Annotated in this window: 173 protein-coding genes, 1 tRNA gene, 2 pseudogenes and 1 riboswitch (1 of these 177 cut by a window edge); of the genes and pseudogenes, 80 read left to right on the forward strand and 96 right to left on the reverse strand. The window is 69.5% G+C overall.

Features of this window, described 5'->3' with window-relative positions:
- Both ACSSVZ_RS05660 and ACSSVZ_RS05665 read left to right on the forward strand, forming a co-directional pair.
- Nucleotides 1-820, forward strand: partial view of a TRAP transporter large permease gene (locus ACSSVZ_RS05660; protein WP_453968817.1) — the 3' portion only. The gene continues 497 nt to the left of window position 1, outside the view; only the last 820 of its 1317 coding nucleotides appear in the window; the start codon falls outside the window, past its left edge; its stop codon occupies nt 818-820.
- A gap of 90 nt (nt 821-910) precedes the next feature.
- On the forward strand, nt 911-2026 hold the full coding sequence (locus tag ACSSVZ_RS05665) for a TRAP transporter substrate-binding protein (protein WP_453968818.1): 1116 nt from the start codon (nt 911-913) through the stop codon (nt 2024-2026).
- A 255-nt stretch (nt 2027-2281) separates the two neighbouring features.
- Here ACSSVZ_RS05665 and ACSSVZ_RS05670 read toward each other — a convergent pair.
- A tRNA-Glu gene (locus tag ACSSVZ_RS05670) sits at nt 2282-2357 on the reverse strand.
- A gap of 145 nt (nt 2358-2502) precedes the next feature.
- The gene (locus ACSSVZ_RS05675) at nt 2503-2862 is read right to left on the reverse strand and encodes a DUF6476 family protein (protein ID WP_453968819.1); all 360 of its coding nucleotides are present in this window, start codon (nt 2860-2862) and stop codon (nt 2503-2505) included.
- On the opposite strand from ACSSVZ_RS05675, the gene ACSSVZ_RS05680 reads away from it, so the two are divergent.
- The 4 genes from ACSSVZ_RS05680 (at nt 2861) to ACSSVZ_RS05695 (ending at nt 6502) form a co-directional block, all read left to right on the forward strand.
- On the forward strand, nt 2861-3883 hold the full coding sequence (locus ACSSVZ_RS05680; protein WP_453968820.1) for an RluA family pseudouridine synthase: 1023 nt from the start codon (nt 2861-2863) through the stop codon (nt 3881-3883). The two genes, ACSSVZ_RS05675 and ACSSVZ_RS05680, sit on opposite strands and share 2 nt — an antisense overlap.
- Before the next feature lie 298 nt (nt 3884-4181).
- The gene (gene rpoH, locus ACSSVZ_RS05685) at nt 4182-5087 is read left to right on the forward strand and encodes an RNA polymerase sigma factor RpoH (RefSeq protein WP_453968821.1); all 906 of its coding nucleotides are present in this window, start codon (nt 4182-4184) and stop codon (nt 5085-5087) included.
- 145 nt (nt 5088-5232) lie between these two features.
- Nucleotides 5233-5574, forward strand: a complete 342-nt coding sequence (locus ACSSVZ_RS05690) for an ArsR/SmtB family transcription factor (protein ID WP_453968822.1) — start codon at nt 5233-5235, stop codon at nt 5572-5574.
- 85 nt (nt 5575-5659) lie between these two features.
- Complete coding sequence (locus ACSSVZ_RS05695; RefSeq protein WP_453968823.1) at nt 5660-6502, forward strand: class I SAM-dependent methyltransferase; 843 nt, start codon at nt 5660-5662, stop codon at nt 6500-6502.
- A gap of 127 nt (nt 6503-6629) precedes the next feature.
- Here ACSSVZ_RS05695 and ACSSVZ_RS05700 read toward each other — a convergent pair whose 3' ends face one another.
- Entirely contained in the window at nt 6630-7265 is a 636-nt protein-coding gene (locus ACSSVZ_RS05700) for a peroxiredoxin (protein ID WP_453968824.1), read from the reverse strand.
- Between the two features lie 390 nt (nt 7266-7655).
- Between ACSSVZ_RS05700 and ACSSVZ_RS05705 the strand changes: the two genes are divergently transcribed.
- Nucleotides 7656-8189 (forward strand): peroxiredoxin-like family protein, encoded by a 534-nt coding sequence (locus ACSSVZ_RS05705; RefSeq protein ID WP_453968825.1) that lies wholly within the window; start codon nt 7656-7658, stop codon nt 8187-8189.
- A 178-nt stretch (nt 8190-8367) separates the two neighbouring features.
- On the opposite strand, the gene ACSSVZ_RS05710 is transcribed toward ACSSVZ_RS05705, so the two are convergent.
- The 4 genes from ACSSVZ_RS05710 to ACSSVZ_RS05725 all read right to left on the reverse strand — a co-directional run bounded on the left by ACSSVZ_RS05710 (nt 8368) and on the right by ACSSVZ_RS05725 (nt 13871).
- On the reverse strand, nt 8368-9309 hold the full coding sequence (locus tag ACSSVZ_RS05710) for an ABC transporter substrate-binding protein (RefSeq protein ID WP_453968826.1): 942 nt from the start codon (nt 9307-9309) through the stop codon (nt 8368-8370).
- A gap of 39 nt (nt 9310-9348) precedes the next feature.
- The gene (locus ACSSVZ_RS05715) at nt 9349-10092 is read right to left on the reverse strand and encodes an ABC transporter permease (protein WP_453968827.1); all 744 of its coding nucleotides are present in this window, start codon (nt 10090-10092) and stop codon (nt 9349-9351) included.
- Between the two features lie 235 nt (nt 10093-10327).
- Nucleotides 10328-10438: riboswitch (TPP riboswitch) on the reverse strand.
- Between the two features lie 178 nt (nt 10439-10616).
- Nucleotides 10617-12497, reverse strand: a complete 1881-nt coding sequence (locus ACSSVZ_RS05720) for a hypothetical protein (protein WP_453968828.1) — start codon at nt 12495-12497, stop codon at nt 10617-10619.
- An 81-nt stretch (nt 12498-12578) separates the two neighbouring features.
- Nucleotides 12579-13871: an adenylosuccinate synthase gene (locus tag ACSSVZ_RS05725; RefSeq protein ID WP_453968829.1), complete on the reverse strand. Its 1293-nt coding sequence runs from the start codon at nt 13869-13871 to the stop codon at nt 12579-12581.
- Between the two features lie 206 nt (nt 13872-14077).
- Between ACSSVZ_RS05725 and ACSSVZ_RS05730 the strand changes: the two genes are divergently transcribed.
- The 4 genes from ACSSVZ_RS05730 (at nt 14078) to ACSSVZ_RS05745 (ending at nt 18237) form a co-directional block, all read left to right on the forward strand.
- Entirely contained in the window at nt 14078-14998 is a 921-nt protein-coding gene (locus ACSSVZ_RS05730) for a DMT family transporter (protein WP_453968830.1), read from the forward strand.
- Nucleotides 14999-15073: 75 nt separating this feature from the next.
- Nucleotides 15074-16027: a DMT family transporter gene (locus ACSSVZ_RS05735; protein ID WP_453968831.1), complete on the forward strand. Its 954-nt coding sequence runs from the start codon at nt 15074-15076 to the stop codon at nt 16025-16027.
- Nucleotides 16027-16743: a 2OG-Fe(II) oxygenase gene (locus ACSSVZ_RS05740; RefSeq protein WP_453968832.1), complete on the forward strand. Its 717-nt coding sequence runs from the start codon at nt 16027-16029 to the stop codon at nt 16741-16743. The genes ACSSVZ_RS05735 and ACSSVZ_RS05740 overlap by 1 nt, the downstream gene beginning before the upstream one ends.
- A gap of 153 nt (nt 16744-16896) precedes the next feature.
- The gene (locus ACSSVZ_RS05745; RefSeq protein ID WP_453968833.1) at nt 16897-18237 is read left to right on the forward strand and encodes a phophatidylserine decarboxylase associated domain-containing protein; all 1341 of its coding nucleotides are present in this window, start codon (nt 16897-16899) and stop codon (nt 18235-18237) included.
- Nucleotides 18238-18343: 106 nt separating this feature from the next.
- On the opposite strand, the gene serA is transcribed toward ACSSVZ_RS05745, so the two are convergent.
- The 16 genes and pseudogenes from serA to mutL all read right to left on the reverse strand — a co-directional run bounded on the left by serA (nt 18344) and on the right by mutL (nt 39869).
- The gene (serA, locus tag ACSSVZ_RS05750) at nt 18344-19930 is read right to left on the reverse strand and encodes a phosphoglycerate dehydrogenase (RefSeq protein WP_453968834.1); all 1587 of its coding nucleotides are present in this window, start codon (nt 19928-19930) and stop codon (nt 18344-18346) included.
- Nucleotides 19931-20062: 132 nt separating this feature from the next.
- Nucleotides 20063-21241, reverse strand: coding sequence for a phosphoserine transaminase (locus tag ACSSVZ_RS05755; RefSeq protein ID WP_453968835.1), 1179 nt, complete (start codon nt 21239-21241; stop codon nt 20063-20065).
- A gap of 311 nt (nt 21242-21552) precedes the next feature.
- Nucleotides 21553-22980: an alanine/glycine:cation symporter family protein gene (locus tag ACSSVZ_RS05760; RefSeq protein ID WP_453968836.1), complete on the reverse strand. Its 1428-nt coding sequence runs from the start codon at nt 22978-22980 to the stop codon at nt 21553-21555.
- 358 nt (nt 22981-23338) lie between these two features.
- Nucleotides 23339-24991: an inorganic phosphate transporter gene (locus ACSSVZ_RS05765; protein ID WP_453968837.1), complete on the reverse strand. Its 1653-nt coding sequence runs from the start codon at nt 24989-24991 to the stop codon at nt 23339-23341.
- A gap of 208 nt (nt 24992-25199) precedes the next feature.
- The gene (locus tag ACSSVZ_RS05770) at nt 25200-25958 is read right to left on the reverse strand and encodes an outer membrane protein (protein WP_453968838.1); all 759 of its coding nucleotides are present in this window, start codon (nt 25956-25958) and stop codon (nt 25200-25202) included.
- A 141-nt stretch (nt 25959-26099) separates the two neighbouring features.
- Nucleotides 26100-27440, reverse strand: coding sequence for a phosphoglucosamine mutase (gene glmM, locus ACSSVZ_RS05775; protein WP_453968839.1), 1341 nt, complete (start codon nt 27438-27440; stop codon nt 26100-26102).
- A 410-nt stretch (nt 27441-27850) separates the two neighbouring features.
- The gene (gene ftsH / locus ACSSVZ_RS05780; RefSeq protein ID WP_453968840.1) at nt 27851-29782 is read right to left on the reverse strand and encodes an ATP-dependent zinc metalloprotease FtsH; all 1932 of its coding nucleotides are present in this window, start codon (nt 29780-29782) and stop codon (nt 27851-27853) included.
- A 562-nt stretch (nt 29783-30344) separates the two neighbouring features.
- A pseudogene (tilS, locus tag ACSSVZ_RS05785) lies at nt 30345-31415 on the reverse strand (tRNA lysidine(34) synthetase TilS); the annotation flags it as partial.
- Nucleotides 31399-32277 carry a tol-pal system protein YbgF gene (gene ybgF / locus ACSSVZ_RS05790; protein WP_453968841.1) on the reverse strand — a complete coding sequence of 293 codons (879 nt, stop codon included), beginning with the start codon at nt 32275-32277 and terminating at the stop codon, nt 31399-31401. The gene ybgF and the pseudogene tilS, both read right to left, overlap by 17 nt.
- A gap of 228 nt (nt 32278-32505) precedes the next feature.
- Nucleotides 32506-32988, reverse strand: a complete 483-nt coding sequence (gene pal / locus ACSSVZ_RS05795; RefSeq protein WP_453968843.1) for a peptidoglycan-associated lipoprotein Pal — start codon at nt 32986-32988, stop codon at nt 32506-32508.
- A 330-nt stretch (nt 32989-33318) separates the two neighbouring features.
- Nucleotides 33319-34662: a Tol-Pal system beta propeller repeat protein TolB gene (gene tolB / locus ACSSVZ_RS05800; RefSeq protein WP_453968984.1), complete on the reverse strand. Its 1344-nt coding sequence runs from the start codon at nt 34660-34662 to the stop codon at nt 33319-33321.
- Nucleotides 34663-34842: 180 nt separating this feature from the next.
- On the reverse strand, nt 34843-35727 hold the full coding sequence (locus tag ACSSVZ_RS05805) for a cell envelope biogenesis protein TolA (RefSeq protein ID WP_453968844.1): 885 nt from the start codon (nt 35725-35727) through the stop codon (nt 34843-34845).
- A gap of 164 nt (nt 35728-35891) precedes the next feature.
- Complete coding sequence (gene tolR, locus ACSSVZ_RS05810; protein ID WP_453968845.1) at nt 35892-36347, reverse strand: protein TolR; 456 nt, start codon at nt 36345-36347, stop codon at nt 35892-35894.
- 3 nt (nt 36348-36350) lie between these two features.
- Nucleotides 36351-37079, reverse strand: a complete 729-nt coding sequence (gene tolQ, locus ACSSVZ_RS05815; RefSeq protein ID WP_453968846.1) for a protein TolQ — start codon at nt 37077-37079, stop codon at nt 36351-36353.
- 198 nt (nt 37080-37277) lie between these two features.
- Nucleotides 37278-37748, reverse strand: a complete 471-nt coding sequence (gene ybgC / locus ACSSVZ_RS05820; RefSeq protein ID WP_453968847.1) for a tol-pal system-associated acyl-CoA thioesterase — start codon at nt 37746-37748, stop codon at nt 37278-37280.
- Between the two features lie 243 nt (nt 37749-37991).
- Complete coding sequence (gene mutL / locus ACSSVZ_RS05825; RefSeq protein WP_453968848.1) at nt 37992-39869, reverse strand: DNA mismatch repair endonuclease MutL; 1878 nt, start codon at nt 39867-39869, stop codon at nt 37992-37994.
- A gap of 186 nt (nt 39870-40055) precedes the next feature.
- On the opposite strand from mutL, the gene ACSSVZ_RS05830 reads away from it, so the two are divergent.
- From ACSSVZ_RS05830 to ACSSVZ_RS05855, 6 genes are all read left to right on the forward strand, one after another.
- A complete protein-coding gene (locus ACSSVZ_RS05830) occupies nt 40056-40928 on the forward strand; it encodes a TIGR01459 family HAD-type hydrolase (protein ID WP_453968849.1) in 873 nt (290 codons plus the stop codon).
- Between the two features lie 146 nt (nt 40929-41074).
- Nucleotides 41075-42760: an NAD-dependent malic enzyme gene (locus ACSSVZ_RS05835; RefSeq protein ID WP_453968850.1), complete on the forward strand. Its 1686-nt coding sequence runs from the start codon at nt 41075-41077 to the stop codon at nt 42758-42760.
- A 26-nt stretch (nt 42761-42786) separates the two neighbouring features.
- Nucleotides 42787-44514 (forward strand): ubiquinone-dependent pyruvate dehydrogenase, encoded by a 1728-nt coding sequence (gene poxB, locus ACSSVZ_RS05840; RefSeq protein ID WP_453968851.1) that lies wholly within the window; start codon nt 42787-42789, stop codon nt 44512-44514.
- 338 nt (nt 44515-44852) lie between these two features.
- Complete coding sequence (locus ACSSVZ_RS05845; protein ID WP_453968852.1) at nt 44853-45269, forward strand: DUF4145 domain-containing protein; 417 nt, start codon at nt 44853-44855, stop codon at nt 45267-45269.
- A gap of 48 nt (nt 45270-45317) precedes the next feature.
- Entirely contained in the window at nt 45318-45764 is a 447-nt protein-coding gene (locus ACSSVZ_RS05850; protein WP_453968853.1) for a MaoC family dehydratase, read from the forward strand.
- A 112-nt stretch (nt 45765-45876) separates the two neighbouring features.
- Nucleotides 45877-46878 carry a bifunctional riboflavin kinase/FAD synthetase gene (locus ACSSVZ_RS05855; RefSeq protein ID WP_453968854.1) on the forward strand — a complete coding sequence of 334 codons (1002 nt, stop codon included), beginning with the start codon at nt 45877-45879 and terminating at the stop codon, nt 46876-46878.
- Between the two features lie 10 nt (nt 46879-46888).
- Here ACSSVZ_RS05855 and ACSSVZ_RS05860 read toward each other — a convergent pair whose 3' ends face one another.
- From ACSSVZ_RS05860 to coxB, 8 genes are all read right to left on the reverse strand, one after another.
- Nucleotides 46889-47713, reverse strand: a complete 825-nt coding sequence (locus ACSSVZ_RS05860; RefSeq protein WP_453968855.1) for an SURF1 family protein — start codon at nt 47711-47713, stop codon at nt 46889-46891.
- Entirely contained in the window at nt 47710-48132 is a 423-nt protein-coding gene (locus tag ACSSVZ_RS05865; RefSeq protein WP_453968856.1) for a DUF983 domain-containing protein, read from the reverse strand. The genes ACSSVZ_RS05860 and ACSSVZ_RS05865 overlap by 4 nt, the downstream gene beginning before the upstream one ends.
- A gap of 239 nt (nt 48133-48371) precedes the next feature.
- Nucleotides 48372-49247: a cytochrome c oxidase subunit 3 gene (locus tag ACSSVZ_RS05870; RefSeq protein ID WP_453968857.1), complete on the reverse strand. Its 876-nt coding sequence runs from the start codon at nt 49245-49247 to the stop codon at nt 48372-48374.
- 58 nt (nt 49248-49305) lie between these two features.
- Nucleotides 49306-49869 carry a cytochrome c oxidase assembly protein gene (locus tag ACSSVZ_RS05875; RefSeq protein ID WP_453968858.1) on the reverse strand — a complete coding sequence of 188 codons (564 nt, stop codon included), beginning with the start codon at nt 49867-49869 and terminating at the stop codon, nt 49306-49308.
- A gap of 12 nt (nt 49870-49881) precedes the next feature.
- Nucleotides 49882-50052, reverse strand: a complete 171-nt coding sequence (locus tag ACSSVZ_RS05880) for a hypothetical protein (RefSeq protein WP_453968859.1) — start codon at nt 50050-50052, stop codon at nt 49882-49884.
- A gap of 10 nt (nt 50053-50062) precedes the next feature.
- Complete coding sequence (locus ACSSVZ_RS05885) at nt 50063-50998, reverse strand: heme o synthase (protein ID WP_453968860.1); 936 nt, start codon at nt 50996-50998, stop codon at nt 50063-50065.
- A gap of 134 nt (nt 50999-51132) precedes the next feature.
- On the reverse strand, nt 51133-52731 hold the full coding sequence (gene ctaD, locus ACSSVZ_RS05890) for a cytochrome c oxidase subunit I (RefSeq protein ID WP_453968861.1): 1599 nt from the start codon (nt 52729-52731) through the stop codon (nt 51133-51135).
- 65 nt (nt 52732-52796) lie between these two features.
- Complete coding sequence (gene coxB, locus ACSSVZ_RS05895) at nt 52797-53747, reverse strand: cytochrome c oxidase subunit II (RefSeq protein WP_453968862.1); 951 nt, start codon at nt 53745-53747, stop codon at nt 52797-52799.
- 580 nt (nt 53748-54327) lie between these two features.
- On the opposite strand from coxB, the gene ACSSVZ_RS05900 reads away from it, so the two are divergent.
- The 4 genes from ACSSVZ_RS05900 (at nt 54328) to ACSSVZ_RS05915 (ending at nt 57468) form a co-directional block, all read left to right on the forward strand.
- Nucleotides 54328-54858, forward strand: coding sequence for an invasion associated locus B family protein (locus ACSSVZ_RS05900; RefSeq protein WP_453968863.1), 531 nt, complete (start codon nt 54328-54330; stop codon nt 54856-54858).
- Between the two features lie 366 nt (nt 54859-55224).
- Nucleotides 55225-56652, forward strand: coding sequence for a metalloprotease TldD (tldD, locus tag ACSSVZ_RS05905; protein WP_453968864.1), 1428 nt, complete (start codon nt 55225-55227; stop codon nt 56650-56652).
- 57 nt (nt 56653-56709) lie between these two features.
- On the forward strand, nt 56710-57138 hold the full coding sequence (locus tag ACSSVZ_RS05910) for a VOC family protein (RefSeq protein WP_453968865.1): 429 nt from the start codon (nt 56710-56712) through the stop codon (nt 57136-57138).
- 108 nt (nt 57139-57246) lie between these two features.
- Entirely contained in the window at nt 57247-57468 is a 222-nt protein-coding gene (locus tag ACSSVZ_RS05915) for a DUF2093 domain-containing protein (RefSeq protein WP_453968866.1), read from the forward strand.
- A 120-nt stretch (nt 57469-57588) separates the two neighbouring features.
- Here the strand turns inward: ACSSVZ_RS05915 and lpxK are convergent, their stop codons facing one another.
- The 6 genes from lpxK to ACSSVZ_RS05945 all read right to left on the reverse strand — a co-directional run bounded on the left by lpxK (nt 57589) and on the right by ACSSVZ_RS05945 (nt 63536).
- Nucleotides 57589-58590, reverse strand: a complete 1002-nt coding sequence (lpxK, locus tag ACSSVZ_RS05920; RefSeq protein ID WP_453968867.1) for a tetraacyldisaccharide 4'-kinase — start codon at nt 58588-58590, stop codon at nt 57589-57591.
- Complete coding sequence (locus tag ACSSVZ_RS05925; RefSeq protein ID WP_453968868.1) at nt 58587-59948, reverse strand: 3-deoxy-D-manno-octulosonic acid transferase; 1362 nt, start codon at nt 59946-59948, stop codon at nt 58587-58589. Before ACSSVZ_RS05925 ends, lpxK begins: the two co-directional genes overlap by 4 nt.
- Entirely contained in the window at nt 59920-60606 is a 687-nt protein-coding gene (locus tag ACSSVZ_RS05930) for a lysophospholipid acyltransferase family protein (RefSeq protein ID WP_453968869.1), read from the reverse strand. The genes ACSSVZ_RS05925 and ACSSVZ_RS05930 overlap by 29 nt, the downstream gene beginning before the upstream one ends.
- 375 nt (nt 60607-60981) lie before the next feature.
- Entirely contained in the window at nt 60982-61233 is a 252-nt protein-coding gene (locus ACSSVZ_RS05935) for a DUF4170 domain-containing protein (protein ID WP_453968870.1), read from the reverse strand.
- A gap of 139 nt (nt 61234-61372) precedes the next feature.
- Nucleotides 61373-62206, reverse strand: coding sequence for a 3'(2'),5'-bisphosphate nucleotidase CysQ (locus ACSSVZ_RS05940; protein WP_453968871.1), 834 nt, complete (start codon nt 62204-62206; stop codon nt 61373-61375).
- Entirely contained in the window at nt 62193-63536 is a 1344-nt protein-coding gene (locus ACSSVZ_RS05945) for a TldD/PmbA family protein (RefSeq protein ID WP_453968872.1), read from the reverse strand. Before ACSSVZ_RS05945 ends, ACSSVZ_RS05940 begins: the two co-directional genes overlap by 14 nt.
- 284 nt (nt 63537-63820) lie before the next feature.
- On the opposite strand from ACSSVZ_RS05945, the gene ACSSVZ_RS05950 reads away from it, so the two are divergent.
- Entirely contained in the window at nt 63821-64390 is a 570-nt protein-coding gene (locus tag ACSSVZ_RS05950; RefSeq protein ID WP_453968873.1) for a DUF6101 family protein, read from the forward strand.
- A gap of 260 nt (nt 64391-64650) precedes the next feature.
- Here the strand turns inward: ACSSVZ_RS05950 and ubiA are convergent, their stop codons facing one another.
- The gene (gene ubiA, locus ACSSVZ_RS05955) at nt 64651-65592 is read right to left on the reverse strand and encodes a 4-hydroxybenzoate octaprenyltransferase (protein WP_453968874.1); all 942 of its coding nucleotides are present in this window, start codon (nt 65590-65592) and stop codon (nt 64651-64653) included.
- Nucleotides 65593-65738: 146 nt separating this feature from the next.
- Here ubiA and purD point away from each other — a divergent pair, with 146 nt between their 5' ends.
- The 3 genes from purD (at nt 65739) to ACSSVZ_RS05970 (ending at nt 68547) form a co-directional block, all read left to right on the forward strand.
- Nucleotides 65739-67007, forward strand: coding sequence for a phosphoribosylamine--glycine ligase (purD, locus tag ACSSVZ_RS05960; RefSeq protein WP_453968875.1), 1269 nt, complete (start codon nt 65739-65741; stop codon nt 67005-67007).
- 57 nt (nt 67008-67064) lie between these two features.
- Nucleotides 67065-67424, forward strand: a complete 360-nt coding sequence (locus ACSSVZ_RS05965; RefSeq protein WP_453968876.1) for a YciI family protein — start codon at nt 67065-67067, stop codon at nt 67422-67424.
- A gap of 190 nt (nt 67425-67614) precedes the next feature.
- Nucleotides 67615-68547: an alpha/beta fold hydrolase gene (locus ACSSVZ_RS05970; protein WP_453968877.1), complete on the forward strand. Its 933-nt coding sequence runs from the start codon at nt 67615-67617 to the stop codon at nt 68545-68547.
- 298 nt (nt 68548-68845) lie between these two features.
- Here ACSSVZ_RS05970 and ACSSVZ_RS05975 read toward each other — a convergent pair whose 3' ends face one another.
- Nucleotides 68846-69319, reverse strand: coding sequence for a nucleoside deaminase (locus ACSSVZ_RS05975; protein ID WP_453968878.1), 474 nt, complete (start codon nt 69317-69319; stop codon nt 68846-68848).
- On the opposite strand from ACSSVZ_RS05975, the gene ACSSVZ_RS05980 reads away from it, so the two are divergent.
- Both ACSSVZ_RS05980 and rsmD read left to right on the forward strand, forming a co-directional pair.
- The gene (locus ACSSVZ_RS05980) at nt 69318-71384 is read left to right on the forward strand and encodes a pseudouridine synthase (protein ID WP_453968879.1); all 2067 of its coding nucleotides are present in this window, start codon (nt 69318-69320) and stop codon (nt 71382-71384) included. The genes ACSSVZ_RS05975 and ACSSVZ_RS05980 overlap by 2 nt on opposite strands.
- Nucleotides 71381-71974: a 16S rRNA (guanine(966)-N(2))-methyltransferase RsmD gene (rsmD, locus tag ACSSVZ_RS05985; protein WP_453968880.1), complete on the forward strand. Its 594-nt coding sequence runs from the start codon at nt 71381-71383 to the stop codon at nt 71972-71974. Before ACSSVZ_RS05980 ends, rsmD begins: the two co-directional genes overlap by 4 nt.
- Before the next feature lie 134 nt (nt 71975-72108).
- On the opposite strand, the gene ACSSVZ_RS05990 is transcribed toward rsmD, so the two are convergent.
- Together ACSSVZ_RS05990 and ACSSVZ_RS05995 are read right to left on the reverse strand one after the other, a co-directional pair.
- The gene (locus ACSSVZ_RS05990) at nt 72109-73722 is read right to left on the reverse strand and encodes a phosphoenolpyruvate carboxykinase (protein ID WP_453968881.1); all 1614 of its coding nucleotides are present in this window, start codon (nt 73720-73722) and stop codon (nt 72109-72111) included.
- 262 nt (nt 73723-73984) lie between these two features.
- Nucleotides 73985-74743: a HugZ family pyridoxamine 5'-phosphate oxidase gene (locus tag ACSSVZ_RS05995; protein WP_453968882.1), complete on the reverse strand. Its 759-nt coding sequence runs from the start codon at nt 74741-74743 to the stop codon at nt 73985-73987.
- Between the two features lie 544 nt (nt 74744-75287).
- Between ACSSVZ_RS05995 and ACSSVZ_RS06000 the strand changes: the two genes are divergently transcribed.
- From ACSSVZ_RS06000 to ACSSVZ_RS06065, 14 genes are all read left to right on the forward strand, one after another.
- Nucleotides 75288-75989 (forward strand): response regulator transcription factor, encoded by a 702-nt coding sequence (locus tag ACSSVZ_RS06000; protein WP_453962710.1) that lies wholly within the window; start codon nt 75288-75290, stop codon nt 75987-75989.
- A 22-nt stretch (nt 75990-76011) separates the two neighbouring features.
- Nucleotides 76012-77811: a stimulus-sensing domain-containing protein gene (locus ACSSVZ_RS06005; RefSeq protein ID WP_453968883.1), complete on the forward strand. Its 1800-nt coding sequence runs from the start codon at nt 76012-76014 to the stop codon at nt 77809-77811.
- Nucleotides 77812-77822: 11 nt separating this feature from the next.
- Complete coding sequence (locus ACSSVZ_RS06010; RefSeq protein WP_453968884.1) at nt 77823-78296, forward strand: HPr kinase/phosphorylase; 474 nt, start codon at nt 77823-77825, stop codon at nt 78294-78296.
- Between the two features lie 162 nt (nt 78297-78458).
- Complete coding sequence (locus ACSSVZ_RS06015) at nt 78459-78863, forward strand: PTS sugar transporter subunit IIA (RefSeq protein WP_453968885.1); 405 nt, start codon at nt 78459-78461, stop codon at nt 78861-78863.
- The gene (locus ACSSVZ_RS06020; RefSeq protein ID WP_453968886.1) at nt 78860-79162 is read left to right on the forward strand and encodes an HPr family phosphocarrier protein; all 303 of its coding nucleotides are present in this window, start codon (nt 78860-78862) and stop codon (nt 79160-79162) included. Before ACSSVZ_RS06015 ends, ACSSVZ_RS06020 begins: the two co-directional genes overlap by 4 nt.
- A 240-nt stretch (nt 79163-79402) precedes the next feature.
- Nucleotides 79403-80809, forward strand: coding sequence for an adenosylhomocysteinase (gene ahcY / locus ACSSVZ_RS06025; RefSeq protein ID WP_453968887.1), 1407 nt, complete (start codon nt 79403-79405; stop codon nt 80807-80809).
- 209 nt (nt 80810-81018) lie between these two features.
- Nucleotides 81019-83397 carry an ATP-binding protein gene (locus ACSSVZ_RS06030; RefSeq protein WP_453968888.1) on the forward strand — a complete coding sequence of 793 codons (2379 nt, stop codon included), beginning with the start codon at nt 81019-81021 and terminating at the stop codon, nt 83395-83397.
- A 46-nt stretch (nt 83398-83443) separates the two neighbouring features.
- The gene (tsaE, locus tag ACSSVZ_RS06035) at nt 83444-84982 is read left to right on the forward strand and encodes a tRNA (adenosine(37)-N6)-threonylcarbamoyltransferase complex ATPase subunit type 1 TsaE (RefSeq protein ID WP_453968889.1); all 1539 of its coding nucleotides are present in this window, start codon (nt 83444-83446) and stop codon (nt 84980-84982) included.
- The gene (locus ACSSVZ_RS06040) at nt 84979-85710 is read left to right on the forward strand and encodes a nucleotidyltransferase family protein (protein WP_453968890.1); all 732 of its coding nucleotides are present in this window, start codon (nt 84979-84981) and stop codon (nt 85708-85710) included. Before tsaE ends, ACSSVZ_RS06040 begins: the two co-directional genes overlap by 4 nt.
- A 122-nt stretch (nt 85711-85832) precedes the next feature.
- Nucleotides 85833-89015 (forward strand): double-strand break repair protein AddB, encoded by a 3183-nt coding sequence (gene addB / locus ACSSVZ_RS06045; RefSeq protein WP_453968891.1) that lies wholly within the window; start codon nt 85833-85835, stop codon nt 89013-89015.
- Nucleotides 89012-92548, forward strand: a complete 3537-nt coding sequence (gene addA, locus ACSSVZ_RS06050) for a double-strand break repair helicase AddA (RefSeq protein ID WP_453968892.1) — start codon at nt 89012-89014, stop codon at nt 92546-92548. Before addB ends, addA begins: the two co-directional genes overlap by 4 nt.
- A gap of 230 nt (nt 92549-92778) precedes the next feature.
- Entirely contained in the window at nt 92779-93099 is a 321-nt protein-coding gene (gene trxA / locus ACSSVZ_RS06055) for a thioredoxin (RefSeq protein ID WP_453968893.1), read from the forward strand.
- Between the two features lie 133 nt (nt 93100-93232).
- The gene (gene grpE / locus ACSSVZ_RS06060) at nt 93233-93835 is read left to right on the forward strand and encodes a nucleotide exchange factor GrpE (protein WP_453968894.1); all 603 of its coding nucleotides are present in this window, start codon (nt 93233-93235) and stop codon (nt 93833-93835) included.
- A gap of 133 nt (nt 93836-93968) precedes the next feature.
- Nucleotides 93969-94448: an Lrp/AsnC family transcriptional regulator gene (locus ACSSVZ_RS06065; protein ID WP_453968895.1), complete on the forward strand. Its 480-nt coding sequence runs from the start codon at nt 93969-93971 to the stop codon at nt 94446-94448.
- A 127-nt stretch (nt 94449-94575) separates the two neighbouring features.
- Here the strand turns inward: ACSSVZ_RS06065 and ACSSVZ_RS06070 are convergent, their stop codons facing one another.
- From ACSSVZ_RS06070 to ACSSVZ_RS06090, 5 genes and pseudogenes are all read right to left on the reverse strand, one after another.
- Entirely contained in the window at nt 94576-95022 is a 447-nt protein-coding gene (locus ACSSVZ_RS06070; protein ID WP_453968985.1) for a molybdenum cofactor biosynthesis protein MoaE, read from the reverse strand.
- 32 nt (nt 95023-95054) lie between these two features.
- A complete protein-coding gene (moaD, locus tag ACSSVZ_RS06075; RefSeq protein ID WP_453968896.1) occupies nt 95055-95306 on the reverse strand; it encodes a molybdopterin converting factor subunit 1 in 252 nt (83 codons plus the stop codon).
- On the reverse strand, nt 95306-95878 hold the full coding sequence (gene pgsA / locus ACSSVZ_RS06080; protein ID WP_453968897.1) for a CDP-diacylglycerol--glycerol-3-phosphate 3-phosphatidyltransferase: 573 nt from the start codon (nt 95876-95878) through the stop codon (nt 95306-95308). The genes moaD and pgsA overlap by 1 nt, the downstream gene beginning before the upstream one ends.
- Nucleotides 95879-96121: 243 nt before the next feature.
- Entirely contained in the window at nt 96122-96976 is an 855-nt protein-coding gene (locus ACSSVZ_RS06085) for a c-type cytochrome (protein ID WP_453968898.1), read from the reverse strand.
- A gap of 219 nt (nt 96977-97195) precedes the next feature.
- Nucleotides 97196-97450, reverse strand: a pseudogene (locus tag ACSSVZ_RS06090) (helix-hairpin-helix domain-containing protein); the annotation flags it as partial.
- A gap of 116 nt (nt 97451-97566) precedes the next feature.
- Here ACSSVZ_RS06090 and ACSSVZ_RS06095 point away from each other — a divergent pair.
- Nucleotides 97567-98772 carry a hypothetical protein gene (locus ACSSVZ_RS06095; RefSeq protein WP_453968899.1) on the forward strand — a complete coding sequence of 402 codons (1206 nt, stop codon included), beginning with the start codon at nt 97567-97569 and terminating at the stop codon, nt 98770-98772.
- A gap of 143 nt (nt 98773-98915) precedes the next feature.
- Here the strand turns inward: ACSSVZ_RS06095 and uvrC are convergent, their stop codons facing one another.
- From uvrC to ACSSVZ_RS06110, 3 genes are read right to left on the reverse strand one after another with little or no spacing between them, the layout of a single operon-like run.
- Nucleotides 98916-100913: an excinuclease ABC subunit UvrC gene (gene uvrC / locus ACSSVZ_RS06100; protein WP_453968900.1), complete on the reverse strand. Its 1998-nt coding sequence runs from the start codon at nt 100911-100913 to the stop codon at nt 98916-98918.
- A complete protein-coding gene (locus tag ACSSVZ_RS06105; protein WP_453968901.1) occupies nt 100910-101692 on the reverse strand; it encodes an SDR family oxidoreductase in 783 nt (260 codons plus the stop codon). The genes uvrC and ACSSVZ_RS06105 overlap by 4 nt, the downstream gene beginning before the upstream one ends.
- 46 nt (nt 101693-101738) lie before the next feature.
- Nucleotides 101739-102137 (reverse strand): hypothetical protein, encoded by a 399-nt coding sequence (locus tag ACSSVZ_RS06110; protein ID WP_453968902.1) that lies wholly within the window; start codon nt 102135-102137, stop codon nt 101739-101741.
- 119 nt (nt 102138-102256) lie between these two features.
- Between ACSSVZ_RS06110 and ACSSVZ_RS06115 the strand changes: the two genes are divergently transcribed.
- Complete coding sequence (locus ACSSVZ_RS06115) at nt 102257-102985, forward strand: hypothetical protein (protein WP_453968903.1); 729 nt, start codon at nt 102257-102259, stop codon at nt 102983-102985.
- A 3-nt stretch (nt 102986-102988) separates the two neighbouring features.
- The gene (locus ACSSVZ_RS06120) at nt 102989-103900 is read left to right on the forward strand and encodes a glycosyltransferase family 2 protein (protein WP_453968904.1); all 912 of its coding nucleotides are present in this window, start codon (nt 102989-102991) and stop codon (nt 103898-103900) included.
- 130 nt (nt 103901-104030) lie between these two features.
- Here the strand turns inward: ACSSVZ_RS06120 and ACSSVZ_RS06125 are convergent, their stop codons facing one another.
- Together ACSSVZ_RS06125 and ACSSVZ_RS06130 are read right to left on the reverse strand one after the other, a co-directional pair.
- Nucleotides 104031-105374, reverse strand: a complete 1344-nt coding sequence (locus ACSSVZ_RS06125) for an MATE family efflux transporter (RefSeq protein ID WP_453968986.1) — start codon at nt 105372-105374, stop codon at nt 104031-104033.
- A 92-nt stretch (nt 105375-105466) separates the two neighbouring features.
- The gene (locus tag ACSSVZ_RS06130) at nt 105467-106369 is read right to left on the reverse strand and encodes a LysR family transcriptional regulator (RefSeq protein WP_453968905.1); all 903 of its coding nucleotides are present in this window, start codon (nt 106367-106369) and stop codon (nt 105467-105469) included.
- Between the two features lie 138 nt (nt 106370-106507).
- Here ACSSVZ_RS06130 and ACSSVZ_RS06135 point away from each other — a divergent pair, with 138 nt between their 5' ends.
- Nucleotides 106508-107536, forward strand: a complete 1029-nt coding sequence (locus ACSSVZ_RS06135; RefSeq protein ID WP_453968906.1) for a zinc-dependent alcohol dehydrogenase family protein — start codon at nt 106508-106510, stop codon at nt 107534-107536.
- A gap of 181 nt (nt 107537-107717) precedes the next feature.
- Here the strand turns inward: ACSSVZ_RS06135 and ACSSVZ_RS06140 are convergent, their stop codons facing one another.
- Entirely contained in the window at nt 107718-108161 is a 444-nt protein-coding gene (locus ACSSVZ_RS06140; RefSeq protein ID WP_453968907.1) for a hypothetical protein, read from the reverse strand.
- A 349-nt stretch (nt 108162-108510) separates the two neighbouring features.
- On the opposite strand from ACSSVZ_RS06140, the gene ACSSVZ_RS06145 reads away from it, so the two are divergent.
- Nucleotides 108511-109413, forward strand: a complete 903-nt coding sequence (locus ACSSVZ_RS06145) for a histone deacetylase family protein (RefSeq protein ID WP_453968908.1) — start codon at nt 108511-108513, stop codon at nt 109411-109413.
- Between the two features lie 115 nt (nt 109414-109528).
- Here ACSSVZ_RS06145 and ACSSVZ_RS06150 read toward each other — a convergent pair whose 3' ends face one another.
- Nucleotides 109529-110281 carry a 5'-methylthioadenosine/adenosylhomocysteine nucleosidase gene (locus ACSSVZ_RS06150; protein WP_453968909.1) on the reverse strand — a complete coding sequence of 251 codons (753 nt, stop codon included), beginning with the start codon at nt 110279-110281 and terminating at the stop codon, nt 109529-109531.
- Between the two features lie 223 nt (nt 110282-110504).
- On the opposite strand from ACSSVZ_RS06150, the gene ACSSVZ_RS06155 reads away from it, so the two are divergent.
- From ACSSVZ_RS06155 to ACSSVZ_RS06205, 11 genes are all read left to right on the forward strand, one after another.
- Nucleotides 110505-112880: an ATP-dependent helicase gene (locus ACSSVZ_RS06155; protein ID WP_453968910.1), complete on the forward strand. Its 2376-nt coding sequence runs from the start codon at nt 110505-110507 to the stop codon at nt 112878-112880.
- Between the two features lie 223 nt (nt 112881-113103).
- Complete coding sequence (gene murA / locus ACSSVZ_RS06160) at nt 113104-114393, forward strand: UDP-N-acetylglucosamine 1-carboxyvinyltransferase (protein ID WP_453968911.1); 1290 nt, start codon at nt 113104-113106, stop codon at nt 114391-114393.
- Between the two features lie 169 nt (nt 114394-114562).
- A complete protein-coding gene (locus ACSSVZ_RS06165; RefSeq protein ID WP_453968912.1) occupies nt 114563-115003 on the forward strand; it encodes a DUF2948 family protein in 441 nt (146 codons plus the stop codon).
- 26 nt (nt 115004-115029) lie between these two features.
- Nucleotides 115030-116322, forward strand: coding sequence for a histidinol dehydrogenase (gene hisD / locus ACSSVZ_RS06170; RefSeq protein WP_453968913.1), 1293 nt, complete (start codon nt 115030-115032; stop codon nt 116320-116322).
- Nucleotides 116323-116338: 16 nt separating this feature from the next.
- Nucleotides 116339-116830: a UPF0262 family protein gene (locus tag ACSSVZ_RS06175; RefSeq protein WP_453968914.1), complete on the forward strand. Its 492-nt coding sequence runs from the start codon at nt 116339-116341 to the stop codon at nt 116828-116830.
- Between the two features lie 4 nt (nt 116831-116834).
- The gene (locus tag ACSSVZ_RS06180; protein WP_453968915.1) at nt 116835-117269 is read left to right on the forward strand and encodes an arsenate-mycothiol transferase ArsC; all 435 of its coding nucleotides are present in this window, start codon (nt 116835-116837) and stop codon (nt 117267-117269) included.
- A 122-nt stretch (nt 117270-117391) separates the two neighbouring features.
- On the forward strand, nt 117392-117610 hold the full coding sequence (gene infA / locus ACSSVZ_RS06185) for a translation initiation factor IF-1 (RefSeq protein WP_453968916.1): 219 nt from the start codon (nt 117392-117394) through the stop codon (nt 117608-117610).
- Between the two features lie 53 nt (nt 117611-117663).
- Complete coding sequence (locus ACSSVZ_RS06190) at nt 117664-118335, forward strand: Maf-like protein (protein WP_453968917.1); 672 nt, start codon at nt 117664-117666, stop codon at nt 118333-118335.
- A 109-nt stretch (nt 118336-118444) separates the two neighbouring features.
- Complete coding sequence (locus ACSSVZ_RS06195) at nt 118445-118687, forward strand: DNA gyrase inhibitor YacG (protein ID WP_453968918.1); 243 nt, start codon at nt 118445-118447, stop codon at nt 118685-118687.
- A gap of 132 nt (nt 118688-118819) precedes the next feature.
- Nucleotides 118820-118945: a type B 50S ribosomal protein L36 gene (gene ykgO / locus ACSSVZ_RS06200; protein WP_453962777.1), complete on the forward strand. Its 126-nt coding sequence runs from the start codon at nt 118820-118822 to the stop codon at nt 118943-118945.
- A gap of 295 nt (nt 118946-119240) precedes the next feature.
- Nucleotides 119241-119855: a tetratricopeptide repeat protein gene (locus ACSSVZ_RS06205; protein WP_453968919.1), complete on the forward strand. Its 615-nt coding sequence runs from the start codon at nt 119241-119243 to the stop codon at nt 119853-119855.
- 34 nt (nt 119856-119889) lie between these two features.
- Here ACSSVZ_RS06205 and ACSSVZ_RS06210 read toward each other — a convergent pair whose 3' ends face one another.
- The 5 genes from ACSSVZ_RS06210 to ACSSVZ_RS06230 form a co-directional block, all read right to left on the reverse strand.
- The gene (locus tag ACSSVZ_RS06210; protein ID WP_453968920.1) at nt 119890-123294 is read right to left on the reverse strand and encodes an efflux RND transporter permease subunit; all 3405 of its coding nucleotides are present in this window, start codon (nt 123292-123294) and stop codon (nt 119890-119892) included.
- Nucleotides 123291-124610: an efflux RND transporter periplasmic adaptor subunit gene (locus ACSSVZ_RS06215; RefSeq protein ID WP_453968921.1), complete on the reverse strand. Its 1320-nt coding sequence runs from the start codon at nt 124608-124610 to the stop codon at nt 123291-123293. The genes ACSSVZ_RS06210 and ACSSVZ_RS06215 overlap by 4 nt, the downstream gene beginning before the upstream one ends.
- A 113-nt stretch (nt 124611-124723) precedes the next feature.
- Nucleotides 124724-125746: an Hsp33 family molecular chaperone gene (locus tag ACSSVZ_RS06220; protein WP_453968922.1), complete on the reverse strand. Its 1023-nt coding sequence runs from the start codon at nt 125744-125746 to the stop codon at nt 124724-124726.
- Nucleotides 125713-126654, reverse strand: coding sequence for an ornithine carbamoyltransferase (gene argF / locus ACSSVZ_RS06225; RefSeq protein ID WP_453968923.1), 942 nt, complete (start codon nt 126652-126654; stop codon nt 125713-125715). Before argF ends, ACSSVZ_RS06220 begins: the two co-directional genes overlap by 34 nt.
- The gene (locus ACSSVZ_RS06230) at nt 126651-127856 is read right to left on the reverse strand and encodes an acetylornithine transaminase (RefSeq protein ID WP_453968924.1); all 1206 of its coding nucleotides are present in this window, start codon (nt 127854-127856) and stop codon (nt 126651-126653) included. The genes argF and ACSSVZ_RS06230 overlap by 4 nt, the downstream gene beginning before the upstream one ends.
- A 366-nt stretch (nt 127857-128222) precedes the next feature.
- Here ACSSVZ_RS06230 and ACSSVZ_RS06235 point away from each other — a divergent pair, with 366 nt between their 5' ends.
- Nucleotides 128223-128825 carry a GcrA family cell cycle regulator gene (locus ACSSVZ_RS06235; RefSeq protein WP_453968925.1) on the forward strand — a complete coding sequence of 201 codons (603 nt, stop codon included), beginning with the start codon at nt 128223-128225 and terminating at the stop codon, nt 128823-128825.
- A 226-nt stretch (nt 128826-129051) separates the two neighbouring features.
- Here the strand turns inward: ACSSVZ_RS06235 and phoB are convergent, their stop codons facing one another.
- The 7 genes from phoB to ACSSVZ_RS06270 all read right to left on the reverse strand — a co-directional run bounded on the left by phoB (nt 129052) and on the right by ACSSVZ_RS06270 (nt 137081).
- Entirely contained in the window at nt 129052-129753 is a 702-nt protein-coding gene (gene phoB / locus ACSSVZ_RS06240; protein ID WP_453968926.1) for a phosphate regulon transcriptional regulator PhoB, read from the reverse strand.
- Nucleotides 129754-129775: 22 nt separating this feature from the next.
- Complete coding sequence (gene phoU / locus ACSSVZ_RS06245; protein WP_453968927.1) at nt 129776-130495, reverse strand: phosphate signaling complex protein PhoU; 720 nt, start codon at nt 130493-130495, stop codon at nt 129776-129778.
- Between the two features lie 191 nt (nt 130496-130686).
- Nucleotides 130687-131481: a phosphate ABC transporter ATP-binding protein PstB gene (gene pstB / locus ACSSVZ_RS06250; RefSeq protein WP_453968987.1), complete on the reverse strand. Its 795-nt coding sequence runs from the start codon at nt 131479-131481 to the stop codon at nt 130687-130689.
- 94 nt (nt 131482-131575) lie between these two features.
- Complete coding sequence (gene pstA, locus ACSSVZ_RS06255) at nt 131576-132856, reverse strand: phosphate ABC transporter permease PstA (RefSeq protein WP_453968928.1); 1281 nt, start codon at nt 132854-132856, stop codon at nt 131576-131578.
- Entirely contained in the window at nt 132857-134236 is a 1380-nt protein-coding gene (gene pstC, locus ACSSVZ_RS06260; protein ID WP_453968929.1) for a phosphate ABC transporter permease subunit PstC, read from the reverse strand.
- A 292-nt stretch (nt 134237-134528) separates the two neighbouring features.
- On the reverse strand, nt 134529-135578 hold the full coding sequence (locus ACSSVZ_RS06265) for a PstS family phosphate ABC transporter substrate-binding protein (RefSeq protein WP_453968930.1): 1050 nt from the start codon (nt 135576-135578) through the stop codon (nt 134529-134531).
- Between the two features lie 132 nt (nt 135579-135710).
- Nucleotides 135711-137081 carry an ATP-binding protein gene (locus tag ACSSVZ_RS06270; RefSeq protein WP_453968931.1) on the reverse strand — a complete coding sequence of 457 codons (1371 nt, stop codon included), beginning with the start codon at nt 137079-137081 and terminating at the stop codon, nt 135711-135713.
- Nucleotides 137082-137628: 547 nt separating this feature from the next.
- Between ACSSVZ_RS06270 and msrP the strand changes: the two genes are divergently transcribed.
- Together msrP and ACSSVZ_RS06280 are read left to right on the forward strand one after the other, a co-directional pair.
- The gene (msrP, locus tag ACSSVZ_RS06275; RefSeq protein WP_453968932.1) at nt 137629-138642 is read left to right on the forward strand and encodes a protein-methionine-sulfoxide reductase catalytic subunit MsrP; all 1014 of its coding nucleotides are present in this window, start codon (nt 137629-137631) and stop codon (nt 138640-138642) included.
- A gap of 139 nt (nt 138643-138781) precedes the next feature.
- On the forward strand, nt 138782-139363 hold the full coding sequence (locus ACSSVZ_RS06280) for a hypothetical protein (protein ID WP_453968933.1): 582 nt from the start codon (nt 138782-138784) through the stop codon (nt 139361-139363).
- Nucleotides 139364-139385: 22 nt separating this feature from the next.
- Here the strand turns inward: ACSSVZ_RS06280 and ACSSVZ_RS06285 are convergent, their stop codons facing one another.
- Nucleotides 139386-141908, reverse strand: coding sequence for a mechanosensitive ion channel family protein (locus tag ACSSVZ_RS06285; RefSeq protein WP_453968934.1), 2523 nt, complete (start codon nt 141906-141908; stop codon nt 139386-139388).
- 232 nt (nt 141909-142140) lie between these two features.
- On the opposite strand from ACSSVZ_RS06285, the gene ACSSVZ_RS06290 reads away from it, so the two are divergent.
- From ACSSVZ_RS06290 to ACSSVZ_RS06300, 3 genes are all read left to right on the forward strand, one after another.
- Nucleotides 142141-143529, forward strand: coding sequence for an ethanolamine ammonia-lyase subunit EutB (locus tag ACSSVZ_RS06290; protein WP_453968935.1), 1389 nt, complete (start codon nt 142141-142143; stop codon nt 143527-143529).
- A complete protein-coding gene (gene eutC, locus ACSSVZ_RS06295) occupies nt 143526-144380 on the forward strand; it encodes an ethanolamine ammonia-lyase subunit EutC (RefSeq protein ID WP_453968936.1) in 855 nt (284 codons plus the stop codon). The genes ACSSVZ_RS06290 and eutC overlap by 4 nt, the downstream gene beginning before the upstream one ends.
- Before the next feature lie 134 nt (nt 144381-144514).
- Nucleotides 144515-146782: a diguanylate cyclase gene (locus ACSSVZ_RS06300; protein ID WP_453968937.1), complete on the forward strand. Its 2268-nt coding sequence runs from the start codon at nt 144515-144517 to the stop codon at nt 146780-146782.
- On the opposite strand, the gene ACSSVZ_RS06305 is transcribed toward ACSSVZ_RS06300, so the two are convergent.
- Entirely contained in the window at nt 146766-147845 is a 1080-nt protein-coding gene (locus ACSSVZ_RS06305) for a glycosyl hydrolase family 8 (protein ID WP_453968938.1), read from the reverse strand. The genes ACSSVZ_RS06300 and ACSSVZ_RS06305 overlap by 17 nt on opposite strands.
- 168 nt (nt 147846-148013) lie before the next feature.
- Here ACSSVZ_RS06305 and ACSSVZ_RS06310 point away from each other — a divergent pair, with 168 nt between their 5' ends.
- Nucleotides 148014-148484, forward strand: coding sequence for a hypothetical protein (locus ACSSVZ_RS06310; RefSeq protein ID WP_453968939.1), 471 nt, complete (start codon nt 148014-148016; stop codon nt 148482-148484).
- 245 nt (nt 148485-148729) lie between these two features.
- Here the strand turns inward: ACSSVZ_RS06310 and ACSSVZ_RS06315 are convergent, their stop codons facing one another.
- Together ACSSVZ_RS06315 and ACSSVZ_RS06320 are read right to left on the reverse strand one after the other, a co-directional pair.
- Nucleotides 148730-149302, reverse strand: a complete 573-nt coding sequence (locus ACSSVZ_RS06315; protein WP_453968940.1) for a sigma-70 family RNA polymerase sigma factor — start codon at nt 149300-149302, stop codon at nt 148730-148732.
- The gene (locus tag ACSSVZ_RS06320) at nt 149299-149520 is read right to left on the reverse strand and encodes a NepR family anti-sigma factor (protein WP_453968941.1); all 222 of its coding nucleotides are present in this window, start codon (nt 149518-149520) and stop codon (nt 149299-149301) included. The genes ACSSVZ_RS06315 and ACSSVZ_RS06320 overlap by 4 nt, the downstream gene beginning before the upstream one ends.
- 246 nt (nt 149521-149766) lie before the next feature.
- Between ACSSVZ_RS06320 and ACSSVZ_RS06325 the strand changes: the two genes are divergently transcribed.
- On the forward strand, nt 149767-150567 hold the full coding sequence (locus ACSSVZ_RS06325; RefSeq protein ID WP_453968942.1) for a response regulator: 801 nt from the start codon (nt 149767-149769) through the stop codon (nt 150565-150567).
- A gap of 75 nt (nt 150568-150642) precedes the next feature.
- Here ACSSVZ_RS06325 and ACSSVZ_RS06330 read toward each other — a convergent pair whose 3' ends face one another.
- The 3 genes from ACSSVZ_RS06330 to ACSSVZ_RS06340 form a co-directional block, all read right to left on the reverse strand.
- Nucleotides 150643-151122, reverse strand: a complete 480-nt coding sequence (locus tag ACSSVZ_RS06330) for a GFA family protein (protein ID WP_453968943.1) — start codon at nt 151120-151122, stop codon at nt 150643-150645.
- A gap of 95 nt (nt 151123-151217) precedes the next feature.
- A complete protein-coding gene (locus tag ACSSVZ_RS06335; RefSeq protein ID WP_453968944.1) occupies nt 151218-151811 on the reverse strand; it encodes a DedA family protein in 594 nt (197 codons plus the stop codon).
- A 28-nt stretch (nt 151812-151839) separates the two neighbouring features.
- Entirely contained in the window at nt 151840-152199 is a 360-nt protein-coding gene (locus ACSSVZ_RS06340) for a YrhK family protein (RefSeq protein WP_453968945.1), read from the reverse strand.
- A 332-nt stretch (nt 152200-152531) separates the two neighbouring features.
- Here ACSSVZ_RS06340 and ACSSVZ_RS06345 point away from each other — a divergent pair, with 332 nt between their 5' ends.
- On the forward strand, nt 152532-153623 hold the full coding sequence (locus tag ACSSVZ_RS06345) for an AI-2E family transporter (protein ID WP_453968946.1): 1092 nt from the start codon (nt 152532-152534) through the stop codon (nt 153621-153623).
- Nucleotides 153624-153626: 3 nt separating this feature from the next.
- Here the strand turns inward: ACSSVZ_RS06345 and ACSSVZ_RS06350 are convergent, their stop codons facing one another.
- Together ACSSVZ_RS06350 and ACSSVZ_RS06355 are read right to left on the reverse strand one after the other, a co-directional pair.
- Complete coding sequence (locus ACSSVZ_RS06350; RefSeq protein WP_453968947.1) at nt 153627-154652, reverse strand: sodium:calcium antiporter; 1026 nt, start codon at nt 154650-154652, stop codon at nt 153627-153629.
- A gap of 259 nt (nt 154653-154911) precedes the next feature.
- Nucleotides 154912-155103: a PLD nuclease N-terminal domain-containing protein gene (locus ACSSVZ_RS06355; RefSeq protein ID WP_453968948.1), complete on the reverse strand. Its 192-nt coding sequence runs from the start codon at nt 155101-155103 to the stop codon at nt 154912-154914.
- 418 nt (nt 155104-155521) lie between these two features.
- Here ACSSVZ_RS06355 and ACSSVZ_RS06360 point away from each other — a divergent pair, with 418 nt between their 5' ends.
- Together ACSSVZ_RS06360 and ACSSVZ_RS06365 are read left to right on the forward strand one after the other, a co-directional pair.
- Entirely contained in the window at nt 155522-156097 is a 576-nt protein-coding gene (locus tag ACSSVZ_RS06360) for an NADPH-dependent FMN reductase (RefSeq protein WP_453968949.1), read from the forward strand.
- Nucleotides 156098-156159: 62 nt separating this feature from the next.
- Nucleotides 156160-156693, forward strand: coding sequence for an MgtC/SapB family protein (locus ACSSVZ_RS06365; protein WP_453968950.1), 534 nt, complete (start codon nt 156160-156162; stop codon nt 156691-156693).
- Between the two features lie 121 nt (nt 156694-156814).
- On the opposite strand, the gene ACSSVZ_RS06370 is transcribed toward ACSSVZ_RS06365, so the two are convergent.
- Entirely contained in the window at nt 156815-157918 is a 1104-nt protein-coding gene (locus ACSSVZ_RS06370; protein WP_453968951.1) for a cobalamin-independent methionine synthase II family protein, read from the reverse strand.
- A 179-nt stretch (nt 157919-158097) separates the two neighbouring features.
- Between ACSSVZ_RS06370 and ACSSVZ_RS06375 the strand changes: the two genes are divergently transcribed.
- From ACSSVZ_RS06375 to ACSSVZ_RS06385, 3 genes are all read left to right on the forward strand, one after another.
- A complete protein-coding gene (locus tag ACSSVZ_RS06375; protein WP_453968952.1) occupies nt 158098-159150 on the forward strand; it encodes an aromatic ring-hydroxylating dioxygenase subunit alpha in 1053 nt (350 codons plus the stop codon).
- A 3-nt stretch (nt 159151-159153) separates the two neighbouring features.
- A complete protein-coding gene (locus tag ACSSVZ_RS06380; protein WP_453968953.1) occupies nt 159154-159897 on the forward strand; it encodes a GntR family transcriptional regulator in 744 nt (247 codons plus the stop codon).
- 125 nt (nt 159898-160022) lie between these two features.
- The gene (locus ACSSVZ_RS06385) at nt 160023-160994 is read left to right on the forward strand and encodes a PDR/VanB family oxidoreductase (RefSeq protein WP_453968954.1); all 972 of its coding nucleotides are present in this window, start codon (nt 160023-160025) and stop codon (nt 160992-160994) included.
- A 46-nt stretch (nt 160995-161040) separates the two neighbouring features.
- On the opposite strand, the gene ACSSVZ_RS06390 is transcribed toward ACSSVZ_RS06385, so the two are convergent.
- The 12 genes from ACSSVZ_RS06390 to ACSSVZ_RS06445 form a co-directional block, all read right to left on the reverse strand.
- A complete protein-coding gene (locus ACSSVZ_RS06390; RefSeq protein WP_453968955.1) occupies nt 161041-161754 on the reverse strand; it encodes an ABC transporter ATP-binding protein in 714 nt (237 codons plus the stop codon).
- Nucleotides 161747-162499, reverse strand: a complete 753-nt coding sequence (locus ACSSVZ_RS06395; RefSeq protein WP_453968956.1) for an ABC transporter ATP-binding protein — start codon at nt 162497-162499, stop codon at nt 161747-161749. The genes ACSSVZ_RS06390 and ACSSVZ_RS06395 overlap by 8 nt, the downstream gene beginning before the upstream one ends.
- On the reverse strand, nt 162496-163557 hold the full coding sequence (locus ACSSVZ_RS06400; RefSeq protein WP_453968957.1) for a branched-chain amino acid ABC transporter permease: 1062 nt from the start codon (nt 163555-163557) through the stop codon (nt 162496-162498). Before ACSSVZ_RS06400 ends, ACSSVZ_RS06395 begins: the two co-directional genes overlap by 4 nt.
- Nucleotides 163554-164414, reverse strand: a complete 861-nt coding sequence (locus ACSSVZ_RS06405; RefSeq protein WP_453968958.1) for a branched-chain amino acid ABC transporter permease — start codon at nt 164412-164414, stop codon at nt 163554-163556. Before ACSSVZ_RS06405 ends, ACSSVZ_RS06400 begins: the two co-directional genes overlap by 4 nt.
- Nucleotides 164415-164624: 210 nt before the next feature.
- On the reverse strand, nt 164625-165797 hold the full coding sequence (locus tag ACSSVZ_RS06410) for an ABC transporter substrate-binding protein (RefSeq protein ID WP_453968959.1): 1173 nt from the start codon (nt 165795-165797) through the stop codon (nt 164625-164627).
- Between the two features lie 206 nt (nt 165798-166003).
- Nucleotides 166004-167806, reverse strand: coding sequence for an extracellular solute-binding protein (locus tag ACSSVZ_RS06415; RefSeq protein ID WP_453968960.1), 1803 nt, complete (start codon nt 167804-167806; stop codon nt 166004-166006).
- Entirely contained in the window at nt 167803-168510 is a 708-nt protein-coding gene (locus ACSSVZ_RS06420) for a ThuA domain-containing protein (protein ID WP_453968961.1), read from the reverse strand. Before ACSSVZ_RS06420 ends, ACSSVZ_RS06415 begins: the two co-directional genes overlap by 4 nt.
- Before the next feature lie 45 nt (nt 168511-168555).
- A complete protein-coding gene (locus tag ACSSVZ_RS06425; RefSeq protein WP_453968962.1) occupies nt 168556-170091 on the reverse strand; it encodes a sugar ABC transporter ATP-binding protein in 1536 nt (511 codons plus the stop codon).
- Nucleotides 170088-171050 carry an ABC transporter permease gene (locus ACSSVZ_RS06430; protein WP_453968963.1) on the reverse strand — a complete coding sequence of 321 codons (963 nt, stop codon included), beginning with the start codon at nt 171048-171050 and terminating at the stop codon, nt 170088-170090. The genes ACSSVZ_RS06425 and ACSSVZ_RS06430 overlap by 4 nt, the downstream gene beginning before the upstream one ends.
- 11 nt (nt 171051-171061) lie before the next feature.
- The gene (locus ACSSVZ_RS06435; protein ID WP_453968964.1) at nt 171062-172078 is read right to left on the reverse strand and encodes an ABC transporter permease; all 1017 of its coding nucleotides are present in this window, start codon (nt 172076-172078) and stop codon (nt 171062-171064) included.
- 193 nt (nt 172079-172271) lie between these two features.
- The gene (locus ACSSVZ_RS06440; protein ID WP_453968965.1) at nt 172272-173069 is read right to left on the reverse strand and encodes an SDR family oxidoreductase; all 798 of its coding nucleotides are present in this window, start codon (nt 173067-173069) and stop codon (nt 172272-172274) included.
- A 121-nt stretch (nt 173070-173190) separates the two neighbouring features.
- Nucleotides 173191-174126, reverse strand: coding sequence for a sugar ABC transporter substrate-binding protein (locus ACSSVZ_RS06445; RefSeq protein WP_453968966.1), 936 nt, complete (start codon nt 174124-174126; stop codon nt 173191-173193).
- A gap of 529 nt (nt 174127-174655) precedes the next feature.
- On the opposite strand from ACSSVZ_RS06445, the gene ACSSVZ_RS06450 reads away from it, so the two are divergent.
- The 5 genes from ACSSVZ_RS06450 to ACSSVZ_RS06470 all read left to right on the forward strand — a co-directional run bounded on the left by ACSSVZ_RS06450 (nt 174656) and on the right by ACSSVZ_RS06470 (nt 180550).
- Nucleotides 174656-175153, forward strand: coding sequence for a hypothetical protein (locus tag ACSSVZ_RS06450; RefSeq protein ID WP_453968967.1), 498 nt, complete (start codon nt 174656-174658; stop codon nt 175151-175153).
- A 35-nt stretch (nt 175154-175188) separates the two neighbouring features.
- A complete protein-coding gene (locus ACSSVZ_RS06455; RefSeq protein WP_453968968.1) occupies nt 175189-176454 on the forward strand; it encodes an imelysin family protein in 1266 nt (421 codons plus the stop codon).
- A 180-nt stretch (nt 176455-176634) separates the two neighbouring features.
- Entirely contained in the window at nt 176635-178230 is a 1596-nt protein-coding gene (locus ACSSVZ_RS06460) for a di-heme oxidoreductase family protein (RefSeq protein WP_453968969.1), read from the forward strand.
- An 11-nt stretch (nt 178231-178241) separates the two neighbouring features.
- The gene (locus ACSSVZ_RS06465; protein WP_453968970.1) at nt 178242-179354 is read left to right on the forward strand and encodes an imelysin family protein; all 1113 of its coding nucleotides are present in this window, start codon (nt 178242-178244) and stop codon (nt 179352-179354) included.
- Between the two features lie 113 nt (nt 179355-179467).
- Nucleotides 179468-180550 carry a DUF1513 domain-containing protein gene (locus ACSSVZ_RS06470; RefSeq protein ID WP_453968971.1) on the forward strand — a complete coding sequence of 361 codons (1083 nt, stop codon included), beginning with the start codon at nt 179468-179470 and terminating at the stop codon, nt 180548-180550.
- Here ACSSVZ_RS06470 and ACSSVZ_RS06475 read toward each other — a convergent pair.
- Genes ACSSVZ_RS06475 through ACSSVZ_RS06490 form a run of 4 tightly spaced genes read right to left on the reverse strand, consistent with a single transcriptional unit; the run spans nt 180547 to nt 184035 of the window.
- A complete protein-coding gene (locus ACSSVZ_RS06475; RefSeq protein ID WP_453968972.1) occupies nt 180547-181404 on the reverse strand; it encodes a metal ABC transporter permease in 858 nt (285 codons plus the stop codon). The two genes, ACSSVZ_RS06470 and ACSSVZ_RS06475, sit on opposite strands and share 4 nt — an antisense overlap.
- Complete coding sequence (sitC, locus tag ACSSVZ_RS06480) at nt 181401-182222, reverse strand: iron/manganese ABC transporter permease subunit SitC (protein ID WP_453968988.1); 822 nt, start codon at nt 182220-182222, stop codon at nt 181401-181403. The genes ACSSVZ_RS06475 and sitC overlap by 4 nt, the downstream gene beginning before the upstream one ends.
- Nucleotides 182223-182257: 35 nt before the next feature.
- Nucleotides 182258-183160 (reverse strand): manganese/iron ABC transporter ATP-binding protein, encoded by a 903-nt coding sequence (locus ACSSVZ_RS06485; RefSeq protein ID WP_453968973.1) that lies wholly within the window; start codon nt 183158-183160, stop codon nt 182258-182260.
- Complete coding sequence (locus ACSSVZ_RS06490) at nt 183145-184035, reverse strand: metal ABC transporter substrate-binding protein (protein ID WP_453968989.1); 891 nt, start codon at nt 184033-184035, stop codon at nt 183145-183147. The genes ACSSVZ_RS06485 and ACSSVZ_RS06490 overlap by 16 nt, the downstream gene beginning before the upstream one ends.
- 355 nt (nt 184036-184390) lie before the next feature.
- Between ACSSVZ_RS06490 and modA the strand changes: the two genes are divergently transcribed.
- From modA to ACSSVZ_RS06510, 4 genes are all read left to right on the forward strand, one after another.
- On the forward strand, nt 184391-185149 hold the full coding sequence (gene modA, locus ACSSVZ_RS06495; protein ID WP_453968974.1) for a molybdate ABC transporter substrate-binding protein: 759 nt from the start codon (nt 184391-184393) through the stop codon (nt 185147-185149).
- Nucleotides 185150-185176: 27 nt separating this feature from the next.
- Entirely contained in the window at nt 185177-185860 is a 684-nt protein-coding gene (gene modB / locus ACSSVZ_RS06500; protein WP_453968975.1) for a molybdate ABC transporter permease subunit, read from the forward strand.
- Complete coding sequence (modC, locus tag ACSSVZ_RS06505; protein ID WP_453968976.1) at nt 185857-186972, forward strand: molybdenum ABC transporter ATP-binding protein; 1116 nt, start codon at nt 185857-185859, stop codon at nt 186970-186972. Before modB ends, modC begins: the two co-directional genes overlap by 4 nt.
- Nucleotides 186973-187122: 150 nt before the next feature.
- Nucleotides 187123-187770 carry a UbiX family flavin prenyltransferase gene (locus ACSSVZ_RS06510; RefSeq protein ID WP_453968977.1) on the forward strand — a complete coding sequence of 216 codons (648 nt, stop codon included), beginning with the start codon at nt 187123-187125 and terminating at the stop codon, nt 187768-187770.
- A gap of 27 nt (nt 187771-187797) precedes the next feature.
- Here ACSSVZ_RS06510 and ACSSVZ_RS06515 read toward each other — a convergent pair whose 3' ends face one another.
- The 5 genes from ACSSVZ_RS06515 to ACSSVZ_RS06535 are packed head-to-tail and all read right to left on the reverse strand — an operon-like array spanning nt 187798 to nt 193457.
- Nucleotides 187798-188643 (reverse strand): CheR family methyltransferase, encoded by an 846-nt coding sequence (locus tag ACSSVZ_RS06515; protein WP_453968990.1) that lies wholly within the window; start codon nt 188641-188643, stop codon nt 187798-187800.
- The gene (locus tag ACSSVZ_RS06520; RefSeq protein WP_453968978.1) at nt 188643-189794 is read right to left on the reverse strand and encodes a protein-glutamate methylesterase/protein-glutamine glutaminase; all 1152 of its coding nucleotides are present in this window, start codon (nt 189792-189794) and stop codon (nt 188643-188645) included. Before ACSSVZ_RS06520 ends, ACSSVZ_RS06515 begins: the two co-directional genes overlap by 1 nt.
- A 29-nt stretch (nt 189795-189823) precedes the next feature.
- A complete protein-coding gene (locus ACSSVZ_RS06525; protein ID WP_453968991.1) occupies nt 189824-190198 on the reverse strand; it encodes a response regulator in 375 nt (124 codons plus the stop codon).
- A 44-nt stretch (nt 190199-190242) separates the two neighbouring features.
- Nucleotides 190243-190716, reverse strand: a complete 474-nt coding sequence (locus ACSSVZ_RS06530) for a chemotaxis protein CheW (RefSeq protein WP_453968979.1) — start codon at nt 190714-190716, stop codon at nt 190243-190245.
- Complete coding sequence (locus tag ACSSVZ_RS06535; protein WP_453968980.1) at nt 190713-193457, reverse strand: hybrid sensor histidine kinase/response regulator; 2745 nt, start codon at nt 193455-193457, stop codon at nt 190713-190715. The genes ACSSVZ_RS06530 and ACSSVZ_RS06535 overlap by 4 nt, the downstream gene beginning before the upstream one ends.
- Nucleotides 193458-193618: the final 161 nt, after the last annotated feature.

The following is a 193618-nucleotide window of genomic DNA, read 5'->3' on the forward strand; positions in this document are numbered from 1 at the left end:
GGTGGTGGGCGTGCCGGTGTCGGACCTGTTCACCGCCGCGATCATCCCCGGCCTGATGCTGTCCGTCGTGTACATCGCCTACACGCTGATCCGCAGCTACTTCAATCCGGAGCTCGGCCCTCCCCTCACCATGGAGGAGATCGCCGAGACGACGACCGCGGAGAAGCTGAGAGAGCTGCTGCTCGGCATCATTCCCGTCACCGTGGTCATCGCCTTCACGCTCGGCGTCATCATCGCCGGCATCGCGACACCCACCGACGCGGCGGCGTGCGGCGCGCTCGCCTCGCTGGTTCTGGCGCTGCTCTACCGCCGGATGCCGTGGGCCTCGTTCAAGCGCTGCGTCTACAGCACCCTCGTGCTGTCGGCGATGATCATGTTCCTGCTCGGCTCGGCCAACTTCTTCGGAGCCGTGTTCTCCCGGCTCGGCAGCGCCAACCTGCTCACCGAGTTCCTGCTGAGCCTGCCGTTCTCGCCCACCGTCATGCTGGTGATCATCCTGGCGATCGTCTTCGTACTCGGCTCGCCGCTCGAGTGGATCCCGATCGTCCTGGTCATCGTGCCCATCTTCCTGCCGACCATGGTGGAGATGGGCTACGACCCGCTGTGGTTCTCCATCCTGATCGCGGTGACGCTGCAGACCTCGTGGCTGACGCCGCCGATGGCGCTGTCGGCCTACTTCCTGAAGGGCGTCGTCCCCCAATGGAAGATGGGGGACATCTATCTGGGCATGACCCAGTTCGTCGGCCTTCAGCTCCTCGTCGTGGCGCTGCTGGTCGCCTTTCCCGAAATCGTCCTCTGGCTGCCGAACGCCCTCAGGTGAGGCCAGCGCCGATCCCGGGACAGAAAGGAGGTCCGCCATACCGAGCCGTCGACTGACCAAGCAAAAGCACATCAAAGGGAGGAACTATCGATGACCATTTCAAGGTTGGGGTATCTGGCAGGGGGAGCGCTCGGGGCGCTCTGCCTGTTCGCGGGCGCGGCCAGCGCCCAGAACGACACCTACGAGATGCGGATCCAGACCGCGATCCCGAACTCGAGCCTCTATTTCAAGCTGATCGAGGATTTCGCGACCCAGGTCGAGACGATGTCCGGCGGCCGGCTGGAAGTCGAGGTGCTGCCCGACGGAGCGGAGGTGAAGGCCTTCGAGATCCTCGATGCCGTCGACGCCTGCCTCGTCGAGGCCGGCTACGCCTGGCCGCACTACTGGTCCGGCAAGCATCCGGCCTACGTGCTGTTCTCCAACGTCCCGGCCAGCACCGGCATGGACCAGGAAACCCTGATGGCCTGGTACTACAGCGGCGAGGGCCAGAAGCTCTACACCAAGCTCACCCAGGAGATCATGGGCCTGAACGTGGTGCCGTTCCTGATGCAGCCGATGGGGCCCGACCCGCTCGGCTGGTTCTCCAAGCCGTTCAACAACATGGATGAGTTCCGCTCGATCAAGTACCGGTCGCCTCCGGGCATCGCCGGCCAGACCTACACCGCCATGGGCGTGCCCGCCGTGGCGATGCCGGGCGGCGAAATCGTTCCCGCCGCCCAGCGCGGCACCATCGACGCCGCCGAGTGGATCGGCCCGGCGGACGACCGCAACCTCGGCCTCAGCAAGATCTGGAAGTACTACTACCTGCAGGGCCTGCACCAGCAGACCGACGTCGGCGAGCTGATGATCTGCAAGAGCTTCTGGGACGACCTGCCGGAGGACCTGCGGGCGATCGTGGAGACCGCCATCATGGCGAATTCCGCCAAGACCCAGGCGATCAACCTCTACGAAAACTCCAAGGCAGTGAAGGAGTACGCCGACGAGGGCATCGAGATGCTCGACACGCCGGACGAGTACTACACCCTGTTCATCGAGGCGCAGAACGAAGTGGTGAAGAAGTACATCGCCGACGACGACTTCTTCGGCGAGGTCTACGAGTCCCAGGCCGACTTCGCCGACCTGGTCCACCCCTACCACTCGCGCGTGCAGAAACTGAAGAGCGCCGTGGTGAACGGTGCCCCCCAGGCCAAGCAGGGCGCCAACTAGATCCCACCGAAAGCGGGCCCCGCTTCGGGGACGAGATCGCTGGAGCGCCGTTCTGATCCCGTCAGGACGGCGCTCCAGGATCCGATTGGGCCCGGGTGAGACGACACGCGGCCGCCGGCGATCAGCCGGCGGCCGACCGCGTTCCGGGGCACGGGCGCCCGCGCGCGGAGCCGGACCGCACGAAAAACCCCGCACGCGTGGCGAGCGGGGCCTGTAGCCGGAACGTTCCGAAACATCAGTCGGATACCAGGAAACTGGTACCCCCAAGGGGACTCGAACCCCTGTTTCCGCCGTGAGAGGGCGGCGTCCTGGACCACTAGACGATGGGGGCTTCGAAGCGGCGGGCCGCTCGAAACAGACCGCGGATATAGCGAACCCATGAATGCGACGCAAGCGCCTCGTGCATCCGATCGCATATCGGCCGGGGACAAGGGCGCGGGCCGCCCAGCTCGCGCGATCCCTGCCCGGGCGGCGGGCTAGTTTCCGGCCGTCGTCAGCGTCACCGTCGAGACGGTGCGCCCGGTCGCCAGATCGACGACACGGACTTCCGTCCCGCCGTCCGGCGCCGCGATCACCAGCGTCAGCCGGTCGCCCGTCGCGGTCGCGGACCGCAGCTCGGTCCCCGCCGGCAACGCCACCTGCAACTCGCCGGCCGCCTTGGGCATTGCTTTGTCGGCAACGGACAGGCGATAGAAGATGGCGGCGAACACGGCAACGAGCCCGGCCACCATGATGAGGCCGGACACAGCCAGGAGCCGCCGGAGCTTGCGCTGAACGCGCTCCATCGCCGGATCGAGTTCCTGCTCCGGCTTGTCGTCGAGCGCGGATGAAGCCATGACCAGTACCGCTTTTCTTCCCGAGTCCGATTTTCCCGAAACCGACCGGTTGGACCTCGTCGTCGACGACGACGCGTCCGCCCAGCGGCTCGATGTCTACCTTGCCGCCCACATCCCGGATCTGAGCCGGGCACGGCTGCAAGCGCTTATACGGGCAGGTCAGGTGCGTGTCGACGGCACGCCCGCCACCGAGACGAAGCGCCGGATCGCGCCGGGCATGCGCATCGAGATCGACGTGCCCCCGCCGGAGCCGGCCAAGGCCCAGGGACAGCCTATCCCCCTTGAAATCGTTTACGAAGATGCCCATTTGATCGTCATCGACAAGCCTACCGGGCTTGTCGTTCACCCCGCAGCCGGACATGCCGACGGAACCCTCGTCAACGCGCTCATCGCGCATTGCGGGTCGGAGCTGTCGGGCATTGGTGGCGTCGCCCGCCCGGGCATCGTCCACCGCCTCGACAAGGAGACCTCGGGTCTGATGGTCGCGGCGAAGTCCGACGCGGCGCACCAGGGGCTTGCCGCCCAGTTCGCCGACCATGGCCGGACCGGTCCTCTCGAACGCATCTACCGCGCGCTCGTGTGGGGCGCGCCGTTTCCTCCCCAGGGTCGCATCGACGCACCGCTCGGCCGCGACCCGCACCATCGCCAGCGATTCGCGGTGGTGGCCAGCGGCAAGGAAGCCATCACCCACTACGTCACCGACCGGAGTTATCCCGTCGCCGATCCGATCGCCAGCCTGGTTTCCTGTCGCCTGGAGACGGGTCGCACCCATCAAATTCGCGTGCACATGGCCCATCGGGGACACCCGCTGCTGGGCGACACGCTCTACGGCGCCGGCTTCCGCACCAAGGCGAAGCGCCTCCCGGAAGCCGCCCAGGACAAGCTCGCCGCCCTGCGCGGCCAGGCGCTGCACGCAGGCGTTCTGGGCTTTGCGCACCCGGTGACGGGCGAAACGATGCGCTTCGAGAGCCCGATGCCGCCGGCGCTGGCGGCCCTCGCCGAGGCGCTCAACGCCGCCTGACCCGCCCGACCGGCACGCCAGGCGCCACGGCGCTTCCGGCTGCTTCGGGGAACCTTTGCCAGGCCCCCGTTTTGACCCATTTGGGTTACACTGTTTTCCAGCGTGCCGATGTCGGGTCGGCAGCTGCGGCTGTGGACCCGACGGATCAATGGACGCCTGTTCCGTTTCGCCGACCAAGGGAAACGGCAAGACACTCGGATCCGCCCGACGTGCGGGCAGGTCCGGATTGTTTCGACCGATCGGCCGCACCCCGGCAAAGCCCGTGGGGCCCGATCCCTGAAAAGGAGGGCGCATACTCATGGCCCGATCCAGTCTGCCAGCGATTGCATCCGGCGATGCCGGACTGTCCCGCTATCTCGACGAAATCCGTCGCTTCCCCATGCTGCAGCCGCAGGAAGAGTACATGCTCGCCAAGCGGTACCTGGAGCATGACGACCCCGACGCGGCGCATCGCCTCGTCACCTCCCATCTGCGGCTGGTCGCCAAGATCGCCATGGGATACCGCGGCTACGGCCTGCCGGTCGGAGAGGTGATCTCCGAGGGCAACGTCGGCCTGATGCAGGCGGTCAAGCGCTTCGACCCCGAAAAGGGCTTCCGCCTCGCCACCTACGCCATGTGGTGGATCAAGGCGGCGATCCAGGAATACATCCTGCGCTCGTGGAGCCTCGTGAAGATGGGCACCACGGCCAACCAGAAGCGGCTGTTCTTCAACCTGCGCAAGGTGAAGGGGCAGATCCAGGCCCTCGACGAAGGCGACCTGAAGCCGGAACACGTCGCGGCGATCTCCAAGCGCCTCGGCGTGCCGGAGGAAGACGTCATCTCGATGAACCGCCGCCTGTCGGGCGATTCCTCGCTCAACGCCCCGATCCGCCAGGAGGCGGATGCCGGCGGCGAATGGCAGGACTGGCTCGTCGACGACAGCGAGACCCAGGAGCAGACGCTCGCCGACTCCGAGGAGCTCGACAACCGCCGCCAGCTCCTGAAGGACGCCCTCGGCGTGCTGAACGAACGCGAGCGGCGCATCTTCGAGGCGCGCCGCCTGGCGGAGGACCCGATCACCCTGGAGACCCTGTCGGAGGAATTCGGCGTCTCCCGCGAGCGCGTGCGCCAGATCGAGGTGCGCGCCTTCGAGAAGGTCCAGAAAGCCGTGCAGAAGGCCTCCCGCGAGCTGGAACGCCCGCGGCTGGCGCTCGCAGACTCCTGATCTCTGCGGACTGCCGAAGCGATCGACCCGGGACCCCGCGGCCTGCCGCGGGGTTCTTTTTTGGGCCGCGGCCTCCCGACTTTTGAGGGATTGGGGACACCTTGCGCCGCAAACCGGAGCAACGGTGTTTCCTCCGCGGCGCCGAATGAACTATTTAGACGACATGAATCACACGCTCGCCGAGAAAGCAGCCGATGTCGCGTCCCTGCTGGCCGCGCTCGCAAACGAGAAGCGCCTCCTGGTGCTGTGCCTTCTGCTTTCCGGCGAGCTCTCGGTGACGGCGCTCGCCGAGGAAGTCGGGCTGAGCCAGTCGGCGATGTCCCAGCATCTGGCCAAGATGCGGGCCCTCGGGCTCGTCGCCGGGCGCAGGGACGCCCAGACCATCTACTATCACATCGCCTCCGACGAGCTCCGCCAGGTGATGGGGACGCTCGCCGAGATCTACTGCCCGCCGGACCCGGCGATGGCATCCGGCCGGACCTGCTGATCCGGCCCGGCCTGCCGCCGCCCCTTCACCCGGCCCTTTCGCCTGACGCGGGACCGGTCGGAACCAGCCGCATGGAGTACACGTCGTGACCGCACGGGGCCGCTGGCGCACCCTCACCTTCGGGCTGAAGACCGTGCTCGGACTGTCCGAGGCGGGGTTCTTCATCCCCCACCGCCACGCCGGCCTTGCCAAACTGGCGGAGCACGAGCGCTACGACGCGCTGGTTGCCACGTTCGAGGCGCGGCTGCCGGCTCTGCGCGCCTTCCTCGCCGCCATCGACGGGTTCGCCGAAGACCTCGCAGCCATCGGCGGGGCGCCGCCGCCCGAACCCCGCTTCGAGCAGGACTGGTTTCCCCGTCTCGACGCCGCCGCGCTCTACACGCTGGTGCGCACCGAACGGCCGGCCCGCATCCTGGAGATCGGCTCCGGCCATTCGACCCGCTTTCTCGCCCGCGCCGTCCGCGATGGCGGGCTGTCCACCCGCATCGCCGCGATCGACCCGAAGCCGCGCGCCGACATCTCGAAGCTGCCGGTCGAACTTGATCTGCGGGTCTTGCAGGAAGCAGGCGGCGCCGTCGGCCGCGACCTTGCGGCGGGCGACCTCCTGATGTGCGATTCCAGCCACGTGCTGATGCCCGGCACCGACGTGGACATCGTCCTCAACCGGATCATGCCCGGGCTGCCGTCGGGCGTCCTCGTCGGCTTCCACGACATCTTCCTGCCCGGCCCCTACCCGGCCGCGTGGCCGTTCACCTCGTACAACGAGCAGCTCGGCGTCGCCGCCCTCCTGCAGGGCGGCTACGAGCTGGTGTTCTCCAGCGCCTATGTGCTCGAGGCGCTCGCGGACGAGGTGCAGCGCACGGTGATCGGACGCCTGCCGATCCAGGACGGCGCGCGGGAATCGCTCATTCTGCTCAGGAAGCGCTGAAGCCAGGTCCCGAGACCGATGGGAACCGGTCTTCCGCCCGGATCCGCCAAGGCTCGGCCGCGAACGCCAACGGCCGCCCCGGAAGGGCGGCCGCGGGATCGTCGGTCCGGGCGTGCGATCAGGACGGTCAGTCCTTCGGCTGCGGCACCAGGCGCAGATACGGCTTCACGGTCTTCCAGCCGCCCGGATACTTCTTCTTCGCCTCCTCGTCGGAGACGGCGGGCACGATGATCACGTCCTCGCCGCTCTTCCAGTTCACCGGCGTCGCCACCTGGTGCTTCGCGGTGAGCTGCAGGCTGTCGATCAGCCGGATGATCTCGTCGAAGTTGCGCCCCGTCGAGGCCGGATAGGCGAACGTCGCTTTGATCTTCTTGTCCGGGCCGATGATGAACACCGAGCGGACGGTGAACGTGTTGTCGGCGTTCGGATGGATCATGTCGTAGAGCGAGGCCACCACCCGGCTCGGGTCGGCGATGAGCGGGAAGTTCAGGGCCGTGCCCTGGGTTTCCTCGATGTCCTTCGACCAGCGTTCGTGGTCGTCGAGCGGATCGACGGAGACGCCGAGCACCTTCACGTTGCGCTTGGCGAACTCGGACTTGAGCTTGGCGGTGTAGCCGAGCTCGGTGGTGCAGACCGGCGTGAAGTCGGCCGGGTGCGAGAACAGCACCGCCCAGGACCCGTCGATGTAGTCGTGAAACTTGATCGGGCCTTCGGTCGAATCGACCTCGAAATCAGGCGCCGTATCCCCGATGAGCAATGCCATGGCAGTAACCTCCTTCATTGCAGGTATTGTCTATGTGGTCCTCGATCGTGCCAACGTCGAGGAATGAACGCGCCGGCCGTGCCGGGAAATCCGAAATGCCATTCCCCTGCCTCCCCCAGACGGCGAAATTGTAGCGGGAATCCCTGGCAGGGGACACGGTAGACGCTGTCGCAGCCGGGCCGTGAGGAAGCCGGGCGGCACTTCCGCAGTCCGGCAAAACACCCGAGCGAAAATCCCGCAGCTGCCGCTTGGGCATCGGCCGTTCACGCCGGATTGACGACGCCCGGCTGGTGTGCGGCAGTCGCGATCGGCTTGGAACGTGGTACAGCACATATCCACTGGAACAGCCCGGCAACACGCCGCAACCACGACCAGCAAGGGAGCCGCCCGATGTCCGAAATCACCCCCCTCATGCCGCGCCAGCCGGTGCCGGAGCTGTCGCTGCCGCTCGCCGGCGGCGGCACCTGGTCGCTCGAGGCGAACAAGGGCGATGCCTTCACCCTGCTCATCTTCTATCGCGGCCTCCACTGCCCGATCTGCAAGCGCTATCTCGGCCAGCTGCAGTCGCTGCTGCCGGAGTTCGCCGCGCGCGGCGTCAGCGTGGTGGCCATCTCCAGCGACGATCAGGAGAGGGCGGAGAAGGCGAAGGCCGACTGGGGACTTGCGGACCTCTCCATCGCCTACGGCCTCGATCTCGCGCGTGCGCGAAAGTGGGGCCTCTACATCTCCACCGGCCGCAACCAGGAGCCCGCCCTGTTCAGCGAACCCGGGATGTTTCTGGTCCGGGCCGATGGCACGCTCTACTTCGCCTCCGTGCAGACCATGCCGTTCGCGCGGCCGCCGCTCGGCGACCTCCCGGGCGCCCTCGACTACGTGATCAAGACCGACTACCCGGCCCGCGGCGAGGTCGAAAAGGCGCTCTGAGTCATCAGAACTCGCGCCGGTCGCCACGGCGACCGGCTCCGCGGGGGCGGCCTGACCCGCCGGCGCGCGGTCGCGCGCAGGAACTGGCAAAGTCCCAAAAGAGTCCATCCGGATTTGCTGTGCGAACAAGCGACGGTCCAGCAGCTGAATGCTGCTGGACCGTCATCGGCTGCCGCGCCTACTGAAGCTCCACCGCGAAGCTCTCCACCGGCGGGGTCGTCGTCACCAGCCCCTGCGCCTTCATGAAGGCGCCGAAGCGCGCATAGCGGCCGGTGTCCAGCGCCGACGGCCTCAGCGCGAAGCGCCTGAGCGTCTCGACGAAGGCCTGCCGGTTCAGCTCGTCGTCCAGGTCCGGCTCCGCCTTGAGGAACACCTCCAGCGCCTCGTCCGGATGGTTGGTCTGCCAGGTGACGGCCTTCTCCACCGCCCGCATGAACGCCGCCAGCGCCGGGTCCGACAGGCGGTCGTTCTTGGCCACGAAGATCAGCTCGTCATAGGCCGGCACGCCGTGCTCTTCGGGGAAGAAGGCGCGGCCGGCGGCCCCTTCCAGCTTGAGCTGGGTCAGCTCGAAGTTGCGGTAGGCGCCGATCACCGCGTCGACCTGCTTCGACAGCAGCGCCGGCGACAGCGAGAAGTTGACGTTGACCAGCGTCACGTCGTCGAGGCTCATGCCGACGGAATCGAGCATGGCGGCAAGCAGCGCATCCTCGAAGCCCGCCACCGAGAAGCCCACCGTCTTGCCTTTCAGGTCCTCCAGCGTCTTGATCGGCCCGTCTTCCAGCACCACCAGCGTGTTGAGCGGCGTCGCCACCAGCGTGCCGATGCGGGTGAGCGGCAGCCCCTCCTCGACCTGCTGGTAGAGGCTCGGCTGGTAGGTCACGGCGATGTCGCCCTGGCCGGCGGCGACCAGCCGCGGCGGCGCGCTCGGGTCGGACGGGGCGATCAGCTCCACCTCAAGCCCTTCCTCGGCGAAGAAGCCCTTCTCGCCGGCGATCACCAGCGGCGCATGGTCCGGGTTCATGTACCAGTCGAGCAGCACGGTGAGCCTGGTGGTGTCGGCCGCGGCGGGGGCGGCGAAGGCGAGCGTCGCGGCGAGGCACGCGAGGGCGAGGCGGAACATGAAGTGGTCTCCCTTTCAGGGGGTTGGTGAGGGGATGAGCTAGAGGTTTTCTGGCGCCCACGGCGCCAGCCGTCGGGCCGCCGCGTCGACGCCGAGGCGCAGCGCCACGGCCATGGCCGCAAGGCAGAACAGGGCGGCGAACAGCACGTCCGACTGAAGCCGGGCGTTGGCCTGCAGCATCACGAAGCCGAGGCCGGCGGAGGATCCCACCCATTCGCCGACCACCGCGCCGATCGGCGCCACCGCCGCGGCGACCTTCAGCCCGGACAGCAGGCTCGGCAGCGCCGCCGGCATACGGAAATGGACGAGCGTCTGCAGGCGCCCGGCGCGGTTGAGCAAGGCGAGGTCGAGAAGGCCCGCATCGGTGCGGCTGAGGCCGTCATAGTAGGCGGAGGCGACCGGGAAATAGATGATCAGCGTCGCCATCACGATCTTGGAGGCCATGCCGTAGCCGAACCACAGCACCAGCAGCGGCGCGATGGCGAACACCGGCAGCGCCTGGGTGACGATCACCACCGGCAGGATCAGCCGCCGCGCCAGCGGCATCAGGGTCATCGACAGGGCGGTGGCGACGCCCATCAGCGAGCCGATGAGGAATCCCAGCAGGATCTCGCTCAGCGTCACCAGCGTGTTGGCCAGCAGGTACGGGCCGCGCGCCTGGAACGCCGCCGCGACCTTCAGCGGCGGCGGCAGGATGAACGGCGGCAGCGCAAAGATGCGCACCACCGCCTCCCAGATCAGGAGGAGGCCGACGGCCACCAGCACGGCTCGCAGGACGGACATCACCGGATCGGGCGCGCGTGCCTAGATCGGGTCGGGCGCGGGCGCGGCCCGGCCGGACCTCCGGAACGCGGACGCCGGCGGTCGCCCGGCACGGCTGCCGGCGCACGGGTGCCCGGACACGTCGCGGGCGTCGATCGGGCCGCGCGGGTCCGGCGGTCGGTTCTTGGCGCGGGAGGCGTGCAGCATGGGATCTACCGTCCAAAAGAGTCGGAATCGGGAGATCCGGGGATGACGAGCGGTCGGTCGTGTCCGTCCCTTCGCCGGTATGACCCGGATCAGGTTCAAAGGGTTCGGCACACCTGTCGTGCCATCTCAGCTCGCCGTGCGAGCTCCCCTCGGAACGCCGTCATTGTTGCCCGAACCGGTGCCGGGGCGCAAGGGCCCGGACCGCGACGGCCCGGACGGCCTCTCGTGCCGGACAGTTGGCGCCGCCTGATCGCAAGCCCCTCGAGCCCATGAAAAAGCCGGCCCCGCGGAACGGGGCCGGCTCTGTCTCGCGTCCGGTGCGGCGGACGACCGCCCGGTCAGTTGCCGGCCCAGGCCGCCAGCGCGTCGTCGATCGCCTTGGTGCCTTCCGGCCCCTTGTTGAGCGTCAGGATGGCGCGGCCGCCGTTGGTGTAGAGCAGCGGAATGTCGATCCAGCTGCGCGTCTTGAGCAGCTCGAGGTTCTGCTTCTGGTCGGCCTCCGTCGCCGAAAGCGCGATCCAGAACAGGTTGTCCGACACCTTCGCCGACGCCCCCAGCAGCGCGTTGCCCTGGGCCGCCTCGGTCTGCTTCATGATCAGCCCGGGCACGTTGGCGATGCTGCCGCCGGGGAAGTCCGAAGGCAGCTCGAACTCGACCTCGACCAGGTGGCTGGCCGGCAGCGCCGAATCACCGTTCTTGCGGAACAGCAGCGTGACGGTCATGTCGCGCGCCGGGATTTCCAGCCTGGCGCGGACCACCGGCTCGGCCGGCTGGCCGCCGATCGATTCCTGGGCGAAGTTCCAGGTGATGGTGCCGCGCTGGGCGTTGCCGCCCTCGGCGGCACTCGCGCCTTCCTCGTAGAGCACCACGTCGAAGTCGCCGGACGTCGCCGTCGACTGCTGCGGCTGGACCGACGGGGTCGCGGCCGCCGGAGCCGGCGTCGTCTCGGCAGGCGCCGGCGTGGTGCCCGGCAGCGGCGCTTCCTGCTGGGTGCCGTCGCCGTTGCGCGGCGTCACCACCCGCGTGGTCTTCACCGTACGGGCATCGGGCGCCACGACGGGGGCGGCCTCCTCGTCGGCCGGGGCGCCGATGCGGTCGGAGATCTTGCTGGATTCCGCGTCCGAGGTGGTGGCCGGCGTCGTGGACGATGACTGGGCCGTCTCGTCGGACGACGACATCATCGCCATGATCGCGTCGCGCTGGCTGTAGAGCGCGAACGCCCCCACCGCGAGCACCAGCAGGATGACCAGCGGCGCAATCAGCCAGCGCAGGCTGCGCCGGCGGCCGCGCTCCGCCGATTCCGGCGGATAGGCTTCCTCGAGGGGCGCGTCGTCGTAGTCGCCCTCGTCGTAGCCGTCGTCCTCGTAGGGTTCGTCGTCGTAGTCCTCGTCGTCCGCGGCGCGCGGCGCGTCGTCGATGCGGTCGTCGACGGGCTCGCCCGCCGGCCCCGGCGCAGCGCTGCCACGTCGGCGCAGCCAGCCGCGCCGGTCGGCGGACGGCGCGATCGCCGGCGTCTCCGCCTCGGCCGCGGCCTCCTCGATCTCTTCCTCGCTCAGGTCGTCCTGCGGTCCGGCCTCGGGCGGCGCAACCGGGGCGCGGGCAGGCCCCTCACCCCGGCCGAACGGACGGCGGAACGCGCCGCGGTCGCCGGAGGTCTCGGGCGGTGCGGCATCGACCTCGTCGACGTCGGCGACATCGGGGATCGGCGGCGCCGGACGTCCGAGGCTCGGCTCGCGGCGGCGCTGCCCGGCATCGGCGGACGCCGTGTTCTCGGGCGGCGGGACGCGCGTCGGCGCGGAGGCGTCGGGACGCCCCGGGACGGCGGTCGGGGCACGCGGGGCCGGGCGCTGGTCGCCACGCTCTTCGGCGCCGGCGCGGGGCGCGGTCGGGAAGCTGGGGCGGGTCGGGGCGGCCCGCGGCGGCTCGGGCTGCGACGGCGCGGCGGGCGCCACCGGCGGGGCCGGGCGTGGCGGCGGAGCAGGTGCTGCCGTGCGCGCCGCGGCCGGCGTGTTGGACGAAATCGGCGCGCCGGGCGCCGGCGAGCGGCCGGCCCGGGCGATTTCCGCCTCGAGCTTGCGGATCGCGTCTTCGAGCGCCAGCCGCTGCTGGGTCACCTCTTGAGCCGGCAACGGCGGATCGAGGCTCTGCAACTGCTTGAGCAGCGCCTTGCGCGCCTTGTCGTAGACGGCCCGCCGGTTGGGGCCGCTCTTGTCCGGCAACGCCGAAACCGCTCGTTTCAGGACCGTGTGGAAATCCGCCATCGCGCGAGAAGGGCCCTATTGCTGTGAGTTTGCGGAGACTTAGCCCCGAAACGGGTCTTCCACAAGGATTGTGTCGTCCCGTTCAGGACTGGTCGACAAAAGTGCGATCGGTGCGCCCACCAGTTCCTCGACGTGGCGAACGTACTTGACCGCCTGCGCCGGAAGGTCGGCCCATTTCCGCGCGCCCGCGGTGGTCGCCTTCCAGCCTTCTATTGTTTCATACACTGGTTCGACACGCGATTGCGCCGCCTGTGAGGCAGGAAGATGGTCGATTTCCTTGCCATCGAGGCGATAGCGGACACAAATCTTCAACTCGTCAAGGCCGTCGAGCACGTCGAGCTTGGTCAGCGCGAGGCCGGTGATGCCGCCGGTGGCCACCGCCTGGCGGACCAGAACGGCGTCGAACCAGCCACAGCGCCGCTTGCGCCCGGTGACGGTGCCGAACTCGTGACCGCGCTCGCCGAGGAAGGCGCCGACGTCGTTGTCCTGCTCGGTGGGAAACGGGCCGGAGCCGACGCGGGTGGTGTAGGCCTTGGTGATGCCGAGCACGTAACCCAGGCTGGACGGGCCAATGCCCGAGCCGGCCGCCGCCTGGCCGGCGACGGTGTTGGACGAGGTGACGAACGGATAGGTGCCGTGGTCGATGTCGAGCAGCGTGCCCTGGGCGCCCTCGAACAGCACCCGCTTGCCGTCCTTGCGCGCCTCGTCGAGGCAGCGCCAGGTGGCATCCACGTAGGGCAGGATCTTCGGCGCCACGGAGGTCAGCTCGTCCAGCAGCGTCTGCGGATCGATCTTCGCCACGCCCAGCCCGGCGCGCAGCGCGTTGTGATGGGTGAGCAGGCGGTCGATCTTGTCGGGCAGCGTGTCGGGCTCGGCGAGGTCGAGCACGCGGATCGCCCGGCGGCCGACCTTGTCCTCGTAGGCCGGGCCGATGCCACGGCCGGTGGTGCCGATCTTGCCGGCGCCGCTCGCCTCCTCGCGGTGCTTGTCGAGTTCGCGGTGCAGCGACAGGATCAGCGCCGCGTTCTCCGCCACCTTCAGGCTGTCGGGACCGATCTCGACGCCCTGGCCGCGCAGCCGGTCGATCTCCTCCATCAGCGCGTGGGGATCGAGGACCACACCGTTGCCGATGATGGAGAGCTTGCCCGAGCGCACGACGCCGGAGGGAAGCAGGCTCAGCTTGTAGGTCTTGCCGTTGACCACCAGCGTATGGCCGGCATTGTGCCCGCCCTGGAATCGGACCACGATGTCGGCACGCTCCGAGAGCCAATCGACGATCTTGCCCTTGCCTTCGTCGCCCCACTGCGACCCGACCACGACGACATTGGCCATTGGCTGAAAAAATCCCTGGACGTTCGATGTTGCACAACAAGGCCGCCTGCCCGACCGGACGATGCCGAGCCGTGCATGCAAGCGGGCCGAATGATAGCCACGGCATTCATGGCTGGCGAAGCGGCCGGTTGCAAGGACGTCGACGGTGGAAAAGCGCACCGACGGCGCGGCGAAACCGCCGACCCCGGGCAGGAAGGCACTGAACGATGCGCGCGCTGGGCCGGATCATCTACGGGCAGCCCTATCTGCTGCTGACGGTCACCGCGATGCTGTGGGGCGGCAACATCGTCGTCGGCCGCTTCGCCGTGGGCAAGGTCCCGCCGATCGCGCTGGCGCAGTTCCGCTGGACCGGGGCGCTGCTGATCCTGCTGCCGTTCGCCCTGCATGCGATTCGCCAGGACTGGCCGCGCATCAAGCGCCACCTGCCCATCCTGATCCTGCTGTCGCTGACCGGCGTCACCCTCTACAATGCCCTCATCTATTACGGGCTGAAATGGACCGAGGCGCTCAACGGCGCGCTGCTGCAGTCGGCCCAGCCGCTGCTGATCGCGCTGTTCGCACTGATTCTCTACGGCGACCGGCTCAACCGCTTCCAGGTCTCCGGCATCGCCGTCTCCTTCGTCGGCGTCATCCTGATCGTCTCGTCCGGCAATCCCGTCTCGCTGCTGGAGCTCGAGATCAATCCCGGCGACGCGATCATCCTGGGCGCCGTGGTGATCTACGGCTTCTACTCGGCGTTCCTGAAGTCCCGGCCGGCGATGCATCCGATGTCGTTCCTGGCCGCCATCTTCTTCCTCGGCTCGGTGATGCTGCTGCCCGCCTTCATCCTCGAATGGGCCGGCGGCGCCCGCCCGGTGAACACGCCCGGCGCCTGGTTCGCCTGCCTCTATGTCGCGATCTTCCCGTCGCTGGTCGCCAACTTCTGCTTCAACCGGGGCGTCGAGCTGGTCGGCCCGAACCGCGCCGGGCCGTTCTTCCAGCTCATTCCGGTGTTCGGATCGCTGGCGGCGATCATCTTCCTCGGCGAACGGCCGGCCTGGTATCACGGCGTCGGCTGGGTGCTGATCGCCGGCGGCATCGTGGTCTCCCAGCGCACCCGCTGGTTCGGCCGGCCGCAGGCAGGCTGAGCTGACGACCCGACCGCCACGTTCCGAGTTCGAAATCGGGTGGCCGGATCGACCGGCCCCAGACATGGTCCGCGCATGACCCCATCCGTTGCCCCGGCCCCCCGTCCTCTCGTCCTGACACCCCGCGACTGGGCGATGCTTGCCGCGCTGTCGGTGCTGTGGGGCGGTTCGTTCTTCTTCGCCAAGATCGCCGTGGCCGAGATCCCGCCGCTGACCCTGGTCGCCCTGCGGGTGGCGGTGGCGGCAGCGGCGCTGCACGTCTTCCTGTTCGCCACCGGCCGCCGGTCGCCGCTCGCCGACGCACGCTTCCCGGCCTTCGTGGTGCTCGGGATCTTCAACAACGTGATCCCGTTCTCGCTGCTGTTCTGGGCCCAGACGACCATCCCGTCGGGGCTGGCGGCGATCCTCAACGCGACGACGCCGATCTTCACCATGGTGCTGGCGACGCTGCTGACCGCCGACGACCGGGCGACGCCGCTGAAGATCGGCGGCATCGCGCTCGGCTTCCTCGGCGTGGTGGTGATGCTGGGAACCGGCCTGTCGGGCGGCAGCGGCAGCCTGCTGGCGGAAATCGCCTGCCTCGGCGCTGCCCTCTCCTACGGCATCTCCGGCATGCTCGCCCGGCGCCTCACCGCGGCGCCTCCCGTCCTCATCGCCACCGGCCAGCTGACCGGCAGCACCCTGATCATGATCCCGCTGGCGCTGGTCGTCGACGCCCCGTGGACGCTGGCGACGCCGAGCGCCGCCGCCGTCGGCTCGGTCGCCGCCCTGGCGCTGGCGTCCACCGCCCTCGGCTACCTGCTCTATTTCGCGGTGATGCGATCGGCGGGGGCCACCAACACGTCCCTCGTCACCTACCTCGTGCCGATGACCGCCATCCTCCTCGGCACGGTCTTCCTCGGCGAGCGGCTCGGCCTCGCCGACTACGCCGGCATGGTGCTGGTCATCGGCGGCATCGCGCTCGCCCAGGGCCGCCTGCGAAAGCCGCGCCCGGTGCCCGCAGCCCCGCAACCGGGAGGCCCGTCCTGATGCCCGCGTCCGCGATTGCCGACCGTGTCGCCGCCATCGACTGGGGGGAGGTACGCGCCACCCTCGACGCGGTCGGCGCCGCCTCGACCGGGCCGCTGCTCACCCCGGACGAATGTACCGAGATCGCCGCCCTCTACGACGATGCCGACCGGTTCCGCTCGAAGGTGGTGATGCGTCGGCACGGCTTCGGCGAGGGCGAGTACCAGTATTTCGCCCGGCCGCTGCCCGGCCCCGTCGAAGCCTTGCGCACCGCCGTCTATCCGCAGCTGGTGCCCACCGCCAACGCCTGGGCCGAAGCGCTCGGACGCGGCGAACGCTATCCCGAGCAGCACGGCGACTTTCTGGAGACCTGCCATGCGGCCGGCCAGGAGCGGCCGACCCCGCTGCTGCTCAAATACGCCGCCGGCGACTACAACCGCCTGCACCAGGACCTCTACGGCGCCGTCCATTTTCCGCTGCAGATGGTGGTGCTGCTCAGCCGTCCCGGCGTGGACTTCGACGGCGGGACGCTGGTGCTCACCGAGCAGAAGCCGCGGCACCAGTCGCGGGCCGAGGCGATCGCGATGCGCCAGGGCGAGGCGGTGATCTTCGCCGTCAGCGAGCGGCCGGGCTTCGGCGCCCGCGGCGCCCACCGGCTGGTCATGCGCCACGGCGTCAGCCGCATCACCCGCGGCGACCGCATGACGCTGGGCGTCATCTTCCACGACGCCGCCTGAGCATCGGCGCCGGGCCCGTCGCCCCCTCGGCATCGTGGTCATCCGCAGGCACGCGGCGTAGGATGGGGGAAGCTCCGGGCCGGACGCCCGGGCCGGTCCCTTCGGGTCGGCCCGCTTTGATCCGACGGGGCATGTCGAGGACAGGGGGGATTGATGTCGCGACCCAACAGGAGACGGCCGGGCGACTGGCTCACCGCCGACGCGGAGTCCCTCCGCAAATGGATCCTCAACCTGAAGGACCGCGCGGCCGGGACCGGTCCGGACGACTATGTGGTCCCGATCCGGGAGCTGCAGACGCTGGTCGAGGAAAATCCGATCCTGAGGGCCGCCACCGAGGCGATGTTCGTCGAGGCGATCGCCTACGCGAAGGATCAGCCCACCGGCGCGCCTGCCGTCACCGGCTGGCACGAGTTTCTCCAGCTCCTCAACGCCGTCATGACGATCGCGCCGGAGTTCATCGTGGACAAGGGCAGCGACGAGGCCCAGGGGCTGGTCGGCTTTCCGATCAACGCCATCCTCGACTGGCCGATGGGAACGGCCTCCGGCGTCACCGTCTTCCAGGACAGGAGCTTCAATGCCGGCATGAAGGGGGTGCTGACCTACTGGTCGCAGTTCCTGACCAGCGAGCCGTCGCGCTACGTGCTGGCCGAAAACGATCCCATGAGCGACCCGGCGATCATCGCCTGGCTGAGCGCCCCGGCGCGCGAGCAGATGGTGTCGGTCGCCCAGCAGCCGTTCCCCAACCCACCGAAGGGCCAGACGCTGGAGGACATCTTCGCCGTTCCGGACCCGAACGATCCGACCTATCTCGGCTACACCTCGTGGGACGACTTCTTCACCCGGGTGTTCAAGGAAGGCCAGCGGCCGGTCGGCGACGCGGTGCTCGTCAACGCCTGCGAATCCGCCCCGCTCCAGGTGCAGACCGGCGTCGAGCTGGAGGACAACATCTGGGCCAAGGGCCAGCCCTATTCGCTGTCAGACATGCTGAACGGCGACCCGCTCGCGCCAGAGTTCGCGGGCGGCACGGTCTACCAGGCATTCCTGAGCGCGCTCAGCTACCACCGCTGGCACAGCCCGGTGGACGGGACGATCGAAAAGGTCGCGAACGTCGACGGCACCTACTATCTCGAAAGCCCCTGGGAGGGCATCTATTCCGACGCTCCCGACCCTTCGGCGCCGAACGCCTCGCAGCCCTTCATCACCTCGGTCGCCGCCCGCGCCGTCATCTTCATCCGCGCCGACGATCCGGCCATCGGCCTGATGGCGATGGTGCCGGTCGGCATGGCCGAGGTGTCGAGCTGCGAGGTCACGGTGAAGGCCGGCGACCGCGTGAAGCGCGGCGACCAGGTGGGCATGTTCCATTTCGGCGGCTCCACCCACTGCCTGGTGTTCCGCAAGGGCGTGGAGCTCGACTTCCAGGTGCCCGTCACCGACAAGCCAAACCTCGACGCTACCAACGTCGCAGTGCGCTCCAACCTCGCCAGCCTGAAGTAAGGCTTTCCGCAGTCGATGGCCTGATCCTCTCCCGCGACAAAAAAAGGCGGGCCCTTGCGGGCCCGCCGTGCAGTCGGCCTTCGCAGGCCTTGGGAGAGACGGGGAATCAGAAGGCGAGCTGCTTCACCTGGGTGACCATCGGCAGCTCGTTGACCGCCTTCAGCACCTCGGCGGTCACCGGCTCGTCGATCTCCACCAGGCAGATCGCCTCGCCGCCGCGCGAGTCGCGGCCGAGGTTGAAGGTGGCGATGTTGACGCCGGCGTCGCCCAGCGTCGAGCCGAGGCGGCCGATGAAGCCCGGCTTGTCCTCGTTGGTGACGTACAGCATGTGGTCGCCGAGTTCGGCTTCCATGTTGATGCCCTTCACCTGGATGATGCGCGGCTTGCCGTCGGTGAAGACGGTGCCGGCCACCGAGCGCTCCTGGCGTTCGGTCACCACCGTCAGGCGGATGTAGTTCTCGTAGGCGCCGCGCTGCTCGCGGCGGACTTCCTCGACGTTGATGCCGCGATCGCGGGCGATCGCCGGCGCCGACACCGCGTTGACGTCCTGCAGCAGCGGCCGCATCAGCCCGGTCAAGGCGGCCGAGGTCAGGGCGCGGGTGTTCATCTCGGCGACGTCACCCTCGTACTCGATGCGGATGCCGCGCAGGCCGCTCTCGGTGAGCTGGCCGGCGAACGACCCCAGCTGCTCGGCGAGCTTGGCGAACGGGATCAGCCGCGGCGCCTCTTCCGCCGAGATCGACGGCATGTTGAGCGCGTTGGTGACGGCACCGGTCAGCAGGTAGTCGGCCATCTGCTCGGCGACCTGCAGCGCGACGTTCTCCTGGGCCTCGGTGGTGGCGGCGCCCAGATGCGGCGTGCAGACCAGGTTCGGCGCGCCGAACAGGACGTTCTCCTTGGCCGGCTCCTCGGAGAACACGTCGACGCCGGCGGCACCCACCTTGCCCGAATCCAGCCCGGCCCGCAGGTCCGCCTCGACGATGAGGCCGCCGCGGGCGCAGTTGATGATGATCACCCCGTCCTTCATCGTCGCGATCGCCGCCGCGTCGATGATGTCGCGCGTCTTGTCGGTCAGCGGCGTGTGCAGGGTGATCACGTCGGCGCGCTTGAAGAGGTCGGCGAGCTCGACCTTCTCCACGCCCAGCTCCAGCGCCCGGTCGACCGACAGGAACGGATCGAAGGCGATGACGCGCATCGCCAGGCCGATGCCGCGCGCCGCCACGATCGAGCCGATGTTGCCGCAGCCGATCACGCCCAGCGTCTTGCCGGTGATCTCGGCGCCCATGAACTTGTTCTTCTCCCACTTGCCAGCCTGGGTGGAGGCGTCGGCGGCGGGGATCTGGCGGGCGGCGGCGAACATCATCGCGATGGCGTGTTCGGCGGTGGTGATCGAATTGCCGAACGGCGTGTTCATGACGATCACGCCCTTCTTGGTGGCGGTCGGCACGTCGACGTTGTCGACGCCGATGCCGGCGCGGCCGATCACCTTCAGGTTGGTGGCGTTCTCCAGCAGCTTCTCGGTGACCTTGGTGGCCGAGCGGATGGCCAGGCCGTCGAACTGGCCGATCATCTCGGCGAGCTTGTCCTTGTCCTTGCCGAGGTCCGGCTCGTAGGTGACCTCGATGCCGCGGTTCTTGAAGATGTCGACGGCGGTCGGCGAAAGCTGGTCGGAAATCAGGACTTTGGGGGCCATCTCAGGCGCTCCTCTCATGAGAGTGCGCGGCGACGCTCGGGGCTCGGGCCCGGTCGCGCGCGAAAAGGAAAAGGGGAAAGACGCGGGCCGCCGGGCCATGCCGGCGACCGATCCACGGGTGGCAGGCGCGCGCTACGCGGCCTTGGCCAGCTCGGCCTTCTCGGCCGCAAACGCCCAGTCGAGCCAGGCCGTCAGCGCTTCCAAGTCGGAGACCTCGACGGTGGCGCCGGCCCAGATCCGCAGACCCGCGGGCGCGTCACGGTAGGCGCCGATGTCGTAGGCGACGCCTTCCTTGTCGAGCCGCGAGACCAGCGCCTTGGCGAACGCCGCCTGGGCGTCCTCGGGCTGGCCGGCGACGGCCGGGTCGACGATGGTCAGGCAGACGCTGGTGTTGGAGCGCGTCTGCGGGTCCACCGCGAGGTTCGCGACCCACGGGGTCCGCTCGACCCAGGCGTCCAGCACCGCGAAGTTCCTGTCGGCGCGGGCGAACAGGCCCTCCCTGCCGCCGAGCGACTTCGACCAGGCGAGCGCATCGAGATAGTCCTCGACGCACAGCATCGAGGGTGTGTTGATGGTCTCGCCCTTGAAGATGCCCTCGTTGAGCTTGCCGCCCTTGGTCATGCGGAAGATCTTCGGCAGCGGACGGTCGGGGGAGAAGCTCTCCAGCCGTTCCACCGCGCGCGGTGACAGGATCAGCATGCCGTGCGCCGCCTCGCCGCCGAGCACCTTCTGCCAGGAGAAGGTCACCACATCGAGCTTGTCGAAGGGCAGGTCCTGGGCGAAGGCGGCGGACGTCGCGTCGCAGATGGTGAGACCGGCGCGGTCGGCCGGGATCGCGTCGCCGTTCGGCACGCGCACGCCGGAGGTGGTGCCGTTCCAGGTGAACACCACGTCGCGGTCGAAGTCGATCTCGGCGAAGTCGACGATCTCGCCGTAGCCGGCCTTGAGGATCCGGCAGTCGGCCAGCTTCAGCTGCTTCTGGACGTCGGTGACCCAGCCTTCGCCGAAGGATTCCCAGGCGACCATGTCGACGCCGCGGGCGCCCAGCATGGACCACAGGGCCATCTCGACGGCGCCGGTGTCGGACGCCGGCACGATGCCGATCTTGTAGTCGGCCGGCACGCCGAGAACGTCGCGCGTGTCTTCGATGGCCTGCAGGAGCTTGGATTTTCCGATCTTGGCGCGATGCGAGCGGCCGAGGGCTGCATCTGCAAGCGCTTCGAGCGACCAGCCGGGTCGCTTGGCGCAGGGACCGGACGAGAAATTGGGATTGGCCGGACGCACGTCCGGCTTCGTGGCAGTCGTGCTCATGGAGCTATCCTCTCAGATAGTCTGCCCTTCGTTGGGGAAGGGTGTCCCGCCGATGGGGATAGTCCTGAGCCGGTCGGCAATCAAGCGGATCTCGCGGCGGGGTTCCCACTTTACCGGGCCCGGCCGGTGCCGAAGGGCCGGATGCGAGGTGCTCCGGATCCCGCAATGGCCGCGGGCTGCCGTCGAATCCCGGCGCGGCACAGCGGACCGCGCACGCCTGCGTCACTCCGCCGCAGGCGTGGCGTCCCGGCGGCCGGTCGGCCACCGGGCGAAAGGCGCAGGCGGTGCGCCCGCGGCCGGGCCGGCCTGCCTTAGCCGGGATCGGTCTCCGACCAGATGTTCTCGTCGATCTGGCCGGCGAGTTCGGGGTAGCTGGCGGCGTGGAAGCGCGGCACCTTGCCCTCCTTCTTCTGGGCGAAGTAGTCGCGCGTCAGCTTGGCGACAGTGCCCGACAGCAGCACGATGGCGATCAGGTTGATCGTCGCCATCAGGCCCATCGAGGCATCGGCCGCGTTGAACACGGTGGCCACGCTCTGGATCGCGCCCCACACGACCATCGCCAGCACCGCCAGCCGCAGGACGCTGAGCGGCACCTTTCCGCCGAAGCCCAGGAAGGTCATGGCATTCTCCGCGTAGGAGTAGTTGCCGATGATCGAGGTGAAGGCGAAGAAGAAGATCGCGATGGCGATGAAGTCGTCGCCGAAGCCGCCGATCTGCGCCGACAGCGCATCCTGCGTGAGCTGGGTGCCGGTGACGCCGTTGCCCGGATCCAGCACGCCGGACAGCAGGATCATGATGGCCGTCGCGGTGCAGATCAGGATCGTGTCGATGAACACGCCCAGCGCCTGCACCAGGCCCTGGGACGACGGGTGGTGCGGGTCGGGGGTGGCGACCGCCGCGATGTTCGGCGCCGAGCCCATGCCCGCCTCGTTGGAGAACAGGCCGCGCTTGACGCCGTTCATCATCGCCGCCATGACGCCGCCGGTGACGCCGCCCGCCGCCTCCTGCAGGCCGAAGGCGCTGGCGAAGATCGAGCCGAGCACCGCCGGCACGTCGGCGATGTTGACGATCAGCACGAAGATCGCCAGCAGCAGGTAGGCGCCGGCCATGAACGGCACGATGATCTCCGCCACGCGGGCGATCTGCCGGATGCCGCCGAAGATCACCACGCCGGAGATCGCCGCGACGACCAGCCCGACGGCCACCTTCGGCACGCCGTAGGCGCCCTGCATGGCATCGGCGATGGAATTGGCCTGGACCGCGTTGAAGATCAGCCCGAACGACAGGATCAGGCAGACCGAGAAGATGGCGCCCGCCCACGGCACGCCGAGCCCGCGCGCCAGGTAGAAGGCCGGGCCGCCGCGATACTGGCCCTCCTCGTTCTTCACCTTGTAGAGCTGCGCCAGCGTGGATTCCGAGTAGGCCGTCGCCATGCCGACCAGCGCCACCATCCACATCCAGAAGATCGCCCCGGGCCCGCCGAGATAGAGCGCCACCGCGACGCCGGCGAGATTGCCGGTGCCCACCCGCGAGGCAAGGCTGGTGCACAGCGCCTGGAACGGCGTGATGCCCGACTTGTCGCTTTCGCCGGTGCCAAGCACCGCCCGGAACATCTCGGGGAAATGCGCGAACTGCAGGAAGCCGAGGCGCAGCGTGAAGTACACCCCGACCGCCAGAAGGCCGTAGATCAGGACGTAGCCCCAGAAGATCGTGTTCAGGAAATCGATGATGGTGGACACGGGGGAGCCTCTCCTCTTACGCGTACGGACGATCAGGATGCGCGGGCAGACGGTCGGCGCGGGGAGGCTGCTGCGCCGAAGCGATTTCCGAACGGCGACCGAGGCCCGGTCCCGGCGGACATCAGGTCGGTTTCGCCGAACACTCCCGACAAAGTTTCGCCGCAATCATAGACCGCTCGCGCCGCCGCTTCCAAGTCCTTTGCGCGACATGGAAAATGGCGGCCTCGCCGGCCGGCGAGGCGGGCGACATGACCGCCGCGGCCGGTGCTGAAGCCGGCCACGCGGCCGATCGGCTGGCCGGAGACCCGGGGCAGGCCAACCGGTTTGGGAGGCGGCCCCGGTCGGGGCCGGCCAGGCGCTACATGATTTGCAGGAGAAGCACGTAGATCGTCCCGGACAGGGTGATCGCGGCCGGCAGCGTGAGCACCCAGGCGAGCGCCAGGTTGCGCACCGTCGACATCTGCAGCCCCGAGCCGTTTGCCGCCATCGTGCCGGCCACGCCCGACGAGAGCACGTGGGTGGTGGACACGGGAAGGCCGTACTGATCGGCCGCCAGGATGGTTGCCATCGCCACCAGCTCCGCCGAGCCGCCCTGCGCATAGGTCAGATGGGTCTTGCCGATCTTCTCGCCGACGGTGACGACGATGCGCTTCCACCCGACCATCGTGCCGAGCCCAAGCGCGATGGCCACGGCGATCTTCACCCACAGCGGTATGAACTTGGTCGCCTCGTCGAGCGACCGCTCGAAGGCCACCAGGTTCTGGTGCGTCTTGGCGTCGAATTTCGGCTCGCCGGTCTTCAGCATCACCCGGATGGTCTCCGAGGCGAGGTACATGTCGTTGCGGACGTTCGAGACCGCGGCTGCCGGCACGTCCGCCAGGGTGGCGGTGTGCTCCACCGTCACCGCCAGCTCCCGGGTGATGTCCGCAAGCGCCGGAACCGTAGCCGGAGACAACGTGCGGTCGCGGACGTAGGCCGTCAGCACCTCCCGCGGATCGCCGGTCGCCTCGACGGCACCCGTGCCCGCCGCGCCGCTGCCCTCAATATTGGTCAGCGACGCCGCCGTCACCTGGGCAAGGGCCCGGAACTGCGCCATGTCGGCCGGGGAGACGGCCCTGTTCAGCGCGTAGGTGGTCGGCACGATGCCGATCAGGATCAGCATGATCAGTCCCATGCCCTTCTGTCCGTCGTTGGACCCGTGGGCAAAGGACACGCCGGTACAAGTCAGCACGAGCAGCCCGCGGATCCACCACGGCGGCGCCTTCTTCCGCTTCGGCTCGCGGTAGAGTTCCGGATTTTTCACCAGCACCTTGAGCGTGATCAGGAGCAGACCCGCGGCCACGAAGCCGACCACCGGCGAGAGCAGCAGCGAGTAGGCGATCTTGACGGCCTGGCTCCAGTCGACGCCCGAGGTGCCGCTCAGACCGTGCAGGATCTGGTTGGCAAGACCGACGCCGATGATCGAGCCGATCAGCGTGTGCGACGACGACGCCGGCAGACCCATGTACCAGGTGCCGAGGTTCCAGATGATCGCCGCGATCAGCAGGGCGAAGACCATCGCCATGCCTGCGGACGAGCCGACGTTGAGGATGAGTTCGACCGGCAGCAGTGAAATGATCCCGAACGCCACCGCGCCCGAGGAGACCAGAACGCCGAGGAAGTTCCACAATCCGGACCAGACCACCGCGAAATGCGCGGGCAGCGCATTGGTGTAGATGACCGTCGCCACGGCGTTCGCGGTGTCGTGAAAGCCGTTCACGAATTCGAAGCCGAGGGCGATCAGGAGCGCCAGGAGCAGGAAGAGAAACGGGATGATCGTGAGCGTCGTCATCCCGCTGGCGACCATGTCGTGCAGGACCGACCAGATCACGAACGCGCAGCCGCCGGCCAGGACGAGCAGGAAAAGAACCAGCCCCGTTCTCCCCTTGTTCTCGCGATCGAGAACGACGCGGGGCTCGGTGTCCGCAGACGATACCTCATCAACGGTGGCGGCTGTCGCGTGCGTCTGCATGGATGATCCCCCGATCCCACTTTGGTCTCAGGGTCATGCAGCTTCGCTGTAACGGCCAAATGACGGGCCGATCCGGGCCGACGCCATGGTGATCGGGAGCATTTCCCGTTCAGACCGAAACGAGCAGACCGAGAAGGGATTTGCTCAAGGCATTGATTCTGGAGCCATTTCTTATCGATCAGGTGTTTCCACCTGATCGGAAAAGGACCTAACGGAACAGGTAGCGGATGCCGAAGCGCAGCTCGTGGCCATCGACGCCGTCGAGGGTGACGCGGCTGCCGTTCGAGCCGGTGCCGGTCTTGGCGTCGCCGAAATTGACGTAGCGGTAGCCGGCGTCCAGCTCGACGGCCTCGGAGAGATCGAGGGTCACGCCGGCGGCGACCGACCAGGCCAGGTTCCATTCGGAGTTGTCGGCGAACGACGTCGTCCCGCCCGCCGGCATGCGCTGCGCGACGGAATCGAGCGACAGGTTCGCCACGCCGAGACCACCCCCGACATAGGGCCGGATCCAGGATTCGGGCGCGAACTCCGCATAGGCGGTGGCGAGCAGCGCGGTGGAGGTCAGCGAGCCGGAAACGGCGCCGCTGCCGGCCGTGCCGCTGGTATCGGCGGAGAAGTCCCGGCCGGGCGCGTAGGCGACGGTGAGATCGCTCCGGAACCAGTTGGAGAAGCGGTAGCCGACGCCGCCGCCGACGCTCACCTGGGCGTCCAGCGTGCCGGTGTCGACGGTCCCCAGGCCCGCCGGTGCGTCGACCACGGACACGCCGGGCGAGGGCGACCAGATGCCGCCGACGTCGAAGCGCACGTAGGCGCCGCGCCGCTCCACCTCGTCGGGAAGGATGTCGTCGGTGTGCTGCAACACCGGCACGTCGGCGGTCGCATCGACGTCGGACGCGGCGGCTCCCCCGCCCGGGACAACCAGCGCGACGATTGCCGCGGCGAGCAGTTTACATGCGTGGCGGTGCATCACGGCTCCTTCGACCCACCGGTGACGAGCGATCGATTCGATCGGTCCGCCACAGTGGGGCGAAGGGCGTTAATTCGGCGTTAACCGTGTTTGTTAACCACGTCCGCCCGCGGCGCGCCGGACCACAAGGCCCGGCGGCGATCAGGCGGCCTGGACCACCGCCGTCGCGATGTCGTCGACGACCGCCTGGACCAGCCCGGCGTCGTCGCCCTCGCCCATCACCCGGATCAGCGGCTCGGTGCCGGACGGGCGCACCACCAGCCGGCCGGCGTTGCCGAGCCGGTCGCGGCCGCTGTCGATGGCCTTCAGCACGATGTCGTTCTCCAGCGGCTTGCCGCCGTTGTAGCGCACGTTCTTCAGGATCTGCGGCACCGGTTCGAAGCGGTGGCAGACCTCCGACACCGGTTTGCCGGTTCCGACCACGACCGACAGGATCTCCAGCGCCGCCAGCAGGCCGTCGCCGGTGGTCGAATAGTCGGCCAGCACGATGTGGCCCGACTGTTCGCCGCCGAGATTGAAGCCGTGGGCGCGCATGTGCTCGACCACGTAGCGGTCGCCGACGCGGGTGCGCGCCAGCGACAGGCCGAGCCCGTTCAGGTAGCGCTCGAGCCCGAGATTGGACATCACCGTGGCGACGAGGCCCGGCGCGGACAGCCGGTCGGCCTCCTTCCACGAGCCGCCGATGACGGCCAGCAGCTGGTCGCCGTCGACGGGCTGGCCTTTCTCGTCGATGACGATCAGCCGGTCGGCGTCGCCGTCCAGTGCCACGCCGATGTCGGCGCGCACCTCCAGCACCTTCTCGCGCACCTGGGTGAGCGAGGTCGAGCCGCAGTCGGTGTTGATGTTCGTGCCGTTCGGCTGGTTGCCGATCGGCACCACCTCGGCGCCCAGCTCCCACAGCGCCTCGGGGGCCACGCGGTAGCCGGCGCCGTTGGCGCAGTCGACCACCACCCGGATGCCGTCGAGGCTAAGATTGCGCGGAAAACTGCGCTTGATGTACTCGATGTAGCGGTCGCGGACGCCGTCGAGGCGCTGCGCCCGGCCGATGTCGGCGCCCGTCGCCAGCCGCTTGGAGAGGTCCTCCTGCATCAGCCGCTCGACCTCCAGCTCCACCTCGTCCGACAGCTTGTAGCCGTCGGAGCCGAAGATCTTGATGCCGTTGTCGTCGTACTTGTTGTGGGAGGCGGAGATCATCACGCCGATGTCGGCGCGCAGCGACCGCGTCAGCATCGCCACCGCCGGCGTCGGCACCGGGCCGAGCAGGAACACGTCCACGCCGACCGCGGTGAAGCCGGCGACGAGGGCGTTCTCTAGCATGTAGCCCGACAGCCGGGTGTCCTTGCCGATGACCACGCGGTGCTGGTCGTCGCCGTTGAGCAGCGCCAGGCCCGTCGCCATGCCGACCTTCAGCGCGATGTCCGGCGTCATCGGCCAGCGGTTGGCCTCGCCGCGGATGCCGTCGGTCCCGAAGAAAGTGCCCATCTACCCGAGAGTCCTCTGTCCGTTGTCTGATCGGACGGCCGGGCCGGTCCGATGGCTCGCTCCGCTGGCGGAAGGCGCCCGGCCGGAAACGGCCGATGCCCGCCGTTGGTTCGCGGCGTCCCGGGCACCCGGGACGCTCCGTGAAAGATTCGTCCGGGGACGCGAGCCGGATAGGGATAGCCCGAGACGGGGCCGCCTGTCCCGCCAACCGTCTCACTTTTTATCGGCTTTTGTTACAGCGCTCTGGTTCCCGAGAGCGCCGTCTGCAACCGAGTGTGCGGCTCCGTCGCCTTCCGCCGAGATCGGTCCGGACGCAGCCGGCCGCAGAGGGCCGCAGAGGGCCGCAGACGAAAAAGGCCGGGCGCTTGCCCGGCCTTTTCGCGGTTGTCGTGTCTTCGAGACGGAGCCGGTCAGCCCTGGGGCTGCGGCTCCAGGCCGCCGGGTTCGCCCCGGTCGCCCTTCTCGCGGGTGCCGCCGGTCGACGGCACGGTGGCCGCCCGCGGTCCCTTCGGCGTGTCGTCCGTGCTCTCGCGGACGGGCGGCTTGCCCTCCAGGAGATCGCGGATTTCCTGGCCGCTGAGCGTCTCATACTCGAGCAGTCCCTTGGCGATGGTGTGCAGCTGGTCGATGTTGGCCTGCAGCACCGCCTGGGCGGTCTCGTAGCCGGCGTTGACGAAGCTCTTCACCTCCTCGTCCACGACCTGCTGGGTCGTCTCCGAGACGTGCTGCTGGCGCGCCACGGCGTGGCCGAGGAAGACTTCCTCCTCGTTCTCGCCGTACATCAGCGGCCCGAGCTTGTCGGACATGCCGAACTGCGTCGCCATCGCCCGCGACAGCTTGGTCGCCATGCGGATGTCGGCCGAGGCGCCGGAGGTGACCTTCTCGTGGCCGAAGATCAGCTCCTCGGCGACGCGGCCACCCATGGCGACGGCGAGATCCGCCTTGCACTTCGCCCGGGTGAGCGACAGCTGATCGCGTTCCGGCAGCCGCATCACCATGCCGAGCGCGCGACCACGCGGAATGATCGTCGCCTTGTGGATCGGATCGGAGGCCGGCATGTGCAGGGCGACGAGAGCGTGGCCCGCCTCATGATAGGCGGTGAGCTTCTTCTCTTCCTCGCTCATCACCAGGGTGCGGCGTTCCGCGCCCATCATCACCTTGTCCTTGGCATCCTCGAACTCCTGCATGGTGACCAGGCGCTTGTTGCGCCGGGCCGCCATCAGCGCCGCCTCGTTGACGAGGTTCATCAGATCGGCGCCGGCGAAGCCGGGGGTGCCGCGGGCGAGCGTCTTCAGGTCCACGTCGGGCGCCAGCGGCACCTTGCGCACGTGCACCTTCAGGATCTTCTCGCGACCGACGATGTCCGGGTTCGGGACGACGATCTGCCGGTCGAACCGGCCCGGGCGCAGCAGCGCCGGGTCGAGCACGTCCGGACGGTTGGTCGCCGCGATCAGGATGATGCCCTCGTTCGGCTCGAAGCCGTCCATCTCCACGAGGAGCTGGTTGAGGGTCTGCTCGCGCTCGTCGTTGCCGCCGCCGAGGCCGGCGCCGCGATGGCGGCCGACCGCGTCGATCTCGTCGATGAAGATGATGCAGGGCGCGTTCTTCTTCGCCTGCTCGAACATGTCGCGGACGCGGCTGGCGCCGACGCCGACGAACATCTCGACGAAGTCGGAGCCGGAGATGGTGAAGAACGGCACGTTCGCCTCGCCGGCGATGGCGCGGGCGAGCAGCGTCTTACCGGTGCCGGGAGGGCCGACCAGCAGCACGCCGCGCGGGATGCGGCCGCCGAGGCGCTGGAAGCGCTGCGGATCGCGCAGGAAGTCGACGATCTCCTGCAGGTCTTCCTTGGCCTCGTCGACGCCGGCGACGTCCTCGAACAGGACGCGCCCGTGCGCCTCGGTCAGAAGCTTCGCCTTCGACTTGCCGAACCCCATGGCCTTGCCGCCGGCCCCGCCCTGCATCTGGCGCATCAGGAACAGCCAGATGCCGAGGATCAGCAGCATCGGGAACCAGGTGGCCAGGATGCCGAGCAGCGAGAAGCCCTCGTTGGCCGGCTTCGCCGTGATGGCGACGTTGCTGGTCTCGAGCTTGTCGATGTAGCTGGCGTTGCTCGGCGCGTAGGTCTGGAACGCCCCGCCGTGGTTGTACTTGCCGGCGATCTGCTGGTCGGTGATCGTCACCGCCCGCACGTTGCCCTGCCCCACCTCGTCCAGGAACTGCGAGAAGGAAATCTCGGAACTGTTGGTGCGCTGGCTCGGGCTCTGAAAGAGCTGGAAAAGGGCGATCAGCAACAAGCCGATGATCACCCAGAGCGCAAAATTGCGAAACGTGTTGTTCATCACGGCCCTTTCGCAGCCCGTCTTCTTTACGCGATCGGCACCAGGCCGGGTGCCGTCTCAAGGCGCTTCCCGTTCAGATCGATGGACCTGACCGAAGAGGAATTGCTCAGCTCGGTGAAGCCGGAGCCGTTTCCCGCCGATCGGTGCAGACACCTGATCGGGAAAGGCTCTGGCCGGAAAGATAGGGTTCCGGTCTGCCCGTGCCAAGGCGGATCGTCGCGATTCCGCGGCGCGCCGTGCCCGCGCCGACGCGGCCGAACGGTTAACGTCAGCGCCCCGGCGGCGGGGTGGCGAAGTCCGCCGCAACGGCACCGCGCCATTCATGCGCGGCAAAGTGGCCGAACGCGGGCGCCGCAACAAGGCCCTCGCCGCAAAAGATCCCCGGAACCACCGCCATTCCGGCCGATGCCGAGCGCCAGTCTGGCGGCGCAAGCTTGCGCCAGGCGGATCCCACCGCCCGCACGGTGACCGGCTCGGGGGCCGCGTCGGAGAGCCGCACCCGCCAGCGTCCGTCCCAGACGCCGCTCGTCCCCGGAGCAAGCGCCATGTCCGCCAGCCCGCCCCGCCCGGCCTCCCGGCAGACGACGAGCCGGCCGTGGGCGAGGGTCAGAAGCGCGCCGGCCAAGGTGAACCGCGCGGCCCCCCCCGCCTCGATCGCCGCCGCCGCGCGCTCCAGCCGCTCCAGCCGCGGCCCGACGTCGCCGCCGCCCGCCCAGCCCAGCATCCGCGCCAGCAGCCGCAGCCGCACCTCCTCCGGCGCGGCGGCGAACGCCGCCACGTCGAGCGCCAGCACGCCGAACGCGTCCGCTTGCAGCGCCGTTGCCGCCAGCGCCTCGACCATCGCGTCGATCGCCGCGTCGGCGCGGGCGAGACGGCCGGCGGTGGCGGCGAGCCGGCGGGCGTCGAGGCCCTCGGCGGCGAGCGCCGGCATCAGCCGGCGCATGCGCACCCGGGCGAAGCGATCGTTTTCGTTGGAGGGATCGTCGCGCCAGCCGATGCCGTCGCGGCAAAGGGTGGCGCGCAGCCGCGCCCGGGGCACGCCGAGCAGCGGCCGCACCAGGGCGACGCCGCCGTCGGATGTCTCCGCCCGACGTCCGTCCTGGTCCGACGGGCCGCCTTCCGGGCCGGCCGCCAGCCGCCGCACCGGCGCCATCGCCGACAGGCCCTTCACGCCGGAGCCCCGCGCCAGCCGCAGCAGGACCGTCTCGGCCTGGTCGTCGAGGGTGTGGGCGGTGAGAATCGCCGTCGCGCCGGCGTCGCGCGCCACCGCCGCGAGCAGGCCGTAGCGGGCGGCCCGGGCGGCGGCCTGGATGTCGGCGGCGGGCTTGTCGCCCTCCCAGCGCCGCGTCACCGCCGCGAAGCCGCAGGCGGCGGCCGCCTCCAGCACGAAGCGCGCATCGTCGGCCGCTTCGGCCCGCAGGCCATGGTCGATGGTGGCGACGACCGCCTCGGGAGCGGTCGGGTCGGCATTGCGGAAGGCCCGGTAGAGCGCCATCAGTGCCATGGAATCGCTGCCGCCGGACACCGCCAGCACCACCCGCCGGTGTCCGGCCGCAGCGGCAAACAGCCCGCCCAGTTCGTCGGCCGCGATCGGCCGGGCGTCGCTCGGTCCGGGGTCAGGCGCAGCCGGCACGCTGGCGCTCCTGGCGCGCGCGGTCGAGCAGCGACGGGTCGGCGGACGGATAGCTCGACAGCAGTTCGGAGAACGACGAGCAGGCCGCGGTGCTCTCGCCCATGCCGGACAGCGCCATGCCGAGCTTCAGCAGGCTGTCGGGGGCCTTGTCGCTGTCGGGATGCTCCGTGTAGCTCTTCAGGAACGCCTCGGCGGCCTCGGAATGCTTACCCGACTGCAGCAGCGCCTCGCCGATCCAGAACTCGGCGTCGCCGGCCCGCGGGTCGTCGGGATGGGCGGCGACGAAGGCGCGGAACGCCCGCTCGGCCGCCTCGTACTTACCGGCCATGACCAGCGCGTAGGCCGCCTCGTAGTCGGTGGTCGCCGACGCGCTCGGCGGCTCGGAATAGCTGGGCGAGGCCGCCTGGCCGATCGCCGATCCGAGGATGTCGCCGCGCGCCAGCGCCGACAGGTCCAGCGGGCTGCCGGGCTCGGCCGCGCCGATCGAGCCGGTCGTCTGCGGATCGTCGAGGGCGGCGTCGCGCTGCGATCCCGCGGCGGGCGGCGCGTCCTCGAAATTCTGCCGGCGCGGTTTGCCGCCTTCCAGCTGCTGCAGGCGGAACTCGTTGTCCTCCTGCATGCGGCGCATCTGGTCCTGCATCTGCTGGGTGGCGTGGGACAGCTGCTCGATCTGGCCATTCAGCTGGCGGATCTGGTCTTCCAGCCGGTTGATGCGCAGCGTCAGCTCGCCCTGCTGGCGGTTGTTGTTGCCCCACTGGACGAGCTGGATGCCGCCATCGGGGGCGGCCGCGACAGGCGCGACGGAGAAGGTGGCGGCCGCGGCGGCCGCCACCAGGGCAGTGCGTGCAAACATCATTCGCATCTCTCGATCTCCCGAACTCGATCGGTGCGGCGGCGCGTCCCCCGTCAACGCGGGGCCTCGTGGCGACCCTACGCCAATCCCGCATGGCCGCCCAAAGCATTTTCCCACGAGGCCCGCCGCCGGCGGTCGACCGGCCCAAACGCGGTCGGGCGCCCTCCGATGCCGGAAGGCGCCCTGGATCGCGACGGGGTCCGACGTCGGGTCGAAACGACCGGACGTCATCGTGGTCTAGCTGCCGGCGTTGTCCAATACGGTCACAGCACGACGGTTCTGCGACCAGCAGGACTCGTTGTCACAGACGGCCACCGGCCGCTCCTTGCCGTAGGAGATGGTGCGCATCCGGTTCGGGGCAACGCCGCGACTGGCGAGGAAGGCCCGCACCGAGCTGGCACGACGGGCGCCCAGCGCCAGGTTGTACTCGCGGGTGCCGCGCTCGTCGGCGTGTCCCTCGATGGTGATCGTGTACTTGTTGTAGCGCTGCAGCCACTGGGCCTGCTTGTCGAGGGTCGCCTGGGCCGTGCTCGACAGATCCGTCTGGTCCACCGCGAAGTAGACCCGGTCGCCGACGTTGACGACGAAGTCCTGCGCCGATCCGGGGACGGCCTGGCCGTTCAGCTGTTCCTGCTTCTGAGCACAGGCGGCCAGCACGGCCGCGATCAGAATTACGACCGCCGCGCGACCGATGCTCCGCAGTGCGAAATTGGTAGCCATCTCCAAGTGCTCCTTTTGCCCCCACCCCAGCGGAAGCGATCTTGCGCGGGACGTTAGGATCCGGTGGTAAAAAGTCGGTTCAGAAAGAGGGTTAACTGCGCCAATTCGATCCAAGTTCGATCAATGCCGGTAAGACGTCTGCGCGCGGTGCGCCGCGCGTACCGACCGGCCCGAAACCCTCTTCGTGCATAGCAGCATGGCGCTGGTGAGGCAAAACGGCCGCGACCGGCACGCAGGCCGCGCCGGCCGATGGAAACGCGCCCCGTGGGGCGCGCCGCAGCCCTCGTTCCGGGCCAGGCGGCGAGGCGCAGGACCGGCCCCGCCCCGGCGTCAGTCCATCAGCGGAGACCAGGCCGGATCGGACGCGAAGGTGTCCGTGTTGACCCGCATCTCGTTGTGGCCGGTGATGTCGACGGTGTAGAGCGACGGCCCACCCTGGGCACCCTGGGTCTCGCGGAAGAACATCAGCACCCGGCCGTTCGGGGCCCATGTCGGGCCCTCGTTGTGGAAGCCCTCGGTGAGAATCCGCTCGCCCGATCCGTCCGGCTTCATGACGCCGATGGCGAAGCGTCCGCCGGCCTGCTTGGTAAACGCGATCAGGTCGCCGCGTGGTGACCACACCGGCGTCGAGTACCGCCCGTCGCCGAACGAGATGCGCGTCGGATTGGAGCCGTCGGCCCCCATCACGTAGAGCTGCTGGGCGCCGCCGCGGTCGGATTCGAAGACGATCTGCCGGCCGTCCGGGGAGTAGGACGGCGAGGTGTCGATCGACGGGGAGTTGGTCAGCCGCGTCGTCCGCCGCGACCCCAGGTCCATGGCGTAGATGTTGGCGTTGCCCTCCTGCTGGAGGCTCATCACCACCTCGCGCCCGTTGGGCGAGAAGCGCGGCGCAAACGTCATGCCCGGGAAGTTGCCCAGCACCTCGCGCTCGCCGGTCTCGATGTTCAGCAGATAGACGCTCGGCGCGCCGCCGCCGTAGGACATGTACGTCACGTCCTGGGTCGACGGCGAGAAGCGCGGCGTCAGCACCAGTTCGTCGCCGCGGGTCAGGTAGCGCACGTTGGCGCCGTCCTGGTCCATGATGGCCAGACGCTTGGTGCGGTCGTTCTTCGGTCCGGTCTCGGAAACGAACACCACGCGGGTGTCGAAATAGCCCTTCTCGCCGGTCAGGCGCTCGTAGATCGCGTCGGCGATGATATGGGCGAGCCGGCGCCAGTTGTCCGGCTGGGTGTAGTATTGCTGGCCGATCATCTGCTCGCCGGCGAACACGTCCCACAGCCGGAATTCCGCCTTCAGCCGCCCGTCGGCCTCGCGCGTCAGCGTGCCGGCGACCAGCGCCTGGGCGTCGATGGCGCGCCAGTTGGCGAAGTTCGGAACCGCCGCCGCATCGAGGATCTGGTCCACGTAGGCGGTCGGATCGATGGGCCGGAACAGCCCGGACCGCTGCAGGTCGCTGGCGATGACCTGGGTCATCTGCTTGGCGAGGTCCGCCTCGCCGCCGGCCGAACCGAAGGTCGGCAGCGCGATCGGCAGCGGTTCCACCTGGCCCTGGGTGATGTCGATCTGCACGAGCGCCTGGGCCGGCACGACGGCACCGAGGAAGGCGGCCGCAAGCGCGGCGGCCCTGCGGCGCCAGCCCTTCGGGGAAAAGATGGACCGGCGCAGAACCGGCAGGGTCATATCGAAAGCCATTGGCTAGCTCATCCTCTAGATCCCGGAGACGTCGGGCCGGGCGGGACCGGGCGTCAGGAACGTGATCGTTTTCAACACTTGAGAGCGGAATGCGGCAGAAGCTCGGCTTCCCCTGTCCTCATCCCGCGCATGGCCGGCCGCTGGCGGACCGTTCATGCGGCCTCAGAAGAGATCTCTCGGATCGAAGGTGACGCGGACTTCGCGCCAGGTGTCGTATTTCTCCAGCGGAAGATTGTAGGGCTGGCAGCGCAGCACGGCGCGCCGCGCGCTGTCGGCCGCCGCCTGGAAGAACGGGTTGGAGCCCGAGTTGATAACCTCCGGCGAGCCGGAAACGGTTCCATTCTGGTTCAGCTGCATCTGCACCGTCACGATCAGGTCCTCGGCGCCCTGGGCGCCCACCGGCGGGTTCCAGCAGCGCTGGATCTGGGCCCGGAGCGCGTCGAGTTCGGTCATCGTCATCGCCGCATTGGTGCCGCCCGAGCGGATGCCGGCGGAGGCCCGCGACGAGCCGCTGCCGCCGCCCGAGGGCTCGACCTTGTTGAGCAGCGCGGAAATGCGGTCGGCGTCGAAGCTCTCGTTCGTCTGGCTGGCCGCCGACTGGGTCGGCTGCGGCCGCTTCGGCGGCGGGGTCGGTCGGGCGCGCGGCACCACGTTGGTGGTCGGCGTCGGTTCGGCTTCCGCCTGCTGCTCCGGTTCCGGCGTCGGTTCGGGCTCCGGTTCGGCTTCGGCCTCCTGCTGGGGAGCGGGCGTCGGCTCGGGCTCCGCTTCGGCCTCCGGCTCGGCCGCGTCTTCCGCCGGGGCGGCGGCCTGCTCGCTCGGAAGCGGCGCCGCGGATTCCGCCTTCGACGGGTTCTCGCGCTCGGCCGGCTTGTCGGCCGCCTTCTTTGTCTCGCCGGCGGTGTCGGCCTCGGTCTTGGCCTCGACGGTCTCCAGATCCGGCTTTGGCTCCGGCTCGACGGGAGCGGTCGGCGCGCCCTTGGAGATGTCGGTCACCTCGCCGATGGTGACGAGCTCGACCGGGAACATCTCCATCGGCTTGGCCGCCATGGACTCCGCGTCCGGCCACGCCAACACACTCCACAGGAGGATGGCGCCGTGTCCTGCCACAGAGACGATCAAGCCGACACGCATGGTGAAAAGATCTAGCCTTCGATTGCCGCTTCGAGGTCCGGCCTGCCCGCTTCAAATAAGAGCGGGCGCACACCGGGACGTCAGTTGCTGGAGCTCTGGGGTTCCTGCTGGGTCACCAGGCCGATACGCTTGAACCCGGCGGCGTTGAGCCGGCCCATGACCGACATGATCGCGCCGTAGCCCACGTCCTGGTCGCCGCGCACGTAGATCCGCTCTTCGTAGCCGTTCTGGGCGATCGCGGTCAGCCGCGGCACCAGGTCGTCGAGGGTGATCTCGCTGTCCTGCAGGAACACCTGGCCCTGAGCATTGATCGACACCGTCAGCGGCTCGTTGTCGCCTTCCAGCGGCTTCGCACGCGATTGCGGCAGATCAATGGGAACGCCGACGGTCAGAAGCGGGGCGGACACCATGAACACGATCAGGAGCACCAGCATCACGTCGACGAACGGCGTGACGTTGATCTCGCTCATCGGCCGATGCCGCGGCGCGCGGCGGCGGCCGCGGCCGCCGGAGGAATTGGAGAGTTGAACACCCATGGCTCAGACGCGCTCTTCTTCCAGCCGTTCGTCGATCTCGCGCGACAGGATCGCCAGGAACTCGTCGGCGAAGCCGTCCATCCGGGAAATGATCTTGCCGACGTCACCTGACAGCTTGTTGTAGAAGATCACGGCCGGGATGGCGGCAAGCAGGCCGAGCGCGGTGGCAAACAGCGCTTCGGCGATGCCGGGGGCGACGACCGCGAGGTTGGTGCTCTCCGACACCGCGATCGCCTGGAACGAGGTCATGATGCCCCACACCGTGCCGAACAGGCCGATGAACGGGCCGGCCGAGCCGACCGAGGCGAGCACCGCGAGCCGGCTTTCCAGCCGCTCCGCTTCGCGCCCGATGGTCAGCGTCATCACCCGGTCGAGGCGCTGCGAGAGGCTGGCGATCGCCGGGTGCTCGCCGTCGTGGCTGCGCTTCCACTCGGTCATCGCCGCGACGAACACCGCCGCCAGCGCCTGGTTGGAGCGGCTGGACAGCGTGCGGAAGAGATCCTCCAGCGACTGGCCCGACCAGAAGGCGTCCTCGAACCGGTTCATTGCCTGGCGGGTGCGGCGGTACAGGATCACCTTGTCGATGATGATCGCCCAGCACCAGATCGACGCCGAGACCAGGCCCAGCATGACGATCTTGACGACGATGTGCGCCTGCAGGAACAGCCCGAACAGCGAGAAGCCAGAGTGGGCGGCGAGATCGGCGCCGGCTACCGCAACGGTGGAATCCATATTCAGTCCCGACTTTGCTTCTCGTCACCGGTCCGGCGGCGTGCGGCGCGCGCACGACCACAGGTCCGAGGGGAAGGCTGGGTGACAATCTGGGTACGAGGATGACTGGCGCCTCTGTCAGCACAGAGTTTGTCAAAACTGCGACTCCCGCTGGAAAAACGGGCGCAACAGCTGTCGCCAATTAGGGTGAACGGACCGTTAAGACGGGTCGCCTTCCGCCTCGATCGCGTACGGCTGGAGCAGCGCCAGCGCCGCCTTCGGCAGCCGGCGTGGCCGGCCGTCGGAGGAGATCACCACCGCCTCAACCTTGGCGCGCACCAGCACCTGCTCGTCGCGCAGCACCACCTGGTCGAGGCCCAGCCGGGCGGCGGTGAGGTGGGTGAGGCGCGTCTCAACCTCCAGCACGTCGTCGATGCGCGCCGGCGCCTTGAACTCCAGGCTCATCGTCCGCACCGCGAAGGCCAGCGACGCCCCGTAGGTGCCGTCGGCGAGGTCGGTGTGGTGCACCCCGCTGAGGCGCAGGAAATCGGACCGCCCGCGCTCCAGGTAGCGCAGATAGTTGGCGTGGTAGACGACGCCGGAAAAATCCGTGTCCTCGAAATAAACCCGCGCGGCGAGCCGGTGGCGGCTGCCGGTGAGCCTGCCTGCGAGATCGGGCCAGGTGGTCATGGGAAGCGGTCCTGCCGACTGTTCCGGGAAAGGAGGGTGTGCCATCGGCAAGGGTCTACACGCAAATCGCGACGGAAAACCGGTGCCCACTTTTCCTGGGCTCGCTCGTTCTTCCCGCAAGCCCGGACGGAAAACCGGTGCCCACTTTTCCTGGGCTTGCTGGACCAGCGCGCGACCGCGCGCCGCGCCATAGGCCGCCCCCGCGGAGCCGTGAGCGCAAGCTCACCGGCGTGAGCGCAACAACTATTTCCTCCCGAACAGCCGCTCGATGTCGGAGAGCTTGAGCTCGACGAAGGTCGGGCGGCCGTGGTTGCACTGGCCGGACTTCGGCGTCGCCTCCATCTCGCGCAGCAGCGCGTCCATTTCCTCGGGCTTCAGCCGGCGGCCGGTGCGGACCGAGCCGTGGCAGGCGACCGTGGCGGCGACGTGGTCCAGCCGGTCGGCGAGCCGGTCGGTGGTCTCCCACTCGGCGAGGTCGTCGACGAGGTCGCGCACCAGCCCCTGCACGTCGAGGCGGCCGGCCAGGACCGACGGCACTTCGCGGACCGCGACGGCGCCGGGTCCGAAGGATTCCACCACCAGCCCTGTCTCGGCCAGCGCGTCGGAAACCGCCAGCAGCCGGGCGGCGTCCTCCTCCGGCAGGTCGACGATTTCCGGCACCAGCAGCATCTGGCGGGCGACGCCGGAGCGGGCGCGCTCGGCCTTCAGGCGCTCGTAGACCAGCCGCTCGTGGGCGGCGTGGCTGTCGACGATGACGATGCCGTCGCGGGTCTGGGCGAGGATGTAGTTCTCGTGGAAGTGCGCGCGGGCGGCGCCCAGCGGGCGGTCGAGGTCGCCGTCCACGGCGTCGCGCAGCGCCGCGCGGGTCTCCGCCGACGGCGCCGCCACGGCCGAAAACGCCGCCTGTCCGTCCTCGGAAAAGCCGGCCGGATAGGCGCCGGCGCGCTGGTGCGCAGGCTGCGCGTACGCACCGGACGTGCGCGTGGACCAATCTGCGCTTTCCTGCGCTTTTTGGGCGTAAAACGCGGTTTTTGCCTGCGCACTGGTCTGCGCACTTCCCTGCGCACCGGCTGCGTCCGGACGGAACGCCTCCAGGGCCGTTCGCGCGGAGGTTGTGTTGGCCGCGAGCCCCGCCTGGGCGAGCGCCTGCTTGATCGAGCCGACCAGCAGCCCCCGCACCAGGCCCGGGTCGCGGAAGCGGACGTCGGCCTTCGCCGGGTGGACGTTCACGTCCACCTCGGCCGGGTCGAGGGTGATGTAGAGGGCCGCCACCGGATGCCGGTCGCGGGCCATCACGTCGGAGACGGCGCCCCGGAGCGCCCCGAGCAGCAGCTTGTCGCGGACCGGGCGGCCGTTGACGAACAGGAACTGCTGCAGGGTGTTGGCCCGGTGGAAGGTCGGCCGGCCGATCAGACCCTCCAGCCGCACCCCGTCCCGGCCGGCGTCGATGACCAGCGTGTTGTCGACGAAGTCGCGGCCGATCACGTCGGCGATCCGCATCACATCCGCGTCATCGCCCTCGCGGGCCGGGTAGTCGGTGCGGCTGCGGTCCGACCCGGTCAGCACGAAGCGGACCTCCGGGTGGGCGAGCGCCAGCCGGCGGACGATGTCGGTGATCGCGGTGGTCTCGGCCCGGTCGGACTTCAGGAACTTCAGCCGGGCGGGGGTGGCGAAGAACAGGTCGCGGACGTCGACGATGGTACCGGCCGCCACCGCCGCCGGCTTCGCCTCGGCGACCAGCCCACCCTCCACCTGGACGCACCAGCCGCTGTCGTCGTCGCGGGTGCGGGTGGAGATGGTCAGTCGCGCCACCGAACCGATCGACGGCAGCGCCTCGCCCCGGAACCCCAGCGTGGCGATCGAGAACAGATTGTCCTCATCGAGCTTGGAGGTGCAGTGGCGCTCCACCGCGAGCACCAGATCGTCGCGGCTCATGCCGGAGCCGTCGTCGATCACCCGGATCAGGCTCTTGCCGCCGGCCGCCGTGACGATCTCGACCCGGCGCGCGCCGGCGTCGATGGCGTTCTCGACCAGCTCCTTGACGACGCTGGCCGGCCGCTCGACCACCTCGCCGGCGGCGATCCGGTTGATCACGGCATTGGAGAGCTGGCGGACGGGCATGGCGGCGGGGCGGTCTCGATTCGGAGGGAAAAGGTTAACGGCCGAGCATGACGGATTCGGAGCCCGAGGTCAGGTCCCGATTTGCCGGCCTCCACCGCCGGCCGCCAACCGGCCCGACGCCGCCGGCGGCGGATTTCGCGCTGCCGCATCTTGACCCGGCGGCGCCGGGAGGCGATGCCCTGCGCCATGACCCATGCGACCCCCGACTTCCCCGCCGGACTGTCCGCCCTCGCCCCCGACTACGAGGCCCTCCTCGTCGACGTCTGGGGCGTCGTCCACAACGGCGTCACCGCGTTCGCCCCAGCCACCGACGCGCTGGCGCGCTTCCGCCGCGAGACCGGCGGCCCGGTGGTGCTGATCACCAACGCGCCCCGCCCGGCGGCGCCGATCGTCGAGCAGCTGGGCCAGCTCGGCGTGCCCGCCGACGCCTTCGACGCGGTGGTGACCTCGGGCGACGTGACCCGCGGCCAGATCACCCGGCTCGGCGCCGCGGCGCTCTACCACATCGGCCCGGAGCGCGACCTGTCGCTGTACGACGGCCTGGACGTCCGGCTCGTCGGTGCCGAGGATGCCGAGGCGATCTGCTGCACCGGCCTGTTCGACGATTACAACGAAACGCCCGAGGACTACAGGGAGCGGCTGTCGGCGCTGGCCGGCCGCGGCCTGCCGCTGGTCTGCGCCAATCCGGACCTCGTGGTCCAGCGCGGCGCCGACACCATCTACTGCGCCGGCGCGCTCGCGAGCCTCTACGCCGAGCTCGGCGGCGAGGTCCGCCAGGCCGGCAAGCCGCACGCGCCGATCTACGAGGCGGCGTTCGACCGGCTCGCGGAAGTGCTCGGCCGCGCCCCGGACCGCGACCGCGTGCTCGCCATCGGCGACGGGCTGATGACCGACATCAAGGGCGCGGTCGGCCAGGGCGTCGCCGCGCTGCTGATCACCGCCGGCATCCATTCCGCCGAGTTCGGCGCCCCCGACGCGCCCGACCCGCAGATGGTGGCGGACCGGCTGGGCCGCGACGGGCTGGCGGTGCGCGCCGTGCTGCCGCGCCTCGCCTGGTAGGTCTTCCCGCGCCGCCTCTTCGCGCGCGGCCAGGGGACCGCCCGGACATTCTCTCCCGGACCGCATGAAGGTCGTGGAAGCGTTGCACATGCGTGTGTAGGCTGGCCCCGATCGTGAGCCGCCTCACGGGGCCCCGGGGAGGAAAGATGAGCACCAAGACGCTGGACGCGAGCCACTATCACGGCCGCCGCCTGATCGACACGCCGATCCTGAACAAGGGCGACGCCTTCACCGACGCCGAGCGCACCGGCTTCCGCCTGCACGGCCTGCTGCCGCCGTCGCTGGAGACGCTGGAGACCCAGATCGCCCGGGCCAAGGACGCCTACGACCAGAAGACCACCGACCTGGAGCGCCACATCTACCTGCGCGCCTTACAGGACACCAACGAGACGCTGTTCTACGCCTTCATGGCGGAGAACATCACGGCGCTGATGCCGATGGTGTACACGCCGGTGGTCGGGCTCGGCTGCGAGAGGTTCTCCGAGATCTACCGCCGTCCGCGCGGGCTGTTCATTTCCTATCCGCTGCGCGACGACATGGAGGCGCTGCTGGAATCGGCCGGCCACCAGGACGTGCGGGTCATCGTCGTCACCGACGGCGAGCGCATCCTCGGGCTGGGCGACCAGGGCGCCGGCGGCATGGGCATCCCGATCGGCAAGCTGTCGCTCTACACCGCCTGCGGCGGCATCCCGCCGGAATACACGCTGCCGATCACGCTCGACGTGGGCACCAACAACCAGGCGCTCATCGACGACCCGTTCTACATCGGCTGGCGGCACGAGCGGATCACCGGCGACGACTACGTCGCCTTCGTCGACCGCTTCGTCAACGCCGTGAAGCACAAGTGGCCGAACGTGCTGCTGCAGTTCGAGGACTTCGCCCAGAACCACGCCACCATGTTCCTGGAGCGCTACCGCGACCAGCTGTGCATGTTCAACGACGACGTCCAGGGCACGGCGGCCGTGGTCGTCGGCACGGTGCTGTCGGCCGTCAAGCAGTCGGGCCGGCCGCTCTCCGACCAGAAGGTGGTGATCGTCGGCGCCGGCTCGGCCGGCTGCGGCATCGCCGAGCAGATGATCCAGCTGATGGTGGAGGACGGCGTCGATCCGGACGCGGCCCGCGGCCGCTTCTACATGATCGACCGCGAGGGCCTGGTGTTCGACACCCAGGAGAACCTCTGGCCGTTCCAGGCGAAGCTCGCCCACACGGCGGCCGACGTCGCCGCCTGGCCGGCCGGCGAAAAGCCCGGGCTGTTCTCGCTGCTGGAGACCGTGCAGAACGCCGAGCCGACCATCATCATCGGCGTCACCGGCCATCCGGGCGTGTTCACCGAGGAGGTGATCCGCGCCATGGCCGCCAAGACCGAGCGGCCGATCGTGTTCCCGCTGTCAAACCCGACCTCGCGCTGCGAGGCGCAGCCGGCCGACGTGCTGGCCTGGACCGACGGCAAGGCCATCATCGGCACCGGCAGCCCGTTCCAGCCGGTCGAGCACGGCGGCAAGACCTATCCGATCGCCCAGACCAACAACGCCTACATCTTCCCGGGCCTCGGCCTCGGCATCCTGGCGCTGGGCATCCCGCGGGTGAGCGACACCATGTTCATGGCGTCCTCGCGGGCGCTGGCGGAGGCGAACCCCGGCGGCGACGGCGACGTGCCGATCCTGCTGCCGCCGCTTGCCAAAATCCGCGACGTGTCGCGTGCCATCGCCATCGCGGTGGCCAAGGCGGCGATCGCCGACGGGCTGGTGCCGGAGATCACCGACGCGGAGATCGCCGCGAAGGTCGACGCGGCCATGTGGGATCCGATCTACTGCAGCTACGTTCCGGCGTGACATTGGCCAGCAAGAGGACCTGAAGAATGGCGAAAACGCGGGTTGCCGACCAGATGGTCGAGATCCTCGAGGCGGCCGGGGTCGAGCGCGTCTGGGGCGTGGTCGGCGACAGCCTCAACGGCTTCACCGAGGCGCTGAGGACCAGCAAGACGATCTCCTGGATGCACGTGCGCCACGAGGAGACGGCGGCCTTTGCCGCCGGCGCCGAGGCGCAGCTGACCGGCAAGCTGGCGGTGTGCGCCGGCAGCTGCGGGCCGGGCAACCTGCACCTGATCAACGGGCTGTTCGACTGCCACCGCACCCGGACGCCAGTGCTGGCGATCGCCGCCCACATCCCGAGCGCCGAGATCGGCTCCGGCTACTTCCAGGAGACCCACCCGGAGCAGCTGTTCCGGGAGTGCAGCCACTACTGCGAGCTGGTGTCGAGCCCGAGCCAGATGCCGCGCGCCATCGAGATCGCCATGCGCACGGCGATCCAGAAGCAGGGCGTCGCCGTGCTGGTGATCCCCGGCGACGTGGCGCTGGCGGCGGCGGCGAGCGAGGCGGCGGTGAAATGGGCCGAGGTGGAGCTGCCCGTCGTGGTGCCGCCGGAGGCGGAGATCGACCGGCTGGCCGAGCTTCTGAACGGCGCCGGCTCCATCACCATGCTGTGCGGCGCGGGCTGCGCCGGCGCCCATGACGAGGTGGTGGCGCTGGCCGCCGCCCTGAAGGCGCCGATCGTCCACTCGCTGCGCGGCAAGGACCACGTGGAGCACGACAACCCGTACGACGTGGGGATGACCGGCTTCATCGGCTTTTCCTCCGGCTACCACGCCATGCGCAGCGCCGACCTGCTGTTGATGCTGGGCACCGACTTCCCCTACCGGCAGTTCTATCCGGCCGACGCCAAGGTCGCCCAGATCGACATCCGCGGCGAGAACCTCGGCAAGCGCACCCGGCTCGACCTGGGGCTGGTGGGCGATGTCGGCGCGACGCTGAGGCTGCTGGCGCCGAAGATCAGGCAGAAGGCCGACGACGCCTTCCTGAAGCAGGCCCAGGACCACTACGTGAAGACCCGCAAGGACCTGGATGCGCTGGCCGTCGGCAAGTCCGGCTCGCGCTCGGTGCATCCCCAGTATCTGGCCAAGGTGATCGACGAGGTGGCGAGCGACGACGCGGTGTTCACCGTCGACGTCGGCCAGACCACCGTATGGGCGGCCCGCTATCTGCACCTGAAGGGCACGCGGCGGCTGATCGGCTCGATGCTGCACGGCTCGATGGCCAACGCCATGCCCCAGGCGCTCGGCGCCCAGGCCGCCTATCCGGGCCGGCAGGTGGTGTCGCTGTCCGGCGACGGCGGCTTCACCATGATGATGGGCGACATCATCTCGGTGTCGCAGCTCGGCCTGCCGGTGAAGATCGTCGTCTTCAACAACGGGCTGCTGGGCTTCGTCGACATCGAGATGAAGGCGGCCGGCTTCCTGCCGTTCGGCACCGACCTGAAGAACCCGAACTTCGCGGCGATGGCCGAGGCGCTCGGCATCCTCGGCATCCGTGCCGAGGATCCGGGCGACGTGCGGCCGGCCATCGAGCGGGCGTTCGCCCACGACGGGCCGGCGCTGGTCGACGTGGTGACCGACCCGATGGAGCTGGTGATGCCGCCGGAGATCAAGGCGGAGCAGGCGCTCGGCTTCAGCCTCTACGCGGCGCGCGCCATCATGAACGGCCGCGGCGACGAGATCATGGAGCTGGCGAAGAGCTCGCTGTTCCGCTGAGGCGCGTACGGTGAACTCTCTTCAATCTATAATTTAAATCTCTATAAACCGCTACAAGCTTCGATTAAATTACTTATAATTTCGAATTCGCGGCAACGTATGGATAACCGATGATATACTCGACGCCAATCAACACTGGACCAGGATGGGCGCCGGGTGAAAAGCTTATTGGGCTAAGCCGCTGTCCTCATTGCACTGTGGCGAATCCTAATATGAATAGGGTTTGGCATGATTACTTGCGAGGATACGGAGACACAGGATGGGCCGCGTATCGTTGCAATAGTTGCCGGGCGGTTTTAGTCGGGATTTTCACTTGGACGCAGGAAGCAGTGGAGGCAATGTCGCTTTGGCCTGAAGCGAAGACCGCCCACGAAGATATTCCCGAGCTAGCTCGAACGTATCTACAGCAAGCGTTTGAAACGCTGCACGCGCCTGACGCCGCGGCCGTCATGGCGGGAAGCGCTGTCGATGCGATGCTGAAGCATCTGGGATACTCGTCAGGAAGTCTGTACACCCGGATAGACGAAGCGTTGCAAAAAAATCTACTTACGAAAGGGATGGCCGATTGGGCACATACTGTTCGACTAGAATCCAACCGACCAAGACACGCCGACGCAGAGAGGCCGAATGTCACACGGGAAGAAGCAAGGCAGTCAGTTGATTTCGCTGAAGCTCTCGGAAATTTCCTTTTTGTTCTGACAGCGCGGATCGAGAGAGGCATCAAGGCTGCAAGGGAAGCTGAGAACGATGCCTAGACCAATCCCTCAACTTGAGCTGCTGTCCCACGCGCGAAGGACCCTTCCATGACCTTGATGCTCCAGACCCTCTACTTCGAGGATCTTACGGTCGGCATGCGCGACGCCTTCGACAAGACGGTGATGGCCTCCGACGTGGTCGGCTTCGCCGAGGTGTCCGGCGACCGCAACCCGATCCACCTGTCGGAGCACTTCGCGGCGAAGACGCCGTTCAAGACCCGCATCGCTCACGGCCTCTACACGGCCAGCCTGATCTCCGCCCTGCTCGGCACCCGGCTGCCGGGGCCCGGCGCCATCTATCTCTCCCAGAGCCTGCACTTCCGGGCGCCGGTGAAGATCGGCGACACGGTGACGGTGTCGGTGGAGGTGGTGGAGCTGATGCCGGAGAAGAGCCGCGCCCGGCTTGCCTGCGAATGCCGGGTCGGCGACACCGTGGTGCTCGACGGCGAGGCGCTGGTGAAGGTGCCGGCGCGGGCCGAGCTGGACGTCGATTGACCGGACGGCGCGGGATCGGCCACACGGGCCTTGACCTGGAGGCCCGGGCTCGGCAGCTTCCGCCGGCCGGGGACGGATCCGGCATGATCCAACGCACCGGTTCGCGCCCCTGATGAGTTTCTCCTCCCCCGACCTGCCGCACGGCCCGTTCACCTCGCCCATCGATGCGGTCGCGCCGCGCCTGCGCGGCGGCGTCGCCGCGATCGGCAACTTCGACGGCGTGCACCGGGGCCACCAGGAGGTGCTGGCGGTCGCCCGCGCCAAGGCCGACGCGCTGGGCGGGCCGGCGGTGCTGCTGACCTTCGAGCCGCATCCGCGGGCGTTCTTCCGACCCGACCAGCCGGTGTTCCGGCTGACGCCGCCGGCCGAGCGCGCCGTCGTGCTGGAGGCGCTCGGCCTCGACGGCATGGTGGTGGTGCCGTTCGACGCCGCGCTCGCCGGCACCACCGCCGACGCCTTCGTCGACACGATCCTGCGCGACCGGCTGGCGATCCGCGGCGCCGTGGTCGGCTACAACTTCCATTTCGGCAAGGCGCGCGCCGGCACGCCCGACTTCCTGCTGGCGCGCGGCCAGGCCGACGGGTTCGCCGTCGAGGTGGTCGAGGCGCGCGTCGACGAAGGCGGCGAGCCGATCTCCTCGACCCGCATCCGGGCCGCCCTGGAGGCCGGCGCGCCCGAGGCCGCGGCGCGGCTGCTCGGCTACCGCTGGCTGGTGGTGGGCGCCGTCGTGCACGGCGACAAGCGCGGCCGGACGCTGGGCTACCCGACCGCCAACATCGCGCTGGAGCCGGCGTGCGGGCTCCGCCACGGCGTCTACGCGGTGCGGGTGCAGGTGGACGGGGCGGTCTATGACGGGGTGGCGAGCTTCGGCCGGCGGCCGATGTTCGACGACGGCGCGCCGCTGTTCGAGACGTTCCTGTTCGGCTTCGACGGCGACCTCTACGGCAAGACCCTGAAGATCTCGGTGTTCGCGTTCCTGCGCCCGGAGGCGCGCTTCGACGGCGTCGAGGCGCTGGTCGCCCAGATGGACGACGACAGCGTGCGGGCGAAGGCGCACCTCGCCGCCGCCGAGCCGCTGTCCGACCTCGACCGGCGGCTGTCGTTCCCGGGCTGAGGCGGACCGCCTACCCCCGGCCTTCGGCACCCGGCGCGTCGTCCTTGCCCGGCCGCAGGCGGCGCCAGGCGAAGGCGGCGTAGACGCAGACCAGCACGACGGCCAGGCCGTACCAGGTGACGGCGTACTGGAGGTGGCTGTTGGCGAAGGTGAGCGGCGTCTCGCCCGCCTGGGGCAGCCCGCCGGGCGGCGTCTGGGAGGCGACCAGCGACACGTAATAGGGCGCCGAATTGGCCGGATCGAGATCCAGCGCCGCGTCCATCACCGGCAGGTCGCGGACGATCCACTCGTTCTTGGCAAGGTTCGGCTCCGGCGTGAAGAAGGCCGGCTGCTCGCCGTGGCGCATCAGCCCCTCGATGGTCACCTCGCCGGCCGGCGGGCCGGGACGCGTGGCCGGATCCTTGCGGTCCAGCGGCACGAAGCCGCGGTCGACCAGCAGCGTCCAGCCGGCGTCGGTGACGAACGGCGCGAAGATCAGGTAGCCGGGGCCGCCGAGCGGGCCGTTGGGCTCGCTCAGCGCCATGAAGACGTGCACCTCGCCGGGACCGTAGTGGCCGGTGGCGGAGACGCTCCGGTAGATCCACTGATCCTCTTTCAGACCGGCCCACTCGGACGGGCCCGGGGCGGCGACGGGCTCGGCGACGCTGCGGCTTTCCGCCGCCGCGATCAGCGCCTCCTTCCACGCGAGCCGGTGGACCTGCCAGGTGCCGAGGGAGACGAGCACCGCCAGCGCCGCCAGGGTGGCGAGCGTCGCCCACAAGAGGCCACGCAGGGGGCCGTGGGTGCGGCGGGCGTCGGGGCCAGAGCCGGGGGCGTGGGGATCGGCGGCGCTCACGCTTCCTCCACCCGGCCTTCCGCCGCCTTCATCTGGTACTGGCGGGCGATCAGCACGCCCTTCAGCGGCCGGATCATGCCGAGCGACAAGCCGATGGTCAGCGGCCCGAGGATGAGCATCTGCAGCCACAGCGGCGGGGCCCACAGCACCTCCATCATCAGCGCCAGGCCGACCACCAGGGCGCCGACGATGAGGATGACGAACACCGCCGGGCCGTCGCCGGAATCGATGAACTTGAAGTCGAGGCCGCAGACCTTGCAGGAATCCGCCGTCTCCAGGAAGCCGTCGAACAGCTTCCCCTCGCCGCAGCGCGGGCAGCGGCCGGCGATGCCGGTCTGGGTGGCGGGCAGCGGCGGATAGCTCCGCGGCTTGCGGCCGGGCCGGGGGGCCGATGCGCCCGGTGTCGCCTCGTCACTCATGGTGCGCAGCCTCCTCAGAGCATGTCCCGGTCAGACCGCAGGGATCGGACCGCAGCAAGCCGACCGATTGTCGCGCGCCCCCGATCGCGATGCGATCAGGGAGCGGGATGCGGACGGACAACCGGTGACCCCTTCTCCGCATCCTGCCCCAGAAACGGGAAACGCGGCGCATGCGCCGCGTTCCTCGAGGGTGGGTGGGTCGGTCCGGCGCGGGATGCGGGCGACGCACCCCGCCCGGCTCAGGCGTTGAACGTGTGCGTCGACGCACCCCAAATGTAGATGCAGGCGAACAGGAACAGCCAGACCACGTCGACGAAGTGCCAGTACCAGGCGGCCGCCTCGAAGCCGAAGTGGTGGTCGCGGTTGAAGTGGCCCGACAGCGCCCTGAGCAGGCAGATCGCCAGGAAGATGGTGCCGACGATGACGTGGAAGCCGTGGAAGCCCGTCGCCATGAAGAAGGTCGAGCCGTAGATCGAGCCGGCGAAGGCGAACTGGGCGTGCGAGTACTCGACGTACTGGCCGAACGTGAAGAACATGCCGAGGACGACGGTCAGCAGCAGGCCCCACTTCAGGCCCTCGCGGTCGTCATTCAGCAGCGCATGGTGTGCCCAGGTGACGGTGGTGCCGGAGGTCAGCAGGATGAGCGTGTTGAGGAGCGGCAGGTGCCAGGGATCGAAGGTCTCGACGCCCTCGGGCGGCCAGACGCCGCCGGTGTGCTCGAGCTTGAGGAACTCGATCGGCGCGCTGACGAACAGCGCCGCATCGAAGTAGGCCCAGAACCACGCGACGAAGAACATCACCTCGGAGGCGATGAACAGGATCATGCCGTAGCGCAGGTGCAGCTTCACCACGCGCGTGTGATCGCCGCCCAGCGATTCGCGGATCGTCGAGGACCACCAGCCGAACATCGTGTAGAGGATGATCGCCATGCCGACGGCGAAGATCCCCCAGCCGCCGGTGTCGAGACCGAAGACGATCAGGTCCTCGCCCTTGTGCCAGCGGAACAGCGCGATCGCACCGAAGGCGGCTACGAACGCCCCGAACGAGCCGATGACCGGCCACGGGCTCGGATCGACGAGGTGATAGTCGTGGTCTTTCTGGTGCGCTTGGGCCATCGATTCGTCCCGATCCTTCGTACTGTCTGCCCGTTCCGGGTCCGGTTTCGAACGTTTCTTACAACTGACGCGTCGGCTTCGCCAGAGTTTCGGCCCTGGCGGCCCGCTTTCCTTCGTCCGGCCCGGCGACCGGGAAGAAGGTGTACGACAGGGTGATCGCGCCGGCCCCGTCCGCCGCCGCGTCCCGGTGGATTTCCGGATCCACGAACAGCGTCACCTTGACCAGCCGCCGCTCCCCCGCCTGCAGATCCTGCTCCTCGCGGCAGAAGCAGTCGAGCTTGGAGACGTAGACGCCGGCCACGTCCGGACCGATCGTGTAGGTGGCGACGGCGGCCATCGGCCGCGGCGCGAGGTTCTGCACCTCGTATTCGATCTCGACGATCTGGCCGACCGGCAGACGGATCTCCGGTTCCACCGGCCGGACATGCCACGGCAGCTTGCGGTCGACCACGGCATCGAAGCGAAGCGTGACCGCATTGTCCGCCCGCGGCCCGGCGGACGTCCGCTCGGCCGGCAGGCCGGTGACCGCCGCCGCGACGGCACCGGCACCGAGCACGGCGCAGACGACCGCGATCCCGCGAAGGATCCGCCTGCCCCGTCCGTGTGTCGGCCGCGCGCCCATCCGTCTCCCCCGCTACAGCGGCCGTACGGCCACGCCCGACCCCATGCGGAAGATGGTGATCAGGTAGAACAGAAAGACCAGCACGCCCAGCCCGACGGCGATCGCGATCGAGCGCGACCGGCGGCGGCGCTTCTGCGCCTCGGTGAGCTGGATGCCCTCGTCGGTTTTCTTGTCGTCGTTCATGACGCCCCGCTCAGGCCAGACCGAGGAGCCGCTCCGCCAGGATCGTGGCGAAAAGGACGAACAGATAGAGGATCGAGAACGCGAACATCTGGCCGCAGGCGCGGTCGGCGCGCGGGCCCTCCTGATGGCGCAGCACGTTGACCGACGACAGCAGGAACAGCGCGCCGAACACCGTGGAGACGCCGAGGTACACGTAGCCGGCGAAGCCGAGGAAATAGGGCAGCACGCCCACCGGCAGCAGCACCAGCACGTAGAGCAGCATCTGGCGGCGCGTCGCGGCGGCGCCGGCGACGACCGGCATCATCGGCACGCCGGCGCGGCTGTAGTCGTCGTTCTTGAGGATCGCCAGCGCCCAGAAGTGCGGCGGGGTCCACAGGAAGATGATGGCGAACAGCACCAGCGGCGCAACGGCCACGTCGCCGGTCATGGCGGCCCAGCCGATCACCGGGGGAAACGCCCCGGCGGCGCCGCCGATGACGATGTTCTGCACGGTGCGGCGCTTCAGCACGATGGTGTAGAAATAGGCATAGAACCAGATGGTGAAGGCGAGCAGCCCGGCCGCCACCCAGTTGGCGGCGAGCCCGAGCACCAGGACGGAGCCCACCGACAGCGCGATGCCGAAGGCAAGCGCCGCGTGCGGCGCGATGCGCCCGGCGGCGACGGGCCGGTTGCGGGTCCGCTCCATCACCGCGTCGATGTCGGCGTCCCACCACATGTTGAGGGCGCCCGAGGCGCCCGAGCCGACCGCGATGGCCAGCAGCGAGATCGCCGCCAGCACCGGGTGCAGCCCGCCGGCCGGCGCGATCGCCATGCCGACCAGGGCGGTGAACACGACGAGCGACATCACCCGCGGCTTGAGCAGCGCGAAATAGTCTTCGACGGAGGCGTCCGCCCCGAGGAGGGGCGAGGCGCCGTCCATGGACGGCGTGGAGGCGACTGTCACCATGACGAGGGTGTTTCGTCCCTTTAAATTGCGCGTTGCCCGACACCGGCGGCCCGGTGCCGGGAGATCGGTTCGGATGCGGGTCGATCCGGGGGCGGCGCTCCGCCTCCGGACCGGAAGGACACCGGCGACGCGGACTACTTGATCCGCGGCAGCGTCTCGAACTGATGGAACGGCGGCGGCGACGGCAGGGTCCATTCCAGCGTCGTCGCACCGGCACCCCACGGATTGTCACCGGCGACGCGCTTGCGCGAGAACGCCTCGATGATGCCGAAGAAGAAGACCAGCAGCGCGATGCCCGACAGGTAGGAGCCCATCGAGGAGACGAAGTTCCAGCCCGCGAACGCATCCGGATAGTCGGCATAGCGGCGCGGCATGCCGGAGACGCCGAGGAAGTGCTGCGGGAAGAAGATCAGGTTCACGCCGATGAAGGTGAGCCAGAAGTGCGTCTTGCCGATCACCTCGTTGTACATGTAGCCGGTCATCTTCGGGAACCAGTAGTACCAGCCCGCGAAGATGCCGAAGACGGCGCCCATCGACAGCACGTAGTGGAAATGCGCCACCACGAAGTAGGTGTCGTGCATGGCCCGGTCGAGGCCGGCATTGGCCAGCTGCACGCCGGTGACGCCGCCGAGGGTGAACAGGAAGATGAAGCCCATCGCCCACAGCATCGGCGTGCGGAAGGAGATCGAGCCGCCCCACATGGTGGCGATCCACGAGAACACCTTCACGCCCGTCGGCACCGCGATCACCATGGTGGCGAACACGAAGTAGGCCTGCGTGTCGGCCGACAGGCCGACGGTGTACATGTGGTGGGCCCACACGACGAAGCCGATCACGCCGATGGCGACCATGGCGTAGGCCATGCCGATGTAGCCGAACACCGGCTTGCGGGAGAAGGTCGAGACGACGTGGCTGATGATGCCGAAGGCCGGCAGGATCAGGATGTACACCTCGGGGTGGCCGAAGAACCAGAACAGGTGCTGGAACAGGATCGGATCACCGCCGCCCGACGGGTCGAAGAACGAGGTGGCGAAGTTGCGGTCGGTCAAGAGCATGGTGATCGCGCCGGCGAGCACCGGCAGCGACAGCAGCAGCAGGAAGGCGGTGACCAGCACCGACCAGGCGAACAGCGGCATCTTGTGCAGCGTCATGCCCGGGGCGCGCATGTTCAGGATCGTGGTGATGAAGTTGATGGCACCGAGGATCGAGGATGCGCCGGCCAGATGCAGCGACAGGATGCCGAAGTCCATCGCCGGTCCGGGATTGCCCAGCGACGACGACAGCGGCGGATAGGCCGTCCAGCCGCCGCCGAAGCCGTTGGAACCGGGCGCGCCCGGCACGAACAGCGAGATCAGCAGCAGCGAGAACGACGCCGGCAGCAGCCAGAAGGAAATGTTGTTCATGCGCGGGAACGCCATGTCGGGCGCTCCGATCATGATCGGCACGAACCAGTTGCCGAAGCCACCGATCAGCGCCGGCATCACCATGAAGAAGATCATGATCAGGCCGTGCGAGGTGGTGAAGACGTTGTACATCTCGGCGCTGCCGAAGATCTGCATCCCCGGCGACTGCAGCTCGGCGCGCATGGCGATGGACAGAGCACCGCCGATAACCCCCGCGGTCATCGCGAAGATCAGGTACATCGTGCCGATGTCTTTGTGGTTCGTCGAGTAGACCCAGCGCCGCCATCCGGTCGGATGGGCATGAGCGGCGTCAGCGACAGTGGTGGTCATCGTACCAATCTCCTTGTCGATCCCGTCCGGCCAGCGACGAGCGCGGCCGAGCGTCGGTCGATCCCTTACTCGGCGGTTGCGCCAGCGGCCGCGGTCGCGGCGACCTGCTGGCCGCCCGCCGCGTCAGCGAGCTTGCGCCGGTCGTCCGCCTGCCAGGCGAGAACCATGTCGTTGGCCTTCTGGATGTCTTCCTTGGCCGCCGCCGCCCACGCGTCGAACTGATCCTGCTCGACCACCCGGATGGCGATGGGCATGAAGGCGTGGCTCTGGCCGCAGAGCTCCGAGCACTGGCCGAAGTAGGTGCCGGTCCGCTCGGCCTTGAACCAGGTCTCGTTGAGGCGGCCGGGAACGGCGTCCATCTTGACGCCGAAGGACGGCATCGCGAACGAGTGCAGCACGTCGGCGGAGGTGACCTGCAGCCGGACGACCTTGTTGACCGGCACGACCATGTCGACGTCGACGGACAGCAGGCGCGGCGCCTCGGCGGCGGTCAGGTTGTGCTGCTTGCGGTAGTCCTCAAGATCGCTGCCCTGGAGGATGTAGGAGGAGAAGTCGATCCCCTCGTACTGCTCGTCCGGATAGGTGTAGCCCCAATACCACTGGTAGCCGGTCGCCTTCACGGTGAGGTCGGCCTCCGGGATGGTGGTCTCGTAGAACAGGAGGCGGAACGACGGCACCGCGATCGCCACCAGCACCAGCACCGGCAGCACGGTCCACAGCACCTCGATCATGGTGTTGTGGGAGGTCTTCGACGGGACCGGATTGCGGGTCTCGGAGAAGCGCAGGCCGCAATAGATCAGCAGGCCGAGGACGAGGGCGACGACCAGCACCATCAGGACGAGGGTGTAGTTGCCGAACCAGGTGATGCTCGCCATGACGTCGGTCGCCGCCGGCTGGAACTGCATCTCCCAAGGCTGCGGCTGGGCGGCCATGGCCCCGCCCAGCGGAGCGGCCGCGACCACAGCCGCGATCCCGGCCCGAGCGGCCCAACTCCTCACTGTTGCCCCACACTTCATCGCGGTCGACACCTCGTCTCGCATTCGAATCTCGCTTCCGTCGCCGTCGCGGGCCTCGGGCCCGCCGAACGGTATCCAGGGGTTCGGTCGCCTCGCAACCCGGAGCCGGCAGCGCCGACATTCCGCCGCACCTGCCACCACCGGCCCATCGCCCCGGTCCGCGCTCGCTGCGCAGCGGCCGGGCGCGACCGCGCCCCCGTTATGTCTCAGCCGCCGCCGGATGAAAAGCACCAGCCGGTCGCATTCTGGATACGGGCCTTAAAACAGCTCCAACTTATACACCCGGAACTCTCTCGCACGCCCCGAGACGAAACGCCACGCCCAAAAAAAGCCGTTGCCGCGCGTCGCCCCGGGCCTCTCCCGGGGCCGTTCCGCCTGCCATCAACGTGCCTTCATCGCGTCCCAAAGCAAGAGCAGGCTTTTCGATCGACGCGGGATCGGGCAGGGTTCCGCCCGTACGAACCACGGACGGGCTCTCACGGCACCGCCAGCCATGCGCTTGGCGAACCTGCGGTCGGCAAAAGCGGACCAATGCGCTAACAAGATCGTCAGTCCTCAAGCCGACGGAATGAGACCAAGCATGAAATCTGACACGTTCCCCTTCCACGCGCCGCGAATCGCCTGGGTCGCAGCGGCACTCTGCCTGTGCTTTTCGGCCCTGACCGCCGCGCCCGCCAGCGCCCAGGGACAGGTGAAGTCCAGCCACGGCGACTGGCAGATCCGGTGCGACACCCCGCCTGGCGCGCAGGGGGAGCAGTGCGCTCTCATCCAGAACGTGACGGCGGAGGACCGCGAGAACGTCGGCCTCACCGTGATCGTGCTGCACACCGCCGACAAGGACGGCCGCATCCTGCGCGTGCTGGCGCCGCTGGGCGTGCTGCTGCCGTCGGGGCTCGGCCTGACCATCGACGACGAGGACGTCGGCCGCGCCGGCTTCGTGCGCTGCCTGCCGAACGGCTGCGTCGCCGAGGTGATGCTGGACGACACACTGCTCGGCAAGTTCGAGGCCGGCTCGACGGCCACCTTCATCATCTTCCAGACGCCGGAAGAAGGCATCGGCATCCCGATCTCGCTGACCGGCTTCTCCGAAGGCTTCAACGCGCTTCCGTAGCACGGGACGAGGGCTGCGGCAGGTCGGCGCAAAGGATGGGTGGAAATCGGCTTTCCGCCCGCCTCCCGCGCCAGGACGTGACAGCCGATCGCGTTTGCTGACATCCGGCCGACCCGACGCGATGCCGTCGGGATCCGCCGGCCATCCCGCACGGGCCCCGACCGGTCCGCGCCCGCCCTCACCGCCCGCCGACGGCCGCCGGCGCGGCCCGCCCGGACCCGAAGCGCCGCCGCCGGGCTTGGCAGCCGCGCCCGGGCGCGCCACATGAGGGGCAACAGGGACCGGCCCGGCCGGTTCCGCTCCGCCGCCGCGTGCCCGGGTCCGCCCGCCGCGCCGGCCCGGAGCCCTGGTTTCCTGGAGGACCTGATGACCGAAGACGCCCCGGACCTCATCGCCGCCGCCGGACTCACGCCCGAGAAGGTGACCGCGCTGGTCGGCGACACCGTTTCCGGCGCCGACGACGGCGAGCTGTTCCTGGAGTACCGCCAGTCGGAGGGCCTCGTCTTCGACAACGGCCGGCTGAAGTCGGCGACCTTCGACACCGCCCACGGCTTCGGCCTGCGCGCAGTGGCCGGCGAGGCAGTCGGCTATGCCCATTCCGGCGAAGTGTCGGAGGCGGCGCTCGGCCGCGCCGCCGATGCGGTGCGCCAGGTGAAGAACGGCTATCACGGCGCCGACTACGCCGCGCCGCCGGCCGGCACCAACCGGCGCCTCTACGAGGCCACCAACCCGCTCGGCGCGCCGTCCTTCGAGGACAAGGTGAAGCTGCTCGAGCGCATCGACGCCGCCGCCCGCGACCGCGATCCGCGGGTGCGCCAGGTGACGGTGTCGCTGGCCGGGTCGTGGCAGGTGGTGGAGATCCTCCGCGGCGACGGCCACCGGGTGCGCGACATCCGCCCGCTGGTGCGCCTCAACGTCTCGGTGGTGGTCGGCGACGGCGACCGCCAGGAGAGCGGCTCGTACGGGCTCGGCGGCCGCGAGGGCTTCGAGCGCTACATCAGCGAGGCCCAGTGGGGCTTCGCCATCGACGAGGCGCTGCGCCAGGCGCTGGTCAACCTCGACGCCGCGCCGGCCCCCGCCGGCACCTTCGACATCGTGCTCGGCGCCGGCTGGCCGGGCATCCTTCTGCACGAGGCCGTCGGCCACGGGCTGGAGGGCGACTTCAACCGCCGCAAGAGCTCGGCGTTTGCCGGCCTGATGGGCGAGAAGGTCGCCTCGGACGGCGTCACGGTGGTCGACGACGGCACCCTGCCCGGCCGCCGCGGCTCGCTGACCGTCGACGACGAGGGCACGCCGACCCACGAGACCGTGCTGATCGAGAACGGCCGGCTGGTCGGCTACATGCAGGACCGCCAGAACGCCCGGCTGATGGGCATGGTGCCGACCGGCAACGGGCGGCGGGAATCCTACGCGCACGTGCCGATGCCGCGGATGACCAACACCTACATGCGCGGCGGCGACCACGATCCGGCGGAGATCCTGGGCTCGGTGAAGGACGGCCTCTACATGGTGTCGTTCGGCGGCGGCCAGGTCGACATCACCTCCGGCAAGTTCGTGTTCTCCTGCACCGAGGCCTACCGGCTGCGCGACGGCAAGATCGGCGAGCCGGTGAAGGGCGCCATGCTGATCGGCAACGGCGCCGACGCGCTGACCCGCATCCGCATGGTCGGCTCCGACATGAAGCTCGACCCGGGCATCGGCACCTGCGGCAAGCAGGGCCAGGGCGTGCCGGTGGGCGTCGGCCAGCCGACGATCCGCATCGACGGCTTGACGGTGGGCGGCACCCAGGCCTAAAGCGCAGAGACTGAGCGGGTCCCGCGTCCGGGACCGGCCCCACCCGCGGAGCCTCCGATGGCCGAACTGACGCCCTTCCACATCGCCTTTCCGGTGCACGACCTGGAGGCCGCGCGCGCCTTCTACACCGGGCCGCTCGGCTGCGGCACGGGGCGCGAGGACACCACCTGGATCGACTTCGACCTGTTCGGCCACCAGATCGTCGCCCATCTCGACCCGGGCATGGACGCGACGCCGCACGTCAATCCGGTCGACGGCGACCACGTGCCGGTGCCGCACTTCGGCGTGGTGCTGACGCCCGAGGCCTGGGACAAGCTGCGCGACCGCCTGAAGGCCGCCGACGGCATCGACTGGGTGATCGAGCCGCGCACCCGCTTCAAGGGCCAGCCGGGCGAGCAGTCGACGATGTTCCTGCGCGATCCGTCTGGCAACGCGCTGGAATTCAAGGCCTTCGCCGATCTCGGCAGCCTGTTCGCCACCGACTGATCGACAGGACGCGGCGCGGGACGTACAGTTTCAGGCATGCCTGGACTTCCCGGACGGTTCGGTCCGGGCGGACGGGACATGCGCAGACCCCGAGGCGAGACACCAGCCATGAACCGCCACACTCCCGGCAAGCCCGACGGCGAGGCGCGCGTGCGCTATCTCGACGGCGACTTCCAGGTGATCGCGCCGGGCAGCTACGTGCGCTGCGCGGTGACCGGCAAGGCGATCCCGCTCGACGAGCTGCGCTACTGGAACGTCGACCAGCAGGAAGCCTATGTCGACGGCGCCGCGGCGCTGAGCCGCCACCAGGCGCTGAAGGCCGGAAGCTAGAATTTTTTTGCCGCTCACGCCGGCTCGCGTTGCTCGCGCTGCGCGAACGCGACCTCCGGCCGGCGCGCAGTCGCGCGCTGGGGGAGACCTGACCTCGCACCCCTTTCCCCCGTTCCGCACCTAGTCTGATACGGCCTTCTGCAGGACGGCGCGGACCGCGTCGGGATCGGCGAAGCGGAGCTCCACGGCGATCGCCCGGGCCGCCGCCGCGAGCCGGCCGCGCGCGCCCTCGGCGCCGGCCAGCCGGGCGAGGTCCTTCTCCGTCGTCACCAGCGCCAGACCTTCGCGCGCGGCGAGCGCGAGCAGCCGGTCGGCGTCCGCCTCGGTGAACGGGTGATGGTCGGGGAACGCCTCCAGCCGCACCACTTCGGCGCCGGCCTCCGCCAGCGTATCGGCGACCTTTTCCGGCCGGCCGATGCCGGCGAACAGCAGCACCCGCAGCCCGGCGAACGCCTCCGCCGCCAGCGGCGCGAGGCGCGCCGGCAACACCGGCAGACGGGCGGCGCGCGCCGCGGCGGCGACCGCGTCGCCACGCACACCGGTGCCCACCAGGATCACCGCATCCGCCCGCGCCAGCTGCGGCGCCAGCGCCGCGCGCAGCGGACCGGCGGGGGTGACACGGCCGTTGCCGACGCCGACGGCGGCGTCGATCACCAGCGCCGAGACGTCCTTGTGGAGGCCGGGGTTCTGGAAGCCGTCGTCCATGACGACCGCGCCGGCGCCGGAGCGCTCCAGCAGCCGGCCGCCGGCGAGACGGTCGCGGGAGACGACGGTGGGCGCGTGGCGGGCGAGCAGCAGCGCCTCGTCGCCGACGTCGGCGGCCGTGTGGGCATCGAGATCGACCAGCACCGGGCCGGCCAGCCGGCCGCCGTAGCCGCGCAGCAGGAAGGCCGGCGCGTGGCCCATCTCGCGCAGCAGGCCGGCGACGGCGATGGCGGTCGGCGTCTTGCCGGAGCCGCCGACGGTGGGATTGCCGATGCAGATGACCGGGATCGCCAGCCGGCCGCCCGGGGCCTGGCGCAGCCGGCGCCCGGCGACCAGCCCGACCAGCGCGCCGAGCGGCGCGAGGACCACGCCGGCGGCGCCCCCCTCCCACCAGAAGCGGGGGGCGGAGCGCCTCACCGGACCGCTCCCGGCCGGCCGGCGGCAGGGCGGGCGGGGATGGCCGCGCCGGGCGCTGCGCCGGGGCCGGAGCCGGGGAGGTAGTCGTCGAGGGCCGCCATGGTGCGGTCGACCGCGCCGCCCTGGGCGAGCGCCACCTGGGCGCCGGCCTCGGCGAGGCTGCCGGCCTCCTCCGGATCGGCGAGCAGCCGGTCGGCGGCGGCCACCAGCTGGTCGACGCCGTCGACCGAGATCGCGCCGCCGGCGGCGAGCAGCGTCTGGTAGACGGCCGCGAAATTGTCGGTGTGGGGGCCGACCAGCACGGCGCAGCCGAGGCGGCCCGGCTCGATCGGGTTCTGGCCGCCCTTCTCCACCAGCGAGCCGCCCATCAGCACGACGGCGGCGGCGCGGAAGAACAGGCCGAGCTCGCCGATGGTGTCGGCGATGTAGATGCCGCCGGCCTCGGGCAGCGGGTCGCCGGCCGAGCGCAGCGCCACGGTGTGCCCGGCCGCAGCGAGACCGTCGCGCAGCTCCGGCCCGCGGTTGGGATGGCGCGGCACCAGCAGGGTGACGAGGCCCGGCCACCGCTCGGCGAGGCGGGCGTGGGCGGCGGCGACGAGATCCTCCTCGCCCGGATGGGTGGAGGCAGCGAGCCAGCGGGGACGCTCGCCGAGGGCGGCGCGCAGGCCCTCCAGCGCCGCCGGATCGGCGGCGAGGACGGCGCCGTCATACTTCATGTTGCCGACGTCGCGGACCTTGCCGACGCCGAGCGCCCGGAAGCGGTCCGCATCGGCCGGCGACTGGGCGAACACCTCGGTGATGCGCCCGAAGATCGCCCGGTGGACGAGCGGAAAGCGCGACCAGCCGCGCGCCGAGCGCTTCGACATGCGGCCGTTGACGACGATCCTCGGAATGCCGGCGCGGGAAAGCTCGTCGAGGGCGATCGGCCAGAGCTCGGATTCCACGAACAGCGCCAGCGTCGGCCGCCAGTGGCGCAGGAAGCGGTGGAGATAGGTGACCACGTCGAGGGCGGCGAACTGGTGGATGGCGCCCTTCTGCAGCCGGTCGGCCGCGACCCGCGAGGCGGTCACGGTGGTGGTGGTCAGCAGCACGTTGAGATCGCGGGCGACGAGGCGCTCGATGAGCGGCAGCACGGCGTTGGTCTCGCCGACGCTGGCGCAGTGGATCCAGACGAGGTCGCCCGCGGGGCGCGGCAGCGACGGCCGGCCGCGCCGCTCCGCCAGCCGCTGCGGATCCTCCTTGCCGCGGCGCACGCGCACCGCCAGCAGCACCTGCAGGAAGGGCCGCGCGGCGCGCGAGATGCCGCGCCAGAGGGTGTAGAGGAGCGCGTCAGCCCGCATGCCGGTCCACGATGGCATAGGCACGCTCGGTGACCCCGTTGAGACCCGCTTCGATCTGCGCCCGCGCCGCCGCGAACGCCTCGTCGGAGAGCGTCCGCTCGACATAGACCGGCGCCCCGCAGACGACGGCGGAGCGGCCGAAGGGCAGGTTCACCGTGGCCTTGTCCCAGGAATTGAGGTTGATGCGCCGGCTGGTGGCGAAGGCCACCGGGATCACCGGCCGCCCGGACCGGCTGGCCAGCTGGACGATGCCGTCGCCGGCGACCCGCGCCGGCCCCTTCGGCACGTCGGCGGTCAGCGCCACCACGGCCCCCTCCTCCAGCGCGGTCATCGCCTGCAGGAAGCCGCGCACGCCGTGGCGCTTCTTGATCTGGGCGGCGTTGCGGCCGCCGGACGCGCGGATCAGCCCCAGCCCCAGATGGGCGGCGGCGATCGCGTTGACGTCGCCGTCGGCCGAGCGCGAGATCATCACCCGGCAGTCGGTCCAGGTCTTCGGGCGCGCGAACGGCAGCATGAAGTGCTGGCCGTGCCACATGGCGACGATCGCCGGCAGATGCGGGGTGGCGTCCTCGGCCATGGTCTCGGGCTCGAGGGTCAGCCGGTTCGTCCGGTGAACGAAGCTCAGGTAGTTGGCCATCGTGAGACCGAGCGCGCGCCGGGCCCTCTCGGAGCGCATCAAGCGTTTCCACATCGTCTCGAGAGACCTGCCTGTTCTGGCGCCCGACCCGGATCCGTGGCGATCGATCGACCGGACGGAACCGCTTGGGCCATTCTGGTTCAGGCATTCCGGACCGACCGGTGGATGCCGGGAGCGCGCGCCGCCTGCGAGGGTCCTAAAGCATTTCCCGTCCAGATCGAAGCCATCCGACCGAAAAGGACCTGCTCAAGGCATTGAATCCGGGCCCATTTCTGACCGACCGGGCGGTTCCAGCCGATCGGAAAAGGCTCCAACGCACAAACCGTTCAGATCGACGCGATCGGAACGGGCACGGAGGCACCGGCCGGGACGTCCTCCGGTCCGAAACGCCCGCGGCCGTGCCGTCCTACGCCGTCAGTGCTCCGGGTCGTCTCCCGCATGGGGATCGAGCAGCCGGTGCATGTGCACGATGAAATAGCGCATCAGCGCGTTGTCGACCGAGCCCTGCGCCTTGCCGCGCCAGGCGTCGTAGGCCGACTTGTAATCGGGATAGATGCCGACGATGTCGAGATCGCTGAGGTCGCGGAACTCCAGACCGTCGACGTGGGTGAGCTCGCCGCCGAAGACGAGATGGAGAAGCTGCTTCGGCTTGGTGGCTTCGTTCATCTGATCATCCTTGCGCGCATTGGATCACGATGAGTTCGGATGGAACCGGCCCGCGCCGGAAGCGCGATCGATTCCGTTCGCCTGGAGCGGGATCCGGACGCCGGATCCGCGCCCGCTCTTCCCCGGCGGCCGACCGCGGTCACACCTGCGCCGTAGACCGATCCGCCAACGTCACTTCCAGCAACGCCAGCAACGCTCCGTGAAGCGGCTCACCCGACGCTGCAATCGGAGGATGGACCGGGTGCTCCTGATTGTAGCGCAGGGGCGCTCCGGACAGCTGCGAGAGGCGGCCACCGGCTTCGTGCACCAAAAGGTCGGCGCCCGCAAGATCCCAATCGCAGGGACCGCGGGTCGATGCCGCACCGTCCAGCCGGCCCGCCGCGACGAGGGCCAGACGGTAGGCGAGCGAGGGCACGAACGGCACCGAAACGAGGCCCGCATCGGCCGCCGCCTCGTGCGCCATCAGCTTGCGCGGACCGGCGATGCGCGCCCCCGACAGGCCCGGACGGCGGCCGGCCGACATGCGCTCCGCGCCGAGCCAGGCGCCGCGCGCCTTCGCCGCCACGAACATCTCGGCCCGGCGCGGACAGAACACGGCGGCGGCGACGGGCCGCCCCTCGGTGACGACCGCCAGGCTGATGGTCCACTCGTCGGCGCCGCGGATGAAGGCGCGGGTGCCGTCGATGGGGTCGACGACGAACAGGGTGCGCCGGTCGAAGCGGTCGGCGGTGTCGGCGGTCTCTTCCGAAAGCCAGCCATAGGCGGGCCGGGCCGCGCCCAGGGTCTCGCGCAGATAGGTGTCGACGGCGATGTCGGCCTCGGTGACCGGCGACTCGTCGCCCTTGGTCCAGCGCTTCAGGTCGGTCTCGAAGAATCCGAGCGCGATCCGGCCGGCGGCACGCGCTGCCTCTTCCAGCAGCGCCACGTCGGCATCGAGATGGGCGATCGGGGAGACGGCGTCAGCGTCCGGCAATCGTCATGTCCTCGATGGCGACGGTCGGCGCGTTCACGGTGCGGGTTTCCTCCAGGTCGTTCGCCACCATCATGCGCGCGAACATGTCGTCGAGCTTGCCGGCGATGGTGATCTCGCTGACCGGGTAGGCGATCTTGCCGTTTTCAATCCAGAAGCCGGCGGCGCCGCGCGAATAGTCGCCGGTGACGAGGTTGACGCCGTGGCCGATCAGCTCGGTGACCAGCAGACCCTCGCCGATGTCGCGCATCAGCTCGTCCGGGGTGCGCGTGCCGGCGTGGAGCGTGACGTTGGTGGCGCCAGGGCCGGGCGAGCCGACGCCGCGCCGGGCCCGGCCGTTGGTCTCCACGCCGAGCTCGCGGGCGGTGGCGGAATCGAGCAGCCAGCGCCGCAGCACGCCCTCCTCGACGATGTCGAACGCCGCGCCGGGGACGCCCTCGCCGTCGAACGGACGCGAGGCGATGCCGCGGCGGCGGAACGGGTTGTCGGAAATGCGGATGCCGTCGGCGAAGATCTTCTGGTCCATCCGGCTGCGCAGGAAGCTGGTCTTGCGGGCGATCGAGGCGCCGTTGACGGCGCTGAGGAGATGGCCGACCAGGCTGGTGGCGACACGCGGCTCGAACACCACCGCGGCCTTGCGGGTGGTGAGCTTTTCCGGCTCCAGCCGGCGCACGGCGCGCTCGCCGGCGCGGGTGCCGATCGACGCGTCGTCGGGCATGTCGGCGCGATGGACGCGCCCCTCGCCCCAGTAGTCGCGCTCCATCCGCGAGCCGTCGCCGGCGATCGCCGAGGCCGAGCGGCCGTGGCGGGTGGCGCGGTAGCCGTCGGAAAAGCCCCCCGAGGTGACCAGCACGATGCCGCCGGTGGACATGGACGCCGAGGCGCCGCCGGAGCGGGTGACGCCGGCGACGTCGGTCATGGCGTTTTCCAGGCGGTGGGCGGAGGCGGTGAGTTCGGCGGCATCCGGGAGATCGCTGTCCTCCAGGTCGAGGTCGGCGTCGGAGCGGCCGAGGCGGGCCGGATCGGCGAGGCCGGCGAACGGATCCTCCGGCGCCACCCGCGCCATCGCCACGCCGCGTTCGGCCAGCGCCTTCGGGTCCTCGGTCAGGTTGGCGGAGATCACCGCCGAACGGCGGCCGACGAAGACGCGCAGGCCGAGGTCGGCGGATTCGGCGCGCTCGGTCTCCTCGACCTTGCCCTCGCGCACGGAGACCGACAGCGCCGTGCCGTGCACGACGACCGCGTCGGCCTCGTCGGCGCCGGCGGCACGCGCCGCGGCGACCAGGCGGTCGGCAACCTCGGTCAGCGCGGAAAGATCGGTCGCATCGGTCATGGGGATCCTGTCGGTCAAAGCGTGTCGTGAGGGGCGGCGGGCCGGCAACACCGGGCGGCCGCCGGAAGGTCGACTGCCCGTCATGTACGGACCGTCCGGCCCGGGTGCAAGCCGCGCCGACCGAGGGCCGCCGCCCGGCCGACTTGGTTTAGGAAAGGTTCCCGCGATCCCCGGCATTGCAACGCGGCGTTTAATGGGGCCGAAAAGCGGCGGCGCTATAGTCCCCTTCATCGGACGCGGACCGGCACGCCCAAGACGCCGGCCGCACCAACAGGAGATGCGTTATGATCCAGGCCCTTCATGAGACGCAGGCGGGCGTCCTCGATGCAGCGGTCGACCACCACGCCGGAGCCTGCAAGGTCCCGGCGAAGTTCACCGTCGACGTCGACGACGCGACGCTGCACGTCCACCTCGACCAGGACCGCGCGCTGATCCGCCGCGTCGGGCCGGAGGGCACGGACACGGCGGTGGTGCCGATGGCCGCCTATCACGGCGTCGCCGTCAGCGCGGTGCGCGACGCGGCGACCGGACCGGTGTTCCAGCTGACGCTGTGCCACCCGGACCCGAGCCTGTCGGTGCCGCTGGCGACCGGCACCTGCACCTCCGAGATCGGCGCCGCCTGGCGCGCCTGGGGTGCTGCGCTGGACCGGCCGCTGCTGGTGCTCGACCACACCGGCGGCGTGTCGGCGCGGCTCGACCGCATCGGCGCGGTGTTTGCCGAAAAGCCGTCGCCGCGCCGCAAGGGCTCGGCGCTGGTCGGCCGCCGCTCGCGCTTCGCCCGCCGCCGCACCGCCGGCACGCCGGGGGCGCCGCGGGTCTACAGCGAAGAGCGCGAGATCATCGCGAGGAACTAGGGTAACTTTTCCCCTCGCGCCGAGTTCGCTCCGCTCACCGGCTCCGGGTGGGCGGCCTGACCGGCCGGCGCGCGGTCGCGCGCTGATGTCGCAATCCTTCCGGACCGAGACTGTTCGTTCAGCGCCCCCCAGTTTCGCTTACACCCGCCACCTCTGAAACGTCACCGCATGGCACCAACCAGCGCGCGACCGCGCGCCGGCCGGAGGCCGCCCCCGCGGAGCCGTGAGCGCCAGCTCACTGGCGTGAGCGAAACAAAAAACTAAAATAACCCGCCGTTGCGGACCAGCGCATCGGCGACGAGGCCGGCGAAGAAGAACCAGCCGGCGTGCCAGTTGGAGCGGAACAGGCGCAGGCAGACCGGCGAGCTCGCCGTGTCGAGCACCGTCACCTGCCAGGCGAGATGGGCGGCAAAGCCGGCGAGCCCCAGATAGGCGAGCGGCCCGACGCCGGCGAGCGCGCAGGTCGCCGCCAGCACCAGCACCGTGCCCACGCCGAACGCCGACAGGATCGGCTTGGTGCGCTCCCCGAACAAGAGCGCCGTCGACTTGATGCCGACCAGCACGTCGTCCTCGGTGTCCTGGTGGGCGTAGATGGTGTCGTAGAAGATCGTCCACAGGATCGCGCCGACGTAGATGCCGAGCGCCGGCCAGCCGAGCTGGCCGAACACCGCCGTCCAGCCCAGGAACGCGCCCCACGAGAAGGCGAGGCCGAGCACGAACTGCGGCCAGTGGGTGATGCGCTTCATGAACGGGTAGATCGCCACCACCCCCAGCGAGGCGATGCCGGTGACGATGGTGGTGAGGTTGAACTGCAGCAGCACCGCCAGCCCGATCAGGCAGAGGATCAGCATGAACACGGCGGCCTGGCGCGGCGTCACCTGGCCGGACGGGATCGGCCGGCCGCGGGTGCGGAAGACCCGGGCGTCGAGGTCGCGGTCGACGATGTCGTTGAAGACGCAGCCGGCGCCGCGCATGGCCACCGCGCCGATCAGGAACAGCAGCCAGTACCAGGGGCTGGGCCAGGCGCGCCCCGCCGCGTCGCTCGCCAGCGCCAGCGACCACCAGCACGGCCACAGGAGCAGCTGCCAGCCGACCGGCCGCTCCAGCCGCGCCATCCGCGCATAGGGCAGGAACCACGCCGGCGACCAGCGCTCGACCCAGTGGCCCCGGACGGTGTCGGGAAGGGAGGCGCTTTCGATCATGGCGGGCTCCGGCGGTTGGCGGGGTGGACGCTAGCGGACATCGCCCACGCCCGGCCCCGGGTCAAGCGGCTCGACCGGGCCGGGAGGCGATGCTAAAGGCGGCGCGGACACATCCCGGACGTGACGAGAAGGCGAACGCGCGAGCCATGAACATCCTCCTGATCGGTGGCGGCGGCCGCGAGCACGCGCTCGCCTGGGCGCTCCTGAAGTCTCCCCTCACCGACCGGCTGATCGTCGCGCCCGGCAATGCCGGCATCGCCCGGATCGCCGAGACCACCCCGCTTGCCGCCGACGACCACGCCGCGGTGATCGCCTTCTGCCGGGACAACGCCATCGGCCTGGTGGTGGTCGGACCGGAGGCGCCGCTGGTGGCCGGCCTCGTCGACGCGCTGGAGGCCGCCGGCATCCGCGCCTTCGGCCCGTCGAAGGCGGCGAGCGCGCTGGAGGGCTCCAAGGCGTTCACCAAGGAACTGTGCACCGAGGCGCACATCCCCACCGCCGCCTACCGGCGCGCGGCGAGCCGCGCCGATGCGCTGGCGGCGCTCGAGGCGATGGGCGCGCCGATCGTCGTCAAGGCCGACGGGCTCGCCGCCGGCAAGGGCGTCGTCGTCGCCGAGACCATGGACGAGGCCGCCGCCGCCATCGAGGCGTGCTTTTCCGGCAGCTTCGGCGCGGCCGGCGCCGAGGTGGTGCTGGAGGAGAAGCTGGTCGGCGAGGAGGCGAGCTTCTTCGCGCTCACCGACGGCAAGACCGTGCTGGCGCTCGCCACCGCCCAGGACCACAAGCGCGCCTTCGACGGCGACCAAGGCCCCAACACCGGCGGCATGGGCGCCTATTCGCCGGCGCCGGTGATGACGGAGGCGCTGATCGCCCGCACCCTGCGCGAGATCGTCGAGCCGACGGTCGCCGCCATGGCGGCGCGCGGCACGCCGGTGAAGGGCGTGCTCTATGCCGGGCTGATGATCACCGACAAGGGCCCGGAGCTGATCGAATACAACGTCCGCTTCGGCGATCCGGAGTGCCAGGTGCTGATGATGCGCCTGGAAAGCGACCTGGCGGCGCTGCTGCTGGCCGCCGCCGAGGGCCGGCTCGAAGGCCAGACGGTGACGTGGTCGCAGGAGCCGGCGCTCACCGTGGTGATGGCGGCGAACGGCTATCCGGGGCCGGTGCAGAACGGCTCCGGGATCGGCGGGCTCGACGGGCTCGACGGGCCGGACACGGTGGTCTTCCACGCCGGTACGGCGCGCGACGGGGCCCGGTTGGTGGCGACGGGCGGGCGCGTGCTCGCCGTCACCGCCAAGGCCGCCACCATCGAGGAAGCCCGCGACCGGGCCTACGCAGCGGTCGATGCGATCGACTGGCCCGGCGGCTTCTGCCGCCGCGACATCGGCGCGAGGGCCATCGGGAGGACGTAGGCGCCGCACCCGATCCGGCGTAGCATCCGGCCACCGGCCCCGAAGGGAGAGGATGCGATGCGCGTGATGGTGTTGGTGAAGGCGACGGAAGCGTCCGAGGAAGGCAGGATGCCGGAGCCGGGGCTTCTCGAGGCCATGGGCAAGTTCAACGAAGCGCTGGCGAACGCCGGCATGCTGGTGACGGGCGACGGCCTGAAGCCGTCCTCCCAGGGCAAGCGGATCGCCTTCGACGGGCCGGGCCGCGCGGTGATCGACGGGCCGTTCGCGCAGACGCGCGAGCTCGTCGCCGGCTTCTGGATCTGGCAGGTGAAGGACCTGGCCGAGGCGGTGGAATGGGCCAAGCGCTGCCCGAACCCGATGCCCGGTCCGAGCGAGCTGGAGATCCGGCCGTTGTACGAAGAGGCCGATTTCGCCTGAAGCCGGGCCTGCATGGCTCAGCCCGCCGCGATCATCAGAGACGCGCCACCGGCGAGCGCTGTTACCGGGGCGCCCGCGGCAGAAATGCCACGGCGGGGGCCGGCCTTGCACCGGCGCCTTGCGTGGGGGCCGAGCGGCCTTCATGCTCCGACGTTCGCCTGCCCGCCCCGCGAAACGCCCGAGGTTCCCCATGGCCGCTCTGCCCGACCTGTTCCCCGGATTTCGCTCGGAGACCATCGAGGGCGACGGGACGCAGATCTTCTGCCGCATCGGCGGCGAGGGGCCGCCGCTGGTCTGCCTGCACGGCTTTCCCCAGACCCACGCCATGTGGCACCGGATCGCGGCGTCGCTGGCCACCCGCTACACGGTGGTGCTGCCGGACCTGCGCGGCTACGGCCAGAGCGGGCTCGCCGGCCCCGGCGCCGACCAGCACGCCTATTCCAAGCGCGCCATGGCGAAGGACATCGTCGCGGTGATGAACCGGCTGGGCTATCCGCGCTTCCGCATCGCCGGCCACGACCGGGGCGCCCGCGTCGCCTACCGCCTCGCCTTCGACTTCCCCGAGGCGGTGGAGAAGCTCGCCGTCCTCGACGTCATCCCGACCAAGGCGATGTGGGACCGCTTCGACGTCAAGCGCGCCATGAAGACCTATCACTGGCTGTTCCTGGCCCAGCCGGAGCCGATGCCGGAGCTGCTGATCGCCCGCGCGCCGGTCCAGTACCAGGACTACACGCTGGCGAGCTGGACGAAATCGGGCAACCTGTCGGCCTTCGACGAGCGGGCGCTCGCCCACTACCGGGCGTTCTATTCCGAGGTGCCGCGGATGCACGCCACCTGCGAGGACTACCGCGCCGGCGCCACCTCCGACTGGGACGCCGACCGGGACGACGCCGAGGCCGGCCGCAAGATCGCCGCGCCGACCTACGTGATCTGGGGCTCGCACGGCATTCCCGCCGCCGGCGAGAGCCCGCTGGCGATCTGGGAAGACTGGGCCGACAACGTCGACGGACACCCGGTCGATGGCGGCCACTTCGTCTGCGAGGAAGCCCCCGACGAGACGCTGGCCGCCCTGCTCCTGTTCTTCGAGGACCCCGAGGAGGCGGGAAGCACGGAGGTCGGGTAGGTTTTATCGCTCGCGCCGATGAGCTTGCGCTCACCGGCTGCGCGGGCGCGGCCTGACCGGCCGGCGCGCGGTCGCGCGCTGGTGGCGGCACCCCGCTCAGCCCCCCGATATGAGTGACCGGCGCAGCCGCAACTGGATTCCAGCCTTCGCTGGAATGTGCGGAGATTGGGGCTGGGCTCCCAGGACAAGGTCCGCCCCCTTGGGAGGACTGCACCCATCAGCCTGCGACCGCAGGCCGGCCGGAGGCCGCCCTCGCGGAGCCGGTGAGCGAAGCGAACTCGGCGTGAGCGGCTAAAAACTATCTTCGCTCGCGGAAGAAGTCGCGCAGCAGATGCGCCGCCTCGGTCTCGCGGATTCCACCGTAGACGTCGGGGGCGTGATGGCAGGTGGGCTGGCCGAAAATGCGCGGGCCGTGCTCGACCCCGCCGCCCTTCGGATCGGCGGCGGCGAAATAAAGCCGGCGGATGCGCGCGAATGAGATCGCCGACGCACACATCGGGCACGGTTCCAGAGTAACGTAGAGGTCGCAGCCGGTCAGCCGCTCGTCGCCAAGCATGCGGCAGGCGGCCCGGATTGCGAGAATTTCGGCGTGCGCGGTCGGGTCCGACAGCTCCCGGGTGCGGTTGCCGTCGAGGGCGAGGAGTTTTCCGTCCTTGACGACTGCCGCCCCGACGGGCACCTCTCCCCGTCCCGCAGCATCGCGCGCCGCACCGAGCGCCTCGTCCATGAAGGATGGGGATTCCCCGCGCCGTCCGCTCCCTGGTTCGATCATGACCGACACGCCCGATACATCCTCCCAAGACCGGATCGCCAAGGTGATGGCCCGCGCCGGTCTGTGCTCACGCCGCGAGGCGGAAGCCTGGATCGCCGAGGGACGCGTCACCGTCAACGGCGCGACGCTGACGACCCCGGCCGTCACCGTCGGTCCCGACGACACCATCACCGTCGACGGCAAGCCGCTGCCGGTCAAGGAGCGCACCCGGCTGTGGCTCTACCACAAGCCGCGCGGCCTGGTGACCACCGCCTTCGACCCCCAGGGGCGCCCGACCGTCTTCGAGCGGCTGCCCGAGGGCCTGCCCCGGGTGATGAGCGTCGGCCGGCTCGACATCAACACCGAAGGGCTGCTGCTGCTCACCAACGACGGCGGGCTGTCGCGGATCCTGGAGCTGCCGACCACCGGCTGGCTGCGCAAGTACCGGGTGCGCGCCCACGGCCAGGTGACCCAGGCGCAGCTCGACCGGCTGAAGGACGGCGTCGCCGTCGACGGCGTGCTCTACGGCGGCATCGAGGCGAAGATCGACCACGATCAGGGCGCCAACATCTGGATGACCATCGGCCTGCGCGAGGGCAAGAACCGCGAGATCAAGAACGTGCTGGGCTCGCTCGGCATGGAGGTGAGCCGGCTCATCCGCATCTCGTTCGGGCCGTTCCAGCTGGGCGACATCCCGCTCGGCGAGGCCGACGAGGTGGCCGGCCGGACGCTGCGCGACCAGCTGGGCGCGCGCCTCATCGAAGCGGCCGGCGCCGATTTCAGCGCGCCGGTGAACCAGCAGCCGACCCGCGCCGAGCCGGGCGCGCACCCGCCGCGCCAGCGCTCGCGCAGCGGCGGCGAGCCCACCGATCCCAGGCACCGGGGCGACCGGCCGCACGGCCGCGACGGCGACGACCGGGCAGCCCCGGGCGAGCGCGGCGGCTATCGCGGACGGCAGACCAAGGACGGGCCGGAGCGGCCGCGCGCGGCCGGCCACCGGGACCGTCCGGCGGGTGGCGGGACCGGCGGCGAGGCCCGCGCACCGCGCGGCGCCGGCGCCGGACGGTCAGGCGAAGGCCGGTCCGGGGCAGCCCCCCGCTCGGCCGGCTACCGCGACCGGCCGGAGGGCGGGCGCTCCGGCGCGGCCCCCCGGTCAGCGGGATATCGGGATCGGCCGGGCGGCGAAGGCGCGGACCGACGCAGCGGCCCGGGCGGCGGCGAAGGTCGTCCGGCGCGGCCGGCCGGACGCTACGGCTCCAACGACAGGCCGGCAGGCGGGCGCGACGAAGCGCGCGGACCGCGCGCTGCCGGCGGACGGCCGGGTGAAGGCCGCTCCGCGGCGCCCCGCTCCACCGGCTATCGGGATCGGCCCGGCTCCGACGGGGCGGAGCGGCGCAGCGGCCCGGGCGGCGGCGAAGGCCGTCCCGCGCGGCCCGGCGGACGCTTCGGCTCCAACGACAGGCCGGCAGGCGGACGCGACGAGGCACGCGGACCGCGCGGCGCCGGACCCGGTCGTCCGGGTGGCGGACCGCGCGGCGCCGGTGGCGGACGTCCGGGCGAGGGTCGGCCGCGGCCGGCGCCGGCCGGTGCTTCGGACGCGCCGCGCAAGACGTTCGACCGCTCCGGACTGCGCAAGCCGCGGCCCGAAGGCGACCGCGGTGAGACCACCGGCGAGCGGCCGGGCGGACGTCCCGCCGGCCGCGGCGGCGCGGGCGGCGACCGGCCCCAGGGCCGCTCCGGTCCGGGCGGGCCCGGTGGACGCAGCGAACGGCCGGCGGGCGGGTCGGGCGGCGGCTATCGCGGTCCAGGCGGCTCTGGCCCCGGGCGGGGTCCGGGCGGAGCCGGCGGCAACCGCGGCCCGCGCACGGCCGGCGGCGAAGGTCGCGGCTCGGCCGGTGCGGCGCCGGGCGGTCGTGACAAGCGGCCGGGCGGCCAGGGCCGGCCCGGACCGGGCGGGCCGGGTGGCTATCGCGGTCCCGGCGGATCCGGACCCGGACGCGGGCCGGGGGGCCCGGGCGGCAACCGCGGCCCGCGCAAGCCGGGCGGGCCCGGCGGCTCGGGTCCGAAGCGGGGCCCGCGCTCGTGAGGATCGTCGGCGGCCGGTTCCGGGGCAAGAAGCTCTCCGCGCCCGCCGGCCTGTCGACCCGGCCGACCACCGACCGGCTGCGCGAGACGGTCTTCAACGTGCTGCAGCACGCCTACGGTGATCCAGTGGACGGCGCGCGGGTGCTGGACCTGTTCGCCGGCACCGGCGCCATCGGCCTGGAGGCGCTGTCGCGGGGCGCCAAGTTCACCCTGTTCGTCGAGGAATCCGCCGGCGCGCGCGGCGTGCTGCGCGAGAACGCCGAGACGCTGGGGCTGACCGGGCTGGTCCGCATCTGGCGGCGCGACGCGACGAAGCTCGGGCCGGCCGGCACGCTGGCCCCGTTCGATCTCTGCTTCGCCGACCCCCCCTACGGCCGCGGCCTGGGGACGGCGGCGTTCGCCTCGGCGCGCGCCGGCGGCTGGCTGAAGCCCGGCGCGCTGTGCGTGCTGGAGGAGACCATCAAGGACCAGGTCGACGCGCTGGAGGGCTTCACGCTGGTGGAACGGCGCGAATACGGCGAGACGGCAGTGACGTTCTTCGCGCTGGACGACGGTGTCGCCCTTGACCCACCGGAAAGCCGGCAGGCGTAGACGCTGACCGGCCTGTCAGCGGCAGGCGATCGCGCCCCCGAACGAAAAAGCGCCCGCATCCGGAAGGACGCGGGCGCTTTCGTTTCTGGCGGAAGCGCACCGGCAGGCCGGTGCCGCGATCCCGACGGCCGCCGTTACTCGGCGGCGTTCTTCAGGTCCGGCGCCGCCTGCAGCACGCTGGCGTCGACGTGGTCGGCGAAGCGGGCGAAGTTGTCGACGAACATGCCGACCAGCTTGGCGGCCTGGGCGTCGTAGGCGGCCTTGTCGTCCCAGGTCGCGCGCGGATCGAGAATCTTGGCCTCGACGCCCGGCACCGACACCGGCACCGCGAAGCCGAAGTTCGGATCGGTGCGGTACTCGGCCGCGTGCAGCGAGCCGTCGAGCACGGCGGCCAGCAGCGTGCGGGTCGCGGCGATCGGCATGCGCCGGCCGACGCCGTACTTGCCGCCGGTCCAGCCGGTGTTCAGCAGCCAGCAGTCGACGCCGTGCCCGGCGATCAGCTCGCGCAGCAGGTTGCCGTACTCGACCGGATGACGCGGCAGGAACGGCGCGCCGAAGCAGGTGGAGAAGGTCGCCTGCGGCTCGGTGACGCCCTTCTCGGTGCCGGCGATCTTCGCCGTGTAGCCCGACAGGAAGGTGTACATCGCCTGCGCCGGCGTCAGCCGGGCGATCGGCGGCATCACGCCGAACGCGTCGGCGGTCAGCATGATGATGTTCTTCGGGTGCGGACCGACGCCCCCCGGCGCGATGTTCGGCATGAACTCGATCGGGTAGGCGCCGCGGGTGTTCTCGGTCTTGGAGTCGTCGTTGAAGTCCGGCTCGCGGGTCTCCGGATCGATGGCGACGTTCTCGTAGATGACGCCGAAGCGCTGGCTCGCCGCCCAGATCTGCGGCTCGGCCTCGGCCGACAGCTTGATCATCTTGGCATAGGAGCCGCCCTCGAAATTGAAGACGCCGTTCTCGCTCCAGCCGTGCTCGTCGTCGCCGATCAGCTTGCGCCTGGGATCGGCCGACAGCGTCGTCTTGCCGGTCCCGGACAGGCCGAAGAAGATCGCCGTATCGCCGTCCGCGCCGAGATTGGCGGAGCAGTGCATCGGCATCACGCCCTTCGGCGGCAGCAGGTAGTTGAGGACGGTGAACACCGACTTCTTCATCTCGCCGGCGTAGGAGGTGCCGGCGATCAGGATGACGTTGCGCGCGAAATCGCAGGCGATCAGCGTCTCGGAACGGCAGTTGTAGCGCTTGGGGTCGACCACGAAGCTCGGCAGGTCGATGATGGTCAGCTCCGGAACGAAGCTCTCGAGCTTGTCGGTCTCCGGCCGGATCAGCAGGTTGCGGATGAACAGCGAGTGCCAAGCATACTCGGTGTACACCCGTACGTTGATGCGGTGCTCCGGATCGGCGCCGCCGTAGAGGTCCTGGGCGAACAGATCCATGCCCTCGGCGTGGGCGCGCATGTCGTCGAACAGCAGGTCGAAGGCGGCCGGTTCGAGCTTGTGGTTATTGTCCCACCAGATCTGGTCGGCGGTGGTTTCGTCGGAGACGACGAACTTGTCCTTCGGCGAGCGGCCGGTGTGGACGCCGGTGTCGGCGGCAAGGGTTCCAGCCGCCGTCAGCATGCCTTCGCCGCGCTTGATCGATTCCTCGTAGAGGCTCGGCGCTGTGAGGTTCCAACGGATCGACGCCAGTCCGGACAGGCCGATCGTCTCGGTGCCCGCGGCAGGATTTCGCAAGCCGATTTCTTTCACTGTTGTACCTCTCGTTAAACAGCCGGAGCGCGGGTTGAAACCCCCGGTTTTATTTTGCACTGCAGCATCCGGCCGGTCAGCGACAGATTGCGTCTGCCGCTGCACTGGACCTCCCCACGCGAAAACTCGCGCGACCCTAGTAAACCGCTTCGCCGGTGACAAGCGAAACAAGTGCGACCTGACACCGCTGGCAAACCGGCGACGAAACCCGCCGTATTCGGCGAACAGTCGACGCGACGACCGGGCATCCGCCGGGCGGGACCTACCGATCCCCTTCCGACACTCCGTCGGCGACGGCGCGGGCCCGCCTGGCCAGCTCGACCAGGACGGTCCGCAGCGACCCGCCGGGGGCGACCGGCTCGGGAAAATCGACCCGGGCCGCCTCGTGGCCCGCCACCAGATCGATCCCCTCGGGATCGATGCCGCAGGCGCGCCAGTCGCCGTCCGGCGCCCCGGCAAGCCGGGTCGCGTAGAGGGACAACGCGTCAGCGTGGTCCTGGTTCATGTGGGCGATGGCGCCGTCCTCCGACGCCAGCAGATCGTCGGCGCCGCTGACATCGGTCATCAGCTCGGCGGCCGGCAGCGTCACGATGCGGCCGAAGCCGGCGACGAGATGGGCGCGCTCGGGCGCGATCCGGTAGACGCCGAAGTCCGGAAAGGCGGCGTAGGCGGCGGCGTCCGGATGGCGCGCCAGGAAGCGGCGGCGGGCGACGGGATCGTCGGTGCGGGCGATGCGGCCGGCGAGGGTGACCCGGGCGAGCGCCAGCGGATCGCCCGGCCGCACCGGCTCGGAGATCATCAGCGAGACGCGATCGTCGGCCTTGAGGTTGCGCGTGTGGACGGCGAGGTCGGACAGCAGCAGCACCGGGGCGCCGTCCGGCAGGGTGGCGACGGTGACCAGCGAGACGTGCGGGGCGCCGCCGTCGGGCTCGAGCGTGCCGAGCGCCGCCTGGAAGGCGGTGCGCAGGAGATGACGCGCGGTCGTGCGGGCGTCGAAGTCGGGTGCCGTTTCGGATGCCATCGAGGTCCCTCGGGTTGCGGCGGCGCGGCGTCGGGCGCCCGGGCCGTGGCGGGGGCGCGCAGGCGCGCCGAGCGCCCAATGCGGACTCTCCCGCTCCACGAATTGCCCGATCGGGACAGGCCCCGGCAAGGGCCGCGATCGGCTCCCGCACCCCATTTGGCACAGGAATCCGTGGATGAAGCCCGTATAAGGGACACGGCGGGTCTTTTACATCACAGTCAAGAAGCCATATTTTACACGTAATTGGTGCCTCTTACGGGCCTTCGTGACTGCCGCATTTCCCGGGTCGGATCGACTTGATCCGAACGATCAAGGGCGTGCGCGTTTTATGTTTGGAGCGCCGCGTCCGGCGGATCGGGCATTGCGGCCCGGCCGGACAGGCTCTCGGGCGGGACGGGCAACAGACGGATCCGGGCTTCACCGGCATGCATTCCCGGTCTCGAGCGGCCGATCACGGTCATGGCGGCGATCCGGGCTGAACCGGGCGCCGCGGTGATCACAGAAGACACGAAGAACGCGTTCGAACGCGACGAAAGGACGCTTAATGGCGACGGTTGCACTCGTCGACGACGACCGGAACATCCTGGCCTCGGTCTCGATCGCCCTCGAATCGGAAGGCTATCGGGTCCAGACCTACACCGACGGCGCCTCGGCGCTGCAGGGGCTGACCCAGGATCCGCCGGACCTTGCGATCTTCGACATCAAGATGCCCCGCATGGACGGCATGGAGCTCTTGCGCCGGGTGCGCCAGCAGAGCGACATGCCGGTGATCTTCCTCACCTCCAAGGACGAGGAGATCGACGAGCTGTTCGGGCTGAAGATGGGCGCCGACGACTTCATCCGGAAGCCGTTCTCCCAGCGCCTGCTGGTGGAACGGGTGAAGGCGGTGATGCGCCGGGCCCAGCCGCGCGACGGCTCGCCGCCGAAGGCCACCGACGCCAGCAAGCTGCTGGAGCGCGGGCTGCTGATGATGGACCAGGAGCGGCACACCTGCACCTGGCAGGGCGAGCAGGTGACGCTGACGGTCACCGAGTTCCTGATCCTGTTCGCGCTCGCCCAGCGCCCGGGCGTGGTGAAGAGCCGCAACGCGCTGATGGACGCCGCCTACGACGATCAGGTGTACGTGGACGACCGCACCATCGACAGCCACATCAAGCGGCTGCGCAAGAAGTTCAAGGTGGTCGACACCAACTTCGACATGATCGAGACCCTGTACGGCGTCGGCTACCGCTTCAAGGAGATGTAGGCCGCGCGGAGCGGACGCCCTCATGGCCGTCGATACCGACACACAGGCGACCCAGAAGACGGCCCGGCGCCGGCCGCGGCTGAAGGCCGTCCGGCGCCTGGGCGCGCGCGCCGGGCGCAGCCTCGGCGGACTGCTGTCGACCTACGTCTTCTCAAGCGTGACCCGGCGCATCCTGGTGCTGAACCTGGTCGGCCTCGTCGCGCTGGTCTCCGGCACGCTGTACCTCAACCAGTTCCGCGCCGGACTGATCGACGCGCGGGTGGAAAGCCTGCTGATCCAGGGCGAGATCATCGCCGCCGCCATCGCCGCGTCCGCCACCGTCGACACCGACACCATTTCCGTGGATCCGGAGCGCCTGCTGGAGCTGCAGGCGGGCGAGAGCGTCTCGCCCATCGACCAGGGCGCCCACGCCCTCGACTTCCCCATCAATCCGGAGCGGGTGGCGCCGATCCTGCGGCGCCTGATCTCGCCCACCAAGACCCGCGCCCGCATCTACGACCGGGACGGGCTGCTGCTGCTCGATTCCCGCCATCTCTATTCGCGCGGCCAGATCCTGCGCTTCGACCTGCCGCCGCCCCAGGAGAGCGAACCCGGTCCGCTGGAACGCATCTGGGAGCGCCTGAAGGCCTGGACGCTGCACGGCGACCTGCCGGCCTACAAGGAGATCGGCGGCGCCAACGGCAAGGAATACCCGGAAGTCGAGCGGGCCGTCTCCGGCGCACCGGCGAGCGTCGTGCGGGTCAACGACAAGGGCGAGCTGATCGTCTCGGTGGCGGTGCCGATCCAGCGCTTCCGCGCCGTGCTGGGCGCGCTGCTGCTGTCGACCCAGGGCGGCGACATCGATTCCATCCTGCGCGCCGAGCGGCTCGGCATCGTCCGGGTGTTCCTGGTCTCGGCCGGGGTGATGGTGGTGCTGTCGATCCTGATGGCGGGCACCATCGCCGGCCCGATCCGCCGGCTGGCCGCCGCCGCCGAGCGCGTCCGCCGCGGCGTGCGCGGCCGCCACGCCATCCCCTCCTTCGACGATCGCCAGGACGAGATCGGCCATCTCGGCCGGGCGCTCCGGGAAATGACCGAGGCGCTCTACAACCGGATCGACGCCATCGAGGCGTTCGCCGCCGACGTCGCGCACGAGCTCAAGAACCCCCTCACCTCGCTGCGCAGCGCCGTGGAGACGCTGCCGCGCGCCAAGACCGACGAATCCCGCGAGCGCCTGCTGGGCATCATCCAGCACGACGTGCGCCGTCTCGACCGGCTGATCTCCGACATCTCCGACGCCTCGCGCCTCGACGCCGAGCTGGCGCGGCGCGACGCCGAACCGGTCGACATGGTCGCCCTGCTGGAGGCGGTGGTGGAGATGCAGCGCCAGATCGCCCGCTTGAGCGGCATCTCCATCGCCCTGAAAGTCGACACCAAGACCGTGCGCGGCGGCCGCGACGCCTACCTGGTGAACGGCCACGACAGCCGGCTCGGCCAGGTGTTCACCAACCTGCTCGACAACGCCCGCTCGTTCTCCCCGAAGGGCGGCGTGATCACCGTGACCGCCCACCGCCGCGAGGGCACGGTCGAGGTGATCATCGACGACCAGGGCCAGGGCATCACGGCGGAAAAGGTCGAACGGATCTTCGAGCGCTTCTACACCGACCGGCCGGAGCTCGAGGGCTTCGGCGACAATTCCGGCCTCGGCCTGTCGATCTCGCGGCAGATCATCGAGGCGCACGGCGGCACCATCTCGGCGGAGAACCGCACCGTCTCCGACGACGGCGCCTTCCACACCGCCGGCGCGCGCTTCATCGTGCGGCTGCCGGCGCTGACCGGCTGAGCGGGCAGGCCATGCAGACGGTGCACGCCACCTGCATCCTGATCGGCCGCCACGGCGTCCTCATCCGCGGCGCCCCCGGCGCCGGCAAGACCACGCTGGCGGCAACGCTGATCCGCGAGACCGGGCGGGACGGCGGCTTCGCCTGCCTCGTCGCCGACGACCGGGTGGCGCTGTCCGCCGTGAACGGCCGGCTGGTGGCGCGGGTCCCGGAGGCGATCGCCGGCCGGATGGAGGTCCGCGGCTGCGGCATCGTGCGGGTCGATCACGAACCCGCCGCCGTGGTCCGGCTGGTCGTGGATCTGGTCGCGCCCGAGGCGCTCGAGCGGATCCCCGACCCGGCCGAGACCACGACGGTCATCGACGGCGTCGAGATCGCCCGTCAGCCGGCCTCCGGAAGTGGAAGGGCCTCGATCGCCGCAATTCAAGCGCGCATCTCCGCCTTCACGGAAGCGGGAGCGGCAGGGGTCGAGGTCGATTTCCCTTGAACTGGTTTGCCGGGTGGCCGATTTTGGCCGCCACCTTTCGTCGACCCTGGGTCAGCGCTACGTGACGGATCGATATTCCTGGTCTTCCTCTCCTCGCGGACGCCTCGCGTCCGTATCCGCCGCTCGCGCCGAGCCGGCTGGCCGCGCTGATTGCGAGGTCTCATGATCGGGCTCGTCCTCGTCACCCACGGCAGGCTCGCCGAAGAGCTGAAGGCGGCGCTCGAGCACGTCGTCGGCCCGCAGGAGCGCGTCGCGACGATCTGCATTGGCCCCGATGACGACATGGAGCGCCGCCGCACCGACATCGTCGAAGCGCTCGGAGCCGTCGACGACGGCTCCGGCGTCGTCGTGCTCACCGACATGTTCGGCGGCACGCCCTCCAACCTCGCGATCTCGGTGATGCGGGCCGGCACCATCGAGGTGATCGCCGGCGTCAACCTGCCGATGCTGGTGAAGCTCGCCAGCGTGCGCGTCGACACCCCGCTGGTGAAGGCGGTGGACGACGCCAAGACGGCCGGGCAGAAATACATCAGCGTCGCGAGCCAGGTCCTCTCGGGGAGCCGATGACCGGGACGGTGGCCAAGCCCCGCACCGTGACGCTGACGATCGTCAACCAGCGCGGACTGCATGCCCGCGCCTCCGCCAAGTTCGTCAAGTGCCTGGAAGCCTTCGACGCCGAGGTGTCCGTCGCCCGCGACGGGCATACGGTCGGCGGCGGCTCGATCATGGGCCTCTTGATGCTGGGGGCCAGCAAGGGCACCCAGATCACCGTAACGGCGGCGGGACCCGAGGCCGACGAGGCCCTCGCCGCGATCGCCGCGCTGGTCGGCGACGGCTTCGGCGAAGACGGCCCGGCCGACGCCTGAGCGCCCTTCCCCTTCACGCTGCCCTGCCGCCGCGCCGCCCCCCGATGGGCCTGCGATGGCGCCCGCGCGCCGCGGCCGATCCGGCGAAAGGGCTTGCGGCGCCACCCGCACATATATAAAGAAATCTTTATATCGTTATTGAATACCGGCGCCGAGCCCGGTATACCCGGCCCCATGTGGCGCGCCGCACCCTGCCGTGCGCGCCTCTTTCATCTGAGAACACGAAGAAGGAGCGACCATATGCTCGACAAGCCCGCCACCGATTACATCGTGAAGGACATCGGCCTCGCCGACTGGGGCCGCACCGAGATCGACATCGCCGAGACCGAGATGCCGGGCCTGATGGCCGTGCGCGAGGAATTCGCCGGTTCGAAGCCGCTCAAGGGCGCGCGCATCGCCGGCTCGCTGCACATGACCATCCAGACCGCCGTTCTCATCGAGACCCTCGTGGCGCTGGGCGCCGACGTGCGCTGGGCCTCGTGCAACATCTTCTCGACCCAGGACCAGGCCGCCGCCGCCATCGCCGCGACCGGCACCCCGGTGTTCGCCGTGAAGGGCGAGACGCTGGAAGAGTACTGGGAGTATGCCGACCAGATCCTCGACTGGGGCAACGGCGAGACCTGCAACATGATCCTCGACGACGGTGGTGACGCCACCATGCTCGTCATGCTCGGCGCGAAGGCCGAGAAGGATCCCTCGGTCCTCGCCAACCCGAAGAACGAGGAGGAGAAGTTCCTCGTCGCCACCATCAAGCGCCGGCTCGAGAAGGATCCGACCTTCTACTCGCGCTGCCGCGACGCGATCCGCGGCGTCTCCGAGGAGACGACGACGGGCGTCATGCGCCTCTACCAGATGGAGAAGCGCGGCGAGCTGCCGTTCCCGGCGATCAACGTCAACGACTCCGTCACCAAGTCGAAGTTCGACAACAAGTACGGCTGCCGTGAATCGCTGGTCGACGCGATCCGTCGCGGCACCGACGTGATGATGGCCGGCAAGGTCGCGGTCGTCTGCGGCTACGGCGACGTCGGCAAGGGCTCCGCCCAGTCGCTGTCGGGCGCCGGCGCCCGCGTCATGGTCACCGAGATCGACCCGATCTGCGCCCTGCAGGCCGCCATGGACGGCTACGAGGTCGTCACGATGGAGCAGGCCGCGCCGCGTGCCGACATCGTCGTCACCGCGACCGGCAACAAGGACGTGCTGACCGTCGATCACATGCGTGCCCTGAAGGACATGGCGATCGTCTGCAACATCGGCCACTTCGACAACGAGATTCAGGTCGACGGCCTGAAGAACTTCAAGTGGAAGAACGTCAAGCCGCAGGTCGACCTGATCGAGTTCCCGGACAGCAAGCGGATGATCCTGCTCTCCGAGGGCCGTCTTGTGAACCTCGGCAACGCCACCGGCCATCCGAGCTTCGTGATGTCGGCGTCGTTCTCGAACCAGACGCTGGCCCAGATCGAGCTGTGGACCAAGTCCGACCAGTACGAGAAGAAGGTCTACGTGCTGCCGAAGCACCTGGACGAGAAGGTTGCCGAGCTGCACCTGCGCAAGCTGTCGGCCGAGCTGACCACGCTGTCCGACGAGCAGGCCGACTACATCGGCGTGCCGGTCAACGGCCCGTTCAAGTCCGACCAGTACCGCTACTGATCGCCCGAACGCTCCGGCAGCGGCCGCGCGCCGCGGCCGGAACAGACAGTCAGGAAAGCGCCGGCTCGCGAGGGCCGGCGCTTTTTTTGTCGGCAGGAGCCGCTGCGGCGTGCGTGGCGGGTCCCATCCGCGCCGCCGATGAATTAGGGTCTGCGGCACCCCAGTCCGATTCGCGAACGCGCGAGCGCAAACGGCAAGTCGCGACGACCATGACCGCCCCGAACCTCCGGCCGTTCCGACCTCTCGCCGCCGCCCCGCTGTGGATCGTGCCGATGGCCGGACCGGCAATGGCCGCGCCTGCCGGCGACAGCCTGGTCCCGCTGGTGCTCGGCGCTGCCGCCGCCGCCGGGCTGCTGGCGACCGCCGGATTCGCGGCGCTGGCCTGGTCGGGCCGCCGCCGCCTCGCGGCGTTGCGGACGGCGAGCGCCGATGCGGGCCTGCGCGCCGAACGCGCCGAAACGCTGCTCGACGCCGCCGACCGGCGCACCCTGGTGCTGCCCGCCGATGGCGGCCCGGCGACCGTCTACGGCGTCGCCGAGCTGGGCGGCGTGCCGGCCGCCGCCGACGCGCTGCTCGATCCGGCATGCTGGCTCGCGCCCGACGATGCGGAGACCTTCGCCGCCGCGCTGGCGGCCCTGCGCGACGACGGCCGGCCGTTCGAGGCGGAGCTGCGCACCGCGGCGGGCGCGACGGTGGCGGCGCGCGGGCGCATCGCCGGCGACAGCGCCGCGGTGACGTTCGCGCACGCCGTGGGCGGCGGCGCCGAGGCGCCCCAGACCGGCGCGCTGCGCGATTTCCTCGAACGCATGCCCTACCCGGTGTGGATGCGCGACGCCGACGGGCGGCTGCGCTTCGTCAACGCGGCCTATGCCGACGCGGTGGAGCGGCCCGACCCGGCCGCCGCGGTGGCCGAGGGCGACGAGCTCCTCGACACCGCCGGGCGCGAGGCGCTGGCCGCCGCGCGCACCGAAGACGGCCGCGCCGACGTGCGCGTCTCCACCGTCATCCGCGGCGAGAACCGGACGCTGGACGTGGTCGAGCTGGCGGGGCGCGGCGGCAGCGTCGGCGTCGCCATCGACGTGACCGAGCTGGAGCAGACCCATGCGGTGCTCCGGCGCACCGTCGACTTCCACGCCCGCACCCTCGACGAGCTCGCCACCCCGGTCGCGGTGTTCGGCCCCGACCGGCGGCTGCAGTTCTACAACCCCGCCTACCGCGCCCTGTGGGACCTCGACGCCGGCTACCTGGACACCGGGCCGGAGGACGAGACGCTGCTGAAGGCGCTGCGCGCCGCCCGCAAGCTGCCCGAGCAGGCCGAGTTCGACGTCTGGGCCCGCCACGTCACCCGCGGCTACCAGTCGGTGGAGAGCTTCGAGGAGTGGTGGCACCTGCCCGACGGGCAGACGCTGCGCGTCATCACCAACCCGCACCCGCACGGCGGCGTCACCTACATCTACGAGAACGTCACCGAGCGGCTGGACCTGGAAAGCCGCTACAACGCGCTGATCCGGGTGCAGAGCGAGAGCCTCGACCATCTTGCCGAGGGCGTCGCGGTGTTCGGCCCCGACGGGCGGCTGCGCCTGTGCAACCCGGTGTTCTCGGCGCTGTGGAAGCTGTCCGACGACGCGCTGGCCGATCAGACCCACATCACCCGCATCAGCCACGAGAGCGCCAAGAGCCCGGCCGACCGGGCCGCCTGGGTGCGCATCGCCGGCGCCGTCACCAGCCTGGACGACCGCCGCGAGCCCGTCGCCGACCGGCTGGAGCGCGACGACGGCACCGTGGTCGACTTCGCCACCGTGCCGCTGCCCGACGGCGCGACGCTCGCCACCTTCGTCGACGTCACCGACACGGTGAAGGTCGAGCGGGCGCTGAAGGAGCGCAACCTGGCGCTGGAGGAGGCCGACCAGCTGAAGACCGCCTTCATCGGCCACGTCTCCTACGAGCTGCGCTCGCCGCTGACGACGATCATCGGCTTCACCCAGCTGCTGACCGGCAGCGGCGTCGGCCCGCTGAACGAGAAGCAGCGGGACTATGCGAGCTACATCCGCTCGTCGTCGGAGGCGCTGCTGGCCATCATCAACGACATCCTCGACCTGACCACCGTCGACGCCGGCATCATGGAGCTGGAGCTCGGCAGCGTCGATCTCGCCGCCGTGGTCGCCGCCGCCACCGAGGGCCTGCAGGACCGCATCAAGGAGGCCCGGCTCACGGTCGCGACCGACATCGCCCCGGAGATCGGCACCTTCACCGCCGACGAGAAGCGGGTGCGCCAGGTCATCTACAACCTGCTCGCCAACGCCATCACGTTTTCCCCGGAAGACGACACGGTGGAGATCCACGGCCGCCGCGACGGCGCCGACGTGGTGCTGTCGGTGGCCGACCACGGCCGCGGCATCTCCGAGGACCAGATCGACGTGGTGTTCGACCGCTTCGTCTCCGATCCCACCGGCGGCCGCCGCCGCGGCGCCGGATTGGGGCTTGCCATCGTCAAGAGCTTCGTCGAACTTCACGGCGGCTCGATCGACATCGCGTCGGAGCCCGGTGCCGGCACCACGGTGACCGTCCGGCTTCCCCTCAGGCAATGATCAGGTGGCGCGGCGCGCGCCCGGCCCCGCCCATGACCCGCACCCGATGAGCCCCGACCCGCTTGTGATCCCGATCGAGGACGAAGCCGCGACGACGCGGCTGGCCGAGGACGTGGCCGCCGTCGTGCGGCCGGGCGACCTGATCACCCTGTCGGGCCCGCTGGGGGCCGGCAAGACGACTTTCGCCCGCGCCTTCCTGCGCACGCTCGCCGACGATCCCGAGCTGGAGGTGCCGAGCCCCACCTACACGCTGCTGCAGCCCTACGAGCTGAACCGGCTGGCCATCGCCCACATGGACCTCTACCGGCTCGGCGATCCCTCCGAGGCCGCCGAACTGGGTATCGACGAACTGCTGGACGCGGGCGCGGTGCTGATGGAGTGGCCGGAGCACGGCGCCGGCATGCTGCCGCCGGCGACGCTGGCGATCGCCATCGCGCCGGACGCAGATCCGGAGCGGCGCACGGTGACGCTCGCCGCCACCCCCGACATGGCCGGCCGGATCGAGCGGTCCCGCATGGTGCGCGCCTTCCTCGACGCCGCCGGCTTCGCCGGCGCGGCCCGCCGCCACCTGCAGGGCGACGCCTCGTCGCGCACCTACGAGCGCATCCGCGCCGGCGGCACCCGCGCCGTGCTGATGAACGCGCCGACCCAGCCCGACGGCCCGGCGATCTACGGCGGCGAGCCCTATTCCCGCCGCGCCCATCTCGCCGAGAGCGTCCGCCCTTTCGTGGCGATCGGCGACGGGCTCAGGGCGCACGGCTATTCCGCACCGGCGGTGCTGGCCCACGATCTCGACGCCGGGCTGCTTTTGCTGGAGGACCTCGGCACCGAGCCGATCCTGAAGGCCGGCGCGGTGAGCGAGGAGCGCTATGCTCTCGCCGTCGACCTCCTGGCCGACCTGCATGGCGCGCCGATGCCGGCCGACCCGGCGCTGCCCGACGGCAGCCGCCACCCCATTCCGCCCTTCGACAAGGGCGTGTTCGGCATCGAGCTGTCGCTCTATCCGGAATGGTTCGTGCCGTTCGCGACCCGGGCTCCGATGGACCCGGAAACGCTCGCCGAATTCGCCGAGGCCTGGGACGCGCTCTGGCCGTTCGTCGAGGAGGCCGAGACGACCTGGCTGCTGCGCGACTACCACTCGCCCAACCTGATGTGGCTGCCGGAGCGCGGCGGGCTGGCAACCGTCGGGCTTCTCGACTATCAGGACGCGCTGATCGGCCCGACCGCCTACGACGTCGCCTCGCTGTTGCAGGACGCGCGCGTCACCGTCACCGCCGACATCGAGACCCGCCTGCTGGCCCGCTACGAAGCCGCCCGCCGCGCCGCCGACCCGGCCTTCGACGCGGCCGGCTTCCGGCGCGCCTACACCGTCGTCGCCGCCCAGCGCGCGACCAAGATCCTGGGGATTTTCGCCCGCCTGAACGTGCGCGACGGAAAGCCCGCCTACCTCGCCCACCTGCCGCGCATCGCCGCCTATCTGGAGCGATCGCTGGCAGACCCCATTTTCGCCGAACTGAGAGGGTTCTACGAGCCGGCGCTCGCAGCACTTGCCCGCTCACCCAGCACCGAAGTCCGCCATCCATGACCACGCCCTCCACCCGCCCCACCCGTGCGATGGTGCTCGCCGCCGGCTTCGGCAAGCGCATGCGGCCCGTCACCGCCACCACGCCGAAGCCGCTGGTGGAGGTGGCCGGCCGCGCGCTGATCGACTACGGCCTCGACCGGCTGCAGACCGCCGGCGTCGAGGAGGCGGTGGTCAACGTCCACTATCTGGCCGACCTGATGGAGGTGCACCTGTCCCGCCGCAAGGCGCCGCGGGTGACGATTTCCGACGAGCGCGGCAAGCTGCTCGACACCGGCGGCGGCATCGCCAAGGCGCTCCCGCATCTGGGCGACGGCCCGTTCTTCCTGCTCAACGCCGACACCTTCTGGCTGGAGGGCGCCACCCCCAACCTGGTGCGGCTCGCCGACGCCTGGAACCCCGCCACGATGGACGGCCTCCTGATGCTGGCACCGACGGTCACCAGCATCGGCTACGAAGGCACCGGCGATTTCGTGCTGTCGACCGACGGCCGGATCACCCGGCGCAGCGAGCGCCACGTCGCCCCCTTCGCCTATGCCGGCGCCGGCATCCTGTCGCCGAGCCTGTTCCAGGACACCCCCGAGGGCGGCTTTTCGCTGAACCTGCTGTTCGACCGGGCGATCGCCGACGGCCGCATGTTCGGGCTCCGCATGGACGGGCTGTGGCTGCACGTCGGCACGCCGAAGGCGATCCGCGACGCCGAGACGGCGATCGCCGAGAGCGCCGCCTAGGGCCCCTTGCTCCCGGGCCGGGCCGACCAGCCGTCCACAGCCGGCTGTTGTCGCGGGCGCTCCGGTGCGCGCATGCTGACCCGGCGGCCGCCCGAATCGGCGCCGCCTGCGACGGAGCCGACATGCCCGACACGGTGACATCGGAGACGGCCGGGGAGACGGGCGCGCCGCGCGTGTTCACCATCCCGCCGTCGGTGCCGTTCCTCCCCGCCCTGGTCGCCGCGCTCGCCGACGGCACGCTGTGGCCGGGAGGCCGGGTTCCCGACGACCCGCTGGCGCTCGCCGACGCCATCATCTACCTGCCGACGCGGCGCGCCGTGCGGGCGCTGGAGGCCGCCTTCCTGGCCGCCGCACCCGGGCCCAGCGTCGTGCTGCCCGACATCCGCGCCATCGGCGACGTGTCGGAGGACCTGCTGGTGCTCGACATTCTGGAGCGGGATGCGGGCGGAAAACCGGATTCCACTTTTCCTCATCCCGCGCTGGACCCCGACGACACCACGCTGCTGGCGCCGTCGCTGCCGGACCTCACCCGCCGCGTCGCCATGGCCGGCCTGGTCCGGCGCTGGGCGGAGCGGCTGTCGGCCGACACCCTCGACCTGCTTCCTGGCGAAAACGTTGCAGTGCCGACCTCGCCGGCCGACGCCGCACGGCTCGCCAGCGACCTGCTCGCCCTGATGGACCAGGTGGAGACCCAGGAGGCGGACTGGACGGCGCTCGCCGACCTGGTGCCGGAGGAACTGGCTCAATACTGGCAGGTGACGACCACCTTCCTGTCGATCGCGGTGGAGGTCTGGCCGGCCTTCCTGGCCGAGCGCGGCGCGCTGGAGCCGGCGCGGCGCCGCCGGCTGCTGATCGACGCGGAGACCGAGCGGCTCGCCGCCGCGCCGCCGAAGGGGCCGGTGATCGCCGCCGGCTCGACCGGCTCGATCCCGGCCACCGGCCGGCTGATCGCGACGATCGCGCGGATGCCCAACGGCGCGGTTGTGCTGCCCGGCCTCGACGGCGCCATCGACGACGCCGCGTGGGACGCCATCGACGCTGCCCCCCAGCCGTCGTTCAGCCATCCCCAGTTCGGCCTCAAGCAGCTTCTGAAGCGCATCGGCCTCGACCGCGCCGCGGTGCCCGCGCTCGGTGCCGCACCGACGCCCGAGGCGGAGGCCCGGGCGCGGATCGTTTCCGCGGCGTTCCGGCCGGCCTCCACCACCGACGCCTGGGCGGAGAGCTTCGACGCGGCCGCCGCCGACGCCTCGGCCCGCGGCCTGTCGCTCATCGAGGCGGAAACCGCGCGCGAGGAGGCGCTGGCGATCGCCCTGGCGCTGCGCGAGACGCTGGAGCGGCCGGGCGCCACCGCCGCCCTGGTGACCCCGGACCGGGCGATCGCCCGCCGGGTCGCCGCCGAAATGCGCCGCTGGGAGATCGCCGTCGACGATTCCGCCGGCCGGCCGCTGGGCACCACCTCGGCCGGCGTGTTCGCCCGGCTGGCCGCGACCGCCGCCACCGAGGGCGACGCCCACACCCTCATCGCCCTGCTCAAGCACCCACTTAGCCGGCTTAATATTCCTGCCGATGACTATAACCGGGCCGTGGCCGGGCTGGAGCTCGGCGTGCTGCGCGGCCACCGGGTGCGACCGGGGACCGCCGGGCTGCGCGCGGCGCACGCGCTCCGCGTCGAGCGGCTGGACGCCGAGTATCGCGGCGCCGAGCACGCCCGACGGCTGCGCTGGCTGGAGGCCGCAGCCCCGCTGATCGACGCGCTGGAGGCGGCCTTGAAGCCGCTGGAGGCCCTCGCCACCGCCAAAGCCAGGGTCCCGCTCCACCGGCTCGCCGCCGCGCATCTGGAGGTGGTCGAAGCGCTCGCCGCCGATCCCGATCTGCCGGACCGGCTGGCCAGGCGCGCCGACGGACCGGTGCTGACCGCCGCGCTCACGGGCATCGCCGACACCGGCGGCGTCGACTTCGAGGTTTTGCCGGCCGACTGGCCGTCGCTGTTCGAGGCGCTGGCGGGCGATGCCGCGGTGCGCGGACCGGTGCCCACCGACGACCGGCTGTTCATCTGGGGACCGCTGGAAGCGCGCCTGCAGTCGGTCGACCGGCTGGTGATCGCCGGGCTGAACGAGGGCACCTGGCCCGCCGCCGTCGAGGTCGGCCCGTGGATGTCGCGGCCGATGCTGGGCACCTTCGGGCTGGAGCCGCCGGAACGCCGCATCGGCCTCGCCGCCCACGACGTGGCCCAGGCGCTGGGCGCCGGCGACGTGGTGATGAGCCGGGCCAAGCGCGTCTCCGGCACGCCGACGGTCGCCTCGCGCTGGCTGCAGCGGCTGCTCGCCGTCTCCGGCCCCGATGCCGCCAGGGCCATCGCCGCGCGCGGCCGCACCTATGTCGCCTGGGCCGGCGCCCTCGACACCCCCGACGGGCCGGCGGCACCGGCCGCCCGGCCGAACCCCACCCCACCGGTGGAGGCGCGGCCGCGCCGGCTCGGCGTCACCGAGATCGGCACGCTGATCCGCGACCCCTACGCCGTCTATGCCCGCCGCGTGCTCGACCTCAGGCCGCTCGACCCGATCGCCCCGTCGCTGGAGGCTTCCGAGCGCGGCACCCTGATCCACGACGTGCTCGCCGACTTCATCCGCGACTGGCAGGGCGCGTTCGACGCGACCGCCCTCGCAGAGCTGGTGGCGATTGGCGAAAAAGCCTTCCGCGAACTCGACGAGGCCGAGGTGACCGCCCTTTGGCTGCCGCGCTTCGCCCGCATCGCCGAGGCGTTCGTGGCGCTGGAGGCGGCGCGCGCCGCCGGCATCCGCGCCCGCCACGTCGAGATCGCCGGCAACCTGGAACGGGCGACCCCGGCGGGTCCGGTCACCATCACCGGCCGCGCCGACCGCATCGACGAGCAGACCGACGGCCGCGTCGTCCTCCTCGACTACAAGACCGGCACCGCCCCCTCGCCCCAGCAGGTGGCGACCCACCTGGAGCCGCAGCTGACCATCGAGGCGCTGATGCTTTCGGCCGGCGGCTTCGGCGTCCTCGGCCGGAACCCGATCGGCGACCTCGCCTACGTCGAGCTGAAGGGCTCCCGGGAGCCGGTGCGGCTGCGCTCCGTCCTCGACAACAAGGAGGACAAGGACGCCGCCACCCTGGTCGGCGAGGTCGACGAGCGCCTGCGCGCCCTGCTCGAGCGGTACGCGTTCGCCTCCAGCGGCTACCTGTCGCGGGCCCGGGTGCAGCTGGAGAAGAGCTTCGACGGCGACTACGACCACCTCGCCCGCTCGCGGGAATGGGCGCTCTCGGTGGAGGGCGGCGAATGACGGTCCACCGCACCATCCCGCAGGCGACGCTGCTTGCCCAGGCGCGCGCCTCCGACCCCGGCGCCTCGGCCTGGGTGTCGGCCAACGCCGGCTCCGGCAAGACCCATGTGCTGGTGGAGCGGGTGGTCAACCTGCTGCTGTCCGGCGTGGCCCCCGGCAAGATCCTCTGCCTGACCTTCACCAACGCCGCCGCCGCCCAGATGTCCCAGCGGGTGTTCGACCGGCTGGCGGCGTTCGCGCGGGCCAGCGACACGGAACTCAACGGCCTGCTCGCCGGCCGGTTCGGGCGCGAGCCGACGGCCGGCGACCGCGCCGGCGCCCGCCGGCTGTTCGCCGAGGCGCTTGAGACGCCGGGCGGCCTGAAGATCCAGACCATCCACGCCTTCTGCGCGGCGCTGCTGCACCAGTTTCCGCTGGAGGCGAACCTCGCCGCGCGCTTCACCGTGCTCGACGATGCCGCCAGCGCCGAGCTCTGCGACAAGGCGATCGACGCGACGCTGACCGAGGCCGCCGCCGACCCCGGCGGCCCGCTCGCCCAGGCGATTGCCGAGATCCTGCCGCTGTCGGCCGACCTGACGCTGCTCGGCGCCATCCGCGCGATGATCCGCGAGCGCGAGGCCTTCCGGGCGTGGCTGGAGAGCGCCGGCGGACTGGCGCCGGCCATCGACCGGCTGCGCGCGGCGCTCGGCCTCACCCCGTCCGACACGCTGGACAGCCTCACCGACGAGATCCTCGGGTCGCCAAGCTTCGACCCCAGCTTCCGCCGCGCCTATGCAGAGGCACTGTCCGCCGGCGGCGCCAACGACCGCAAGCAGCGCGACCGGATCAGCCTGTGCGGCGACGTCAGCGTCGAACCGGCGGCGCGTGCCGAGGCATGGCTCGACATGTTCCTCACCGGCAAGCGCGAGCCGCGGGCGGCATCCGGCGCCGGCAGCAAGGCGATCCTGGCAGCGCTGCCCGACCTTGCCGACCGCTACACGCAAGAGCAGGCCCGCCTCCTCGGCCTGCTGGAGAAGGCCCGCGCCATCCGCGCCGTCTCGGCCACCGCGGCGCTCGCCTGCCTCGCCGACCGGGTGCTCGGCCACATGGAGGTCGAGAAGGCGCGCGAGGGCCTCGTCGACTACGACGACCAGATCGCCCGCACCGCCATGCTGCTGTCACGCTCCGACGCCGCCCAGTGGATCCACTACAAGCTCGACCGCGGCATCGACCACATCCTGGTCGACGAGGCCCAGGACACCAGCCCGCGCCAGTGGGAGATCGTCAACGCGCTGGCCGGCGAGTTCTTCGCCGGCGAAGGCGCCCGCGAGGGGCGCGTCCGCACGGTGTTCGCCGTCGGCGACGAGAAGCAGTCGATCTACGGCTTCCAGGGCGCCGCCCCCGACGCCTTCCACCGCCAGCACAGCCATTTCGAGGGCCAGGCGACGGCCATCGCGGCCATTTTCAACTCCGTCCACCTGACCCTGTCGTTCCGCTCCACCCCCGACGTGCTCGGCGCCGTCGACGCGGTGTTCGCCGACCTGGAGCTGCAGCGCCGCATCGCCAGCGACGGCGCCGCGACGGTTCACGAGCCGATCCGCGCCAACGAGCCGGGGCTGGTGACGGTCTGGCCGCTGACGGAATCGGTGAAGGCCGACGCGCCGGACGACTGGACGCAGCCCATGGACCACGCGTCCGGCTCGTCGGGGCCGGTGCAGCTGGCGGATCGGATCGCCGCCACCATCCGGGGCTGGCTCGACAGCGACGCCCGCCATCCGAACGGCGCCCCGGTCCGCGCCGGCGACATCCTGGTGCTGCTGCGCAAGCGGGCGCCGTTCGCCGACCTGGTCAACCGCGCGCTCAAGGCGGCCGGCGTGCCGGTCGCCGGCGCCGACCGGCTGACGGTCACCGAGCACATCGCGGTGGAGGACCTGATCGCGCTCGGCCGGGCGCTGCTGACGCGCGCCGACGACCTGTCGCTCGCCTGCGTGCTGAAGAGCCCGCTGTTCGGCCTCGACGAGGAGACGCTGTTCGCGCTCGCCCACGATCGCGGCGGCACGCTGGCCACCGCCCTGGATGAGGCCGGCGCCGACGATCCGCGCCTTGCCGGCATCGCCGACCGGCTCGCCCGCTGGCGAAAAATCGCCCGGGCCGACCGGCCGTTCGACCTCTATGCCACCGTGCTCGGCGCCGACGACGGCCGCCGGCTGTTCCGCGCCCGCCTCGGCTCCGAGGTCGACGAGGTGCTGGACGCCTTCCTCGACATGGCGCTCGATTTCGAGCGCTCGGGCGTGCCGACGCTGGAAGGATTCCTCACCCGGGTCACCGCCACCGCCTCGGAGCTGAAGCGCGAGAGCGACGCCGCCTCCGATGCCGTGCGGGTGATGACCGTCCACGGCGCCAAGGGGCTGGAATCGCGCATCGTCTTCCTGGTCGACGGCTGCGGCGCGCCGCTGCATAGCCACCACGACCCGAAAATCGTGCCGATCGCCCCCGCCGTACCGGGCATGGCGCCGCCGCTCGCCTGGGCGCCCAGCAGCGAGTACCGGCCCCAGGCGGTGCTCGACGTTGTGGTGGCCGGCAGGGAGCGCCAGGAGGCGGAGTACGCCCGGCTGCTCTACGTGGCCATGACCCGCGCCATGGACCAGCTCATCGTCTGCGGCTGGTCGCCGGCGCGCGGCCCCCACGAGCACTGCTGGTACCGGCTGGTGGAAACCGGCCTCGCCGACGGGCTGGTCGACATCGTCGGCGACGACGGCGAGACGGTGGTCGCGCGGGAATGGCGCGGCATCGCCCGCGAACGCACCGCCACCGCCCACGATGACGCCCCGCCGCGGCCCGAAGCCCCCGCCCCGCTGCCCGCCTGGGCGCGCCAGCCGGCGCCGCCGCCGGTGATCGAGGCGCCCGCCCTCAGCCCGTCGCGGGCGCTGCCCCATGCGGCGCCGCGGCGCTCCCCCGCCGCAGCGTCCGACACAGCCGCTGCCGCCGATCCCTCCGCCCCCTCGCCCGAGGCGGCCCGCCAGGCCGCGATGCTGCGCGGCACGATCACCCACCGGCTGCTGGAGGTGCTGCCCGACATCGCGCCCGAGAACCGCCCGGCCGCGGCAAGGCGGCTCGCCGGCGCCCAGCGCGGCGCGGAGGCGATCGACGCCGAGGCCATCGCCGCGGCGGCGCTGCGGATCCTCGACGCCCCCGACTTCGCCGCCGTGTTCGGCCCCGGCAGCCGGGCCGAGGTAGGCCTCGCCGGCCACCTGACCGTCGCCGGTGCCCGCCGGCTCGTGACAGGCCGCGTCGACCGGATGATCCGGGGCGACGGCCGGGTGCTGATCGTCGACTACAAGAGCGACCGGCCGGCCCCCGCCACTCTGGACGACGTGCCGCCCGCCTACCTGGCCCAGCTGGCGCTCTACCGGGAGATCCTGCGGCCGCTGGAACCGGATGCGGAGATCGGCGCGGCGCTGGTGTGGACCGACACGGCGCGGCTGATGGCGATCCCCGATGCGGCCCTCGACGCCGTGCTGGCGCGCCTGAACGAGGCCCCGACCGAGGACTGAGGCGCGATTCGCATCGCCGCCTTCGCATGCCCGCCATGGCGGCCACGCAGGCCGCGCTCGCTTGACGCTGTTCGTCCCGCTACCTACCTTGCAGTCAACCTGAAGAGTCGCCGCCCGGCGGGTTCGCGCCCGCAGTTCCCGGACGTTTTCCGGCTTTTCTCTTCTGCCGGCCGAAAAGGCCGCCCCGCCGCCGAACGTCCGGCGCCGGGTCTCCAGATCCGAGGTGTGCCATGAGCCCTTCCAACGTGACCGATTCGTCCTTCCAGGCCGACGTGCTCGACTCCAGCGAGCCGGTGGTCGTCGACTTCTGGGCCGAGTGGTGCGGCCCGTGCAAGATGATCGCGCCGTCGCTCGAGCAGATCGCCGCCGAGATGGACGGCAAGGTGAAGATCGCCAAGCTGAACATCGACGAGAACCAGAACATCGCCATGAAGTACGGCGTGCGCTCGATCCCGACGCTGATCCTGTTCAAGGACGGCAAGCCGGCCGCCACCCAGGTCGGCGCCGCGCCGAAGGGCAAGCTGGTCGACTGGATCAACGCGTCGATCTGATCGCCCGTTCGCGCGACCATACGAGCCCGGCTGGCGACGGCCGGGCTCGCATTCGTGTGCGAGACTGCCTAGATAGCCTGCAACGGGGCCGCATGCGGCGGCCTTTCCCTCCGACTGCCCAAGACGAGCGAAGATGAGCAACGAGACCGCCAACAAGGCCAACCCGGACGACATCGACCCCGAGATGGCCGACGCGACGACGGCCGAGCCCGCTGGCGACGACAGCGGCGTCGACGATCCGGTGACCATCCTGGCGCGCGAGGCCGACGACCTCCGGGATCAGCTGCTGCGCGCGCTCGCCGAGGCCGAGAACACCCGCCGCCGGGCCGAGCGCGACGTCGCCGACGCCCGCCGCTATGCCGTCGCCGGCTTCGCCCGGGACATGCTGTCGGTGGGCGACAACTTCCGCCGGGCGCTGGAATCGATGCCCGAAGGCGACGCCCTCAAGGATCCGGCCGTGAAGTCGCTCGTCGACGGCATCCAGCTCACCGAGCGCGAGTTCCTGAACGCGCTGGAGAAGCACGGCATCGCCAAGATCGAGCCGCACGGCGAGCGCTTCGACCCGAACAAGCACCAGGCGATGTTCGAGGTGCCGAACGAGGAGGTGCCGAACGGCACCGTCGTGCAGGTCGTGCAGCCGGGCTACGTGATCGCCGACCGGGTGCTGCGCCCGGCGATGGTGGGCGTCTCCAAGGGCGGCCCGAAGCCCGCGCCGAAGCCCGACGCCGACGCCTGATCGAAGCTTCCGACAGTCAGACACGGCCCGGCAGATACGCGTCTGCCGGGCCGTTGTCGTATGGGCGCTCATTCACGCTCGGCACTTGCGCGTTGGCCGTTGACTGCGCACGAAGCGCGCATAGAGTGATCAGATGGCGCACGATATCCCCGCACTCGACCTCTATGACCGCCGCATCCTGCGGGCGCTGCAGGACGATGGCGCGCTGACCAACCAGGCGCTCGCCGACATCGTCCACCTGTCGGCCTCCCAGTGCTCGCGCCGCCGCCAGCGGCTGGAGGCCGACGGGCTGATCCGCGGCTACCGGGCCGATCTCGACGCCGCCCGGCTGGGGCTGACCATCACCGTCTACGTCAACGTGATGCTGAACACCCATTCACCGGAGAACGCCGAGCGGTTCCAGCGCCTCGTCGCCCGGCTGCCGGAGGTGCAGGAGGCGCACGCGCTGACCGGCGACATGGACTATCTCTTGAAGATCGTGGTGGCCGACCTGCCGGCGCTGTCGGAGCTGATCAACGGCGCGCTGCTGCCCCATCCGTCGGTGTCGACGGTGAAGTCGTCGATCGTGCTGTCGACGCTGAAGGCCGACAACCGCCTGCCGATCGCGGACTAAGACGGGTCGCTCCCTGTCGCGTTTCCGGACGGCGAACCGGTGCCCGCTTCGGGAGGATACGCACCAGATTCGATACCTTGAGGAGTTCCTTTTCGGTCAGATCGCGTCGATCTGAACGGGAAATGCTTCAGTCCCAGCGCCCGGCCGCGGCGTCGTCGGCCGACTTCGCCTCGACCCAGCCGCCGTCGGTGCCGTCGGCCAGGTGCTCCTTCTTCCAGAAGGGGGCGCGGGTCTTCAAGAAATCCATCAGGAACGAGGCCGCCTCGAAGGCGGCGCCGCGGTGGGCCGATGCGGCCGCCACCAGCACGATCGTCTCGCCCGGCCGGATCGGCCCGGAGCGGTGGACGACCCTGAGGCCCAGCAGCGGCCAGCGGGCGACCGCCTCGGCCGCGATGCGGCTGATCTCGGCCTCGGCCATGCCCGGATAGTGTTCCAGCTCCAGCACCGCCAGCCGGCCGGCTTCGTCGCGGCAGAGCCCGGTGAAGGCGACCACCGCGCCGATGTCGGTGCGGCCCGCCGTCAGCGCGTCGGTCTCTGCGGAAACGTCGATGGGATCGAGGCCGACGCGCACCATCGGCGCCGGCGGAGCAGGCGCGGTCACGGCTGTCACCCTCCGGTCATCGGCGGGAACAGCGCCACCTCGCGCGCCCCGGCGATCGGCGCGTCCTGCTGGGCGTGCATCCGGTCGACGGCGACGCGGATGGCGGCCGGTTCCTCCAGCGCGAAGGCGTGGCTGGGGCTGCGGTCCTTCAGCCAGGCGACCAGGTCGCCGGCGGTGGCAACGTCGGCCGGAAGGTCGATCTCTTCCTCCTCGACGCCGACCCGCTCGCGGACCCAGGCGAAATAGACGACGCGCATCACTCGGCCTCGCTCAGATAGGGCAATCCCCCCCGGATATAGTCGACGCCGGTGTAGATCGTAAGGCCGGCGGCGATCCACAGCACCGCCAGCCCCAGCCATTCGGCCGCCTGGGAGGCGCTGCCGAGCACCGGCGCCAGCAGCAGGATGGCGATGGCGGCGAGCTGCGCCGACGTCTTCCACTTGGCGAGCTTGGACACGTGGATGACGACGGTGCCGCCGAGGAACTCGCGCAGGCCCGACACGAAGATCTCGCGCATCATGATGAACACGGCGGCGAGCACGTTCAGCCCGTCGATGGTGCCGTCGGCCGACAGCGCGATCAGCAGCGCCGCGACGACCAGCTTGTCGGCGATCGGGTCGAGCATGCGGCCCAGCGCCGACACCTGGTTCAGGGTCCGCGCCAGGTAGCCGTCGAGATAGTCGGTCAGCGCGGCGACGATGAACAGCACCGCCGCGATCCAGCGCGCCGTCGGATCGGGCACCAGCAGCAGCGCCGCGATGATCGGCACCGCGAGGATCCGGCCGTAGGTCAGGAGATTGGGGACGGTGAAGGCGTTGCTGGTGCTCATGCTTTCACCGTCAAGCAAGGGCGGGGCCAGCCCGGCGTCGCGGTTCGACAGACACGCTCCCGGCCGGGCACGGCATCCTCAAGCTGTTGACTCTGTGGCAATTTCCGACCGGTCCCCTGGGTTCTGGCTGCTCCGGGCTGCGGCGCTCCAGAAAGACCACAGGCGACGGCACCCGTCAACGAAACGGCGCTGCGCGGCGAAGCGTTCCGCCGCGCAATCGCAACCGGCGCCCGACGGCGGCGGCTACTTCCGGGCCGGGATCGTCCTCAGATAGGCGACGATGGCGTCGACGTCGGCGTCCAGCATGCCGTGATAGTAGGGGTAGGCCATCGGCGGCTTGAGCGGCGACCCGTCCGGCGTGACGCCGTCGGTGATCGCGCGTTTCACCTCCGTGTCGGCCCAGGCGCCGATGCCGGCTTCCGGGTCCGGGGTGATGTTGGAGGCCACCGAGACGCCCCACGGGCCGGGGAATTCGCGGCCGCCGGCGCCCAGCCCCTCGATCGGATCCGGATGCCCGTCGGTCCAGCGGGTGTGGCACTCCATGCAGTGGCCGATGGTCGTCAGGTAGAAGCCCTCGGTGACCACGTCGCCGTTGCGGGCCGCCTCCAGGATCGGCTTTTCCGCGCCCGGCAGCGGCTTCGCCTCGATGATCGCGCGATAGTCCGGCCCCGGCACGCTGTTCTCGATGGGCGTCACCGTGCGCAGATAGGCGACGATGGCGTCGAGGTCGCGCGGCGACAGCACCTTGTAGAAGGCGCTCGGCATCACCGGCGCCAGCGGCGTCCCGTCGCGGCGGACGCCGTCGACGAGGGCGGCCTTGATTTCCGCGTCGGTCCACTCGCCAAGGCCCGTTGCCTTGTCGGAGGTGATGTTCGGCGCGGTCACCGTGAACGGTTTCTCGTCGAAGGTAAGACCGCCGGCGAGGAACCGCGCCTGGTCCGGCCCGGCCGGACCGACGGGCGTGTGGCAGTTGCCGCAGGCCATGATGGTGGTGACGAGATAGAAGCCACGCTCGGTGAGCGTTTCGGCGGAGGCGCCGGCCGACAGCGCGGCCAGAACGCCGATGCCGGCAAGCGCCGGCGCGAACCTGAACGACATGCGAGAGATCTCCAGGGATCGGCGGACCGCCGGGCACAGGGAGCCGGCAGCCGGAAACGATCGATTTCCAACGAAACTGTGCATGCCACGCCACGGCAAAGAGCCGCCGTGACGGGCATTACAGGTCATTCCAAAGTCTGGGAACGCGGGAACACATCGATGCAGGGCGGCTTGGAACGCTGCGCGAAGCATTCCGGCCAGCTCTTACTTGTTATTACTTCAACCTGCGCGTTCGTGGAAGTGGGCGTAGATCAGCTTCGCCATCGCCTCGGAGATGCCGTCGACCAACACCAGGTCCTCGATGCCGGCCTTCGACACCGCCTTGGCGGTGCCGAAATGGCGCAGCAGTGCCCGCTTGCGCGATGTGCCGATGCCGGCGATCTCGTCGAGCGGGTTGGCGTGGATCTCCTTCGACCGCTTGGCCCGGTGGGTGCCGATGGCGAAGCGGTGCGCCTCGTCGCGCAGGCGCTGCACGATCCGCGCGTCCTGCTGGGCGCTATCAAAATCGACTTCGGCTCGATGCGCGCCTAAATTGCGAAACGAGCCGGAGCCCCCTTCTTCGGCAGAAAAGATTGGGTGGCTACGCGGCTATGAGTGATATCTTCCGTCCCGAGGCATGGACGCTTACACATCCAGAAGATGTACTAAAGTTTTTCGATTTTGACGACACCGCCACCGATGCATCAGAAAGACGCGGCGGAATGCTTGTTTTTAGAAAACACCTTTCCCCCCTCGACATGTATAAATATTTATGCGGGCGCTTTGGAAAACCCAACGGGATGCAAACTTTTCTGAAAAATAAAAAAGACAGCAACAACCTAGTGCATTGGGATTTTTTAATTAATGCTGGCAAAAATAATATTTGGATACAAGGTGGAAATCGAGATATTCATGTAGCGATAAAAAACAGAAGAATGACACCAAAAGACTGGGTCAAATTTGCAAGTAACATCAAGAACGATTTTAGAAGATGCCGAACCCACTCTCAATCCGTCCAGAGCCGCCTCGAAAAATGGAATATATTATCTAATCGATTCTCTTTAATTTCGAATGCATGCGCCGAATATCATGCAAATATTGTGGACAATATTGAACCGCCAAGCTTTGTTCCGCCAAGGCGCCGCACCGAAAAGGATATTAGAAAATATGTAAATCATGTTGAAAGGATATCCAAAAGGTCTGAAAAAATCTTCAATTCATGCCTATCTCTCGATCTTATTACGCCAATATTTATTGAATCATACATAAATTTGGTAATTTTCATCCTAAGAAAGAAAGAATTAAAAGATAATGCTAGACATTACGATTCATTTACTCGACAACCAATCGATACTAGAGTCTTTGATCTACATCTAAAATGCGATCACTTCAAATCCGGCGTAGACTCGGGCACAGAAGAGTATAAAAATTTTAAACGGATATTTGATAGGAGAAACTATATTATTCATGGAAACATAGATCCGGTTAAAGACTGTATTGAGAGTATATACTTTGACGGATTTACGCCCTTATTTAAGGATGGAGGTGATCCTGTCCTTGAAATGTTCAAGAAGAAGGAGAAGATATATGACGCATCTGGTGTATTAGAAAGGTATTATTATGCTCATGAATTCATTCATTATATTAATAAATTGCTATCCGATCCTGCGCGGGCGATAATGGAAATATTTACTTCAGAATCTGAATTCGGGTACGACGTCTCCCGGCAGAGACCTGGTAAACTATTGCCCGGTTATGAAGCCATGATGCTACTTCCACTCAAGTATGACGACGAGCTTAATGTAGATTGGAAATAAATCCCTATTCAACATTAATCATTATCAGCGGCCGACGATCATATCGATCAGAACATATCTTCCACGGAAGGGTCTTGCCGTGGGCGATCCCGTCAGCAGGCGTAGCGGCGTTTTCGTCATCAGAACAGTACGGACATTGCCACTCAGACCGTGGCCTCGTGGAAGTGGGCGTAGATCAGCTTCGCCATCGCCTCGGAGATGCCGTCGACCGACACCAGGTCCTCGATGCCGGCCTTCGACACCGCCTTGGCGGTGCCGAAATGGCGCAGCAGCGCCCGCTTGCGCGCCGTGCCGATCCCGGCGATCTCGTCGAGCGGGTTGGCGTGGATCTCCTTCGACCGCTTGGCCCGGTGGGTGCCGATGGCGAAGCGGTGCGCCTCGTCGCGCAGACGCTGCACGAAGTACAGCACCGGGTCGCGCGGCGGCAGCCGGAACGGCTGCCTGCCGGGGATGTGGAACTCCTCGCGGCCGGCGTCGCGGTCGACGCCCTTGGCCACCCCCACCAGCGGCAGGTCGGTGATGCCGAGGTCGGCCAGCGTCTCGCGCGCCGCGCCCAGCTGGGTGGCGCCGCCGTCGATCAGCACCAGGTCCGGCCACGGCCCGATCCCTTCGTCCGGCGTCTCGCCCTCGCCGCGCGGGCCGGCCTCCTTCAGCAGACGCTGGAACCGCCGCTGCAGCACCTCGCGCATCATCGCGATGTCGTCGCCCGGCGTCACCGCCTCCGACTTGATGTTGAACTTGCGGTAGTGCGCCTTGGCGAAGCCGTCCGGCCCGGCGACGATCATGCCGCCGACGGCGTTGGTGCCCATGATGTGCGAGTTGTCGTAGACCTCGATCCGGCGCGGCGGGACGGCCAGCCCGAACGCCTCGGCCACCCCCTTCAGGAGCGCCGCCTGGCTGGCGCTTTCCGCGAGCTTGCGGCCGAGCGCCTCGCGGGCGTTCTGGCGCGCGTGGTCGACGAGCTCGCGCTTGGTGCCGCGCTGCGGCGCCGACACGGTCACCTTGCGCTCGGCGCGCTCCGTCAGCGCCGCCTCGAGCAGCGCCTGCTCGGGCAGCGCCTCGGAGGTCAGGATCATCCGCGGGCACGGCTTGTCGTCGTAGAACTGGGCGAGGAAGCTCTCCAGCACCTCGGCCGTCGTCCAGTGGGCGTCGGCCTTGGGGAAGTAGGCCCGGTTGCCCCAGTTCTGGCCGGTGCGGAAGAAGAACACCTGGATGCAGGTCTGGCCGCCTTCCTGATGGACGGCGAAGACGTCGGCCTCCTCGATGCCCTGGGGGTTGATGCCCTGGTGCTGCTGGATGTGCGAGAGCGCCGCCAGCCGGTCGCGGTAGCGCGCCGCCTGCTCGAAATCGAGGCGGTCCGAGGCCCGCTCCATCTCGGTGGCGAGTTCCGCCTTCACCGCCCGGCTCTTGCCGTTGAGGAAGGCGCGCGCCTCGTCGACGAGCTCGGCGTAGCCGGCCGGGTCGATCTCGCCGGTGCAGGGACCCGAGCAGCGCTTGATCTGGAACAGCAGGCACGGCCGGGTGCGGCTTTCGTAGACGGAATCCGTGCACGAGCGCAGCAGGAAGGCCTTCTGCAGCGCGTTGATGGTGCGGTCGACGGCGCCGGCCGAGGCGAACGGGCCGAAATAGGCGCCCTTTTTGCTGCGCGCGCCGCGGTGCTTGAGGATCTGCGGCGCCTCGTGGTCGCCGGTGATGAGGATGTAGGGGAACGACTTGTCGTCGCGCAGCAGCACGTTGAAGCGCGGGCGCAGCCGCTTGATGAGGTTCGCCTCGAGCAGCAGCGCCTCGGTCTCGGTGCGGGTGGTGACGAACTCCATCGCCGCCGTGGCGGCGATCATCGCCAGCGTGCGGTTGGCCAGCCCCGTCGGGCGCGCGTAGTTGGCGACGCGCTTCTTCAGGCTGCGCGCCTTGCCGACGTAGAGCACGTCGCCGTTGCGGTCGAGCATCCGGTAGACGCCGGGCGCGTTCGGCAGGCGCTTCACCAGATCGGCAATGAGATCGGCGCCCAGCCGGCCGCCCTCGCCGTCGGCGGCGTCGGCGACGGGTTCGGGAGCGATCCGCTCGAAGGCGTCGTCGCCGGGCACGGACACCGGCCCCGGCGCGACCGGGGGGTGAGTATCCGCGGGTGTCGATTCGGTCATTCGGAAATCCCTAGGACGTCCGGTGTCTCCCAGGCAAGGTGCTGGCCGCCGTCGAGGAAGATGGTCTGTCCGGTGATCGACGGCGTCGCTGCCAGGAAGCGCACCGTGGCGCCGAATTCGGAAAGCTCCGGCCCGCGCTGCAGGAGGACGGCGGCGGCCTGCCGGTCGAAATCCTCCCGGGACTGGCGATCGCCCTGCAGCGTCGGGCCCGGCGCGATGGCGTTCACCCGGATGCGGGGCGCCAGCGCCTGGGCCATGGTGATGGTCATGGCCTCCAATGTGGCCTTCGAGGCGCCGTAGGAGAAGTGGCCGGGCACCGGTTTTCTGACGCGCTGGTCGGTGACGTTGACGATCAGCCCCGTCGCGCCCTCCCCCACCTGGCGGGCGAACGCCTGGGCGAGGAACACCGGCGCCGCCGCGTTGAGGGTCATGTGCGCCTGGAACACCTCGGGCGTCACCGTGTCGAAACCGTCGTCGCCGAACAGCGCGGCGTTGTTGACGAGCACGCCCAGCGGCCCGACGGCGGCGGCGGCGCGCGCCACCAGCACCGGCAGCCCGGCCAGGTCGCAGAGGTCGGCCTCCAGGACGTGCACGTCGGCACCCCGGGCCCGCAGCGCCGCCGCCAGCGCGTGCCCCTCGCCGGCCGAGCGGTGGCAGTGCAGCGCCACCCGGTAGCCGTGCGCGGCCAGGTCCTCGACGATGGCGCGGCCGATGCGGCGGCCGCCGCCGGTGACGAGGGCGGCGGGGGCGGGCGCGGATGGGAGGGGGGACGAGCCCATGGTGCTCCTTGCTGGCTGGGCGGGCGGGCTGCGCGGGACGGGCGGCTCAGCCGAACGCGGCGGTGTCGGAGGCCAGCACGACCCGGTTCAGCCGGTCGTCGGGCGGATAGTCGAAGCAGGGCTGGCGCGGCGCCTCGCGGAGCAGCTCGCCGTCGACCTCGACGGCGCTCATCCACGAGACGCCGTAGCAGGCCGCCAGATCGCGCACGGCGCGCCAGTGGCGGGCCCGTTCTGGGTCGCCCTCGCGCACCGCCTGGCGGATCCGCGCGGCGCAGTCCTGGTCGAAGCCGAGGCAGAGCGGCTCGTCCCAGCGCGCCCGCAGCGCCTCGAAATCGCGCCACACCGGGCCGGTGACCACGAACACCACGTCCGGCCGCAACCCGGCGACGGCCGGCCGCGGACCGTCCTCCATCACCGGGTCCCTCAGCAGCTGGTCCAGATTCATCGACACGCTCCCGCCTCTTCCGCGACCCGCCCTCGGCTTGTCACATACGCCCGTTTCTTATAGGCGGATTGCATCCGTCCCGCCCGCGTCGCCGGGCCTCGGCCCCGAGACAAGGCAAGATGACCCCTCCCGTCAACATCGTCTGCATGAAGTGGGGCACCGCCTACGGGCCGCACTACGTCAACCGGCTGCACGCCATGGTGGCCCGCCACCTGACGCGGCCGTTCCGCTTCATGTGCTTCACCGACGACCCGAGCGGCATCGACGCGGGGATCGAGACAGCGCCGCTGCCGCCGATCACCCTCGACGCCTACGAGGAGCTGCCCTGGAAGAAAGTGGCGCTGTTCAACCGGACGCTGGCCGACCTTGAAGGCACCGCGCTGTTCCTCGACCTCGACCTGATCGTCGTCGACAGCCTCGATCCGTTCTTCGACTACGAGCCCGGCAAGCTGGCGATCATCCACAACTGGACCCACCCGGACCGGCGGGTCGGAAACTCCTCGGTGTTCCGCTTCGAGATCGGCGCCGACCCTGAGGTGCTCGACACCTTTCACGAGCACTCCGTCCAGCACTGGGTCGATCTCTACCGCAACGAGCAGGCCTACCTCTCACACATGAAGCCGGACATCGAGTTCTGGCCGGCCGAGTGGTGCGTCTCGTTCAAGAAGCACTGCCTGCCGCGTGGCATCCGCCGCTGGTTCGTGCCGGCGAAGATCCCCGAGGGCGCCCGCATCGTGGTGTTCCACGGCCATCCGAAGCCCGACGAGGCGTTCGAGGGCCGCTGGCCCGGCGGCATCCACAAGCAGCTCCGGCCGGCCCGCTGGATCGGCGAGCACTGGCGCGTGTAGGGCGTGACCATCGACGTCTCCTACCTGATCACCGTCTACAACAAGGCCGCGGCGCTGCCGGCGGTCTGGGAGAGCCTGCGGACCCAGGCCGGCGCCCACAGCCGCGAGTTCGTGTTCGTCGACGACGCCTCCACCGACGGGTCGCTGGCGATCCTGCAGGGCTTCGCCGAAGCCGACGACCGCGTCCGGGTGATCGCCAACGCCGACAACCGCGGCCCCGCCGTCCGGCTCAACGAGGCCGCCCGCGCCGCCCAGGGGCGCTATCTGCATCCGATCGACGGCGACGACCTGCTGCCGCCCAACGCCACCGCCTGGATGCTGGCGCGGCTCGCAGAGACCAATGCGCCGCTCCTCTACGGCCGCCGCCGCAAGGAGGCGCCGAAGCGGATTTCCGACGAGGCCCACGTCACCGTGGTCGAGGAGACGCTGATCCAGGCGGCGAGCCGGCCGATCGTCCACATCGCGCTGCTGGTCGAGCGCGCGCTCTATCTCGCCGCCGGCGGCTGCGACGAGGCGGTGTTCATCCAGGACCAGTCGCTGGCGCTGCGGCTGGCGGCGGCGGCGCCGCGCATGGCGCTCACCGACGCGACGGTGGTGGCGGCGCCGAAGCAGGCCGCGCCGACGCTGTCGGCCGACAAGCGGCAGCAGCACCACGACCGCTTCGCCTCCGCCTGGCACATGCTGCAGACGCTGCCGCGCCGGCACCCGGCCCAGCCGGCGCTGGTGCGGCTGTGCATCTCCGCCGCCTGGAAGCTCCGGCGCGACGAAGGCGGGCTCGCCTGGCTGTCGGTGGATTTCTGGCGCTATCTCGGCTGCGAGATCGGCCTGCCGGTGGCCGGACCCGAGACGCTCGCCGGCATCGCCGGGCGGATGGCCGCACTGCCGGGCATCCGACGTCCCGTCGCGGTGGATTGAGGGACCCGTTTTCCAGATACCGGGAAGGCTCCCGCCGGCCCGCTTCCCGCAGCGCGCGACCGCGCGCGCGGCCGGAGGCCGCGCCCGCGCAGCCGCGAGCGTCAGCTCGCTGGCGTGAGCGGCAGAAAAGTCACCCTTCCGGAAACGCCTGCGCGATCCGCTTCGGACAGCGCCACAGCAGCGTCAGGCCGCGCAGGCTGAGGAACGCCACCAGCGCCAGCCAGAGCCCGTGGTTGCCCCACGCCGGCACCGCCACCGCCCAGATGGCGAAATAGGCGGCCAGCGAGGCGAGCATCATGTTGCGCATGTCGCCGGTCCAGGTGGCGCCGATGAACACCCCGTCCATCTCGAAGGCGAGCACGCCGGCGAGCGGCAGCAGCATCGCCCAGACCAGGTACGCCCGCGCCGCTTCGCGCACCGCCGACGCGGTGGTGATGAAGTCGATCAGCGCGCCGCCGCCCAGCACGGTGGCCAGCGACAGCACCGCCGCCAGCGCGAAGCCCCAGCCGACGCACAGCTTCACCGCGCGCACGAACGCCGGTCGGTAGCGCGCCCCCAGCGCCCGGCCGGTGAGCTGCTCGGCGGCGGTGGCGAAGCCGTCGAGGATGAACGAGCCCAGCATGAAGAAATTCATCAGCACGGCGTTGGCGGCGAGCGTCACGTCGCCGGCCTGGGCGCCCTGGGCGGTGAAGAAGGTGAACGCCGTCATCAGCGCCACCGAGCGGATCATGATGTCGCGGTTGACGGCGCCCATGCGCAGGAACTGGGCCCGATCGGCGATCCGGCTCCACGCCGGCCACGCATCGGCCCGCGACAGCCGCAGCACCACCCCGACGGACACCACGAACGCCGTCGCCTCCGCCGCCACCGACGCCCAGGCTACGCCGGCCACCCCATGGTCGAGCACCAGGACGAGCACGATGTTGAGCACGACGTTGACGCCGGCCAGCACGAACTGGATGGCGAGCCCCGTGCCGGCCCGGCCGAGGCCCAGCAGCCAGCCGAGGATCGCGTAGTTCATGAACTGGATCGGGGACGCGAGCACCCGGATGCCGAAATAGGTGCGGGTGGCCCGGTCGACCGCCTCGCTCGCCCCCATCAGCGACAGGAAGCCGGCGAGGATCGGCCCCTGCAGCGCGATCACCACCACGCCCGCCGCCAGCGCCACCATCAGCGCGCGCACCAGCACGGCCTGGATCTCGACCTTGTCGTCGGCCCCCAGCGCCTGCGCCGCCAGCCCGGTGGTCCCCATCCGGAGGAAGTTGAACGTGGTGCCGAGGAAGTTGAACAGGATGGCGCCGACCGCGATCGCCCCCAGCAGCGCCGCGTTGCCGAGCTGGCCGATGACCGCCGTGTCGGAAATGCCCACCAGCGGCGTCGTCACGTAGGCGAGCGTCATCGGCACGGCGATCGCCAGAACCATGCGGTGGGTCACCGCGAACGGACGGACGCGCGGAGCGGCTTGGGTGTCCATGTGGGCGGAGCTGATCCTGAAGACGAAGCGGGATGGCACGCGGCAGTGTCCGCGGATTCGCCGTCTCTGCCTATCGCGAACCGGCGCCGCCGTCAGCCCATGCTGCGTCCGGGCAGCGCCGCGACCAGCCGGTCCACGGCGAGCCGCACGCGCAAAGGCAGGCTGCGGGTCTGCGGCCAGAGCGCGTAGGTCTCCAGGACCAGGCCCGGGAGATCGTCCAGCAGCGTCACCAGTTCCCCGGTCGCCAGCCGGTCGGCGATGAGCCACACCGGCAGCCAGGTCAGCCCGTGACCGGCGGCGGCGGCATCGGCGATCGCTTCCAGATCGTCGAAGCTCAGCCGGCTCGGCGGCGAGGCCAGGTGCTCCCCGTCCCGCAGCGGGAACCGCCAGGGCGGCGTCCGTCCGGCCCGGGCGTAGGTGACGGCCCGGTGGCCGGCGAGATCCTCCAGGGACGCCGGCCGCCCGTGCTCCCGCAGATAGGCCGGCGCCCCGCAGACGACCATGCGCTGCGTGGCGATGCGGCGCATGGTCAGGCCCGGCGCGCGGTCCACCGGGCCGTTGCGGATGGCCAGATCGAAGCCGTCCTCGATGAGGTCGACGAGGCGGTCGCTGAAGGAGAGGTGGAGATCCAGCGTCGGGTGCGCCGCTGCGAAGTCCGACAGGATCGGCGCCACGCAGCGCCGGCCGAACAGGACCGGCACGGCCACCCGCAGGCGCCCGGTCACCTCCTGCTTGCCGGACTCCAGCATCGCCTCGCCGGCGGCAAGCTCGGCCAGCGCGCGCACGCAGCGTTCGAAATAGAGCTGGCCGTGCTCGGTCAGGCGCTGGCTGCGCGTCGTGCGGTGAAACAGCCGGACGCCGAGCCGACCTTCCAGGCGGCCGATGGTCTTGGCGACGGCCGAGCGCGTGAGGTTCACCCGCTCGGCGGCGGCGGAAAAGCCGCCCGCCTCCACCACGGCCACGAAGACGTCGATACCCGTCATCCGGTCGCGCATGTCGTCTCCTCGGGGCTGCCGGGACGGATCCCTTGGCGCCGGATCATTGGCGAAGATCATTCACCAAATAGCGGAAAATCGAGCGCCACTGCAGAACTAAGTTCTTCGCTAGGGTCTCCTCCAACACAGGAGATCGCCATGACACAGACGACGATGCGCCGGTGGGAGATGGACGCGGTCGGCCGGGACCGGCTGACCCTGCGGGAGGTGCCCATCCCCACCCCAGGACCCGGTGAGCTTCTTGTGCGGGTCGATGCCGTGTCGCTCAACTATCGCGACAAGCTGGCCATCGAGACCGGCATGGGCCTCGACCTCGCCTTCCCGTTCACCCCGGCCTCGGACCTGGCGGGTACCGTCGTGACGCCGGGCGACGGGGCAAGCCGGTTTGCGCCCGGCGACCGGGTGATCTCGACCTTTGCGCCCGGCTGGATCGACGGCCTGCCGGACGGCCCGTCCCGGACCGAGCCCCACCGCACCCTCGGCGGCTTCCATCCGGGCGTGCTGGCCGGCTACGTTGCCTTTCCGCAGGACTGGTTCGTGCGTGCCCCGGCAAGCCTCACCCAGGGCGAGGCCAGCGCGTTGCCCTGCGCCTATCTCACCGCCTGGTTCGCCCTCGTCGAGAACGGCCGGCTGCACGCCGGCCAGACCGTCCTGATCGAGGGCACCGGCGGCGTCTCGCTGGCCGGCCTGCAGATCGCCAAGGCCCACGGCGCCACCGTCATCGTGACCTCCAGCAGCGCCGACAAGCTGGAGCGGGCCCGGGCGCTCGGCGCCGACTTCGGCATCGACCGCACGGCCGGCGACTGGGTCGAGGCGGTCCACGCGATCACCGGCGGGCGGGGCGTCGACCACGTGCTGGAAGTCGTCGGCGGCGCGAACCTGGGAAAGGCGTGTGCGGTGGCGGCCGTCGGCGGACGTGTCGCCGTGATCGGGCTGATGGAAGGGCTGACGGCGCGCGCCTCGATCCCGGACATCCTGGTGAAGCAGCTCACCATCCGGGGTGTCGCCGTCGGGCATCGCCGCGCCCTGACCGATCTGGTGACGGCGGTGGACACCGCCGGCATCAGGCCGGTCATCGACCGCACCTATCGGTTCGACGAGCTCCAGGCGGCGCTGGACCATCTCGACCGCGGCCCCTTCGGCAAGGTGGTCATCGAGACCAGCTAGGCCGTCTTATCCTTGAATGGACGTCTGGGGGCTGATTTCATTCACCGAATTTGGCTTGGCCTACACTCGTGGGGGCCAGGTCACGCTATCAGCGGACGCCTGCTTCGGCTTCGAAAAACAAAACACTTCAAATCCGGAAAGTGATCCGGCTTTGAAGTGTTTCGATCTAAACAGTCAGAACTTATTGCGCCCGTTGGTTCTTGCTCATACCAACAGACTTGTAGTCGTACGTCGGGTAGACTTCGATCGTGTAGACGCCCCACGCCGTGTCTTTGAGCAGGCGATTGAGTTCCTGCAGTCGCGTCACGGGCAAGCGCACCACGATGATCTGCCCAAGCCCCATGACCTGATGCCAGCTCACCACGTCCATGCCGGGCGGCGGAAAGGCCTTGTAGTGGCCCTGCTCGGTAAGCTGATCCTGCAACTGCTTCAGCGGCCTGGACTGGTCGTGCCTCAGGATGATGGTCAGTTCGAGGGCGTTGTCCTCCGTCGCCTTTTCGTTGCCGACGGGGGGATTTTCCACGGCGGTCAACGCCGAGGCGGCTCCGGTCCCGAGCAGGCCGAAAGCCAGCGCGGCAACGGCTGCGGTGCGCACCGCGAAGCGAGGTAATCTCGTGAACTTCATGAGGATTGATCCTATTTCTTGACGCTGAAAGATCAGCTCGTCCCACATTTTCTTTTTAGAATTGTCGGCAGGAGATAGAAATACCACGTTTAATTCTGATCCATTGATATTTTTCCTCAAAACTGGATTGCGCTCGAGGATTCGAAGCAGAAAAACTGCTGAAATATGCTGATTTCCGTGAATTATATTTCAATGGATGATCGACGGAACGGCGGCGGCACGTAGCCGGAAAAGGGGTGCCTGACGGGAAGCGGAGGACACAGCCGGCTGCTCTTCTCCGTGAAGGCGGACGGGCGGTTGCGGCGTCGCCTTCCATTGCCCGCCGGGCCGGCCGCGCCATAATGCGGGGATGCGCCTCCCGATCGTTCACAACCCCCGCTACAACGCCGAATTCCCGGCCGACCACCGCTTTCCGATGGGCAAGTTCCAGCGGCTAGCGGAGGTGCTGATGGAAGAGGGCCTCGCCGGTCCCGGCACCTTCCACGTACCCGCCGAGGCGCCGGCCTCGTGGATCGCGCTCGCCCACGACCGCGCCTACGTCGACCAGGTGTTCGCCTCCGCCGTCCCCCCCGCGATTGCCCGCGAGATCGGCTTCGCCATGACGCCGCCGGTGGCGCTGCGCGCCCGCTGCGCCAGCGCCGGCACGCTCATGACCGCCCGCCTGGCCATGGAACACGGCATCGCCTGCAACACCGCCGGCGGCAGCCACCACGCCCGCTTCGCGCAAGGGGCCGGCTTCTGCGTGTTCAACGACGTGGCGGTCGCGATCCGGGTGCTGATGGCCGACGGCGCCATCGAGCGCGCCCTCATCGTCGACTGCGACGTGCACCAGGGCGACGGCACGGCGGCGATCTTCGCCGGCGATCCGTCGGTGTTCACCCTGTCGCTGCACGCCGAGAAGAACTACCCCGTCCGCAAGGTGCCGTCGTCCCTCGACGTGCCGCTGTTCGACGACTGCGGCGACGCCGACTACCTGGAGGCGGTGCGCGCGGTGGTGGGCCCCGCGATCGCCAATTTCCGCCCCGACATCGTCTTCTACAACGCCGGCGTCGACCCGCACCGGGACGACCGGCTCGGCCGGCTTTCGCTCTCCGACGAGGGACTCGTCGAGCGCGACCGCTTCGTCATCGACGCGGTGCGCGAGGCCGGCATTCCGCTCGCCGGCGTGCTCGGCGGTGGCTACCAGCGCGACATCGACAGCCTCGCCCGCCGCCACGCCACGCTCCACCGGGTGGCGTGGGAGTTCGTGTGAGGCGTGACCCTTTTCCGATCAGGTGGACTCACCTGATCGACAAGAAATGGCTCCAGATTCAATACCTTGAGCAATTCCTTTTCGTTCAGATCGCTTCGATCTGAACGGGAAATGCTCACAGCACCGGCAGCACCCGCGCCAGAATCTTCGCCGACGACGCCGACACGGCCTCGACGAAGGCGGTGAAGTCGAAGCGCGACTGGTGGCCGGCGAGGTCGGACAGCGCCCGGATGACGACGCATTCCACGCCGTGCATCTCCGCCACCTGGGCGAGCGCCGCCCCTTCCATCTCCACCGCGTGGCCGCCGTGGGCGTCGAACAGCCGCGCCCGGGTCGCCTCGCAGTTCACGTACTGGTCGCCGGTGAGCACCGTGCCGAAGACGATCTTCGGCGGCCGCCCGTCGCCGCCGGCCTGCGCATCCATCGGCGCCAGCTCCAGCCCGGCGAGCGCCGCCTCGATGCGGGCCCGGGTGTCCGGCCGGAGGTCGTAGCCGAACGCCTCGGTCGGCTGGAAGAACGGCAGGTGGCCGGCCTGGTAGGGGCACATGCGGTCGCCCTCGAACCAGCCGAAATCGTGCTGCACCAGCCGCTCGGCGATCACCACGTCGCCGATGGCGAGCGCCGGGTCGAGGCCGCCGGCGACGCCGGAAAACACGATCTGCCGCGCCCCGAAGCGGTCGATCAGGAGCGTCGCCACCATCGCGGCGTTGACCTTGCCGATGCCGGTGCCGACCAGCACCACGTCGCGGCCGAACAGGTGGCCGTGGTCGAACCGGAGATGGGCGATTTCCACCGTTTCGCGGTGGTCGAGCGCGGCGCGCAGCGCCGCCAGCTCCTGCGGGATGGCGCACTGGATGGCGATGGTCACGGGCGGCGGCTCCGGTCTGGCTGGCGGACTGACGCGCCAGAAAAGCCAGAGACGGGGGCCGATCGCAAGCCGCGGCGTGCCCGGCGGCGGCGCCCGGCTACGCCGCGGACGCGTACGATTAACCCTTGGGGTTGCCCTCCCCACGCCCAATCTGGGAGATAGCACGCAAGCGCGCATCTCCGCCGCTGTTGCTCGATTGTTCCAATCGGCTCAGGATCACCGAATGATTCGTTCCACTGACGGCTCCGCCCTGCCCAGCGTCCAGGGCTTCGAGGAGGCACCTGCTCCGCGCCGCGGCGGCATCGCCGAACGCGCGCTCGGCGGTGCCCGGCCGGCGGTTGCCTATCTGGACAAGCTGAACCCCGAGCAGCGGCGCGCCGTGGAGACCGTCGACGGGCCCGTGCTGGTGCTCGCCGGCGCCGGCACCGGCAAGACGCGGGTGCTGACCACCCGCATCGGCCACATCCTCGCCACCGGCCGCGCCCGGCCCGGCGAGATCCTGGCGGTGACCTTCACCAACAAGGCCTCGCGCGAGATGAAGGAGCGCGTCGCCAGCCTGGTCGGCCCGTCGGCCGAGGGCATGGCCTGGCTCGGCACCTTCCACGCCATCGGCACCCGCATCCTGCGCCGCCACGCCGAGCTCGCCGGCCTCCGGCCCGACTTCACCATCCTCGACGCCGACGACCAGATCCGGCTCGCCAAGCAGATCATCCAGGCCGAGGGGCTGGACGAAAAGCGCTGGCCGGCCCGCCAGCTCCACAACCTCATCGACAGCTGGAAGAACCGCGGCCTGGCGCCCGCCGACGTGCCGCTGGGCGAGGCCCGCGCCTTCGCCAACGGCCGCGGCGGCGACCTCTACCGGGCCTACCAGGAGCGCCTCAGGATCCTCAACGCCACCGACTTCGGCGACCTGCTCCTGGAGCCGATCCGCCTGTTCCGCGCCCACCCGGACGTGCTCGCCTCCTACCAGCAGCGCTTCCGCTACATGCTGGTCGACGAGTACCAGGACACCAACGTCGCCCAGTATCTGTGGCTGCGGCTGCTCGCCCAGGGCAACCGCAATCTCTGCGTCGTCGGCGACGACGACCAGTCGATCTACGGCTGGCGCGGCGCCGAGGTCGACAACATCCTGCGCTTCGAGCACGACTTCCCCGGCGCAGCGGTGATCCGGCTCGAGCGCAACTACCGCTCCACCGGCCCGATCCTCGCCGCCGCCTCCCACCTGATCGGCCACAACGAGGGCCGCCTCGGCAAGACGCTGTTCACCGACGACACCGACGACGAGGCGGAAAAGCTCACCGTCGCCTCCGCCTGGGACTCCGAGGAGGAGGCCCGCGCCATCGGCGAGGAGATCGAGTCGCTGCAGCGCAAGGGCAACTCCCTCAACGAGATGGCCATCCTGGTGCGCGCCTCGTTCCAGATGCGCGAGTTCGAAGACCGCTTCGTCACGCTGGGCCTCTCCTACCGGGTGATCGGCGGCCCGCGCTTCTACGAGCGCCGCGAGATCCGCGATGCGCTCGCCTATTTCCGCGTCATCGTGCAGCCCGCCGACGACCTCGCCTTCGAGCGCATCGTCAACACGCCGAAGCGCGCCATCGGCGAGGTGGCCGTCAAGACGCTGCACGACATGGCCCGCGACCGGCGCATCCCGCTGGTGCAGGCGGCCACCGAGATCGTCCAGACCGAGGAGCTGAAGCCGAAGACCCGCACCGCGCTGCGCGACCTGCTCGCCTCGTTCGCGCGCTGGCGCTCCGAGCTCGACCGGATGTCCCACACCGAGCTCGCCGAGATCGTGCTCGACGAGAGCGGCTACACCGACATGTGGCGGATGGACCGCTCGGCCGACGCGCCGGGCCGGCTGGAGAACCTGAAGGAACTGGTGCGCGCCATGGACGCGTACGAGTCCCTGCCGAGCTTCCTGGAGCACATCTCGCTGGTGATGGACACCGACAGCGAGGCGGGCTCGGAAGCCGTCACCATCATGACGCTGCACGCCGCCAAGGGGCTGGAGTTCGACACCGTGTTCCTGCCCGGCTGGGAGGAGGGGCTGTTCCCCCACCAGCGCGCCGTCGACGAGAGCGGCCAGGCGGGGCTGGAGGAAGAGCGCCGGCTCGCCTATGTCGGCCTGACGCGGGCCCGCAAGCGCATCTTCGTCTGGTTCGCCGTCAACCGCCGCATGCACGGGCTGTGGCAGTCGACGGTGCCGTCGCGCTTTCTCGACGAACTCCCCGAGGCCCACGTCCAGGTGCGCGAGCAGGGCGGCTACGGCGGCTATGGCGGCTACGGCCAGAGCCGCTTCGACCGGGTCGAGCCGTTCTCCTCCACCTACGCCACGCCCGGCTGGGAACGCGCCCAGCGCCGCAAGTCGCAGGGCACCGCCCAGACCGGCACCCGTGCCCGCGGTCCCCTGACCATCGAGGGCGAGCTGGTCGCCAAGAGCGTCTCCGACCACGCGTCGGCCTTCGATGTCGGCGCCCGGGTGTTCCACCAGAAGTTCGGCAACGGCTCGGTGGCCGCCGTGGAGGGCAACAAGCTCACCGTCGATTTCGACAAGGCCGGCCGCAAGCGCGTGCTGGATTCGTTCGTGCAGGCGCCGTGAGGCGGGGCAGGCAGCAGCCGGCGTGTCCGCGCCCGCCCGGCGCCTCGTCTTGCGCCCCGGGCGCCGGTAGTCTAGTTGCGTGGGTCCCCCCACGACACCGACCTCAGGCCGTCTGGCCGCCAAGGGTCGCCGATCGACACCGGGGACCTGTTTTGTTGAACACGCGTCCGGTCGGAATGGCGGTTGCCGCCTGCCCCGCACGTCCAGGAAAAGGTCAGGCACCATGGATCGCATTCGGCTGAGAGGCGGTGGCCCGCTGATGGGCACGATCCCGATCTCCGGAGCGAAGAACGCGGCGCTGCCGCTGATGATCGCCAGCCTGCTCACCGACGAGACGCTGACGCTGGAGAACGTCCCGCGGCTGCGCGACGTGCAGCAGCTGTTCCACATCCTCTCCAACCACGGCACCGACTGGTCGGTGGAGGGCAAGCGCGCCGGCCAGGACGACATGACCGGCCAGACGGTGCACCTGTGCGCCCGCGCCATCGTCGACACCACCGCGCCGTACGAACTCGTCTCCACCATGCGCGCCAGCTTCTGGGTGATCGGCCCGCTGGTCGCCCGCATGGGCGTGGCCCGCGTCTCGCTGCCCGGCGGCTGCGCCATCGGCACCCGGCCGGTCGACTTCTTCATCGACGGCCTGCAGAAGCTCGGCGCCGAGATCGAGATCGACCAGGGCTACGCCATCGCCCGCGCGCCGAAGGGCCTCACCGGCGGCCGCGTCGACCTGCCGCGCGTCTCTGTCGGCGCCACTCACACGCTGATGATGGCCGCCAGCCTCGCCAAGGGCGAGACGCTGATCACCAACGCCGCGCGCGAGCCCGAGGTCGTCGACCTCGCCAACTGCCTGATCGCCATGGGCGCCCGGATCGAGGGCGCCGGCACCTCCGAGATCGCCATCCAGGGCGTCGACCGCCTGCGCGGCGCCCGCCACCGGGTGCTGCCGGACCGCATCGAGACCGGCACCTACGCCATGGCCGTCGCCATGACCGGCGGCGACGTGACCCTCGAGCACGCCCGCGCCGACCTGCTCACCGCAGCGCTCGCGACCCTGGAGCGCGCCGGTGCCGAGATCACCGAGACCAACCGCGGCCTGCGCATCCGCCGCAACGGCGCCGGCATCGCCGCCGTCGACGTCTCCACCGAGCCGTTCCCCGGCTTCCCGACCGATCTGCAGGCCCAGTTCATGGCGCTGATGACCACCGCCAAGGGCACCTCGCACATCACCGAGACGATCTTCGAAAACCGCTTCATGCACGTCCAGGAGCTGGCCCGCCTCGGCGCGAAGATCCATCTCGAAGGCCAGGTCGCGACCATCGAGGGCGTCGGCCAGCTGCGCGGCGCCCCGGTGATGGCGACCGACCTGCGCGCCTCGGTGTCGCTGGTCATCGCCGGGCTGGTGGCCGAGGGCGAGACGACCATCAACCGCGTCTACCACCTCGACCGCGGCTTCGAGCGGCTGGAGGACAAGCTCGGCCGCTGCGGCGCCGACATCGAACGGATCTCGAGCTAGCGCCCGACCGTTCGGATACGTCCGGTCGGTTAGGCACGGAATCGCACGGGCCATCCCGTCTTGAGTCCTTTCCTGTCGATCAGGTGTTTCCACCTGGGCGGAAAAGGCTCTAGGGAAGTGCAGACGCAGGCCTGTCGCCACCCAACAACTGGATCGCAAGACGCCCGCCATGCCCCAATTGAAACTCGCGGCCCTCGACACCGACGACCTCGAAGTTCTGTCGGCGCATGTGCAGGATGCCGTCCTCAACGTCGGCGCCCTGCGCTGGCGCGCCGCCGACCAGCGGTTCGTCGTCGTGCTCAACCGGTTCGTCTGGGAGATCACCAGGAGCGGCCGTCACAAGCGCGACGAGCGCCGCCGCACGGCCCTCGACTTTCTGCACGTGACCGGCGCCCGCGCCACCCGGCTGCGCCGCGACGCGCCCGAGGCCATCCTGTCGCTTCTGGCCATCACCTTCGAGCCGGGCGAGCTGCCGGCCGGCGTCGTCACGCTGCATTTCTCCGGCGGCGGCGCCATGCAGCTCGACGTCGAGTGCATCGAGGCCACCCTGACCGACCTCGGCCCCGCCTGGGCGGCCCGCGGCCGACCCGAACACGACCTGAGCGAATGACCGGATCCAGGCAAGGAAACGCCGCCGTGCCGCTTCGACTGTCCAGCGCCGACGCCGGGTTCGAGCAGGGCTTCGCCGCCCTGCTCGCCACCAAGCGCGAGATCTCCGAGGACGTCGACCAGACGGTGCGGGCGATCGTCGCCGACGTGCGCCGCCGCGGCGACGCGGCGCTGATCGAATACACCGACCGCTTCGACCGGCTCGATCTCGCCGCCCTTGGCATCGCCGTCGACCCCGACACCGTCGACAAGGCCGTCTCCCGGGTGCCGCCGGACCAGCGCGACGCGCTGGCCTTCGCCAAGGCGCGCATCGAGGCCTACCACGCCCGCCAGCGCCCCGCCGACGCCCGCTTCACCGACGACGCCGGCGTCGAGCTCGGCTGGCGCTGGTCGGCGGTGCCCTCGGTCGGCCTCTACGTGCCGGGCGGCACCGCCGCCTATCCGAGCTCGGTCCTGATGAACGCCGTGCCGGCGAAGGTCGCCGGCGTCGAGCGCATCGCCATGGTGGTGCCGACGCCCGACGGGAAGATCGCGCCGCTGGTGCTGGCTGCCGCCCGGATCGCCGGCGTCGACGAGATCTACCGGGTGGGCGGGGCCCAGGCGATCGCCGCGCTCGCCTACGGCACCGAGACGATTGCCCCGGTCGCCAAGATCGTTGGCCCCGGCAACGCCTTCGTGGCGGCCGCCAAGCGCCAGGTCTTCGGCACCGTCGGCATCGACATGATCGCCGGCCCGTCCGAGGTGGTGGTGGTCGCCGACGGCGACAACGACCCCGACTGGATCGCCGCCGACCTCCTGGCCCAGGCCGAGCACGACACCGCCGCCCAGTCGATCCTGATCACCGACGACGCGGCCTTCGCCGACGCCGTCGCCCGCGCCGTCGAGGCCCAGCTGACGACGCTGCCGCGCGCAGAGATCGCCCGGGCGAGCTGGCGCGAGTTCGGCGCGATCGTCCTGCTGCGCTCCCTCGACGAGGCCCCGGCGCTGGTCGACCGGCTGGCCCCGGAACACCTGGAGCTGGCGGTGGCCGACCCGGAAGCGCTGTCGCTGAAGATCCGCCACGCCGGCGCGATCTTCCTCGGCGCCTACACGCCCGAGGCCGTCGGCGACTACGTCGCCGGCTCCAACCACGTGCTGCCGACGGCGCGCTCGGCGCGCTTCTCGTCGGGCCTGTCCGTCCTCGATTTCATGAAACGCACGTCGCTGCTGCGCTGCGATGCCGGGAGCCTGTCGCGGCTCGGCGCCGCCACGCGGACGCTGGCGGGCGCGGAAGGGCTCGAGGCCCACGCCAGATCGGTTTCGATCCGGCTCAATCGCTGAGCGAGGCTCCACGGCCATGGTCGACGCTTCCGCACACGGCTCCCGCCAACGGCTGATCGCGATCGACTTCGACGAGAGCTCGATCGCGCGCTCGACCCCGGACATCGAGCACGAGCGGGCGGTGGCGATCTACGATCTCATCGAGGAGAACCACTTCGCCCCGGCCGGCCACGACGGCGGCCCCTACCGCCTGGCGCTCGCCATCGTCGAGAACCGGCTGGTGTTCGCCGTCGCCCAGGAGGACGGCACCGACGTGATGACCCACGTCCTGTCCCTCACCCCCTTCAGGAAGATCGTCAAAGACTATTTCCTGATGTGCAACAGCTACTTCGAGGCGATCAAGACGGCCTCGCCCAGCCAGATCGAGGCCATCGACATGGGCCGGCGGGGCGTTCACAACGAAGGCTCGCAGATCCTGCTGGACCGCCTCGACGGCAAGATCGACATCGATTTCGGCACCGCCCGCCGCCTGTTCACCCTGCTCTGCGCGCTGCGTTGGCGGGGCTAGCCGCGTGACCGGGACCGGGCGCCCCGGCGCGGTTCTCTTCGTCTGCCGGCAGAACGCCGTGCGGTCGCCGATGGCCGCCGCGCTCGCCCACCATCTGTTCCCCCAGAGCCTCTACACCCGCTCGGCCGGGGTGGTGGCGGGCGGCGAGCCGGATCCGTTCGCCGTCGCCGTGATGGACGAGCTCGGCCTCGACATCTCCAGGCACCGGCCGCGGACGCTGGAGGAACTGGCCGACACCAGCTTCGACCTGGTCATCACCCTCGCCCCGGAAGCCCACCACCGCGCCCTGGAAATGGCCCGCACGGAAGCCTTCGACGTGGAGTACTGGCCGACCCCGGATCCCACCGTCACCGGCGGCTCGCGCTCGCAGATCCTCGACGCCTACCGCGCCGTCCGCGACGGTCTGGCCCGCCGCATCAGGCAACGGATGGCGGTCTGAGACGAAAGTGCGCGGCGGCGACAGCTTTACCGGCGCATTGCCGCTGATCAGGAGTGTTTTCAACCGCTTTACGATTCGCTACGGTCTCGCCCAGTCGGCATCGGCAGAGACCGTCTACGCGCATGGCCAAAGAAGAAGTACTGGAAATTCCCGGCACTGTTTCGGAGCTTCTCCCCAACGCCACGTTCCGCGTCAGACTCGAGAACGATCTCGAAATCATTGCCCATACGGCCGGCCGCATGCGCAAGAACCGCATTCGCGTCCTTGCGGGCGACAAGGTTCTGGTTGAAATGACGCCCTACGATCTTTCAAAGGGCCGGATCACGTACCGGTTCAAATAAGCATGCGTCCCCTCGGACCCCCGGACCGGTACCCAGCCATATGACCGATTGCCATGACTGACCAACAGACGCTCGTCCTCGCCTCCGGATCGCCGCGCCGGCTGGCGCTGCTGGAACAGATCGGCATCGTGCCCGACCACCTGGCGCCGTCCGACGTGGACGAGACGCAGGGAGACGGCGAGGCGCCGGCCGCGCTGGCCCAGCGGCTCGCCCGCACCAAGGCCGAGGAAGCCTTCGAGCGCGCCCGCACCGACAAGGAGGTGGGCCCCGCGTTCATCCTCGCCGCCGACACCGTCGTCGCCGTCGGCCGCCGGATCCTGCCCAAGGCGGAGACGCTGGCCGAGGCGGAAAGCTGCCTGGACCTGCTGTCGGGCCGCGGCCACCGGGTCTTCACCGGCATCTGCCTGATCACGCCCAAGGGCCGGCAGCGCCTCAAGGCCGTCGAGACGCGGGTGCGCTTCAAGCGGCTGTCGCGCCAGGAAATCCAGGCCTATCTGGCCTCGGGCGAATGGCGCGGCAAGGCCGGCGGCTACGCCATCCAGGGCCTTGCGGCGGCGTTCGTCACCAAGCTCGTCGGCTCCTATTCCAACGTCGTCGGCCTGCCGCTGTTCGAGACCTCGGCGCTGTTGACGGGCGAGGGCTACCGGGTCTTCGACGGCTGGGCGGCCGGCGGCCGGGAGATCGACGTCCCCTCGGAGATTACGGCGAAGGTGGAAACCGCCTGAGCCGGCGGCGGATCCGCCCCCGCGCGATTTTCCCTTCGTCCGGATCGTCCCGATCCGAACCGCAAATCCTTCAGTGCGTTCGCCTCACATGAGATACCGGGAGACACCCTTGAACCAGCGCAAGCGCTCCGGCGCGGGCCGCGGCGGTGCCACGCCCGACCCGTCCGGCAAGCAGCCCGGCGGCCGCAAGTGCCCGATCTGCCGCAAACCGGCGGTGCAGGAATTCCGGCCGTTCTGCTCCAAGCGCTGCGCCGACATCGACCTCGGCAAGTGGCTCGGCGGCGCCTACGCGATCCCCGTCGTGGAGGAAGACGGCTCGGCCACTCCCTCCGACGACGATGGCAACGCCTGAGCCGCCGTTTGCCGCGCCGGAACCGGCTTGGCGGAGTTGACAGCGCGCCGGCCAGGCCCCATAACCCGGCGTCAGTTTTACTCGGCGCGCGCGGAGCCCGTGCGCGCCTTTGTCGTTTGCCAGGGTCGACCGATGAAAATCAAGAATTCGCTCAAGTCGCTGATGAAGCGCGACCGCAACAACCAGATGGTTCGTCGCAAGGGCCGCGTCTACATCATCAACAAGAAGGCCCCGCGCTACAAGGCGCGCCAGGGCTGACGCTGCCGGCTTGCCTGGGCGGACACCGTTCCGCCCGGCGCGCAAGCGTGGCGGCCCCTTTCCGCCACGTCACCTCCCGGACCCGGCCATCCGTGCGCCGTCCGTCCGCGACGAACTTTCCCGCATCACGCTCAGAGCGGCGCGCCCGTCCAGCGGGAGGCGCAGGGGGCTGTCGCCCGCGCCACGAAGCCGTGATCGGGATGCGGCCGAACGCCCTTTGACGGGCGCCGGGGTCCGCCCCATACTTGGTCTCATGAACGCTTGGTTTGCGAACGCCCGGAGTGTGGCGCCCCTGATGCTTGCCGCTGCGCTGGTCGCGGCCGCGCCTGCGCACGCGCAGGACGCCGGCTCGCGCTTCCCCGGCGGCCCCGAGGCGACCCCCCTCGAAGAGACCGCCCCGCCGGCCGCGCCGGAGACCCAGGAGACCCGCGAGACCCGGCTCGACCGGCTCTACGCCCGCCTCAAGGAAGCCCCCGACGAGAAGCGCGCCGCCGGCATCGCCCGCAACATCCAGCGCGAGCTGATGAACTCCGGCAGCCCCACCATCGCGCTGCTGATGACCCAGGCGGCGGCGGCCGTCGAGGCGAAGGACCTGCCCGTCGCCCTCGACCTGCTCGACGCCGTGGTCCGGCTGAAGCCCGGCTACGCCGAAGGCTGGAACCGCCGCGCCACCGTCTATTTCATGCTCGACGACTACGGGAAATCGCTGGCCGACCTGGAGCGCGCCCTGGCGCTCGAGCCGCGCAACTGGGAGGCCATCGGCGGCCTCGCCTCGATCCTCAGCGCCCTCGACGAGAAGGAGGGCGCCCGCGCCGCCTGCGCCCAGGCGCTGGAGATCTACCCCCTGCAGCCGCGCATCAGGAAGTCCTGCGACGAGCTGGACTCCGAGGCCGACGGCGAGGACATCTGAGCGGCTTCCGACCGGTGAGCGGCTTCCGACCGGCCTATTCGCCGGCCGGCGGCGCCGCCAGCGTGCCGGCGGAGCGGCGCCCGTCGATCGCCGCCACCAGGCGGCCGACGTCGCCGCCGATGCCGATCAGCGCCGGCACCAGCACCAGCACCAAGAGCGTCGCCGCCGCGATGCCGAACACCATGGTCACCGCCATCGGCAGCAGGAACTGCGCCTGCAGGCTGGTCTCGAACAGCAGCGGCGCCAGCCCGCCGATGGTGGTCAGCGAGGTCAAGAGCACCGCCCGCAGCCGGTCGCAGCTGGCGCCGATCGCCGCCGTCGCCAGCGCGTCCCCGTCCTTCAGCCGCTCGTCGAGCCGGCTCACCAGGATGATGGAATCGTTGACCAGGATGCCGGACAGCCCGAGCAGCCCGATCAGGCTCATGATGGTCAGGTTGAAGCCCAGCAGCAGGTGCCCGAGCACGGCTCCGACCAGCCCGAACGGGATGATCGCCATCACCGCCAGCGGCCGCCAGTAGGAGCCGAACACCCAGGCGAGGATGATGTAGATGACCGACAGGGCGACCCAGGTGCCGAGCTTCAGGTCGGCGAACGAGTCCTGCTGCTCCTCCGCCTTGCCGGCGAACGAGAAGCCGATGCCGTAGCGCCCCGCGATCTCCGGCATCACCTCGGTGCGCATCAGCTCGGTGATCGCGGTGGCCGTGTTCACCTCGGGGTCCACATCGGCGGTCACCGACACGGTCGTCTTGCCGTCGCGGCGCAGGATCACCGAGAAGGCGTCGCTCTCCTCCAGGCTCACCACCTCCGACAGCGGCACGAACGCGCCGGTGTCGCTCTTCAGCCACATCTGCCGCAGCGCCGCGTCGCCGGTGTCGCCCTGGGCGAGCTGGACGCGCACCTTCACCTCCTCGTCGCCGATCGGGATGCGGCGGGCGATCGCCCCGTCGAAGGCGTTGCGCACCTGGGTGGCGACGCTGTCCAGGGTGAAGCCCAGCGCCGCGCCGCGCGGCGTCAGCCGCATGGCGAGCTCCGGCTTGCCGTAGGGCAGGTCGTCGGCCACCGCGCTGACGCCCGGCACCGCCTGCAGCGCGGCGATGACGTCCTGCGCGGCGGTCTTCAGCACCTCCGGCGCCGCGCCGTCCAGGCGCACGTCGAGATCGCGGCCGGGCGGCCCGCCGCGCCGCTCGTTGATGGCGAACGACTTCAGCCCCGGGATCTCCGGCACCGCGTTCCGCCAGGCCCGCACGACCTCGGGCGTGCGGATGGTGCGCGCCTCCGACGGCGTCAGCTGCACGTCGATCTCCGCCAGGTTGTCGCCCCGGTTCTGGCCGGAGACGCCGAGGGTGCTCGACACCGAGCGCAGCAGCGGCTCGGTGCCGCCCGACAGCTGCTGCTCGGCCACCTCGAGGGCGTTTTCCACCGTCGCCACCGCCGCGATCACCTGCTCCTCGGGCGTGCCGGCGTTGACCTCCAGGGTGGCGCGCAGGCTCTCCGATTCCGGCGAGGGGAAGAACACGAAGCCGACCCGCCCGCCGGCCACCAGCCCGAAGCCGACCACCACCAGCGCCGCCAGCGCCAGCGCCAGGGTGGTGTAGCGCCAGCGGAAGGTGAGCGTGGCGAAGCCGCGGAACGGCCCGTCGCGGAAGCGCGCGAAATTGCCGTCGAACCAGCTGCGGAAGCCGGTCTTGGCGTGGCCCGCCCCGGCCCGCTTCGCCGCCGCGGCGCGCCCCTTCACCAGCGCCAGCTCCACCAGCCCGGCCAGCGCGAACGCCAGCGCCGCCAGTCCCAGCACCGCGCCGACGGGCCCGACGGCTGCCCGCGTCGCCGCCACCGCATGGAGGATCGCCGCCACCACCGGCGCCGCCCCCTCGGCCGGCAGGCTGGCCAGCGCCGCCAGCACCACGGCGATGACGATGCCCACCAGGATCTGCCGCACCAGCGACCAGCGCGCCGCGCCGCGCGGCCCGCCGGAGTGGGCGAGATGCGCCGGCAGCACCAGGAAGCACTCGATCAGCGACGCCGTCAGCACCGAGATGGTGACCAGCGGCAGCACCTCGATGATCTGCCCCATCACCCCGCCGAGCAGGAACAGCGGCGCGAACGCGGCGACGGTGGTCAGGCTCGCCGCCAGCACCGGCACCAGCATCTGGCGCGCCCCCACCTCGGCGGCGTGGGGCGGCGGATCGCCCGCGTCCTCGCGGGTGGCGGTCTGCTCGGCCACCACGATGGCGTCGTCGACGATGATGCCCAGCATCATGATCAGCGCGAACAGGCTCATCATGTCGATGGTCTGGCCGGTCAGGTACATGATGGCGATGGTCGCCGACATGGAGATCGGGATGCCCAGCGCCACCCACGTCGCGATGCGGGCGTTGAGGAAGGTGAACAGCACCAGCAGCACCACCAGCAGCCCTTGCCAGCCGTTGCGGAGGAGCAGGTTGATGCGGTCCCACAGGAAGCTCGCCGTGTCCTGGGTTTCCAGGATCTGCAGGGTCGCCGGCAGCGTCGCCCGGGTGTCGGCGAGATAGGCCTTCAGGATGGCGTCGGTCTCCAGCGCGTCGGCCGACACCGCCCGCTGCACCACGATGCCGATCGCCGGCATGCCGCCGTGCAGGCCGCGCGTGGCGTCGTCGTCGAAGGCGTTGCCGACGGTGGCGATGTCGCGCAGCAGGATGCGCTCGCCGCTCGGGAACGTCTTCACCTCGATGTCGGCGAGCTCCTCGGGCGTCTCGCCCGGCGCCAGCGCGCGCACCTGCTTCTCCACGCTGCCCGACACGGTTCCAGTCGGCCGGTCGAGGGTGTTCCTGGCGATCGCCGTCGCCACGTCCTCGATGCTCATGCCGAGCCGGACCAGCGTCGTCTCCGGCACCGACACCTCGATCTCCCGGTCGCGCATGCCGGTGAAGGTCACCTTGTCGATGCCCCGGTCGAGCAGGTCGTCGCGGATGCGCTTGGCGTAGATCTGCAGCGCCGCCTCGTCGAACGGGCCGGTGAGGATCAGCTTCGCCACCGTGTCGTGGAAGCGGTTGCTGGTGATCGTCGGCTTCTCGCTTTCCTCCGGCAGGGTGGTGATCTGGTCGATCTCCTGCTCGACGTCGGCGAGCGCCTTCTGCATGTCGGTCGCCGCGTCGAACTCGATGATCGTCGTGCCGGCGCCCTCCCGGGCGTAGGAGGTGACGTGGTCGACGCCGTCGAGGAAGCGCACCGCCGGCTCGACCGCGTCGAGGATGTTGGCCGCCACGTCCTCCGCGCTCGCCCCCGACCAGGTGACGGAGACGGTGATCTGCTTTTCCTCGACGGTCGGGAAGAACTGGGTGTTGATGCGCGCCAGCGAGAAGGCGCCGGCCAGCAGCATCAGGATCATCAGCAGGTTGGCGGCGTTCGGATGGCGGACGAACAGCTGGATCAGCCCGCCGCCGCGGCGGCCGGGCGCGCTCATTGGGGCAGCACCCGGGCGGCCGAGCCGCTGGCCGCGGTCGCCGGCTCGGCCTCCGGCGGCGTGAGCGTCTCCTTCACCAGCACGCCGTCGCCGGCCTCGGCGATGCGGGTGACCAGCACGTGGTCGCCGGCCGCAAGGTCGCCGTCGACGATGACGGTCTCGCCGTCCTGGGCGAGCACCGAGACGCTTCTCTTGACCAGCCGGCTGTCGCGGACCACGAACACGTGGTCGCCCTCGTAGACCGAGGCGGCCGACAGCCGCAGCGAGTCCTCGAAGCGTCGGCCGGGCATCCGCACCTCGACGAAGGCGCCCGGCCGCGGCAGCGGCGTGCCGGCGTCGGCGTCCAGGTGGGCATAGACCTGGATGCCGCCCCGCGCGGCGCTGATCTCGGCGCCGACGCGGTCGATCGTCGCCCGGTAGCGCCGCGGCGTCTCGCCGATCCGCCAGACGACCTCGGCGTCGGTGCCGACGAGCCCGCCAACGCCCGATACGAGCGCGCCGTACTGGCGGTCGGAGAGGGTGAACTCGACATCCACCTCGTCGGCCTGGTCGAGGGCCACGGCCAGGTCGTTCTCGCCGATGCGACGGCCGACCTCCACCTCCTCCGCCACCACGACGCCGTCGAACGGCGCCTTGAGCGACGTGTCGGCGAGGTCGCGCTCGGCGTTGCGGACGCGCCATTCGAGCCGTTCGATGGTGGCCGTCTGCTGGTCGATGCCGGCCTTCTCGATGGCGATCTCGTTGGTCAGCTGGTCGAGCGACTGGCGGCGCTGGCTCACCAGCAGCGTGCGCTCGTCGACCGACTGCGCGGTGCCGGCCTGGCGTTCCACCAGCGTCCGGGCCCGCTCCAGGTCGCGCTCGGCGAGCTCCAGCTGGGTCTGCACCTGCTCCAGCGCACCGCTCTTCAGGGCGACGCGGGCCTTGGCCGCCGCCATCTCCGCCTTCGCCTCGGCCAGGTTGGCGCGGGCCTCCACCAGCGCACCCTCGTAGGCGAACGGATCGATGCGCAGCAGCGTCTCGCCCTCGGCGACCGCGCCGCCGACCCGGACCGACGGCGACACCTCGACGATCTCGCCGCCGACCAGCGCCCGCAGCTCGACCCGGGCGGCGGACACGACCTCGCCGTAGACCGCCACCGTCGGGCGGTGGGGGCCGCGGTCAAGCTCGGCGGTTTCGACGGAATAGGCCGTTTCCTCGGGCGCCTTGCGGGCGACCTCGGGCCTGGAGGCGATCAGCCACTGGGTCAGCGCCACCGCCCCGGCGAGCACCAGCACCGGCAGCACGGCCTTGGCGGCAACGCCAAGGGCCGTCCGCATCCGCTTTCGGGGACTGGGCTGGTGGTCTGCCAACGTCGATCAAGCCTCATCACCGGGCCGCCGGCGGAAGCCGGGCCCGTTCTGGACACGCTAACGCGTGGCCTGCGCTCGTCCTACGAGTCCGTCTCGAAATCGGATGGATCGAACCGGTAGGTGGAGCTGCAGAACTCGCAGGTCACGACGATTTCGCCGTCCTCGACCATGTCGCGGCGCTCCTCGGCATCGAACTGGCGGACGATGCCCTCCACCCGCTCGCGCGAGCACGAGCAGATCTCGGCCACCGGCAGCGGCTCGAACACCCGCACGTCGCGCTGGTGGAACAGCCGCAGCAGCAGCCGCGGCGGCGCGATCTCCGGGTCGATGAGCTCGACGTCGTCGAGGGTGCCGACGCGCGCCAGCGCCTCGACCCAGGCGTCGTCGGGCTCGGCCTCCGGCGTGGTCATCGTTTGCGGCGCGTCGCCGGGATCGAGATCGCGGTGGCGGACGCGGTCCTCCGACTCCGGCAGGAACTGCACCAGCACGCCGCCGGCGCGCCAGCTGTGCCGCGGCCCCTCGCCCTCGCGCCGCTCCAGCACCTCCGCCACGGCAAGCCGCACCGTGGTGGGGATCTGCTCGGACTGGGCGAAATAGGCATGCGCCACCTCTTCCAGGCTGGCGCCCTCCAGCGCGACGACGCCCTGGTAGCGGCGCATGTGGCCGCCGGGATCGATGGTCAGCGCCAGCTGGCCCTTGCCGACCAGGTCGGTGAAGGCGACGGTGCCCGCCTCGGCCAGCGCGGCGATCGCCTCTGCGTCGAAGCGCGCATAGGCCCGCACCCGGTCGGGCGAGCGGAAGTCCACCACCAGCAGGCTCACCGGCCCGTCGCTCTGGATCTGGGTGATGAACCGCCCCTCGAACTTGAGGGCGCTGCCCAGCAGCACGGTCAGCACCATCGCCTCGCCGAGCAGCCGGGCGACCGGCTCCGGATAGCCGTGGCGCGACAGCACGCCATCGACCACCGGGCCGAGATGGGCCACGCGCCCGCGCACGTCGAGCGCGTTCACTGCAAAAGGCAGAACGAGATCGTCGGGGGGCAACCTCAAGGGGTCTGCGCCACCGCTCGTCATTCCGCCGCCAACGTCTCCGCCAAACACCATGCCAGAATTCCTTTCTGCGCATGTAGGCGGTTTTCGGCCTCGTCAAAGACCACCGACTGCGGCCCGTCGATCACGCTTTCCGTGACCTCCTCGCCGCGGTGGGCCGGCAGGCAGTGCATGAAGATCGCCTGCGGGTTGGCCGCCGCCATCAGCCGGTCGTTGACCTGATAGGGCTTCAGAAGGTTGTGGCGGCGCTCGCGTTCGCGGTCGCCCATCGACATCCAGGTGTCGGTGACGACGCAGTCGACCCCGTCGACGGCCTCGAACGGATCGTCGGTCCAGACCACCTTGGCGCCGGCGGCGCGGGCCCGCTCGATGCTGCCGTCGTTGGGCGCCAGCTGCTTCGGCGTGGCGATGCGCAGCTCGAAGGCGAAGCGCTCGGCGGCGTGCAGCCAGGAGGCCAGCACGTTGTTGGCATCGCCCGTCCAGGCGACGCTCTTGCCGGCGATCGGCCCGAGGTGCTCCTCGAAGGTCAGCACGTCGGCCATGATCTGGCACGGATGCGAGACCTTGGTGAGGCCGTTGATGATCGGCACGGTGGCGAACTCGGCGAACTCGATGAGCGCGTCGTGGTCGAGGATGCGGATCATCACCGCGTCGACGTAGCGCGACAGCACGCGCGCCGTGTCGGCGATGGTCTCGCCGCGGCCGAGCTGCATTTCGGCGCCGGTCAGCATGATCGTCTCGCCGCCGAGCTCGCGCATCGCCACGTCGAACGAGACGCGGGTGCGGGTCGACGGACGCTCGAACACCATCGCCAGCACGCGGCCGGCCAACGGTCCGTGGCCGCGGCGGGCGCCGTCGCGGGTGCCCTTCATGGCGCGGCTGTTGTCGATGATCCCCCGCAGCACATCCTTGGAGAGGACGTCCAGGTCGAGAAAGTGCCGTGTCTTGCCGTTCGTCGTCATGCCGTACCCCCGGCCTTGGTCAGTTCGCTCGCCTCCAGCGCCGTCGCGGCGTCGTCGAGGCGGTTGATGGCTTCGTCGATCTCCGCCGCGGTCACCACCAGCGGCGGCAGCAGACGGACGACGTTGTCGCCCGCGCCGATGGTGACGAGACCCGCCTTGCGCGCCGCCAGCACCACGTCGCCGGACGGAGCCCGGCATTTCAGGCCCAGCATCAGGCCCTCGCCGCGCACGCTTTCGAAGATGCTCGGATGGGAATCCACCACCGCTGCGAGCTTCTGTTTCAAGATCAGGCCTTTCTCGGCCACCTGGTCGAGAAAGCCGGGTGCCAGCACCACGTCGAGCACGGCATTGCCGATCGCGCAGGCGAGCGCGTTGCCGCCATAGGTGGAGCCATGGGTGCCCGGCACCATGGCGTCGCCCACCTCGGCCGTCGCCAGGCACGCGCCCAGCGGGAAGCCGCCGCCGACGCCCTTGGCGATCGCCATCACGTCCGGGGTGATCCCCGACCACTCGTAGGCGAACAGCTTGCCGGTGCGGCCGATGCCGGTCTGCACCTCGTCGAGGACGAGCAGCGTGCCGGTCTCGTCGCACAGCTCGCGCAGCTTGCGCATGAACTCGTTGGCGAACGGGCGGATGCCGCCCTCGCCCTGCACCGGCTCGATCATCACCGCCGCCGTGTCGGGGCCGACGGCCGCCTTCACGGCCTCGAAGTCGCCGAACGGCACATGGTCGAAGCCCTCCATCGGCGGGCCGAAGCCTTCCAGGTACTTCGCCGTGCCGCCGGCCGCGATGGCGGCCATGGTGCGGCCGTGGAAGGCCCCTTCGAAGGTGACGATCCGGTAGCGGTTCGGCGCGCCGTTGGCGAAGTGGTAGCGCCGCGCCGTCTTGATCGCCGCCTCGGTCGCCTCGGTGCCGGAGTTGGTCACGAAAACGCGGTCGGCGAAGGTCGCCGCGCACAGGCGCTCGGCGAACCGCTCCTGCTCGGGAATCCGGAACACGTTCGAGGTGTGCCAGACCTTGCTGGCCATGGCGGTCATGGTTTCGACCAGGTGGGGATGGGCGTGACCGAGCGCGGTCACGGCGATGCCCGAGCCGAAATCGAGATATCGTCGGCCGTCGGACCCGTTGAGCCAGGCACCCTCGCCGCTCTCGAACGAGAGATCAGCGCGCGCATAGGTCTTGTACAGGGCCGACGTTGTCATTGGTTCTCTCAAGTTTAGGTGCCGCGGTCGGATTGTTGGCACCCGAAAAACAAATCGTGCCGCCAAGAGGCGGCACGATGGAAAGCTTTCTATATTCGAGGAACGCCGCCCGCTGTCAATGTCCGACGGCCTTCCGGCAGGGTTCCCGCATGGCTGCGGCGGCGGGAATTCGGTTGGGGAAAACCGACGCGCCGCAGGCCACCTGGATCAGCTGAATCTTGTCATCGATTCGCGTGATGTTGTAGTATCTAAATCGTTAAGGCACGACATATCGTGCACGGCCCCACCCAGACCCGCATCGGCGCACACACGCGGCGTTGTCCGCGAGGCCGAAGGATTCTGCGAGCCACAGACGGAGGTCCCGAGATGGCCGACGACACACCGATGTCCTGGACTGAAGAACGCGTTTCGCTCCTCGAGAAACTCTGGGCCGAGGGGCTGAGCGCGAGTCAGATCGCCGGACAGCTGGGAGGTATCACCCGCAACGCGGTGATCGGCAAGATCCATCGCCTCGGCCTGTCCGGTCGCGCCAAGGCGCCGGGCGCGTCCCGGCCGCGCAAGCCGCGCCCGGCCTCCAAGCCGAGCGGCGGCCGCGTCGGGGGCAACGGCGGCGGCGCGACCACCAGTGGCGGTGGCGGCGGCGGCGCGGCGATCTCCCGCCAGACCCGTCTCGTCGGCAACACCGCGCTGAAGATCGTCGCCCAGGCCGAGATGGAAACCCAGCTGGCGCCGACCGCGGCGATGTCGGCCGAAGTCGTCCCGTTCGGCGAGCGCAAGACGCTGATGGAGCTCAACGAGCACACCTGCCGCTGGCCGATGGGCGATCCGGGCAGCGACGACTTCGCCTTCTGCGGCCGCGAGTCGACGCCCGGCCAGCCCTACTGCAACGCCCATTCGCGGGTCGCCTACCAGCCGGCGCCCGATCGCCGCAAGTCCCGCTCCGGCGGCGGTGGCAGCGGCAGCCGCTGACCGGCGCCGCAGCCCGGGTAGCGGGTATGGGGCCACGTCCAGTCGATCAGGTGTGACCGCCTGATCGGACGTGGCTCTGGCCCGGCCGCCCGTCCTGAGCCTGCCAGATCCCGGCGCCGCGGCGCCGGGATTTTTCGTGCCCGGCGCCGTGCCTGGAAGGACGACGCGTCCGGCACGACGGCGGCCGCCCGCCATCGGCGCGCCGCCCCCGCCGCTCCGGCTCCGGCTATTTCTCCAGGACGGCGAACTGGTCGTTGAAGGCATAGCCCGCCCCGCGCACCGTGCGGATCGGATCGAGCGCCTTGCCGCGGTTGATCGCCTTGCGCAGCCGGCCGACGTGCACGTCCACGGTGCGCTCGTCGACATAGACGTCGTGGCCCCACACCCCGTCGAGCAGCTGCTCGCGGGAGAACACCCGGCCCGGCGACTGCATCAGGAACTCCAGCAGGCGGAACTCGGTCGGCCCGAGATGGATCTCGCGGCCGGCCCGGCGCACCCGGTGGGTGGTGCGGTCGAGCTCGATGTCGCCCGCCGACAGCATGCCCGACACCACCGCCGGCTTGCTGCGGCGCAGGATCGCCCGGATCCGCGCCATCAGCTCCGGCACGGAGAACGGCTTCACCATGTAGTCGTCGGCGCCGGTCGACAGGCCGCGGATGCGTTCGGCTTCCTCGCCCCGCGCCGTCAGCATGATGACCGGCAGCTTCTCGGTCTGGGCGCGGTTGCGCAGCCGCCGGCACAGCTCGATGCCGGACAGGCCCGGCAGCATCCAGTCGAGGATGAGCACGTCCGGCACGCTCTCCCGCAGCCGGATCTCGGCGTCGTCGCCGCGCGCGCAGGCGTCGACCGCGTAGCCTTCCGCCTCCAGGTTGTAGCGCAGCAGCAGCGTCAGCGATTCCTCGTCCTCGACGATCAAGACCTTCGGCATGAGCGCACGCCCCCGTTCCTGCTCAATCGTCTGCGCTGTAATTGGCCGGGATATAGCTTGATTCATCATGCTTGGGTCGTTCCTCCTGCGGCTGCTCGCCGGTGACCATGAAGTGGATGTTTTCGGCGATGTTGGTCGCGTGATCGCCGATCCGCTCGATGTTCTTCGCGCAGAAGAGGAGATGGGTGCAGAAGGTGATGTTGCGCGGATCCTCCATCATGTAGGTCAGGAGTTCGCGGAACAGCGAGGTGTACATGGCGTCGATCTCGTCGTCGCGGTTGCGCACCGCATGGGCCGCCTCGAGATCCTGGGCCGTGTAGGCGTCGATCACCGCCTTCAGCTGCTCCAGCGTGATCTCCGAGATGTGCTCGACCCCGAAGATCAGCCGCTTCGAGTGGAACTGGCCCTGCAGCGCGATCACCCGCTTGGCGATGTTCTTGGCAAGATCGCCGACCCGTTCCAGGTCGCTCGACACCCTGAGCGCCGCGATGATCTCGCGCAGGTCCTTGGCGACCGGCTGGCGGCGCGCGATGACGCTGATGGCGCGCTCCTCCACCTGCCGCTGCATCTCGTCGAGGCGGTGGTCCTGGAGGATGACGCCCTGGGCCCGGGCGATGTCGATCTTGGCCAGCGCCGTCACCGCCTCGGAGACCAGCCGCTCGGCCAGCCCGCCCATTTCGGCGATGCGGCCGACCAGGTCGCGCAGTTCCTCGTCGTAGGCTCCGGTGATGTGGTCGCTCATGTCGGTTTCTTCTTCGTTCGCCGGAGCACGCCCCGCTCGGATCGGGCTGATCCGGGCGGCGCGGATGTGCTCGCCTGATGACCCGCGATGACGATGACTCCAGGTCCGGGCGACCTGCAATCACAAACCGCGGCCGTTGCGCGCGACCCGGCGCGGGACCGGGCCGACCGGGCCGCCCCCGGCCCGGCCGCTCAGCCGAAGCGGCCGGTGATGTAGTCCTGGGTGCGCGTTTCCTTCGGGCTGGTGAAGACGAAGTTGGTGGGCCCCTCCTCGACCAGCAGCCCGAGATGGAAGAACGCCGTGCGCTGGGAGACGCGCGCCGCCTGCTGCATCGAATGGGTGACGATGACGATCGTGTAGTTCTCGCGCAGCTCGTCGATCAGCTCCTCCACCTTGGCGGTGGCGATCGGGTCGAGGGCCGAGCACGGCTCGTCCATCAGGATCACTTCCGGGTTCACCGCGATGGCGCGGGCGATGCACAGGCGCTGCTGCTGGCCGCCCGACAGGCCGGTGCCGGCCTCGTGCAGCCTGTCCTTCACCTCGTTCCACAGGCCCGCCTTCTGCAGGCTCTTCTCGACGATCTCCTCGAAGTCCGCCTTCGAGCGGGCGAGGCCGTGGATCTTCGGGCCGTAGGCGATGTTGTCCCAGATCGACTTCGGGAACGGGTTCGGCTTCTGGAACACCATGCCGACGCGCGCCCGCAGCTCGACCACGTCGAGGCGCGGATCGTAGATGTTGGTGTCCGAGATCAGCATCTCGCCCTCGACCCGGCAGCTGTCGATGGTGTCGTTCATGCGGTTGAAACAGCGCAGGAACGTCGACTTGCCGCAACCCGACGGGCCGATGAAGGACGTCACCGCCCGCTCGGGAATGTCGATGGAGACCCCGTACAGGGCCTGCTTCGCGCCGTAGAACACATCGACGCCCGAGGCCTTGATCTTCACCGGCCGCGGCTGCGCGTCCGGCGTCCGGACGGTCTCCACCATCACCTTTTCCTTCGCTTCGACTGCCACTGCACTCATCACCACTCTCCCGTCACTTGCGAGGCTGGCCCGGTCCCGGTCGCCATCCTCGGTTCGATTACCAGCGCCGCTCAAGCTTGCTGCGCAAAAATATCGCGATCATGTTCATCACGATCAGGAAGCCGAGCAGCACGAGGATCGCCGCCGAGGTCCGCGCCATGAAACCGCGTTCCGGGCTGTCGGCCCAGATGAAGATCTGCGTCGGCAACGCCGTTGCCGGGTCGAGGATCCCGCCAGGCGGGCTGGTGATGAAGGCGTTCATGCCGATCAGCAACAGCGGCGCCGTTTCGCCCAGCGCCTGGGCCAGGCCGAGGATGGTGCCCGTCAGGATCCCGGGCAGCGCCAGCGGCAGCACGTGGTGCATCACCACCTGGTGCTTCGATGCGCCCATGCCGAGCCCTCCCTCGCGGATCGACGGGGGCACCGCCTTCAGCGCCGCTCGGGTGACGATGATCATGGTGGGCAGCGTCATCAGCGAGAGAACCATGCCGCCGACCAGCGGCGCCGATCGGGGCAGCCCGAAGAAATTCAGGAAGACCGCCAGGCCCAGCAGGCCGAACACCACCGAGGGCACCGCCGCCAGGTTGTTGATGTTCACCTCGATGACGTCGGTTATCCGGTTCTTCGGGGCGAACTCCTCCAGATAGATGGCCGCCGCGATCCCGACGGGGAAGCTGATGAAGAAGCAGACGAGCAGGGCGTAGAAGGATCCGACGATCGCCCCCGACAGACCGGCGAGCTCGGGAAAGCGGCTGTCGGCGTTGAAGAAGAGGCCCCAGTTGAAGGGCGTGGACACCAGCCCGCGCTCCTCCAGCTCGTTGAACAGCCGGACCTGGACATCGGACACGCGACGCCGGTCCTCCGGCGTATCCGCCGAGATGACCCCCTTGTTCAACTGGTCGATGGGATCGGCCACCGGGATGTCGAAGGTCACCTTGCGGCCGATCAGCGACGGATCGGCAATGACGCGGTCCCGCACGAGGAACCGCGCATTGCGCGTCATCATCTGCTCGAGTTCGCGGTACTCGCTCTGGTCGATGTCCGGGAACTCGGCCTGCAGGGCCCGCATGATAATGTCGCGGTAATCCCCCTTGGACGGGTCGGCGGCATCGATCTCCGCCGGATCGATCTCGATCGTCAGGGCGATCTGGGTCTGGACGAACGCCTGATAGCCCGTCGATACCAGCGACACGATCAGGATGCCGAGCAGCCCGATGGCGGTCGAGATCGCGGCGATCCCGAAGATCTGGAGGCGCCTGTCGGCCCCGTGGCGCTTCTTCCGGCGCGCCACGGCTTCCTTGCTCTGCCAGAAGCCGTCCGTGTTGTCTGTCGTGCTCATCTAATCGTACTTCTCGCGGTATTTCTGGACGATCCGGATCGCCAGAACGTTGAGGCACAGCGTGATGATGAAAAGAACCAGGCCCAGTGCGAACGCGGCCAGCGTCTTGGGACTGTCGAAGGACGTGTCTCCGATGAGGAGGGTCACGATCTGAACCGTCACCGTGGTGACGCTGTCGACGGGATTGAAGGTCAGATTGGCGATCAGGCCGGCGGCCATCACGACGATCATCGTCTCGCCGATGGCCCGGCTGAGGGCCAGCAGGATGCCACCCATGATGCCCGGCAGCGCCGCCGGCAACAGCACGTTCAGCATCGTCTCGCTGCGGGTCGACCCCATCGCCAGCGAACCGTCCCGCATCGCCCGCGGCACCGCATTCAGCGCGTCGTCGGACAGCGAGGAAATGAACGGGATGATCATGATCCCCATCACGCCGCCGGCGGCCAGCGCGCTGTTCGGCGACACCGCCAGCCCCATGGCGGACCCGAACTCGCGCACCGCCGGCGCGACGATCAGTACGGCGAAGAAGCCGTACACCACCGTCGGCACCCCGGCGAGGATCTCCATGATCGGCTTCACGGTCGCCCTTACCCGATCGTTGGCGTACTCGACCAGGTAGATGGCGGTGAGAAGGCCGATCGGGGTCGCCACCAGCATGGCGATGGAGGCGATGAGCAGCGTACCGGTGAACACCGGGACGGCCCCGAAGGCGCCCGCGGCGGCGATCTGGTCCGCGCGGATGGGGATCTGCGGCTCCCAGTTCAGGCCGAACAGGAACTCATGGATCGAGACCATCTGGAAGAACGCCCAGGCCTCGAAGAGGAGCGAGCCGATGATGCCGAGCGTGGTCAGGATGGCCAGGGCGGCGCAGAAGATCATCAGGCCGGAAACGATGCGCTCGACGTTGTTTCTGGCACGGAACCGCGACGACAGGCGCGACCGGGCGACCATCATGGCCAGGATCATGAGCGCCAGGATCACGACGACCATCGCCCAGTGCGCGATTTCCTGCCAGCGGACGAAGCGCTCCGCGGCGGCCTTGATCTCCGGAGCCGGCTCGCCGAACACCCGGCCGGTGGTGACGTTGTGGATTTCCTGGATGTAGAGGTTCAGCTGCGACGGCGACGCTCCGTCGGTCATCTGCGCCGGCAGGCTGCCGAGCAGCAGGTGGTCGATTGCCGAGCCCTGCAGACCGACCCAGAACAGCAGCAGGATCAGCGCCGGGATGCCGACCCAGACGGCGACGAAGGCGCCGTGATAGGACGGAAGCGAATGGATCTTCTCTTGCGACTGCGCAGCAAATCGAGATCCAGTCGTCCGGCCAACGAAATACGCGATGAGCGACATCGCAATGATGAGAAGTAGCGCGTAGCCAAACACGAACTCGCCCCCGATTCAGCTGGATTTAGTCCTGGCGGCGACTGGACCGCCCCCGCGCGCTTCAACGTTCTGTGTCGTGTCTAGCTGTGCTGTGGCTGGAGCACGATGGCTTCAGGTCTCGATGACTTGAAGCCCGCAAACGGGATCGATTCCAAGTTCAGGCGCGACAATCAAGACCCCGAGCGATTTCCCGGCGTTCGGATCGCCTCGAGGGGACCGAAGGGGGGCGCAAGGGAAGCCGGCGGGCGCACGGTCGTGCACCCGCCGGTCCAGATGTCGAACAGGAGCCGGATCAGCCCTTCGGCGCCTGCATGGAGGTGCCGTTGACGGCTTCGTCGGTGGTCTGCTCACGCTTCTCGTCGGAAAGGGACGTGAGGCCCCGCTCCTTCAGGTAGCCGTCAGACCCGAGCGCGTCCTCGGAGACGTACTCCTCGATGAACGCCTGCAGGCCCGGGATCGCGTTGCGGTGCGCGTTCTTGATGTAGAAGTAGAGCGGCCGCGCGATGTCGTACTCGCCGGAAGCGATCGTGTCGAAGGACGGCTCGACGCCGTTCACGGCCACGGCCTTCAGCTTGTCCTCGTTCTCGTACAGGAACGAGTAGCCGAAGATGCCCAGCGAATTCGGGTCGGCTTCGATGCGCTGAACGATCAGGTTGTCGTTCTCGCCGGCTTCGATGAACGGGCCGTCGGACCGCATGCGCGAGCAGATCTGCTCCCACTTGTCCCCATCGGACTTCTTCATCGCCGCCATCATCTCGTACGCGTTGCAACCATCGTGCATGGTGAGCTCGACGAACGCGTCACGGGTGCCGGACGTCGGCGGGGGGCCGAACACGGTGATGGCCACATCCGGGAGTTCCGGATTGATCTCGGACCACTTCTTGTAGGGATTGTCCTTGATCTCGCCGTCGACCGGGACCTGCGCGGCCAGCGCGGTGAAGAGGTCCTTCTCGGTCAGCTTCCAGTCGGCGTCGGACTGGCGCGAAACGGCGATCGACAGGCCGTCGTAGCCGATGAGGACTTCGGTCACGTCCGTCACGCCGTTGGCCTGGCAGAGCTCGTACTCGGACTTCTTCATCGCGCGCGACGCGCCGGTGATGTCCGGATGATCGGCGCCGACACCGGCGCAGAAGATCTGCATGCCGCCGCCGGTACCGGTCGATTCCACCACCGGGGCCGGGAATTCCGTCGAATTGGCGAACTGCTCGGACACCGCCTGGGTGTACGGGAACACCGTCGAAGAACCGACGATGCGGATCTGATCGCGCGCCTCGGCCGCGCCGGCCAGAAGGATGCTCGTCGATGCAAGCGCGATGGCGCACGTAAGAGCTTTGGTTTTCACCTGGAATCTCCCTGGGTTGGGACTTGGTATGGATGGCGCCCTACTTAAGGAAACAGGCTATGAAGGCCGCGCCGGACACCGACGATCTCTAGCCGCCGGACGCCACCGTTCTATGAAAGCGCAGTGATCCTTTTATGACAGTTTAACTTGTTGATTTTGCTTGACTTCGGCGAGCGGGTCGGAAATCGCCTCCGGCGCGGGCTGCAGCTCCAGCCGGATCGTGAAGGTTGCCCCCTTGTCGGGCTGGCTGTGGATCGACAGCCGGCCCCGGTGGCGGGTCAGGATGTGCTTGACGATGGCCAGCCCCAGCCCGGTGCCCTTGTTCGCCCGGCTGGTCGTCACGTCGACCCGGTAGAAGCGCTCGGTCAGCCGCGGCAGGTGCTCGGGCGGGATGCCGGGTCCCCAGTCGCGCACCGAGACGACGGCCAGGTCCCCGCCGGCGCGGCTCTCGCGCTCGGCGAACACCGACACCCGCTCGCCGGGCGCCCCGTACTTGATGCCGTTCTCGATCAGGTTGTCGAACACCTGCACCAGTTCGTCGTGCTCGCCGCGCACCCACAGCGGCGCTTCGGCCGCGTCGAAGTGCAGCGCCATGCCGGAATCGGCCGCCACCGGCTTGAGGGAATCGACCGCCGAACGGGCGACGGCGACCAGGTCGACGAGCCCTTTCGGCCGCACGTGCGCCCGCATCTCGATCTGCGACAGCGACAGCAGATCGTCGATCAGCCGGCGCATCCGCTCCGCCTGGTCGTGCATGATGACGAGGAAGCGCTCGCGGGCCGGCTCGTCCCGGCGCGCCGGCCCCTGCAGCGTCTCGATGAAGCCGGTGAGCGAGGCGAGCGGCGTGCGCAGTTCGTGGCTGGCGTTGGCGACGAAGTCCTCGCGCATCCGCTCCAGCCGGCGCTGCTCGGTGAGGTCGCGCACCAGCACGCAGATCAGGTGCCCGTAGCGCGACTCGCCGGGCGGCTCGGTCGGGGTGGAGAACGGCGACACGTAGGCCTCGTACCAGCGCTCGGTCGGCACCTTCTCCGACCAGTGGATGTGGTCGGCCCGGTGCTCGCTCAGCGCCCGCTCCATCGCCTCCAGGAACACCGGCACGCGCAGCTTGAAAGACAGCGGATCACCGATGCGGACCGCGCCGAGCTGGTCGCCGGCCGCCCGGTTGGCGAACCGGACGAGCCCCTTCCGGTCGACCAGGAAGCAGGGGTCGGGCAGCGCGTCGATCGCCACGCGCATCGCCTTCGGCGGCGTCAGGTCGCGGTCGCGCCAGGGGCCGCGCTCGGCGGAGGCTGGCGCCCGCGCCTCGCGCGCCCGGCTCATCAGCGAGGCGGCGACCACCGCGGCCACGCCGAGGACGGCGACCACGGGCGGAACCTCCCAGCGGATCGCAATGCCGCCGAGCACCAGCGCCGCGACGGCGCCGGGCATCAGCAGGCCCATCCAGCGGCGCGCGGAATTCACCGTCGCCGCAGGTGGCCGATCTGCGGTCGGCTGGGGGGCCATTGCAGTCGTTCCCTCCGCGGGCCCGCGCGCGCCCTGACCGCGAGCCTCACTGTTTTCTCCCGCGGCGACGTCATCGTCCGGGGATGGTCCGACGAGCTCGACGACGTGTGCGTCGCTCGGCGTCTGGGCATCGCGATGATCGTCTGTTTCTTTAGGATTCACATGACACCCCGTCGGGACCGGTTTCCGGGACCCTCCGTCTCGATGGCGAAATGCCCCGAAACCATTGCTCAATGGGCGATATGCGGGCGATCCGTCAAAGCATTTTCGGCCCGGCGCGCCGCCGCTTCAAGGGCCGGGCGGCGCATTCGCGGTGGCGCCCAGGCGGCGAATCACCCCCGCAGCCGGGCCGGGAGTGACGAAACGGTGATTTGTGCCCGAGGATGATCGGGCCAAAGATTCGGCGTGTGGCAGCGCGGAGTGAACCGAGTTCCTGCCACGTCCGTAATCAGGGTGAGTGGATCGGCTGCGCGTGCGCCCGGTCCGCCGCAGAACGAGCGCCCGTTGCCGGGCGCCCCGTCCGCACCGAACCGACAGAGACCGTGCCATGTTCGTCAGAAGACGCCGGGGTTGGGACATTCCCGAACGCGAAGCGACGCCGGAAGGCATCTACCTCTCCCGCCGCGCCCTGCTGGGGGCCGCCGGGCTCGGAACGGTGGCCGCCGCCGCGGCGGCGCCGACGCCGGCCCGTGCGCTGTTCAGCTCGCTGTTCGGCTCCAAGGAGACCCTCGCGGCGACGTTCGACACCTCGTCCGATCCGACCGCCGGCCTCTACCCGTTCAAGCGCAACGACGCCTTCACCATCGACCGGCCGCTGACCGAGGAGATGGTGTCCGGCAGCTACAACAATTTCTACGAGTTCGGCTCCCACAAGGAGATCTGGCAGGCCGCCCAGGCGCTGAAGACCCATCCGTGGACCGTCACCATCGACGGCATGGTGGAGGAGGAGAAGACCGTCGACGTCGACGCGCTGATCCGGGCGATGCCGCTGGAGGAGCGCCTCTACCGCCACCGCTGCGTCGAGGCGTGGTCGATGACCGTGCCGTGGTCCGGCTTCCCGATGAAGGCCCTCGTCGACTACGCCCGGCCGCTCGGCTCGGCGACGTACGTGAAGATGGAGACCTTCCTCGACCCGAAGGTCGCCAGCGGCCAGAACCAGACCTGGTATCCGTGGCCCTACGTGGAGGGCCTCACCATCGCGGAGGCCACCAACGAGCTCGCCTTCCTGGTGACCGGCGTCTACGGCAAGCCGGCGCCGAAGCAGTTCGGCGCGCCGCTGCGCCTCGCCACCCCGTGGAAGTACGGCTTCAAGTCGGCCAAGTCGCTGGTCCGCTTCACCTTCACCGACGAGCGCCCGACCACCTTCTGGGAGGCGCTGGGGCCGACCGAGTACGGCTTCTGGGCCAACGTCAATCCGGCCGTGGCGCACCCGCGCTGGAGCCAGGCGCAGGAGCGCGTGCTCGGCACCGGCGAGACGGTCCCGACCCAGATCTACAACGGCTACGGCGACTACGTGGCCGCCCTCTACGCCGACAAGACCGGCGAGAAGCTGTTCATGTAGCGCCCCGGCGCGGGCCCGGCCGGCGCCGGGCCGCCGCGCCCCCCATCTGGGGAATTCGGTCCGCCGCGCCGGTGCCTACCCTCCCGAGCGATCGCGGGCGTCCGGCCGGGACGCCGCCTCTGCCCAGGAGCCCCCGCCCATGTCCCACCGGATGATCGCCGCCTCGGCCCTTGCGGCCGGCCTCGCGCTTGGCCCCGCCGCGCCGCTCCACGCCCAGACGCTGATGGAGGAGATGGCCGACGAGGCCGCCTGGGAGGAGCAGCGGGAGGCGGCGCCGAAGGTCTGCTTCGCCGTGCCGGCGAGCGCCGGCTTCCAGCGGGTCGACGCGCCCGCCGGCACGGTCTTCTACAAGGCCGACGTCGCCTGGGCGGCCCAGTGGAGCGCCGGCCCGGGCTGGCCGCCCACCGGCTCGGCCGGCTACACCGGCCAGGAGGACAAGCCCTACAAGCCCGGCCTGTTCTCCGACGCCATGAACGACGCCGCCGACCCGGCGAAGCGCGGCCCGAAGCGCACCTTCGTCGCCCGGCTCCCCTACGGGGCGCTGCTCATGTGGGCGAACGACAGCTTCGTCTACATGGACGCGCCCTACGACTACGGAAAGCAGTACGCGGTGCCCGGCGGCGCGGCGCGCAGCGTCTTCTTCGGCATCAACGAGGCCAAGGACCAGCTCGGCGACAACGTCGGCGACCTCAGCGTCTGCGCCTTCTACAAGCGCGGCTGACGCGCGTCCCGGCCGGCGCCGCTCAGCCGCCCGTGCCGCCCGGACGCGGGCCGCGGGCGAACGACCAGAAGCTGCGCCGCGCCCGGTGCGCCTTCATCTGTCCGTCCGCCACCTGGCTGGCGACGTCCGGCGCCCCCTCGGGCGGATAGGCGAGCGTGCTGGCGGTGCGGGCGATCTCCTCGCCGCTGAAGTTGGGGAACGGCAGCCGGCGCTCCTTCCGCCAGCCGTCGACGGCCGCCTCGGCGCGCGCCGTCGCGCCGCCGTCGATGCCGCCGTCGCGGCCGACATAGAGCGTCTGGGAGGGCAGCGCGAAGCCGGTGCCGGAACCCGCCACCACCTCCATCATGCGCAGATAGATGTCCTCGCGGATCGCCAGGAACTCCGACCAGTCGGTCGACTGCACGTAGGCGAACACCTCGATCTCCAGCGCGTCGTCGCCGAACGCCACCAGCCGCACCCGCGCCGGGTCCTCGGTCACCTTCGGGTGGGCGATCAGCAGCCGCCTGAGCTCCGCCAGCACGAAGCGCAGCTGGTCCGGCGTCGTCTCGTAGCGCAGCCGGAACGTCTTGTGCATCAGCATGCGGTCGCGCTTGCCGTAGTTCTCCAGGTGCAGGGTGACGAAGTCGGCGTTCGGCACCGCCACCAGCGTGCGGTCGAGGGTGCGCAGCGAGGTCGAGCGGATGCCGATCCGCTCCACCGTGCCGATGCGGTCGCCGAACCGGCAGAAGTCGCCGACCGCCAGCGGTTTGTCGGCGAACAGGATGAACCCGGAGATGATGTTCTCCAGCGTCGAGCGGGCGGCGAGCGCCACCGCCAGGCCGCCGATGCCCAGCCCGGCGAGCGCCGCGCCGTAGGGAATGTTCAGCGCCTCCGCCAGCAGCAGGAAGTTGCCGAGCACGATCGCCACCTTCAGCACGCCGACCAGCAGCGAGGCGAGGATGTCGCCGCGCTGGCTGATCAGCCCGGCCCGGTCGAGCATCGCGCGGACCGCGTCGACGAGCCAGAACTCGATGGGGATGGCGCCGGCGATCATCGCCACGACGGCCACCGCCAGGACGGCCCCGGCGAAGTTGTCCGGCAGGCCGAGCAGCAGCAGCCCGCCGTAGCTGATCAGCCCGAAGACGATGAGCCGGACGCCCCACTGGGCGGCGCGCGACCTGGACACGCCGCCCGCCTCGCCGTCGGCGCGCTCGCCCAGCACCAGCCCGACCAGCCGGCCGATCAGGAAGCTGATGGTCAGCGTGGCCACGAGGGCGAACAGGAACGCCGCCACCATCGCCGCCCACTGCCAGGTCTCCAGCGGCCCGAGCGGCCGCAGCAGCCCCGGTGACACCTCGCCGAGGGCGCTGCGGATCCTGAAGAAGGTCGCCTGGGCCGGGCGGTACAGCGGCAGCACCACCGAGGCCGGCGGCAGATCCTCGGTCGCGGTGAACAGCTGCCGCACCGAGCGCAGCGTCTCGGGCGTGAACTTCCACTGCACGCCCTCGTCGCCGGCATCCATGGGGGCGATGACGATGTCGCCGCTCGGATGGGTGAAGTGGACGTAGGGCGTCCGGCTGTCCGGATCGTTCGGCACCTCCTGGTAGACGACCTCGCCGAGGCGGGCCAGCACCTGCTCCAGATACTCCGCCAGCAGCACCGCCTCGCGCTCCCGGCCGACCGGGCTCAGCTCGGAGAGGTCGAGCGCCGCCACGGCCGTGTCGAGGCCGCCGGGACCGACCCGCATGCTGTCGATAAACGCCTCCATCGTGTCGCGCGGGGTCTTCAGGCGGAAGATGTGGTTGTCCGGCGGCAGCCGGCCGCCGCTCCGCTCGAGCAGGTCGGCGAGACGGGTCTCCAGCGTCTCGACCGGCGGGGCGGCGAGAAACCAGGCGCCGTCCTGCTGCGCGAACGCCAGCTCGAACGTCTGGCCGTCGAAGCGCGACAGCGTCACCACCGCCCGCTCGCCCGCCGCCGACGTCTGCTGGCGAATGTCTTCCAGCTGGAACTCGAACTGGTCGATCACCGCCGCCAGGAGGTCCACTTCCCGCAGCTGGTCGCGCCTGTCGATCGGCGCGCCGTCGAAGGCGAGCAGCCCGAGCAGGTCGTCGAGATATTCGAGCTGGCCGTTGTCCACGGCATCGGCGATCACCAGGAACGCATGGAGCACATCCGCCGGGCTGGCCTGGGAGACGTTGGTTTCGGCCTTGACCGTCTCCGGGGTGATCCGCGCGCCGGTCCACCAGGCCTCCTGGCCGAACCGGCCCATGAAGCTCTGCCCGTCGGCGGACAGGACGAACTCCAGCCTGCCGCTGTCGTTGGGCTCCTGCCAGGTGCCGACGAGGCGACGCCCGTCGACCGTTCCCTCCAGCGTGCCGCCGTAGAGCGGATACTGGCCGGTGACCCGGTCGCCGTCCTGCCGCAGCGTCAGCCGGGCGCCGCCGTCCAGCCAGCGGGTGTCCCAGATGCCGGCCCAGTCGCCGTCCTGGGCCTCGGCCGCGGACCCCGCCGCGCCGATCAGGGCAGCCGCGATGCACATCGTCCGCGCCAACGTCTTCCAGGCCATCCGGACCGCCCCCATCGCCAACGCACACCCCCTTCGAACCGCTTCGCCCGCTGGTGGCGGGCATCTCAGCCGCCCGCCGTCCCCTTACCGACTACACCATTGTCCCGGCACGCTGAACCGCCCCCGCGCCCAAGGGCCCGCCGGGCAATCGCGGTTTGACGCCGCCGGCCCGTCCGGGGGAAGATCGCCGGCGCGTCACCCCGAGAGCCATCGTGATCCAGGAGCACCGCCGATGGCCTATCGCATCGCCGCCGGCCGCCAGACCCACGTCTTCGCCGACCTGAAGGAGGTGATGGCCAAGGCCACGCCGATCCGCTCCGGCGACATGCTCGCCGGCATCGCCGCCGGCTCGGCGGAGGAGGCCGTCGCCGCCCGCATGTGCCTCGCCGACGTGCCGCTCGCCGCCTTCCTTACCGAGGCGCTGGTGCCCTACGAGACCGACGAGGTGACCCGGCTGATCCTCGACGGTCACGACGCCCGCGCCTTTGCGCCGATCGCCGCGCTGACGGTCGGCGGCTTCCGCGACCATCTCCTGTCGGAGGCGGCCGACACCGCCGCGCTCGCCGCCCTCGCCCCGGGCATCACCCCGGAGATGGCCGCCGCCGTCTCCAAGCTGATGCGCAATCAGGACCTGATCCTGGTCGCCGCCAAGTGCCGCAAGGTCACGCAGTTCCGCAACACCATCGGCCTGCCGGGCCGGATGGCGGTGCGGCTGCAGCCCAACCACCCGACCGACGACCCCGCCGGCGTCGCCGCCTCCATCGTCGACGGGCTGCTCTACGGCTGCGGCGACGCGGTGATCGGCATCAACCCGGCCTCGGATTCCACCGACACCATGGCCGGCCTCGCCCGCCTCATCGACGGCCTCATCACCCGCTTCGAGATCCCCACCCAGGCCTGCGTGCTCACCCACGTCACAACGTCGCTGGAGTTGATCGAGGCGGGCGTGCCCATCGACCTGGTGTTCCAGTCGATCGCCGGCACCGAGGCCGCCAACGCCGCCTTCGGCATCGACCTCAAGCTGCTCGCCGAGGGCCGCGACGCCGCCCTGTCCCTGAAGCGCGGCACGGTCGGCGACAACGTCATGTACTTCGAGACGGGCCAGGGCTCGGCGCTGTCGGCCGGCGCCCACCACGGCGTCGACCAGCAGACGCTGGAGGCGCGCGCCTACGGCGTCGCCCGGGCCTACGAGCCGCTGCTCGTCAACACCGTCGTCGGCTTCATCGGCCCGGAATATCTCTACGACGGCAAGCAGATCATCCGCGCCGGGCTGGAGGACCATTTCTGCGGCAAGCTGCTCGGCCTGCCGATCGGCTGCGACGTCTGCTACACCAACCACGCCGAGGCCGATCAGGACGACATGGACACGCTGCTGACGCTCCTCGCCGTGGCCGGCGTCACCTTCGTCATGGGGGTTCCCGGCGCCGACGACGTGATGCTCAACTACCAGTCCACCTCGTTCCACGACCAGCTCTACGTCCGCGAGGTGCTGGGCCTGAAGCGCGCGCCCGAGTTCGAGGACTGGCTCGTCCGCACCGGCATCACCGATGACGCCGGCCGCCTGCGTCCCGCTGCCGGCGCGGCGGCCCTTCTGGAGGCGCCGCTGGCGTTCGCCGGATGAGCGGCGGCGTCCCCGACGGCTGGCGGCGCCTGGCCGCCCTCACCCCGGCGCGGATCGCGCTGGGCCGCACCGGGGCGAGCCTTCCGACCCGCGAGGTGCTGCGGCTGGCGCTCGCCCACGCCCAGGCCCGCGACGCCGTCCACGCGCCCTTCGATGCCGCCGCCATGGTGTCCGCCATCGAGGCGCTCGGTCTGCCCGCCCTGTCGGTCGCGACCGAGGCCACCTCCCGCGATCTCTATCTGCGCCGGCCCGACTGCGGGCGCCGCCTCGATGCGGCGAGCGCGGCGCACCTCGATCTCGACCGGCTGGAGCGGGAGGCGGGCGGGCGCGCCGATGCCCCAACTGCCGACGCCGCCACCGCCGGGGCAGCCGCGCCGGCACCGCCGGGCGACCGGGCGCCGGACCTCGCCATCGTCGTCGGCGACGGCCTGTCGGCCACCGGCGTCGCCGCCAACGCGGTGCCGCTGATGGTTGCCCTCCGCCCGCATCTCCGCCGCCTCGGCCTGTCGTTGGCGCCGGTCGTGGTCGCTACCGGCGCCCGGGTGGCGCTCGGCGACGAGGTCGGCGCGCGCCTTGCCGTCCCGATGACGCTGGTGCTGATCGGCGAGCGCCCGGGCCTGTCCTCCCCCGACAGCCTCGGCGCCTACCTCACGTTCGGGCCCCGCCCCGGCCGCCGCGACGCCGAGCGCAACTGCGTCTCCAACATCCGCGCCGGCGGGCTTTCCCCCGACGCCGCCGCAGCCCGCATCGCCTGGCTCATCGAGGCGGCCTTCCGGCTGCGGCTCACCGGCGTCCGGCTGAAGGACCAGAGCCCGGCAGCGCTCGCAGCCCCGGACGGCAATCGGCCATAAAGACGCGCGGCTTGCACCCCGTCCCGCTTCGCGCCACGCTGTGCTACTGAAATATGAACCGCTCGCGGCTTTCCGCGATCGCGGCGCGGCCGCGGCGGCCGGGCGCGAACGGGGCACGGGGAACGCACGTCCGGATGGCGCACACGTCGAAGCCGAAAACCAGCAGGCGACCGAGTATCGTCGCGATACTTCTGGGCAACCTCGTCCTCTTCCTGCTCCCGACGATCGCCATCGTCGCGGCGTTCGTCTACGAAATCCAGCGGTCCGAAACCACCCAGACCCTCCAGTTCCTGCAGACCGAGGCGCGGTCGCTGTCGAACGGCACGTCGGCGGAGATCACCGACGCGCAGCTGTTCATGCGGCTGGCCCGCCGGGCGCTCACCCCGCTCGTCGAGCGCGGCGACCTGGCCGGCTGCCAGGCGGTGTCCGCCGAGCTCGAGAACGGCGAAGGCACGCTCACCGGCTTCTTCGTCGCCGATTCGAGCGGCGCCATCGTCTGCGCCTCCGATCCGGCCCGGCGCGGCGCCTCCATCGCCACTTCCGATGCGTTCCAGACCCTGCGCCTGGGCGGACGGCTCTTCCTCGGCGAAGCCCGGCTCGACGCCAATGGCCGCGCCCGCATCCCGGTCTCGCTCGGCTGGCGCGCCGCCGACGACGCGTTCGCCGGCGTGGTCGGCGCCGAGATCGATCTCGGCGTGGTGCTCGCCAAGGCCCGCAGCGGCTATGCCCTGCCGGAGAGCGTCGTGATCCTGTCCTCCGGCGACGGGCTGGTGCTCGCCCAGATCCCCGATCCCGGCGGCCGCGTCGGCAGCCGCGTCCAGGGCGCCGACGCGCCGTTCGTCGACGGCGTCGACCGCGAATGGTCCCACCAGCAGATCGCCGTGGCCGGCGACCTGCTGCGCCTGTCGGTGGGCGTGCCGCGCACCATCATCGAGGCGCGGACGGCCCGCGTCGCCTGGTGGGTGTTCGCCGCCCTGGCCGGCCTCGTCGTGCTGGCGCTGCTTCTCGGCCTCGCCGTCGCCTCCTATTTCGTGCGACGGCCGGCCCGCGCGCTGGTCGGCACCGCCGCCAAGCTCGGATCCGGCGACCGCAGCGCCCGCGCCGGCGACATCGGCGGCGCCCGCGAACTGGCGACGCTCGGCACCGCCTTCGACCAGATGGCCGCCAACCTCGACGCCCGCGAGCAGGAGACCGAGCGCTACCGCGTCGCCCTCGAGGAGGCCCGTGACGACCTGGAGGTGCGCGTCAGGGAGCGCACCCGCGACCTCGGCCTGATGACCGAGAAGGCCCAGGCGCGCGCCGAGACCGTCGAGCGCCGCTTCGAGCACGAAACCCGGCTGCGCGAGATCGTCACGCTGATCCAGGCCAGCCAGGACGTCGACGAATGCGCCGACATCCTGCGCGCCCGCATGCACGACCTGTTCCCCGGCACCTGCGGCGCGCTGGCGCTGTTCGCCGACACCCGCAGCGAACTGCAGACCGTCGCGCGCTGGGGCGACAAAAGCGCCTTCCTGGAGACCTACACGCCGGAGAAGTGCTGGGGGCTCCGCCTCGGCACGCCGCACCGGTCCGGTCGCGACGGCAAGGGCAATCCGCGCTGCCGCCACATCGAGGATCCCGCCCTCGACGTGGTCTGCGCGCCGATCCTGATCCAGGGCGAGGCGCGCGGGGTCATCTCCGTCGACCTCTCCGACATGCCGGAGGAAATGGTCGGCCACGACGGCGAGCGGGCGATCTCCACCATCGAGACCGCCGCCGCGTCGATCGGAATCGCGCTCTACAACGTCCGCCTGCGCGGCGCGCTCAGGAAGCTGACGATCCGCGACGCGCTCACCGGCCTGCACAACCGGCGCTTCGCCGACGACGTGGTCGCCAAGGAGATTTCCCGCGCCCGCCGGACCAGCCAGCCGGTGACGCTGGTGCGCATCGACATCGACCGCTTCAAGATGATCAACGACGAGTTCGGCTTCGAGGCGGGCGACACGGTGATCCGCGAGATGGCCGGGCTGATCGAGCACTTCTTCCGCTACGAGGACGTCTGCAGCCGCTACGGCGGCCAGGACTTCCTCATCGTCATGGTCGCCGCCACCAAGATCGACGCCATGCGCCGGTGCGAGATCCTGCGCAGCCGCCTCGGCGACCACAATTACTTCTACCGCGGCATGGCGCTGCCGCGGATCTCGGTGTCGATGGGCGTCGCCACCTTCCCCGAAGACGGCGCGACGGAAGAGGCCGTGCTCGCGGCGGTGGAGGCGGCGCTGTCGACCGCCAAGCACGACGGCCGCGACCGGGTCATCGGGGCCCCCGGCGTGCCGTCCGCCGAGGCGCCCCAGGCCGCCCCGTCGAAGCCAGCCACCCCCGCGACCCCAGCCGCCCCGTCCGAGCCTAAAGACACGCCGTGAAGTGGCGCCGCAGGACCGACAGCACCATCAGGTGCAGGGTCGAGGCGAAGTAGGTGGTGGTGCGGAACCGCGTCAGCTCCTCCGGCATGCGGGTGCCGTGCAGCGCGCAGGCGACCAGGGCGGCGATCGCCTTGTAGCCGGGCTCGTTCATCTGCCCGAGGACGGCGCCGGTGCGCACGTTGATCACCGCCGGCCCGTCGGCGCCGGGGCCGTTCCAGGCCCGGTCGAACGGCATCAGCTGCTCGCGCGGCACCACCCCGCTGAACAGCAGATAGAGCGGAATGCGGACGGCGTCGTAGCTCGACAGCGGCGGAAACGCGTTGGCGGGCTGCGGCCGCTGAGGGTCGGCGACCGAGGTCCAGTTCGACGGCAGCGCATAGCGGCCGGAGGCGGAGGCGAGCGTCAGCCCGAGCCCGGACTCGATCAGGCCGCGCCACATGCCGTCGGGCAGCACCAGGTTGAAATAGGGAAACGCCGGGTAGATCCAGTAGGACAGGTTGATCACCGGGCCGTCGCGCTGCTCCTCGGCGCTGAAGCCCTGCAGGCCGGGCTTCAGCAGCGTCGCCTCCCGGCGCCGGTAGATCAGCCGCTCGGCGACGGCGCGGATGATGACGGCGGCTTCGTCGACGTAGCCCCGCTCCTCCCACTTCAGCCCGGCCAGCAGCAGCGCCCAGGCGATGAAGATGTCGCCGTCGGAGGCGTCGTTGCGGTCCTCGATCGGCGGCACCGTGTACGGGTTCCACTTCCAGTAGAACAGTGGCGCCGTCGGCATCCGCATCTCTTCGCGGGTGAACTTCCAGATCAGCTCGAAATCGTCGCGCGCCCCGGCCTCGACGGCGAGCAGCATGCTGTAGCCCTGCCCCTCGCTGTGGGAGATCATGCCGTTCTCGAAATCGACCACCCGGCCGGAGGGCTTCATGAACGCCGAGCGATAGGCGTTCCATTCCTCGGCCGAGATCGAGTCGATCCGCAACGACGCGATGTCGAGCTGGGCCTCGGCCCGGGAGAGGGCTGCGGCCGCGCACATGATGCAGCATATGAGGGCCAGAAGCCTTGGCCGCATTCCGAGCATGTTCTCACTGACTGTGTCGCTGGACCGGGGCGGCCACCGGCCATCGTGGACGATGTCGCCGCGTTTCGATAGTCCGCCGCCCCGGCCGGGCTTGCCGGTCCGCGCCGGATTTCCCATCTCTGCGACATCAGACGTTCACAATCGACTGACGGAACCGAAATGACCACCCTGCGCCGGCACGGTCCGGCTGGATCCACGCCGTTCGCGGCCGCCCCAACCCGCGGGCACGGCGGCGCGACCTCCTCCCGCCGCCCCCTCCGCCTCGTGGCGATCGGGGACACTCTCGGCGCCGACGTCGCGCTGGTCGCCGGCAGTCGCGGCGCGGTGCACGTGCCGGCCACCGGCACGGGCGTCCGGCCCCTCCTCGCGGCGCTGGCCGCCATCGCCCGCGCCGACCTCGTGCTGGTCGCCGAGGATGCGCGCGGGCCGCTCGCATGGGTTGCCGGGCACCTGAAGTCACCCGATAGGCGGGTGGCGATCGGGGCACGCACGGGCGCCCACGCGGCCGCGCGCGATGCCTATTACTCGGCGATCGCGCGCGCCCTCATCCGGGTCGATCGCGAGGGGCTGTTTTCCTACACGGACCGCGCAAAGCTCGCGGCCGCCGGGCACGCAGTCGTCGCGCACTGAGCCGCGCGCGCACGCGCACCCCGCCGCGCGCAGCAAAGGCCGCGCAAAGCCCCGAAAAAGCGCCCGAATGCGCAGCTGTGTCCCGCGATGTGCCCATTCGGCTGCGCACTGCGGAAAGCTTCGATAAATCAGGGGCTTGACGTAGTGCGCAGGGTGCGCACGCGGCTGTGCGCGCGCATTTGGGCGGTTCAGGCAGGCGCGCGCGCGCCGGGGCCGGAAGGCGTCGCCTCCCCCGGCCCGCCTGCTCAGGCGACCGAGCGCCCCTTCGACTGGATGTTGCTGATGATCGGCGAGGCGATGGAGTCGGGCCCGTAGTCGGCGACGGAATCGACCGACAGCAGCTGGGCCAGGCGGGTGCGGGCCCGGTTGACGCGGCTCTTCACCGTGCCCACCGCGCAGCCGCAGATTTCGGCGGCCTCTTCATAGGAAAAGCCCGAGGCCCCGATCAGGACGAGGGCCTCCTTCTGGTCGGCCGGGAGCGTTTCCAGCACCCGGCGGAAGTCGTCCAGGTCCATGTGCCCGAACTGCTCGGGATGGCTCGACAGCTTGGCCGCCATCGCACCGTCGGCATCCTCCACCTCGCGCCGCTTCTTGCGGAACTCCGAGTAGAAGGCGTTGCGCAGGATCGTGAACAGCCAGGCCCGCATGTTGGTGCCGGGCTGAAACCGCTCCAGCGAGGTCCACGCCTTCATCAGCGCTTCCTGGACGAGATCGTCCGCCTGATCGGCGTTTCCGGTCAGCGACAGGGCGAACGCGCGCAGGTTCGGAATGTGCTGGAGCAATTCCTTGCGCGGGTTCATTTCCTTGCCCGTGCTCATGATTTGCGCCCTCCGCCGGGCTTTTCGTCGTCCCGGGCAGAGGGTAACGAATCCAGCTGCTCGAGCAGCGAAACGAGCCGATCGGGGATCGGCTCGCTCAGATACGAATCGTACATTGCCTTGAGCTTTCGGCCGATCTGAGCCTGCAACTGCGGCTCAAGACTTGGGCCGTCGGGTGCCGATTCCATCATGGGATCGGTCGGCGTATCGTCGGCCACGTCCTTGTCATCCTTTTTTCTCAACACTTGCCTGCCAACATTTCTGTCCGCCCCACCAAAACGTCCCTGGTCAGCCCTCGGACGTCCATCGTCTTTAGCCTAGGCTAACGCGCTCGGTCAGGGCGGGTTCCCGACAATTGACATTTTTTTGGCGCCGAATCGGAACCATTCGGCTCGGACGGCGTTCGGAACGAGCGATGAACTGAGGCTGCGTTCCGTTGCAGTCGTTGAAGGGGGTTTTTTTCTATGTCGATTGCCATGGCAATTGCGCCGCATCTTCCATACCTGCGGCGGTTCGCGCGTGCGCTCACGGGCAGCCAGGCAGGTGGCGACGCCTATGTCGCAGCCTGCCTCGAGGCGATCATTGCCGAACCGGCCCTGTTCGACGAGACGCTCGAGCCGCGCGTCGCGGTCTACCGTGTCCTTCTGGGCATCTGGGATTCCATCGACATCAACCGCCATGTCGACACCTCCGACCTTCCGCACGAGCGGAATCTGGAGGCGATGACCCCGCGGGCCCGGCAGGCGTTCCTGCTGACCACCGTCGAGGGCTTCTCGGTGTCCCAGGCCGCCACCGTTCTCGACACCGACGAGAGCGGCGTCTCCGAGCTTCTCGACGAAGCCGGCCACGAGATTGCCTCGCAGGTCGCCACCTCGGTGATGATCATCGAGGACGAGCCGCTGATCGCGATGGACATCGAGCTGCTCGTCGAGGGCCTCGGCCATCAGGTGGCCGGCATCGCCCGGACCCACAGCGAAGCCGCGGCGCTGGCGCGCCGGACCAATCCCGGCATGATCCTCGCCGACATCCAGCTTGCCGACGGCAGCTCGGGCCTGGAGGCCGTCAACGAGCTTCTCGAGGAAATCGACGTGCCGGTGATCTTCATCACCGCCTATCCGGAGCGGCTGTTGACCGGCGAACGGCCGGAGCCGGCGTTCCTGGTGACCAAGCCGTTCGAGCCGGAAGTCGTGAAGGCCGTGATCAGCCAGGCGCTGTTCTTCGACACCCGCGCCGGCAAGCCGCGCGCCGTTGCCGCCGCCGGCTGAGGCCGCCGCCGCACGGCCGGCCGTGCCATCCCGAATCGTATGCAGGCTGCGCCCCTTTCGGGCGCAGTCTTGCGTTCAGGCCCTGCTTGCCTCGGAGGCCGCTTGCCGTCGCGCCAGCGCCTCGGCGGGCCATTCCGTGGGCATATCGTAGTATTCGGCGAACACGCGTGCATCCGCCGGCAATCCGACCCAGGGGAGCCTGGAGCGCGTGTAGATGTGCACGTCCGGGGGGCGCGACGGGGCGGTGTCGAGGGTGCACAGCCGCACGAAGCGCAGATAGGGGCGGCGGCCGTAGTCGCTCCACATCGCCGTGCGGCAGGCAGAGCACCGGTAGACATCGTGCGGGCGACCGCTCTGCGTCGGCAGCCCGACGGCCTCGAGCGTTCCGGAGAGCACCGCGATGCGGTCGGTCTCGATCAGTCCGTTGACAACGAAGGCCCCGCCCGTCTGGCGTTGACAGTCCCGGCAATGGCAGCAGTGCACGAACATCGGTTGCGACCGCAGGCGGTAGCGCACCGCTTCGCAGGCACATCCGCCGGTCAGATCCTCGGCCATCCGCGCCTCCCGCGCCGTGACACCCCACACTTCGCCGTGAGACTATCGACGCCGCCGCAACGCCGAAAGCACGTTGATGGCCGGCGCGTCACCGCTCACGGCTTGAAGGTTGCCACCCGGTAGAGATAGCCCGCGACCAGAAGAACGACGATCACCGTCGACACCGGTGCCAGCCAGTCCGCCACCAGCCCGTAGTTGCTGCCCAGCCAGAACCCGGCACAGGCGAGCGCCGCCGACCATATCGTCGTGCCGATCGAGGTATAGAGGAGGAAGCGGGGCCACGACATGCCGGCGACGGCGGCGGGCACCGAGATCAGCGTCCGGACGGCGGGAAGCAGGCGCCCGAGCAGGACGGTCTTGCCGCCGTGCCGATCGAACCAGGCGTCGGCGGCTTCGATGTCGCGCGGGGACAGCGTCAGCCAGCGGCCGTGCCGGGACGCGAACGCCATCAGGCCCGCCTTGCCGACCCAGAGCCCGGCGACAAACCACAAGGCCGTGCCGAGCACGGAGCCGATCACTCCGCCGAGCACCAACATCGGCAGGGACGCGTCCCCACGCCCTGCCGCATAGCCCGCGAGCGGGAGGATGAGTTCCGACGGGATCGGCGGAAAGACGTTTTCGAGGAACATCAGGAACGCGACGCCAGCCGGTCCCCATTCCTCGACGAGGGTGCGGACGAAGTTGCTCACGAGCGGACCACCCCGGTGCGGAGATGGCTCATGACCCGACCGGCCGGGGAGCTCCCCCGGCGTGGCGCTGCCGCGGCGCAGCGACGACATCCTCGGCACCGGGCATCTTCGCGCTGTCGTCTTCGGGAAGCGGCAGCCGCGACAGTTCGAGCTCCCGGCTGATGCGGGCGAGCGGACGGAGCACGAAGAACAGGCTGCCGGCGACGAAGAGCCAGATGGCCCCCGTCTCGGTCGCTTTCCAGAAGAACAGCACCGAGCCGATCAGAAACGCCACCCCGGCGACGAGGTCGATCGACGTATAGGCGATCTCGTAGCGGCGATAGACGGCGCGGTGCGCGCGGGTGGCGTCGAACCGGGACGCATTGAAGAAGGTCGACGGATTGGCCATGCGGCGGGGCTCCCTGGCTGCGTGAGGTCCCGGTTCAGAAATGCCGAGCCCGGCGATCGGTTCCCCCAACCGGGAACACCTGGCGCCGCCCGGTCGGCCGCCCATCCCCAGCGCCCGCACGGAACAACCCGTTGGCGATCGCGTTGCCTGACCGTGACGGGGCGGCGATCCGGCGCGCCGGGGGCCACTCCTTTTCGCGCCCACATCAGCGATCCGAAACGGAAACGCGGCCGAGGGCTTCAAGATCGCCGGTTCACACGGGCCCCGCCCGGCGCATCCCGGAGATCGGCAGGACACCTGCTCTCGAACCCAAGAAGGACACGTGCGCCACGATGAGCGACGGTACATCCAGCCCGGACAGACAGCACGGCGATCCGGCCTCGGCCGAGCAGACGGACGCGCTCTACGACTGGCGCGGCCTCATCCACGCCACGGTCATCATCGCAGGCGTCCTGCTTGCCGTCCTGGCGGTCTGGAAACTGTCGTCGGTGCTGATCCTGATCCTCTGTGCGGTGATGGTGGCGATCGTCCTGGACGCCGCGGCCAACGCCATGACAAAGCCGCTGGGGCTGCCACGGTGGATCGGGCTGACCGTGGCCGTGGTCGTCACCGTCGGCGCGATCGTCGCGGCGGTGGTGTTCGTCGGCCCGACCCTGGCCGAGCAGGTCAGCGGACTGGCCGGGCAGGCAGAAGAGGGCCTGGGGCGGCTTCGCGACAATCTCACCGCATTCGGACTGTCCACCGAAGGAGAGAACGCGGACATAAAGCTGCAGGAGATCCTGCCTTCGCCGAGCGGCATCCTGAGCAGCGCCACCAAGGCGCTGTCGAGCATCGTCGGGATATTCGGAAGCGTCATCGTGGTGGCGGTCGTGGGCATCTACTTCGCGGTGTCGCCCGACGCCTACGCCTCCGGCCTCGTGCGCTTCGCGCCGAAGGGCAAGCGCCGGACGCTCCGCCGGCTGGTGTCGCGGACCGGAAGCGTGCTGCAGCGCTGGCTTATCGGCAAGGGCATCTCGATGCTGATCATCGGGCTGTTGACCTACGCGGGGCTGCTGATCCTGGGCGTGCCGCTGGCGCTGCTGCTGGCCGTGTTCGCCGGGCTGGCGGCGTTCGTGCCGTTTCTCGGGCCCGTCGCCGGCGGCCTGGCGATGGGGCTCGTCGCGCTGTCGGAAAGCTGGCAGCTGACGCTGTGGGTGCTCGGCCTCTATCTCGTCATCCAGACCGTGGAGAGCTACCTGCTGACGCCGATCGTCCAGCAGAAGACCGTGTATCTGCTGCCCGCCGTGGTGCTGAGCGCGCAGCTGGTGATGGGCACGCTGTTCGGGATCATGGGCGTCGCGCTGGCGACGCCGATCACGGCGATCCTGATGACGGTCCTGAACGAAACCTATTTCCGCACCGGGCCGGCAAGCGCCGAGGGGTGAGGCTCAGCCCTGGACGGCCTGGATCACCACGCCACCGGCGAAGACGGTGATCAGCGCCGCGCTCTCGAAGCCGATCCCGCCGACGCCGTGACGCTCCCGCCGGATGAGGCCGAGGAGCAGGATGCCGGTCATCAGGATCGCCCAGACCACGAGGAAGAGCGCGCGCTCGCCGACGGCGTGGAAGATCGAGCCGTCGCGGTACGCCACGTCCGACGCCACCAGGAACAGCACGTCGAAGGTGTTGCCGCCGATGATGCCGCCGACGGCCAGCTGCAGCGCGCCGCGGCGAACGGCGGCGATCGTCGTGACCAGTTCCGGCAGCGATGTGGTGATCGCCGTGAAGAAGGTGCCGACCACCGTCTCCGACATGTTGGCCCACATCGCGATCGTCACCGCGCTCCGCGCCAGCGCCCAGCCGCAGACGCCCATCACCACCAGCAGAAGCGCGAAGCGCAGGAAGAGGCCGCGGGTCGACGCGTCGTCCGCCTCCGGTTCCTCGGGCACGTCGTTATGCGTGTCGTCGGTCTGCATCGGTCGCCACATGGGCGCTTCCTGCGCGCTGCGCGAAAGCTGGAGGCCGAACAGATAGACCGCGAGCAGCAGCGGCGTGATCGGATGGACGGCGAAGATCGCGAAGGCGGGGGAGGCCATCGCCAGCGCCGGCAGGGCGAGCATTACGATCAGCAGGGCGCCCTGGATGAGGTTGGTCTCGGAGGCGGCGGCGTGTTCCAGGTTGCTTTTGCGGTAGACGACGTCGGCGATCGCAAGGAACACCGTCTGCGCCGCGATCCCGCCCACCGCGTTGGCGACCGCGAGCTCGGCATGGCCGTCGAGCGCCGCGGTGACCGAGGTCACGGTGCCCGACAGCGACGTGCTGGCGCCGAGCAGGACCCCGCCGACGAGCGCCTCGCCGAAGCCGGTCCGGTCGGCGATCTTGTCGGCCGTCGACGACATCCAGATGCCGGCGAGGGCGATCACCGACCCGGCGGCGACGAAGGCGATCAGGGCGACGAGCGGCTGGTCGAACATAGGCGATGGCGACTTTCGTGAAGAGGAGTGCGGCGCCCCGGCCAGCGATCGGGCGGGACGCGTGGCGGTCGGGCAGGCACCTGAAACCTCAATGGCAACAGATCATCTTGCCCGCCGATGGAGAGGCAGACCGGCGGCGTGCGCGGCCTGGCGCAAAAACGAAGAGATCGGGGCAACCGCCCCGATCTCGAAACACACGCCACCGGACACTTCGGAACGACAGACGGCGGTGACGCCGGTCTGCGCCGTTCCGCGTGCGCTACCTGAGGCTCGGCTTGGACGGCCCGAACAGGAGCCAGAGAATCAGGCCGATCACCGGCAGGAAGAGGATGACCAGGATCCAGATGACCTTCGCCCCGGTCGATGCGCCGGAGCCTACGATCTTGATGATCGCGTAGATGTCGAAGATCAGAATGATCAGACCGAGAATGCCGCCGAATTCGAGACCCATCCGCAGGTGCTCCTTTTTTTGAACTTATGAACTGCCGCACCGGATGGCCGGTGTGGCATCGCCTTTCAAGCGGGTTACATGGGCCGCACGAGCGACCGGTTCACAGTCCGGGGAGACGCGGCCGTGCCCGGCCCACGCATGTGGAGAGGCGCATGCGCACCTGATCAAACGCGAAACGCGGGAAACTGCTCGTCGGCCCCAACTGTGAGAGGCAAACGCCGCTGGAGGCGCCGCGGTTCCCTGCGAACGGCCGAAAACCGGCAGGCGTTCTCCTGGCCCGCCACAGCCTGGTTTACTGCCGGTCCGGTTCCGCCGCGCGCACAGGGAACGATGGCCGCCACGCCGGCGTTCAACCTTCGTCTGAATTGCGCCCGGGCATCCGCATGCCCATCCGTCCCCCGTCGATGGAGGAACGACGTTGCTGTATCCCGTGATCTACGGATCCGTCCGCACCGAACGCCAGGGCATCCGCGCGGCCCGCTACATCTGCCGGGAGATCGAGGCACGCGGCCACGAGGCCCGGCTCGTCGATCCGGTCGAAGTCGACCTTCCGCTCCTCGACCGGCGCCGCGGCGAGTATGCGCAAGGCGAGGCGCCGGAGAAGATGGAGGCGCTCGGCCAGCTCATCGAGCGGGCCGACGGCTTCGTGATGGTGACCGGCGAGTACAACCACGGCATCCCGCCGGCGCTGAAGAACCTGCTCGATCACTACCTGCCGGAATGGTATTTCCGGCCGGCCGCGATCATGAGCTATTCCGGCGGCCGCTACGGCGGCGTGCGCGCGGCGGTGCAGCTGCGGCCGGTGCTGGGCGAGCTCGGCATGGCCTCGATCTCGACGATCCTGGCGGTGCCGTCCGTTTCCGACGCGCTGGCGGAAGACGGCACGCCGAAGGCCGACTATCTTGCCAAGGCGTCCGGGCAGTTTCTCGACGAGCTGGACTGGTGGGCGAGCGCCGCGAAGTCGCAACGGGCGGCGGCGGGCACGCCGTTCTAGAGCATTCCCCTTCCGTTCAGATCGGCGCGATCTGAACGGAAGGGACCCGGCGAAACAACGGCTTGGCGGCCCTTGACCGTGAGGGCAGCACGCGCCTGACGGAAGTGGCGAGCATGGAAACCGGCCCGATCCCGTTTCTCGAACCGACCGCGATCCCGATCTGGGTGATCGCGGCGCGGCTCATCTGCGCGACCGTGGTCGGCGGCCTCATCGGCTTCGAGCGGGAGATCGAGCAGCATTCGGCGGGCCTCAGGACCCACATGCTCGTGGCGCTGGCCGCGGCGGTGTTCTCCATCCTCATGCTGGAGGTGCTGCACCTGCCGCTGCCCGATCCGGACAGGGTGCGCATCGATCCGATCCGCGTGCTGGAAGCGGTGACGGCCGGCGTCGCCTTCCTGGCCGCCGGCTCGATCATCCGGGCGGGCGGCACCGTGCGCGGACTGACCACCGGGGCGAGCCTCTGGCTCGCCGGCGCGCTCGGCAGCGCCTGCGGGCTGGGCTACGTCGTCATCGCGCTGATCGCCGGGGCGATCGGCCTGGTGGTGATCGTCCTGCTGCGCTACCTCGACGCGCTGGTGGCGAAGGCGCGGCGATAGCGCTCTCCTCGGCGCGCACCCCGCCCCGAAACGCCGAACGCCGGCCCGAGGGGGGCCGGCGTCCGCAGTCTCTGAAGTCATCGCGCGCGGGGCGCCGGGACGGCGCCGCGTGGCGCGTCGGTCAGATCTCGCCCCAGACTTCCTTGGCGATGTCGACGATGAACTCCAGCTTCTTCCACTGCTGCTCCTCGGTGAGGATGTTGCCTTCCTCGGTGGAGGCGAAGCCGCACTGCGGGCTGAGGCAGAACTGGTCGAGGGGGGCGAACTTCTGCGCCTCCTCGATGCGCGCCATCACGTCGTCGTGGCTCTCCAGATCGCCGGACTTGGAGGTGATCAGGCCGAGCACCACCCGCTTGTCGCCCTTCGGCAGGAAGCGGAGCGGCTCGAAGCCGCCGGCCCGGTCGGAGTCGTACTCGAGGAAGTAGCCGTCGTAGTTGATCTTGGCGAGCAGCGTCTCGGCCACCGGCTCGTAGCCGCCCTCGGAGATCCACGAGGAGCGGAAGTTGCCGCGGCAGACGTGGGTGGTGATCGTCATGTCGGCCGGCTTGGCGGCCAGCGCATGGTTGATCATGTCGGCGTAGATCTGCTGCAGGCCCTCCGGATCGTCGCCGCGATCGCGCGCCGCCTGCATTTCCTTCTCCGAGCACAGATAGGCCCAGACGGTGTCGTCGAACTGCAGGTAGCGGCAGCCGGCCTCGTAGAAGGCGCGCACGGCCTTCGCGTAGGCCTCGGCGGTGTCGGCGAAGAAGGCGTCGAGGTCCGGATAGACGTCCTTGGAGATCGACTTGCGGCCGCCGCGGAAGTGCAGCACCGACGGCGCCGGGATGGTCATCTTCGGGGTGACGGTGGCCACTTCCTTCAGGAAGCGGAAGTGGTCGAGCATGTAGTGGTTGCCGAAATCCACCTTGCCGTTGATGGCCAGGCTCTCCGAGCGGGTCTGGATGCCGGTGAACTGGATGGTCTTCTCGCCCTTGACGAGGTCGACGCCTTCGAGGCCGGCGAGGAAGTCGAAGTGCCACCAGGAGCGGCGGAACTCGCCGTCGGTGACGGCCTTCAGGCCGACGCGCTCCTGATGCGCGACGGCCTCGCGGATGCAGGTGTCCTCGACGGCCTTCAGGCCGGCGTCGTCGAGCGTGCCGGCCTCGTGGGCGGCGCGCGCGTCCTTCAGTTCCTTCGGGCGCAGCAGGCTGCCGACTTCGTCGGCGCGGAACGGGGCTTTGGTCATGAAAGTCCTCCCTGAATGGTCGGTTCGGTGAAACAGCGCGCGGACCGCGCGGGTCCGACCCATCGCTTCTGCGCGGCGCTCACGGACGCCACGTATGCCCGCGTTATCGACGTTGCGCTCGCGGAGGTCAACCTGTATACAATTCGGATACCAAGAACGAAGGCCTAAGGGAGGTCGCCATGTCAGATCATTCGTTTCCGCTCAACGCGTGGTACGCGGCGGCGTGGGACGTCGAGGTCAATCGCACGCTCGTCGCGCGCAAGATCTGCGGAAACCCGGTGGTTCTCTACCGCAAGCAGGACGGCTCGGCCTGTGCGCTCGCCGACGCCTGCTGGCACCGGCTGCTGCCGCTCTCCAGGGGCGAGCTGCACGGCGACCACGTGATCTGCGGCTATCACGGCCTCGAATTCGACGACACCGGGCGATGTGTATACATGCCGTCCCAGGAAACCATCAATCCGTCCGCCTGCGTGAAGCGCTATCCGATCGTCGAGCGCCATCGGTTCGTCTGGATCTGGCCCGGAGACCCGGCGCTCGCCGACCCGGCCCTGGTGCCCGACCTCCACTGGAACGACCATCCGGACTGGGCCGCCGACGGCAAGATGATCGAGGTCGCCTGCAACTACCGCCTGGTCCTCGACAACCTGATGGACCTGACCCACGAGACCTACGTACACGGATCGTCGATCGGCAACCGGGCCGTCGCCGAATCGCCGTTCGCCACCACCCATACCGACCGCACCGCGACGGTGACGCGCTGGATGCGCGACGTGGAGCCGCCGCCGTTCTGGCGCGGCCAGCTGGGCAAGCCCGGCAACGTCGACCGCTGGCAGATCATCACCTTCGAGGCACCGGCGACCATCGCCATCGACGTCGGCGTCGCCCCGACGGGGACGGGCGCTCCCGAGGGCGACCGCTCGCAGGGGGTGAACGGCTACGTGCTCAACACCATCACGCCGTCCACCGAGGACACCTGCCTGTATTTCTGGGCGTTCTCGCGCAACTACGACCTCAAGAACCAGGCCCGCACCCACCAGCTGCGCGAGGGCGTGGCGACGATCTTCCGCGAGGACGAACTCATTCTGGAGGCCCAGCAGAAGGCGATTGAGGCCAACCCCGACCACGTGTTCTACAATCTCAACATCGACGCCGGATCGATGTGGGCACGCAAGCTGATCGACCGGATGATCGCCGAGGAAACGACCCCGCACTACGGGGTGGCTGCGGAGTAGACAATGGCCCTCAAACCCGTCGCCGAGCGAAGCGCCTCCCAATCGGTCAAGGCGATCCTCGGGATCCGCGACCTGGTGTTTTCCGGCGAGGTGCTGCCGGGCGAGCGGCTGTCGGAGATCACCATCTCCGAGCAGCTCGGGCTGTCGCGCACGCCGGTGCGCGCCGCCCTTGCGCGCCTGGAGCAGGAAGGGATCCTGGAGATGATCCCGTCCGGAGGCTACGCGGTCCGCTCGTTCACCGAGGCCGACATCGCCGACGCGATCGAGCTGCGCGGCGTGCTGGAGGGCACCGCCGCCCGGCTGGCCGCCGAGCGCGGCGTCGCCCCGGCGCGGCTTGCCACCCTGAACGCGCTGATGGTGGAGCTCGACCTGATCGTGGGGGTGCGGCTGGAGGACTTCGACTTCCAGGCCTACATCGCCCGGAACCAGGAGTTCCACGAGGCGCTGAAGGGCCTGTGCGGCAGCGAGATGGTGCGCCGCGAGCTGGACCGGGTGATGAGCCTGCCGTTCGCCGGGCCGAGCGCGTTCATCGAGGCCCAGGCGGAGATCCCCCAGTGTCGCGCCTCGCTGGTGATCGGCCAGGCGCACCACCGGGCGATCCTGAACGCCATCGAGATGCGGGAAGGCGGCCGCGCCGAGGCGCTGGCCCGCGAGCACGCCCGGCTGGCGCGGCAGAACCTCGACTACGTCATCGAGAACCGCAAGCTGATGAACAAGGTGCCGGGCCTGTTCCTGGTGAAGGGCTGACGCAAACGGCTTGGACCGGTCGCGCGCACCAGCCGCACGACCCGGCTGCAGATCAAGACTTGAAGCGGCACCGAGCGCTCCGGAAGGGCGCAGCGAGGCGCACGCTCACGACCGGAGGACACGCCATGAAGGGCCGCAACGAGTGGCGGGACGCCCGCGTCGCCCGCGCCGAGACCATCGCAGCCGACGTTCGGCTGATCGAATTCACCATCGACGGCGGCGTGCCGGCGCTGCAACCGGGCTCCCACGTCACCGTCGCGGTGACGGTGGGCGCCGCGCGCGCCGAGCGCTGCTACAGCTGCCTGCCCTGCCCGGCCGGGCGGGTCCGCATCGCGGTGAAGCGCCACGCGGCGAGCCGGGGCGGCTCCAAGTTCATGTGGACCCTCGACGAGGGCGCGGCGGTGCGGCTGGCGCTGCCGGTCAACCGGTTCGAGCTGTCGTGGCGCGCCCCGGACTATCTGCTGGTTGCCGGCGGCATCGGCATCACCCCGATCCTCGGCATGGCTGCGGCGCTGGCGCCGCGCCCCGAGCCGGTGCGCCTGGTCTACGGGGTGCATCAGCGCGACCAGCTGGCATTCGAGGACGACATCCGCGACCTCCTGGGCGAGCGCGCCGACTTCTTCGTCGCCGAGGAAGGCCGACGCATCGATCTTGCCGCCGAAATCGACACGCTGTCGCCCGACGGCGAGCTCTACATCTGCGGTCCGCTGCCGATGCTGGCCGAGACCAAGCGGCTCTGGGAAGCCAGCGGCCGCAAGCCGACCCGGCTGCGCTACGAGGTGTTCGGCGATTCCGGCGCCGAGCCGGAGCTGCCGTTCCAGGTGGAGATCCTCAACCGCGGCCTGACCATCGACGTGAAGCCGGAACAGTCGCTGCTCGACGCCTTGACGGACGCCGGCGTCGATATGGTCTCGGACTGCAGGCGCGGCGAGTGCGGCCTGTGCGCCGTCGACATCGTCGACCTCGACGGGCGCATCGACCACCGGGACGTCTTCCTCTCCGACGAGGAAAAGCACGCCAACAAGACCATCTGCGCCTGCGTCTCGCGGCTGGTCGGCGGCCGGGCCGTCATCGACACCGGCTACCGGCTCGCCTGAGCCGCACCGCCCGGCCCGCCGCCGGTCCGGTCGCGTCTTCCGGCGATCAGGCGCGCTTCTGCGCGACGCCGAGATGGCCGGAGAGGGTCGCCTCGTCGGCGAGCAGATCGGCGCTGGTGCTTTCGTGGACGATGGTACCGCGGTCGAGCATGATCGCCCGATCGGTCTCCATGAGGATCTTGCGGGCCTTCTGTTCGACGATGATCGCCGACAGTCCCTCCTCGCGCACGACCTTGTGGAAGACGCCCATCAGTTCGTCGACGATGATCGGAGCAAGACCTTCCAGCGGCTCGTCGAGCAGGAGGAGCCGAGGGTTGAGCATCAGCGCCCGGGCGACCGCCAGCATCTGCTGCTCGCCGCCCGACAGCTGGGTGCCGAGGTTGGACTTGCGCTCCGCCAGGCGCGGGAACAGGCCGTAGACGCGCTCCAGCGTCCAAGTTCCCGGCCGTGCGGTGGCGGTCAGGTTCTCCTCGACGGTGAGCGAGCGGAAGATGTTGCGCTCCTGGGGCACCCAGCCGATGCCGAGCTCGGCGCGGCGTTCGACCGGCGTGCGCTGGATCTCCTTGCCGTCGAAGACGATCTTTCCGGACTTGTAGGTGGTCACCCCGACGAGGCTGTTGATCAGCGTGGTCTTGCCGGTGCCGTTGCGGCCGAGCAGCGCCAGCGACTCGCCTTCCTGAAGGCTCAGCGAAATGCCGGTCAGCACCACCGCCGGACCATAGCCGGCGACGAGGTTTTCGACCCGGAGAAGCTCAGGCATCGGCGTCCTCCCCGAGATAGGCGGTGCGCACGCGCGGATCGTCGCCCACCTCCTGGGTGGTGCCCTCCACCAGCAGCGCGCCGTTGACGAGCACCGAGATGCGCTCGGCGAACGAGAAGACCAGGTCCATGTCGTGTTCGATCAGCAGCACGGCGACGGACTTCGGCAGGCCGTTGACCATGTCGAGGATCTCGTGGCGCTCGCCCTCCGGCACGCCCGCCGCCGGCTCGTCGAGGAGCAGCACCCTGGGCCTGGCGGCGATCGCCACGGCGATCTCCAGCAGCCGCTGCTTGCCGTAGGGCATGTCCGACGTCTTCCAGCCCATCACGTCGGCCAGCCGGAAGCGCTCCAGGATATCGGCCGCCTCGTCGATCTCCTCGGCGTGGCCTGCCACGGAGCGGACGGCGTCCATGCCGCGCCCGCGCCGCTCGAGCACCGCGAAGGTCACGGTTTCCAGCGGCGTGAGATCGGGGAACAGCTGATTGATCTGGAAGGTGCGGGCCATGCCGCGGCCGACCCGCTTGTGGGCCGGTTCGCGGGTGATGTCGACGCCTTCCAGCAGGATGCGCCCAGACGTCGGCTTCAGGGCGCCCGTCAGCAGGTTGACGAAGGTCGTCTTGCCGGCTCCGTTCGGCCCGATCAGGGCGTGGCGGGCGCCTTCGTGCAGCGACATCGACACGTCGTTGGTGGCGACCAGACCGCCGAAGCGGCGCACCAGCGAAACGGTTTCGAGGATGACGGTCATCGGTCGTTCCTCCGCAGCAGGCGTGCGGCGCGGTCGCCGACCCATGTGACCGCGCGCCGTGGCCCGGCAAAGATCCGATCGCGGCCGACCATGACGATGATGACCAGCAGCAGCCCGAGCCAGAACAGCCAGTACTGCGGCGTGATGGTGGAGATCATGTCGTGCATGATCTTGAAGATCACCGCGCCGATGAGCCCGCCGTAGAGATAGCCGGTGCCGCCGATGACCAGCACCAGGAGCCCGTCGGCGGAGCGCTGGAAGGCGAGCACGTCGAGCGAGACGAACTGGGAGGTCTGGGCCAGCAGCGCGCCGGCGATGCCGGCATAGACGGCGGCGATGGTGTAGACGGCGACGAGCCGCCGGTTGCTGGGCACGCCCACCGAGGTGGCGCGGGTGAGATTGCCCTTCACCGCCGTAAGCGACAGGCCGAAGGGCGAACGCACCAGCCGCCGGGCGACCAGGAACAGGACGAACAGGGTCGTCAGCGAATAGACGTAGGCGGTCTTGCCCCACAGATCAAAGGGGAACAGGCCGAGCACCGGATCCATGACGACCCCGGACAGACCGTCGGCGCCGCCCGTGACCGAACGCGCCTGGTTCGCCGCTTCCATCAGCATCAGGGCGACCCCGAGGGTGATCATCAGACGGGTCAGGTCGGAGCCGCGCAGCACCAGGAAGCTCGACAGGAAGCCGAACAGCCCGGCCACCACCGCCGCGACCAGCAGGCCGGTGACCGGCTCGGCCGAGACGTGGATCGAGAACAGCCCGGCGGCATAGGCGCCGAGGCCGAAAAAGGCCGCATGGCCGAGCGACAGGATGCCGGCGTAGCCGAGCAGCAGGTCCAGCGACAGCGCGAACAGCGCCAGGATGGCGATGTCGTTGAGGAGCAGGTAGCTGTTGGGCAGCAGGAAGACCGTCGCGAGTGCGGCCAGCCAGAAGACGATCTCCAGCGGGTTCCAGGCATTCTTGCGGGTGATCAGCCGCACGGCCTCGCTGCGCCGCGTCCGCGCACCCGGAGCAGCGGCCGGAGGGGCGACGGTGTCGTCCTTTGCGCTCACCGGGCATTCTCCCGCGCCAGAAGACCGTAGGGCCGCCACAGCAGCAGCCCGACCGTCACCGCGTAAATGACGAACGAGCCGACCGCCGGGAAGTAGTACTTGCCGGCCACGTCGGCGACGCCAAGGATCAGCGAGGCGATGAACGGGCCGGTGATCGACGAAGTGCCGCCGACGGTGACGACGATCAGGAAGTAGATCATGAAGCGCAGCGGGAAGGTGGGGTCGAGGCCGAGAATGTCGGCGCCGAGCGCACCGCCGAGGCCGGCGAGGCCGGAGCCCACCGCAAAGGTGATGGCGAACACCGCGCCGACGTTGATGCCGAGGCCGCGCGCCACCCGGCCGTCGTCGACCGCGGCACGCAGGCGGCTTCCGAAGCGGGTGTAGGCCAGCACGTACTGCAGCCCGACCATGATCAGCGCGCACATGCCGATGATGAAAAGCCGCGACACGCCGATCGGCACGCCGAAGATCTCCACGCGCCCGCGCAGGATTTCCGGCAGCGTGACGATCTGCTGGCGCGCGCCCATGAAGAAATCGATGGCGGAAATGGCGATGAAGATCAGCCCGACGGAGAACAGCACCTGATCGAGGTGGCCGCGGTCGTAGAGATGGCGGTAGAGGGTGCGCTCGAGGATCGCGCCGAGCAGCGCCGCCACCAGGAAGGCCGCCGGCAGGCACAGGAAGAACGAGATCCCGTAGTCGTTCATCAGGATGACGGTGAGATAGCCGCCCGCCATGGCGAACGCGCCGTGGGCCAGGTTGACGAAATTCATCAGGCCGAGGGTGACGGCAAGGCCGCACGCCAGCACGAAGAGGAGCATTCCGTAGGCAACGCCGTCGAAGAGGATGGTGAGCATCGAAACGCCTTCGGGCGGGACATCCCCGGAGACGATCCTCTCGGGGGCGCGGGGTCGCAGGGCCGGCCGCAGGGGACGGAAAGCGCCGTCAGGACGGCGCCGGAGCCGCCGGGATCACCCGATCACCCCGACGCATCCGCCTCGCATGCCGGTCGGCGCGCCGCCGGGCGGGGAGCCCCTCCGGCGGCGCGCGTGACGCAGCAGAGACCGTTACTTGCCGGCCTTGCCGGGATCCTTGACGGCCTCGTCCTTGCCGAACTCGACGTTGTAGAGCTCGCCGTTCTTTTCCTCGACCTTGCGGTAGTAGACGTTCTGGATGATGTCGCGGGTCTCGGGATCGATGGAGATCGGCCCACGCGGGCTCTCCCACGCCATGCCCTTCATCGCCTCGACCAGATCCGTCCCGTCGGTGTCGCCGCCGGTCTTCTCCAGCGCCTGGTAGATCAGCGCCATGCCGTCCCAGCCGCCCACGGCCATGAAGTTCGGACGCCCGCCGCCGGCGGCCTTGAAGGCCTCCTTGAACGCCTCGTTCGCCTCGGACTGGTGGTCGGCGGAGTAGATGTGCGTGGTGATCACGCCCTTGGCCACATCGCCCATGTCGTTGAGGATGTCGTCGTCGGTGACGTCGCCGGTTCCGATCAGCTGGATGCCGGCCTCGGCGAGGCCCCGCTCCCGGAACTGCTTCATGAACGCGGAGCCGACGCCCGACGGCACGAACACGAACACCGCGTCCGGCTTGGCGTCGCGCACCCGCTGCAGGAACGGCGCGAAATCGGGGTTGGCGACCGGCACGCGGATGTTTTCCACGACCTTGCCGCCGTCCGCTTCGAACTGCTTGGTGAAGCTCGTCTCGCTGTCGATGCCCGGCGCGTAGTCGGCAACGACGGTGACGACGGTCTTGATGCCGTTCCCGGCCGCCCACTTGGCCAGCGGAACCGTGGACTGGGGCAGCGTGAACGAAGTGCGGACGATGTAGGGCGACTTCTCGGTGATCGACGACGTGCCGGCCGACATCACCACCATCGGCACCTTGGCCTGGCTGGCGATCGGCGCGGTGGCGAAGGCGAGCGGCGTCAGACCGAAGCCGGCCAGCACATTCACCCCGTCGTTGACGACGAGTTCCTGGGCGAGGCGCTTGGTCTGGTCCGGAACGCCGCCGTCGTCCTTGACGATCAGCTCGATCTGCTTGCCGGCGACCTCGTCGCCGTGGGTGGCCATGTAGGCCTTCGCCGCGGTCTCGACCTGGCGGCCGGTCGAGGCGAACGGCCCGGTCATCGGCAGGATCAGGCCGACCTTGACGGTGTCGGCGGCATAGACGCTGCCGGAGAGGAGAAGGGCGGCCGCCACCGTGCCGACCTTGCCGAGAAGTCCAAATCTGCTCATTCGTTTTCCTCCAGGATCACCCGACGGTTCGATCCGTCCTGTCGTGCGTGTGTTATAGCCCGACCCGCGCCGTCGAAAAAGGCGCCGGCCATCAAACCCGGCCGGCGCCGTGGCCGCGCCTGGTTTGGACGCAAACATCTTGCCCCCGACTGTCAGCTTTATCGGGACAGTGTCAAGCGCGGCAGCCCGGAAGGAACGCTGCGGCCTCAGTAGCGGCCGCTTGCCCGCATCAGCCGGTCGGCCCGGTCCTGGGCGTCGGCGAGCGCCGCCGCCACGGTCTTTTCGCGGCGGAGCATCAGGTGGATCTCCTCGCCGAGGATGCCGGTGATCTCGGCGAATTCCGGCACCGGCGGCCGCGGCCAGAGCTGCAGGCTGCCGTCGCGGGCGATGTCGTCGACCGCCCCGATGATCGGCGACAGGTCGCGCACGTCGGGATCGGCGGAGACGGAGTAGCGCGGGCACACCCGCGAGCCGTTGGTGATGTAGAGCTTGCACGCTTCGGCCGAGGTGAGCAGCCGCACGGCCTTCTCGGTCGCCTCCCGTCGGTCCGGCGCGATGTTGGCCGGAATGCCGAGGACGTAGCCGCCGACGGGCGCGACCCGCACCGCGCCGGGCCCGGCCGGATGCGGCAGGAAGCCGGTGCGGCCGTAGACGGGCGAGGTCGGATCAAGCTCGAAATAGGGCGCCAGCAGCGAGTAGCCGTAGGCCATCGCCACGCGCCCTTCCGAGTAGGCCTTCACGCGCTCGAACCACGACATGGTCAGCACCTCGGGCGCCGACACGTCGAGGAGCCGCATGAGAAAGTCGGCCGCGGCCCGCCCGCCCTCGCTGTCGATGCGCGGACGCAGCCGCTCGCCCTCCAGGTCGCCGGTGTCGAAGTGGGCGCCGCGGCGGCGGAGGTTGACCACCGGCTGGCCGAAATCGGCCATGGTGAACATGAAGGTGTGGCCGAGCGGGGTGCCCTTCGCGCCGTTCCAGGCGATGCCGCGCAGGTTGCGCTCGGGGCGGTGCAGCCGCCTGGCGGCGGCGAGCAGCGCCTCGGTGGTCTCCGGCGGCGCCAGTCCCGCCTCCTCCAGCAGATCGGTGCGGTAGAACAGCAGCTCCGGCGTCGTCTGGATCGGCACGCCGTACTGCCGCCCCCGATAGAAGCAGCCCTGCCAGCCGGCGGCGTGGAAATCGGAGGCGTCGACGTGGTCGCGGGCGACGAAGTCGTCGATGGGTGCCAGGACACCCTTTTCGCCGAACTCGCCGATCCACGGCAGGTCGGCGGCGATGATGTCGTAGGCCGAGGACGGACGCGAGGCGTTCTCCAGTGCCTCCAGCCGCAGCCGGTCGATGGACAGCGCGCGGTTGCGGATCGCCACCCCGAGCAGTTGCTCGAACTGCCGCTTCAGCGTGTCCATGGTCATGAAGGTGGGGTCGGCGTGGACGAGGATGCGCAGCGGCGCGGTGATGTTGAGCGGCGTCGTCCGCGCCGCCGGCATCGGGATGATGCGCGCCTTGAGGTAGGACCCGCCGAAATAGTAGTCGGCGCCGCGACCCTTGTCGGAGAGGCCGAGCGCCTTGCCGACCAGGAGCTTCACCCGGTGGGCGTAGTCGACCCACGCCTCGATGAGCGTGGCGCTCGGATGCAGCGAGAAGCTCTTGCCCGAGGCCGAGCGGGCGCGCTGGTCGATCAGCCCCCCGCCGATCATGTCCTGGATGCGCCGCATGGCGGTGGCGTAGGGGATGCCGGAGGCGATCGCCAGCGACGAGATCGTCGTCAGCTTGCCGTCGATGTGGTTTCGCATCAGGAACAGGGTCATGCGCAGATAGGGATCGGCGGTGAACAGGGGCAGCACGTGCTCGCCCTCGCTCTCGACCTCCTCCAGGAAATCGATGAAGCGCAGCATCTCCTCGGGCGTGAAGCGGATCGCCGCGGTCGGATCGCTGCCGGCCGCGCCCCGCTGCCGCACCTTCGGCGGGGCAGGCCCGAACCCTTCGCCCGAGCGCCGCGTCGGCGCGTTCATGGTCGCTGCCGCGCCGCCCACAGGAGGCCACGGCGCATGATTTCCGTCACCTGCGGTACCTCCAGGTCGGCCACCTCGTGGCCGATGGAACAGTAGAACACCCGGCCCTTGTCCCAGCGCCGGGTCCAGACCACCGGGATCGTCGCCCCCTCGATCCACCACAGATGCTCGCCGGAGAAGGTGGTGGTGGCGAGCACGTCGTTGGAGGGATCGACCAGCATATAATACTGCTCGGAGCACAGACGGAAACTGTCGATGCCCGCCATGATCGGGTGGTCGGGGCTGGTGACGGTGACGTCGTAGTCGACGTAGTCGTCGGACGGCACCGGATTGTCCGGCCAGCCGGGCGGGTGCGCCACGAACTGGCCGCCGATCAGGAAGTGGTAGGTGGGCCGGTCGCGGAAGGCATCGCCCATGTGGCCGTGCCAGCCGGCGAGACCGCAGCCGCCCGCGATCGCGGCCAGCAGGCCGTCCTCCTCGTCCTTGGTCATGGTGCCGAACTCGGGCCGGTGGGCCGAGCGCGCCGACGACCAGATCGGCACGATCAGATCAACGTCGCGCATGGCGTCGCGGTCGGCGAGCGGCGCCAGCGTGTCGTGGCTCTCGACCTCGAAGCCGTTGGCCGACAGGAGATCGTCCGCCCAGGCGCGGAACGCCTCGGGATCGTGGCCTTCCCAGCCGCCGCAGAAGAGTGCTGCCTTCATGTTTCGCCTCGAATACCTGATGAGGGGAGCCGGCGCCGCCGCCGGTCACATGCCGGAGATCGCCTGGACGAGGGCGTCCTCGGTGACGCTCGCGGCGTCGAACTCGGCGGCGAGGCGCCCGTGATAGAGCGCCAGGATCCGGTCGGAGACGCCGAGCACCTCGGGCATCTCCGAGGAAATGACCAGAACGGCGATGCCGCTTGCGGCGAGCCGCCGGATCAGCGCGTGGATCTCCGACTTGGAGCCGACGTCGATGCCGCGGGTGGGCTCGTCGACGATGAGGATGCGCGGCCTGGTGGAGAGCCACTTGCCGAGCACCACCTTCTGCTGGTTGCCGCCGGAGAGGTTGACGACGGGCGTGCGCCAGCTCGGAGACTTCAGCGCCAGCCGGTCGGCGTAGTCGTCGTAGATGGCCTGTTCGGCGCCCCGATCGAGCCAGCCGGTACGCGAGACCCCTTCCAGCTGGGCGAGGGACATGTTGTCCCGGCAGTTCATGTTGAGGACCAGCCCCTGCTCCTTGCGGCTTTCCGGCGCCAGCGCGATGCCGTGGCGGATGGCCTCCGGCGGCGAGGTGATCTCGACCACCTCGCCATCGATCCGGATCTCGCCCGCATCCGGCGTGCGCAGGCCGAAGATCGTTTCGGCGATCTCGGTGCGGCCGGCCCCGATGAGGCCGTACATGCCGACCACCTCGCCCCGGCGGAGCGAGAAGGAGATGTCGCGGAACAGATCGCCGCAGGAGAGGCCCTTCACCTCCAGCGCCACCTCGCCCACGGCACCGGCCGAGGCGCTCGGCCGACCTTCCAGCGAACGGCCGATCATCAACCGGGTGACCTCATCCTCGCTGGTCTCGGAGGTGACCAGCGTGCCGCGGACCTCGCCGTCGCGCAGCACCGTGATGCGGTCGGACAGCGTGAAGATCTCGTCCATGCGGTGGGAGATGTAGACGATGCCCACGCGCTCCTGCTTGAGCCGCTCGATAATGTCGAACAGCACCACCTTCTCGGCGTCGGTGAGCGAGGCGGTCGGCTCGTCGAACACGACGACCTTGGGCGTGAACACCAGCGCGCGGGCGATCTCGACCATCTGCCGGTTGGCGATGGACAGGTTGTCGACCTTGTCGGAGGCCGCAAAGCGGCAGCCGAGCTGGTCGAGGATGCGGCCCGCCCTGTCGAACAGCGTGCGCCAGTCGACCATCCCGAGCACCGTCGTCGGCAGCGACCCCAGGAAGATGTTCTCGGCGACCGTCATCTCCGGCACCAGCGAGAGCTCCTGGTGGATCAGCACGATGCCGCGCTTCTTCGCCTCCAGCGGATTGTCGACATGCACCACCTCGCCTTCGAGATGGACCTGGCCGCGGTCGGCCTGGTGGTTGCCGGCCAGCACCTTCATCAGGGTCGACTTGCCGGCACCGTTCTCGCCCAGCAGCGCGTGGACCTCGCCGTGGCGCACCTCGAACGACACGTCGTCGAGGGCCTTCACGCCGGGGAAGGTCTTGGTCACCCCGTCGAGCACGAGCAGCGGGGCCTTCGCTCGCAGGTCGGCGAGCTCGGCTTCGGTGTGGTGGGCGACCGGGGTCACAGCTTCAGCTCCTCCGCTTCGCGGCTGTTCACCCGCTGGTCGACGAACAGGACGGCGATCAGGATCACGCCCATGACGACGAGGACGTAGAAGGCTGGCACCTGCATGAGGTTCATGCCGTTGCGCAGCACGCCGATGGTCAGCACCCCGCCGAGGGTGCCGAGGATCGAGCCGGCGCCGCCGGCGAGCTTGGTGCCGCCGAGCACGACGGCGGTGATCGTCCAGAGCTCGTAGTTGATGCCGAGATTGGGGGTGGAGGCGCCCATCTGGGTGGACAGCGTGATGCCGGCCAGCGCGGCAAAGAAGCCGATCAGCATGAAATTGACGACCATGTGCCAGCCGACCCGGATGCCGGCGTTCTCGGCGGCCTCGCGGTTGCCGCCGACGGCGTAGGCGTTGCGGCCGTGGGTGGTCGAGGTCATCATCCAGTGCATGAGCGCGGTGAAGGCGAGGAACACGATCGCCAGCGTCGGCAGCCCGACGAACGACGACATGCCGAAATCGGCATAGGCGAAGTTCATCGAGAAGAACGACTGCTCCTTGGTGTAGAGGAACACCAGGCCGCGGACGCCGATCATCGCCCCCAGCGTCACGATGAAGGCGTCGACGCCGGTCTTCCAGACGATCATGCCGTTGACGAAGCCCAGCGCGATGCCGGCGCCGAGACCGACCATGACCGCCGGCAGGATGCCGAGCTGATCCTGCAGCCCCACCGACAGGCTGGCCGCCAGCGCCACCACGGCGCCGACCGAGAGGTCGATGTTGCCGTTGATCATCACCACCGTCATGCCGAGCGCGATCAGCCCGATGGTCGACGTCTGGATGAGGATGTTGGTGAAGTTGGTCAGCGCCAGGAAATTGTCCGCGGCGAGCGAGAAGAAGATCAGGCAGGCGCCGAGGATCAGCCAGATCGGCGGCACCACCATCACCCGGGCGAGACTGCTGCGCATGGACGACATGATCGCCTCCCTCAGCTCGTGGTCGTCAGAAGCCGGCCGCGCTTGGAGGCGACGTCCAGCCAAACGGCGAGGATGATGACCACCCAGGTGACCAGCCACTGGGCGTAATAGGGGTAGCCCATCAGCAGAAGTCCGTTCTGGATAAAGCCCAGGATCAGCACGCCGATGACCGTCTTCGGGATCGAGCCGGAACCGCCGAGCAGCGACGTTCCGCCGAGGATGACCCCGGCCAGCACCAGGAGTTCGTAGCCCTGGCCGACGTTGTTCTGGCTGCCCATGACGCGGCTGCCGAGGATCAGCGCCGCACAGCCGGTGGCGGCGGCCGAGATCAGGTAGGTGGAGAACACCACCCAGCCGCGACGCACGCCGGAGAACGCAGCCGCCGTCGGGTTGCCGCCCACCGCGAAGACGCGGCGCCCGAACGTCGTGCGGGTGAGGACGATGTGGCAGACGACGGCGAGCACCAGGAAGATCCACGTGGGCACCGCGATCCCGAGCAGGAAGTCGCGCCCGAAGAAGGCGAACCAGGTGCTCTCCTGATCGACGATGTCGACGTTCTGGCCGCCGGAATAGATCAGCGTCACCCCCTGGATCGCCGACAGCATGCCGAGCGTGACGATCAGCGAGTTGAGCCGCGCGAAGCCGACGAGGACCCCGTTCACCGCGCCGACGGCGAGGGCCGCCGCGAACATCACCAGGATCGCCGGGCCGGGTCCGATCTTGTCGTGCAGGTCGACGACGAGGACGGTGGTGAACGACAGCAGCGACCCCACGGAGAGGTCGAGATTGCCGCCGATCACGACGATGGTCACGCCCAGCGCCATGGTGCCGATGATCGACACCTGGCGGAACACGGTGGAGACGTTGTCGAGGCTCGCGAAGCGGTCGCTCGACAGCGAGAACGCGATCAGGAACAGGATGAAGGCGATCAGGATCCCCTGGGTCTGCAGGATCCGCCGCACGCTCTCCCCGGTCAGGACAGGTTGTCGCTCGGCCGGATTTCCGGCCCCGGCATCGACTTTCGCCATCATCGCTCCTCCCGCCCCGCCTGCCGGTCTGGTGCCGGTCTTCGGGGGCTGTGGCCGGCCCTTCCGGACCGCCTGCACGGCTCAACGCATGTCCGCGCCGGGCAAGCGCAAACCGGACCGACCGGCTCACCCAAGCCCTTGACTTCAAGTCTCTTTCCCGTCCGCCCAGCGCACGCGCCGGGCGGACTGCGCATCAGACGAGTATCATGCCCCCGTCGATCATCATGCACTGGCCGGTCATGTAATCGGAGTCGGTGCTGGCCAAGAAGGTGGCCGTCCCGACGATGTCGCCGGGCGTGGCCGGACGCCCCATGAGGATGCCGGAGGAAAACTCTTCCATCGCCTGGCCGGGCTTTTGCGACGCGCCGATCTCCATCAGATCCTGATCGAGCTGGCGCCAGAGCTCGGTGTTGACCACCCCCGGCGCGAAGCCGTTGACGGTGATCTTGTGCTTGGCGAGGTCGCGCGCCGCCGACTGGGTGAGCGACAGCACCGCGAACTTCGAGGCGCAGTAGGACGCAACGTTGTCGAAGCCCTGGCGGCTGGCGATCGAGCAGGTGTTGACGATCTTGCCACCGTGGCCCTGGGCGATCATCTGCCGGGCCGCCTCCTGGCTGCCGATCAGCACGCCCATGCCGTTGATGCGCATGATGAAGTCCCAGTTCTCCTCGGTGACGTCGAGGAAGTTCATGGGCTTGTTCACGCCGGCGTTGTTGAACTTGACGTCGAGGGAGCCGAACGTGCCGACGACCTCGTCGATCATCGCCTTGACCTGGTCGCGCTTCGTCACGTCGACCCTGACGCCGATCGCCTTGCCGGCACCGTTGCCGTCGACCCGATCGACCGCTGCTCCTGCAACGTCCGACACCTCCGGGCTCAGATCGCCGTAGCAGACGTTGGCGCCTTCCTTCAGCAGCGCATCGGCGATCGCCATGCCGATACCTCGGCCGGCGCCCGTGACGATGACGTTCCTGCCCTCCATGCGTCCCATGGGATCATTCCTCGCTGATGCCGCATCGCCCCGCCGGGCGCACGGCAGCGGACGCACGCCTCCGCTGCCGCTCGACGCGGTCCTGATGGTGGTTTGAGAAAGGGTCGGGGTCGACGGCCGGTCAGAAGACCGGCTTGTCGAACTCCTTCATGTTGTCCTGGGTGATCTTCGGCGTGTCGAAGTAGTTGAGCTTCGGCACGTTTTCACCGGCGACCACGGCCTTGGCGGTGGCCAGCGCGTTCTTGGCGTCGTCGACGGGCGACTGGTAGACCGAGCCGTAGTACTCGCCCCGGCCCATCGCCTCGTAGCCGACCGCGAAGTTGGTGGCCCCGATGAAGATCATGCCGTCGGCGCGGCCGGCGGCCTTGGCCGCATTGAGGGCACCGACGCCCATGTTGTCGTCGCCGGAATAGACGCCGTCGATCTTGTCGTACTTGGTGAGGAAGTTCTCCATCACCCGCTGCGACTTCTCGCGGTTCCAGTCGCCCGGCTGGGTCTCCATGATCGTCACGCCCGGGCAGCTCTTGGCGAGCTCGTCCTCGAAGCCCTTCTGGCGCTCGATGGCGGTGGTGTAGCCTGGCTGGCCGGAGATCTGGACGACCTGGCCCTTTCCGTCCAGCGCGTCGCACATCATCTGCGCCGAATACTGGCCCTGGACGATGTTGTTGGGTCCGGAGAAGGCGGCGATGAACTCCTGCCCGGCGTCGGCGATCTGGCTGTTGGTCACCACCACCGGGATGCCCTTCTGCTTGGCCTGGCGCACGATGGGCACCACCGCCTGGCCGTTCGTCGGCCAGATCACGATGACGTCGACCTGCTTCTGGATCAGGTCCTGCATCTGGCCGATCTGGCGGGCGACGTCGCCGCCGGCGTCGAGCACCACCGCATCGACGTCCGGATCGGCATCGGCGGCGGCGATGAAGGCCTTCTCGTAGGTCGTCTGGTAGCTGTCGACGCCGACGTTGTTCTGGGTGATGCCGACGGTGATCTTGTCGGCCAGCGCCGGACCGGCGAGCAGAACCGATGCGGCCACGGATGCAAGGAGCGCGCGCTTCATGGTGTTCCTCCCGTTCGGCGCGACTTCGACGGCCACGCCCTGTCTTTTGTCGGAGTGCGGCGGAGCGCCTCCGGTTACCTGTCGAAGGTGACACACGCGCACCCGCGGCGGTGGCGCGAATCTGTCCAAAATGGATATCGGAGAGAGGGCCGCTTTGCGACGGGGGCTGGCCGCGCGGCGCCGTCCCGGCCTCGACCGGGTGACGCCGCCGGCCGTACCGGCCCGTCCGATCCTGGCACGCGGCCGGGCCCGCAAGATTATAGGGCTTCCAATGTAGTATCGGCCACTGGATTAAAATTATTCTACTTAAGATCTATAACGGTTCGAAAAGATAACGGTTGAGATGGTCTGCTTTCCGATTTATTGCTCGGGACGAAATCGATCACAGTCTTGAACCGTTTCGTAATGACGCCGAACCTTGAGATCCAGGGTTCGGGTGATGTTCGTCGGAGGTTTCAGGCGGCATCCGCCACGGCGGCAGCCGGCGGCCTCCGGCACAGCGACCGTCAGGCGCGACGGGGGGAACACGATGCGCCAAGAGTCCTCCGCCTCCACCACCGGCTATCTTGAGCGGCGCCCCGAACGGCTCGTCGTCGAGGGCTATCGACGCTGGATGGCCGGCTATGAAACCGGTTCGATCGCGCCGTGGGAGCTCGCCTGGAGCTTCTACGTGAACGAGCTCGGCGACGCCGACGGCCGGCGCGCCGTATCCGACCTTTCGAGCTTCGTGCGGGCGCTGCGCGGCTGCGCCGGCTGTCCGTTGCGGATCTTTCCCTTCGGAGCGAAGGGACTGTGCCGCGAAGAGTGCCTTGCCGTCGGCCTCGTCGCCGCCTGCCAGCACAACGACGTGACGCTTCGTGGCTGCTGCATCTCCGGGCTCGGTGGCTGCGCCCGCAGCAACGAGATCGCCGATGCCGCCGGCCGCTACGCCGCGACGCTCATGGATCTTGGACAGGCGCTGCTGCCGATCCCCGCGGAGATGATGAAAGACATCGTCACCCGGCCGCCGGTCGGGCGGTTCCACTGAGCGTCAGCCGAATTCGATCTTCCAAGGAGACCAGTATGTTCCGAGACCTCTCTCTTGCCGTCGCCGCATCGGTGATGGCGTTCAGCGTACCCGCGGCGGCCCAGTCGCCCAAGGACGTGCTGACGACCTACGCCGACATCGCCCACGCCGGCTACGAGGACTCGCTGAAGACGGCGACCGCGCTCGACGCCGCCATCGACGCGCTGATCGCCAACCCGTCCGACGCCACGCTGCTGGCCGCCAAGGCCGCCTGGGTCGCCGCCCGCATGCCCTACCAGCAGACCGAAGCCTTCCGGTTCGGCAATCCGATCGTCGACGACTGGGAGGGACGGGTGAACGCCTGGCCGCTCGACGAAGGCCTGATCGACTATGTCGACGCCTCCTACGGCACCGACTCCGATTCCAACGCGCTCTACACCGTCAACGTGATCGCCAACCCGCAGATCACCATCAACGGCGAGAAGGTCGACGCTTCCGAGATCACTCCGGAGCTGCTGGCCGACAAGCTGCAGGAGGCCGAGGAGGTGGAGGCGAACGTCGCCATCGGCTACCACGCCATCGAATTCCTGCTGTGGGGCCAGGACCTGAACGGCACCGGCGCCGGCGCCGGCGTCCGCCCGGCAAGCGACTACGCCAGCGGCGACGCCTGCACCCACGGCAACTGCGACCGTCGCGCCCAGTATCTGAAGGCCGCCTCGACGCTGCTCGTTGCCGACCTCGAGGAGATGGTGGGGAACTGGACCGCGGACGGCGCCGCCCGCACCGCCCTGATGGACGACGAGCCTGCCGGCCTGTCCGCCATCCTGACCGGTATGGGGTCGCTTTCCTACGGCGAGCTGGCCGGCGAGCGCATGAAGCTCGGCCTGCTGCTGCACGATCCGGAGGAAGAGCACGACTGCTTCTCCGACAACACGTTCAACTCGCACTACTTCGACCAGCTCGGCATCCGCAACGTCTACACCGGCCACTATCGCCGCATCGACGGCAGCATCGTCGAGGGCCCGTCGATCAGCGACCTGGTCGCCGCAGCCGACCCGGCGGTGAACGACGAACTGCTGGCCAAGCTCGACGCGACCGTCGCAGCCATGGCGATCATGAAGGCGCGCGGCGAGACGATCGAGGCCTACGACCAGATGATCGGCGAGGGCAACGACGTCGGCAACGCGGTGGTTCAGGCGGCGATCGACGGACTGATCGACCAGACCCGGTCCATCGAGCGCGCGGTCGCCATCCTCGACCTGTCGGCCATCGAGTTCGAAGGCTCCGACAGCCTCGACAACCCGAACGCCGTGTTTCAGTGATTGACGGACGCTTCCGTCCGGCTGAATAGAGGGGCGGGCTCCGGCCCGCCTTTCGCCTTTTCGGGCACATAGCGGGCTCCGTCGGCCGACCGCCGCGCCCCCCGCCCGAACGACCCCTGCCGGGACCGGCGCGCAGACACGGGATGCCAGCCTCCCGGCCGCCGACCCCGCATCGAGTGCATGACCGCTTCCATGGTCCTTTCGGCGCATACCACCGGCCCGCGCGCACGGCACGTTCTGCCGCTCGCCACCGGTCTGCTGATCGCCGCTGCCGCGGCACTCTCGGCCTCGGCCGGACCGGACGGAAATTCCCCCGAAGCCGACACCATCCCGACCACCCGCACCGACCTGACGGCGAAGGATCGAGCCCGGGTCGACAAGGTGGTCGCGCCCACCCGGGACTTCTCCAAGCCCGAACGCTTCGAGGCGATGCCGGCCGGAGCGGCGACGTCGCGCGCCACCGTCGACATCAACTCCTTCTCCGATTTCTCCGCCAACCTGTCCTTCGAGGGCGAGCGCGACTTCAAGCTGGGCAACGGGCTCTTCAAGAAGCTCTGGGTGCCGGCCCCTTCGTCCACACAGGCGTCGGATGGCCTCGGGCCGCTGTACAATGCGCGGTCCTGCCAGCGCTGCCACCTGAAGGACGGCCGCGGCCATCCGCCGGCGGGGCCCGACGATGCGGCGACCTCGATGTTCCTGCGACTTTCCGTGCCGCCGAAGACCGACATCGACCGGGAGGCGCTGGACTCCAAGGTGCTGCTGTCGGTGCCGGAGCCGACCTATGGCGGCCAGCTGCAGGATTTCGCAGCACCCGGCATCCCGATCGAAGGCCGCATGCGCATCGACTACGAGGATCTGCCGGTATCGCTCGCCGGCGGCGAGACCGTAGTCCTGCTCGCGCCGACCTACTCGGTGACCGACCTCGGCTACGGCCCGATGGACCCGGACGTGCTGCTCTCACCGCGCGTCGCCCCGCCGATGATCGGGCTGGGCCTTCTGGAGGCCATTCACCCGGCCGACATCCTCGCCCATGCCGACCCCGAGGACGCGGACGGAGACGGCATTTCGGGCGAGCCGAACCTGGTGCTCGATCCGGAGACGTCCGAGCTGACCCTCGGGCGCTTCGGCTGGAAGGCCTCGATGCCGGACGTGCGCACCCAGTCGGCCAACGCGTTTTCCGGCGACATCGGCATTTCGACGCCGGAAGTGCCCGATCCGTACGGCGACTGCACCGACAATCAGCCGGCCTGCAAGACCCTGCCGACCGGGGTGCAGGAGCGGCTCGGGACGACCGAGGCGCCCGATCCGGTGATGGATCTCGTCGCCTTCTACTCGCGCAACCTCGCCGTTCCCGCCCGCCGGGACATTGACGCCCCCGAGGTGCTCGCCGGCAAGAAGCTGTTCTACGAGGCCGGCTGCGCCGCCTGCCACGTTCCGAAATACGTGACCCGGCGGGACGCGGAGCAGGAGGAGCTGCGCTTCCAGCTGATCTGGCCGTACACCGACATGCTGCTGCACGACATGGGCGACGGCCTCGCCGACGGCCGGCCGGTGGGCGATGCCAGCGGGCGCGAATGGCGCACGGCGCCGCTCTGGGGCATCGGCTTGACCGAGACCGTCAGCGGGCACAGCTTCTTCCTCCACGATGGCCGGGCGCGCAACCTCACCGAGGCCATCCTCTGGCACGGCGGCGAGGCGCAGGCGTCGCGAGACGTGTTCGCCGCCCTGTCGCCGGACGACCGGGCAGATCTTCTCACGTTCCTGAAATCGCTGTGATGGTGCGAACCATGTTGATCTCGACGCTCCGCGCACTGCCGATCACCCTGCTGCTGGCGGCCACGCTGGGCGCGGCCCCTGGAAGCGCCCAGGAGGCAGGCACGCCGGTCGCCTTCAAGCCGGCGGTCGAACGGATCATCTCCCGCGTGATCGTGCCGTCCTATGATCGGCTCGTCGACGCGGCCCGCGACGAACAGACCGCCATCGCCGACCTGTGCGCGGCGCCCGGTGACGACACCCTGCAGGTCGCGCGCGACCGCTTCGCCGATCTGGTGCTCGCGTTCTCGGCGGTGGAGCCCTACCGGTTCGGCCCGGCACGGGACGACAACCGCTTCGAACGGCTGTTCTTCTGGCCGGACCGGCGCAGCATCGGCCAGCGCCAGGTGCAGGCCCTGCTGGCCGAGGAAGACCCGTCGGCGCTCGAGGTGGACTCGCTGCGCGCCAAGAGCGTCGCCGTCCAGGGTCTCCTGGCGCTGGACTATGTGATCGCCGACGACGACGCGGCCGCGCTCGCCGAGGCGCCAGCCGGCTACCGCTGCCACTATGCCGAGGCGATTTCCGGCGCGATCCTGAAGACCGCCGAAGCCATCCGCGACGGCTGGACCGCCCCCGACGGCTACGGCGCCCTGCTGATCGCCGCCGGACCCGACAACCCGGTCTTTCGCAGCCACGGCGAAGTCGTCCAGGATTTTCTGCAGGCCGGCCGCGAGCAGCTGCAGGTCGACCGCGACATGAAGATCCTGGCGGTGATCGGCGAGACGCCTGACGACGCCAAGCCGAAGCTCGCGCCGTTCTGGCGGTCCGGGCTCGTGCTGCCGTCGCTCGAGGCAAACCTCCAGGCGATCGAGACGCTTCAGGAAGAGGGCGGTCTTGCCGACCTGCTGCCCGCCGACGCCGCCTTCAATGCCGGCTCGCTGCGCTTCCAGCTGTCGGAAGCCAGCAAGGTGTTCGAGACGCTTCGCGAAAGCGGCCGCCCGTGGACGGAGATCGCCGAAGATCCGGCCGCGCACGAGCGCCTGACCTATGCGACGATCCCCATCACCGGTGCGCTGGAGATCCTCGGCGCCCGCTACCCGGCCGCCTTGGGCCTGATCCTCGGCTTCAACTCCCTCGACGGCGACTAGATCCCGATCACCGCCCAGCCGTTCACATTGCCTGCAGTCTCGCACCGCGAGCCACAGTGACGACCCGAAAAGGGCCGCCGGACGCCAACCCACCGGACCCGGAGCCTCCCCCGATGGACTTCAACCGCCGCACCGTCCTCGCCGGCATCGCCGCCCTCGGCTTCACGCCGCTCTGCCGCTTCGCCCACGCCGACGGCATCCCCGCCTTCGTCGCCTGCCGCCGCGAGACCGACGGCCGCTACACCGCCTGCGTCTTCGATCCCGACGGACGCGTGCTGTTCTCCGAGCCGCTGGAGCGGCGCGGCCACGACGCGACCATCTCGCCGGACCGGTCCACCGCCGTCATCTTCGCCCGCCGGCCGGACCGGTTCGCGATGGTTCTCGATCTGGTCAACCGCAAGCGGGTGCTGGTGTTCACCCCGCCCGAAGACCGGCACTTCTACGGCCACGGGTTCTTTTCCGCCGACGGGCGTACGCTTTTTGCCACCGAGAACGACTTCGACGGCGAACGCGGGGTTCTCGGCCTCTACGACGCCACCGGCGGCTACCGGCGCATCGGCGAGTTCGACGCGGGCGGCATCGGCCCGCACCAGGCGATGCTGATGTCCGACAAGCGCACCATCGCCATCGCCAACGGCGGCCTTGCCACCCATCCGGACTTTCCCCGGATGAAGCTCAACCTCGCGACCATGGAGCCGTGCCTGGCCTATGTGGACGCGCAGACCGGGGACCTCATCGACCGGGCCGTGCTGCCGGCGAGCTACCACCAGATGTCGATCCGCCACCTGACCGAGGCCGGCGACGGCTCGATCTGGTTCGGCGGACAGTACGAGGGACCGCAGACCGACCGGGTGGAGCTGGTGGGCAGCCACGCCCGCGGCCGGGACGTGGCGCTGGTTGCCGCCGACGACGGCATCTACCGGTCCATGAACCATTACATCGGCGCCATGGCGACCAGCCTCGACGGGAAGCGGGTCGCCTCGACCAGCCCGCGCGGAGGCTCGATGACAGTGTTCGACATCGCCACCCGGAAGGTGCTGGACCAGCGCGTGGTGCCCGACACCTGCGGCCTCACCGCCTACGGCAGCGGCTTCGTCTACTCCGACGGCAGGGGCCACCTGTGGCGCGACGGCGCGCTGGTGCGCGAGGACCGGGGCATCGCCTGGGACAATCACATCACGACGGTGGAACTTTAGGGCTGGGCCTCCGGCCCGGCGATTTGCTTCTGCGCCCGCGCCGTTTGGACGATCGACCAGACGAAGGCCGCGCCGAACACGATGGCCAGCAGCAGCACGATGGTCGGGGCCGGGGCGCTGTCGATGAAGAAGCTCAGATAGACGCCCACGAACGACGAGCCGACAGCGAGCGCCACCGACAGTACCATCATCCGTCCGAAGCTGCGCGTCAGCAGGAAGGCGATGGCGCCCGGCGAGATCAGCAGGGCAATGGCCAGGATGATGCCGACGGCCTTCAGCGCGCCGACGATGGTGAGCGACAGGATCGCCAGCAGTCCGTAGTGCAGGACGCGCACCGGCAGCCCGACCGCGCTGGCCTGGGCCGGATCGAAGGCGTGCAGCAGCAGGTCGCGCCATTTCACGATGATCAGCCCGCCGCAGACCAGCGCGATGATCCCGGTCTCCAGGATGTCGCCCCAGCCGATGCCCAGCATGTCGCCGAACAGGATGTGGTCGAGATGCACGTCGGACTGGATCTTGGTGTAGAGCACGATCCCGAGCCCGAACATGCCGGAGAACACGACGCCCATCACCGTGTCCTGCTTGATGCGGCTGTTCTCCTTCAGGAACCCGGTGGCGAGCGCGCACACCATGCCGGCCGCAAACGCGCCGACCCCGAGCGGGATCTTGACCATGTAGGCGATCACCACGCCCGGCAGCACCGCATGGGAGACGGCATCTCCCATCAGCGACCAGCCCTTCAGGACCAGGAAGCACGACAGCAGCGCCGCCGGCACGGCCACCAGCACCGAGATGATCAGCGCGTTGCGCATGAACTCGAACTGGAAGGGCAGCAGCAGGCTCTCCATGCTCATGCGGTCTCCTTCAGCGCCTCGGCGGCACGCCGGCGCGCGGCCAGCATCCCGTGCTTCGGCGCGAACACGAAGGCGGTGAGGAACACCAGCGTCTGCAGGACGACGATGATGCCGCCGGTGGCGCCATCGACGAAATAGCTCACATAGGCGCCGACGAAGCTGGTCACCGCGCCGATGGCGACCGAGATGACCAGCAGACGCGGGAAGCGGTCGGTGAGGAGGTAGCCGGTGGCGCCGGGTGTGACGACCATGGCGATGACCAGGAACGCCCCGACCGTCTGCAGCGCGGCAACCGTCGAGGCCGACAGCAGGGTGAAGAACAGGAGCTTGAGGAAGGTCGGATTGAGGCCGATGGAGCGGGCGTGGTTCTCGTCGAAGAAGGTGACCATCAGGTCCTTCCACTTGAAGAGCAGGATCGCCAGCGAGACGAAGCCGATGAGCGCCAGCTGAAGCGTGTCGGCCGGCGTGATGGCGAGGATGTTGCCGAGCACGATGGTCTGGATGTTCACCGACGTCGGCGACAGCGAGACCATGAACAGGCCGAGGCCGAAGAAGGACGTGAAGATCAGCCCGATGATGGCGTCCTCCTTCAGCTTGGTGCGCTGGTTGAGGAACAGCATGGCACCGGCGGCCAGCCCGCCGGAGAAGAAGGCGCCGATGGAGAAGGGCAGGCCCAGCATGTAGGCCCCCGCCACGCCGGGCACGATCGAGTGGGAGAGCGCATCGCCGATCAGCGACCAGCCCTTGAGCATCAGGTAGGCGGAGAGGAAGGCGCAGACCCCGCCGACCAGCGCCGAGACCCACATGGCGTTGATCATGTAGCCGTAGCCGAAGGGCTGGAGCAGCAGGTCGATCACGGGCGCAGACCACCTTCAGGCGCGACGGGGTCGACCTCGTCGCCGTAGACGACGAAGGGGCGCTCGTCGTCGGTGATGACGCCGACGGCGCGCGGCTGGCCGACCTCGGTCTCGCCGAGCACGAAGTGGCGCAGCACGCCGCCGAACGCCTTCTCCAAATTGTCCTGGGTGAACACCTCCGGGGTCGGGCCGTAGGCGAGCACAGTGTTCTTCACCAGCACCGTGCGGTCGCAGAACTCCGGCACCGAACCGAGGTTGTGGGTGGAGACGAGCATCACCCGTCCCTCGTCACGCAGCGACGCCAGCAGGCGGATGATCGCCTCCTCGGTTTTCACGTCGACGCCGGTGAACGGCTCGTCGAGGAGGATCACGCGGCTGTCCTGGGCGAGCGCGCGGGCGAGGAAGACGCGCTTGCGCTGGCCGCCGGAGAGCTCGCCGATCTGCCGGTGGCGGAAATCCGACATGCTGACGCGCGCCAGTGCCGACGTCACCGCGGCGCGGTCGGCGGCGGAGGGAATCCGCAGCATGTTCATGCGGCCGTAGCGACCCATCATCACCACGTCCTCGACCAGGACCGGAAAGTTCCAGTCGACCTCCTCGGCCTGGGGGACATAGGCGATCAGGTTCTGCTTGAGCGCCTTCGATACGCTCTGGCCGAGGACGCTGATCTCACCCTTCGAGGCCCGCACGAACCCCATGATCGCCTTGAAGAGGGTGGATTTGCCGGAGCCGTTGACCCCGACGAGCGCGGTGATCGTTCCGGTCGGGATCGCGAAGCTCGCGTCGCGCAGCGCCGTGTGGCCGTTGCGGTAGGTCACCGTGACATGGGACACGGAGATGCCGGCGCCGGCGCGCTCCACGTCGGGTGTCGTCCTGTGCGGGCTCAGCGCGTCAAGCATGTGGCGATCGTGTCCGATGTCACCTTGAGGAGGTCCACGTAGGTCGGCACCGGTCCGTCGGCGTCGCTGAGGGAATCCACGTAGAGCACGCCGCCGTATTCGGCACCCGTCTCGCGGGCGACCTGCTCGGCCGGCTTGGCCGAGATGGTGCTCTCGGAGAAGACGCAGCCGATGTCGTTGGCGCGCACCGCGTCGATCACCTTGCGCACCTGCTGGGGGGTGCCCTGCTGGTCGGCGTTGATCGGCCAGAGGAACAGCTCCTTGAGGCCGAAGTCGCGGGCGAGATAGGAAAACGCGCCCTCGCTCGTCACCAGCCAGCGCCGGCTTTCGGGGATCGCCGCCAGTTCGTCGCGGATCGGCTCGATGGTCGCCCGGATCTGCTGCTTGTAGGCGTCCGCATTGGCCTCGTACGCGGCCGCGTTGGCGGGATCGTGGGCGACGAAGGCGTCGCGGATGTTGTCGACGTAGCGCAACGCGCCGCCGAGCGACATCCAGGCGTGGGGGTTGGGCTTTCCCCGGTAGGGTCCGTCGCCGATGCTCATCGGCTCGATGCCGTCCGAGACCGTCGCGCTCGGCACGTCGCGGAGATTGCGGAAGAACTTCTCGAACCAGAGCTCCAGGTTCAGCCCGTTCCACAGGATGAGGTCGGCATCCTGGGCCTTCATGATGTCGCCGGGCGTCGGCTGGTAGTTGTGGATCTCCGCGCCGGGCTTGGTGATCGACTCCACCACGGCGGCGTCGCCGGCGACGTTGCGGGCCATGTCGGCGATCACCGTGAAGGTCGTCACCACCTTCATCTGTTCGGCGGCCCGGGCCGGCGTGCCCTGCAGCGCCGCCGCCAACAGCGCGCCAAGCACCGCGATCCGACATCCAATGGCCGTCACGGCACCGCCGCGCCGACCGGCCGTGGCCGACCGGTGGTCCGTCCGCGGATTGCCCGTGGCGCTCTCGGGCGTTTCCCGTCCTGGCTGCATGTCGTCTCCGGAATTGAGGCCATGGACCCATGGTCTAGCGTCGACGCGACCATTTTGCAACTGCGAATTATTTGCAAACTAGATTGGATGTCCGATCGGCCGTCCGGAAGCTCGGCGCCCCAGGCGACCTGCTCGCCCTGCACGCGCCACCGGACGCCGGGAGCTCCAATGCGCATCGGCTTGCCAACCGAAACGGGGACGCCTAGGATCGCTGTATTCAATTGGATATAGCGATTCGAGCGATCGAGGGGGACACATGACGCGGCTTGGGGCGGGACTTCGACTGGCGGCGGCGATTGCCTTCGCAGCGGCTGGCGCCGGCGCGAGCCAGGCGGCCGACGTTCACGTCGCGGTGGCGGCGAACTTCACCGGGGCGGCCAAGGAGATCGCCGCGAAGTTCGAGGCTGCGACCGGCGACACCGCCGTCCTCTCCTTCGGCTCAACCGGCCAGCTGTTCACCCAGATCTCCCAGGGCGCGCCGTTCGACGTGTTCCTCGCCGCCGACCAGGCGCGCCCGGAAAAGGCCGTCGCCGACGGCCTCGCCGTCGCTGACAGCCGCTTCACCTACGCAACCGGCAAGATCGTGCTCTACTCCACCGATCCGTCGCTGGTGACCGGCGAAGAGACATTGAAGGACGGCTCCTTCGAGAAGCTCGCGATCGCCAACCCGGCGACGGCCCCTTATGGCGCCGCCGCCGTCCAGGCCATGAAGGGGCTCGGCGTCTACGACGATCTCGCGCCGAAGCTCGTCCAGGGCACCAACATCGCGCAGACCTACCAGTTCGTTGCCTCGGGGAGCGCCGAAGTCGGCTTTGTCGCCCTCTCCCAGCTTGCCGAGGTGACCGGCGGCTCGCGCTGGCCGGTGCCCCAGACCCTCTACGACACGATCTCCCAGGACGCCGTGCTGCTGACGTCGGCGGCGGACGACCCGACCGCAAAGCGCTTCGTCGCCTTCCTGAAAGGCCCCGAAGCCCGTGCGGTGATCGAGCATTACGGGTACGGTTTCATCGACTGACCCCGCCCCCGATCGATCAGGACCGTCATGCTCGACCCCGACATCTGGTCGCCGATCCGGCTCACCATCGAGCTGGCGGCGATCACCACCATCCTGGTCCTGATCGTCGGAACCCCGATCGCCTGGTGGCTCGCCCGATCGCGGGCCCGATGGAAGGAGGCGGTGGCCGCGGTCGTGGCCGTTCCGCTCGTCCTGCCGCCAACGGTCCTCGGCTTCTATCTGCTGCTGTTCCTCGGCCCGAACGGCCCCGGCGGAGCGGTGGGCGGGCTGTTCGGCCTGCGCTCGCTCGCCTTCACCTTCGAAGGCCTGGTGATCGGCTCGGTCGTCTACTCGCTTCCCTTCGTCGTGCAGCCGATCCGCAACGCCTTCGCCGCGGCCGGCGACCGGCCCCTGGAAGTTGCGGCCACCCTCCGGGCCGGTCCCTGGGATACCTTCTGGAGCGTCGCGCTCCCGCTGGCGCGCCCGGGACTTCTGACCGGCGCCGTCCTCGGTTTTGCCCACACGGTCGGCGAATTCGGCGTCATTCTCATGATCGGCGGCAACATCCCCGGCGAGACGAAGGTGCTGTCGGTCGCGATCTACGACTATGTCGAGACGCTCCAGTGGGCCGAGGCGCACGTTCTGTCCGCCGGCCTGGTGGTCTTCGCGTTTTTCGTCATCCTCTCGATGATGCTTCTTGAAAAGCGCCTCGGGCGCAGCATCGGCCAATGAGCGGAGAGGACCGTCTCGAGGTGGCGGTCTCCCAGCGTCTCGGCGCCTTCGTGCTCGACGCCGCTTTCTCCGTGCCGATGGAAGGGGTGACCGCCCTGTTCGGACCGTCGGGCTCCGGCAAGACGACGATCCTGCGCGCCATCGCCGGCCTCGTGCGGGTCGGCGGGCGCATCGCGGTCGGCGCGGAGTGCTGGCAGGACGACCGCCGCCGCCATTTCGTGAAGCCGCACAGGCGGGCGGTCGGCTACGTCTTCCAGGAGGCGAGCCTGTTTCCGCATCTGTCGGTGGACGGCAACCTGCGGTTTGCCGCGAAGCGGGCGGGACCGGGCCACGGCGGCGACTTCGACCCCATCGTGGACCTGCTTGGCCTCGGCCCGCTTCTCGGCCGCTCTCCTGTCGCCCTGTCGGGTGGCGAGCGCCAGCGCGTCGCCGTCGGCCGCGCGCTGCTCTCGGCTCCGCGCCTGCTGCTGATGGACGAACCGCTGTCCGCGCTGGACCGGGCCACCAAGCAGGACATCCTGCCCTATCTGGAACGGCTTTCGGCCGAGCGCGGCATTCCCATCGTCTACGTCACCCACGACGTTTCCGAAGTCGCGCGGATGGCCGATCGGATCGTCGTGCTGTCCAGTGGATCGGTCGCAGCGACCGGACCGGTCGAGGAGGTCTTCGAGAATTTCGACCTGCATCTGGAGCAGGAGCGGGCGGAGGCCGGGGTCGTGCTCGCGGCGCGCGTCGTCGCAACAGATGCCGTCTACAAGATGACCCGCCTCGACCTTGCCGGACAGACCCTCTCCATCCCGTTTTCCGGGCTTCCCGACGGTCGCGAGGTGCGCCTGCGCATCCGCGCCCGGGACGTGTCGGTTTCCCTGACCCGACCGGTTGGCATCAGCGTGCGCAACGTCCTGGACGCAACGATCCTGCGGATCGTCGAGGATCCCGAGACGGCGTTCGCGGAGGTGCAGCTCGCGGTGGGGCCGGCACGGCTGCGCGCCCAGCTGACGCGCGAGGCAATCGGCGACCTGCAACTACGGGATGGAATGGAGGTGTTCGCCCTGGTGAAGTCGGTCTCCTTCGATCAGCGAACGTTTGCGCATACCGGTTCGACCGATTAGCACTGGAGACATCGACAGCTCGCCCGGCGTGCCCGCCACGCCGGTCCGTCTCTCTCCAAAGAGCCCGCCAACCGTGATCCGAACCATCAATTCCGACCCCGCCTTCGAACCGTCGATCCGCACTGCAGCGCCGTCGGGAGAGACCTGCCAATGCCGCGCGTGACGAGCCCCGACCGGCTGATCGTCGGCATCAGCGGCGCATCGGGCGCCATCTACGGCGTGCGCATGCTGGAGGCGCTTCGCCAGTCAGGGATCGAGAGCCATCTGGTGATCTCGCGAGCGGCGGCGCTGACGATCGCCTACGAACTCGACATCTCGGTCCAGGAGGTGCGCGATCTCGCCGACGTGGTCTATCCGATCCAGGACGTTGGCGCGGCCATCTCGAGCGGGTCCTTCAAGACGCGGGGCATGGTGGTTGCCCCATGTTCTGCCCGAAGCCTTGCGGACATCGCCTATGGGTCGACCGACGCGCTGCTGACGCGTGCGGCGGATGTCGTGCTGAAGGAGCGCCGGCGGCTGGTGCTCCTGATGCGGGAAACGCCGCTCCATCTCGGCCACATCCGGGCAATGGCCCAGGCGACCGAGATGGGCGCCATCGTGATGCCGCCTGTGCCCGCCTTCTATTCGAAACCGACCTCCATCGCCGACATCGTCGACCACACGATCGGCCGCGTGCTCGATCTGTTCGACATCGACACCGATCTCGTCCGCCGCTGGCGGGACGGCGAGCAGAAGGCGATGCCATTGCAGGCGCCGGCAAACCGCTCCGACGGGCCCGGCAGCGACGACAGTCTCTGAGATCCGGGCCCGGGGTCGTGCCGGGCGCTACCTTGCGAACGCCATGGCCGGAGCCGAGGCCTGCGCCTTCGGCTTGAACAGACAGCGGTGCGTCCCTTCCAGCTCGAACGTGTCGGTCAGACCGATCACGCTCTCCGCACCGCCGAGCACCAGGAAGGAGTCCGTGTGCATCACCTTGGCAAGCCGCTGGAGGACGTCGACCTTCCGCTCATTGTCGAAGTAGATGAGGACATTGCGACAAAAGACGATGTCGAACGGTCCCATGCCGGCGAACGGATCGAGCAGGTTCATCTTCCGAAAGGTCACCGCGTTGCGGATCTTCTCGGACACCTGCCAGTCGTCGCCGACCTTGGAGAAATAGCGGACGAGATAGTGCACCGGCAGCCCGCGCTGGACCTCGAACTGGCTGTAGATGCCCTTGCGGGCCCGGTCGAGGATGTCGCTGGAAATGTCCGTCCCGATGATCTCGAAGCGGCGGCCGGCGACGAGGGCCGCGTTCTCCTGCAGGAGCATCGCAAGCGAATAGGGCTCCTGACCCGACGAGGCGGCCGCGCACCAGATCCGGATCGGCTGATGCATCGAGCGCTTCGACAGCAGATACGGCAGCATCCGGCCGGTGAACGCCTCGAACGGATGCTTGTCGCGAAAGAACAGCGACTCGTTGGTGGTCATGGCGTCGACCACCCTCTCGCCCGCCGCATCTTGGCCGGGGCGACGCAGCAGCTGCGCCAGTTCGCTGAGCGACCCGCAGCCGACGCTGCGCGCCACCGGCATCAGCCGGCTTTCGAGCAGGTAGTGCTTCTCGGCGGACAGGGAGAGACCGGACCTGGACTTCAGGAACCGCTGCAGGAATTCATAGTCGGCCGTGCTGATCATAGGCGTCCTCCGGAGAGCATGCGGGCGACCTTCCGGCCAACGTCGTCGAGCGGAAGCACATCGCACGCGGCACCTGCCGCGACCGTCGCACCGGGCATTCCCCAGACGACGCTGGAAGCTTCATCCTGGGCAATGATGCTGCCGCCAGCATCGGCGATCGCCACCGATCCCTTGGCACCATCCGCCCCCATGCCTGTCAGCACGACCCCGAGCAGACCCGCCCCGAACACTTCGGCCGCCGAAAAGAACAGGGTATCGACGGCCGGCCGGCAGAAATTGACCGGCGGATCGTCGGTGATCTTCGTTACCACCCGCCCGCCGGACCTGGCGACGATCATGTGGTGTCCACCGGGCGCCACATAGACGTGGCCAGGCTCCAGCGGTTCGCCGTGCTGCCCCTCCTTTGCCGGACGCCCGGACGCCCGGGCCATGTGCTCGGCGAGGATCGCCGTGAAGGTCGGCGGCATGTGCTGGGTGATCAGCACCGGCACCTTCGCCATCATCGGGCCGATCGCCGTCAACACCTTGTTGAGAGCTTGCGGGCCGCCCGTGGAGCTGCCGATGACGAGGGCGGGGATAGCCGAGCGGGAATAGCTGCGCAGCTTGGCCGCCGGTGCCGGCTTAGCGGCCGCCGGAACGGCGGTCGTGGCAGCCGTCGACGCGGCAGACGGCTCGGCCGCCCGGTGGCGGATCCGGCCCCGCGCGCCGAGCTGCTTCACCTTCGTGACGATGTCCTGCCGGAATTCCTCCGAACTCTTCATCCCGGCGAGGGCGTCGGGCTTGGCGATATAATCCGCCGCCCCGAGCGTCAGGGCCCGGAGGCTCACTTCCGCACCCCGGCGGGTGAGGGTGGAGGCCACCAGCACGATGGTCCCCGGCTTGCGTTCGAGGATCAGCGGCAACGCCGTGAGCCCGTCCATCTCCGGCATCTCGATGTCGAGAATGATCACGTCGGGCTGGGCGCGGACGACGTCATCGGCTGCCCGGCGGCCGTTGACATGGGTCGCGACCACGGAGAGCTCCGGCACTTCGGAGATCCATTTGCTGAGGACCGAGCGGATGACCGTCGAGTCATCGACGATCATCACGCGGATCGGAGTGGCCCCCGGCGCGGGCGGCTTGGACAGTGTAGGAGCTTCGATGGGCATCTTCGGATCCGTCGCGTGCGGAAGATGGGTTAAAGCGTCTCGATCAGACCGACTTCAAAAAGCTTTTCCTTGATGATGTCGGCATCGAACGGCTTCATGATGTATTCGTTCGCCCCGTGACCGAGCGCCTCCGCGATGTGGGAGAGATCACTTTCGGACGTACAGAAGATCACCTTCGGAACCTGGCCTTCCGGGCGCCCACGCAGCGCTTTCAGAAAGGACAGCCCGTCGGTCAGGGGCATGTTCCAGTCGAGCAGGATGGCATCCGGCATCGACTGGTCGCAGAGCTCGAGGCCCACTTTGCCGTTCTCCGCCTCCGACACGTCGAAGGAGAGGTCCTCGAGAATGCGCCGGAGGAGCCGGCGCACCGTCCGGGAATCGTCGACCACGAGACAGGTCTTGATCATCGCACCACCAGTGGTTTCGTTTCTTGTTCCGAAGAGACGGCTTACGCCGCCTCTTCCATGGAGATCCCGCCCAGGACGCGCCTGACGTCCAGGATCAGCAGCAGTTCGCCGGGAAGCCGGTGAACGCCGCTGACGATGTCCGCCCAGCGCCGGTCGAGGTTCGAGGGCGGCGGCTCGCTGGCCGCCGCGTCCAGGGTGAGGACTTCTCCGACCTCATCGATGATCAGGCCGAACGTCTCGTTCCGATCCTCCAGGCCGACCGCCATGCGATGCTCGCAGTCCGCCTCGTCGAGGCCGAGCATCCGGCGCAGATTGATCGTGGTGACGATCCGGCCGCGGAGATTGAGAACGCCCTCGATTTCCGGCGGCGACAGCGGCACCCGGGTGATCCCCTCGGGGGAGAACACCTCGTGCACCGCCTCGATCGACAGGCCGAAGAGCTTGCCGGCGACGCGGGCGGTAACGAACTGCCGCTCGGACGTCAGGACGTCTTCAACGACTTTGATCTTGCTCATGCTGCTTCTCCACGGACGTGCTGGTCGAATTCCGTCAGAGCGGCGATCAGGCCAGCCCGATCGAATTTGGCGACGTAGTCGGTGAACCCGGCGACGCGGGCACGATGGATCTTCTGGGGGGTACATGGCCCCCCGGAGACGGCGATGATCGGCAGATCCCCGAAGGGCGGATCGGCCCGAAGCGTTTCCGCAAACTGGAAACCGTCCATTTCCGGCATGTCGAGGTCGGAGAGGATGACGTCGACCGAACCGCCCGACCGCAGGTGCTCGAGTGCCTGCTGCGGACCGGAGAAGGCGATCACCCGGTAGCCGATCTCCGAAAGCACCGGCTCGATGAGGTTGCGGAAGAACTCGCTGTCATCGACGAGGACGAGCGTCCCGCGCGGAGCCGTTCCGTCCTCAAGGGACCGATCGAACCAGTCCTTGAAGGCGACCGACAGGAAGTACGCGACATCGAGCACGGCCGTCGCCTGGCCGTGGATGATGGCGGCTCCCCGCGCCCCCGGCGTGTCCGACGGCAGCTGGATGTCCAGCCGGTCCTCGACGATGTCGACGATCTCGTCGACGACGAGACCCACCGACCGGTCGTCCTCGGAAAAGATGAGGACCGGGAGCGTGCCCGTCGTCTTCGCAGACGTCGCCTCGTGGGCATACACCAGCGGGATGAGGGTGCCGCGATACTGCACCATCGGCTGGCCGTTGGTGTGCTCGATCCGCGCGACCTCGATCTCCTCGAGGCGCGTGATCAGCGACAGCGGCACCGCCTTCGGCTCCGGGGTTCCGGCACGCAGCAGAAGCAGCGACACCTTTTCCTCCACGTCGTCGTTGGCCGCTTCGGCCGCATGGGCGGCCTTGGCCTGGCTGACGTCGATGGTCGTCGCCGCGGACTGGGCGATGCCGTTCGGGTCGATGATCATGATGACGCGGCCGTCGCCGAGGATCGTGCTGCCGGAGAACATGTTGATGTGCCGCAGGCGCGACGTCATCGGCTTCACCACGATCTCCTCGGTGTGGAACACCGCATCGACCACGATGCCGAAGGTCTGGCTGCCGACCTGGATGACGGCGATGAAGGAGTCTTCCAGGTTGGCGGTCCCGGCCGTGCCGACCTGAAGCAGGTCGGAAAGCGGGAAGATCGGCAGCAGCTTGTCACGCAGCCGGAGGACGTTGGCCCCCTTCAGCCGCTCGATCGTGTGCTCCGAGTTTGCCTGGATCCGCACGAGCTCGACCACCGACAATTGCGGGATCGCGAAGCGTTCGCCGGCGGCGGCGACGATGAGCGCCGGCACGATGGCCAGCGTCAGCGGGATCTTGATCAGGAAGGTCGACCCTTCCCCGGTCTTCGAGCGGACTTCGACGCTGCCGCCGATCACCTCGATGTTCGACCGCACCACGTCCATGCCGACGCCGCGTCCGGAGACGCTCGTCACCTTGGCCGCCGTCGAGAACCCCGCCTGGAAGATGAAGCGGAAGATCTGCGCATCGGTCATCTTGGCGATTTCGGCCTCGGTCGCCAGCCGGTTCTCGATCGCCTTCGCCTTGATCCGCTCGATATCGAGCCCGCGGCCGTCGTCGGCGATCTCGATGACGATGTGACCGCCCTCGTGATAGGCCGAGAGCTTGATCGTCCCCTTGTCCGACTTGCCGGCGGCGCGCCGGTCGGCCGGCATCTCCAGGCCGTGGTCCGCGGAGTTGCGGATCATGTGGGTGAGCGGATCCTTGATCATGTCGAGGACCTGGCGGTCGAGCTCCGTGTCCGCGCCGGTCATCTCGAGATCGATGTGCTTGCCCAGTTCGCGGGCAAGATCACGGACGATGCGGGGGAGCTTCTGCCACGCATTGCCGATCGGCTGCATGCGGGTCCGCATGACGGCCTCCTGCAGCTCGCCGGTCACGGTCGACAGGCGCTGCAGCGACACCTTGTAGTCGCTGTCTTCGGAGCGCCGGGCGATCTCGGTCAGCTGGTTGCGGGTGAGCACCAGCTCGGAGACGATCGTCATCAGGTGCTCGAGCGTATCCACGTTGACGCGGATGGACTGCGACGAGACGTTCGACGCCTGCGCCGGAGCGTGCTCCTCGGCCGGGGCCCCGGGTGCGGCCTCCTTGGCCGGCTCGACAGATGCCTTCGGTGCCGGCTCGACAGCCTTCTTCGGAGCAGGGTCGGCTTTCGCCTTCGCCTTGGTCTCGGCCTTCGGCTCCACCTTCTCCACCGGCGCCGGGGTCGACGCCGACGGCTTCGGCGACTTCGGCGGCTTTGGCGGCTCCACCGCGGTCTCCCGGAAGATACGCTCCAGCTCGTCGATTTCCTCCTCGACGGCCTCAGGCTCGGCCTCGACGACCGGCGCCATCTCCTGCTCAAGGCTCTTGCCGGCGGCCAGCGCCTCGAGACGGTCGATCAGGTCCTGGTCGGAACCGTCCGGCTCCTTGCCTTCACGTTCCTCGATCGCGGCCAGGATCTCCTTGACCCGGTCGACCGTGGTGAGGACGAGGCTGACCGCCTCCGGCGTCACCGCCATGCCCTCGCGGAACCGGTCCATCAAGGTCTCGGCAGCGTGGGTCAGGGTGGCCAGACGCGGCAGCCCGATGAAACCGCACGTTCCCTTGATCGTGTGCACGAGGCGGAAGATGTTGTTGAGAATATCGGCGTTGTTGGGGTCCTGCTCGAACTTCACGAGCTCGGTGTCGGCGACATCGAGATTCTCGTTGGTCTCGGTCAGAAACTCGCGCAGCAGGTCATCCATGGCTCAGTTCCAGCGAATTGTTGCGGGGGATGTGAAGGGGCCGGCGGCGAGCGTCGCCGCCGGCATGGGGTTTCGGGTCAGGCGGCGCGGACGCGGCTGACGAACGAGTCGACCTGGGTCCTGAGGCTGGTGGCCTGGTCGGAGAGGTTGGCGGCGGCGTG

Source organism: Amorphus sp. MBR-141 (assembly GCF_053628695.1).

Bases quoted from the DNA above. Each gene is read 5' to 3' on its own strand.
- ACSSVZ_RS06190 (WP_453968917.1), top strand. From the start codon at position 117,664: ATGACTGACCAACAGACGCTCGTCCTCGCCTCCGGATCGCCGCGCCGG.
- ACSSVZ_RS06105 (WP_453968901.1), bottom strand. From the start codon at position 101,692: ATGGGCTCGTCCCCCCTCCCATCCGCGCCCGCCCCCGCCGCCCTCGTC.
- modC (WP_453968976.1), top strand. From the start codon at position 185,857: ATGAGCGGAGAGGACCGTCTCGAGGTGGCGGTCTCCCAGCGTCTCGGC.
- ACSSVZ_RS05865 (WP_453968856.1), bottom strand. From the start codon at position 48,132: ATGAGTGACGAGGCGACACCGGGCGCATCGGCCCCCCGGCCCGGCCGC.
- ACSSVZ_RS05665 (WP_453968818.1), top strand. From the start codon at position 911: ATGACCATTTCAAGGTTGGGGTATCTGGCAGGGGGAGCGCTCGGGGCG.
- ACSSVZ_RS06420 (WP_453968961.1), bottom strand. From the start codon at position 168,510: ATGAAGGCAGCACTCTTCTGCGGCGGCTGGGAAGGCCACGATCCCGAG.
- ACSSVZ_RS06010 (WP_453968884.1), top strand. From the start codon at position 77,823: ATGCAGACGGTGCACGCCACCTGCATCCTGATCGGCCGCCACGGCGTC.
- ACSSVZ_RS06485 (WP_453968973.1), bottom strand. From the start codon at position 183,160: ATGCTTGACGCGCTGAGCCCGCACAGGACGACACCCGACGTGGAGCGC.
- ACSSVZ_RS06455 (WP_453968968.1), top strand. From the start codon at position 175,189: ATGTTCCGAGACCTCTCTCTTGCCGTCGCCGCATCGGTGATGGCGTTC.
- ACSSVZ_RS05945 (WP_453968872.1), bottom strand. From the start codon at position 63,536: ATGACCGATGCGACCGATCTTTCCGCGCTGACCGAGGTTGCCGACCGC.
- argF (WP_453968923.1), bottom strand. From the start codon at position 126,654: ATGACGACGAACGGCAAGACACGGCACTTTCTCGACCTGGACGTCCTC.
- ACSSVZ_RS06000 (WP_453962710.1), top strand. From the start codon at position 75,288: ATGGCGACGGTTGCACTCGTCGACGACGACCGGAACATCCTGGCCTCG.
- ACSSVZ_RS06135 (WP_453968906.1), top strand. From the start codon at position 106,508: ATGACACAGACGACGATGCGCCGGTGGGAGATGGACGCGGTCGGCCGG.
- uvrC (WP_453968900.1), bottom strand. From the start codon at position 100,913: ATGACCGAATCGACACCCGCGGATACTCACCCCCCGGTCGCGCCGGGG.
- ACSSVZ_RS06300 (WP_453968937.1), top strand. From the start codon at position 144,515: ATGGCGCACACGTCGAAGCCGAAAACCAGCAGGCGACCGAGTATCGTC.
- ACSSVZ_RS05965 (WP_453968876.1), top strand. From the start codon at position 67,065: ATGCGCGTGATGGTGTTGGTGAAGGCGACGGAAGCGTCCGAGGAAGGC.
- ACSSVZ_RS06340 (WP_453968945.1), bottom strand. From the start codon at position 152,199: ATGGCCAATCCGTCGACCTTCTTCAATGCGTCCCGGTTCGACGCCACC.
- ACSSVZ_RS06230 (WP_453968924.1), bottom strand. From the start codon at position 127,856: ATGACAACGTCGGCCCTGTACAAGACCTATGCGCGCGCTGATCTCTCG.
- ACSSVZ_RS06385 (WP_453968954.1), top strand. From the start codon at position 160,023: ATGAAGGGCCGCAACGAGTGGCGGGACGCCCGCGTCGCCCGCGCCGAG.
- ACSSVZ_RS06155 (WP_453968910.1), top strand. From the start codon at position 110,505: ATGATTCGTTCCACTGACGGCTCCGCCCTGCCCAGCGTCCAGGGCTTC.
- sitC (WP_453968988.1), bottom strand. From the start codon at position 182,222: ATGATCAACGCCATGTGGGTCTCGGCGCTGGTCGGCGGGGTCTGCGCC.
- ACSSVZ_RS06330 (WP_453968943.1), bottom strand. From the start codon at position 151,122: ATGGCCGAGGATCTGACCGGCGGATGTGCCTGCGAAGCGGTGCGCTAC.
- ACSSVZ_RS05735 (WP_453968831.1), top strand. From the start codon at position 15,074: ATGACCCCATCCGTTGCCCCGGCCCCCCGTCCTCTCGTCCTGACACCC.
- ACSSVZ_RS05745 (WP_453968833.1), top strand. From the start codon at position 16,897: ATGTCGCGACCCAACAGGAGACGGCCGGGCGACTGGCTCACCGCCGAC.
- ACSSVZ_RS06465 (WP_453968970.1), top strand. From the start codon at position 178,242: ATGTTGATCTCGACGCTCCGCGCACTGCCGATCACCCTGCTGCTGGCG.
- ACSSVZ_RS06270 (WP_453968931.1), bottom strand. From the start codon at position 137,081: ATGGCCCCCCAGCCGACCGCAGATCGGCCACCTGCGGCGACGGTGAAT.
- ACSSVZ_RS05850 (WP_453968853.1), top strand. From the start codon at position 45,318: ATGACCTTGATGCTCCAGACCCTCTACTTCGAGGATCTTACGGTCGGC.
- ACSSVZ_RS06450 (WP_453968967.1), top strand. From the start codon at position 174,656: ATGCGCCAAGAGTCCTCCGCCTCCACCACCGGCTATCTTGAGCGGCGC.
- ACSSVZ_RS06405 (WP_453968958.1), bottom strand. From the start codon at position 164,414: ATGCTCACCATCCTCTTCGACGGCGTTGCCTACGGAATGCTCCTCTTC.
- ACSSVZ_RS06165 (WP_453968912.1), top strand. From the start codon at position 114,563: ATGCCCCAATTGAAACTCGCGGCCCTCGACACCGACGACCTCGAAGTT.
- ACSSVZ_RS06390 (WP_453968955.1), bottom strand. From the start codon at position 161,754: ATGCCTGAGCTTCTCCGGGTCGAAAACCTCGTCGCCGGCTATGGTCCG.
- ACSSVZ_RS06235 (WP_453968925.1), top strand. From the start codon at position 128,223: ATGGCCGACGACACACCGATGTCCTGGACTGAAGAACGCGTTTCGCTC.
- ACSSVZ_RS05915 (WP_453968866.1), top strand. From the start codon at position 57,247: ATGAACCGCCACACTCCCGGCAAGCCCGACGGCGAGGCGCGCGTGCGC.
- ACSSVZ_RS06325 (WP_453968942.1), top strand. From the start codon at position 149,767: ATGTCGATTGCCATGGCAATTGCGCCGCATCTTCCATACCTGCGGCGG.
- ACSSVZ_RS06015 (WP_453968885.1), top strand. From the start codon at position 78,459: ATGATCGGGCTCGTCCTCGTCACCCACGGCAGGCTCGCCGAAGAGCTG.
- ACSSVZ_RS06130 (WP_453968905.1), bottom strand. From the start codon at position 106,369: ATGCGCGACCGGATGACGGGTATCGACGTCTTCGTGGCCGTGGTGGAG.
- ACSSVZ_RS05845 (WP_453968852.1), top strand. From the start codon at position 44,853: ATGTCGCTTTGGCCTGAAGCGAAGACCGCCCACGAAGATATTCCCGAG.
- modB (WP_453968975.1), top strand. From the start codon at position 185,177: ATGCTCGACCCCGACATCTGGTCGCCGATCCGGCTCACCATCGAGCTG.
- ACSSVZ_RS06110 (WP_453968902.1), bottom strand. From the start codon at position 102,137: ATGAATCTGGACCAGCTGCTGAGGGACCCGGTGATGGAGGACGGTCCG.
- ubiA (WP_453968874.1), bottom strand. From the start codon at position 65,592: ATGATCGAAAGCGCCTCCCTTCCCGACACCGTCCGGGGCCACTGGGTC.
- ACSSVZ_RS05925 (WP_453968868.1), bottom strand. From the start codon at position 59,948: ATGCCATCGTGGACCGGCATGCGGGCTGACGCGCTCCTCTACACCCTC.
- ACSSVZ_RS06220 (WP_453968922.1), bottom strand. From the start codon at position 125,746: ATGGTGTTTGGCGGAGACGTTGGCGGCGGAATGACGAGCGGTGGCGCA.
- glmM (WP_453968839.1), bottom strand. From the start codon at position 27,440: ATGGGCACTTTCTTCGGGACCGACGGCATCCGCGGCGAGGCCAACCGC.
- ACSSVZ_RS06005 (WP_453968883.1), top strand. From the start codon at position 76,012: ATGGCCGTCGATACCGACACACAGGCGACCCAGAAGACGGCCCGGCGC.
- ACSSVZ_RS06095 (WP_453968899.1), top strand. From the start codon at position 97,567: ATGAGTGATATCTTCCGTCCCGAGGCATGGACGCTTACACATCCAGAA.
- ACSSVZ_RS06410 (WP_453968959.1), bottom strand. From the start codon at position 165,797: ATGAGCAGATTTGGACTTCTCGGCAAGGTCGGCACGGTGGCGGCCGCC.
- ACSSVZ_RS06415 (WP_453968960.1), bottom strand. From the start codon at position 167,806: ATGAACGCGCCGACGCGGCGCTCGGGCGAAGGGTTCGGGCCTGCCCCG.
- ACSSVZ_RS06145 (WP_453968908.1), top strand. From the start codon at position 108,511: ATGCGCCTCCCGATCGTTCACAACCCCCGCTACAACGCCGAATTCCCG.
- ACSSVZ_RS06280 (WP_453968933.1), top strand. From the start codon at position 138,782: ATGTCCCACCGGATGATCGCCGCCTCGGCCCTTGCGGCCGGCCTCGCG.
- ACSSVZ_RS05680 (WP_453968820.1), top strand. From the start codon at position 2,861: ATGACCAGTACCGCTTTTCTTCCCGAGTCCGATTTTCCCGAAACCGAC.
- ACSSVZ_RS05690 (WP_453968822.1), top strand. From the start codon at position 5,233: ATGAACTATTTAGACGACATGAATCACACGCTCGCCGAGAAAGCAGCC.
- ACSSVZ_RS05975 (WP_453968878.1), bottom strand. From the start codon at position 69,319: ATGATCGAACCAGGGAGCGGACGGCGCGGGGAATCCCCATCCTTCATG.
- ACSSVZ_RS06290 (WP_453968935.1), top strand. From the start codon at position 142,141: ATGGCCTATCGCATCGCCGCCGGCCGCCAGACCCACGTCTTCGCCGAC.
- ACSSVZ_RS06520 (WP_453968978.1), bottom strand. From the start codon at position 189,794: ATGCCCATCGAAGCTCCTACACTGTCCAAGCCGCCCGCGCCGGGGGCC.
- ACSSVZ_RS05970 (WP_453968877.1), top strand. From the start codon at position 67,615: ATGGCCGCTCTGCCCGACCTGTTCCCCGGATTTCGCTCGGAGACCATC.
- mutL (WP_453968848.1), bottom strand. From the start codon at position 39,869: ATGCCCGTCCGCCAGCTCTCCAATGCCGTGATCAACCGGATCGCCGCC.
- tolR (WP_453968845.1), bottom strand. From the start codon at position 36,347: ATGGGTGTTCAACTCTCCAATTCCTCCGGCGGCCGCGGCCGCCGCCGC.
- ACSSVZ_RS06440 (WP_453968965.1), bottom strand. From the start codon at position 173,069: ATGGGACGCATGGAGGGCAGGAACGTCATCGTCACGGGCGCCGGCCGA.
- ACSSVZ_RS06510 (WP_453968977.1), top strand. From the start codon at position 187,123: ATGCCGCGCGTGACGAGCCCCGACCGGCTGATCGTCGGCATCAGCGGC.
- phoU (WP_453968927.1), bottom strand. From the start codon at position 130,495: ATGAGCGACCACATCACCGGAGCCTACGACGAGGAACTGCGCGACCTG.
- ACSSVZ_RS06350 (WP_453968947.1), bottom strand. From the start codon at position 154,652: ATGTTCGACCAGCCGCTCGTCGCCCTGATCGCCTTCGTCGCCGCCGGG.
- ACSSVZ_RS06445 (WP_453968966.1), bottom strand. From the start codon at position 174,126: ATGAAGCGCGCGCTCCTTGCATCCGTGGCCGCATCGGTTCTGCTCGCC.
- ACSSVZ_RS06040 (WP_453968890.1), top strand. From the start codon at position 84,979: ATGACCACGCCCTCCACCCGCCCCACCCGTGCGATGGTGCTCGCCGCC.
- ybgF (WP_453968841.1), bottom strand. From the start codon at position 32,277: ATGCGAATGATGTTTGCACGCACTGCCCTGGTGGCGGCCGCCGCGGCC.
- ACSSVZ_RS06085 (WP_453968898.1), bottom strand. From the start codon at position 96,976: ATGTCGTTCAGGTTCGCGCCGGCGCTTGCCGGCATCGGCGTTCTGGCC.
- ACSSVZ_RS06345 (WP_453968946.1), top strand. From the start codon at position 152,532: ATGAGCGACGGTACATCCAGCCCGGACAGACAGCACGGCGATCCGGCC.
- ACSSVZ_RS06380 (WP_453968953.1), top strand. From the start codon at position 159,154: ATGGCCCTCAAACCCGTCGCCGAGCGAAGCGCCTCCCAATCGGTCAAG.
- ACSSVZ_RS06475 (WP_453968972.1), bottom strand. From the start codon at position 181,404: ATGAGCATGGAGAGCCTGCTGCTGCCCTTCCAGTTCGAGTTCATGCGC.
- addB (WP_453968891.1), top strand. From the start codon at position 85,833: ATGCCCGACACGGTGACATCGGAGACGGCCGGGGAGACGGGCGCGCCG.
- ACSSVZ_RS06020 (WP_453968886.1), top strand. From the start codon at position 78,860: ATGACCGGGACGGTGGCCAAGCCCCGCACCGTGACGCTGACGATCGTC.
- ACSSVZ_RS05870 (WP_453968857.1), bottom strand. From the start codon at position 49,247: ATGGCCCAAGCGCACCAGAAAGACCACGACTATCACCTCGTCGATCCG.
- ACSSVZ_RS05950 (WP_453968873.1), top strand. From the start codon at position 63,821: ATGATCCAGGCCCTTCATGAGACGCAGGCGGGCGTCCTCGATGCAGCG.
- ACSSVZ_RS06115 (WP_453968903.1), top strand. From the start codon at position 102,257: ATGACCCCTCCCGTCAACATCGTCTGCATGAAGTGGGGCACCGCCTAC.
- ACSSVZ_RS06370 (WP_453968951.1), bottom strand. From the start codon at position 157,918: ATGACCAAAGCCCCGTTCCGCGCCGACGAAGTCGGCAGCCTGCTGCGC.
- ACSSVZ_RS06470 (WP_453968971.1), top strand. From the start codon at position 179,468: ATGGACTTCAACCGCCGCACCGTCCTCGCCGGCATCGCCGCCCTCGGC.
- ACSSVZ_RS06070 (WP_453968985.1), bottom strand. From the start codon at position 95,022: ATGGTGCGCGTCGGCCTCGATCCCATCGACGTTTCCGCAGAGACCGAC.
- ACSSVZ_RS06215 (WP_453968921.1), bottom strand. From the start codon at position 124,610: ATGCGGACGGCCCTTGGCGTTGCCGCCAAGGCCGTGCTGCCGGTGCTG.
- ACSSVZ_RS05730 (WP_453968830.1), top strand. From the start codon at position 14,078: ATGCGCGCGCTGGGCCGGATCATCTACGGGCAGCCCTATCTGCTGCTG.
- murA (WP_453968911.1), top strand. From the start codon at position 113,104: ATGGATCGCATTCGGCTGAGAGGCGGTGGCCCGCTGATGGGCACGATC.
- ACSSVZ_RS05855 (WP_453968854.1), top strand. From the start codon at position 45,877: ATGAGTTTCTCCTCCCCCGACCTGCCGCACGGCCCGTTCACCTCGCCC.
- ACSSVZ_RS05710 (WP_453968826.1), bottom strand. From the start codon at position 9,309: ATGTTCCGCCTCGCCCTCGCGTGCCTCGCCGCGACGCTCGCCTTCGCC.
- ykgO (WP_453962777.1), top strand. From the start codon at position 118,820: ATGAAAATCAAGAATTCGCTCAAGTCGCTGATGAAGCGCGACCGCAAC.
- tsaE (WP_453968889.1), top strand. From the start codon at position 83,444: ATGAGCCCCGACCCGCTTGTGATCCCGATCGAGGACGAAGCCGCGACG.
- ACSSVZ_RS06285 (WP_453968934.1), bottom strand. From the start codon at position 141,908: ATGGCCTGGAAGACGTTGGCGCGGACGATGTGCATCGCGGCTGCCCTG.
- ybgC (WP_453968847.1), bottom strand. From the start codon at position 37,748: ATGACCACCTGGCCCGATCTCGCAGGCAGGCTCACCGGCAGCCGCCAC.
- ACSSVZ_RS05700 (WP_453968824.1), bottom strand. From the start codon at position 7,265: ATGGCATTGCTCATCGGGGATACGGCGCCTGATTTCGAGGTCGATTCG.
- coxB (WP_453968862.1), bottom strand. From the start codon at position 53,747: ATGAAGTGTGGGGCAACAGTGAGGAGTTGGGCCGCTCGGGCCGGGATC.
- moaD (WP_453968896.1), bottom strand. From the start codon at position 95,306: ATGCGCGTCGTCTATTTCGCCTGGGTCCGCGAGCGGGTCGGCGTCGAG.
- ACSSVZ_RS05725 (WP_453968829.1), bottom strand. From the start codon at position 13,871: ATGGCCAATGTCGTCGTGGTCGGGTCGCAGTGGGGCGACGAAGGCAAG.
- ACSSVZ_RS05995 (WP_453968882.1), bottom strand. From the start codon at position 74,743: ATGGCATCCGAAACGGCACCCGACTTCGACGCCCGCACGACCGCGCGT.
- ACSSVZ_RS06140 (WP_453968907.1), bottom strand. From the start codon at position 108,161: ATGAAGTTCACGAGATTACCTCGCTTCGCGGTGCGCACCGCAGCCGTT.
- ACSSVZ_RS06125 (WP_453968986.1), bottom strand. From the start codon at position 105,374: ATGGACACCCAAGCCGCTCCGCGCGTCCGTCCGTTCGCGGTGACCCAC.
- ACSSVZ_RS06535 (WP_453968980.1), bottom strand. From the start codon at position 193,457: ATGGATGACCTGCTGCGCGAGTTTCTGACCGAGACCAACGAGAATCTC.
- ftsH (WP_453968840.1), bottom strand. From the start codon at position 29,782: ATGAACAACACGTTTCGCAATTTTGCGCTCTGGGTGATCATCGGCTTG.
- ACSSVZ_RS05705 (WP_453968825.1), top strand. From the start codon at position 7,656: ATGTCCGAAATCACCCCCCTCATGCCGCGCCAGCCGGTGCCGGAGCTG.
- ACSSVZ_RS05935 (WP_453968870.1), bottom strand. From the start codon at position 61,233: ATGAACGAAGCCACCAAGCCGAAGCAGCTTCTCCATCTCGTCTTCGGC.
- rpoH (WP_453968821.1), top strand. From the start codon at position 4,182: ATGGCCCGATCCAGTCTGCCAGCGATTGCATCCGGCGATGCCGGACTG.
- ACSSVZ_RS05980 (WP_453968879.1), top strand. From the start codon at position 69,318: ATGACCGACACGCCCGATACATCCTCCCAAGACCGGATCGCCAAGGTG.
- purD (WP_453968875.1), top strand. From the start codon at position 65,739: ATGAACATCCTCCTGATCGGTGGCGGCGGCCGCGAGCACGCGCTCGCC.
- ACSSVZ_RS05830 (WP_453968849.1), top strand. From the start codon at position 40,056: ATGACCCATGCGACCCCCGACTTCCCCGCCGGACTGTCCGCCCTCGCC.
- ACSSVZ_RS05880 (WP_453968859.1), bottom strand. From the start codon at position 50,052: ATGAACGACGACAAGAAAACCGACGAGGGCATCCAGCTCACCGAGGCG.
- ACSSVZ_RS05835 (WP_453968850.1), top strand. From the start codon at position 41,075: ATGAGCACCAAGACGCTGGACGCGAGCCACTATCACGGCCGCCGCCTG.
- msrP (WP_453968932.1), top strand. From the start codon at position 137,629: ATGTTCGTCAGAAGACGCCGGGGTTGGGACATTCCCGAACGCGAAGCG.
- ACSSVZ_RS06310 (WP_453968939.1), top strand. From the start codon at position 148,014: ATGACCACCCTGCGCCGGCACGGTCCGGCTGGATCCACGCCGTTCGCG.
- ACSSVZ_RS06205 (WP_453968919.1), top strand. From the start codon at position 119,241: ATGCTTGCCGCTGCGCTGGTCGCGGCCGCGCCTGCGCACGCGCAGGAC.
- poxB (WP_453968851.1), top strand. From the start codon at position 42,787: ATGGCGAAAACGCGGGTTGCCGACCAGATGGTCGAGATCCTCGAGGCG.
- ahcY (WP_453968887.1), top strand. From the start codon at position 79,403: ATGCTCGACAAGCCCGCCACCGATTACATCGTGAAGGACATCGGCCTC.
- serA (WP_453968834.1), bottom strand. From the start codon at position 19,930: ATGGCCCCCAAAGTCCTGATTTCCGACCAGCTTTCGCCGACCGCCGTC.
- ACSSVZ_RS05930 (WP_453968869.1), bottom strand. From the start codon at position 60,606: ATGCGCTCCGAGAGGGCCCGGCGCGCGCTCGGTCTCACGATGGCCAAC.
- ACSSVZ_RS06435 (WP_453968964.1), bottom strand. From the start codon at position 172,078: ATGGCGAAAGTCGATGCCGGGGCCGGAAATCCGGCCGAGCGACAACCT.
- modA (WP_453968974.1), top strand. From the start codon at position 184,391: ATGACGCGGCTTGGGGCGGGACTTCGACTGGCGGCGGCGATTGCCTTC.
- ACSSVZ_RS05805 (WP_453968844.1), bottom strand. From the start codon at position 35,727: ATGGCGGCCAAGCCGATGGAGATGTTCCCGGTCGAGCTCGTCACCATC.
- ACSSVZ_RS05675 (WP_453968819.1), bottom strand. From the start codon at position 2,862: ATGGCTTCATCCGCGCTCGACGACAAGCCGGAGCAGGAACTCGATCCG.
- ACSSVZ_RS06030 (WP_453968888.1), top strand. From the start codon at position 81,019: ATGACCGCCCCGAACCTCCGGCCGTTCCGACCTCTCGCCGCCGCCCCG.
- ACSSVZ_RS05910 (WP_453968865.1), top strand. From the start codon at position 56,710: ATGGCCGAACTGACGCCCTTCCACATCGCCTTTCCGGTGCACGACCTG.
- ACSSVZ_RS06375 (WP_453968952.1), top strand. From the start codon at position 158,098: ATGTCAGATCATTCGTTTCCGCTCAACGCGTGGTACGCGGCGGCGTGG.
- ACSSVZ_RS06065 (WP_453968895.1), top strand. From the start codon at position 93,969: ATGGCGCACGATATCCCCGCACTCGACCTCTATGACCGCCGCATCCTG.
- ACSSVZ_RS05900 (WP_453968863.1), top strand. From the start codon at position 54,328: ATGAAATCTGACACGTTCCCCTTCCACGCGCCGCGAATCGCCTGGGTC.
- ACSSVZ_RS05770 (WP_453968838.1), bottom strand. From the start codon at position 25,958: ATGCACCGCCACGCATGTAAACTGCTCGCCGCGGCAATCGTCGCGCTG.
- ACSSVZ_RS05765 (WP_453968837.1), bottom strand. From the start codon at position 24,991: ATGCAGACGCACGCGACAGCCGCCACCGTTGATGAGGTATCGTCTGCG.
- ACSSVZ_RS06315 (WP_453968940.1), bottom strand. From the start codon at position 149,302: ATGAGCACGGGCAAGGAAATGAACCCGCGCAAGGAATTGCTCCAGCAC.
- pal (WP_453968843.1), bottom strand. From the start codon at position 32,988: ATGGCTACCAATTTCGCACTGCGGAGCATCGGTCGCGCGGCGGTCGTA.
- ACSSVZ_RS05885 (WP_453968860.1), bottom strand. From the start codon at position 50,998: ATGGTGACAGTCGCCTCCACGCCGTCCATGGACGGCGCCTCGCCCCTC.
- ACSSVZ_RS05715 (WP_453968827.1), bottom strand. From the start codon at position 10,092: ATGTCCGTCCTGCGAGCCGTGCTGGTGGCCGTCGGCCTCCTCCTGATC.
- ACSSVZ_RS06305 (WP_453968938.1), bottom strand. From the start codon at position 147,845: ATGCGGCCAAGGCTTCTGGCCCTCATATGCTGCATCATGTGCGCGGCC.
- eutC (WP_453968936.1), top strand. From the start codon at position 143,526: ATGAGCGGCGGCGTCCCCGACGGCTGGCGGCGCCTGGCCGCCCTCACC.
- pstA (WP_453968928.1), bottom strand. From the start codon at position 132,856: ATGAGCACGACAGACAACACGGACGGCTTCTGGCAGAGCAAGGAAGCC.
- phoB (WP_453968926.1), bottom strand. From the start codon at position 129,753: ATGCCGAAGGTCTTGATCGTCGAGGACGAGGAATCGCTGACGCTGCTG.
- ACSSVZ_RS06460 (WP_453968969.1), top strand. From the start codon at position 176,635: ATGACCGCTTCCATGGTCCTTTCGGCGCATACCACCGGCCCGCGCGCA.
- ACSSVZ_RS05875 (WP_453968858.1), bottom strand. From the start codon at position 49,869: ATGGGCGCGCGGCCGACACACGGACGGGGCAGGCGGATCCTTCGCGGG.
- grpE (WP_453968894.1), top strand. From the start codon at position 93,233: ATGAGCAACGAGACCGCCAACAAGGCCAACCCGGACGACATCGACCCC.
- ACSSVZ_RS06175 (WP_453968914.1), top strand. From the start codon at position 116,339: ATGGTCGACGCTTCCGCACACGGCTCCCGCCAACGGCTGATCGCGATC.
- pstB (WP_453968987.1), bottom strand. From the start codon at position 131,481: ATGGTGGAGACCGTCCGGACGCCGGACGCGCAGCCGCGGCCGGTGAAG.
- ctaD (WP_453968861.1), bottom strand. From the start codon at position 52,731: ATGACCACCACTGTCGCTGACGCCGCTCATGCCCATCCGACCGGATGG.
- pgsA (WP_453968897.1), bottom strand. From the start codon at position 95,878: ATGAGCACCAGCAACGCCTTCACCGTCCCCAATCTCCTGACCTACGGC.
- tldD (WP_453968864.1), top strand. From the start codon at position 55,225: ATGACCGAAGACGCCCCGGACCTCATCGCCGCCGCCGGACTCACGCCC.
- ACSSVZ_RS05755 (WP_453968835.1), bottom strand. From the start codon at position 21,241: ATGAGCACGACTGCCACGAAGCCGGACGTGCGTCCGGCCAATCCCAAT.
- trxA (WP_453968893.1), top strand. From the start codon at position 92,779: ATGAGCCCTTCCAACGTGACCGATTCGTCCTTCCAGGCCGACGTGCTC.
- ACSSVZ_RS05740 (WP_453968832.1), top strand. From the start codon at position 16,027: ATGCCCGCGTCCGCGATTGCCGACCGTGTCGCCGCCATCGACTGGGGG.
- ACSSVZ_RS06530 (WP_453968979.1), bottom strand. From the start codon at position 190,716: ATGAGCAAGATCAAAGTCGTTGAAGACGTCCTGACGTCCGAGCGGCAG.
- tolQ (WP_453968846.1), bottom strand. From the start codon at position 37,079: ATGGATTCCACCGTTGCGGTAGCCGGCGCCGATCTCGCCGCCCACTCT.
- ACSSVZ_RS06395 (WP_453968956.1), bottom strand. From the start codon at position 162,499: ATGACCGTCATCCTCGAAACCGTTTCGCTGGTGCGCCGCTTCGGCGGT.
- addA (WP_453968892.1), top strand. From the start codon at position 89,012: ATGACGGTCCACCGCACCATCCCGCAGGCGACGCTGCTTGCCCAGGCG.
- ACSSVZ_RS06430 (WP_453968963.1), bottom strand. From the start codon at position 171,050: ATGTCGTCCATGCGCAGCAGTCTCGCCCGGGTGATGGTGGTGCCGCCG.
- ACSSVZ_RS06355 (WP_453968948.1), bottom strand. From the start codon at position 155,103: ATGGGTCTCGAATTCGGCGGCATTCTCGGTCTGATCATTCTGATCTTC.
- infA (WP_453968916.1), top strand. From the start codon at position 117,392: ATGGCCAAAGAAGAAGTACTGGAAATTCCCGGCACTGTTTCGGAGCTT.
- ACSSVZ_RS06210 (WP_453968920.1), bottom strand. From the start codon at position 123,294: ATGAGCGCGCCCGGCCGCCGCGGCGGCGGGCTGATCCAGCTGTTCGTC.